We start from the raw sequence: 230,686 nt of genomic DNA on the forward strand, positions 1-230,686 counted from the left end.
ACCTGTCCACCGACCGGGAATCACCTCCGTCCCATCCCTTGCGCCGACAGCGTGCAGCGATCAAGATGCTGACTGCATGTGACCGCCGGTAACCGCCGCCCATCAGGGCTGGGACGTGAAGAAGGTCCTGCTGTGCCCGTAGTCCGCCACACGACGAGCGCCCTCGGCGCCCTGTCCACAAGCGTCCGTCTCACCGTCTTCGGCGCGGTGGTGGCGGCAGCCGCCGCCCTGCTCCCCGCCGCTTCCGCCTCGGCTGCAGAACCAGGCGTCGGCGGTTACACCGACCCCTCGTACGCCTCCGCGTGTACCTTCCACCGCTACGGCGAGGGCGAGACGCCGCCGCTCTCCCTGTTCGGCGTCGACCCGCTGTGCGTGGAGTACGCCAAGCGGGACATCACCGTGACCAACGGCGGCGCGGCACGCTTTCTGCTGGCCGAGCCGGCCCGCTTCGCGCTCGCCGTACCGGCCTGCCGCTACTGGCAGTTGGACCACTGGAGCGTGCAGGCCACGGCCGGTGGAACCGAACTGGTCGGCTGGGACGGCAGTTACTGGTTCGACAAGGCGGAGGGCAGCGCGGCGGCGAGAGTACGCAACATCACCGTCGCCGGGCAGCCCGCGCGGGCCGAGGACGCCGCGAAGGCGATCCGGCCGTACGACGCCCGGCTCGCCGACGCGCTCGTGCGCGACGCCGCGGGTGTGATGGTGCGGCTGCCGGTGAGCGGGCTGTGCTGAGCGAACCACCCGCACGTCCCACTCGGCGCCGGCTGCTCGTCGGGCTGACCGCCGCCGTCGCCGCCCTGCGGGCAGGGGAGCTGACCGCCGAGGCCGCGCCTTCGGCGCGTTCTGTGCCCGAGTCTGTCCCGGTGGATCGGGCCGGGCTGCAGCCCGCTTCCCTCGCGCTGCCCGACCCGACGACCGCCACGCTGGAGGCGTTTGCGGACACCATGGTCCCGGGCGAGAAGCGGTACGGCGGTGACGTGGTGATCGCCGGGGCGGCCCCCGGTCCCGGCGCCGTACAGGCAGGGGCCGTCGAGCTGCTCAACCTTCCCGAACTCGGCATCGGCGTACTGCTGCCCGAGCTGGCACTGCTCGTCAACACCCGGGCCCTCGCCTATGCGGCCACCCACGGCCGGATCCTGCTGCCCACTCAACCTCCCTTCGTCGCCCTGCGGTTCACCGACCGCACCGCGCTCGCGGGAGAGCTGCTCACGCCCGGCGCCCCGGACCGGCAGCTGTACGTGCTGCTCGCGCTCTTCGCCGCCGCGGCCTTCGACACCGCAGCCCACCTGCACACCGCCGTGGCCATCCGGCAACGCCACCCTGGCCTGGCCTGGATCGGCTTCCCGGCGCCCGGCGCCGACGGACTGTGGCGCTTCCCCGACTACTCGTACGGCCGAAGGCTCGCCTCCGAGCACCCGCTCACCACCCGCGGAGGGCACCCCGCATGAGCGTCACCGAACGCACCGACGTGCTGGTCATCGGCAGCGGCTTCGGGGGCGCCATCCCCGCCTACCATCTGGCCGCGGGTGGCGCCGAGGTGGTGATCCTGGAACGCGGACCGCACCTCACCGCCCCCGACTTCACCCACGACCTGCGTCTGGGCAGCTATACCCGGATCGTCGACCTCGTACAGGGCGACGGCATCACCGTCGTCGCCGGGAACTGCGTCGGCGGGTCCAGCGTGGTCTACTTCGCCGCTTCGCTGCGCGCTCCAAGCTTCGTCTTCGACCGCCGCGGCAGTCTGGGCCACCGCCTGTGGCCCTCGACCCTGACGCGCGCGGCCCTCGACCCGTGGTACGACCGGGTCGAGGAGGCTCTGCCCGTCGCCCAGCAGAGCTGGGACCAAGTCCCCTACCCCGGAGGGCTGTTCGCTGCGGCGTGCGCCCGTGCGGGCCGCACCTGCAACCCTGCACCCGTCGCCGTCGACCTGGCCCGCTGCACCAACTGCAACTGGATGCTGAACGGCTGCCACTTCGACGCCAAGCGCTCCATGCTGCTGAACTACCTCCCCGCCGCGACCGCGCACGGCGCCGAGATCCGCCCCCTCCACGAGGCACAGACGATCGCGCCTGCCACCACACCCGGTTACCGCTACCGCGTCTCGTACACGCAGCTCGACGCCGGCGACTACCGGCTGCCGGTCGGCGTGGGGGCGATCGAGGCCAAGACCGTGGTGCTGGCCGCGGGCGCTCTGGCCACCCCCGTGCTGCTGCAGCGCTCGGCTCCCCTGCTCGGCGGTGTCCCGCAAGCCGTCGGGCGCTACTTCTCGGGCAACGGCGACCGCGTGTCCATCGCCGACGTCGACGAAGGCAAGGTGCGCGACCTGCTCGGTCTCGAGCGCGCCCCGGGCATCCCGTACCAGGGCTTCCCCATCGGGAAGCCCATCGGCTCCATGTCGTACGACCGGCTCGACCCGGCGACGGCGGAGTTCACCCGTTTCTCCCTTCAGCAGATCTACTTCCCCGGCATCACCGACCTGCTGGCCCAGGCCACCGACACCCCGGCGACGAGCTGGTTCGGCGTCCGCAAGAAGGAGATGCGGGCACGCTGGCCGTCGTGGCTCTCCGTGCTCGCCATGACCGAGGACGACAACGAGGGCGTCTTCGGCCCGCCGCCGCCCACCGGAAGCTCGACGCGCGTGGCCACGTCGCTCTGCCTGTCCACGCTCTCGTACCGGCCGACGGCGAACACCCTGCGCGGCTGGGCCGCCGCGGATGCCGAGGCCCGCGCAGTGCTGGAGCGCGACGGTCTTGCGCGGGTGCGGCCCTGGAGCGAGAACGCCGCCGGGTCCGTGAGCGCACACCCTCTCGCCTCCTGCCGGATGGGTGACGACCCCGCCACCTCGGCGCTCGACGAACGCGGCGAACTACGAGGCCATCCCGGCCTGTTCGTCACCGACGGTTCGGCAGTACCGACCTCGCTCTGCGTCAACCCCTCGCTGACGATCGCGGCGCTGGCCGAACGGGCCTGTCCCGGCATCGTGGAGAGCACCGCCGAGGCAGGCGTGCGCGCACGGTACGGGGCCCCCGCGCCCCGGTGAAAGGAATCCCTCGTGAACTCGCTCTACCCGCCACGGATGACCGGCCGTCCAGGGCGTCTCGAAGTCTGGTACGCGACGTTGACCGATCCCCGTACCGGGACCGGCGTGTGGATCCACCACGAAGTGGTGGCGCCCAAGCACGGCGGCCCGGCCCGGGCACACGGCTGGATATCCGTCTTCCCGCCGGACGGACCGCCGGTCACCGAGCGGTTCGGGGTCCCGGACTCCCCGCCACCCCAGGGCGAGGCGTACTTCGAGGTGCCGGGGGTACGGGCAACGCCCCGGCTGCTGGAGGGCACCGCGGGCGCGATCACCTGGCGCCTGACGGTCACCGGCGGCGGAGAGCCCCTCTACACCTTTCCACGCTGGTCCTGGCAGCGTGAACTGCTGCCCGCCGCCCAGATCGTGCCTGCCCCCGACGCCATTTTCGACGGGGAACTCGTCGTCGGAGAAAGGCGGTTCACCCTTTCCGACGCCGTCGGAGGGGTCGCCCGGATCGCCGGTCACGGCAATGCCCAACGGTGGGCGTGGCTCCATGCGGGTCTCGGCGGCGGGGACGTACTGGAAGTGGTGGCCGCCGTCGCCCGCCGTCCCACGATGCGGTGGCTGCCACCGCTGCCCATGCTTCAGTTGCGGATCGGTGGCACGGACTGGCCGCGCGACCCGTTCCTGACCGCGCCACTGCTGCGCGCACGGATCGGGCTGCCCGACTGGTCGGTCGCAGGTGGCACCGCGCGGCGCAGGGTACGGATCGATGTGACCCAGGACCCGGCCGACTGTGTGTCGCTCTCCTACACCGACCCCGACGGAGCGACCGCCACGTGTACCAACACGGAACGTGCCACCGTCGACGTGATCGTCGAACGCCGCACCGGGCTGCACCGCTTCGAGGTGGAACACCGCTGGCATCTGGATCGCACGGGTCACGCGGAGGTGGGGACGCGACCGTGAGCACGGCCCGCCGCCCCCGTGACGCGGACCGCGCACCCACGCCCCGGACGAACCCACCGAGTCGTTCGCCGCGCAGACCTCGGTCCAGGTGTTTCAAGAGACCGGGTTAGTCTGACCGTCGTACCGGACACGGGGTGCCCTACCCGAGGGCTGAGATCACACCCGTCGAACCTGAACCAGTTCGCACTGGCGGAGGGATGTCTTTCATGCCTTTGACGCATGTTTCCGGCGGGCTGCCCGCCGACGGCCGGCAGACCGTCTTCGACGGACGGATGCCGGCGGCCCCCGGCGACCTCCGCGTCGAGACGCACGGCATCGATCCGGTCCCCGAGAGCAACCGCTACGGCGGTCCCGGGCGCCTGTTCACCGTGTGGTTCGCTCCCAATCTGACCATGACCGGCGTATTCACCGGCACCGTCGGCATCGCCCTCGGCCTGGACTTCGCCACCGCGCTCGCCGCCGTCGTGCTGGGAACGGTGATCGGCGCGGTGCCCACCGCCTACCTGGGCACCTGGGGGAGCCAGACCGGCGCCGGGCAGCTGCCGCTGGCCCGGCTCGCCTTCGGCCGGGCCGTGACGGTGCCGGGCATCCTGCAGTGGCTGTCCTCGGTCGCCTGGGACGCGCTGATCGGGCTGTTCGGCGGGGACGCGCTCGCGCGGCTGTGCGGCTGGCCGTTCTGGCTCGGCGTGCTGGCCATGATGCTGGCCCAGGGCGCCCTCGGCGTCCTGGGCTACGAGGCCATCCACCGGCTCCAGATCGTGATGACCTTCGTGCTCGCCGCTGCGTTCGCGCTGATCGCGTGGCGGCTGCTCGACGGGGTCCACCCGGTCGGCACGGGCACCGCGCACGGCGCCGATCAGGCCGGCGCTTTCGTTCTCACCAGCACCATCGCGCTGAGTCTGAGCCTGTCCTGGGCCCCGTACGCCAGCGACTTCAGCCGCTATCTGCCGCGCACCACCTCGCGCCCGCGCATGTTCTGGTTCACGCTTCTCGGCCTCGTGGTGTCCTTCGTGGCCGTCCAGGCCCTCGGGTTGCTGGGCGCGTCCGTGCTGACCGACCAGACCGCCGCAGGGGTGGACAAGCTGCTGGGCGGTGGGGTGTTGGGCGCGTTCGGGCTGCTTGCCGTGGCGCTGGCTGCGCTCTGCAGCAACGCCATGAACGACTACAGCGGTTCCTTGGCTCTGCAGACCGTCGGCGTGCGCCTTCCGCGCCCGGCGGCCGCCGCTCTCGCCGCCGTGCTCGGCTTCCCTCTGGTGCTGTGGATGCACGCTGCCGATACCACTGCCCGCTTCCAGAACGTGCTGCTGTTCGTCGGCTACTGGATCCCCGGATTCGTGGCGATCGTCATCGTCGACTGGATCGCACGGGCCCGGGCACGGGGAGGTGCGGCGATCGACCTCGCCGCCGAGACCGCCCGGCCGCACTCCGGATGGCCCCCGTTGCTGGCATTCGCCGTCGCCTTCGCCGCGGCCGTGCCGTTCATGGACACCAGTCTGTACGTGGGCCCGGTGGCGGCCGCCCTGCACGGCGCCGACCTCTCGTACTACGTGGCGTTCCTCGTGGCGCTCGCCGTCTACGCACCGCTGCGGCTACGCCACCGCCCGCAGGACTGACCTGCCGCCGACCGACGGACCCCGCCGTCCGCCGGCGCCCGAACGACATCCCCTCCCCCACGGAGCGAAATCCCATGCCCGTTGCATCCGCCGATCACACCGCCTTCGTCCCGCAGGCCCTCGCACGCGTGCGGGCGGACTCCCCTCTGGTTCAGTGCCTGACGAACTCGGTGGTCACGGGCTTCACCGCCAACGTCCTGCTGGCGCTGGACGCCTCGCCGGCCATGGTCGACATTCCGGAGGAGGCCGGCCCGTTCGCCCGGGTCGCCTCCGGTGTCCTGATCAATCTCGGCACCCCGCATGCGGAGCAGCGCTCCGCGATGGTCGAGGCCGCACGGGCGGCGGGTTCGGCCGGCACGCCGTGGGTCCTCGACCCGGTGGCGGTCGGCGCGCTGCCGGTGCGCACCGCGCTGGCACAAGAGCTCCTGCGGCTGCGACCGACTGTGATCCGGGGCAACGCGTCCGAGATCATCGCACTCGCGGGCGCGGGCGACGGCGGCCGCGGCGTGGACTCCTCCGACGGCGTCGGGGCCGCCGAGGAGTCAGCACGCGAGCTGGCGCGTACAGCCGGCTGCGTGGTCGCTGTCTCCGGGCCTGTCGACTTCGTCACCGACGGGGTGCGCGGCACCCGGATCGCCAACGGTGACGCCCTGTTGACCCGGGTGACAGGGGGCGGCTGCGCGCTGGGGGCGGTGATGGCGGCCTTCGCGGCGGTCGACGAGGACCGGTTCGCCGCGGTGGTGGCCGCCGTCACCGCGTACACGGTGGCCGCCGAGCTGGCCGCGAAGGAGGCCTCCGGGCCCGGCAGCTTCGCCGTCGCCTTCCTGGACGCGCTCGCCGCGCTGGAGGAAGCGGACCTCAGCGAGCGGGCGGCTCTCTCGTGACGGCGGCACCGGTCGATCTGTCGGTCTACCTGGTCACGGACACGGCCCAGTGCGCCGCCCACGGCCGGAGCGTGGCCGAGACCGTCGCTCTGGCAGTGGCCGGGGGCGTCACCGCCGTGCAGATCCGGGAGAAGCACACCGACGGCGGGGAGTTCCTGCGCACCGTGCAGGAGGTGGCCGCCGTACTCCCCGAACGAGTGGCGCTGATCGTCAACGACCGGGTGGACGTGTTCCTGGCCGCCCGGGCCGCCGGCGCACGCGTGACAGGTGTTCACGTAGGCCAGTCGGATCTGCCGCCGGCCGCCGTACGCGAACTGATCGGCGAGGACGCGGTTCTGGGCCTGAGTGCAGCCACCCCCGACCAACTGCGGGCCGCCGCCGAGGATCCGGCGCGGGTCCACCACGTCGGCATCGGCGCGTTGCATGCGACCCGGACCAAGGCGGACGCCCCGGCCCCGCTCGGCCATGCAGGCTTCGCCCACCTCGCCCGACTCGGTGGCCTGCCCGCCGTGGCCATCGGCGGCATCACCCCGGACGACCTGCCACACCTGCGGGAGGCCGGGGCGGTGGGGGCCGCCGCCGTCTCCGGTATCTGCGCCGCCGAGGATCCCCGCGCGGCGGCACGTGCGTACGCCCGGGCATGGACCCGTGCCCGGGAGGAGAGCCTCGCTTGACCGTGCCGGGCCGAGTGCTGACGATCGGCGGATCCGGCTCCGGTCTCGAGCCGGAATTCGGCCCGGCCTGAAGTCGATGCCGACGCCGGGCGCCCGCGGAATGAGCGTGCTCACGGCTGTCATGGGACAGCACTCCCTGCGCATGGCGCGTCCCTCGCGACGTTCCGGGTGACGGCATTCCGCGCGTTCCCGTGAAGGACCGCCGGTGACTGACCGTACCCGTGCAGTGATCCGAGTTGTGAAAGTCTGTTCATACATGAGCGGGTTTCCCACCCGCGACTTGCGCGTCCGATGTACCGCCGAGTAACAACATGTTCCATGAACCTTTTCAGCCGCGGCACCACGCTTCGACGCCCGGCGGCGCCCGCCGCACCGACAACCCCCGCTGCTGCCGTGATGCCGGATCCCGCCCTGGCAGCTCTCACCGGGGAGTGGATGATCGACCCCGCCCACAGCAGGATCGGTTTCTCCGTGCGACACGCCATGGTGACGACGGTGCGCGGATCCTTCGGTTCGTACGAGAGTCGCCTCTACTTCGACGGCCGGAACCCGGCACGCTCCCGCGCGGAGATCGTGCTGCACACCGCGAGCGTCGACACCGGGGTGGAGCAGCGTGACGCCCACCTGATCGGCCGTGACTTCCTCGACGCCGCGAAGTATCCGCGGATGAGCTTCACCAGTACCGCCGTTCAGCTCGTGGGCAAGGACGTCTACCGCATGACCGGCGACCTCACCATCAGGGGCACCACTCACCCCGTGGAGCTGGACCTCACCTACATCGGCCATGTCACCGACCCGTTCGGCTACGAACGGGTCGGCTTCGACGGCACCACCACCATCAACCGCTCGGACTGGGGCCTGACCTACAACGCCCGGCTGGCGGAGGGCGGGGCGATGGTCAGCGAGCGGCTCCGCCTCCAGTTCGACATCGCCGCGATCCGTTCCACCTCGGAGCACTGACCCGGACGGGAGGTATCCGGGACGGGCCGATCACGCCTGGCAGCAGGCTGTCCGGTCCCGGCGCCGCGTCGGCGTCGGGGCTCACCAATCCCGTCGCCTGACTCGCCCCGCCCGCAGCCCGGCGGGCCCCGCGCGCATCACAGCCCCTCGGGCCGTCAAGGAGCCGCAGCAGGGGACTGGGACCGTCCAATCAACGGCGGCAGTGGGGGCGGCCGCGGCGATCGTCAACGCTTTCCGGGAGGCGGCCTACGCAGAGACCGACATGGTCAACGTCGCACGCCGGCTGAACCCAGGTGCACCCGTTACAACGCAGCCTTTCCCTCCGACGGGACGATGGGGCGCTTCGCCACCGCCCTTCTCGCCGAGATCCCGCACGAGGGCAGACGTATCGACATCCTCAACTGCGGACACCCCTCGCCGCTGCTCCTGAACCGCAGGAATCTCCGTGTCCTCGAATCTGCCATCCCCTCGCCACCGCTCAACCCCGCGGAGCCGATCAGCGATCACTACCCCATCGACTTCCCCCGGCGACCTGCTGCTCCTCTGTACGGACGGGCTCGCCGAGGCCCGCGCCCCTGACTGGGAGTTCTTCCCGCTGGCAGCTCGGGTGCGTCGACAGCCCCCGACACCGCCACGCGAACTGCCCACGGCTCTTCACCGCGACCTCCTCCGCTACAGCAGTGGACGCCTTGACGACGACATCGCCGCCCTCGCCGTACGCCTGGGCAAACCCTGAGGCACGGAAGCCGAGCGAGCGGCCCGCACCGCTCAACCTCGATGGCACGCGCTCAAGTGTCCCGTCTCAGTCGTCACGGTTGAGACGGACCACCAACCATTCCCGCAAGCCGGTATGCATACACCCGGAGGTGCCGGCGTCCAGACCAAGGATGAAGGCGGTAGCCGTGGCGACGGTGCATCGAGGCCATGCCTGACCGGTTCCCAGCGAACGGCAGTCACGAGGCCCTGGTGGTGCTTGAACACGCCGACGTGGAGGGTCTGTTGGGATTCGGTCAGGGGGTCGTCGGACATGCTTCGGGGATGGATGGTCATGCTGCCCTTGCCTTCCCAGCCCTGCCCGGGGTGAAGGAGTTTGCCGCACTCGTGGCAGCGGACGCGTCAGACGCAGGTGGCGGCAGGGGCGAGCGCCGGCCCGACGGCATGGACGGGTCGCTACGCCAGGCGATTATCGCTCCCCACGGTGTCCAGCCATTGGTCGACCAGCAGAGCAACACCCGCGATTGCTCCCCTGCTCAAGGAATCTCGCGATGCGCAATGCGGTGATTTCAAGGGAATATCGGAACAATCGGTGGAACGGTAGTAGATTCCGCTGACGGCGGCATCGCTCCTGCGGGCCACATGCGGCAACCCGACTCTTCATCATCAACAGCCCAGCGAAAGGCCGCCCATGAAGCGAACGTTCACGTTGATCACCGCGCTGGTCGTCACCGTAATGTCGCTGACAACGGCGCACGCCGCGGTCAAGAAGGCCAAGCCCCCGCTCAGTTGCGAGTCGCGGACGTTCACCTCCAGCCCGGGCCCGCGCTTCAACGACCCGGAGGACCCCGCCGGCCAGATGAAGATCATGGGCCCGATCATCGAATCGATCAACAGCGCCGGCTGCGGGCAGACCATACGCGTCGCCATGTACTCGATCAGCATCGCGCAGCCGGGCCCGGACTTCGCCAACGCCCTTATCGCCGCGCACCAGCGCGGCGTCATCGTAAAGGCGCTGATGGACGCTCACAGCGACAATACGATCTGGCAGTCGATGGTCACCGAGTTGGGCAACGACCCGCGAGCCTCCAGCTTCGCCGCGCTGTGCCCGGGCGGCTGCCTGTCCCACTTCGGCGGCTCCGCCCTGCACGCGAAGTACTACATGCTCAGCGGCGGGCGCGACGCGAACAGGACTGTGACCGTCAGCAGCGCCAACCCCACCTCCGCCCAGGCCAGCACAGCGTGGAACAGCAGCGCCACCGTCAAGGGCAACGTCGACCTGTACAACTCCTACGTCCGCTACTTCACCGCCATGGCCAGGGGGGCGATCTACGGCCCGGGCCCGCTGACACCCGACTACTACAACTCCACCAGCGCCACGGCCGCCAGGAAACTGTCCCCGCCCTCCTACCAGTGGCCCAAGGCGCGCACCAGAAGCGACACCTGGGTCGACTTCCTGAGCAACATCAAGGCGCCGGCCACGATCAACATCGCCATGTTCCAGTGGACCTCTCACGGGCAGCCGGGCGACCGGAACTATCTGGAGCTGCCGAAGAAGCTGGTGAGTCTGGCACGAACCGGCGTCGAGATCCACATTCTCATCACCGCCGGCCAGGTAGATGACAGCGTGCAGAGCTACCTGAAGAACCGGCCGAATATCGACGTGCACGACACCACCCGCGGCACCGACGCGAACGGCAACGCTCTGCACTACACGCACGACAAGTACATGATGGTCAGCGGCGGTTACGCGGGTGCGTCCGACTCCAGGATCGTGTTCGTCGGGTCCTCGAACTGGACGAGCAACGGCGTCTGGCACAACGACGAGTCGGACCTGAAGCTGATCGGCCGGTCCAGCTACGACACGTTCATGGCGGACTGGCAGAACCAGTACGACCGCTGCTGCGGGACCGCGGCGCGGCAGTTGAGCGCCGAGGAGCGCGCCGAGAATACGGCACGAGAGATTCCGATCGATCCGAGGCAGGTCCGGGAATAGGCATTCTCGGTCCGAACAGTGCCAGTGAGCTACAACCTGGCTGCTCTGGCGGATAGTTGGGGTGGGTGGCGTCCGGACGTGAAGATGCTCCTGATAGTCGAGGGCGCGACCCAGATCGCCTCTCCACCAGGAGCTTCCGCGTGCTTGTCTGCCCAGCCCCCCGCGTCGATCGTCCACCTCGGCTCTGCGCTTCCTCGCCTGACAGGCGCAGCATGGCGAACGCGTTCGTCACGCCCAGGTAAGCCAGTCGCAGCAGCACGGTCGATCATGTTCCCGCAGCGCTCGGCACTCGCGCCAGACCGTAGGCCCAACCGACCGGGATCAAGATCCGCGAGACCCGCATAACGCTCTCACCTGTAAGGATGGGGTTTCGGCAAGGGCAAGGTTCGTGGAGCAGCTCGCAGTGCCGAACGCCCGGTTCTTCACCATGCCGGCCGACGACGGCGCCGTGAACACGTACGTGCTCGACTCGACAAACGACTCGTTCTCAGTGATGTCACCGGACGGCGACGGGTGGACGGTCCGGCAAGGCGGCCCGGTGCTGCTGTGGGACGAGGCCGAGCGGTCTCTCGCGCTCTGGCATACGGCCGGGGCGCCGGGCCCGTCCGAGTTCGTCGTTAAGGGCACCGGGAGCGAGCGCGCCCCCTCCCATCGCTCCCCGGGAGCGAGCCCGGGAACAGAAAAAGGGCCGTTATGAGAACGGCCCTTCACCTGCGACGTTCGATACGTTCGAACCGTCGGGACGACAGGATTTGAACCTGCGACCCCTTGACCCCCAGTCAAGTGCGCTACCAAGCTGCGCCACGTCCCGTTGCTCGCCTGACCTGGGCTTTTCCCTTGGCCGAACGCGCATGAGAACAATACCGCACTTGGGCCGGTGCTCACGAACGCCTTTCGGTACTTGACCTCGACCAAACTTGAGGTTGAACGCTGGAACGCATGACGATCAAGACCGCCCCACCGATGCTCCCGTACCGCGACCTGAACCGCCTGATGAGCCTGATGACGGGCGACGAGAAACACGGACCCGCGGCCACCTCGACCCTCGACGCACTCTGGGTGCTGTACCACCGCGTGCTGCGCGTCACACCGGCCACGGTGGACGATCCGGAGCGCGACAGGTTCCTGCTCTCGAAGGGCCACGGGCCGATGGCGTACTACGCGGTCCTCGTCGCACACGGCTTCTTCGACGAGGTTCTGCTGCCCGGTTTCGGCGGGTACGACTCGCCGCTGGGACACCACCCGGACCGACTGCTCGTCCCGGGCGCCGAGATCGGCAGCGGATCACTGGGACACGGGCTGCCGCTGGCCGTCGGCAGCGTGCTCGGCCTTCGGGCGCAGGGGCTCACCGATCCGCGGGTGTGGGTCCTGATCGGGGACGCCGAGCTGGACGAGGGCAGCAACCACGAGGCGATCGCCTACGCCGGTCCGGCCGGCCTCGACCAGCTGCACACCCTGGTGATCGACAACGCCTCCGCGACCTATGGCCGGCCCGGCGGCATCTCGTCCAGGTTCGAAGCGGCCGGCTGGTCGGTCCGGACCGTGGACGGGCGCGATCACGACGCGATGCACGCGGCCTTCACCGCACCACACCCCGGCCGACCCCACGCAGTGATCGCCCGCGTCGCCCCCAAGAGCTGACGCCCGCACCACGGCACACCCGCAGATCCGATCACCGGAACGAGGAGTACCACATCTCATGGACACCATGCGCGAACGCTTCATCACCACCGCGGCCCGGCTACTGGACGACGACCCCAGGCTGGCTGTCGTGCTGGCCGAGATCAGCAGCGACGGCTTCGACCGGGCCGAGCGCGCCCATCCGGACCGGGTGATCAATGTCGGCATCCGGGAGCAGCTGCTGATCGGCGCCGGGGCCGGACTGGCGCTGACCGGGATGCGGCCGATCATCCATACGTTCGCCCCCTTCCTGGTGGAGCGGCCGTTCGAGCAGGTGAAGCTCGACTTCGGGCATCAGGGCGTGTCCGGGGTGCTGGTCAGCGCCGGAGGTTCGTACGACTGGCCGGCTGCGGGGATCACCCATATGGCGCCGGGCGATGTCGCCCTGATGGATACCCTCGACGGCTGGACCGTGCAGGTCCCGGGCCACCCAGACGAGGCGGAGACCCTGCTGCGCCAGGCCGCCGCCGGGGAGGACCGGGTCTATCTGCGGCTCTCGCTCCAGCAGAACGAGCGGGCTCGGCCGGTCGGCGCCGGGTCAGGATTCACTCCGGTGCGGGAGGGGGCCCAAGGGGTGGTGATCGCCGTCGGGCCGATGCTCGACAACGTGCTTGCAGCGACGGACGGCCTGGATGTCACGGTGCTGTACGCGACGACGGTGCGACCGTTCGACGCGCCGGGGCTGCGGCGGGCGGTCGGGGCGAGGGAGACGGCGGACGTGGTGCTGGTGGAGCCGTACCTGGCGGGCACCTCGACGGGCGCGGCCAACGACGCACTCGCCGATCTGCCGCACCGGGTGCTGGGGCTCGGGGTGGGCAAGGCCGAGCTGCGCCGTTACGGGCAGATGGACGAACAACTCGCCGCGCACGGCCTGGATCCGCGCGGGCTACGGGAGCGGATCGGCGGTTTCCTGACCAGCTGAGACCGAGTGGGGGCACACCGGCGCGCCCCCTCAGCGGGATGCGGCCGGCCGAGTTGGACAGTCGGCCCCTCCGCCGCCGTGGGGCCGGGCGGCTGGGCCCGGCCGCCCGCACCAGCCGCCACCCCCCGTCACAGCGAAGTCACAGAGAGCCCTTCCGACCCATTGACCCCGCGGATGACGTGAACCTACTCTGAACGGCGAACTCCAGAAAGCGCTTTCTACATCCCGCAGTCGGCATCTACCGCACAGGGAGCGCCCATGAGTCACCACCCGCCCCGCAGAAATCCGCTGAGCAGACACCTGCTGAGCAGGCACCCCTCGCGAGGATTACCTTCGCCTCTCCTCGCTCTCACCGCACTCCTGGCCCTGGTCCTCGGCCTGCTGGTGGCCTCGCCACCCCGCGCCCACGCGGCCCCCTTCCGGGTCCTGGTCTATTCCGAGGTCACCAACTTCAGGCACGACTCGATCCCCGCAGGGGTCGACGCGATCAAGAAGCTCGGCGCGGAGAACGGCTTCGACGTGGAGGCCACCGACGATTCGGCGGTCTTCAACGACACCGATCTCGCCCGCTTCCAGGCCATCGTCTTCAACAACACCAACTCCACCCCGGAGACGGGTGACTTGCTGAGTGCCGACGAGCGGGCCGCCCTGCAGAAGTTCATACGTGGGGGCGGCGGCTGGGTCGGGCTGCATGCCGCGTCCGCCAGCGAGCGCGACTGGGACTGGTACGAGGGACTGGTCGGCGCGATCTTCGACCAGCATCCAGCCGTGCAGACCGGCCGGATCAAGGTCCTCGACCATGCGCACCCGTCCACCAAGGGCCTTCCGGACCTCTGGGAGCGCACGGAGGAGTGGTACAACTGGCGCACCAACCCGACCTCCAAGGTGCACACGCTCGCGCAGATCAAGGTGCGCGACGGCATCACCGGCCTGGACGAGGGCGTGGACCATCCGTGGTCCTGGTGCCAGAACTACGACGGCGGACGCTCCTGGTTCACCGCGGGCGGCCATGCGGCGTCGGCCTTCCAGGAGGAGGGCTTCGTCAAGCATCTGCTGGGCGGCATCGAATGGGCCGCGGGTGCCGCGCCGGGTGACTGCACGGCGACCCGTACGGGTTCGTTCCAGCGCACCGCCCTGGCCACCAGCGATCTCGCCGACCCGTTCGAGCTGGCCGTCGCCCCCGACCGCCGGGTGTTCTTCGCCCAGCGCACCGGGAAGCTGAAGGCCATCGACCAGCAGACCATGAAGGTCACGACGGCACTGGACTTCGCGTACACGCCGGAGATGACCAGCCAGTCCGACGGGCTGCTCGGCCTCGCGCTCGACCCCGGCTTCGCCACGAACAACTGGCTCTATCTACTGCACTCCGACAAGACCGAGAAACAGCTCGACCTCTCCCGCTTCACCGTCACCGGCAACACGGTCGACCCGGCGTCGGAGAAGCGACTGCTGACCATTCCGACCTGGCGGGGCGAGGGCCGGGCCAACTCCCACATGGCAGGCTCGCTCGCCTTCGACAAGGACGGCAATCTGTACGCGGCGACGGGCGACAACACCGACCCGTTCGCCTCGGACGGCTTCAACCCGATCGACGAGAGCGAGGGCCGGCGCGCCTGGGACGCCCAGGGCACGGCGGGCAACACGAACGATCTGCGCGGCAAGATCCTGCGCATCACGCCGAAGGACGACGGCACGTACACCGTCCCGGAGGGCAATCTCTTCGCACCCGGTACGGAGAAGACGCGTCCGGAGATCTACGCGATGGGGATGCGCAACCCGTTCCGGATCACCACGGATCCGCTGAGTGGCGCGCTGATGGTCGCCGACTACGGTCCGGACGCCAAGGCCGCGGTCGCCGACCGCGGGCCCGAGGGCACGGTCGAGTACACCCGTATCACCAAGGCGGGGAACTTCGGCTGGCCGTACTGCGTCGGCGACAACACCCCGTTCAACGACTACGACTTCGCGGCGAAGAAGTCGGGCCCGAAGTTCGACTGTGCAGCGCTCGTCAACGATTCGCCGAACAACACGGGGCTGCGGGAGCTGCCACCGGCCCAGCCGGCCACGGTCTGGTACGCCTACTCCGCGTCCGCCGAATTCCCGGAGCTCGGCACCGGCGGCGGTGGTCCGATGAGCGGTCCGGTCTACGACTACGACCCCGACAACACGTACCGCACCAAGTTCCCCGAGTACTTCGAGGGGAAGTGGCTCACCTATGAGCTGACCCGCCAGTGGTTCAAGACGTTCTCGTTCCAGCAGAAGGACCAGACGTTCACCGATCCGCGGTTCGCTCCGGTCAAGGCCGGTGATCTCCAGTCGATCAACGGCGTCTTCGCGGACATGAAATGGAACCAGCCGTTCGATGCCGACTTCGGTCCTGACGGGGCGCTGTACGTCATCGACTTCGGGCTCGGCAGCGGCACCGGACGCGGCGGCAGCAACGAGGGGGCGGGCATCTACCGGATCGACTACGTCGGTGACGGACGGCTGCCCGACGCGAAGATCAGCGCGAGCCGGGACAGCGGTCCCGCACCGCTCACCGTCGCGTTCTCCAGCGCGGGATCCGGACTCCCGGAGGGCCAACCGGTCACGTACGCCTGGGACTTCGACGGCAACGGCACCACCGACTCGACGGAGCCGAACCCCTCGTACACGTACCGCGCCAAGGGGCTCATCACGGCACGCCTGACCGTCACCGGGCCCGGTGGTCTGACCGCGCAGGCCGTGCAGGACATCACCGTCGGCAACACCAGGCCCGAGGTGACGATCAAACAGCCGCCGAACGGGGGGATGTTCAGCTTCGGCGACACCATCCCGTTCACGGTCAAGGTGAAGGACAAGGAGGACGGGCGGAACGGGGCACCGATCGACTGCTCCCGAGTGGTCGTACAGTCGCAGCTCGGCCATGACACCCATCTGCATCCGCTCGACAACTACACCGGCTGCACGGGCGAGATCGTCACGGACGCCGGGGACAGCCACGGCCCGGGACAGAACCTGTACTACGGGATCACCGCCCAGTACGAGGACAAGGGCGCCCCGGACGCCCCCGCGCTCACCGGCTCGACCTCGCTGACGCTGCGCACCACGTTCCGTGAGGCGGAGCACTTCACGGCGACCGGCGGGGCGCACGACGGCGTGGCGGTCGCGAACAGGACCGACGCCTCCGGCGGGAAGCGGCTGACGGAGATCGAGGACGGTGACTGGGTCAGCTTCGATCCGGTGCATCTGAAGAACATCGACTCGGTGACGGTCGGCGCGGCCTCCGGCGGGATCGGCGGCACCGTGGAGTTCCGGTCCGGTTCCCCGACGGGCCCCCTGCTCGGCAAGGTGACCGTTCCGAACACCGGTGACTGGGGCAAGGTCGTCTCGCCGACGACGCCCCTGCAGAACCCGGGGAGCAGCGTGAAGCTGTACGCGGTGTTCAGCAATCCGGAGTGGTCGAGCGACAAGGCCGATCTGTTCGCGGTGGACTGGCTGCACTTCAACGGGTCCGGCGTCGAGAAGAAGCCCGGTACGAAGGTCAAGGTGAAAGCGGCCCCGGCCACGGGCACGTCACCGCTCGCCGTCGCGCTGAGCGGTGCGGTCGAGCCGGTCGCCGGGCGCACCATCACCTCCTACCACTGGGACTTCGGCGACAACGTCGAACCCACGGGCCCGGAAGGCGCGACCGCGACACACACCTACGACCGCAAGGGTGCGTACACCGCACATCTGACCGTCACCGACGACAAGGGCGACACGAGCACCGGTTCCGTCCGCATCGACGTCAGCTGAGCGCGCGCCGGCTGAGAGGAGAAACGAATGAACAGCACACGACGTGCGTTTCTCGGTACGGCTCTGGGTGCCACCGCGGCCGCCGGTCTCGGTACGGTCCCGGCGTCCGCCGCCGGTTCCCGCCGCTGCCGCCGCATCCCGCCGTCCGGGATCGGCATGCACCTGTACACCATGCGCACGCCGCTGGCGACGGACTTCCGGGGCACGCTGGAACGGCTCGCGGAGATCGGGTACGCGACGGTCGGAGTGAGCGGCCGGCACGGCAACAGCGCCGCCGACATCCGGCGGATGCTCGACGAGACACAGCTCAAGGCGGTCCTCGAACATGTCGGGTACGACATCGTGAGGGGCGCCGGGATGCCGCAGGCGCTGGAGGACATCCATACGCTGGGCGGCAAGTGGATCGTCGTACCCAGTCTGCCGGGGTCGCTGCACAGTCCGGCCGGATACCGGGAGGTGGCCCGGGAGTTCAACAAGGCGGGGCTGGCGGCCCGCGAGTCCGGGCTGAAGCTGCTCTACCACAATCACGGCACGGACCATCAGGTGGTGGACGGCGTCAGCCTGTACGACATCCTGCTCGCCGAGACCGATCCGGAACTCGTCGGCTTCGAGCTGGATCTGTACTGGGCAGCCAACGGGGGCGCCTCGGCGCCCGGCGAGTTGTTCGTACGCCATCCCCGGCGCTTCCCGGCGCTGCATGTGAAGGACATGGCACCGGACGGGGACTTCGCCGATGTCGGGTCGGGGGTGCTGGACTTCCCGGCCATGTTCGACACGGCTCGGCAGGGCGGGGTGAAGCAGTGGCTGGTGGAGCACGACTCGCCGGCTGATCCGTTCGCGTCGGCGCTCGCCAGCTATACGTATCTGTCGCGGCTGCGGTACTGAGCGGTCCGGCGCGCGGCACGGCCCCGGAGAGCGTCGCTCGAGTCTCCGGGGCCGCTGCGGTGCTCAGTGGGCGGCAAGCAGCTGCTCGTACCAGGCGAGGGTCGCGTCCACCGTGGCCGGGAGCGGGTTCGGGGTGAGGCCGTAGGCCTTCTCGATGGCCGACGAGTCGACGATCTGCGGCTCGGTGTGCTGGTAGAACATCTCCGCGTACTCCGCCATGAAGACCTCGTCGAACGGGCCGAACGGGCGGGGCTCGTCGACGACGGTGATGTCGAGCGGACGACCGGTGCGTTGCTCGATCATCGTGAAGATCTGCCGGGTGGTCAGCGCGGGTGCGGTGGGCAGGTGCCAGACCCGGCCGTCGCTGTCGGGGTGCGCGCCGAGGGTGGCGAGTCCGGCAGCCACGTCTGCGATGTACGTGTAGCTGTGCGGCAGGTCGATGTCGCCGAGGGCCGGCACCGCTCCCCCGGTCAGCGCGGCCGGGAATACGGCGCCGCCGAGGGTGGAGTTGAGCACGCCGGGTCCGACGAAGTCGGCCGACCGGCCGAGGACGACACGGAGCCGCCCTTCGGCGTGCGCCGCGAGGTAGCGGGCGTCGAGCTCGGCGCGCATCCGGCCCTTGCGGGTCGTCGTGTTCCACGGTGAGTCCTCGGTCATCACTGCGCCATGCGTCTCGCCGTACGGGTAGAGCGTGTCGAGTACGACGAGCCGCGCACCGACCGCCTCGGCCGCGGCGAGGACGGCCTCCTGGATCCGCGGCATGACGTCGACCTGGAGGTGGTAGCCGACGTTGACGCAGTGGTACACGACCGCGGCGCCCTCGACCGCGGCCCGGGCGCCGTCCGCGGTGGCCACATCTGCGGCGAACCGCTCGACACCTTCGATCGCCGCCCCGTCGCCTGCCCGGTCGACGAGCCGGACCGGGTGGCCGCGGTCGACGAGTTCACGGGCGAGCGTGGTGCCGGCCGGGCCTGCGCCGAGAACTACCTGGAGATCACGTACTGCGGTCACTGCGTACCCCTCTACATCGCTGACGCCTTCTTGCAACTGTTAGAGACAGTAACTCTTGCGATGAGTCATAGCAAGTGCCGCTGTTAGGCTGTGTAACAGAAGTGAGCTTGACTAGCGAAAGGGGTCGGTGATGGTCCAAGCCCAACAGGGGCCTCGCGCCCGATACCGGGAGCAGACCCGGTCGGAGATCAAGGAGGCCGCCCTCCGGCAACTCGCCGGAGGGGGTGTCGCGGCGCTCGCGCTGACCCGTATCGCCAAGGACATGGGGCTCTCCGGCCCGGCGCTCTACCGCTACTTCGCCAGCCGCGACGATCTGCTGAACGCGCTGATCAGGGACGCTTACGACGACGCTGCTGCGGCCATGGCCGCAGCAGCCGCCCGCTCCTCGGACGCCTCACGAGGCCCGCGCGCGCACCTGCACTCACTCGCGGAGGCCTATCGGGCCTGGGCCGTCGCCGAGCCGCATCGCTACCTGCTGATCCAGGGCGCCCCGGTGCCGGGCTATGTCGCACCGGCCGACACGCTGGACCGGGCCCGGGCGGTGCTCGGGCCGTTCCTGCCGGTCTTCGCGGACGGGTCGCCGGGGGCCGAAGTGGCCCGTGTGGTGGACCAGATGACGGCGTGGGCCGGGTCCGACGCGGCTGTGGCCGGATGGGTGGCGGAGTATGTGCCGTCCGCCGTCGGCGACACCGGGATGACGGGGCAGGCCCTGGCCGGCGCCGTGCTCGCCTGGGCGCAGCTGCACGGATCGGTCGGGCTCGAGGCGGCCGGTCAGTTCGCGGGCATGGGACATGGCGGCGACGCGCTGCTGACCGCGCAGACCGAGATGCTGGCGAACGCGTTCGCGCTGGTGTGAGCCCGGGCCCATGGGACGAGGAAAGTCACCCACGCGCGAAGGCCGGGGCGCAGGGCGTTTCGTACGCAGGTCATGGCGCAGGTGCCCGCGCACGCGACTCGGGCATCAGCACAGCCCCACGCAGACCCGGGCGTCGGCGCCTGTGCACGCGGCCGGGGCGTCGGCACTCTCGCACGAAGGCCGGGGCGTCGACGCCCCGGCCCCTTGCCTCGTCAGTCGTGCGCGGACGCCGCCCCGAGCAGGTCTCGGATGTGGGCGGCCGCGTCCCGGAACTCCGGGCGGCCGAGCGTCTCGGCGTACTCCCGTTCCGCGTCCAGTCCCACCTCGATGATCTCGGTGATGGTGCCCGGCCGTGGGCTCATCACCACCACCCGGTCGGCCAGATAGACCGCCTCCGATATCGAGTGGGTGACCAGCAGCACGGTGGTGCCGGTCTCCCGCCAGATGCGGTTGAGCTCCATGTTCATCTGCTCGCGGGTGAGGGCGTCGAGCGCACCGAACGGCTCGTCCATCAGCAGGACCGGCGGTTCGTGCAACAAGGCCCGGCACAGCGCCACCCGTTGCTGCATGCCACCGGACAACTCGTGCGGATAGGCGTCCTCGAAGCCGTCGAGCCCGGTCATCCGGATCAGTGCGTCGACCCGTTCGCGCGCCCGGGCCGCGGGCATCTTCCGGATCTCCGCCTGGAGCAGGATGTTGCGGCGCGCGGAACGCCACTCGAGGAGGGCGGCGCGCTGGAAGACGTAACCGATGTCGTGCCGTGGGCCCTTGACCTGTTCACCACCGAGCCGGACCTCGCCCGTGGAGGGCTTCAGCAGTCCTGCGACCAGCTTGAGCAGGGTCGACTTGCCGCATCCGGACGGACCGACCAGGGCGACGAACTCGCCCGGCGCCACATCGAGCGAGACGTCGCGCAGGGCGGTGACATCGCGGTTCCTGCTGCGGAACCGCACCGAGACGTCCGACACTGCGACGGCAGGGGTGACGGCGCCGCGGTCGCCCGAGGACAGCGGGTCCCGCTCCAGGGGCTTCGCCTCCTGCTTGGGCATCGTCATCCCTTCGGCGCTGTCTTCGCGTCCCAGTACTCCCCGACGGCCTTCGGCTCGGCGACCATGCCGGCCTCGGCGAAGACGTCGATGGTCTGCTGCCAGTCCGCCTCGTTGTTGACCCCGGGTGCCTTGCCCTCGGTCGACGAGGTGTGCAGCAGCGTGAGCGTCGTCTTGAACTGCTCCGCCAGCACGTTCTTCGGCGGCAGCTGCTCCGACGCTCCGTCCATCGCGGCAACCGCGGGGCCGGGCGCCTTCTCCGCGGCGGCCCACGCCTCGCTGACCGCCTGCGCCATGCGCCCCGCGAGCTCCGACTTCGAGGCGAGAAGCTTCTGCCCGGCGAGCAGGCCGTTGGAGTAGAAGTTCAGCCCGTTCTCGGAGAAGCGGAGGTACGAGACGGTCTTCTTGGCCTTGTCCTGCATGGTGGGGCCCTGGTCGCTGGCGTATCCGAGCAGTCCGTCGGTCTTCCCCGAGATCACCGCGGCGATCTTGCCCGCCGGGTCGGTGTTCTGGACCTTCACGTCCGACTCGTCGATGTTGTTCTTCTTGAGGAAGATCGGGAATGTCTTGGAGAGTGCGTCCCCGGCCGTCCCGGCGATCGTCTTGCCCTTGAGATCGGCGGGTGACCCGATGCCCTTGGCGTCGAAGGACTGCACGGATGCGGGAGTGGTCTGGAGGAAGACGCCCAGGCTCTTGACCCGCACCCCCTGGTCGACCGCGGCCAGCAGCGCCGGGGTGTCTGCCCAGCCGAAGTCGGTCTGTCCCGCGGCGGTCGCCTGCACCGTCTTCTGCGAGCCCTGGCCCGCTTGAATCGTCAGATCGATGCCGTGCTTCTCGAAGATCTTCTGCTGCTTGCCGTAGTAGAACGGCGCGTGTTCGCCGTATGGGTACCAGTTGAGCGTCAGCGTGACCTTGTCCAGCTTCTTGCCCGATTCACTGGTGGTGGTCGACGCGTCGTTCCCACCGCAGGCCGTGGCCAGCAGAAGAAGAGGTACGACACCGATCAGGAGTCTGCGCGGGTGCATGGGCTGGCCCTTCTCGCGACGGGGTCCGTGACAGCAGTCAGTGGGGGGCGTTGCGTTCAGTACGAGGTGGTGGCGGGGGCGTCCCGGCGGCTGGCGTGCCACGGGAGCAGGAGCTTCTCGGCGATCTCGACAGCGACGAACAGGACGACACCGATCAGGGACATCACGAGCAGCCCGGCGAAGAGCATCGGGGTGTCGAGGTTGCCGTTGGCCTGGAGGATCACATAGCCCAGCCCCTCGTTGGCACCGACGAACTCGCCGACGACCGCCCCTGTCACGGCCAGCGTGACCGCGACCTTGAGGCCGGAGAAGAGATGCGGGAGGGAGGCCGGGAAGCGGATCTTGAGGAAGGTCTGCCAGGGCTTGGCGCCCATCGTCGCCGACAGCTGCAGCATCTCCGGGTCGACCGCCTTGAGGCCGGTGACCATGGAGATCACCACGGGGAAGAATGCGATCAGGACGGCGATGAGGATCTTCGGTGCGATACCGAAGCCGAGCCAGACCACGAACAGCGGTGCGATGGCGATCTTCGGTACGACCTGCGCGAACAGCAGGATCGGGTAGAGCGTGCGCTCGACGGTCGAGGAGTAGACCATGATCACGGCCGCCAGCACACCGACGGCCACCGCGATCACGAAGCCGAGCAGCGTCTCGTACGTGGTCACCCAGCTGTGCTGCCAGAGATAACTCGCCTTGCCCGTGAGGACATCGAGAGTCGCCCCCGGTGACGGTACGAGGTACGGCTCCACCAGCTCGGCCGCCGAGATCACCCACCAGGCGACGAAGCAGGCCAGCAGCAGGGCGACCGGACGCCAGCTCTGCTCGGCCGCCCGCGCGAACCGCTCGGCTGCCGACGGCGCGGACCGCCGGGCAACTCCGGCCACTTCGGCGGGACTTTGGGCCAACGCGCTCTGGCTCACTTGAACTCCCTGTGCTTCGGCGGCAGTTACGGAGAGCTGTGCGATCTCGCGGTGACGGAGAAGGCGCTTTCAGAAAGCGCTTTCTGGTAAGGTGCCGCCACGCTAATGACTGCCTGCACGCATGGTCAATAGGTTGTCCCGAAGTTTCGGGACCCTGCCGCCACCGCGCCCTTAGGAGTCGAGTTGAGCCAACGGGTGACACGGGCGACGGACCCTCCGGGGTCTCGGCGTGGCGTCCGGACCGCGACCCATGTGACGCTCGACGCCGTCGCCCGGGAAGCCGGGGTCTCACCGGCCACCGCCTCGCGAGCACTGAACGGCACGGCCCGGGTCCGCGACGATCTGCGGCAGCGGGTGCGCGAGGCGGCCGACCGGCTCGGCTACATCCCCAACGCCCACGCCCAGGCACTGGCCGGCGCCGCCAACAACCGTACGGTGGGCGTGATCTGTCATGACGTCAGCGACCCCTACTTCGCCGCGATCTCCAGCGGCGTGATGCGGGCCGCGGCGGAACAGGGGCTGCTCGTGATGCTGGCCTCGACGTTCCGCGAACCGGCCCGGGAGATCAGCTACGTCTCCATGCTGCGGGCCCAGCACGCCCGGGCGATCCTGCTGATCGGATCGGGCTTCCAGGACCGCGCCTGGGAGCGTGCGATGGATGCCGAACTGGAGCCGTACGTCCGGGTCGGCGGGCGGGTGGCGGTCATCAGCCGGCACCGCAGCCTGCGGGTGGACGCCGTGCAGCCGGAGAACCGGGCGGGGGCCGCGGCGCTCGCCCGGGCGCTGGTGGAGCTGGGGCATCGGACGTTCGCAGTGCTCACCGGGCCGGCCGCGCTGACAACGGTCTCCGACCGGCTGGCGGGGTTCCGCGAGGGGCTCGCCGAGGCGGGCATCGGGCTCGGGCCGGTGGTGGAGGGGGCGTTCACCCGCGACGGCGGGTACGAGGCGGCCCGGCGGCTGCTGCTCGATGCGGGTCGGGCGTCGTCCCGGCCACGGCCGACGTGCGTGTTCGCGGTGACCGATGTGATGGCGGTCGGTGCTCTGGCGGCACTGCGCGAGGCGGGGCTGAGGGTACCGGAGGACGTGTCGCTGGCCGGGTTCGACGACATTCCGCTGGTACGGGAACTGTCGCCGCCGCTCACGACGGTGGCGCTGCCGCTGACGTCGATGGGCGAGAGCGTGATCGCACTGGCGCTGCGGGAGACAGGGGCCGTACGGAGGGCGCGGGTGGTGCGGGTGGAGGGGGAAGTGGTGTTGCGGGGCAGTACGGGGGTGCCGGGGGGTGGAGTGCGGTGACCGGGGGCGCCCGGGGGCCGGCTTTGTCCTCAATCGCCCCCATGCCCTTGAGGTCTTGGGAGGGACCTCCTTGAGGCCGGGGGCAGGCGTGTTGGTGGGCAGCGAGCGCGTCAGTGGTGGTGGCAGGGGGGCGGCTCCGGTGGCCCGACGGCAGCTCTCTGAGCCGCTGCCATGTTCGACAAGTCGTCAGCCCGCCTTGGCGTCCCTCTGGCAGTAGGCCCAGAACCCGGCTGCAGTGACAGCTACCGTGTACAGGCAGAAGACCGCCACCGCGACCGGGGTGGACAGGTGGGAGCCGACCAGTGCCTGGGCGAAGGACCGTTCGTCGTCCGAGTAGGCGGAGACGTCGGTGAGCATCGCCCGGCCGGCCGCGAACGGCAGCCAGTCGCCCACGCCGTCCATCCCCGGCACGTACCCGAGGAGCGCACCCGCGAGGCGCTCACCGAGCAGCGGCCACAGGACCAGGAGCAGGACCGGAACGATGCGGCTGCGTAGCAAAGCGACCAAGGCCAGGCACAGCAGCGCCCAGCATCCCATCCACCCGACGAACCGGGCAGCCGGTGCCAGGACTTCGGTCCAGGCCGGCTGGGAGGCGCCGGCCATGGCCAGCGACACCGCGCAGGAGAGCGCCCCCAGCAACGCACTGGCGGAGGCTGCACCGGCTCCGACGGCGAAGCCGACCGCACACTTCGCCCCGTAGGCGGCACCGCGTCCGTTCACGGCCAGCCAGGTCGTCCGTGCGGCACCTGACACAAGATCGGTCGAGACCGGCCCGGTGCCCAGGACCATCACGAAGAAGCACAGGGCCGGGATCTGCATCGACAGCGGGGTCCACGCGATCACGTCTGCCACCGTCGCGGAGCTGACAGTGTGCTGGTTGCCGAGCTCGAGCAGGACCGTGATGCCGCTCAGCAAGCTCAGCACCGCCACCACGCCGAGCAGGATCCATGTCGAGCGCAGTGCGGTCAGATGCCGCCACTCGTAGCGGCATGCCCTGCGGAACGCGTCGGTAGGCCCGACCGCCACCGGGACCTTCATCACGGCAGATGTCACGAGATCCTGAACTCCTCTTGCGCTATGCCGAGGTAGAAGTCCTCCAACGAGGGTCTGTCCTCATGCAGCCAGTACAGCGGCACCCCAGCCTTCAGTGCGAGCGTGCCGATCCGAACGCGGTCCAGACCTGTAACGGTGGCTCTGTGCCCACCGGCGGGCTCCAGGCGCCCGCCGTGGTCGGCCACCAGCCGGGCCAGGGCCGACAAGTCCGGTGCCTCCAACGTCACTACACGTCGGTGGGACGCACGCTTGAGCACCTCCGTCATCGGCTCCGCCGCCACGATCCGGCCGCGGGCCAGCACCACCACATGATCAGCCAGTTGCTCCATCTCCCCCAGGAGATGGCTGGACACCAGCACTGCCCGGCCCTGCGCTGCCTGGGCACGCAGGAAGTCCCGCAGCCAACGGATCGAATGGGGATCGAGCCCATTCGCCGGCTCGTCGAGGATCAGCACGGGCGGATCGCCCAGCAGCGACTGCGCGATGCCCGCGCGCTGCGCCATGCCCAGCGACAGTTCGGACAGCTTTCGCCGGGCTGCATCGGTCAGCCCGACGGTCTCCAGTAGGTCGTCCACGCGTTCGTCCGGCACTGCGGACCCGGCGGCCACCATGCGCAGATGCGCACGCAGACGGTGCTTGGGGTGGCCCGCCACGCCTCCCAGGACCGCACCGACGACCGTGCCGGGCGCGCCCCACTCATACAATGGCCTGCCGAGGAAGAGTGTTCGCCCATCGCCCCTCGACAGGCCCAGCATGAGCTGGATCGTTGTTGTCTTTCCCGCGCCGTTCGCTCCGACGAAACCGGTCACCTCACCGGCGCGGAGAGTGAGTGAGACGCCATCCAGAACCCGCTTGGCGCCGAAGGACTGGCCAAGCCCCTGCGCCTCGACGAGGGCGTCACCCTTCTCCACTGCGCGCTTCCTTCACCTGGTAGACCGGCCGGCCGGCCGATTGAGCAGCAAACTTTGACTGAAACAGCCACCGTGTCCAGATCACTTCGGTTCATGTAGGGTCTTCTTGCGTTATCGCAAGGGGGAGGAAGCCTTCAAGGGCGACCTGAACAGGCGTGGAAACCGGAAGGTCCCCGCGCGGACTTCTTCCCCCGATTAAATTCCTTGAATACGCGACGGAAATACGCACATGTTCACGGCCCGGTCTATCGGCGCACGAGAGCAATCAGCTGCCAGACCAGTACGGCGTGCACAAGAATGCACATACCCCACGCTCCGGGCGTGCGCGTCCCACGACGGAATACCGTTGCCCATCCGGTTGCCACCAAAAGGGCGGACACGGCGCACAGAATCCAGGAAATGACAAGCCATGGCGTGGAGAGCTCCGTGAGAAGTCTGATCGCGGCAAGGGGCGCAAGCGTCAGAAGAGGCAGGGCCCATGTGCCTTCGGTGGCAGTGCGAAGGGGCTTGGTATCGGTCATCCGGGAGCTCCAGTGTTTCCGTGTCGCGGTGTACTGGCTGCAGCTGGGTCTGCGCGGGTGCACCCGCGCAGACCCAGCTGCAGCCATTCAGTCAGGGGTCACAAGCACTCCGGCCCCCTGAGCCTCGTCAGTGGAGGGCGTTGTAGATCTCCAGGAGCGTCAGCCCCGGGGAGACAGCCGCGAGAGGGGCCCTCGCATACCAGGGCAGACCGTCGTACCACTTCTTGAAGTCGCTGTACTTGCCGGCGATGGCCTTGGCGAAGCCGCCGACCTTCTGGAAGGCGGCCTTGATGACGCTCCACTTGCTGGCGGCCGAGACCTCACCGCTGGCTATCTTGTTCATCTCGGTCCGCTCGGCGGCCGAGAGACCGACCGCGAGCGAGCTCGCCAGCAGGGTGCGCGCGGCCTGCTGAGCCTCGGCCTGCTGCGTGACCGAGATGGCCTGAGGCGCGGCCGCGGTGGCCTGGGAGGCCTGGGCCAGGCCCGCAGCCCCGCCAAGAGCGATGGCAGCGGCTGCCGAAACAGCCGCCAGGCGCAGAGCATTACGGTTCATTCGTGTTATCCCTCGCGTCGTCGCAAGGGGAAGGAAGCCCATGGGCAACCCGAACAGGCGTGGAAACCGAAAGGTCCCCCCGAACCACTTCCCCCGATTACTTAGCTTCTGCCGAACCCTCTGGTCAAGGAGGAATCGGCGTGCTGGCACCTCAACCTTCAGGTGCCGAACACACGTGCACGATACCTTCTGGTCGATCACTTGACCATGGTGAAATTGGTCAACGGGCATCAGATATCCGACTGATTTTTCGACGACCTGCGGATTCACGCCTTGGTGCGTACTTACCCTTGGCTTGAACCAGCCTTTACCATCGCGGCAACGACTGGTGAGCTTCTGCACGCTTGCTTCGTGACGGTATTCGGTGTCACCGGTCAGGCTGCACCGCTGTGTCGTATCGGATGGTGCAGGTTCAGACCGTGCTGTCCCGTGCTCGGTGGAGAGGAGTCTCACGTGCCTGAAGGCGCGGTGCGAATCCCGTGGGTGGTCCAGCTGCCGTGTTCCCGCCCTGGTCCGGGCGGGCGGAGCATCCACGTCTCGCTGATCGCACTGTCCCGCGACACCCTGCATCCGCAGGCGTTGCGCACGTCGGTGGCGGTGCGGGCGGATGCGGATACGGTGGTGCTGACCTTCCTGGACGGCACCGAGGTCGAGGCGTGAGCGCGCGAGGCGAGGCGGTTCAGGGCTTGATGCCCTGGTTGTCCTCCCGTCGGTGGATGTGCCCGATAAGTTCCTGCGCCAGGGACTTGATCGTGTCGAGGCCGGCCCGCCCCCAGGGGCGGGGCACGGTGTCGACGGCGCAGACGGCGCCCAGTGCGACGCCCGTACGGTCGATGAGCGGCGCCCCCAGATAGGAACGGATACCTATCTCGTCGACGACCGGGTTTCCGGCGAATCGCGGGTAGTCGCAGACGTCCTCCAGGACCAGTGCCTTGCGCCGCGCGACGACATGCGGGCAGTAGCCGTGGTCGAGCGCCATGTAGCGGCCGCCACGGCCGCTGCCCGCAGCCGTGACACCCAGATCGGAACCGGTGCAGGTGCCGGCCGGGGTGTGCAGACCGGCGAAGAACTGCCGGTTCCCGTCAATGAAGTTGACCATCGAATACGGCACATCGGTCACTTCGGCCACCTTGTCGGCGAACGCGTCGAAGCTGTGGAACGAGGTGTCGCCCCGCTCCCCGAGCCCGAGCATCCGCAGCCGTCGGGTGCGGACAGAGGCATCGCGGTCGACGGGGGTCAGCAGCGGCCGTCCGGTCGCGTGTCGGCTCACGGATGGGATCCGAAGCCGGAGAGCGGGGCCGGTGCGGAGGTGGCGTTGATCAAGTGCTGCACCAGCGTGACCAGCGCTCCCGTGCCCGAGCTGGCGATCCGGGCGTCGCAGAGGACGACGGGCACGTCGGGCCCGAGGTCGAGCGCGGCACGTACCTCCTCAGGGCCGTAGCGGTAGGAGCCGTCGAACTCGTTGACGGCGACGATGAATCCGATGCCGCGCCGTTCGAAGAAGTCGACGGCCGGGAAGCACTCCTCGAGTCTCCGGGTGTCCGCCAGCACGACCGCGCCCAGCGCGCCCTGGGAGAGCTCGTCCCACATGAACCAGAAGCGCTCCTGGCCCGGGGTACCGAACAGATAGAGCACATGCTGCTCGTCGAGGGTGATGCGGCCGAAGTCCATGGCGACCGTGGTCGCGGTCTTGGACTCGATCCCCTCGAGGCTGTCGGTCGCCGCGCTGACCTGGGTGAGCAGCTCTTCCGTGCTCAGCGGTGCGATCTCGCTGACCGCGCCCACGAACGTCGTCTTGCCGACGCCGAAGCCGCCCGCCACCAGGACCTTGAGTGCGACGGGGAAGTACTCGGTGTCCCCGGTGCCGTCACCCCCGGGCGATCCGCCGAAGCCGTCAGAGCTGTCGTCGTAAGCCATCGAGCACTGCCTCCAGCAGGGATCGGTCGGTGGGCATGTCATGAAAGGCCGGCGGATGCGCGGTGACTGCGCCGCAGTCCACCAGGTCGGAGACGAGCACCTTGGTGACGACCGCGGGCAGCCGCAGATGCGCGGCGATCTCGGCGACCGAGGTGGGGCCGCCGCACAGCCCCAGCGCCACGGAGTGCTCGGGGCCGAGATGGGTCTGCGGATCGGTGCCCGTGGCCATCACCAGGGAGAGCAGGTCGAGCACGGTCGTCGGACGGGTACGGCCGTCGCTCACGGTGTACGGACGGATGAGCCGGCCGGCCGCATCGTCGAGCAACGGCCCGTCCTGCTGGGCCGACACCCTCACAGTCCCGTGGCGCTCGGTGCCCCGGCCGCTTGTCTGGCCGGGGTCATCAGATACGGCCGGACGCTCTTGACCAGCATGGTCATCTCATAACCGAGCACCGCGGCATCCGCTTCACGTCCGGCGAGGACGGCGAGACAGGTGCCGGAACCGGCGGTGGAGACGAACAGCAGCGTCGAGTCGAGCTCCACCACCACCTGGCGGACCTCTCCGTTGTCACCGAAGCGCGCTCCGGCGCTGCGGCCGAGGGAGTACAGGCCGGCGGCCAGCGCCGCCATGTGGTCGGCGCTGTCGGCGTCCATGCCGTGGAGGGATTTCACCAGCCCGTCGGCGGAGAGCAGGACCGCACTGCGCGTGTACGGCACACGCTGTACCAGCCCGCTCAGCAGCCAGTCGAGGTCCGAGACCTGACCGGACGGCATATCGGTCGCCATGGTGCATCTACTCCTTGAGGGTGTTCGTTTCGAGAGGGTCCGGGGCGGGGTGCGACGGTTCGGCGGGCGCGGTGACTCCGCGGACCGGCAGCGGTTCGAGTGGGGCCGGCGGTTGCCAGGCCTGCGGTGCGGGCGCGTCGCGGGTGCCGTCCGGGGCCTGCGCGGTGTCGGCGTCCGACACGCTGCGGGCCTCGGCGAGCTCGATGCCCCGGCGGAAGGACGCCATCAGGCCCGGGTCGTGCAGGACAGGTTGTTCGTCCTCGGTGCGCGGCGCGGGCGCCTCCCTGAGCTGTGGGACCAGGTGTTCCTGGTTGGCGCGCCTGGGGAGTTGGGGCCGCCCCATGGTGCCGCGGACGACTCCGGGGTCGGGCTGGAGAGCCGGAATCGCGTCGTCCGGGCGCTGGACGCCGGGGCGGGCATCGGCGGGGATGGACCGGTTGACGCTCTCGACACGCAGCGGCAGCGGTGGTGCTTCGCCCTGCCTTCGCAACTGCTGCGGTGGCTGATGCAGCCGCAGCGGCTGACTGGTTACCTGCGGCTGCCGGTTCTGGGCCGGCGCGGGGCCCAGGTCCCGCCGGCGGGCGGTGTCGTTCTGGGCCGGTGGCCGGTGTACGGGGCCGGGCGGCGGGACCGATGCGGCGTCGGCCGTCGTGGGCGCGTCCCCTTCGACCCCGAGCAGGGACTGCGGCAGCACCAGTACGGCCTGTGTGCCGCCGTAGATGTTGCTCTGCAGCCGGACCGCGATGCCGTGCCTGCGGGCCAGTGACGCGACGACGAACAGTCCGATCCGGCCGTCCTGCAGCAGATGGGCGACGTTGACCCGGTCGGGATCGGCGAGCAGGGTGTTCATCCGCTTCTGTTCGTTGGCCGGCATGCCGAGTCCGCGGTCCTCGACCTCCAGGGCGAGCCCTGCCGTGACGTGCTGGGCGCGCAACAGCACCTGGGTGTGCGGGGCGGAGAACACGGTGGCGTTCTCCACGAGTTCGGCCAGCAGATGGATCACATCGGCCACGGCGTGCCCGCGCAGCGTGCCGTCGATCGGTGGCACGAGCTTGACCCGTGGATAGTGCTCGACCTCGGCGATCGCCGAGCGCAGCACCTCGGTCATGGTGACCGGGTTGCTCCACTGCCGCCGGGAGACGGCGCCGCCGAGGACGGCGAGGTTCTCCGCATGCCGGCGGATGCGGGTGGCGAGATGGTCGACGTGGAACAGGCCCTTGAGCAGATCGGGGTCCTCGACCTCGTTCTCCAGCTCGTCCAGCAGCTGAATCTCACGGTGTACGAGCGACTGGAGCCGGCGGGCGAGATTGACGAAGACCTCGACCCGCTGTTCCTCGCCCGATTCATGGGTGAGCCGGGAGGCCTGCACGACTGCGGCCACAGCCCCTTCGTGCGAGCGGCCCATTTCCTGCGCGAGCAGGTCGAAGGCGTCGCTGCCGGGTGGCGCGGGCTGCGGGGGCCGCCGCGCGGGCAACGGTTCGCCGTTGCGCAACTGCTCCACCACCCGCTGCAGTTCGGCCTGCCCCTGGGCACTGGCACGGCGCAGGGCCAGACAACGGCCGAGGACGGTGGTGGCGACCCGGTTGGCGCCGAGGAACGCGGCGACCACAGCGGCGACGGCCAGCGCCGCGGATCCGCCCAGCGCGGTCCAGAGCGGGGTGGTCATCGGGGCACTCGTGGAGCGGACGGTGATGATGACTGCTGCGGCGCCGCACAGTGCGACGGCGATGGCCGGCAGCACGGCCGTGCGGAAGATCTGGGGTCGTATGCGGGCATCGGGGGACAGCTGTGCGGCGCGTGGCCTGGCGGCGGCCGAGTGGGCACGGGCCCCCGGCCGGCCGTGCCGCCCGCCTTCTCGGCGTTCCGGTCGCGCTTCGGGTGCGCGAAGTTGAGACATCAGCGTCCTCGGTACGTGGGGCACCAGGAATCGGCGTTCATGTGGTGGCACCTACGGTGGTCGGTCAGGCTCAGGTCATCGGTCGGGCAGGCCCGCAAGATATGAGCCCACCGTTGATCACCGGCCACACACGGTAGTCGCCGAGCGAGCATCCGTGGCGGGCAGTTGCAGAACTTGCCCGCCATCCGTCCCGCTCTGGTATGAGCTCTCGCACGGACAACCGAATACGCCTCATTGACACCCGGGCACGGACACCCGGGCAGCCGGAGCACGTAGAACGGCACGGCCGATCCGGCAGAGCCGGACGGCCCGAGCCGCTCCGAGCGCAGATTCCCCGGCCGTGGTCACGGAGGAGCTTGCAGGAGGTGGGTGCAGGACCCGCGAATCCACGAGCACGGACGGTGCTCAGGTGGGTGCCGTGCACGGTCATGGTTTTCATGGTGGGCGGTGCAGTCCGGGGTTGACGCCGTCGAGGTCGACGAGGAGGTGACGGGGGCCACGCAGGGACGGACTCGCACGGTAGGGCGGCGGGTCGACGACGAGTCGGGGGTTCTTCAGCCGGTGCGCCAGCTCGGTGAGGGCGATCTGCGTCTCGGGACGGGCCAGTGGGGCTCCGAAGCAGTAGTGGATGCCGCCGCCGAAGCCGAGGTGCTCGTTGTGCTCGCGGTCGGGGTCGAAGCGGTCGGGGTCCGGAACGAAGTCGGGGTCGCGACTGCCGGAGGCGAGCACGAGTACGACCGGTGAACCCTTGGGGATGGTGGTGCCGGCGATCTCGATGTCGTCGAGGGTGTTCCGGCTGTTGGACAAAATCTGCACCGGTGGTTCGTAGCGCAGGAGTTCCTCGACCACCCGGGCGGCCAGATCGGGTTCGTCGCCGCGGCGTAGCCGGTCGAGTACCTCGGGGTGGCGCAGGAGGGTGAGCATGCCGTTGGTGACGAGGTTGACGGTCGTCTCGTGGCCGGCGACGAGCAGCAGGGCCGCGTTGCTCAGTATCTCCTCGGGTGACATCGGCGTCTCGTCGCCGTCGCCGCTGAGAAGTCCGGAGAGCAGATCGTCGCCCCGTCGGCCGTGGCGGGCGTCGAGGAGCTCGGCGAAGTACTGGCCGAGGTCGGCGACGGCCTTCGCGCGCCTTTGTTGCCGCTCCACGATCCCGCCGGTGCTCGGGTCGCCGGCCTGGACGACCGCGTCGGACATTGCCTGGAATCGTGATTCGTCCTCGCGCGGGACTCCCAGCAGCTGGCAGATCACCGTCACCGGGAAGGGGTAGGCGAAGTCGTCGACGATGTCGACCCGGGTCGTGCCCGACCGGTCCTTCCCCACGAAGCCGTCGATCTCGCCGGTCACGATCTCGAACATGTGGGGAATCATGCTGTCGATGCGACCGGGACGGTGCGGTGGGCCGAAGTTCCGCGTCAGCAACCGCCGGAGCCGGTCGTGCTCGGGTGCGTCGGTCAGGATGAAACTGGGCGGGAGCGTGGCCGGGCCCTCGTCGAGCCCTCGCGCCGACGCCCCGGCGGCCAGCTCGGGGAGGTTACGCATGTCCGAGCTGAGCCTCGGGTCGTGGAGCAGGGCGACGATCTCCCGGTAGGTGCTCACGACATAGCTCCCGTCCTCCACCCGTACCACGGGCGTCTTGCGCAGCTCGGCGTAGAGCGGGTACGGGTCGGCGCGGTGGGAGTGGTCGAGGATCTGCTGCCAGATGCTGGTCTGGTTCATGGAACATCTCCCGCAACTCGGAGGTCCGGACGCGTCGTGGTTCGGGCAGGCGTCACAGGTACGTCCTGCGGACCAAGGTGGCCCGCCGCTCGCTGGGCCCGTGACCGGTCACCACGACGGTGGCGTGAGGGGTGGGCCTGTCGGGGACCTCGGCCGCGACCGGCCGTGCGTCGGTGGGCTGGTCGGTGGTGCGGAGGACGGCGGGAACGGCGCCGCCCGGTCGATCAACCCCGCGTAGAACTCCAGCCACTTGGACTGGTTGAAGCCGACCGCCGCGGTGATCCGCCCGCGGTAGCCGTAGACGGCGACGAAGCGGCGCTCGGCCACCGATCCCTGCGCGATGACGACGTGGTCGGCATGGGTCGGGACGCCGACCGACTTGATCTCGGTGCCGAACTGGGTCGACCAGAACTCCGGCAACGCCAGGTGCGGCCATCGTTCGCCCTCGCCGCTGATCATGTTGTGTGCGGCGATCTCCGCCTGGGCGACGGCATTGCCCCAGTGCTCCAGTGAAAGGTACTGGTAGTCGTAGACGGGGTGCGGGCAGCGGGCCACGTCGCCCGCGACGAACACATCGTCGGTGACGACGCCGTTGACGTCGACGGCGCGGCAGCCCGCGTCGCATGCCACACCCCAGACACCTGCCGCCAGTCCCGAGCCTTCCAGCCACTCGACGTTGCGGATGCTGCCGAGCGCGGCCACCGCCACTTCGACGTCCAGAGTGCTGCCGTCGGACAGACGCGCGCGCCGCAGCCTCCCGCTGTCATCGCCCTCCAGCGACTCGACCCGAACGCCGCACCGCAGGTCGACGCCGTTGTCGCGCTGCATCTGCGCCGCGACCCCGCCGATCACCGCGCCCAGCGCCCCGGCCAGCGGGGCCGGGCCTCGCTCCAGGACGGTCACCGGCAGATCCAACTCGCGGCAGGCGGAGGCGACCTCACAGCCGGTGAACCCGGCGCCGATGACCAGCACCCGGCCGGGTCCGGCCACCAGCCGCTGCCGCAGCCCTTCCGCGTCTTCCGGCGTATGCAGTGCGAACAGCCCGTCGAGCGCGGCCTCCGCCTCGTTCGGCCACGGGCGCGCTCGCACCCCGGTGGCGATGAGCAACCGGTCGAATCCCACCTTCGCGCCATCGGCCAGCAGCACCTGCTTGCCCCTCAGGTCAAGTCCCGTGGCCGCGACTCCGAGCCGCCAGTGCGCGTCGAGTGCCTCGTGGCGGGGCAGTCCGGTCCGCCGCGCCGGAACCTGGCCCATGAGGACCTGCTTGGACAACGGCGGCCGGTCATAGGGTGCGTGAGGCTCGTCCCCGATCACGGTCAGCGAGCCGGTGAAGCCCTCCCGGCGCAGCGTACGACCAGCCCGCAGGCCGGCCAGGGACGCCCCGACGATGACGATGCGCCCCGTACGCTTGAACGCTCCCCCAGAGCCGGGGGCGGCCACGTGCTTCTCGGGCGCGGGCTGCCGGAGCCGGGTGTCGTCACGGTCGAGGAAGATGGCCTGGACCGGGCAGGCCGCCGCGGCCCGCGCGACCTTCTCCCGCTGCGCGTCGTCCGGATCGGTGTCGTACAGCAGCGCCTCGTCCCCCCGGATGGCAAACACATCCGGTGCGGCGAAAGCGCACTGTGCGTATCCCTGGCACCGTGTGAGGTCCACGACGACCTTCATGTGGACGCCCCTTCCGAACCCTGCGGATCGGCCGTCTCGTCCCACGCCCGCGCACGCACGTTCCGCCATCTCAGTGGATCACGGCACACCCGGGACCGCATCCCGCTGCGGGCCTCAGCAGGAGTGCCGGCTTCCTGTCACGATGCCGTCGACCGTCCGACCTGCGCGGAGCGGGGCCAAGCGCACATGCCTCGGTCGACAGGCGCGGAGGGGTTGCCAGCGGCTGGTAAGAGGCGGAGCGTGGGAATACGGGGGTGAAGCAGAACTCGGGGGTCTCCACAGGACGAGGTTCATCATGACCAGAACTGTGCGTAGACGAATCCCAGCGTTCGTGTGTGCATCCGCCTTGGCCTCAGCACTTGCCTTCTCAATAGCTGCGCCGACAGCCCAGGCGGCGCCACAGGTTCCGGCACAGACCACCGCGTCACAGGCCGTACCCGCCGGCTGGTGCGACTGGCACCCAAGCGAGTGCGGATGGCAGCCATGGACCACCACCTATCCCGTGTACCCCGTGTACCCCGTGTACCCGGTCTACCCTGTGTACCCCGTGTACCCCGGCTACTACTAGTCACGACTTAGGCGGTCCGCGGTTCGAGTAGCGCGGGTCCCGGGGTGGTCCGAGCTGCGGGTCCGGTAGAGGTCCCACCCCGCCGTCGAGCCGGAAGAGCGGGGCACTCGATGTCAGCTCAGTTCGGCATCAGATCTCCGCAACAAGCTCGTCATCAGGGGCCGCCGTGACGACGGCCGCGGTCGACTCCAGGGGCGGCCACTCGGCCCACCCCTCCAGGGGAACGGCGCGTGACGATTCGTAGTTGGTGATGGTGACCACCGCAGCCGAAGCACGGCCACGAAGAGGATGGGGCCGCGCCGATGGGCCATGAGCACGTCCGGCGTCCACAGGCTGAAGGCGGTCCCGGGGACAGGCACGACGAAGCTCCTGGCAGTCGGCGGGTGGTCTTGGTCGTCACCCCGTCTGCCAGGAGCTTCATCGCTGCGTACTGCTTGGGCGCCTCACCCTGGAGGCGACCCCGTGGGTGAGCCGTCTCCCGTGGTCGGCAAGATCAGCAGGGGAAGGTGCCGCTGTAGAGGGCGTGTCCGTAGGAGGAGCTTCCGGAGCCGAAACCGTAGATGCCGTCGTCGCTCCAGACGGCTTCGCGGAAGCCGCTGACGCAGGTCGAGGTCGGCGCGATCGCGAAGCCCTCCAGGTTCTCGGTCGGCATGACGGCCGGGTTCTTGTAGGTCACGTCCGGCACGAGCGCACCGGAGGCGTTGACCTTCATGAAGGTGTGCGTCTCGCCGCACGTGTTGTCGCAGGTCGCGATGAGGCGCTGGGTTCCGGCGTCGAACGTCACGTCCATCACGGAGGCCTTGCCGGTCGCGATCGCGCCGAACGTGGTGAACGTGCCGTCGGAGTTCAGGCCGTAGACGTGCAACGTGCCGTCATACTCCAGGCCGGCGAAGAACAGGCCCGACCCGTGCAGCGGGTAGTTCGCCGGGTTGTAGGCGGCGCCGGTGCGCGGGTCGACCCAGCCGTTCGCGGTCAGCCAACTGTCCGGCACGTAGCCGACGCCCTCGAAGCCCAGGTTGGCGTCGTCCTTGTCGCCGGTGTTGAGCTGCGGGAACTGCGAGGTCATGTCCCACTGGTGAACCGGCGTCAGCGTCGAGCCGGTCGCCGCCGGGTCGAACTCCAGGATCGTGTCCTTGGGCGCCGTGTTCTTGGTGTTGTCGCGCTCGGAGGTCACGTAGATGTGGCCGTTACTGCCGACCGTCAGACCCTCTGCGTCCGGCTCGCCGGAGCCGCCCGCGAAGCGGATCTGCTTGCCGGTCGCGCTCCACGACGAGTCCGGGATCCACTTGCCGTTGCTCTTGGCCAGCTTGTACAGCCAGTTCTTGTTCTTGGCGGCCCACAGCACCGACGGGTGCGCCGGGTCGAAGGCCAAGCCGCTCAGGTCCCGGCCTTCCGGGCCGGTGGACGTGGTGAACGCGCAGACGTTGTCCGCGATCGTGACGTCAAGGCCGCCCGGCCACGCCAGGGTGCCCGTCGGGGTGGAACCCGTGCCGCCGGCCGCCTCGGGGGTGCAGCCGCTGGTGAGCGAGCCTCCGCCGCCCAGCAAGTGTCCGGTCTCATCGCCGCCGCCACCATCGCCGCTGCCGGAGCAGGAGTTCGCGCTGCCGAGCGTCGCGGTCGTGGCGGTCCGGAACCAGCCGCTGCCGTTGGTGCAGCGCTCGTCCGACGGCTTGGCACCGTCGGTCGCCCAGGTCACCGAGTCGATGCTGTTGCCGTTGTTGTCGACGAGGAAGGCCGAGTCGTTGTCGCCCAGTCCGATGGTGGAGTTGAACGTGACGTAGCCGCCCGCGGGGATGCTGGTCGCGCTCGGCGAGGAGGACGAGATCGAGGCCGCGGAGTGGGAGGTGTCGTTGTCGACGTACTTCCACGACCCGACACTGACCGCGCTCGTTCCGCCGTTGTACAGCTCCACGGTGTCGGAGCCGTTCGAGGTGACCTCGTTGATCCGCACCCGGCTCGCCGCCGGGATCGACGACGGGCAGCCCGAGGCGTTCGAGGCGCCGAACGTGGTCGCCGAGGTCGTGGTCACCCACGCCCCGGAGCCGTCGCCGCCGCAACGCGCCATCGCCGGCTTCGCCTTGTCGGTCGCCCACTCGACGCGGTCGACCACCGTGCCGCCGGACGTGTAGATCACCAGCTTGTCCGAGTCACCGAGCCCCTTGGGCGAGTTGAAGCTGACGAAGCCGCCCGCCGGGATCGTGCTGGAGGACGGGCTGAACGTCTGCGGCGAGAAGCTGTCGTCGGACATCTTCCAGCCGCTGATGCTGACTGCGGTCGAGCCGGTGTTGTACAGCTCCACCGTGTCGTTGTTCGACGAGGTGACTTCGTTGATCCGAACGTTCGGGTAGCCGGCCGGGTCCGCGGCAGCCGCAGACTGAGCGGCCAGCATCCCTGTGATGAGCAGTCCTGAAAGCGTCAAAGCCGCAGCGCATACCGAGGCGACGCCGGAATGTGAGTGTGAGGTAGGCACGAGTTGAAACTCTGGTGACACGATCTTGAAACGGCGTGTACTCCAGCTGAACGCCACCTGCTGACCACCGCAACGCCAGGCGCACATCGCCACCTTGCGAACACCGGAGGACCGAGGTTCGTCGCATTGGATCCCTTCCTTCGCTTCGCGGATCACAGAGTCCGGTCCGTGTTCGCCGATCGCTGGCAGCCTCCACTACTCGGTGATACCGTATAGTGGTACTCGGTACTACGCAGTACCACTAGGACCGAGGAGGACTCGCGATGGACGACCTGACGGAGATGCTGAAGGGCACGCTCGAAGGGTGCGTGCTCGAAATCATCGGCAGCGAGGAAACCTACGGGTACGCCATCACCCGCCGGCTGAACGATCTCGGCTTCGCCGACGTCGTCGAAGGGACGGTTTACACGATCTTGCTGCGACTGGAGAGGAACAAACTCGTCCAGGTGACGAAGCGACCATCCGGGGTCGGTCCGCCGCGCAAGTTCTACGCGCTCAACGACGCCGGACGCGAGGAACTCGCGAAGTTCTGGACGAAATGGCAGTACGTCTCATCACGCATCGACAGGCTCAAGGAGGGCGGGAGATGAACTTCTGGGAGACCATCACAGGCAGCGATCTCACCAGGGAATGGAAGGCGTTCGAAGCCCGGGCCGAGGCCCTGCCGGACGAATACCGGGTGGCGTGGGAACAGATCAAGGGCCACCTCTTCCCCCATGGGAGCTTCACCGGCCGCAACCTGATGCCGATCCTCGACGCAGCCCTGGGGCTGCTCGAAGAAACAGCGGCCGACGGGCAGAGCGTCCACGAGGTGCTCGGCGACGACATCCGAGGCTTTTGCACGGCACTGGCCGGTGGAGAAGGGGCCCGAACCTATCGCGACCGGTGGCGCGAGCAGTTGAACAGGAACGTCGCAAGGAAATTGAGCCGGCTAGGAGGCTGACGTGGGCATCCAGGACATCATCGAGGGCAAGAAGCAGTGGCGGGCGCACATGGCTCGAGTCAAGGCGCTCCCGCCGGACTACCAGATCGTCTACAAGGAGATTCAGAAATACCTGTTCAAGGTCGGACCGATCGACCTTCCTGACGGGCCCCTGCTCCCCGGGATCGTCGACTTCTTCGAGGAGGGCGCCGCCGCGGGCAAGGGGGTCTTGCAACTCATCGGCAGCGACGTCGCCGCGTTCTGCGACGACCTGGTCAAGGACTCACGCACCTATGCGGACGTCTACCAGGAGTCCATCAGCAGGGAACCCGGCACGGCCGGGAAGTAGCACCCGTCGCCTCATGCCGGTGGGCGCGTAGCCCGCACGCGCGGTTCGTTCGCCTCGGCGCAGCGCGAACAGGCGCGGACCGACCGGTCACCGGAAGCCGCCGCAGATCCTGTCCACCGAGGTGGTCGAGCAGGCTGGCGATACCTGGCTCAGTCCTGCCCGTACCCCCGGCGGGCAGGTCTCCGGCGGCGGGCCGCTCGACCCCGTTCTCCAAGATGACACGACTGACGTGTAGCACGGACAGTCACTCAATCCGGATTCCGTAACAGCTTCCACTCCCCTGCGTCTCCAGCCTCCGAAGGGAAGCCACCATGCCTTCATCTGTCATGCCCACATCCAGGCAAGGCGACGGTCACCCGTCGCCGACCGCCGTCTCCGCCGTCGGGCTACGCAAGTCATACGGCGAAAAGCTCGTCCTCGACGGTATCGATCTGCGCATCCCGGCCGGGTCTGTGTTCGCGCTGCTCGGCCCGAACGGCGCCGGCAAGACCACCGCCGTGAAGATCCTGTCCACGCTCATCACCGCCGACGCCGGTGACCTGAACGTCGGCGGGCACGACCTGGCCGCCGACCCACAGGCGGTCCGTGCCGCCATCGGTGTCACCGGGCAGTTCTCTGCTGTCGACGGCCTGATCACCGGCGAGGAGAACATGCTCCTCATGGCGGATCTGCACCACCTGTCCAAGAGCGAGGGGCGGCGCACCGCCGCCGAACTCCTGGAACGCTTCGACCTGATGGAGGCCGCGAAGAAGCCCGCCTCGACCTACTCCGGCGGCATGAAACGCCGCCTCGACCTCGCGATGACGCTGGTCGGCAACCCGCGGATCATCTTCCTTGACGAGCCGACGACAGGGCTCGACCCGCGCTCCCGCCACAACATGTGGGGCATCATCCGCGGCCTCGTCTCCGACGGCGTGACCGTCTTCCTCACCACCCAGTACCTGGAGGAGGCCGACGAACTCGCCGACCGCATCGCTGTATTGCATGACGGCAGGATCGCCGCCGAGGGCACCGCCGAGGAGCTCAAGCGGCTCATCCCGGGCGGGCACGTCCGGCTCCGCTTCACCGACCCGGTCACGTACCGGTCCGCCGCTGACGCCCTGCGCGAGGTCAGCCGGGACGACGAGGCACTGTCGCTGTCCATCCCCAGCGACGGCAGTCAGCGCGAACTGCGCTCCATCCTCGACCGGCTCGACTCCGCCGGCATCGAGGCGGACGAACTGACCGTCCATACCCCCGACCTCGACGACGTGTTCTTCGCCCTGACCGGCCCAACCAGCGTCCCCAACCAGCCCAAGGAGACCGTCCGATGAGCTCCCTCCCCCTCGCCGTACGCGACTCGAACACGATGCTGCGCCGCAACCTGCTACACGCGCGGCGCTACCCCTCAGGGACCCTGAACCTGCTACTCACGCCGATCATGATGCTGCTGCTCTTCGTCTACATCTTCGGCGACGTGATGAGCGCGGGCATCGGCGGCGGCGGCGCCGACCGCTCCGACTACATCGCCTACATCGTCCCGGGCTTGCTGCTGATGACCATCGGCAGCACCGTGATCGGGGCCGCGGTGTACGTCTCCATGGATATGACCGAGGGCCTCATCGCCCGCTTCCGCACGATGGCGGTCTACCGCCCTTCGGTACTCATCGGGCACGTCGTCGGCAGCGTGCTGCAATCCGTCATGAGCGTGGTCCTCGTCGGCACCGTCGGCGTGGCCATCGGCTTCCGCTCCACGGACGCAACCGTCCTGGAGTGGCTGGCAGCATTCGGGCTCATCGTGCTCTTCGCCCTGGCGCTGACCTGGATCGCAGTCGGCATGGGCCTGGCCAGCCCGAACCCCGAGGCGGCCAGCAACATGGCAATGCCGCTGATCCTCCTCCCGCTCATCTCCAGCGCCTTCATCCCGGCCGACACCATGCCCGGCTGGTTCCAGCCGATCGCCGAGTACCAGCCCTTCACCCCCGCCATCGAAACCCTCCGCGGCCTCCTCCTCGGCACCGAGATCGGCAACAACGGCTGGATCGCGATCGCCTGGTGCGTCGGCCTGATCGCGCTCGGCTACCGCTGGTCGACGGCGCAGTTCAACCGCGACCCGAAGTAACCGGGACGACCGCGCCGGCCGCCCCTCACAACACGTCCCGCCCCGTCCGCGTGCAGATCTGCACCCGTATGCCCGGCCGGAGGCGGGCCTGCTCGCCATCAAGTCCCCACCAACGAGCCTGAAGGCGGGCGCTGACCAGCAGCGATGACTTTACGAGCCCCACCGGGCAGGCACGACCTCGAAAGGCACCTTGCCGTGCGGCTGCCCGTTGACCTGCAGCTCCAGGAAGTGTGTGCCGGGGTGCAAGACACGTGTACTGACCGGTGCGAAGGATCGGGAGGCGCTGAGTGCGGCTCGTTCCCCGGCCTGGATCGTTCGGACAGTCAGTTTGAAGACCTTCGGGGAGGTGGTCGCGTTAGCCTTGCGATAGTGGACGATGTAGTCGACAGCCAGGCGTTGGGGTTTGTCTCCGCGGTTTTCCAGGGTGAAGTCGAAGCGGAGCTGTTCGCCCACCGCGACAATGTCCCGCGCCACGTTCGGACCGGTGACGGTGAGGTCGACAGGGAGCTCGAAACCCAACAGTGCCAGGGCTCGCTGGTCACCTTTTTTGACTGCGGTTCGCAGCGCGTGGCGGATCAGCCGGGGGGTGTGGGTGTCTGGTTTGTCGGCCCAGGCGGCGGCCACGTCGACGGCCAGTTCGGGCTGTGTGTGACTGATGTCGTTGAGATGGTTGGCGACCGACCGGCGCACGTACTCCGAAGGGTCTTTGTACAGGGCGTTGAGGATGGGAAGCGTGGTCTCGGGGCGTTCCTGGATGGCGGGTACGCGGACCGCCCAGGGCAGGCGTGGTCGCGTGCCTTCGCTGGCCAAGCGGCGCACATGCTCATCCGGATGAGCAGTCCACTTCTTGATCACGGCCAGTGCGCGGTCCAGGTCTGTGTTCAGCAACCGCCGGATGGCAAATTCGGCCGTCAGGCGAGGGGTGAGATCCGACAGAAGGCACAGGGCGTCCTCGAAGCACGTTCCCTGAGGCGCAGTGGTGGCCTTGGCGGCAACGGCTTCGGAGACTGGCCAGATCATCCAGCCGCTGAAAGCGGGGTCGGCGAGCGCGGTGCGCACGGCGGCGGCGAAGGCTGCGTACGGTGTCGGTCCGGCGCGCAACAGGGCGTCGCACAGCAGGTCGCTGCGTTCGCGCAGGCCCAGGCCTGCCAGGCGCGGCGCGCATTCGCGCACCGCGGATGCCACGGAATGCTGGTCCGCCTTCTGCCAGCAGTCGGCCAGAGCGTGCACTGTGTCCACGCCGAGCAGTTCATCCGCAGTCGGCACAGGGCCTCTTCCTCATCGTGTCGTGCCGCACGTCCGCGCGTGCGGTCCATCGGTGTGGCAGGGCGAGCTCGACTTGTCACGTCCCTGGGTGCTGGACCCCGGTGCCGGCCGGCGGGCAACCAGGTGCTGGAGGTGATGCGCGCCGCCGCGCGGGTTGATTTACCTTCGGCAGGGCGGGAATTGGCGTTCAGCAGCAGCGGCTCTGTGCCTTCGGTTACGTGGGGCCGGTTTCTACGTAACGGGCGCGCATGGCGTCGCTGGCGGCGGGTCCCGCGGTGTAGACGAAGGCTTCGCTGTCGTCCAGTCTCCTACCAGTGGCGGCGTCGACGACGACCGGTTCGACCTCTTTCCCGGTCTTGGCGTCAACCAGGATCATGCTGCGTTCCTCCGGCGCCAACCGTGAGTTGCCCCAGGCGGCGAGGGCGACGATGACCGGGCGGATCGAGCGGCCGAGGTCGGTGAGGACGTACTCGTAGCGGGTCGGATTGTCCTGGTAGGGGCGGCGCTCGAGCACTCCCTCGGCAACGAGGGACTTGAGGCGGGTGGTGAGCATGCTCGAGGAGATGCCGAGGTTTTCCTGGAACTGATCGAAGCGGGTGTAGCCGTCGAACGCGTCGTGCAGGATCAGCAGGGTCCACCATTCACCGACATGCCCCACGGTCGTCGACAGCGGACACTCTCTGTCTTCCAGTCTGATTCGGCTCGCCACGTTGACCACCTCACGCGCATAGGCGCTAAAGCACAACTTACTACTTCTATTTTAGCAGCTACGCGAGGCGGGCCTTCTCACGCCCCCTTCCCTCGGGATACGGGTCGTCGGCGTCTGCGTGAGTGGCGCGGACGGCGAACATGCGCGGGAGACCTCCGCTGCAGCTGATGCAGTGCTCAAGTCATCCCGGCCGGACCGCCGGTACGTCCGGCCGGGCCCCGCCTCATCAGGCTCGGCCCCGGCCGGTTTCGGCACGGGAGGGCGTTATTGGCCGGGCGGGTAGTCCGCGCCCCGTGAAAGGGCCTCGTGCGCGCGGATGCCGGCGAGCGCAGTTTCGATATGGCCGACGGCCCGCTCGAAACCGGCACCGCCGAGCACGAGTTGACGCGGCGGATCGTCCTGGTTCATCGCGGCGATAACGGCCCGTACGCCCCGTGCGGCGTCGCCGGGCTGCTTCCCGTCCTGCTCGACCATGGCTGCATGGACGGACCGGAGCATCGGCCGGTAGTCCTCAATGGTCTCCTGCACCGGTTCCTCGGCGAACCCGGCGTAGGCACGGGTGCGGAACGCTCCCGGCTCCACGGCCATCACGTTGACGCCCAGCGGCGCCACCTCCTCGCGCAGCACGTCCGTCATTCCCTCGATCGCGAACTTGGCCGCACTGTAGAAGCCGAAGCCGACGACGCCGGACAGGCCTGCAACCGAGGACATGTTGATAATCCACCCGCTGCGCCGGGCCCTCATGCCGGGCAGAACGGCGCGGGTGACTGCCAGGACCGCGAAGAAGTTCAGCTCGAACAGCTTCCTGACCGCAATGTCCTCCATGCCCTCCACGGACCCGTACCAGCCGCGGCCGGCGTTGTTGACCAGCACGTCGATCGTGCCGAAGCGGGCTTGTGCGGTCGAGACGGCCAACCGGATCTGCTCGGCGTCGGTGACGTCCAGCTGCAGGACGAGGACCCGATCACCGTAGGGCGCGGCCCAGGCATGCAGTTCCTCAGGTCTGCGGGCGGTCAGCACGACACGGTCGCCATTGTCCAGCGCGGCATCCGCGTAAGCCATGCCGAACCCGCCGGGGGTGCCTCCGGTGATGAACCAGGTCTTCATAGACATCTTTCTGTCGGCAGAGGAGGAAAAAGGTGGGGACTGCCGCGGCGCAGTCGCGGTCAGGGCTCGATGACGAGACGTTGGATGCGGCCGTCGCGCAGCGTGAACTGGTAGCGGAGGTCGACGACGCCGCCGGGGAAGTCGCCCTCGAGCCGATGCACGGCCGTGTAGTGGGACGCATCGATGCTGTGCGCGCCGGTGAGTACGGTCGTGTACGTGTACTCGCTGGCCGAGCGGTTCAGCCAGGACTCGATGGCCGCGGCGCCGGTGTAGGTCTTGCCGTCGTCGGTCACGGTGGCGTCGTGGGTGAACGCTGTGATCGCAGTGGCGGCGTCGCGCTCGCGGTGGGCCGTCAGGTACTCGGTGACGACGCCTGGCAGTACGTCGGCCTGGGGCTGGTTGCCGTTCATGGCACCTCCAAGTGAGTGCGGGTGGGCGGAAGCCGGGGGTACGAGATGAAGGGCCCTCACCAGGGACTCGCCTCGAGTGCGCCGGCAGAGAGGGACCACGACCCCCGGTTACTGCTAGATCCGAAGTTATGACTTCGACTTTAGCACTCACTGAGCACGGGGCTCGCCGCGAAATCGGCGGGTCCCGGCGCCGGCTGCTCGCGGCTGGTTCCTCGACCACCTTCCGTGTCTTGTGGCCGGCGAGGGCACAGATTTTGGCTCCGCGGGACGCGGACTTGGACTTGATCTGCCGGAGGAGTGCTGCCGGCACCCCCTTCGAGATCCTGACGCTAGTGGAGCCCGACAGGGCTTGCCTGCCGCACGTTCGGGAGATCGCGGCCGAGTGGTTGCCCGTGTGCTGCCGGACCGGCCTGTGCGCCGAGGACTTTGTTCGCTCGGACCTGTCGTGATGGAGATGCTGTCCAGCGATCCCGAGGACGGAGGGCAGTCCGAGGGCACAAGGTCGGCCCGCAGCGGCCTGTTCGCGCGGTCTGCTTCCGGGTTCGCTGTCCGTGTGAGCCGGGTCGGACACTGTGACCCTGCGTTCCGGTGACTTCTTCACCATTCCCAGGGACGTGCCCCACGGCATCAAGTCCGGCCCCGATGGAGCGCGGGCCCTCAATATCAGCTCGCCAGCCGGATTCGCCGAGCTCATCGCCCGGGCCGGCACCCCACTTCACCCGGCCACGCCTGAGACCGAGCTGGACGCGGAGCTGTTGATGGCAGTGACCGAGGAACTCGGCGATGTCGTCCTCGGCCCGCCCGGCATGACCCCCGCCGACCTGGACCGCCTCGACCAGTGGCCGCGGAAAGCGACCTTTGCGCGGGCTGATCTCCTCGCCGCGGAGCCTGACGCGACGTTCGGTCGCGGCAGGAGGTGGGCGTTGTTCGGCCGCAGCACCTTCGAGAGGCGGCCGTCCTTCGCCTTCCAGTGCGCTCTGCCGAGTAGCCGGAGGGGGTCTCACCCTCCGGTTCTCATTTCAGCCTCCGTCATCCTGGCGAAACACCTGCGTCATTGTGTTCAAGCTTTCGTCCCTGCCCCGAGTCACCGCTCACCCGCAAGATCAAGATCGCGGCTGTCCTGACCCTGGGCAACGTCCGTTGCTTTGGTACGGCGCCAGGGGTGTGCGATCGGGGCAGCCACGGCACGCCACCAGGGATCGAGGGGAAGCGTTCCCGAGGGCTCGAAGGGCTCGCCCGGCTGCGGGAATGCGGCCGGCTGCTCGGCTTCCTCGGCGGCGTCCTTGGTCCACTCGCCGGGCTCTGCCCACGGGTGCATGGAGAGCGTGAAGGTGCCCCAGTGGATGGGCATCATGACGCCGTGCGGCTTGCCCCCTTGCAGGTCAAGGTGCGCCTGGACCCCCTGAGCCGGCGTCATATGGATGTCGGGCCACCCACCAGGGAGAGGCGTAGAGTCCGTGTGGTTCTTGGGCCAGTACTCCGAATACGCACCGATCTGGATCATCGTCGCGTCGAACGGGCCGTGCTCGGCGCCGATGTCCTTGAAACCGGGGAAGTAGCCGGTGTCCCCGGAGTGGTAGATCCGGTGCTCGGGGCCCGCGACGACCCAGGACGCCCAGAGCGTGTGCTGCTGGTTGCGCAGGCCGCGTCCGCAGAAGTGCCGGGCCGGAGTCGCGGTGAAGCTGATCCCGGCGACGTTCGTGGTCTCGTTCCAGTCGAGCTCACGCATCCGGTCGGTGGACACGCCCCAGCGCTCCAGGTGGGCACCGACACCGAGCGGCACCACGAAGACCGTGTCCGTGCCCGCCAGGGCGCGGATTGTCGGCAGGTCGAGGTGGTCGTAGTGGTCGTGCGAGATCACGACCGCGTCGAGCGGGCCGAGCGTCGCGAGCGGCAACGGCACCGGGTGCAGCCGCTTGGGTCCGGCGAACGCGAATGGCGAACAGCGCTCGCCCCACACCGGGTCGAAGAGCACCCGTCGGCCGTCGATCTCGGCGAGCACGCTCGAGTGGCCCATCCAGGTGAGCCGCAGCCCCGAGGCCGGCGGCCGGGCGAGGTCGGCGAGAGTGGTCGCATGAACGGGCACCATGCCGTTCGGTGACCTGCGTACCCGCTCCTCCTTGTGGAAGTAGACCTTCGCGAACTCCAGCGTCGAGCCGGACGGCCTGGTCCGCGCCCCCACCGGGTTCTGGAAGACCCCGTCGGCGAAATTGGGCGAATTACGGATGCGCTCCATGCGGGCGCCCCCCGGGTCGGCGCCGAATGCGGCGGGTCGCAGCGAACGCAGCCGGGTACGGAGCGAATGCAAGGAGTCAGCGCCGGTCACAACATCTCCTGAGGGAGTCGGTGTCGTTTCATTATGAGCAGGGGGTAGGACAGTGCGAGTACGGGGCGGCCAACGGAATGACGGCGGGGGCACGCCGTCTCAGCCACGCGGCTGCCCGTACACGTGTTCGACGTGCAGCCGTAGCACGATCCGCCGGTCGCGGACCATCGCGCTGCGGTAATCGTCCCAGTCGGGGTGCTCGCCCTGCACGTCGCGGTAGAGCGTGATCAGCTCCTCGACGGTCGCGTCGGACGGATCGGTGGCGACCGGCGACAACTCGGCCGTGCCGTCCGCGACCGTCCAGGCCCAGCGGTCCTTGCTGGTGACGTGGTAGCTCGCCCGCGGATCGCGCCGCAGGTTCCGCGTCTTCGCCCGGTCATCGGTGATCGAGACACGGATGATGCGCTCTGCGGGATAGTAGAAGTGATTGACATTGGACAGCTGGGGCCGGCCGTCCCGCTTCAGCGTCACGAGCACCCCGCCGCTCTCTTCGGCGATCAGCCGAAGGAGCGCATCCTGCTGTGCATCGAATCCCGTCATGACGAATCCAACGTGCACACCGATCGCAGGATTCCGCGTTCCGCCACTGACTCATGTCACATCCGGCGGCCGTCGCCCGGCGCATCCGCGACAGCAGCCCGCCGGCACCGGTGAACACCGGACAAGGAAACCGGCCACGACCGCCCGCATGTCGCTCGACCGGTCCCGCACCCTGGTGGACCGATCAGGCCCGCGCACGGCGAGAAGCCCCTGGTCGAGCTGACGACCATGGTCGCCGTGGAGAACATGCGCTCCCGCACCGATTCCCACTCGGCCCGATCCGAACGAGAGTCCCTGACTCCAGCCACTGAACAAGCATTCAGCAAGGGCCACATTGACAGGGGCGCCCCCGCCTCCAGATACTGACCGGCGATTCAGTAAGTCGTTGACTGCGGCGGTCACCCCGGACCACCGAAGGCGCTCGCCCGGGCCCGGCCCGGACCACTCCGGGGCCCACGCTGATCACTGATACCGAGGAGACACCCCGATGACGACTCCGAAGGCGCCGGCGGTGTCCCCGGCCGCTCCGTCCGCCCCGCTGATCTCGCTGACCTGGACGGACCACGTCACCGGACGCCAGGGACATCTGGTCGTCGACCGGCTGGTGCGCGGCGTGTCGAGTGGCGGGCTGCGGATGCGAGCGGGCTGCACGCTCGACGAGGTGGCGGGACTTGCCCGGGGCATGACGATGAAGGAGGCCCTGCACTTCGATGCCGATGACACACAGGCGCGCTACATACCGCTCGGCGGCGCCAAGGGCGGCATCGACTGCGACCCGCGCGACCCGGAGGCGTACGGAGTGCTCGTGCGCTATCTGCGGGCCGTGCGTCCGTATATTGAGAACGTCTGGACGACCGGTGAGGATCTCGGACTCACCCAGGACATCGTCGACCGGGCGGCGGCCGAGGCAGGGCTCGTCTCCTCGATCCAGGCGGTCTATCCGCTGCTCGACGACGAGACGGCGGCGCGGCAGCGGCTCGCCGACGCGTTCGCCGTCGAGGTGGACGGCATCGGGCTCGACGAGCTGGTCGGCGGCTGCGGGGTAGCCGAGTCCGCGCTCGCCGCGCTGGACCGGGCGGGCGTCGCGTACACGGAAGCCAGGGTTTCCGTACAGGGGCTCGGCACCATGGGCGGCGCCACGGCACGGTTCCTCGCCCGGGCCGGACTCAAGGTCGTCGCCGTCGCCGACATCAAGGGGACGATCGTCAACCCGGCGGGCCTCGATGTCGAGGCGCTGCTCGCGGCCCGGGACGCGTACGGAACGGTGGACCGCGGTGCGCTGCGGGACGGAGACCGGGAGCTGGCCGCCGACGCGTGGCTGACGCAGGAGGCGGAGGTGCTCGTGCCGGCAGCGGTCTCGTACGCCGTCGACGCCACGAACCAGGCTCGGATCAGCGCCCGTTGGATCGTCGAGGCGGCGAACATGCCGGTACTACCGCAAGCGGAGGCGCTGCTCGCCGAGCGCGGTATCACCGTACTGCCCGACGTGGTCGTCAACTCCGGTACGAACGCATGGTGGTGGTGGACGCTGTTCGGTGACATCGGCGCCGATGCCGAGGAGGCGTTCGAGTACACCCGTCGCTCGATGCGGGCGCTGATCGGCCGGATGCTGGCCCGTGCCGAGGCCGACGGCTCCACTCCCCGGGCGGCGGCCCATGCCCTCGTCGCCGAGCGGCTTCCGGTGATGGCCGAGCGGTTCGGCTGGTATCGATGACCCTGCCCGGCCGCCGGGCCCGCTGAGCCGCCCGACCTGTACGGGCGACCCGACTCCCGCTTCCCCAGGGGCCGTACGGCGAATAGCTGCCATGGCAGCTTCCCGCCAGCTCCGACCGCCCCTGTTACGCCATGCTCCTGACAGTCTCACCTCACCACCCCCTGAAAACACACGAGTTCACGAGGTGAGAATGAGACGGACCAGATGGGCGGCGGCCTGCGCCACAGCGCTTGCCGCCGCCCTTGCCGGTGGATCGCTCCCCGCCGCCGCCGACCAGGCACCCGCGTTCGCCGACCCGGCACTGTCCCCGGGAGCGGGCGGCGGAACCCGCACCGTCACCCTGCTGACCGGCGACGTGGTGACGTACTCCGGCAGCGGGAACGCCGTACAGATCAGCTCCATCGTGCCGGGATCCGGCCGCGAGGGCATGGGCTTCACCCGGTTCCGGGCGGACGGCCACGAGTACGCGGTGCCGATCGACGCCGTCGGACAGATCTCGCAGGGCCGGGTGGACCAGCGGCTGTTCGACGTGACCGAGCTGGTCGCCTCGGGGTATTCGGACAGCAGCACCGACACGCTACGGGTCCTGGTCGGCGGCGCCACGCCGTCCGCCGGGAGCCCGGACGCGCCGAAGGGCGCCCGCGTCGCCGCGGCCTTCCGGACCACCGGGACCACGGCCCTGACCGTGCCCAAGAAGTCGGCCGGCACCGTGTGGAAGCAGCTCGGCACGGCCTCCCGTGCCCGCACCGAAGGCATCGGGAAGGTCTGGCTGGACGGCAGGGTGCGGGCCACGCTCGACACGTCCGTGCCGCAGATCGGCGCGGACAAGGCGCACCGGGCCGGGATCACCGGGAAGGGCACCAAGGTCGCGGTGCTCGACACCGGCTACGACCGTGACCACCCCGATCTGAAGGACACCGTCACCGCTTCGCAGAACTTCACCGAGGACGGCGACGTCCAGGACCTGCAGGGCCACGGCACCCATGTGTCGTCGATCATCGCCGGCTCCGGTGCGGCGTCCGAAGGGCGCTACGCGGGCGTCGCGCCGGGCGCGGAGCTCATCGAGGGGAAGGTCCTCGGCAACGACGGCTACGGCTACGACTCCTGGATCCTCGCGGGCATGCAGTGGGCCGTCGACCAGGACGCCCGGATCGTCAACATGAGCCTCGGGTCGAACCTGGCCTCCGACGGCACCGACCCGTTGTCCGCCGCGGTCGACAAGCTCTCCGCCGAGCACGGCACGCTGTTCGTGATCGCCGCGGGGAACAGCGGCGACCGGACGATCAGCGGGCCCGGCGCCGCCGATGCCGCCCTGACGGTCGGTTCGGTCACCAAGGCCGGTGAGATGTCGGCGTTCTCCTCGCGTGGACCGCGCGAGGGCCGGCCCGCGGTCAAGCCGGAGATCTCCGCACCGGGCAGCGCCATCGTGGCCGCCCGCGCCGCCGGCACGCTCGACGACGCGGCCGTCACCGAGCAGTACGCCTCACTCTCCGGTACGTCGATGGCGAGCCCGCACGTCGCGGGGGCCGCCGCCCTGCTGGCCCAGCGCCACCCCGACTGGTCGGGGGCACGGCTGAAGTCCGCGCTCGTCGGCAGTGCCGCCCCGGTGGCGGGTGCGTCGGTGGCCGACACGGGCGCCGGTCTCACCGACGTACCGGCGGCGCTGGCGGCGAAGGTGGTTGCCGAACCCGCCACGCTGGCCGCTCACACCACGTACCCCAACGCCTCCGCCGCCGCGCAGAGCCATGAGGTGACGTGGACGAACACCACGGACAAGCCGGTGAAGCTGCGGCTGTCCGCCGGGCCGGGCCGGGCGATCCGGCTGGGCGCGGAGACCGTGACCGTGCCCGCGCGTTCGTCCGCGGTCACGGACGTCAGCCTCGAGCCGTCGCGGGTCGAGGCGGGGACGACGTACAGCGGGGCGGTCACCGCGACCTGGCCGGGGGGCGGCCGGGCGACGGTGCCCGTCTCGGTCGAGGCCGATCCTGAGACGTACGCCCTCACCCTGACCGGTCCCGCACCGCGCGAAGGCGCCGAGCGCACCTCGACGGGTGCGGTTCTGCAGAACGAGACGACCGGCGCGTCCCAGCTGATCGGTCTGGACGGCACCGAGCCGAGGACGGTGACGCTGCCGCGCGGCAGCTACCGGATCCTGGGGCACACCTGGGAGTACGACACGGTGGGCAACACCGTCGTCGGCACCGCGGCGATCCACTTCGCCCGGCGGGTCACCGTCGGCCGGGACACCTCCGTCACACTGGACACCGCGGGTGCGAAGCCGGTCAGGATCGGCGTGGACGACGGGTCGGCGCGGGTGTCCCTGCAGTCGGCGACCGGGATCGTGTCACGCATCGGTTCCGGTACGAACGCCCAGGACACCGGTCTGGTCGCGCCGAGCTCCGCCGGTCAGTACCGGGTCGAGGCGGTGCCCACCACCGGTGGGACGCTGGACGGCCTCAGCTTCTTCGGCGGGCTGAGCTGGCAGCAGCGGGAGGTCGACGCGCATGAGCCCGGCTCCTCGGCCGACGCGCTGAAGCTGCTGCTCTCGCAGTACAGCATCTACAGCTGGCTGGGTACGGCCACCGGCGAGGTCGTCGACATCGGCACCGGCGCGGACACCGACCCGGCGGCGATGGACCTCAAGGGCAAGATCGTCCTGTGGACACCGGCCACCGGCCAGACCGCGTTCAACAACGCGCTCTACCAGAAGCTGTCGGACGCGGGTACGGCCGCCGTCATGTACGTGGGTTACGGGCTCTCGGTCTACAAGCCGACACCGGTACTCAGGCTGGACACGGCCAGTGTGCCCGCCCTGCGGGCCCGCCTGGCGGAAGGACCGCTGACGCTGACGCTCGACGGCGTCAACAGCTCGGCGGACGCCTACTTCCTGCACCATTCGGTCGACGGCAGGGTCCCGGCCGGCGCCGATTGGTTCGACCGGCGGTCGGAACTGGCCAAGGTGACGACGGTGCAGCGCACACACGGCTACCCGTCCGACCCCAAGGGGATGTACGCCTGGACGACCTGGCACGGGCTGACGCTCTTCCAGCAGTCCACCCGCTACCGGCCGCCGTCGGAGCAGACGCTCTACTACACCCCGGACGTGGCGTGGACGACGGCGACCTTCCACTACCAGTACGACGTCGCCGAACGGGTCTATCCGTTGGGGACGCTGGTCAGCGCGCCCACCGTGTACCGCGCGGGCGGTGACTACCGGGACGACTGGATGTCCGCGCCCTTCAACCCCGCGCTCGGCAAACAGGCCGGACCCGCGCAGATCACCCGGGACGGCGACAAGCTGAATGTGGCGCTCCCGATGTTCTCCGACGCGGCCGGCCATCGCGCCGAGACGGCGCCGGTGGCGGACACCGGCAGCACGGTGCTGGCGGACGACAGCGGGAAGGTACTGGCCCGCAACAACGCACCGGGCCGGGCCACGTTCGATCTGCCGCGCAAGGACAACTGGTACCGGCTGACCGTCGATGCCACCCGCATGTCACCGGATCCGGTGACATGGATGCTCGGGGCGCAGGTGACCAGCGAGTGGCGGTTCCGCTCCGGCCACGAGAAGTCCGCTGCCGCGGCCCGGCTGCTGGACCTCGACTACCGGCTGCCGCTGACCGGCGAGAACGCGGCGGACGCGGGCAAGCCGCTCGACTACACGGTCGGCCTGACCGCACAGGGAAGTCAGAGTGCGCTTCCCATCGCGTCGTTCAAGGTCTGGTACGCGACGGACGGCACCGACTGGAAGCAGGCCAAGGCGGCGCGCGGGGCCGACGGCCGGTGGAAGGTCACGGTGCCTTCGGCCGGCACTGCCAAGGTGGACCTGCGGACAACCGTCACGGACACCACCGGTGCGTCGCTGACGGAGACCCTGATCGACGCGTACAACTCGGGCTGCGCCGACATCTGGTGCTGAGCGAGGCCTGACAGCTGGAAGCGAGTCGGGGGCGGGCCGCTTGCGGTCCCGCCCCCGGCCTGTCGGGAACCCGCGCATTGGTTAGGGTGACGCCGTGGCAAGAGTGCGGTTGAGCGTGGCGGAACGACGCGAGGAGCTGCTGCGTGCTGCCGTCGAGCAGATCGAGGTGCGAGGCGTCGCCGCGGTACGGATCGCCGATGTGGCATCCGTCCTCGGGGTGAGCAACGCACTCGTGCTCTACCACTTCTCGACGAAGGAGAAGCTGGTCGCGGCCGCCTTCGCGCATGCGGCCGAGGCCGACCTGGCCCATCTGCGCAAGCTGCTCAGCCGCCGCACCACAGCGGTACGGAGGCTGCGCGCCGCCGTCCGCTGGTACGCGCCGACCGGACAGGCCAAGGGGTGGCGGCTGTGGATCGAGGGCTGGGCGGCCTCGTTGCGCGATCCGGCGCTGCGCAACGTGGCCGGCGATCTCGACCAGCAGTGGAAGGCCGAACTGGCCGAGGTCCTCGAAGAAGGCGCCGCCGCGGGGGAGTTCCACTGCGACGATCCGATGTCCGTGGCCTGGCGGCTGACCGCCCTGCTGGACGGTCTGGCCGTCCAGATGACGTCGTACGCCGGTCCCCTCTCCCGGGCCACGATGCTGGCGTGGACCGACGAGGCGCTCGCCCGCGAGCTGGGCATCGACCAGGAGGCACTGACGGCCTGACCCGGCCGGTTCCCCTCCCCGCACTCCCCGTTTCCTCCCGGCTCCCTCCCCTCCTGTCGGCCGATCAGGTCTGACGCAGTGGGGCGTAGGTCTCGCCGTCGAGTCCGAAGGTCCACGCGACGCCGCCCTTCGCGGTCCTGGTCGTCGGCGGCACCCGCAGCCAGTACGTGCGGTGCGTCCCGTCCGGCTCCGGGGTGGAGTTGACCACCTCGACCATCACCACGTCCTCGTCGCCCTGCAGGGCGATCCGCCAGAGGATGCCCGTCTCGTCCCGGTGCACCGGCTCGGCACCCGACTCGGCGAGGTAGCGGTCGTAGCCGTAGAACTCCAGCATCACGCGGCGCAGTTCCGCGTTCTCCTCGTTGCGTATCCGCTCGGGGGTCAGGGCCGCCAGCTCCGCCAGGAACTCGGCGGGGACCGGCATGCCGCGCCAGGCGTACAGCGCGAACCCGTCAGGGTACGAGAGGGCCGGGCCGTCCCCGCGGTCGAGCCGCCCCGCCTCGTCGCGGTGGAGTGCCTCCGGGCGTTCGCTGAGCACCACCGTGCGCTCGTAGGGCCACCACCAGCCGGCGTGCCGGGCCACCTCCGCCAGCCCGTCGAGCCGGTCACCACGGCCGTCGAACGCGGCCAGCCACGCCGCGTCGTGCTGGCCGAGCACCGCGTCGAGCAGCACCAACCGGACAGCCGACTCGTCCTCGGGCCGCTGGGCGAGGGCCGCGACGACACCCGCCCGTATCCGCTCGGCAAGCGCCGCCGTGGTCTCCCAGAGCTGGGCGCCGGTGGCCGACCAGAGGGCGGACCAGCCGGCCGGCCCCAGCTCGTCGTACATCCGGCGCCGCTCCTGCGCCCACGGGCGGGTGCGCACCTCGTCGCGCACCGAGCGCCCCGCGCCGACGAGTTTCTCGACGGCCTCGACGGCCGCCTTCGGCGAGTCCGCCCAGACGAACTCCTCCGGCTCCGCCAGGCCCGCGCTGCGGTAGGCGCGGCGGACGCCGTCCTCGGCCGCGGCCCGGTCCGCCGCGCCGGTCGCCGCTGCCACGGCCCGCCATGACTCCACATACTGCATCGGTTGTCCCCGTCCCCTGTCTCGCTGTCCGGTCCTGAATCTCTGCTGGCCCACGTCCTGTCCGGTGCCCACTGGCCGCTCCGGACGGGCCGGTCAGTCCGCCACGATGCGGACCGCGCCGGGTGCGTACTCCCGCTGGCGCACCACGCGGTACCAGCCCTTCGACAGCGGGATCGCCGCATGCTCCTCGTGCACCACCCGTCCACCGTCGGGGAGGTGGAGCAGCATCGGGCCGAAGGCGCCCGCCTCGCGCATCAGCCGACCGGGCCCCTGTACCGCATGCGCATGACCGGTGACCTCACCGAGCGCGAGCACCAGTCGCCCCCGGGAGTCCCGCGGCTCTCCCGGCGCGTCCACCAGGTGCGCGGGCACCGCTGGCTCCTCCAACGACACGATCAGTACATCGCCCTGCCGGTACACGGACGTCTCCCCTCCACGGCGGCACCCGCTGTGCCTGCCATGGAGAAAACGCTACGAGGAGGGTCTGACAATCGGTCACAACCGGTCCCGCCCGCCACATTGTCAGTGCCACTTGATAAACCTTGCGGACATCAGCCGATTCCAGTCTCAGGAGTTCAGGGCCATGTCCGGTGTGGATCACCTGCACGAGTTGCTCGGCCTTCCGGCCGTCGACTTCCAGCACACGTCGGGCGAGGCCCCGGCGCAGGCCGCTGACGCCGCGGCCTGGCGTATCGCGGTCGACCCGTACGACGACGAGTCCGAGATGACCTGGGAGGAGGCGTTCCAGGCGTTCCTCGGGGCGGTAGAACCGGCCGGTGTGCGAGCCCTGATCATCGGTCAGTGGGGCGAGTCGTACGAAGAGACGTCGTCCTACCCGATCGGTCTCGTGATCGCCGCGGCCGACCGGCTGACTTCGCTCGAGGCGATATTCGTCGGCGACATGACGCGTGAGGAGAACGAGATCTCCTGGATCGAGCAGTGCGACGTCACCGCGCTGCTGACCGCGTTCCCCGCCCTGCTCGAACTGGGTGTGCGCGGCGGCACGGATCTGACGTTCTCCCCGTCGAAGCACGACCGGCTGCGTTCGCTGACCATCGAGACCGGCGGGCTTCCGGTCGGAGTGATCCACGGCATTCTTGACAGCGAGCTGCCCGCGCTGGAGCGGCTCGATCTCTGGCTTGGCGTCTCCGAGTACGGCGGCGACGCGGATGTCATGGACCTTGCCCCGCTGCTCTCCGGCTCGCGGTTCCTCCGGCTCCACCACCTCGGTCTGCGCAACAGCGAGTTGCAGAACGAGATCGCGCGCGCCGTCGCGAGCGCCCCGGTCGTCGCCCAGCTCCGCACCCTCGACCTGTCGAACGGCACGCTGGGCGACGAGGGCGCGGCCGCGCTGCTCGAGGGCCAGCCGCTGACCCATCTCGAACGGCTCGATCTGCACCACCACTTCCTCACCGAGCCGATGGAGCGCCGGATCAAGGAGGCGCTGGAGCCGCACGGTGTGCACGTCGATCTCTCCGAGCGCGAGGAGCCGTGGGGCGGCCGCGGGGTCGAAGGCCGCTACACCACGGTTGCGGAGTGATGTGCGATGACGGACATCGAACACCCTGAGTTCTTCCACGGGTTGCCGGTCCTCACGCTGCCCGGCCCCGACCGGCCGCGCGCTGATCCCCTCCCGGCGGCAGACGCCGTCGCCTGGCGGCTGGAGAGCGCCTGGCAGAGCGATCTGACGTTCGCGGCACTCTGGCAGTACTTCCTCGACACGGTGGACACGACCGCGGTAAGGGCCCTGCTGATCGGCCCCTGGTGGGAGGAGGAGTACACCCCGTTCGCACCGGTCGTCGAGCTGCTGTGCGCCCATGCGGACCGCTTCCCGGCCCTGAGGGCGCTCTTCCTCGCCGATGTCGTCAGCGAGGAATGCGAGCTCTCGTGGCTGCAGATGTCCGACATCACCCCGGTGGTCCAGGCGTTCGGGCAGCTGGAGGAGTTGACCGTACGCGGATGCGGTGAGCCGATCGAGGGCACGGAGATCCTCGGCCTGCAGCCGGTGCGGCACAAGGCGCTCAGGTCGCTTCGGTTCGAGTCGGGCGGGCTCCCGGCCGGCGTCGTGCGGGCGATCGGTGCTTCGGAGCTGCCCGCGCTGGAGCATCTCGAACTCTGGCTGGGCGTCACCGAGTACGGCGGCGACTCGACGGTCGACGACCTCGCCCCGCTGCTGTCCGGTGCCGCGTTGCCGAAGCTTCGCCATCTGGGTCTGCAGAACAGTGAGATCCAGGACGAGATCGCGGCCGCGGTGGCCTCGGCCCCGGTCGTCGCCCACCTGGAGTCGCTCTCCCTCGCGATGGGGACCCTGAGCGACATCGGCGCCGAGGCGCTGCTCGCGGGCCAGCCCCTCACTCATCTGACCTCGCTGGATCTGCACCATCACTACATCAGCGACCCGTTGGTCGATCGGCTCAGGAGGCTGATCGGACCCGGCCGGGTGAACGGCGAACCGCACGAGGTGGAGTACTGGGATCCGGATGAGGACGACGAGCGCTATGTCGCGGTCTCCGAGTAGCACGGTCGGTCCGGTGCCACGCTTTGCCGTCGTCGGCGTTCCCGGGAACCGTCGGGTGACGCTGTTCCAGGAGGCGGTACGCGCCGCCGGGCTGCCGGCCGCGCGGGTCGTGCCCTGGTCGGCGGTGCTGCGCGGCGAGGCGACGTTCCGGCCGGGCGAGACCGTACGGATGGACTCGCCCGGTGAGGACGCCGAGGTGGAACGGCTGCTGCGGGCGGTCGACGATCCGACGAGGGTCGAGGGCACCGCCCTCTGGTACGCCCGCTTCACCGCGGCCGTACGGGAGGTGGCGCGGGCGGCAGCTGCGGCCGGCGCCGAGTTGCTGGACGATCCGGGCGATGTGGCAGTGCTGTTCGACAAGCGGCTCTGCCATGGCGTACTGGCCGGCGCCGCAGTTCCCGTGCCTGCATCCGCGACCTCCGGGGCCGGGGCGCCGGTGGTGCGCGGCTGGGCGGACGTGCGTGCGCTGATGGCCGGGCACGGTATGCCGAGGGCCTTCGTGAAGCTCGCGCACGGCTCGTCCGCCTCGGGGGTACTCGCCGTGGAGACGGCCGGACCGGGCCGCGTGCGGGCGACGACGTCGGTGGAGCGCGACAACGCCGGGCGGCTCTTCAACTCGTTGCGGGTGCGCCGCTGTACGACGGAACGCGAGGTGGCGGCGATCGTCGACGCGCTCGCACCGGACGGGCTGCACATCGAGCGCTGGCTGCCCAAGGCATCGCAACATGGGCGGTCGGCGGATCTGCGTGTCGTGGTGGTGGCCGGTCGCGCCACCCATGCCGTGGTACGGACCAGCCGCTCCCCCATGACCAATCTTCACCTCGGCGGGGAGCGCGGAAGTCTCGACGAGGTCCGCGTGGCCGTCCGGGCAGCGGGCGGCAGCTGGGCCGAGGTCCTCGCCGTGTGCGAGCGGGCCGCCGCCTGCTTCCCGGAGACGCTGTGCGTGGCCGTCGACCTGCTGCCCGCGACGGGCTGGCGGCGGTTCGCCGTCGGCGAGGTCAACGCCTTCGGTGATCTGCTGCCGCGCCTGACCGGCCTGCCGGGCAGTGGCGCCGAGGGCCTGGACACCTATGCGGCGCAGGTCGCCGTCGTAATGAACAGAGCAAGGAACCACCGTGCAACCACCACCGCCTGATACCAGCCCCTCCCCCACCGACGCCCGGAACCCGGACATGAGTGAGATCGTGGGCAGCCACGACCTGTTGCTGATCACGCTCGACACCCTGCGGTACGACGTGGCGGCGGAGCTCGCCGCCGCCGGCCGCATCCCGCATCTGGCCCGCCATCTCCCGGGCGGGGTCTGGGAGAAGCGGCATGCTCCCGGCAGCTTCACATACGCCTCCCACCAGGCGATCTTCGCGGGCTTCCTGCCGACACCCGCCGCCCCCGGCCCGCATCCGCGGCTGTTCGCGGCGCGCTTCGCGGGCAGCGAGACCACGGCTTCCCGCACCTTCGTCTTCGACACCCCCGATCTGGTGTCCGCTCTCGCCGGGGTCGGCTACCGCACGGTGTGCATCGGTGGCGTCGGATTCTTCAACCGGCAGGGCCCGCTCGGTTCGGTTCTGCCGGGCATGTTCCAGGAGAGCCACTGGGAACCGGAGTTCGGGGTTGCGTCGCCCACCTCCTTCGAGGCCCAGGTGGCCCGGGCCGAGCAGGTCGTCGCGCGGCTTCCGGCCGAACAGCGGCTGTTCCTCTTCGTCAACGTGTCTGCGCTGCACCAGCCCAACTGGTTCCACCGACCGGGCGCCACCCCGGAGGCGGGTGACTCCCGCGCCACGCATGCCGCCGCCCTGGAGTACGTCGACGCGCACATCGGCCGGCTCTTCGCCGCCGCGGGCAGCCGCCGCCGTTGCTTCGCCATCGTCTGCTCCGACCATGGCACGGCGTACGGGGACGACGGCTACACCGGTCACCGGCTCGGCCACGAGTCCGTCTGGACCGTTCCGTACGCGCACTTCTTCCTGGAACCGGGGGCCACCGCATGCTGACGAGTCAGCCCACCATCCGTCCGTACCAGAGCTATGTCTACGCCTATCCGCACAAGACGGCGTACGGGAGACTCGACGCACACCCCACCGGGCGGCCCGCGCTGCGCGAGCTGTGGGCAGCCGAGCGCAAGGACGCGCTGTCGCTCTATCTCCACATACCGTTCTGCGAGGTCCGCTGCGGCTTCTGCAACCTCTTCACCCGGATCGGCGCTCCCGATGAGCTGACGACCCGCTACCTCGACGCGCTGGACCGACAGGCCACCGCGGTCCGGGACGCGCTGGGGGACGAGGCGCCGGTGCGGTTCGCCGCGGCGGCGTTCGGCGGCGGCACCCCCACCTTTCTGACCGCCGCCGAACTGGAGCGGCTCTGCGACATCGCGGAGCAGCGGATGGGTGCCGACCTGCGCTCCGTACCCCTGTCGATCGAGACGTCGCCGTCGACCGCGACGGCCGACCGGCTGGCCGTCCTCGCCGACCGCGGGACGACCAGGATCAGCATCGGCGTACAGAGCTTCATCGACGCCGAAGCCCGCGCGGCGGTCCGCCCGCAGCGCCGCGCCGATGTGGAAGCCGCCCTCGGCCGGATCCGTGACGTGCGCATCCCGGTCCTCAACATCGACCTGATCTACGGCATCGAAGGGCAGACGGAGGACAGTTGGCGCACCTCGCTGGACGCCGCGCTCGGCTGGCAGCCGGAGGAGCTGTACCTCTATCCGCTGTACGTGCGCCCGCTGACCGGTCTGGGCCGGTACGGCGCCGACGTCGAGGCAGCGGCGGACGCGGCGTGGGACGAGCAGCGGCTGCGGCTGTACCGGGCGGGCCGGGACCATCTTCTCGCCCACGGCTACGAGCAGGTCTCGATGCGGATGTTCCGCCGTGCCGACGCCCCGCAGGAGGGCCCCGCCGACTACGCGTGCCAGACGGACGGCATGATCGGTCTGGGCTGTGGCGCCCGTTCGTACACCACACGGCTGCACTACTCGTTCGACTACGCGGTGGAGATGCGTGAAGTACGGACGATCATCGACGGCTACACCGCCACCGAGGACTTCTCACGCGCCGAAGTGGGTCGGTACGTCGACGGCGACGAGGCGCGCAGACGCCATCTCCTGCAGTCGCTGCTCCAGGCCCAGGGATTGCAACTGGCCGACTACCAAGAACGGTTCGGAACCTTGCCCGGCGACGACTTCCGCAGCGAGCTGGACCGGATCGAGGCGCGCGGCTGGCTGGACGGCGCCGCCGACGCGTCCGGGCTGCTGCGGCTGTCGCCCGAGGGCCTGGCGCACTCCGACGCGCTGGGTCCCGAGCTGTTCTCCCCCGCCGTACGGGCCGCAATGGCCGCGTACGAACTGAAGTGAGCACGCATATGGACCTGACGATCCTGTACCGCGGTCCGCTGGCGTCGTGCGACTACGACTGCCCGTACTGCCCGTTCGCCAAGCGGCGCGACAGTCCGGAACAGCTGCGTGCGGACCGTGCCGCGCTGGAGCGGTTCACCACCTGGGCGGCGGCGCAGACCGGCGACCGGATCTCGGTGCTGTTCACGCCATGGGGCGAGGGGCTGGTCCGCTCCTGGTACCGCCGGGCGCTGGTCGAGCTGGCGCAGCTGCCGCACATCGGCCGGGTCGCGATCCAGACCAATCTCAGCGGCCGCACGCGGTGGCTTGCCGAGGCGGGTGAGTCCGGTCGCGACAGGATCGCGCTGTGGTGCACGTACCACCCGGGGCAGACGCCGTACGGCCGCTTCCTCGCCAAGTGCCGGGAGCTGACCGGCCTCGGTGTCCGGTACAGCGTCGGTGTGGTCGGTCTCGACGAGCATCTCGACGAGGCGCGGCGGCTCCGTGCCGACCTGCCCGGCGAGGTGTACCTCTGGGTCAACGCCGCCGAGGGGCGGAGCTACACGGACGAGGAGGCGGACCGCTGGACGGCCCTCGACCCCCTCTTCCCGTACAGCCGGGAGCCGCACCGCTCGGCCGGGATGCCCTGCCGGACCGGCGAGTCGGTCATCTCGGTGGACGGGGAAGGCACGGTGCGCCGCTGCCACTTCGTCCCGGCCGAGCTCGGCAATCTCTACGACGGCAGCTACCGGCGGGCGTTGGGCCCGCGGGCCTGTCCGCTCGCCGTGTGCGACTGCCACATCGGATATGTGCATCTGGAGACGCTGCCGCTGTACGACGTCTTCGCGGGCGGTGTACTGGAACGCATACCGGCCGAGCCGGCGCGCGTACCGGCGCACCGGGATCAAGCGTTGCTGCCGTTGTTCCCGGTCGGCGGACGGGCCTGATCGAGCCGGACGGGCCTCGGCGAACAAGCCCGTCCGGCCGAAGAGGACACCGCGCCGGTCACAGCGGCAGCAGGTCGGGCCGCTTCGCCTCGACGTGGTCACCGGAGGACTCGCCGCGCAGCCGCCGTCCGATCCACGGCACCAGATATTCGCGCGCCCAGTGGATGTCGTCGCGCCGCACCTCGAGCGTGCCGCGCTGTGCCTGTGGCGGCCACTCCTGGTCGGGGTCGGCCGGCACATCGAGGCCGAGGACCTGGGCGGCGCGCAGCGCGACCCGGGTGTGTCCCTCGGGCGACAGATGGAGCCGGTCGTCGTCCCAGGCGCGCCTGTCCTGCACGGACCGCAGCGACCACAGGTCGAGGACCGGGCAGTCGTAGCGGTCGGCGATGGACCGCACATGGGCGGTGTAGGTGGCGATCTTGCCGCGCAGATGGCGCAGCACGGGAACGCCGCGGGTGTCGAAGCCGGTCGTGACCATGACGGTGCCGACCGACCGGGTCAGGTCGGCGACCGCGCGCTCGAAGCGTTCGGCCACGTCGTCGGGGTCGGTGCCGGGCCGGATGATGTCATTGCCGCCCGCGCAGAAGCTCACCAGGTCGGGGGCGAGTTGCTTGGCGCGGGGCACCTGTTCCTCGACTATCTGGTCGAGGAGGCGTCCGCGTACGGCGAGATTGGCGTACCGGAAGTTCCCGTGAGCCGAACCGGCGGAACCATCGCTGTTCGTCGCTGCGTCGGGGTCGGGGAGCTGGTCCGCGAGGAGTACGGCGAATCGGTCCGCCCAGCCGACGAAGGTTCCGTCCGGGCCGGGGTCTCCGACCCCCTCGGTGAAGCTGTCGCCAATCGCTGCGTACGACCCGATGGCGCCATGCCGGTTGTTGACGCCACGTTGATTTTTTCTCGAATCGTCTGCCACAAGGGCACATCCTGCACTGCTGAATGTGACCTACGCGACCGTAATAAGGGGTTGACGGGAGGTGAGATAGACCACCCGGTCAGGTTTTGGTAAAGAGGGAATAAGTGATGGGGCGGTGCGCCGCCGCGCACCGCCCCATCAACAAGCCGTTCGGATCAGGCCTGATCGGATCCGATCAGACGGAGATTCCGTGCGAAGCCAGGAAGGCGACCGGGTCGATGTCCGAGCCGTACGCGGGGCCGGTGCGGACCTCGAAGTGGAGGTGCGGGCCGGTGACGTTGCCGGTGGCACCGGAGAGGCCGATCTGCTGGCCGGTCGAGAGGGTCTGACCCACCGAGACGGAGAGCGCGGACAGGTGGCCGTACTGCGAGTAGTGGCCGTCGGCGTGCTTGACGACGACCTCGTTTCCGTACGCGCCACCCCAGCCGGCGGTGACGACGGTGCCGGAGGTGATCGCCTTCACGCTGGTGCCGGTGGCGACCGGGAAGTCGATGCCGGTGTGGCTGCCACTGGACCAGTTGGCACCGGAGGCACGGTAGTTGGTGGTGTGCTTGCCCGGGACCGGGGCGACGTAGCCGGAGCTGCTGCTCTGGGCGGGCGCGGGCTTGGTGGCCACCGGAGCCTTCGACGGGGCCGGGGCGGCCTGCGTGGTGCCGGTGGCCGCGGCGGAGCCGCCGAGGGTCAGCTTCATGCCCGGGTGGATCAGGCTCGGGTTGCCGCCGATGACCTCACGGTTGTCCTGGTACAGCTTCTCCCAGCCACCCTCGACCTTGTTGTCGGAGGCGATCTTCGCCAGGTAGTCGCCGGCGACGACGGAGTACGTCCGGGTCTCGGCCTGCTTGTTCGCGACCGGGGCGGCCGACGCGGCGTGCGTGGCGGCGGCGGAGTGCGCGACGGGGGCGGCCTGCTCCGCGGCGTGGGCACCGGTGGCACCGAGCAGCGGGAGGGCGATGACGGCCCCGCCGGCGCCGGCGGCGGCAACGCCACGAGCGATGGTGCTGGACTTCGGACGACGATGCTTACCCGATATGGGCATGAAGAATTTCCTCTCCGGCGCCTACGAGGTGAGCTGTCGGGTTCGGGCTGGAGATGCCCGGTCGCAGGAAGTGCGACTTCACCCCGAGCCGGCCGGATTTCTCCGGTCGGCGGCTTACCTGGTTCCCCCGCTCCTGCCACACGATGAGTGGGTGTGAATTCCGGTCGGCGGCAGGATTAGGCGGTCCGTCCGGATTGACGGTGACCGTAAACGAGTGAGGACGAGCAGAACAAGCCATCGGTTGCGTGCCGGAATCCGCGCCGGGAATTCGACGCGGAATTCCGGTCACACTCCGTGGATTAAGGATCTTGGCTTTCCGCGCGGTGTACGGATTACCCGGCCGCCGCGCCACCACACACCGTCACGGATATGATCCCGCTCACGAGAGACCCCTCATCTCCCGCATAATCAGGGCATGTTCTACTAAATGCCTCAATACGGACATGTCATGAACATCATCCGCGTCGGAGCCTCAGCACCTTCGCGTCCAGGTCCCCCCGCAGGCCGCTGTGCAGTCCCTGATGCAGCAGCACGGAACCGTGGTGGGCGACCCCGGTGTCCAAGCAGGTGTAGGTCGCCGTGGGGTCGAGCCCCCGCAGCCGCAGGACCGGCGGCAGCTCCCCGTACCTCTGTGCCTCCAACCACATGAGCACCACGGTCTCGTCACCGTGCGTGTACTGCACGGCGCTGAGCCCGCCGCGCGGCGCACGCAGCCGGTACAGCGCACCGTGCTGCACCACCGGACGGATCTCCTTGTACAGGTCCACCCAGCCGCGGGCCTCGGCCAGCTCCTCGTCGCTCCACTCGGTGAGGTCTCCGCCGACCCCGAGCACCCCGGCCATCGCGCTCACGAAGCGGAAGCGCAGCGAGCTCACCCTGCTGTTGAGCTGGGCATTCGGGCTGTCGGTGACCCAGGCGGCCATCACTCGAGCCGGATGGATCTGCCCGAAGCCCTCCTGGATGGCGAGCCGGTCCAGCGGGTCGGTGTTGTCGGAGGTCCACACCTGGTCGGTACGGGCGAGGATGCCCAGATCGATCCTGCCGCCGCCGCCCGAGCAGGATTCGAAGGCGACACCGGGGTGCGCCGCCCGCAGCCGGTCGATCAGCGCGTACAGCGCATCCACATGCTCGATCCAGAGCTTCTGCGGATACTCCTCGCCCGGCCAGCCCGCATCGGTGAAGCAGCGGTTGAAGTCCCATTTCACATAGTCGATCGGGGCGCCGGAGAGCAGTGAGTCGAGCTGTTCCCACAGATAGTTCTGTACATCGGTCCGGGCCAGATTCAGCACCAGCTGATTTCGGAACTCCGTGCGGGTCCGCCCGGGAAAGTGCTGCACCCAGTCAGGGTGCGCGCGGTACAGGTCGCTGTCGGCGTTCACCATCTCCGGTTCGACCCAGATACCGAACTGCATACCGAGCGCGTGCACTTCGTCGGCGAGCGGCTTCAGCCCGCCGGGGAAGCGCTCGGGGTTCGGGGTCCAGTCGCCGAGTCCCGCCCGGTCGCTGGTGCGCTGCCCGAACCACGCGTCGTCCACCACGAACAGTTCGACACCCATCGCTGCGGCGCGCACGGCCAGGGCGCGCTGCTGGTCCTCCGCGATGTCGAAGCCGGTGGCCTCCCAGGAGTTGTAGAGCACCGGCCGCAGGCTTTCGGCGTCCGGAACGACGTGGGCCAGCTGCCAGGCGTGCCAGGCCCTGCTCGCCCCGCCGAACCCTTCGGCGCTCCAGAGTCCCGCGAACACCGGTGTGGTGTACGTCTCCCCCGGTGCGAGCCGCAGCAGCCCCGAGTCGTCGTAGCCGGCCCCGCCGGTGATCTGTACGAGCCCGTCGGGAAGCTGCTGCACGGCGATCCGCCACGAGCCGGACCAGGCGAGCGCGCAGCCGTACACCTCGCCGTCCACCTCGGTGGCCGCTCCGTCCGCGTCGAGCGCGACCCAGGGCAGGAACTGGTGCCCGGTGTGACCGCGCCTGCTGGAGAGGACCTTCTCGCCGTACGTCAGCTCCGACCGCACGAGCTGCGTCTCCGCCGCCCACCGCCCGTGCAGGTGACTGAGGCGCCAGCCGTCGCGGGCGGGCAGCGCCCAGGCGGCCGCGTCGGCTCGCAGCAGCTCCAGCGGCGGTCCGTCGGGGCCGGTGTGCCTGACGGTGACCCAGCGCTCGATCACATCGGAGTCGTCCCGCATCCGGTAGTGCAGCGTCAGCGCGAGCTGCTGTACGGAGTCGGAGAACGCGATGCGCAGTTCGTCGCCGTCCACCGCCGCCTCGGCGTAGGCCCATTCGGTGCCACGGACCTCGGGGGTACGTACCGAGAGCGCGGGCCGGACGAACCGGGGACCACCCTCCACCGGGTACTCCTCGCGGCCGTCCAGCCGCGATTCGAAGCCGCGGAAGGGCAGTACCGGTGCGGCGGCGAGGGTCTCGGCGGCCGCGAGGGAGATGCGCGGCCCCCAGTGCAGATGCAGCAGTTCGTCCCGGTCCGTGAGATGCAGCGCATAGCTGCCGGTCGCCCCGGTCAGCAGCCAGGTCCGACCCGTGTCACCAGTCTCGATCATGTCATCCCCACATTCACACAGTTCCGCACATCATCAAGCTCCGACGGTCGGCCGGACAACGCCCGTGCAGGGGGAATTCACCGGCGGTCGGGGCGAGAACGGCCGAGATGATTGCCCGAGGCACTGATGTCGTATCGTCGCGGGAGTGACCTCGCCGGCGAGCCGCGCCGACGCCAGACATTCCAGGAGACACCGTGACGCAGCAGGTGCCGCAGATCCCGTCGACGGAACCCGAGCTGTCGGGCGTGCGCAACTTCCGCGACGTGGGCGGGCTGCCCACCTTCGACGGACGCCGGGTGCGGTACGGACGGCTCTTCCGCAGCGGTCACCTCGCGCACGCCACCTCCGAGGACGCGGCGTTCCTCGGCGGTCTCGGGCTGCACACGATCTTCGACTTCCGGAATGCGGCCGACCACAAGCTCGACGGCCTGGACGTAGAACTGCCGGGTGTGCGGAATGTGAGCATCCCGCTCTCCGACCCGGCCGACGGCGCCGAGTTCTGGCAGATGGTCCGCGACGGCAACATCGAGCAGCTGCGCGACATCCTCGCCGACGGCAAGGGAGCGGCCCGGATGACCGCCTCGTACCGGGCGATCGTCAGGGACCGCACCGCCGAGCACAGCCGGGTGCTGCACGCCCTGGCCGAGGACAGTGTCCCGGCGCTGATGCACTGCGCGGCGGGCAAGGACCGGGCCGGGATCTCGATCGCGGTGGCGCTGCTCGCCGTCGGGGTCGAGCGCGAGGCCATCGAGGCCGACTACCTCAAGTCCAACGAGCTGCACCGCCGGTACAAGGTGCGCCGCAGCGACACCTCGGCGACCGGGATGTCGCCCGAGGTGATGGAGCTGCTCAGCCCGCTCTTCGACGCCCGCGCCGAATATCTCGCCCAGGCCTTCACCACCATCGAGGAGACCTGGGGCAGCACCGACCGCTATCTCGCCGATGGACTGAAGCTCACTCCGCAGACGCTGGAGCGGCTGCGCGGACGGCTGCTGGACGAGGCGTAAGGACCTCCCGGCAGCGGTGGCCGGCGGTCACCCCTTGCCGGCCACCGCGAAGAGGAGGTAGAGGAAGGCCGCGAAGACGTGTCCGGCGACGAGATAGGCGACCAGCCGGATCACCACGCCGCGCGGAAACTTCCCCTCCTGCGGTCCGTCGTTCCTGGACCTGGCCGGGGTGAGCGGATCGAAGTTCTCTGAATCGGACATGACAGTCCTCTCTGGCGACCGGACGGACCGGGCTCAGCGGCGGTGGATCCCGCTGCCGAGGCACGTCTCGGCAGCAGGGCTCTGGAGCAGGGTGTGGACGAAGAGGAGCTCGGATCCGTCGCGGTCGACGGCGGCGATCCGGTGCGGGGTGAGCGAGTCGAAGTGAGCACTGTCCCCGGGGCCGAGATCGTGCACGGTGTCGCCGAGGCTCACCCGCAGCCGCCCGGCGAGTACGTACAGCCACTCCTCGCCCGGATGAACCCGTACGAGATCGCCCTGAGCGCCGTACGGCACGCGGACGCGCAGCGCCTGCATCGCCCGGCCGGAGCCACCGGCCTGCTGGTACATCCAGCCGTCGGCCTCGGCGCCCTCGAACCTGCCGGCGCGGACGATCGCGTCACGTTCCGGCGCAGTCTCGCCGAGCAGCTCGGAGACCGTCGTACCGTAGATCCTGGCAAGTCCGAGGAGCATCGGCAGCGAGGGCTGCCGCCGGCCCGTTTCGAGCCGGGAGAGATGGGCGGGGGAAAGCCCCGCACGCTGCGCGGCGCTCTCGAGGGTGAGACCACGGCTGCGACGCAGATCGCGCAGGCGTGGCGCGACCCCGGGCAGCTCGTCGGCCACCCCTCCTTCGGGAGGATTCATATACCCATTGGGCCAGGATTCTGCCTCAGAGGCAATTTTCTTGCCTCCGAGGCAAATCCTGTGGGGCTCAGCGGTGGGCGACCGCCTGCTTGACCAGTGTCCGGCCGAAGTCCCACATCAGCCCACCGCCACTGTGCGCGTCGTCCATCACCGCGGTGAACGCGGTCACGAACCGGTCCACCTCCGGCTCCCCGATGACCAGCGGCGGAATCAGCTTGATCACTTCCAGATGGTCGCCGGAGACCTGAGTGAGGATCCGGTGCTTCTGCAGCAGCGGTACGACCACCATCTGCGCGAAGAGACCCCTGCGGGCCGCCTGGAGCACGGTCCAGCGGCTGCGCAGCTTCAGCGAGGACGGCCGGCCGAACTCGATGCCGATCATCAGCCCGCGGCCACGGACCTCGTGCAGCAGCTCGTACCGCCCGATGAGCGCGGCGAGCCGTTCGCGCAGCAGATCGCCGGTGCGGCGGGCGTTGGCGACGGTCTCCTCGTCCTCCATCACCGCGAGGACCGCGAGCCCCGCCGCCATCGCCTGGGCGTTGGAGCCGAAGCTCGCCGAGTGGACCAGAACCCGGTCCATCGACGAATAGACGCGTCTGAAGATCCAGTCCTTCCCGAGGGTCGCTCCCACCGGCACATAGCCGCCGGAGAGTGCCTTGGCGACACAGACCAGATCGGGTTCGACGCCTTCCTCGTGCTGGTACGCGTAGAAGTCACCGGTCCTGCCGAGGCCGGTCTGCACCTCGTCGGCGATGAGCAGCGCCTTGTGCCGGTGCAGCAGCTCCTGCGCGGCGCGCAGGAAGCCGGGCGGCGCCTCGTGGACGCCCTTGCCCTGGATCGGCTCGACGACGAGCGCCGCCACATCGCCACGCTTCAGTTCCCGCAGCAGCCCGTCGAGGTCGCCGAGTTCGATGGCGGTGTCGGGCAGCAGTGGGGCGAAGCCGTCCCGGAAGCCGGACTCGCCGTTGACCGAGAGCGAGCCGGTCGTCAGGCCGTGGAAGGCGTGGGTGCAGTAGAGCACGCGCGGCTTCCCGGTGGCGTACCGGGCGAACTTCAGCGCGGTCTCGACGGCTTCGGTGCCGCTGTTACCGAAGAAGACCCGGTCCAGGTGCGGACTGTGCGCGAGCAGCTTCTCCGCCAGCAGCCCGGGCAGCGGTTGGCAGTCGAAGCGGGTGAGGTCGGCGAGCGAGGCGTCCAGGACGTCGTGCAGTGCCTTGCGGACGACGGGGTGGTGGCGGCCCAGACCCATCACGCCGAAGCCGGCGAGCATGTCGAGGTAGTCGTTGCCGTCCGCGTCCCAGAAGTACGCGCCCTCGGCCCGCTCGTAGACCTTGTCGAAGCCGATGGTGTGCAGCATCCGCGGCAGCTGGTGGTTGAGGTATTTCGTGTGCAGCTCATAGCGTTCGGCGCCGCGTTCCGCGAGGAGTTGCGCCAGATCGAAGCCCTTGGGGCCGCCGTCCTTCATTCCCCGCTCTCCTCAATCCGCTCGACTGCGGCCTTGGCGGCCAGCGCGGCACTGATCCGGCCGGCGATCTCGACGGGTGTGAGTCCGATGTCGGCCAGCACCTCGGCGCGCTTGCCGTGCGCGAGGAACTGCTCGGGGATGCCGAACGTGCGCAACGGTACGTCGACACCGGCATCGCGCAACGCCTGTCCGACCGCCGAACCGACGCCTCCCGCACGACTGTTGTCCTCGACGACGGCGACCAGCCGGTGTCGTCCGGCGAGCGGGGCGAGCTGTTCGTCGACCGGTTTGACCCAGCGGGGGTCGACGACCGTGCAGCGGATCCCGCCGCCCGCAAGGAGATCGGCGGCCTGCAGACAGACGGAGGCAAGCACGCCCACCGCCACGATGAGCACCTGGGGGTCGTCGGCGCGGTGCAGTACGTCCATGGCACCGACCCGGCCGATCGCCGGGACGGCCTCCCCCACCGACTCCTTCGGGAAGCGCAGCACGGTCGGCGCGTCGTCGACGGTGACGGCTTCGCGCAGCTCCTCCCGAAGCCGGTCGGCGTCGCGCGGGGCGGCGATCCGGAGCCCGGGCACGACCTGGAGCACGGACAGGTCCCACATGCCGTTGTGCGAAGGACCGTCCGGGCCGGTGACACCCGCCCGGTCGAGGACGAACGTCACCCCGCACCTGTGCAGCGCGACGTCCATCAGGAGCTGGTCGAAGGCGCGGTTGAGGAACGTGGCGTAGACGGCGACGACCGGATGCAGCCCGCCGGTGGCGAGCCCCGCCGCGGAGACCGCCGCATGCTGCTCGGCGATCCCGACGTCCCAGACCCGGTCGGGGAACGCCTCGGCGAACTTCGTCAGCCCGACGGGGTGCAGCATCGCCGCCGTGATCGCGACGACGTCCGGCCGCTCCGCACCGATCTCGGCGATCTCGTCCCCGAACACCGAGGTCCACGACGGGTTACCGAGCGGTGCGAGCGGGGCACAGGTCAGCGGGTCCATCGCACCGACGGTGTGGAACCGGTCCGCCTCGTCCTCCAGCGCGGGCGCGTACCCACGGCCCTTCTCGGTGAGGCAGTGCACCAGCACCGGGCCGTGGAAGCGTTTCGCCCGGCTGAGCGCGGACTCGACGGCCGCGATGTCGTGCCCGTCGACCGGCCCGACGTACTTGAGCCCCAGGTCCTCGAACATGCCCTGCGGGGCGAAGGCGTCCTTGAACCCCTTCTTCGCGCCGTGCAGCGACTCGTACAGCGGCTGTCCGACGACGGGTGTGCGCTGCAGGACGTCCTTGCCCCACGACAGGAAGCGCTCGTATCCGTCGGTGGTACGGAGGGTGGCGAGGTGGTCGGCGAGGCCGCCTATGGTCGGGCCGTACGAACGCTCGTTGTCGTTCACCACGATGATCAGCGGCCGGTCCCTGGCCGCCGCGATGTTGTTGAGCGCCTCCCACGCCATGCCGCCGGTGAGCGCCCCGTCCCCGATGACGGCGACGACATGGTGGGGGCGGCCGAGCACCTCGTTCGCCTTGGCCAGGCCGTCCGCCCAGCCGAGCGCGGTCGAGGCGTGCGAGTTCTCGATGACGTCGTGCGCGGACTCCTCGCGCGACGGGTAGCCGGACAGGCCGCCCCTCCCGCGCAGCTTGGAGAAGTCCTGCCGCCCGGTGAGCAGTTTGTGTACGTAGCTCTGGTGCCCGGTGTCCCACAGGATGCGGTCCACGGGTGAGTCGAAGGCCCGGTGCAGGGCGATGGACAGCTCCACCACCCCCAGGTTGGGCCCCAGATGGCCGCCGGTCCTGGCCACCGCCTCGATCAGGAACTTCCTGATGTCCTCGGCGAGTTCACCGAGTTCCGGTCCGCTCAGTGCCTTCAGGTCGTGCGGCCCCCGAATGGTCTCCAGAATGGTCACGCTCGGGCCCCCTCTCCGGTCCTGTTTCAGCTCACGGTGACGGCGGGAACCCCTGATGGCGTCCCCGCGTCTTCCATGCCCTCGGCGATCTTCAGGGCTTCCTCGATGAGCGTCTCGACGATCTTCGACTCGGGAACCGTCTTGATGATCTCGCCCTTGACGAAGATCTGACCCTTGCCGTTCCCCGACGCCACACCCAGATCCGCCTCACGGGCCTCACCCGGACCATTGACGACACAGCCCATCACGGCAACCCGCAACGGCACCTCCATGCCCTCAAGACCCGCAGACACCTGATCCGCCAGCTTGTACACATCCACCTGCGCACGACCGCACGACGGACACGACACGATCTCCAACCGCCGCTGCTTCAGATTCAACGACTCCAGAATCTGCAGACCGACCTTGACCTCCTCGGCCGGCGGCGCCGACAACGACACCCGGATCGTGTCCCCGATCCCCTCACTCAACAACGCACCGAACGCCACCGCGGACTTGATCGTCCCCTGGAACGCCGGCCCCGCCTCCGTCACCCCCAGATGCAACGGGTAATCACACTGAGCCGCCAGCTGACGGTACGCATTCACCATCACCACCGGATCGTTGTGCTTCACCGAGATCTTGATGTCCCGGAACCCGTGCTCCTCGAACAGCGACGCCTCCCACAACGCCGACTCCACCAGAGCCTCAGGCGTCGCCTTCCCGTACTTCCTCAACAACCGCGCATCCAACGAACCCGCATTCACACCGATCCGGATCGGCGTCCCCGCATCGTTCGCCGCCCGCGCGATCTCCTTCACCTTGTCATCGAACTGCTTGATGTTCCCCGGATTCACCCGCACCGCAGCACAGCCCGCATCAATCGCCGCGAACACATACTTCGGCTGGAAATGAATATCCGCGATCACCGGAATCTGCGACTTACGCGCAATCGTCGCAAGCGCATCCGCATCATCCTGCGTCGGACACGCAACCCGCACGATCTGACAGCCCGACGCCGTCAGCTCCGCGATCTGCTGCAACGTCGCACCGACGTCCGACGTCCGGGTCGTGGTCATCGACTGCACCGACACCGGCGCATCCCCACCGACCGCCACCGACCCGACCTGGATGCGCCGCGAGGGGCGGCGCACCGCGAGCGGCCGGGCCGGCAGCTCGGGGAGACCCAGTGCGACTGGTTCTCCAGTGGTCATGACGTCACCGGCTCCCGGCGACGGTCTCGCGCGCGGCACGCAGGGACTCCTTGAGAGAGCCCATCGTGGCGAGGACGGCAGTGGGCTCGTAGCCGCAGTGCGCCATGCAGTTGGCGCAGCGCGGATCCTTGCCGCGGCCGTACTTGTCCCAGTCGGTCTCCTCGATGAGTTCCCGGTACGTAGGGACGTACCCGTCGCTCATCAGATAGCAGGGCCGCTGCCAGCCGAAGAGCGAGTAGTTGGGGATCGCCCAGGCCGTGCACGGGAAGTCCGCCTTGCCCTCGAGGAAGTCCAGGAAGAGCGGCGAGTGGTTCAGCCGCCAGCGGGCCCGGTTACCGCCCGCGAAGGACTTCTTGAAGAGCTCGCGGGTCTGCTCGACGCCGAGGAAGTGCTCCTGGTCGGGAGCCTTCTCGTACGCGTAGGCGGGCGAGATCATCATCTCGTCGACCTTCAGGTCGTCATTGAGGTAGTTCAGGACCTCGATGACGGTCTGCGGGGTGTCGGTGTTGAAGAAGGTGGAGTTCGTGGTGACCCGGAAGCCGCGCCGCTTGGCCTCCTTGATCGCCGCCACCGCCTCGTCGAACACGCCTTCCTTGGCCACCGATTCGTCATGCCGCTCACGCAGACCGTCGATGTGCACGGCGAAGGCGAAGAACGGGGACGGGGTGAATTTCTCCATCTTCTTGCGCAGCAGCATCGCATTGGTGCAGAGGAAGACGTACTTCTTCCGCGCCACCAGCTGCCGCACGATTTCGTCGATCTGCGGGTGCATCAGGGGTTCACCGCCCGCGATGGACACCATCGGGGCACCCGATTCCAGCACCGCGCCGACGGCCTGGGCCACCGGCATCCGCTGCTTGAGCACTCCGGCCGGATGCTGGATCTTTCCGCAGCCCTCGCACGCCAGATTGCAGGCGAACAAAGGCTCCAGCTCGACAATGAGCGGGAATTTGTCCCGCTTGCGGAGCTTCTGTTCAACGAGGTACGTCGCAACCTTGATGGTCTGACGGAGCGGCATGGCCATCTAGCTCACCTCCTGGGGAGCAGCAAAGATCGGTGCCATTCATAGAAAGCCGGCAGGACAGCACGGAGAACACGGAAAGCCGATATTCCACCGCGTACCGTGCCGATGCGGACGAGCTCGTGCTCCGGAGCGTCCACGACCACCCGTACGGCCGCAACGGGGCGTACCCCGGTGCGCAGGGCGGTACGAAGGGTGGCGGCGGACTCCATGTCCACAGCGATCGCTCCGGTGGCCCGCAGTTCGGCCCGCTCATGTCCGCGCACGACATGGTCGGAGCCGGTCAGCGGACCGGTGTGGACGGTGCGGCCCGGCACCGTCCTGGCGAGTGCCTCGGCGAGCAGACCCGCACCGGTGCAGGGCGTCGAGTCGCCGGCCTCCCGGGTCTCGTCGGCGACCACCAGGTCTCCCGGGTGCATGCCGGGCGCGAGCCCGGCACAGAACCCGGAGGCGATGACCGCGGCGCCGAGCGCCGGGTCCTGGCCGAGCGCGTGCGCCACGGCCGTCTCGGCGGCTTTCGGGCCCATGCCCGTACGGAGCACGGTCACCTGGCCCGGGGCGTCGCCCGCCTTTCCTCTGCCACTGCGCAGGGCGAGTTGCTCGATACCGAGCGCGCAGGCGATCAGCAGCGGCCCCGCGGGGCCGGACGGCCCCGGTGCATCGCCCATCAGGCCCCCTCCCGGACGGCCGTGCGGTCGGCGAACGGGTCGCCGTACACGTACCGCCCGAGTGCGGTGAGCGGGAAGACCTGCCGGTAGAGGTGGTAGTTGATGGAGAAGTCCCAGGGGAACCCGGTGCCGGTGAAGTACGGCTCGTCCCAGGATCCGTCGGCCTGCTGGGCCTCGGTCAGCCAGGCGATGCCCCGGGTCACCGCCGTGCTCTCGCGCCGGCCGGCAGCGAGGAGGGCGAGGAGGGCCCAGGCGGTCTGGGACGCGGTCGACGCACCGTTCCCGATCCACTTCTCCTCCTGGTACGAGCGCAGGTCCTCGCCCCAGCCGCCGTCGTCGTTCTGCACGGACTCCAGCCAGCCGACCGCCCGGCGGATCGCCGGATGGGCAGCGGGCAGCCCGGCAGCGACCAGGGCGGGCACCACCGACCCTGTTCCGTACACGTAGTTGACGCCCCAACGGCCGAACCAGGCACCGCTCGCCTCCTGTTCGGCAAGCAGCCACTCGATGCCGCGCCGGGTGGCGGGGTGATCGGACCGCCCCTCCATGGCGAGCATCTCCACCACGTGTCCGGTGACATCGGCGGACGGCGGATCGATGACCTCGCCGAAGTCACAGAAGGGCAGCCGGTTGGGGAACGGGCTGGTGTTGTCGGCGTCGAATGCGCCCCAGGCCCCGTTGCGGGACTGCATGCCGAGGTTCCAGCGCACCCCGCGTTCGATGGCGGCCTCGACACCTGCCGGATTCGGATGCCGGACCCGGCGCAGCGCGAGGACCACCTCGGCGGTGTCGTCAATGTCCGGGTAGTTGTCGTTGTGGAACTCGAACGCCCATCCGCCCGGGTCGAGTTGAGGTCGACGCACGGACCAGTCGCCGGGCCTGACGATCTCCTCGCCGAGCATCCAGTCCGCCGCTTTCACGAGCGCAGGATGGTCCGGCCTGACTCCGGCATCGGCAAGCGCGATGGTGGCGAGGCAGGTGTCCCAGACCGGTGACTGGCAGGCCTCGATCATGCGGGCGCCGTCCTCGCGCCAGATGGCGAACCGGTTCAGCGAGTCCAGGCCGGCCCGCATCACCGGGTGGTCGAGGTCGTAACCGAGGAGATGCAGGGCGATGACGGAGTACACGGCGGGCGGCTGGATGCCGCCCCAGCAGCCGTCGTTCTCCTGGCGTTCGATGATCCAGCGCGCTGCCGCATTCATGGCGATCCGGCGCAGCCGGCGCGGGGCCACCTTGTGGTAGACGTGCAGCGCCTTGTCGAGGCGTTGGAAGACGCCGTCCCAACTGGCCGCCGGGGCACGGCGTTTGGGTGGGTTGGGGACGAGCGGGTCGGCGTGCAGCTCGTCGAGGGCGAAGGGCGCGGGCCGTACCGGACGCTTCGCCGAGACGACGGTCAGCGGCACAATCGTCTGCCGGGCCCAGCAGCCGAAGTCGTAGATGTTGAGCGGGACCCACTTCGGGAAGAACATCAGCTCCGGTGGGAGCTCGGGCAGGTCGTCCCATTTCCACCAGCCGAACAGGGCCAGCCAGATCCGGGTGAAGACGCGGCTCTCGGCGATGCCACCCTGCTCCCTGATCCACCGCGAGGCGCGGGCCATGTGCGGATCGTCCGGCCGGTCTCCGGCCAGCCGCAGCGCGACGTACGCCTCGATGGTGGTGGAGAGTTCGCCCGGCCCTCCGTGGAAGGTGGCCCAGGTGCCGTCGCCGAGCTGTTCGCCGCGGATGAAGCGGGCGGCCGACTCGACGGTGGCCGGGTCCTGAATGCCGAGGAACTGGCGGAGCAGCAGATCCTCGGCGTCCATGGTGACGTTGGTGGCGAGGTCGCCCTTCCACCAGCCCTGGTCGTCCTGTCTGCCGAGGAGATGCTCCACCGAGCGTTCCGCGGCCCGCCGCGCGGCGGCGAGCACGTCGTCCGCGGCGATGGTTGATTCGGTCGGTTCGCTGGCCGAGGCTGCGCGGGGGTCAAGAGCCCCGGTGCTTCCGTCGGTCGTCGCTGTCATGGCTTCCCCTTCGTGCAGTTGGTCCTCTGCTGTGCTGGGGTCTCCGTCGGTCGGCGCCCTTCGAGGGCGCCGACCGGCGACTGCGAGTCATATGCGAATGATGATCATCTCTTTCGTACGACGACGAAGTCCGCGAGCGCCGTGAGCTGCGCACGCACGGTTTCCGGCATGTCGACACCGTGCAGCGCCTCGATGGCGACCGCATGCTGCCGACGGGCCTCCTGGGCGGTCCACTCGCGGCCGCCCGCCTCCTCGATGAGCGCCGCCCGGGCGGCGAACTCCTCCTCGGAGAAGCTGTCGAAGTCGGTGCTCTTGGCGTCCGCGGCGAGCAGCTCGCCGAGGCGCTCCGAGGCCGGTCCGCCCGCGGCGAGCGCGGCGACGACCGGCAGGGACTTCTTGCGCTGACGCAGATCGCTCCAGGTCTGCTTGCCGGTGGACTCCGGGTCGCCCCAGATACCGAGCAGATCATCGATGGCCTGGAAGGCGAGGCCGAGGTGGTAGCCGTACGCCTCCAGGGTGTCGGCGGTACGGTCGTCGGCGCCGCCGAGCACCGCACCGATGGAGACGGCGCAGGCGAGCAGGGCGCCCGTCTTGTTGCCCTCCATCTCCAGGCACTCCTCGACGGTGACCCGCTCGCGGTGCTCGTAGGAGATGTCCTGGGCCTGCCCGTCGATGAGCTTGCGGGTGGCGGTGGTCAGCCGGCGGGCCGCGCGGCCCGCCTCGACCGTGCCGAGCTCCAGCAGGATCTCGTTGGCCAGCGCGAACAGCGCGTCGCCGACCAGGATCGCCTGCGCGGGGCCGTGCACCTTCCATACGGTGTCGCGGTGGCGGCGCTGCTCGTCGCCGTCCATCAGGTCGTCGTGCAACAGCGAGAAGTTGTGCACGAGTTCGACGGCCACCGCGCCGGGGATGCCGGCCTCGGCTGCAGCGCCCGCCGCCTCGGCGGACAGCAGGGCGAGCGCCGGGCGGACCGCCTTGCCGCCGTCGCCGTCGGAGGGCCGGCCCTGGGCGTCGATCCAGCCGAAGTGGTAGGCGGCGACGGTGTCCATGGGCGGTGCGAGCCGGTCAACGGCGGCCCGGAGCACCGGAGCGGACAGGGCCCGTCCGCGCTCCAGAAGCACGGTGACGTCCGCGGTGTCTACCACGGTGTCGAAAGCCGGATTCGCCGGGGTCACTGACTCTCCTCTTGTTCCGGTGGTACTGCTCATGCCGCCTCCTGCAGCGGAAGTTCATGGGTGCGGCCGAGCGTACGGAGCGCGGCGTCCGCGGCGCTGCACCCGCTGCGCACCGCGCCCTCCATCGTCGCGGGCCAGCCGGTGGCGGTCCATGCTCCGGCCAGATAGAGGCCGGGGGCACGGGTGCGGGTCCCGGGGCGCAGTCGGCCGACACCGGGAGCGGGGGCGAAGGTCGCTGTGCGTTCCCGGGTGACGAAGAAGTCCCTGATGCCGGCTCCGCGGGCGGCCGGCAGGAGCCGTTCCAGCTCGGGCAGGTAGCGACTGCGCAGCTCGGCGACGGGCAGGTCGATCTCGTCGTCGGCCGCGGACTGGGAGAGCGCGAGGTACTGTCCGGGGCCGGTCAGCCCCGAGGCGTCCGTACGGTCGAAGACCCACTGGACCGGGGAGCCGAGCGCGGCGAAGAACGGGCGGCGCAGCACCTTGCGGTCGTAGACGACGTGCACGTTGAGAATCGGTGAGGTGCCGATGGAGAGCAGCCTGCCCGGCTCGTCGAGTGCGCCTTCGGGCAGCAGGTCGTGCGTCTCGCGCTGCGGGACGGCGAGGACGACGGTGTCCGCCTCGATCCGTTCGGCGCCCGTGTCGACGATCCAGCGCCCGTCGGCGGAGCGGGTGACGGTGTCGGCCTTGGTGCGCAGTTCGGTCCGTACGCCGACGGAGTCGAGCGCCTTGCGGGTCAGCGTGTCGTGCACCTCGCCGAGCGGCACGCTCGCCCAGCCGATGTCGGCGGCGCCGGGCTCGGAAAGAAGTCCGGTCTTGAAAACCTTCGCGGCGAGGGCCAACGAGGAGTTCGGGGCGGTGGCGTTGAGTGTGGCGACGCCGACGAGGTCCCAGAGTGCCTCGATGGTGCGCGGGGACTGCCCGTGGCGGGTCAGCCAGCTTCCGAAGTCGATGGCGTCGAGCGCCGGGTCGTCCGGGTCGAGCCGGCCGAGCGCCAGTGCGGCGCGCCCGACACCTGCCCGCTCGGCGAGCGAGAGATGCGGGTAGCCCGCCAGCCCGGCGGCAAGGTGGAACGGCACCGGCAGGGCGTTGCGGCGCAGCCGTCCGAGCCGGGGCCCCGAGGGACGTCCGACATCGAGAACAGGCACGTCCAAACGGTTTTGCAGGGGTGCCAGGCGTGCGCCGCCGACCCGGTCGAGGAACCAGCGGTAGGCGGTGCAGCAGCGAAGGTAGACATGCTGACCGTTGTCCACCGTCAGTTCGCCGCGCTTGAAGGAGAAGGCGAGTCCGCCGAGCCTCGGCCGTCCTTCGAGCAGGGTCACGTCAAGCCCGGCGTCGGCGAGACGGAGGGCCGCGGTGATGCCGGCCAGTCCGCCGCCGATCACGACCGCGCGGGAGGAACGCAGGGCCTCGTCGGTCACGCGTCCCCCTTTCGCCGGGTCGCTCCGGTCGGCCCGGCCGGTCCGGCCAGGCTCGTCTTTTCGGTCAGGCACGCTGTTTCAGTCAGGGACGCGTCGGACCACCGCAGGGTTGCCCAAAGTCTGGACCGAGCGTCCGTGATGCAGATGGTGCGCGAGATATCTGCATTACGCATCAGACACGCCCCCGGGCCGTCCGGCGCGAAATGTACCGCGCGTCCAGACCCGACAGGCCGCGCACCGCGACGTACGCCTTCTCGTGGCCCGGCAGCGACACCCGGCCGCGCAGCACCGCCTCGGGGTCGCGCTCGATCCGGTCGAGCAGGCGGCGGTAGATACCGGCCATGGCGGCCACACAGGCGCCGCTGCGACGGTCCAGCATCGGCAGCAGCCGGTAGCCCTCGGCGAAGAGGGTGCGGGCGCGCCGCACCTCGAAGTGGACCAGGCCCGCGAAGTCGGAGCCGGGCGGCGGGGTGGCCCGGTGGAAGCCGGCGGAACAGCCGAACTTGGCGAGGTCGTCGGCGGGCAGATACGTACGCCCGTTGCCCGCGTCCTCGCGGACGTCGCGCAGGATGTTGGTCAACTGCAGGGCGAGGCCGAGCGTGTCGGCGTACTCCGCGGCGCGGTCGGCGCCGGGTGCGCCCGGTTCCGTACCGAAAACGCCCAGGCTGAGCCGGCCGATGGCCCCTGCGACACACCGGCAGTAGACCTTGAGGTCGTCCCACGTCTCGTACGTCGTGCCGCGCACGTCCATGAGCACGCCGTCGATCAGTTCGTCGAGCCCGCCGAGCGGCAGCGGGAACCGGCGCGCGGCATCGGCGAGCGCGACGGCCACCGGGTCGGTGTCGTCCTCGTCGATCGCGCCGTCCCGGATCCGGTCCAGCAGCGTGCGGGTGCTCTCCAGCCGGAGCCGCTTGGTCTCCGGCTCCAGCTCGCCGTCGCCGATGTCGTCGACCCGGCGGGAGAAGGCGTACAACGCCGACATGGCCTGCCGCTTCTCGGCAGGCAGCAGCCTGATTCCGTACGCGAAGTTACGCGCCTGCTGTCCGGTGACGGCCTCGCAGTAACTGTATGCGGCCTGTACCGGCGCCGACATGTACGTCGTCTGTCCCTCCACGGTCCGGCTCACCCCTCTCTACGCGCTCTTCGCAAGACAACTCCCACCTCGCGCAGCAAGCTGGGCTTGGTGGGCTTGGGCGGTCCGGGCAGTACGTCGAACCCGGCGGCCGCGATCGCGGTGAGGGCGGCGCGCCCCCCTCCCACGAATCCGGCGAGAAGCAGCTTGAGCCTGCCGTGGACGCTACCCACCAAGAGGGTGCCTTCATTCAGCAGGTTCCGGGCGCGTTCTGCTTCGTATGCAACCAGTGCACGCACCGATGCGCCCCCGGAGGGGGTTGCCAGGTCGCCCTCGGTGACGTGGAACCTGGCCATGTCGTCGGCCGGCAGATAGATCCGGTCGCGGCCGAGGTCCTCGGTGACGTCCTGGAGGTGCTCGACGATCTGCAGGGCGGTGCAGACGGCGTCGGAACGGCGGATCCGCTCGGGGCTCGCGGTGCCGGTGATCTGGAGGACCAGGCGGCCGACCGGGTTGGCGGAGAGTTCGCAGTAGGCGAGCAGCTCCTCGTACGTCCCGTACCGCCGGACCTTCTGGTCCTGCCGGTTGGCCTCGATGAGCCCGAGGAACGGCTCGGGCGTGAGGGCGCAGCGCCGCACGGTCGGGCGCAGCGCGCGCAGCAGCGGGTGGCGCGGGCCGTCGCCCGCGGTGTCGAAGACCCTGTGCAGGTCCGCCTCGAACGCGTCGAGCATCGCGAGCCGGTCATCGGTCTGCCCGGGGTCCAGCCCGAGGTGGCGGGCGTCGGCGCCGCCGGGGGCGAGATCGCCGTCACCGATGTCGTCGACCAGGCGGGCGTAGCCGTACACCGCCATCAGATCGTTACGCCAGGCGCGTGGCAGGAAGAACGGCGCCACGGGGAAGTTCTCGTCCGCGGCCTTGTCGAGCGTGGCGGGTACAGCGGCGTCATGGCGCGCCTGCTGGGTACGGGTCACCACTGACCGTCCGGCGCGGGGACGGCATATACACCTCGGAGCTGGAGATTTTCCGTCATTGCCGTCACATCTCCCGTTCTACACTGCTGACCCAAAACATCCCATTCCGGACACGCCGCCCGCTCTCCCGAGTGCGGAGGACCACCTACGGGCGGTACACCCAGGCGGTATCGCCCCACTTGCCACGAATCAGCACCGGTACAGCTTACGTTGTACAACGCCCAGGCATACGCCGGGGTGTAGCGCGCATTACAACAACGCTGCGTTCTCCGCCAACCTTCCCCGCGTACAAGGAAATTGACGTCATCCGGCGGGAGGAGATCTTCCCCGGGCGTGCGTCGGCGCGGCGCACGCCCCCCGCGGCGTCCACGATCCGGACACGGCAGCGGCCTCTGCCGGAGTGCTCCGGCTGAGGCCGCCGCGGTGTCGGAGAGCGGTGGGGGTGCTACTTCCCGGTCTCCCGCTCGTACGCCTTGAGGACCTCGTCGGTGGGGCCGTCCATCAGCAGCTCGCCCTTCTCCAGCCACAGCACCCGGTCGCAGGTGTCCCTGATGGACTTGTTGCTGTGGCTGACCAGGAAGACCGTGCCCGCTTCCTTGCGCAGCTCGCGGATGCGCTTCTCGGAGCGGATCTGGAACTTGCGGTCGCCGGTGGCCAGCGCCTCGTCGATCATGAGGACGTCGTGCTTCTTGGCGGCGGCGATGGAGAAGCGCAGCCGGGCGGCCATGCCGGAGGAGTACGTCCGCATCGGCAGGGTGATGAAGTCGCCCTTCTCGTTGATGCCCGAGAAGTCGACGATCCCCTGGTAGCGCTCGCGGATCTCCTCGCGTGTCATGCCCATCGCGAGCCCGCCGAGCACCACGTTCCGCTCACCGGTCAGGTCGCTCATCAGCGCCGCGTTCACACCGAGCAGCGACGGCTGGCCGTCCGTGTACACCTTGCCGTGCTCGGTCGGCAGCAGACCGGCGATGGCCCGCAGCAGGGTCGACTTGCCGGAGCCGTTGGAGCCGATGAGACCGATGGCCTCGCCCCGGTAGGCGGTGAAGGAGACGCCGCGTACGGCGTGCACCTTACGGACTCCGCGCGCCTCGCCCTTGCCGCGGCGCAGTATCCGGCTCAGCGCCGCGGTGGCACTGCCCTTGCCTCCGCCGCCGGCGTTGACCCGGTACACGATGTGCACATCGTCGGCGATGACGGTGGGGACGCGCCCCGAAGTGTTGTCCTCAGCCACGGCCGTACCGTTCCTCTGCCTTCCAGAAGTACACAAAGCCCGCGACGCCGATGAAGGCCGCCCAGGCGAGCCCGACGATCCACACGTGCGGCGGCAGGTTCTCGGAGCCGTACCCATCGATCAGTGCGAAGCGGATCAGGTCCATGTAGATGGCCGCCGGGTTGTACTGCAGCACCCTGCCGATCCACTCAGGCTTGCCCTGCAGCATCAACGGGATGGAGAACATGACACCGGACGCGTACATCCAGGTGCGCATGACGAACGGCATCAGCTGGGCCAGGTCCGGGGTCTTGCTGCCGAGCCTGGCCATGATCAGGGCGAGACCGGTGTTGAAGACGAACTGCATGACGAGCGCGGGGACGATCAGCAGCCAGGACAGCGACGGATAGCTGCCGAAGCCGACCACCACGACCGCCATCACGATCATCGAGTACAACAACTGCTGGAGCTGTTGCAGCGAGAAAGAGATGGGCAGCGAGGCGCGCGGGAAGTGCAGCGCGCGGACCAGTCCGAGGTTTCCGGAGATCGCCCGTACGCCCGCCATCACCGAGCTCTGCGTAAAGGTGAAGACAAATACGCCCGTCACCAGGAAGGGGATGAATACCTCCTGGGACATTCCCTTTCTGGTGCCCAGAATCAGCCCGAAGATCAAGAAGTAGACCAGGGCGTTGAGCAGCGGCGTGGCCACCTGCCACAGCTGGCCGAGCTTGGCCTGGCTGTACTGGGCAGTCAGCTTCGCCCGGGAGAACGCCATGATGAAGTGGCGGCGCCCCCAGAGCTGCTGCACGTACTCGAACAGCCCGGGCCGGGCACCGCTCACCGTCAGGCCGTACTTTTCGGCCCTCTCGGCGGCGCTCAGGCCGTCGTCGGCGGATGGCGGGGTGCTCAGCGCGACCGCACCATCATGGGTTGTGTCACTCACCAGATGAAACTCTCGTATTCAAGATGCGCAGCCAGTCGCGGGCGCGGTTCAGGCGGACAGGTCGCGTAAAGAAAAAAATACGCCTCATGCTCTCAGAGGAGAGCTTCTCAGATCACGGGAGGTCGGCCCAGTCTGGTCAGCCGCCATACCGTACGCCACCTCATCGGACGGCGCGGTCCGCAGGGCTTCGCCCAGCCTTCCCGGAATCCGCCGAACCACGCCTTCAGGGCGGGGCCCGAGGGCTTGCGGAGCAGGGTCAGCAGCAGCCAGACGCCCAGGTAGACCGGCACCAGCGGTGCGGGCAGATTACGGCGTGCCAGCCAGACCCGGTTACGGGCCACCATGCGATGGTAAACCGCGTGCCGCGACGGGGCGGTGGTCGGATGGTTGAGCACCATGTCGGCGCGGTAGTCGATCATCCAGCCGGCGTCCAGCGCCCGCCAGGCGAGATCGGTCTCCTCGTGCGCGTAGAAGAAGTCGCCCGGCAGCCCGCCGACCTCGGCGAGGACCCGGGTCCGGACGGCATTGGCGCCGCCGAGGAAGGTCGTCACCCGCGACGACCGCATCGGGTCGGCGGCGCGCAGCCGCGGGACATGCCGGCGCTGGGTGACACCGGTGTCCGGGTCGGCGATCCGGAAGCTGATTATGCCCAGCTTCGGGTCCTCCTCGAACGCCTGGCGGCACAGCTCGGCGGTGTCGGTCAGCGGCAGCAGTCCGTCGTCGTCGAGGAAGAGCAGGGCGTCGACGTCGGCGCCGGACGGGCCGAAGGCCTCGATACCGACGTTGCGGCCGCCGGGGATGCCCAGGTTCTCGGGGAGCTCGACCGTCCGGACGCCCGGGGGGACGTCCGGGACGGGGGCGCCGTTGCCGACGACCACCGTCTCGATCCGGTCGCCGTCCTGCTTGGCGACCGAATCGAGGAGGGCACGCAGCTCGTCAGGACGGTTTCCCATCGTGATGATGACCGCGCCGAGCTTCATGGGCGTGCTCACTTCAGCCTGCTCGATGCCAGGACCGACACGAGGTGGAGAAGGGTCTGCAGCAGAGCGATGCCGGCCAGGACCGCGACCGCGAGGCGGCTGAAGAAGAGATCGTCCCGGACCGAGTCCAGGACGGCCGCGACCAGAATCACCAGTGACGCCTCGACGCACAGGATCAGCCGGTGGAACTTGAGCGCACCGGCGGCCCGGCGGGCGAGCGCCATGCCGGACGAGCGCGGCTCGGACGCGGCCTCCTTGACCGGCGGCAGCCCGCCCTGGTGACGTGCGACCCCGACGAGGTCGGTCTCCGCCTTGATCAGGATGGCGCCCAGGGCCGCGAGAGTACCCAGGAAGGCCCAGAGCCAGTCGATCCGTCCACTGCCCCACAGGTCGGCGGCGCGCAGGCCGAAGCCGACCAGCACGGCCGCGTCGCAGAGATAGGCGCCGACACGGTCCAGGTAGACGCCGCCCAGGGAGAACTGCTGCTTCCAGCGCGCCAGCTCGCCGTCGACGCAGTCGAGCAGCAGGTAGAGCTGGACCATGAGAACCCCGAGCAGCGCGCCAGGGATGCCCGGGACGAGCAGGGCCGGAGCGGCGAGCACGCCGGCGACGGTCATCAGGTAGGTCAGCTGGTTGGGCGTCACCCTGGTGTTCACCAGATACCGGTCCACACGCAGTGAGAGCTCACGCATGTAGAGCCGGCCCGCCCAGTGTTCACCGCTGCGCCGGTCCTTGACGCCCGGAGGGTGAACGACCGGACGGAGTTCAGCTACGGATGGTCTTGGCATAGTCGGCGTACGCGTCCCTGATCTGGTCGGTGGACAGGTTGAGGTGTTCCAGGATCGTGAAGCGTCCCGGGCGCGTCTGCGGGGCGTAGTCGACGGCCTGGACGAACTCGTCGGCCGTGAAGCCGATCTCGTCGGGCAGGACCGGCAGCCCGTGGCGACGCAGCGCGGCCGCCATGAGCAGCGACTCGTCCCGCGCGCCCCGCAGGTGCATGGCGAAGCAGGCGCCGAGGCCGACCTGTTCGCCGTGGCTGGCGGCGCGCTTGGGATACAGCAGATCGAAGGCGTGGTTGATCTCGTGGCAGGCGCCGGAGGCCGGCCGGGAGTCCCCGGCGACCGACATGGAGATGCCGGTCAGCACCAGGCCCTCGGCCAGCACCTTCAGGAAGGAGTCGTCGCCGACCCCGCCGGGGTGGCGCAGCACGGCCTCGCCGGCCTGCCGGGCCATGGCCGCGGCGAGTCCGTCGATCTCCTCGCCGTTGACCTGGTGGGCGAGTTCCCAGTCCGCCACGCACGAGATGTTGGAGACCGCGTCGCCGATGCCGGAGCGCACATAGCGGGTGGGCGCCTCACGGATGATGTCCAGGTCGATGACGACGGCGATCGGGGTGGGGACGCCGTACGAACCCCGTCCGTTGTCGTTGTCCAGGGTCGCGACCGGCGAGCAGAGACCGTCGTGCGAGAGGTTCGTCGCGACCGCGACCATCGGCATGCCCACGCGCGCCGCGGCGTACTTCGCCACGTCGATGATCTTGCCGCCGCCGAGGCCGACCACCGCGTCGTACCGGTCGCCCTTGATGTCGTCGGCGAGCTTGACGGCCGAGTCGATCGTGCCGTCGGCGACCTGGTACCAGTGGGCGCCGGGCAGCGCCGGGGCGAGCCGCTCGCGCAGGGCCAGGCCGGAACCGCCGCTGATCGCGACGGCGAGCTTGCCGGAGGCGGAGATCCGCTGGTCGGCGAGGAGGGCCGCCAGATCGTCCAGGGCACCGCGCCGGATGTCGACGACGACGGGCGACGGAATGAGCCGGCTCAGTACTGGCATGCGATCTCACGGCCCTTCGCGAGGTCGTCGTGGTTGTCGATCTCGACCCACGTCACTTCGCCGATGGAGGCCACGTCGACGGTGAAGCCGCGGTTGACGAGCTCCTGGTAGCCGTCCTCGTAGTACAGGTCCGGGTCGCGCTCGAACGTCGCCTTCAGGGCGTCGGCCAGCTCCGCGGCGGCCTCGGGCTCGATGAGGGTGACGCCGATGTACTCGCCGGTCGCGGTGGCCGGGTCCATCAGCTTGGTGATGCGCCGCACGCCCTTGTCACCGTCGGTGATGACCTTCATCTCCTCGTCGGCGAGGTTCTTCACCGTGTCGAGGGCGAGGATGATCTTCTGGCCGTTGCCGCGGGCGGCGAGGAGCGTCTTCTCGACGGAGACCGGGTGCACGGTGTCGCCGTTGGCGAGGATCACACCTCGCGCGAGCACGTCACGGGCGCACCACAGGGAGTAGGCGTTGTTCCATTCCTCGGCCTTGTCGTTGTCGACGAGGGTGAGCGTCAGGCCGTACTTCGCCTCGAGCGCGGCCTTGCGCTCGTAGACGGCCTCCTTGCGGTAGCCGACGACGATCGCGACCTCGGTGAGACCGATCTCCGCGAAGTTGGCCAGCGTGAGGTCGAGCACGGTCTTCTCGCCGTCGACCGGCACGAGGGCCTTCGGAAGCGTGTCGGTGTAGGGGCGCAGACGCCGTCCGGCACCGGCTGCGAGTACGAGGCCGATCATGCGGGTTCTCCTTCGTCGTGAACGGCAGGTGCTCCGGAGGAGACCCAGAAACGGATGGACTCGACAAGCACCACCAGTGCCACGGCCACTGCGAGAGCGGTGAGTGCCACGGTGAAGCCTGAATGCTGAGTGAATACGGCGGCGAGTACGGCCACCACCAAGGTCCGGCCCTCGTGCCCACCGATCGTCCGCACCAGCCACTGGGGCGGCGCGCCGGTGCCCCCGCGAATGCGGTACACCGTGTCGTAGTGATGGTAGGCGACGGCCGAAACCAGCCCGAAAGCCGCAGGAAGAGCTTGATCGACATCGCTGCGGGCGGCCAGAGCCAGGATCGTGCAGTACTCCGCCGCCCTGAATATCGGGGGTACGAGCCAGTCGAGTGCGCCCTTGAGCGGGCGGGCCACGGCGACGCCTGAGCAGACCGCGTAGAAGACCGCGGCGACGATCATCTGCCGGCTGCCGAACGGCTGCGTCAGAGCGGCGGCGACCAGGGCGAGTGCGCCGACGAGGGCTGCCGCCGGTGCGGCCCAGCCGCTCCCGATACGGGGTCCCCGCGCCGCCATGAGCTGGGCCAGCGGCCCGGAGTCCGCGAGGTCGGCGAGTGCCCGGGCGGCCCGGTCGGTGCGCTGCGCCTTGCGGGTCAGCGAACGCAGCAGGCGGCCGGCGGTGGTGTAGCAGGCAGCGAAGGCACACCCGATCAGCAGGGCGTAGAAGACGATCCGCGGGGTGGTCACCGCCGTCAGCACGGCGATCATCGCCCACCGCTCACCGATCGGCAGCACGATCATCCGGCGCAGCCAGACCGTCCAGCCGACGCTGTCGAGTTTGTCGGAGAGCGCTGCAGTCGGGCTCGAATTGGCGATCGCGTCGTGGTTGGCCTCGTTGAACGCGAAGTCGACGACATGGCGGCAGGTCTGCAGCACCATCGCGCCGAGCGCGAGCGCCCATACGTCGTCGCCGTTGCGGGCGGCGCCGAGCGCCAGTCCCGCGTAGTACGCGTACTCCTTGGCCCGGTCGAACGTGGCGTCCAGCCAGGCCCCCATCGTCGAGTACTGCAGCGAGTAACGGGCGAGCTGCCCGTCGGTGCAGTCCAGGACGAACGAAAAGAGCAGCAGCAGCCCTGCGGCGATGTAGCCGCCGCGGCTACCGGTGGCCGCGCAGCCCGCCGCGATCAGCGCGGTGAGCAGGGAGGCGGTGGTGACCTGGTTCGGGGTGAGGCCGCGGCGCGCGCACCAGCGCGCGATGTAGCGCGAGTACGGGCTGATGAAGAACGTGGTGACGAAGCCGTCGCGGGCCTTCACGGCGCTGCGCAGCCGCACCGCCTCGTCGTCGACCGCGGCCACGGCGGACTGCGCGGTGGCGCGGGCGGCCTGGTCGGCGGGCACGGCGGCGACGAGCGAGCCGAGCTCGGGGCGCTGCACGGCTGTGCCCTCGGCCTCCAGTGCGACGGCGATGCGGCCGGGCACGGTGCGGTCGGTGACGGGCACGGTGTCCGCGCCGCCGGCCCGTCCCACAGGGACGCCCGCGCCGACTGCCGCAGCGGTGCTGCGCAGGGCCTGGACGAGCGCGGCACGCGCCTCCGGCTGCGCGGTGAGTGCACCGGGCACGGTGACGGCGGGAAAGCGGGGGTCGGTCAGTCCGAGTCGGAGGGCGTGAACATGCCCGACGAACCGGGGGTCGACCAGGGCGACGCGGACGTCGGCGGGAGCCGCGGCGAGCAGCTCCGCGGCTTCGGTGACATCAGCGGCGGCCTGTACGTCGAAGCCCAGCGACCTCAGATCGTCCTCGAGCGACGACCCGGGTACCGGCGCACCGGTGAGGATGGCGGTCGACAGACGAACTCACTCCTTGGTGCTGACAGGGACGGCGCGCGACAGTGCGGCCCGGATGCGGGCCGGCGGCACGTCGGCAGAGGCTATCTGATGAACGGAAGCGGGAGTTCACCGCCCGTTTATGTTCCGTTCGGGGTGGGCCGCCATGATGCGGCGCCGCCCGCGATCATCATCGTCGATCCCTGCCTCGCCCGACAAACCGCGGTGGCCACGGCCCCGGCCTCGGCTGATGGCCCACGGTTGCATGGACCTAGGCTGACAGACATGACATGGCTGATCACAGGCGGAGCGGGATATATCGGGGCACATGTGGTGCGTGCCATGACGGGCGCCGGGGAGCGGGTGGTCGTCCTGGACGACCTCTCCACCGGCATTCCCGACCGGCTCCCGGCCGATGTACCGCTGATCCGCGGCTCGGCCGCCGACCGCACACTGCTCGACCGGGTGCTCGCCGAGAACGCCGTGACCGGTGTGGTGCATCTCGCAGCGAAGAAGCAGGTCGGAGAGTCCGTCGAGAAGCCTCTGCTCTACTACCGGGAGAACGTCTCGGGGCTCGCGGTTCTGCTCGAGGCCGTCGTCGCGGCCGGTGTGCAGCGCTTCGTCTTCTCCTCATCGGCCGCGGTGTACGGCGTACCGGACGCGGAGCTCATCACCGAGGAGACCCCCTGCGCCCCGATCAATCCGTACGGTGAGACGAAGCTCGCCGGGGAGTGGCTGGTCCGGGCGGCCGGGAAGGCGCACTCCCTGTCCACCGGCTGTCTGCGCTACTTCAATGTGGCGGGAGCAGCCGAACCGGAACTGTCGGACACCGGTGTCTTCAATGTCATTCCGATGTTCTTCGACCGGCTGACCCGCGGCGAGGCCCCGCGGATCTTCGGCGACGACTATCCGACGCCGGACGGGACCTGCATCCGCGACTACATCCATGTCGCCGACCTCGCCGACGCGCATCTCGCGGTGGCCCGCAGGCTGAGCGAGCAGGGCGGTCCCGCGGACCTGACCGTGAACATCGGCCGCGGCGAGGGCGTCTCGGTGCGCGAGCTCGCCGATCTGGTGGGCGAGATCACCGGCCACCGCATCAAGCCGGAGGCCGAGCCGCGCCGGGCCGGCGACGCGGCCAGGGCCGTCGCCTCCGCCACGCGTATGTCCGAGGAGCTGGGCTGGACGGCCCGCCGCGGGGTGCGGGAGATGGTCGAGTCGGCCTGGGAGGGCTGGTGTCTGCGCCACCCCCAGGCGCTCGGCGCATGACCCGCGCATGATCGCCCAACCGCTCTGACCTGCGACCATTTCCGCAGGTCAGAGCAGTTGACAACGGTGTTCAGTGCCGTGTTGCCCGATACCCCCCACCCGTAGTTCACTGGCCTTCTCGGGCCGATACGGGCCCGGGTCCGCGAGACGACCGGAGGCGTCCCCATGGGGGCTGGGCACGATCACGGACACACACACGGGGGGCCGCCGCCGACCGGCACCGCGGCCGCCGCGTACAAGGGGCGACTGCGGGTCGCGCTCTGCATCACGCTCACCGTGATGGTCCTGGAGATCGTCGGCGGTCTGCTCTCGGACTCGCTGGCGTTGATCGCCGACGCCGCCCATATGGCGACCGACGCACTGGGGCTCGGCATGGCGCTGCTGGCGATCCACTTCGCCAACAAGCCGGCCGGACTCCACCTCACCTTCGGCTACGCCCGGGCGGAGATCCTCGCCGCTCTGGCCAACTGTCTGCTGCTGCTCGGGGTCGGCGGCTATCTGCTGTTCGAGGCGGTCGAGCGCTTCATCACACCGACCGAGACCCGGGGCGGCCTGACGATCGTCTTCGCGCTGCTCGGCCTCGTCGCCAACATGATCTCCCTGTCGCTGCTGATGCGCGGACAGAAGGAGAGCCTCAATGTGCGCGGCGCCTACCTGGAGGTGCTGGCGGACACGCTCGGCTCGGTCACCGTGCTCGTCTCCGCGGGCATCATCCTGGCGACCGGCTGGCAGGCCGCCGACCCGGTCGCCTCGCTGCTGATCGGCCTGATGATCGTCCCCCGCACGGTGAAGCTGCTCCGGGAGACACTCGGTGTGCTGCTGGAGTCGGCCCCGAAGGGGGTCGACATGGGAGAGGTACGAGCCCACATCACCGCCCTGCCCGGGGTGCTGGACGTCCACGACCTGCACGCCTGGACCATCACCTCGGGCATGCCGGTGCTCTCCGCCCATGTGGTGGTGCACCAGGAACTGCTCGACTCGGTGGGTCACGAGAAGCTGCTGCACGAACTGCAGGGCTGCCTCGGTGTCCACTTCGATGTCGAGCACTGCACATTCCAGCTCGAACCCATCGGTCATGCGGAGCACGAGGCCAAGCTCTGTCACTGAACAGCCCCTCGGGGGACGGGTGTAGGGTCCCCGCAGAGGCATTCGAGCCTCGCCCGTGTCTGAGAGAGGAGCTGAGGTTGATGACCGTCACGACGGCGCCTGCCCGGCGCAGCATTCGGTCCTTCTTCAGCTCCCGGGTTCCCGGCTAGCACCCCGACTCACGCCGAGTCGCGACGTTGACCGGAGCCCTCTCACTCAAGGGTTTCCCACGTTGACCGACAACGATCACGCCGTTCGTTACGAGGCGTTCTTCTCCCTGCACCACAACCTGCCGCGACAGAGCCCCGGCTCCGACGCCACCACCCGGCAGCTGCTCGCCCTCACCGGCCCGCTGCCGAATCGTCCGCGCGTCCTCGATCTGGGTTGCGGCCCGGGCAGGGCCGCACTGCTGCTCGCCGCCGAGGCGGGTGCCGAAGTGACAGCCGTCGACACCCACCAGCCGTTCCTCGACGAGCTGCGCGTGGCTGCCGAGGCGCGCGGGCTCGGCGACCGGATCCGTACCGTCCGGGCCGATATGGGCAAGCTCTCCGGCACCGGCACACCGGACCTCCCGGACGGGTCGTTCGATCTCGTCTGGGCAGAGGGGTCCGCGTACATCATCGGCTTCGACACCGCGCTGCGGGACTGGAGGCGGCTGCTCGCCCCGGGCGGCTCCCTGGTCGTCAGCCACTGTGTCTGGACGACGGACGAGCCGTCGGACGAGGCGCGCGCCTTCTGGGACCAGGACGGCCCGATGCTCCCGGTGGCCGCGCAGACCGCGGCGGCCGTCGCGGCCGGCTATCACGTCCTCGGGGTGCGGGTGCAGCCCGAAAGCGACTGGGACGAGTACTACGTCCCGCTCGCCCGGCATGTCGAAGCCGCGGATCCCTCGGCTCCCGGCATGGCGTGGGCGCTCGCGTCCACCCGTGCGGAACTGGCCATGCGCCGCGACCACGGCAAGGAGTACGGCTACGCCTCGTACGCCCTGCGTCCCGCCGACCCCCGCTGGACCACCCGGCCGGAGACGGCGGCGGACATCGAGGCCGTGCATACGGTCAACGCCGCCGCGTTCCCGACACCGGACGAGGCCGGTCTCGTCGACGCGCTGCGGGCCGATCCGTCGGCCTGGCTGCCCGGCCTGTCGTACGTGGCGCAGGACGGGCCGGACGGTCACATCGCCGCGTACGCGCTGCTGACCCGGTGCCGGGTCGGTGACGCACCGGCGCTGGCACTGGCACCCGTGGCGACCGTTCCTGACCGGCAGCGCGAGGGGGCCGGTCAGGCGGTGGTGCGGGCCGTGCTGGATGCGGCGCGGCTGCGGGGCGAACGGCTCGTGCTGGTGCTCGGGCATCCCGGGTACTACCCGAGGTTCGGCTTCGTACCGGCTTCCCGGTACGGGATCCGACCGGGCTTCGACGTGCCGGACGAGGCGATGATGGCTCTGGTGCTCGACGATTCCATGCCGGTGCCGCAGGGCATGATCCAGTATCCGGCGGCATTCGGAGTCTGACGCGTGGTCCGGTCCCACCGCATCCGTGCAGCGTGGTGGGACCGGACATGCCAGGACCCGAAGTACGGACAAGCCGCTTTTGTACGGCAGACTTGAGCAGACTCGAGGGGACCGGCGCACGGTGCCGGGGACCATAGCGAAGGATGGGTATGCCGACCACACCAGCCACCGCGGCGAACAGCTCGTCGAACGGCACAGCAGAAGCGATCATGCTCGAACTGGTCGACGAGAACGGCACCACCATCGGCACGGCGGAGAAGCTCGCCGCCCACCAGGCGCCCGGTCAACTGCACCGCGCGTTCTCCGTGTTCCTCTTCGACGAGCAGGGCCGGCTGCTGCTGCAGCGCCGTGCGCTCGGCAAGTACCACTCCCCCGGTGTCTGGTCGAACACCTGCTGCGGTCACCCGTATCCGGGCGAAGCGCCCTTCGCCGCTGCCGCCCGGCGTACCTACGAGGAGCTCGGGATCTCGCCGTCGCTGCTCGCCGAGGCCGGCACCGTCCGCTACAACCACCCCGACCCGGCATCCGGACTGGTGGAGCAGGAGTTCAACCACCTCTTCGTGGGCCTGGCGCAGGCGCAGCTGCGGCCGGACCCCGAAGAGATCGACGAGACGGCGTTCGTGGCCGCAGACGAGCTGGCGAAGCGGCATGACGAGGCGCCGTTCTCGGCCTGGTTCATGACGGTGCTCGATGCCGCACGCCCGGCGATCCGGGAGCTGACCGGCCCGTCCGCGGGCTGGTGACGGCGGACCGGCGCGACGGGGCCGGCGGCAAGGACGGATCGGGGACTGCACGGGCCGGCGGATCGGGGCGGGTACGCGCCGTCAGAGCTTCGCACTCAGCGGCAGCGCCGCCCAGATGATCTTGCCGCCGGCGGCGGTGTGCTCGACGTCGCAGGTGCCGCCCGCTTCGAGCGTGATCTCCCGGACCAGCAGCAGCCCGCGCCCACCGGTCTGCGCGTAGTCCGTCTCCAGGGCCGTCGGCCGGTACGGATGGTTGTCCTCCACGGACACTCTGACCCATTCGGCGCCGACGGCCACCTCCACGGCGAGCTCCGGGGAGAGCAGTGCCGCATGCTTGACCGCGTTGGTGACCAGCTCGGAGACGATGAGCAGCAGACCCTGGGCGATGTCCTCGTCCATCGGCACGCCCTGGCGGTTCAACAGATCGCGTACGGCGTGCCGGGCCTGCGGTACGGAGACGTCGACGGCAGGCGCGGTGAAGCGCCAGACCCCCTCGTACGAAACGGGCCGGGCCGGGACACTCCCGCGGCTCTCCATAGTTCCGGCACCCGCTCTCGACTCGTTGGTCACTGCACGTCGAGTACAGAGTGCGGGGAGTGGTTGGTCCGGACCGTACTACTGAACAAAAGTCGACCTCTATCGACAGAATTTGATCGATCGAGTAGGACGGCGTCACTTCTCGGACTGTTTCTGATCTTCTTCTACGGCTTGTCCGGCAGCTCCTCGGTCACCGTCAGAAACTGCGGCTCAGCTTCCTGCCCCGGACCGCGGGACCGGTCATCCGACAGCTCGTCACGGTGCGCACCTGCTCCGCGACCCCTTCTTGATCATGGGTTCGAACAGTACGGATAGCATCCGGCGCATGGACCGTGAGGAACCGCAGCTGAAGCACGCCGTCGCGGACGGCGTCGCCACCGTCGTGATCAGCCACCCGGCCAAACGCAACGCGATGACGGCCGCGATGTGGCAGGCGCTGCCCGCGCTGCTGGAGCGGCTGGCCGCCGACCCCGCCGTGCGCGCCCTCGTACTGACCGGCGCCGGGGACACCTTTTGTGCGGGTGCGGACATCTCCTCGCTCCGGGACCGGGTGAACGATCCGGACTATGATCCGCAGGCTCTAGCGGTGGCGGCCGAGGAGGCTCTGGCCGCCTTCCCCCGGCCGACACTCGCCGCCGTGCGCGGCTTCTGCGTGGGCGGCGGCAGCCAGCTGGCGGCCGCCTGCGATCTGCGGTTCGCCGAGGAGGGCGCGTCCTTCGGCGTCACCCCGGCCAAGTTGGGGATCGTCTATGCCGCGTCGTCGACCCGGCGGCTGGTCGCGCTGATCGGCCCGGCCGCGGCGAAGCATCTGCTGTTCTCCGGCGAGCTGATCGGGACGGAGCGCGCGCTGCGGACCGGTCTGGTGGACGAGGTGGTGCCGGCCGGGGAGCTGGACAAGCGCGTGGAGTCGTACGTACGGATCCTGGCCTCGCGCTCGCAGCTGACGCAGGCGGCGGCGAAGGAGTTCGCCGCCGGACGTGAGGACCGGGACGCGTACTGGGCGGAGCAGGCGCGCCGCAGCGGCGACACCGCGGAGGGTGTCGCCGCCTTTCTGGAGCGCCGGGCGCCGCGCTTCACCTGGACGACCTGAGCGTCGGCCGGGACAGCCCCACGGGACAGCCCTAGCGGAGGATGAAGCGGCTCTTGGCGCGGAATTCCTCGACGAGCGCGGCCGGCGCCTTCTCGGGTGACCCCGCGTCGTACGGCGGCTCGGGGTCGTACTCCGTCAGCAGCTGTACGGCCTGGGCGTGCTCGTCGCCGGCGATCCGGCCGAGCAGGGTGAGCCCCATGTCGATGCCGGACGATACGCCGGCGGCCGTGACGTACTTGCCGTCGATGACGACGCGCTCGCCGGTCGGCTCGGCGCCGTACGTCTTCAGGACGTCCAGGGCGAGCCAGTGCGAGGTGGCGCGCCGCCCCTCCAGCAGACCGGCCGCGGCGAGCAGCAGCGAGCCGGTGCAGACGGAGGTCGTCCAGGTGCTGGTGGCATCGGCGGCGCGCAGCCAGCCGAGCAGCGTCTCGTTCTCCATCTGGGCGCTCTGGCCGGGGCCACCGGGGACGATCACCAGATCCGGGGCGGGTACGTCGGCGAGGGTCCGTTCGGCGACGAGCGCGAGGCTGCCGCTGTCGTTGCGCACGGGGCCGGTCCGCTCCGCTACGAAGACGGTCTCGGCGCCGGGGGTGCGGGAGAGGATTTCGTAGGGGCCGACGGCGTCGAGTGCCGTGAAGCGGTCGAAGAGGACGACGGCGATCTGCATGGCATGCCTTTCAGCTGGTGCTGGTCACGGGCTGGGGGCGGAACCGCCGCCGGTACTCGGCGGGCGCGGTGCCGAGGGTCTTGATGAAGGCGCGACGCATCGCCTCCGGGGTGCCGTACCCGCAGGCGTGCGCGACATGGGCGACCCCGTCGGAGGTGTCCTCCAGGAGCCGCCGGGCGTGTTCGATCCGAACGCGGTCGACGTACCGGCCCGGTGTCTGCCCCGTCTCGGCCTGGAAGGCGCGGGCGAAGTGGCGGGGCGAGAGGCGGGCACGGGCGGCGAGCGCCTCGACGGAGAGATCGTCACCGGGGTGCGCGGTGATCCAGTGCTGGACCTCGCGCAGCGGTTCGCGACGGGCGATCTGCGAGGTGAGCTGCGCGCTGAACTGGGCCTGGTTGCCCGGCCGCCGCAGAAAGACGACGAGGTGGCGGGCGACGGTGAGCGCGATCTGCCTGCCGAAGTCCTCCTCGACGAGAGCGAGGGAGAGATCGATGCCCGCGGTGACACCGGCGGACGTGGCCAGCTTCCCGTCGCGTACGAAGATCGGGTCCGGGTCGACCTCGACGGCCGGATAGGTGCGGGCGAGATGCTCGGCGACCACCCAGTGCGTGGTCGCCCGGTGCCCGTCCAGCAGTCCCGCCTCCGCGAGCAGCAGGGCCCCGGTGCAGACCGAGACCAGCCGCTCGGCGTGCGGGGCGTGTACCCGCAGCCAGTCGACGAGTGCCGGATCCGGGGCACGGGTGCCCTGGCCGCCGGGGACGAGGAGGGTGTGGGGCGGTTCGGCGTCGGCGAGGCTGCCGTCCGGTACGAGAGTGAGTCCGACGCTCGTGCGGACCGGCGCGCCGTCGAGCGAGGCGGTGCGGAGGTCGTACGTGACGTCCGGGAAGCGCGCGGCCCCCGCGAAGACCTCCATGGGCCCGGTGACATCGAGGCTCTGGACGCCGTCGAAGAGGACGACGAGTACGGATCGCTGCGTCATGTCCTCCATCCTTGTGGGCCGCGGAGATGGCCGCAATGACGAACAACCCACCTTTTCTGCCATCGGGGATCCGGTGCGGACCGGACGTGGCCCTGGGGTTCCGTCACGTACCGACCAGTCGGTAACGTGCGCGCATGAGTACTCTGCCGCCGCTCGCCGGACGCCGCTGCCACAACGCCATCAACCCGCTGCACTCGACGGTCTACTTCTCCCCCGACCTCGGCAAGGAGCTCGGAGAGCTCGGCATCGACGACTCGAACGCCGCCTACTTCGCCGCACGCGGGGCGGCGCTGGGTGCTGTCGGACCGGGCACCGTCACCGCGACCTTCTACAACTTCAACCACGACCTCGTCGCCCGGCACCTGCCCGCGGTGTGGTCCGTCGCCTCGCCGGAGGCGGTCCTGGAGGCCCGGCTGCGCGCCGTCGACACGACGCTGCGCCGGCTGCTCGGCCCGGAGATCATCGACTCCCCCGAACTGGCCGAGGCGGCGGAGCTGGCGCTGCGCGCCGCCGAGGCGTGCACCCGACACGCCCGGCCGCTGTACGCCGCCCACGCCGATCTGCCCGTGCCCGAGCAGCCGCACCTGGCGTACTGGCACGCCGCGACACTGCTGCGTGAACACCGCGGCGACGGCCATCTCGCCGCGCTCCTCGCCGCCGGTCTCGACCCGGTCGAGGCCCTGGCCAGCCACACCGCAACCGGCAAGGGCATGTCGCCTCGCTGGGTTCTCGCCACCCGCGGCTGGCGCCGCAACGACTGGGACGACGCGACCGAGCGGCTGCGGGGGCGTGGACTGCTCGACGGCGAGGGCGAGTTGACGGAGGCCGGCGTGGCGCTGCGCGCGGAGCTGGAGGACGCCACCGACCGGATGGACGCGGCACCGTACGAGCATCTCGGCGCGGCGGGCGTGGCGCGGCTGACCGAGCTGGCGCGCGGCTTCCTGTTCACGGCGGCTTCGGCGGGTGCGTTCCCGGCCGACCTGATCGGGAAGGGCTGAGCCGCCGACCGGTCGACAAACGGGGTGGTCGGGCGACACGGCGCCCGGCCACGCGGCACAATGCTGGCGAAGGAGCCACGGCGTGCCCTGGCCCCCGGTAAGCACAGCCAGTACGAGAAGGCGAGTCGGTAGAAACCGTGACGACGTCCATCGAAGGCAGGATCGCCGAGGAGCTCGGCGTACGCGAGCGGCAGGTGAAGGCGGCCGTCGAGCTGCTCGACGGCGGGTCGACCGTGCCGTTCATCGCGCGCTACCGCAAGGAAGCGACCGAGATGCTCGACGACGCGCAGCTGCGCACGCTCGAGGAGCGGTTGCGGTATCTGCGGGAGCTGGAGGACCGGCGTACCGCGATCCTCGACTCCGTTCGCGAGCAGGGCAAGCTGGACGAGGCCCTGGAGGCGCAGATCCGGGCGGCCGACACCAAGGCCCGTCTTGAGGACATCTATCTGCCGTTCAAACCGAAACGGCGGACGAAGGCGCAGATCGCCCGGGAGGCGGGGCTCGAACCGCTCGCCGACGGGCTGCTGGGCGACACGTCGGTCGAGCCGCTCGCCGCGGCGTCCGCCTTCGTCGACGTCGACAAGGGCGTCGCGGACGCGGCGGCGGCGCTGGAGGGCGCCCGCGCGATCCTGACCGAGCGTTTCTCGGAGGACGCGGATCTGATCGGCGAGCTGCGCGAGCGCATGTGGTCGCGCGGGCGGCTGGCGGCGAAGGTGCGGGACGGCAAGGAGGAGGCCGGCGCGAAGTTCGCCGACTACTTCGACTTCGCCGAGCCGTTCACCGCGCTGCCCTCGCACCGGGTGCTCGCGATGCTCCGGGGCGAGAAGGAGGACGTTCTCGACCTGGTCCTGGAGCCGGAGGAGCCGTCGGACGAGCCGGGCCCGTCGACGTACGAGAACATGGTCGCCCGCCGCTTCGGTGTGGCCGACCGCGGCCGCCCCGGTGACAAGTGGCTGGGCGACACCGTGCGCTGGGCGTGGCGGACCCGGATCCTCGTCCACCTCGGGATCGATCTGCGGCTGCGGCTGCGTACGGCGGCGGAGGACGAGGCGGTACGGGTCTTCGCGTCGAACCTGCGCGATCTGCTGCTCGCCGCGCCGGCCGGGACGCGGGCCACGCTGGGGCTCGACCCCGGCTTCCGTACCGGGGTGAAGGTCGCCGTCGTCGACGCGACCGGCAAGGTCGTGGCGACGGACGTCATCTACCCGCACGTCCCGGCGAACAAGTGGGACGAGTCGCTGGCCAAGCTGGAGCGGCTGGCGAAGGAGCACTCCGTCGACCTGATCGCGATCGGCAACGGCACCGCGTCCCGCGAGACGGACAAGCTCGCCGGTGAGCTGTGCGACAAGCACCCGGAGCTGAAGCTCACCAAGGTGATGGTGTCCGAGGCGGGCGCCTCGGTCTACTCGGCCTCGGCCTTCGCCTCGCAGGAACTCCCCGACATGGACGTGTCGTTGCGCGGCGCGGTGTCCATCGCGCGGCGCCTGCAGGATCCGCTGGCCGAACTGGTGAAGATCGACCCGAAGTCGATCGGTGTCGGCCAGTACCAGCACGATCTGTCCGAGGTGAAGCTGTCGCGTTCGCTGGACGCGGTGGTCGAGGACTGCGTGAACGGCGTCGGTGTCGACGTCAACACCGCATCGGCGCCGCTGCTTTCGCGGGTCTCGGGCATCGGCTCCGGCCTCGCGGAGAACATCGTCGCGCACCGGGACGCGAACGGGCCCTTCCGGTCCCGGAGGTCGCTGAAGGATGTGGCGCGGCTGGGCCCGAAGGCGTACGAGCAGTGCGCGGGCTTCCTCCGGATCCGGGGCGACGACCCGCTGGACGCGTCGAGCGTGCACCCGGAGGCGTACCCGGTGGTGCGGGCGATGGTGAAGAGGACGGGCAGTGACGTCGCTTCGCTGGTCGGCAACACGGGGGTGTTGCGGTCGCTGCGGGCCGACGACTTCGTGGACGAGAAGTTCGGTCTGCCGACGGTCACGGACATCCTGAAGGAGCTGGAGAAGCCGGGGCGCGACCCGCGGCCGGCGTTCAAGACGGCCACCTTCAAGGAGGGCGTCGAGAAGATCGGCGACCTGGTGTCCGGGATGGTGCTGGAAGGGGTCGTCACGAATGTCGCCGCGTTCGGGGCGTTCGTGGACGTCGGCGTCCACCAGGACGGTCTGGTGCACGTGTCGGCGATGTCGAAGACCTTCGTGAAGGACCCTCGGGATGTGGTGAAGCCGGGCGACATCGTGAAGGTGAAGGTGATGGACGTCGACATCCCGCGGAAGCGGATCTCGCTGACGTTGCGGTTGGACGACGAGGCGTCGGCGGGGGCGGCGCCTCAGGGCGGCGGAGCGAAGCGGGAGCGGGGCGAGCGGGGCGGTCAGGGTGGCCGGCCGCCACGGCAGCGGCAGGGCCAGGGCCAGGGTCAGGGTCAGGGCGGTCAGGACCGCGAGCGGCGCGGTGCCGGTGGCTCTGCTCGTCCGGCGCCGGCTCCGGTGAACAGTGCGATGGCGGATGCGCTGCGGCGGGCGGGACTGGCGGATCCGCAGCAGGGCGGGAAGAAGCGCTGACGGCGGCGCGGGTGGGGGCGGTCCGCCGAGCGGGCTGCCCCCACCCCGCCCCTTCCCGGAAGCGGGGCTCCGGTCCTCGTACGCCGGACTGACCGAAGGCGCCCCGTCCAGGCGGGAGAGCCCATGCCGTCCGGCGTCCGAGGACAATTTCCGGGCGTCTCCGGCGGCTGAGGAGCGGTGCCGGGGCAGAGCCCCGGAAGGCCGTCAGGCCTCGGTCACCTTGCCCGCCGCCACCTCGACCCGCCTCGTCGTCCGCACCGCCTCCAGCATCCGCCGGTCATGCGTGACCAGGAGCAACGTCCCGGTGTACGAGTCGAGCGCCGATTCCAGCTGCTCGATCGCGGGCAGGTCGAGGTGGTTCGTGGGCTCGTCCAGGACCAGGAGGTTCACGCCCCTGCCCTGCAGGAGGGCCAGTGCCGCGCGGGTGCGCTCCCCCGGGGAGAGCGTCGTCGCGGGGCGCATCACATGGTCCGCGCGCAGCCCGAACTTGGCTAGCAGCGTGCGCACTTCGGCGGGTTCGGTGTCCGGGACGGCCGCGCAGAACGCCTCAAGCAGCGACTCCGAGCCGTGGAACAGCTTCCGTGCCTGGTCCACCTCGCCGACCACCACGCCCGAGCCGAGCGTCGCGTGGCCCGAGTCCAGCGGGAGGCGCCCCAGCAGCGCCGCGAGGAGGGTGGACTTACCGGCTCCGTTGGCGCCGGTGATCGCCACCCGGTCCGCCCAGTCGATCTGCAGCGACGCCGGGCCGAACGCGAAATCGCCGCGTTCGACCTGTGCGTCGCGCAGGGTCGCGACGACCGAACCGGAACGCGGGGCCGTCGCGATCTCCATCCGCAGCTCCCACTCCTTGCGCGGTTCGTCGACGACATCGAGCCGTTCGATCATGCGCTGGGTCTGCCGGGCCTTCGCGGCCTGCTTCTCGCTCGCCTCGCTGCGGAACTTGCGGCCGATCTTGTCGGAGTCGGTGGCCTTGCGGCGGGCGTTCTTGACGCCCTTGTCCATCCAGCCGCGCTGCATCTGCGCCCGCCCCTCGAGGGCGGAGCGCTTGTCGGCGTACTCCTCGAACTCCTCGCGGGCGTGCCGGCGTGCGCGGTCGCGCTCCTCCAGGTAGGCCGCGTAACCGCCGCCGTACAGGTTGATCTGCTGCTGGGCGAGGTCGAGTTCGAGGACCTTGGTGACCGTGCGCATCAGGAACTCGCGGTCGTGGCTGATCACGACGGTGCCTGCGCGCAGCCCGGAGACGTACCGCTCCAGGCGCTCCAGGCCGTCCAGGTCGAGGTCGTTGGTGGGCTCGTCGAGCAGGAAGATGTCGTAGCGCGACAGGAGCAGCGAGGCGAGGCCGGCGCGGGCGGCCTGACCGCCGGAGAGTGCGGTCATCGGCAGGTCGAGGCCGACGGTCAGACCGAGGTCGGCGGCGATCTCCTCGGCACGCTCGTCCAGGTCGGCGCCGCCGAGGGCCAGCCAGCGTTCGAGGGTGTCGGAGTACGCGTCGTCGGCACCCGGCGCCTCGTCGACCAGGGCCTGGGTCGCGGCGTCCATCGCCGCCTGTGCGTCGGCGACGCCGGTCCGGCGGGCGAGGAACTCCCGCACGGTCTCGTCCGGGCGCCGCTCCGGCTCCTGCGGGAGGTGGCCGACGGTGGCGGTGGGCGGGGAGAGCCGCAGCTCGCCCTCCTCCGGCCGGTCGAGCCCGGCGAGCAGCCGGAGCAGCGACGATTTTCCGGCTCCGTTGACTCCGACGAGACCGATCACGTCGCCGGGCGCGACGACGAGGTCGAGCCCGGCGAACAGTGTGCGGTCGCCGTGTCCGGCGGCGAGGTCCTTGGCGACGAGAGTGGCAGTCATCAGGGTCCCGATCCTAATCGGCGCCCGGCCTCGCCCTCGACGGGTGTCACAGCAGGCCGGCCAGTCGGTAGAGGGCGAGGGATCCCGCCACGGCGACGTTCAGGCTGGCGCCGGTGCCGATCATCGGGATCTCGACGCAGGTGTCGAGGAGATCCAGGGCCTCGGGTGGGATGCCCTGCTGTTCGTGGCCGAGGACCATCACGGTCGGTTCGCGGGCCGCGGGCAGGTCGGCGAGGCGGATCGCCTCGTCGGCCAGTTCGACACCGACTATCCGCAGACCCCGCTCGCGCTGTTTCTGCAGCCAGCCGAGGGGATCGCCGGTCCAGTGGGTGCAGAGGGGTTTGCGGAGGGTGTTGCCGCGGGCCAGGGCCTCGGGCACCCACGGGTGGCGGGGCACGGTGAGGCAGGCGCCGACGGCGTCACAGGTACGGGCCAGGGTGCCGAGATTCGCTCCGTGCAGCGGCCAGAGCGGAGCGGCGTAGAGGTGGTCCCAGCAGGAGTGTGCGCGCGGGCGCCGGGTGCGGCGGAGTTCCGTGCGGGTACGGGTGCGGATCGCGGGCCCGCTCCGGTCGCCGCTCATCGCGGCACGGAGGCGGACCTCCCGGACGGGTGGTGGTGCGTACGAGGCATCGTGTGCGGCGATTGGCGGCTCGCCGGGGCCATCGACTTCCAGCTCAGTGGTGCACCATCGGTGCGACCAGCACGCTCCCCATGGTGCGCGCCACGATGAAGGATTGCCCCTTCACCGCCCGTGCGTCCAGTGGAATTCGGTGCTCGCCCGGTTCCAGTACGCCGTCGAAGACCTCCTGGGTGTGGGTGCGGTACAGCCGGTCGATCCGGTACGCGACCAGGCTCACCCGGCAGGACGAGGTGACGTGGACTCCGGCCGTGCCGTCCGCCGCCGCCAGCCGGACCAGACGGCGCTGGGCGGGTGCGGTGCGGTCAAGGGCATGTTCGATCTGGGCGACCAGTACGGGGATGACCGGAGCGAGGCCGTCGACGTAGGCGACGTCCGCTCCGGCCCGGGTGAAGGCCTGCCGCACGGCGGCGCGTTCGTCTTCGGTGATGGCGCGGCCGAAGGCCACGGCACGGTAGCCGCGGAGCTCGTCGGGCGACACCTGGGCGACGTCGGCGGCGACGTCGGCGCCGATCCCGATGGCGCGGAGTGCGGCGGCGAGCTTGGCGAGTACGGCGACGCGGGCGCCGATCAGCAGGACGCGGCGCCCGGCGGGCACGTCCGGGCCCGGCTCGGAGCCGTCCGCCGACGCTGCCGGAAGCAGTCGTTCCAGTGCCTGCCGGTACTGGAAGCCGTCGAAGCGGAACGGCCCTATGCCGTGGTACCCGCTCCGTTCCAGGTCGACGGTCTCGTACGTCTGCCAGGCGAAGTCGCGCCAGACGATGTCGGCGCCGTCGCGTTCGATGACAGCGGTGACCGCCCCGCATCCGAGGCTCTCGCACTCGGGGCAGCCGTAGATCACGTAGCGCCCGTCGGCGAGCGGGGCTTCCACTTCGAGGAGCAGGCGCCGCACGTGCGTGGTGAAGATCGCGGGCGGTACGTCGGAGGCGAGCGGGGACACGGCGTCGAGGTCGGTGAGCTGGAACAGCAGCGGGCGGCCGTCGACGATGAAGTCCATGAAGTCCCGGTGCACCTGGTAGTCGCCATCGGCGAGGACTCCACCGGCTCGCATCGCCGGCGCAAGGCCGAAGGTCGCGTACTCGGCAGACATGACCCGAGTATTCCCGGCTCGGACCTGTTGTGAGCGCGGCATCGGGCATTCCGTTAACGTCCGCCCGTGAGCAGCGCATGGGCCGATGGGATGGGCGGGGCAGAAGTGTCGGACGTGATCGTGGTGGGCGGCGGGGTCAGCGGACTGACGACGGCGCTGGTGCTGGCCGAGCGAGGTCACCGGGTACGGGTCTGGTCCCGGGAGCCGGCCGCGGCGACCGCCTCGGCCGTGGCGGGCGCGTTGTGGTGGCCGTACCGGATCGAGCCGGCGGAGCCGGCCGGTGACTGGTCACTGACCTCGCTGCGGAGGTACGAGGAGCTGGCCCGGCGCTCGGAGGAGACCGGTGTACGGCTGGTCGCCGGCCTGCACCGGGGCGAGCGACTCGCCGCGCTCGGGCCGTGGGCGGGGCAGTTGAAGGACCTGGTGCAGGTGGCGGACGGCCTGCGGGCACGGCTGCCGCTGATCGACATGCCGGTGTACCTGGGCTGGTTGGAGCGGAGACTCGCGGCGGCGGGGGTTGCGGTCGAGCAGCGCGCGGTCACCGCGTTCGACGAAGCGGCGGCGGAGGCCACGACGGTGGTCGACTGCACCGGTCTCGGGGCCCGGGAACTGGTCCGGGATGCCGGGGTGCGACCGGTACGCGGCCAGCTGGTGCTGGTGGAGAACCCGGGGATCGAGGAGTGGTTCACCGAGGCGGACCCGACGTCGGAGGCGACCACGTACTACTTCCCGCAGCCCGGGCGGCTGGTCCTCGGCGGCACGGCCCAGGTGGACGACTGGAGCATGGTGCCTGATCCCGGTACGGCCGGGGAGATCGTGGCCCGGTGCGCCCGGATCCGGCCGGAGATCGCGCGGGCGCGGATCATCGGGCACTTGGTGGGGCTGCGTCCGGCCCGCGACGCGGGTGTCCGGATCGAGGCCGAACCGCTGCCGGGCGGCGGGCGGTTGGTCCACAACTACGGGCACGATGGCGCGGGGGTGACGGTTGCCTGGGGCTGCGCGGAGACAGCGGCCCAGTTGGTGGGCTGAGCCGCCGTGTTCGGGGGATCAGCCCCGTGGTGTGCTCAATCGCCTGGCGGGTTCGGAGGGTCGGACTTGTCGTGGTGTTCGGTGGTGATCTGGCTGCCGCCGGGGCCGATCCGGATCTCGAAGTCGCCGGCGTACTTCGCATGGCCCTCGATCACTGCCGATTCGACGGCCTCGATGCCGAACTCGCGGCGCACGATCAGCGGGTCCTCGCGCAGGTCCCGCATCAGTGCCACACACATGCCGATCATGACGAGCGTGAACGGTGCGGCGACGAGGATCGTCAGGTTCTGGAGCCCCGCGAGCGCGTCGCCCTTCCCGTTGCCGATCAGCAGCATCACGGCCGCCACCGCACCGGTGACGACACCCCAGAAGATGACGACCCACTTGGCCGGTTCGCGGATGCCCTTCTGCGAGAGCGTGCCCATCACGATGGAGGCCGCGTCGGCGCCCGAGACGAAGAAGATGCCGACCAGAATCATCACCAGCAGACTCATCACGGTGGCGATCGGGAACTGCTTCAGGACGCCGAACAGCTGGGCCTCCTGGGTCGTGGCAGCGCCGAGCCGACCCGCTTCCTGGAGCTTGATCGCCGTTCCGCCGAAGATCGCGAACCAGACGAGGCTCACGGTGCTGGGCACCAGAATGACGCCGCCGACGAACTGACGGATCGTCCGGCCGCGGCTGATGCGGGCGATGAACATGCCGACGAAGGGCGTCCAGGAGATCCACCACGCCCAGTAGAAGACGGTCCAGCTGCCCAGCCACTCGGCCACCTCACCCTTTCCGGTCGCCTCGGTGCGTCCGGCGAGCTGGGCGAGGTTGCCGAAGTACGCGGCGATCGAGGTGGGCAGCAGATCCAGCACGATGATCGTGGGGCCGGCGATGAAGACGAAGACCGCGAGGACCACGGCAAGCACCATATTGGTGTTGGACAGCCACTGGATGCCCTTCTCGACCCCGGAGATCGCCGAGAAGACGAACGCCACCGTCAGAACCGCGATGATCAGGACGAGCAGTCCGGTGCCGGTCTTCTCCCGCCAGTTCAGCTCGTGGAACCCGCTGCCGATCTGGAGTGCGCCGAGGCCGAGCGACGCGGCGGAGCCGAAGAGGGTCGCGAAGATGGCCAGGATGTCGATGAGCCGGCCGACGGCGCCGTGGGCGTGCCGGGCGCCGATGAGCGGCTCGAACACCGCGCTGATCGTCTGCCGCCTGCGGCGCCGGTAGGAGCTGTACGCGATGGCGAGCCCGACGACCGCGTAGATCGCCCAGGGGTGGAGCGTCCAGTGGAAGAGGGTGGTGGCCATCGCCGTCTGCATCGCGTCGGCGGCGTCGAAGGGGTGGGTGCCGGGCGGTGGGTTGGTGAAGTGGGCCAGCGGCTCACTGACGCCATAGAACATGAGTCCGATGCCCATGCCGGCGCTGAACATCATCGCGACCCAGGACACGGTGTGGAATTCGGGCTCCTCGCCCTCCTGGCCGAGGGAGATGTTCCCGTAGCGGCTGACGGCGAGCCAGAGGGCGAAGACGACGAACCCGGACGCGACGAGCATGAAGGCCCAACCACCGTTGTGGATGAGCCCGTTGAGCATCTTGCTGGAGACGGCCTCCAGCGATCCCGTGGCGGCGGCCCCCCAGGTCACGAAGGCGAGGGTGAGGACGGCGGTGACTCCGAAGACCACCCGGTCGGTCGTGGGCTGCCGGTCCTGAGTCGGGTCGCCGGGCAGATCCGCCGTTACCGGAAGATCCCCCCGACCACCCGTTCCCTGTTCGTCCTGCGACACGAGTGGCACCTTTCACGGAAGCCGAAATTTCGCTCTCCGTAGGCAGTACCACACGTGTCGTGCCGTTCGCGGGATCAACAAGCGGTATCGGCTTGCCCGTTTGTGAGGTGATATGCGGCCCGCTCGTCGAGGAGGAGCGGGACCAGGTTCCGGGCGGACTGGCGCAGCGGTACGTACGCTCCGTCACCGTCGCGCCGGAACGTGACGCCGTGCAGAGCGAGTTCGTCCCTGACGTCGGCGAACTGGGCGGCGGTCAGCCGGTAGCCGCAGGGCGGGTCCTGCAGGATCTCGGCGGGCTCGGCCGCCTCGTTGTCGGCACCGCCGAGGTAGACGGGACCGCGGTCCTTGAACCCTGCCGTGCGTGACGCGGCCGTGGCGGCCTCGATGCGCCCGCGTCGCTCGTCCGTGAAGCTGAACAGCCCGTCGAGTGCGGCCAGCTGCGAGTCGACCCGACGTCGGCTGTTGAGGGCCGGGTCGGCCTTCTCGGCGTCGGTGAGCGCGTCGACCCGGGACTCGATGAGCAGGCCCACCGCATGCTTGATGCCCGCGGTGTTGCGCAGAATGCGCTCCTGTCCGTCGCCCGCGGTCTGCTTTATCGGGTCGCCGGTGACCGGGTCGGTCCAGATGCCGTAGAGACCGCTGCTGTAGCCGGCCTCCTTGGCGGTGGGCCGCACATACCCTTCGGACAGGGTCTGCGATTCGCCGTGCACCCGGTCGTCGGTGTTGAGGTTGCGGGGCCAGAGGACGAACAGGTCCTTGTCGTAGTACGGCGGGGTGGCACCGTACTCGTGCAAGTCGTAGATCACGTCGGGCTTCCGGTCGCGGATCACCGCGGCCATGGCACGGGCCTCGGCGGTCTGCAGGGCGATGTGGTCGCGGTTGATGTCGACACCGTCGGAGTTGCCGCGGCGGTTCGCCGCCCGCCCGTCGGGGTTCGCGGTGGGGACGACGAGGACATCGGTCCGGGAGAGGAAGGCGCGCGTCGCCGGGTCCTTGGCGTACGCGAGATCCCGGACGGTGGTCAGACAGGCCTCGCGGCCGGACGGTTCGTTGCCGTGCTGGCTGCAGATCAGCAGCATCGTGTCGGACGTGGGGCGGTGGTTGCCGATACGGACGAGCTGGAGCGGGCGGCCCTGTTTCGTCGTGCCGATCCGGTCGATGGAGACGCGATCGCTCCCCCGGTCGACGGCGGCGAGGAACGACTGCTCCTCGGGCTGACCGGTCCAGTGGGCCCCGTTGCTGATCTCGAAACCGGTACGGGGCGGGGTGTGCGCGGCCTCGGCCGGCACCGTGACCAGGGGCACGGCCAGAACCGCGGCCGCGGCCGTCAGGGACAGGTACCGGAGGCCCGGCCGACGGATGCCGAGGCGCCGAGCAAGGGGCCGGACGCGGAGCTGACGGACGATCGGGATACGGGATGTCATGAGCGGCTGCCTCCCGGGATGCGGTGTGCGGGACGCGGCGGTGCCACGCCCTCGGGACGGGATACGCGGGGGGTGGCTGTCGCGGGCGCGGGGCCGGCGGTGGCGCGCACGAACGCTGCGGCGCCGCCGACGAACGGCAGCTTCGCGGAGGTACGGGCCAGGTCGAGGGTGAGCGTGGGCGTGGAGTCCGGCGGGTCGATGAGGTCCTTGTCGGTGCCCGCGACGATCAGGGCGAGGCGGTGTCCGGCCGGCACGACGTGGTCGCTCGCGGCGAGGTCGACGGTGATCGTGTAGCGCTTGCCCGGGGTGAGAGGGCGCCCCTTGTCCGTGGAGGCGTACGTCCCGAGGTCGGCCCAGCCGCGGCTGAAGACCGTCCGGTCGACGGTGGTGGTCCTGGCCTCGGTCGCCTTGAAGCAGGAGCTGTCCCCGGCGGTGCTCGCACCCCAGCAGGTGCGGTCGGTGAGGGTGGTGATGCCTTCGCCGGATGCGGCGTAGTCCCGGATGGTGTCGGGGCCGACGTCGACGAGGACCGCGGAGAGATGGGCGGTGGCGGTCGTCGGGGTCGCGGTGACGGTCACCTGCGAAGAGCCGGCGAGCCGCAGGTCGTGGGCGAGTGGTGCGGTGAGAAACCCGGCCTTGGCGCCCGTGGTCCTCTCCAGGTCGGCGGCCCAGTCCGTCTCGCTCTGCTTCGGGTCGTCGGTGAACGTCTCGGTGGCGCCGGGGCGGGCGGGCCTGCGCGTGAGGGTACCGACGCCGGGCGCGGTGCCGGTGCCGGGGCGCACGGTGGTGACCGCGGTGGTGCGGGGCGGCCAGACCTTGTCGGTGGACCACTGGTCGGGGTGACGTTCGATGTCGGCCATCGGTTCGCGGTCGATGCCGTTGTCGTAGCCGAGGAGGTAGTGGTCGAACCAGCGGTGCAGGGTGTCGACCCACTCGGCGCGCCGGTAGTCGAACGGGTCGACGTGACCGGTCTGGGAGAGCCAGATCTTGCGCTCGACGCCCCGGTCCGCGAGGGCGTCCCACCACTGGCCGAGGTGCTTGGTGCGGACGTTGAGGTCCTGCATCCCGTGGACGGCAAAGACACTGGCCTTCACCTTGCGGGCGTCCTTCACGTAGTCGCGCTCGTTCCAGAGCTTCGTCCGGTCGCCGGTGCGGGGCGCCTCGTCGACGAGCTTCTGCTGGACGGCGGCGCAGCGCGCCCGTGCCTCGGGGCTCTCGACATAGTCGGAGAGCCATTCGGGGCCGCTGTCGTAGAGGGGGGCACCCTGGGCGAAGTAGTAGTCGTACCAGGAGGAGATGGATCCGATGGGAACGATGGTCCGCAGACCGTCGACTCCGGTCGCCGCCACCCCGTTGGCGATGGTGCCGTCGTAACTCTTGCCGATCATTCCGGTGCGGCCGTTGGACCAGCCGGCTCCGGTGCGTTCGGTGCCGGTGCGGGTGGTGTAGCCGCGGGCCCGGCCGTTCAGCCAGTCGATGACCGCCTTGGCGGACTGGATGTCGGAGCGGCCTCCGACATCGACACATCCGTCGGAGCGATTGGTACCGGCCAGATCGACGGCGACGAAGGCGTAGCCGCGCGGGACGAAGTAGTTGTCGTAGTGCAGCGGGAACTGGACCGGATTTCCCTGGCTGTCGTACGTCTTCAGCTGGCTCTCGTTGCCGCGCCCGCAGCAGGAGTAGTACGGGCTGGCGTCCATGATCACGGGTATCTTCCGGCCCTGCGCTGCGGGTTCGCGCGGCCGCACGATGTCGACGGCGACCCGGTCGCTCTTTCCGTCTCCGTCGCCGTCCAGTCCGGTGTCCACCCAGATGGACTCACGGACGGCGTTCCCGTACGAGTAGACGGGTCTGCTCTCCCGCGGGCTCGCGCCCTGCGCGCCTGCCGGTGAAAGCAGGACGGTCATCAGGGCGGCCGAGGCCGCCACCACCAGCGATCTGTACGTCAAGCGGGTGCCCCGCACACGTATCGGCATCTGCGGAAGGTACCCCGGTCAACTCCTGGGCAACAGGGGGCGATTCCGCGTCCACGTGACGTGAGAGCGGCCGAACTGCCATGACGGCCGAGTAGCGATCCGTGTGTCAGCAGCCGTCATGGACATGTCTTGCCCCGAAGGGTTCGGTCTGCGCGCCGCCCTCTTTCCCCGGTGTGGCCGGCGCCCGGTCGCGTGCCGGTGGCGCCGGTCGGGCGGGACCTCCCGTACACCAAGCCCGTAGGCTGGTGGGGTTCGTGCTGTTCCGCAGCTTCGGCCGATTCCGGCCGGTTCCCGCGCGTACGAGGAGCGTCCCTTGCCCGGTCCGACCCCTTCCTCCCGTGATGCCCGCCCCACGCTGGAGGCCGTGGCGGCCCGCGCCGGAGTCTCCCGGGCGACGGCCTCCCGGGTCGTGAACGGCGGGGCGGGGGTGCGGCAGCCGCTGGTGGACCAGGTCCGCAAGGCGGTCGAGGAACTCGGGTACATACCGAACCATGCCGCGCGGACCCTGGTCACCCGGCGCAACGGCGCGGTGGCCGTGATCATCGACGAGCCGGAGTTCCGGATCTTCTCCGACCCGTTCTTCTCCCGGCAGATCCGTGGCATCAGCCGGGAACTGAACGTGTACGACGCCCAGCTGGTGCTCCTCCTGGTGGAGGGCAGCGGGGACTTCGACCGGATCACCCGCTATCTGGCCGGTGGCCATGTGGACGGCGTGCTGGCGTTCTCGCTGCACACCGACGACGAACTTCCCGCCGTCATCCGCCGGTTCCGGGTGCCCACGGTCTACGGCGGCCGCCCCGGCACACCGGGGGACGCATCGGAACACGCCGTCCCCTACGTCGACTGCGACAACCGCGGCGGCGCCCGCGAGGCCGTACGCCATCTGGTCTCTCTCGGCCGGCAGCGGATCGGGCACATCGCGGGGCCCCGCGGCCAGACGTCGGCGCTCGACCGGATCGACGGCTACCGCGATGTGCTGCCCGACAGCGATCCGTCACTGGTCGTGGAGGGCGACTTCACCGTCGATGGCGGCGCCCGGGCGATGGCCGAACTGCTGGAGCGCCACCCCGGCCTCGACGCCGTGTTCGCGTCCAACGACCTGATGGCGTCCGGCGCCCTTCGGGTGCTGGGCGAGCACGGCCGCCGGGTACCGGAGGACGTGGCGCTGGTCGGCTTCGACGACATGGAGCAGGTCGCCGAAGCGACCGATCCTCCCTTGACGACCGTCCGTCAGGATGTCGAAGGCATGGGACGGTTGATGGTGCGGCTGCTGATGCAGAGGCTGAACGGCGAAGGGCAGGAGACCGATTCGGTGATCACACCGACCGAGCTGGTCCGACGGGTCTCGGCCTGACCCGTCCGGCCGGAGGACGCCATCGGCACCGGCACCCCCGCCCGCGCGCGAGCCCGTGCGCCCGCGACCGGCCGGCGGACGCCCGCAGTCACCGAAGGCGCATCAGGCAGCTGAACACCGTGGGCCCGGGTGAGCTCAGCGGGTGCCGCGCATCCGCTGGGCGGCTCGGGCCCGGCGTGCGTACGGCAGATAGCGCAGCCGCTCAGGAAGCACGGGCACCACAGCCCGGACGACACCGCAGAACCTCCGCAGCTTCCGCTCCTGCGCGGCCGTCCATTCCAGACCGATCGCCTCGCGCGCGTCCGGCGGCATCAGCCCGATGGTGATGAACCTGCGGAACCTGGCCAGCGGCGGGAACAGGACCGGCCACAGGGCCTTGACCAGCAGCCTGACCGGCCGCGGACCCAGGTCCGGCGGCGGTACCGGCCGGTCGGTGGCGACCAGCTCCTCGACGACGACGGTGGCCTCTATCTCGTCGGCGAGCACCTTGCGGTAGTACGGCCAGAACTCCTCGATCGACTGTGGCATGTCCCGGTCGTTGATGCCGAGGATCCGGCCGACCTGGAGCCATTCCCGGTACAGGGCCCGCTCCTGCGCCTCGGTGAGCGGGCGGACGAGATACCGCGTGCCGTGCCGGTAGATGGGGAAGCCCGTGGCGTGCACCCACGCATAGTTCGCGGGTGACAGCGCATGGTAACGGCGTCCGCGGGTGTCGGTTCCCTGAATGGTGCGGTGCAGCTTGCGGAGCCTGCGCCCCTCCTCGGCGGCTTCCTCACCCCCGTACACCCAGAGCTGGAGCGAGCGCAGCGACCGCTCGCCGCGCCCCCACGGGTCCGTGCGGAACACCGAGTGATCGTCGACGCCCGCGCCGACCGCCGGGTGGGCGACCTGGAGTGTGAGGGCAGCGGGCAGCATCAGCAGGGCGCGGACGTCTCCGGCAAGGCTCCAGAGCACTCCGCCGGGCGGCGGCGGCTCGGGCTCCCGCTTCCGGTCCCCGCCCCGGGGTGCTTCGCTGCTCATGCGGGGACTCCCAGCAGTCGACGGACGTGCGGGCCGGTGCCCGGCTGATGTGTATTCCAGTATGCGATCGCGGGCGGGCCGGCGAGCGGCAGGGGCGGCGGGACCGGTTCGGCCGGCGGCCACTGTGTGCGCGGGAGGGCGGTGCCGCCCGTCACCGCCAGCCGGCCGCTTCCAGCACCGCGGCCGCGGCCTCGTCGACGCGGTGGTGGGTGGCGTCGACCGTGAAGTCCTCCACCCGGGCCCGGTCGAGGATCCCGTCGAGCTCCCCCGATCTGTCCAGGTGCCACCGCAGCGCTTCGGGCTCGTCCGCGTGGCGCCGGGACAGCCGCTGCCGGACCACCGGCAGCTCGACCCGGAGCCGGCACACGGACAGGTCGACACCCACCGCCTTCGCGCACTGCTCCCGGTCCTCCGCGTCCTCGACGACGCCCGCGAGAACGAGCCGGGTGACGCCCGCATCGAGGTAGTTGCCGACCATGCACCTCAGGTTGCGCACCAGCAGGGCGAAGTTGAAGCGGTCGTCGGCGGGCGCGGGCCGGCTCCGGCAGAGCCAGTCCATGTCGATGACGGCGTTGGGCACGCCGGAGCCGGCCAGCAGATCTCCTGCGGCGTCGGCCACCGACGTCTTGCCGACCCCGACGGTGCCGGTGATCAGAAGGGCGCGGGCTTCCGGAGCGCTGTCGGTTCGCATGGCCGGGAGCCTACGGCGACCGACGGTTCACCGGTGACACGGGCTCAGCGTCCGGGGCCCTACTCGTAGTCGTACACCGTCACGGCTATGCCCCGGCTCAGCAGCCGACGCTCGATCAACGGCTCTGTCCGGGACCACTTACCGCCTGCGAGGCCGCATCCGATCCGGGGCATGTGTTCAGCCCGCCCCGTACAGCGCCTCGATGATCTGCGTACCCTTCGTGGATCACCCGGCGGCTCCCAGATGGGTCAGGGCCCGGCGGCGAGTACTGCGGTCTCCTGCGCCTCGGCGGTGCCGGAGACTTTCACAACAGTGGTGAGACAGCAATACTGTTGAACTGGATTGGTGCACACGGATGCGGACAGTGCCGTCGGTACAGGCATAACCGGGGACGGCAGTGCCCAGCGGTCAGCAGCGAGGAGCAGACATGGCGACCGGAACCGAGGAGCCGACGCTCACTGTCGACGAGCTGGCGGCGCGCGCCGGAGTGACCGTACGCACCGTGCGTTTCTACAGCACCCGGGGGCTGCTGCCGCCCCCGGTGATCGGGCCGCGCCGGGTCGGGCACTACGGGCACGACCACCTGTCCCGTCTGGCACTGATCGAGGAGCTTCAGCACCAGGGCATGACGCTCGCCGCGATCGAACGTTATCTGGAGCAGCTGCCGCCCGATCTGAGCGCCCACGATCTGGCGATCCACCGGGCGCTGGTGGCGTCCTGGGCGCCGGACTCGGCGGAGGAGGCGACCCGGGCGGAGCTTGAGCGGCGCGCGGGGCGGGCACTGACCGAGGAGGACGTGGACCGGCTGGCCGCGATGGGTGTGCTGGAGCGCGCGGAGGCGGCGGACGACAGCTTCCGGGTCGATCCGGGGATGCTGCGGCTGGGGGTGGAGCTGCTCGACGTACCGATCACCAACGAGACGATCCTCGCGGCGCGCACGGTGCTGCTGGAGCACACCCGCTCCGCTGCGCACGAGCTGACGCGGCTGTTCCGGGACGAGGTGTGGAACCCGTACCGGGAGCGGGAGTCGGACCCGGAGCATGTGGCGGCGATGAAGTCGCTGTCGGCCCATATGCAGCCGATGGTGCTGCAGGCTCTGGTGACCGCGTTCCAGCGGTCGCTCAAGGAAGAGCTGCGGGCCGCGTTCACGGCGGAGTGAGCCCCCGCCGCAGGCGGCCGCAGCGCCTTCCCGGCGTGCGGTCCGTTACGAGACTGCCTCGTCCCACAGCTCGGTGGTGTGGGCGTCGATGAGTGCGCCGATCCGGTCGAGGAAGGCATCGGAAGGCTGTGGGTCGAGGCGGCGTCCGTCGCGCAGCCGTACGGCGACCTGGTCGTCGGCGGCTTCCCTCGCCCCGATCACGGCTTGGTAAGGCACCAGGCGGTCCTCCCGGATTCGGGCGCCCAGGGTGCCGCGTTCCGGCCCGGCGATCTCGGCCCGCAGCCCACGGTCGGTGCAGCGCTCGGCCAGCGCCACGGCGTTCGGCAGTTCCGCCTCGGAGATCGGGAGGATCGCCAGCTGGGTCGGGGCGAGCCAGGCAGGGAAGGCGCCGCCGTGCTGTTCGATGAGATGGGCGACGGCCCGCTCCACGCTGCCGATGATGCTGCGGTGGACCATGACCGGCCGGTGCTTCGCGCCGTCCGCGCCGATGTAGTGCAGGTCGAACCGCTCGGGCTGATGGAAGTCGACCTGGACGGTGGACAGGGTGGACTCCCTGCCCGCACCGTCGGTGACCTGGACGTCGATCTTCGGGCCGTAGAACGCCGCCTCGCCCTCCGCCGAGTCGTAGGGCAGGCCGGAGCGGTCGAGTACCTCGGTGAGCAGTGCGGTGGACCGCTGCCACTTCTCGGGCGCGGCCACGTACTTGCCGCCGGGGCCGGGGAGGGAGAGCCGGTAGCGGGCCGGGCTGATGCCCAGTGCCTGGTACGCGCTGCGGATCATCTCCAGGGCGGCCCGCGCCTCGTCGGCGACCTGGTCCAGGGTGCAGAAGATGTGCGCGTCGTTCAGCTGGATGGCCCGGACGCGGGTCAGCCCGCCGAGCACGCCGGACAGTTCGGAACGGTACATGCCGCCCAGTTCGGCCATGCGCAGCGGCAGCTCGCGGTAACTGTGGGAACGGGAGCGGTAGATCACCGCGTGGTGCGGGCAGAGACTCGGCCGCAGGACTACCTGCTCCGATCCCAGGTCCATCGGCGGGAACATGTCGTCGCTGTAGTGCGACCAGTGCCCGGAGATCTCGTACAGCTCCCGCTTGCCCAGCACCGGCGAGTACACGTGCCGGTAGCCGGCCCGCCGCTCGGCGGTGCGGATGTACTCCTCCAGGGTGTGCCGCACGGTCGCGCCGTCGGGCAGCCAGTACGGAAGTCCCGCGCCGATCAGCGGGTCGGTGTCGAACAGGGCCAGTTCGCGGCCCAGCTTGCGGTGGTCGTGCATGGCGGTCTCCTCGCGGTCATCGGGCGAGTGACCTCCCCCACGCTCTCGGCTTCGCTCGAGCAGTGAGGGACCCCGTGCCGAAGCCCCGGGGCACTCGCCCCGGGGCTTCGGACTGAGACATCTGTCAGCGCGCCGGGACACTCTCCGGCGTCGTCGTCATGGCAGCGCGCTTCATGGCGCTGACGCTAGCAGGGTGTCCCGCTGTCCACCCGGTATTTTCCGGCCGGAGGATGCGGATACCGCAGCCTCCGGCCGGTACGTGGCCCGCTGGGGACGCCGGTCAGTCGTGGAAGGTCTCGCCCTTCTCGGCCTTCTCCACCAGCAGCGCGGGCGGCAGGAACCGGTCGCCGTACTTCTCGGCGAGTTCCCGGGCGCGTGCCACGAAGCCGGGCAGGCCGCCCTCGTACCCGTTGATGTACTGGAGCACGCCTCCGGTCCACGGCGGGAAGCCGATGCCCATGATGGATCCGATGTTGGCGTCGGCGACCGAGATGAGGACGTTCTCCTCCAGGCAGCGCACGCTGTCCAGTGCCTCGGAGAAGAGCATCCGCTCCTTCATGTCCTCGAACGGGACGTCGGCGTCCGGCTTGGCGAAGTGCTCGCGCAGCCCCGGCCACAGCCCGGCCCGCTTGCCGTCCTCGCCGTACTCGTAGAAGCCCGCGCCGCCGCTGCGTCCGGCTCGTCCGAACTCGTCGACCATCCGGTCGATGACCGCGTCCGCAGGGTGCCCGGCCCAGGTGCCGCCCGCCTCCTCGACCGCGCGCTTCGTCTCGTTGCGGATCTTGCGCGGCAGGGTCAGCGTCAGCTCGTCCATCAGCGAGAGGACCTTGGCCGGGTAGCCGGACTGCGCCGCGGCCTGCTCGACCGACGCCGGCTCGACGCCCTCACCGACCATGGCGACGCCCTCGTTGATGAACTGGCCGATGACACGCGAGGTGAAGAAACCGCGCGAGTCGTTGACGACGATCGGCGTCTTCTGGATCCGTCGGACCAGGTCGAAGGCGCGCGCCAGGGCCTCGTCGCCGGTCTGCTCGCCCTTGATGATCTCCACCAGCGGCATCTTGTCGACGGGCGAGAAGAAGTGCAGGCCGATGAAGTCGGCGGGGCGCTCGACCCCCTTGGCGAGGACCGTGATCGGCAGGGTCGAGGTGTTGGAGCAGAGCAGTGCGTCGGGCTCGATGATGTCCTGGATCTCCTGGAACACCTTGTGCTTGAGCGCGGTGTCCTCGAAGACCGCCTCGATGACGGCGTCGCAGCCCGCCAGATCGGCCGGGTCGCCCGTCGGGGTGATACGGGCCAGCAGCTCGTCACGCTTCGCCTCGGTCGTACGGCCCCGGGAGAGCGCCTTGTCGAGCAGCTTCTCGCTGTAGGCCTTGCCCTTGGCGGCCGCCTCGGTGGAGACGTCCTTGAGGACGACCTCGATGCCGGCGCGGGCGCAGGAGTACGCGATGCCGGCGCCCATCATCCCGGCGCCGAGGACGGCGACCTTCCTGACCTGGCGCTCCTCGATGCCCTTGGGACGGTTGGCGCCGGAGTTGACGGCCTGGAGGTCGAAGAAGAACGCCTGGATCATGTTCTTCGAGATCTGACCGGTGACGAGCTCGGTGAAGTACCGGGCCTCGATGGTCAGCGCGGTCTCGAAGTCGACCTGGGAGCCCTCGACGGCGGCGGCCAGAATGTTGCGCGGCGCAGGCATGGGGGCGCCCGCGAGCTGCTTCTTCAGGTTGGCCGGGAAGGCTGGCAGGTTGGCGGCGAACTTCGGGTGGGACGGGGTGCCGCCGGGGATCTTGTAGCCCTTGACGTCCCAGGGCTGCTGGGACTCGGGGTGGGCGTCGATGAAGGCCCGGGCCTTGTCGAGCATCTCCTCGGGTGTGGCCGCGACCTCGTGGACGAGGCCGTTCTCCAGGGCGCGCTGCGGGGTGTACTGGGTGCCCTGGAGGAGGACCTTCAGCAGCGCGTCGGCGACGCCCATGAGGCGTACGGTCCGGGTGACGCCGCCGCCCGCGGGCAGCAGGCCGAGGGTGACCTCGGGCAGGCCGATGCGGGAGCCGGGCGCGTCGAGCGCGATGCGGTGGTGGGAGGCGAGCGCGATCTCGTAACCGCCGCCGAGAGCCGCTCCGTTGATGGCGGCGACGACGGGAATCCCGAGGGTCTCGATGCGGCGCAGCGAGCCCTTGATGGCGGCGCCCGCGTCGAAGGCGTCCTGGGCGTTCTCCGGACCGACCTTGATCATGTCCTTGAGGTCGCCGCCCGCGAAGAAGGTCTTCTTGGCGGAGGTGTAGATGATGCCGCGGATGGCGTCCTTCTCGGCTTCCGCGCGGTCGGCGACGGCCGCGATGGAGTCCTTGAAGGCCTGGTTCATCGTGTTGGCGGACTGGTTGGGGTCGTCGAGTACGAGGGTGACGACGCCGGTCTCGTCCTGTTCCCAGCGGATGGTCGTGCTCTCGGTCATTGCTGTGTTCTCCGTAGGCAAGGGGTGGCCGGGGACGGTCAGAGACGCTCGATGACGGTGGCGACGCCCATGCCGCCGCCGACGCAGAGGGTGGCGAGGCCGTACCGCTTGTCCTGGCGCTCCAGTTCGTCGATGAGCGTGCCGAGGATCATCGCTCCGGTAGCGCCGAGCGGGTGTCCGAGCGCGATGGCGCCGCCGTTGACGTTGATCTTGTCGAGGGAGAGCCCCATGTCCCGGGCGAAGCGGAGGACGACACCGGCGAACGCCTCGTTGATCTCGACGAGGTCGATGTCGTCGATGGTGAGTCCGGCCTTGGCGAGGGCCTTGCGGGTGGCGGGGGCGGGGCCGGTCAGCATGATGGTCGGCTCGGAGCCGGAGACCGCGGCGGAGACGATCCGGGCGCGCGGCGTGAGGCCGTACCGCTCACCGGTCTCCTTGTTGCCGATGGCGACGAGGGCGGCGCCGTCCACGATGCCGGAGGAGTTGCCCGCGTGGTGGACGTGGTCGATCTTCTCGACCCAGTGGTACTTCTGCAGCGCCACGGCGTCGAAGCCGCCCAGCTCGCCGATGGTGGCGAACGAGGGCTTGAGGGCGGCCAGCGAGTCGGCGGTGGTGCCGGGGCGCATGTGCTCGTCGTGGTCGAGGACGACGAGGCCGTTGCGGTCCTTGACCGGGACGACGGAGCGCGCGAAGCGGCCGTCCTTCCACGCCTCGGCGGCCCGCTCCTGGGAGAGCGCGGCGAACTCGTCGACGTCGCGGCGCGAGAAGCCCTCGATGGTCGCGATGAGGTCGGCGCCGACGCCCTGCGGGGCGAAGCCGGTCTCGTAGTTGGTCATCGGGTCCATCGCCCAGGCGCCGCCGTCGGAGCCCATCGGCACCCGGGACATCGACTCGACACCGCCCGCGAGGATCAGGTCCTCCCAGCCCGAACGGACCTTCGCTGCGGCCAGGTTGACGGCTTCCAGACCGGACGCACAGAACCGGTTCTCCTGGACGCCCGCCACCGAGTCCGGGAGTCCGGCGGCGATGGCGGCGATCCGGGCGATGTCGGAGCCCTGGTCGCCGAGCGGGCTGACCACGCCGAGGACGATGTCGTCGATGGCGGCCGGGTCCAGCCCGGGGAAGCGGTTGCGGATTTCGTGGATGAGGCCGACGACGAGGTCGATCGGCTTGGTGCCGTGCAGGGCGCCATTGGCCTTGCCGCGGCCGCGCGGGGTGCGGATCGCGTCGTAGACGAATGCTTCGGTACTCAAGACAGCAGCCTTTCGAGGGTGGTCGATCGTCGGGGTCAGGCGAGCAGCGAGCGGCCGATGATCTCCTTCATGATCTCGGTCGTTCCGCCGTAGATGGTCTGGATGCGGCCGTCGGTGAACGCCTTGGCGACCCGGTATTCCGCCATGTAGCCGTAGCCGCCGTGGAGCTGGAGGCAGCGGTCGGCGACGCGCTTCTGCAGCTCGGTGGCCCACCACTTGGCCATCGATGCGTGTACGGCGTCGAGTTCGCCGTTCGAGTGGTCGACGATGCACCGGTCGACGAAGGTCCGGGTGACGGCGCACTCGGTGGCCATCTCGGCGATCTCGAAGCGGATGTGCTGGAGCTTGGAGAGCGGCCGCCCGAAGGCTTCGCGCTCCTTGACGTACTGGGTGGTGATCTCCAGGAGGTACTCGGCGGCGGCGATACCGGCGAGCGCTATGCCCATCCGCTCCTGTGCCAGGTTGGTCATCAGGTGGATGAACGCGCCGTCGCGCTCACCGAGCAGGTTCTCCTTGGGGACGCGGACGTCGTTGAAGAACAGCTCGGCCGTATCCTGGGACTTCTGGCCGATCTTGTCGAGGTTGCGGCCCCGCTCGAAGCCCTCCGTGCCGCGTTCGACGACGATCAGCGAGAGCCCCTTCGCGCCGCCCTCCGGGGTGGTCTTGGCCACGACGACCACCAGGTCGGCGAGGATGCCGTTGGAGATGAACGTCTTGGAGCCGTTCAGCAGCCAGTGGTCGCCCCTGTCCTCGGCGGTGGTGCGGATGCCCTGGAGGTCGGAGCCCGCGCCGGGTTCGGTCATCGCGATGGCGGTGATGATCTCGCCGCTGCAGAAGCCCGGCAGCCAGCGCCGCTTCTGTTCCTCGGTGGCGAGCCCGGTGAGGTAGGGGCCGATGATGTCGTTGTGCAGGCCGAGAGCGAGTCCGGGGGCGCCGGCCCGGGTGAACTCCTCGGCGAGGACGGCGCTGTAGCGGAAGTCGGTGGTGCCACCGCCGCCGTACTCCTCGGGCACGGCGAAGCCGAGCAGTCCCTGCCGGCCGGCCGCGAGCCAGGCCTCGCGCGAGACGATGCCGTCCTTCTCCCACTGCTCGTAGTGCGGGAGGACTTCCTTGGTCAGGAAGGTCCGGACGGTCTCACGGAACGCGTCGTGCTCCTCGGTGAAGATCTGCCGCTGCACTGCGGGCCCCCTAGAGCCAGTTCTTGACGGTGGAGATCAGCCGGGCCGGATCGGGACCGACCGGGATGACGTTGAGCATGGTGACGCCGGACTCGCGGAACGCCTCGATGCGGTCGCGTACGTACCCCTCGGGTCCGCACAGCGACATGAGCTCGCAGAATTCGTCCGGGACGGCGGCCTCGGCCTCCTTCTTCTTCCCGGAGAGGTACAGCTCCTGGATGAGCGCGGCTTCCTTCTCGTATCCGTAGGCGACGGCGAGGTCGTTGTAGAAGTTCTTTCCCTTGGCGCCCATTCCGCCGACGTACAGCGCGATCTGCGGGCGGGCGAGGTCCCTGAGCGCGGCCGCGTCGTCGCCGATGGCAAGGAGTCCGCCGGCGACGGTCTGCAGCGGGCCGCGCGCCGGGTCGCGCTCGGCGGCGCCCTCGGCGAGGACCGTGCCCCACACCTGCTGGGCCTTCTCGGGGAGGTAGAGGGTGGGCAGCCAGCCGTCGGCGATCTCGGCGGTCAGCCGGACATTGGCGGGGCCGAGCGAGGCGATGTAGAGCGGGATCTCCTCGCGCACCGGACGGGTGAGGATCTTCAGGGGCTTGCCGAGCCGGCCGCCCTTCTCCTTGGGCAGCGGCATGTCGGTGATGCCGTGGTGGTCGATGACTTCGCGGCGCCAGATCCGGCGGCACAGTTCGACGGTCTCGCGGGTCCGGCCGAGCGGCTTGTCGTACGCCTTGCCGTGCCAGCCCTCGACGACCTGCGGCCCGGACGCGCCGAGCCCGAGCAGCGCCCGGCCGCCGGAGATCGCGTCGAGTCCGGCGCCGGTCTGGGCGATCAGGGCGGGGGTGCGGGAGTAGACGTTGAGGATCGCCGCACCGATCTTCATGCGTTCGGTGCGGGCGGCCAGATAGCCCATGAGGGTGGGCGAGTCGAAGCCGTAGGCCTCCGCGACCCAGACGGCGTCGAGTCCGGCGGACTCCAGGGCAGCGACCTGGTCGCAGGCCTCGCGCGGGTCGCCCGCGTAGTTCAGCGGCAGGGAGAGTTCCATCAGTCGGTGGTGTCCTTCCGGGGCCGGTGCATGCTCGGTACGTCCCAGTCGCGGGCGACGTCCTCGGTGTCCGCGCCGGGCTGCGCGGGTCCGCTGCGTACGGAGACGGGTGTGGCGGAGAAGCGGGGTGCGGGAGCGGGCTGGGTGAGGCCGCCGTGTTCGACGAAGGTGGAGCGGGCGGCGAGGTGCGGGTGATGCGGGGCCTCGCGGAGCGAGAGGACGGGGGCCACACAGGCGTCCGTGGCTTCGAAGACCTCGGTCCACTCCGCGCGCGTCCGGGTCCTGAACCGGTCGGCGACGGCCGTGCGCAGCTCCTCCCAGCGGGTGACGTCCTTGCGGTCCGGGGCCCGGTCCTCGATGCCGAGGAGCTTGACGAACTCGTCGTAGAACTGCTGCTCCAGCGGGCCGACCGCCATGTACTGGCCGTCGGCGGTCTCGTACGAACCGTAGAACGGACAGCCGCCGTCCAGGAGGTTGGAGCCGCGCCGGTCCTGCCAGCCGCCGGCCGCCAGCATCCCGTGGATCATCGTGGCGAGATGGGCGGCGCCGTCGACAATCGCCGCGTCGACGACCTGGCCCGTGCCACCGGGGGTGCGGGCGTGCTGGAGGGCGGCGAGGATGCCGACGACGAGATAGAGCGAGCCGCCCGCGTAGTCGCCGACCAGATTGGCGGGGACGGTGGGCGGCTCGCCGGGCTTGCCGATCATGGAGAGCGTGCCGGTGAGGGCGATGTACGCGATGTCGTGTCCGGCCCGCTCGGCGAGTGGCCCGTCCTGGCCCCAGCCGGTCATCCGCCCGTAGACGAGCCCGGGATTGCGGGCGAGACAGGCGTCGGGGCCGACGCCGAGGCGTTCGGCGACGCCCGGCCGGTAGCCCTCGATCAGGATGTCGGCGCGTTCGACCAGGTCCAGGACACGGTCCGGGCCGTCCTCGGCCTTGAGGTCGACGAGCACGGAGCGTTTGTTGCGGTTGGTGAGGTCGTACGCGGGATCGATGCCTAGCCCCGGGCCGGCCGGCCGGTCGACCCTGACGACATCGGCACCGAGGTCGGCCAGGAGCATCGCGGCGAACGGGCCGGGGCCGATGCCCGCCAGCTCCACCACGCGTACGCCCGCCAGCGGGCCGTGCTCCGTCGTTGCCATCAAGCCCCCAGCGGTGTGACACAACTGATGTAACAGCGATGATGCTAAGAACGTGCCGCGCTCCGCACAACCCTTTGAGCCGAGCAAGCGCTTAGTTCTTTCCCCTGGATCCTCCCTCACGATCGCCGCCCGGCTGTACACCGCCACGACCCCCTCCGCTAACCTCTGCCTGCTACATCGGCGCCGGCCCCTGCGGAGGCACTCATGAACAGGCAGAACGGGGCACAACGCCCCTACGACATAGTCCTTTTCGGTGCCACCGGCTTCGTGGGTGCCCTCACCGCCGAATATCTCGCCGCCCACGCACCCGACAGCTGCCGCTGGGCGCTGGCCGGCCGCAGCCCGGCCAAGCTGGCCGAGCTGCGCGACCGCCTGACCGCGATCGATCCGCGCTGTGCGGACCTTCCCCTGCTGCACGCCGACGCCGACGACCCGGACGCGCTGCGCGAACTCGCCGAATCGGCGCATGTGGTGGCCTCGACCGTGGGTCCGTACGTCTGGTACGGCGAGAAGCTGGTCGCCGCCTGCGCGGAGGCCGGGACGGATTACACGGACCTGACCGGCGAAGCGGAGTTCGTCGACCGGATGTATCTGGAGCATGACGCGCGGGCACGCGAGACCGGTGCCCGGCTCGTGCACGCCTGCGGCTTCGACTCGGTACCGCACGACCTCGGGGTGTACTTCACCGTCCAGCAGCTGCCGCAGGACGTGCCGCTGACGATCGACGGTTTCGTCCGCAGCAATGCCGTCTTCTCCGGCGGTACGTTCGCATCCGCGCTCACCGCGATGGGCCGCGGCCGGCAGATGCTGCGCGCGGCCCAGGAGCGCCGGCTGCACGAACCACGCCTGGTCGGCCGCCGCGCCCGCGCATCGCTGGGCACCCCGCACTTCAATGCGGAGACCGGCACCTGGGCGCTCCCCCTGCCGACCCTGGACCCACAGGTCGTCGAACGCTCGGCGCGCCGACTGGCGCGGTACGGGCCCGACTTCCGCTACCGCCACTTCGCCTCGGTGAAGCGCCTGCCGGTGGCGCTCGGCGGCACGGCTGCGATCGGCGCCCTCCTCGGCATGGCTCAGTTGCCGGCCACACGGAACTGGCTGATGGGCCGGTACGAACCGGGGGCGGGCCCGGACGCGGAACGCCGCAGGCGGAGCTGGTTCACGGTGCGTTTCGTCGGGGAGGGCGGCGGCCGCCGGGTCTTCACGGAGGTGTCCGGCGGTGACCCCGGCTACGGCGAGACGGCGAAGATGCTCGCACAGTCGGCGCTCTGCCTCGCCCTGGACGAGCTTCCGCCGACATCGGGGCAGGTCACCACGGCCGTCGCAATGGGTGAGGCGCTGCTGGAGCGGCTGCGCGGGGCCGGGCTGCGCTTCCGGGTCGCGGCGGTCCGCTGAGCGGACCGGCCGCTCGACCCGTCGCGGGAGAAGTGGGCAGGACGGAGCTGCCGGTCAGAGCATCCAGGACACGAGTGTGCAGATCATCGCGACGGCCCACACGACGCCTGCGAGGACGCCGAGGGTCATTCCCACGGCGAGGCGCCGTTGGGCGACGTAGACGGTTCCGGTACGTGCGGACGTTCGATGATCGTTCATGTGTGCAAGGGTGCCGGTCATGATCGGCAGGCGGTATCCGTACACATACTCAGGTGCGGGCGGCCGTGCGCACTCAGGCGGTCGCTTCCCGGAGCGCCTGCCTGCACAGCGCGTCGGCCCTGCGCGTGGTCTCCGGCTGGCGGAAGTCCCTGGCCAGCAGGAGTGTGTGCGCACAGGCGTTGTCCAGGCCGGTCCGGTGTCCGACCGAGACGTACACCGGTTTGGTGCCGTCCTGGGTGCGCAGCGCCCGTCCCACCTCCTCGTCCCCGTCGAGGAGCGGCGAGGAGTCGCCGCGCCGGGGGCCCGGCTGTTCGTACGTGAAGGTGAACGGGTTCTTGGCGACGCCGATGACGGGAAGTCCGGTGAGGACGCCCAGGTGACTGGCGAGCCCGAAGCGGCGCGGGTGCGCCCTGCCGTATCCGTCGCAGACGACGAGACCGGGGTCGACCGGCAGGGCCTCCAGCGCGGCCAGCACGGTCGGGATCTCCCGGAAGGCGAGGAGTCCCGGGACGTACGGGAAGGTGACCCGTCCGACGGCGGTGGTCTCCGCGACGACGTCCAGAGTCGCCGCGTCGAGCACGACCGCCGCCGCGACCACGACATCGCGCTCGTCGTCGTAGGCGACGTCGACACCGGTCGCCCGACCCGTCCCGGGCGGCGGTCCCGGCTCGTCGAGCACCACGCGGGCGCGGAGGGTGTCCTGGATGGCACGGGCTTCGGCCGCGTCGGCGGGTGTGCGGAAGGTCGTCATGGTGCCGACCAGCTTAGAAGTCCCGTCCGGGCGGGCTCCGATGCGGTGTCGACAAGGTGACATTCATGTTCGTGCTCGAGTTGACCTACACCGCCCCCGTCGAGCGTGTCGACGCGCTGATGCAGGCGCATGTCGCCTGGCTGGACACGCAGTACGCGGCCGGTGTCTTCATCGCGTCCGGCCGCAAGAACCCGCGCGAAGGCGGTGTGATCCTCGCTGTGGGGGACGACCGCGCGCAGATCGAGAAGATCGCGGCGGCCGACCCCTTCGCGGCCGAGGGCGTGTGCGCGTATCGGATCACGGAGTTCATCGCGACGAAGACGTCGGACGAACTCGCCCCGCACCGGCAGCAGTTGCCCTGACGACGGGCCCTGAGGGCTCTCCCGTAATCCCTGGCGGATCAGCACGCGGCGTCGGATGCGGTGCATCGCAAGGCGGAGGAGCATCCTCATACCGGGCGTATTCGGGTGTTCCGACAACGGAGGGGGTACCCCCGTGCCGTTGAGGCTACGGGGGAGAGGTGCCGTAGCTGTCGTCGCGCGCCCGCCAGGGATCACGGGACAGCCCTCAGGGTGATCCGAACGAGAGGCCCTGGCCCTGCCGGGCGATCCGCCCCTTCTCGCCGGCCGCCCAGCAGCCGCCGACCGGTGTGCAGTCCACGGTGTCGTACGAACCGGTGTCGACCGTGCGCCAGGTGCGCCCGCCGTCCGTCGTCACGTCCGTCCCGGTCGGGCCGACGGCCAGTGCCGTCGAGCGGGTGTGCGGAACCCAGGCGACACCGGAGCGGTAGGCGGGCGGCGCGGTGGTGGACCGCTGCCAGCTGCGGCCTCCGTCGCCCGTGACGGCGGCGGCGTTCGGCGAGGCCTGGTCGGCCCGGTAGTCACCGCCGACCGCGATGCCGTGCGTACGGTCACGGAACGCCAGGCCGAAGACGCCTCGGGCCGGGTCTCCGGCCGGGATCGTCGAATCGGTCGCCGTCCAGGTCAGCCCGCGGTCGGCGGAGTGCAGCACCCGGGCGGTGGCCGCGCCGCCCGTCGCCAGCCAGACGTCCTTGGACCCCGAACTGACCAGGCACTGGCCGCCGGCGGCGAACCCCGCCTCGCCTGCCTGTGCGTCCGGCATCCCCGCCGTGGGCAGCACCTTCCAGCTGCGGCCGCCGTCCGCGGTGGACAGGATGCGGAATTTTCCGTCCACCGGGTCGCTCATGGCGACGCCGTGCCTGCTGTCGAAGAAGGTGATGCAGTCGTAGAAGGCGCGGGCGTCGGTGTTGCGGAAGGACTCGGTCCAGGTGGTCCCGCCGTCGTCCGTACGGAACACCCTGGAGGCGTCGCCCTCCCCGATGGCCAGTACCACCGCGCGCCGCGCGTCGAAGGCCTCGATGTCGCGGAACTCCAGGGCCGCCTCCGCCGCGCCGGGCGGCGCCACGTCGCGCCAGTGGCGGCCTCCGTCGGTGGTGCGCAGAACCGTGCCCTTCGAGCCCGCGGCCCAGGCGGTGCGGTTGCTGACGGCGGCGAGGCCGCGGAAGCGGGCGTCGGTTCCCGTCTCCGTGAGCGTCCAGGCGGGCCGGTGGCCGGGCCCGCGCCCCTCCCCCGGTGCTGCCTGCGCGGCCGGAGTGGCCAGTGCGGCGGTCAGCGCCGCCCCGCACACTCCCCATGACATCAGTCGTCTCGTCGTCCCCTTGAACCTCATGGCGCAGGAAGCTAACCGACCGTCAGCGCGCCGTCCAGGGTGCGCCCCCTCGAAGCGGACATCCGATCGCGGCGGCGTCGCACGGTGACGCAGCTCACGTTGTCACCAGTGCACGGTTCGGAGACTTCTGTCGTCTCTGTCGATGCCGGTTACCGTTCATCCGGCCCGAGGGGGAGCGAGTCGTGTCCATCGTTATCGAGCAGTCCGTGCAGGCACGCATGGTCGCGTCGGCGCCGCGCATGGAGACCCTTCCCGCCACGCTGCAGTACGACCGCAGGGACCCGTTCGCCGTACGCATGGCGTTCCCTGCCCCGGCGACGCTGGAAGGCACCGAGGTGGCCTGGGAGTTCTCCCGCGAACTGCTGTCGGAAGGCATGGACGCGCCGGCCGGTGTCGGGGACGTACGGATCAGGCCGTTCGGTTACGACCGTACGGTTCTGGAATTCCATGCCGCCGAGGGCATCGCGATGGTGCATGTCCGCACGGGGGAGCTGCGCCGCTTCCTCCGGCGGGCGCAGGCGTTGGTCCCGCCGGGCGATGAGCACCGGTACCTGGATCTCGACCGCAGTCTGGCGGACCTGCTCGGCGGAACCTGCTGACCCGGACTCCCCCGGCGGCTCCACCGGCCCGGGTTCCGCCGCACCCGTCGGCGCGGCCCGGATCGACGTAAATCGTTTGCTGTGCCGCGAGGTCCGCTCGTACCGTTCGTGACGTCCTTGTTGTCGTCGGATCGGAGAAGGACGTTGCTCGTCTGAGGTCGTGAGACACCGCGTCGCGCGCCGTGTCCGGACAGTTCATGCCCGTTCATGTCTGTCATGTCTGCGCGCCCGGGTGTGACCTCAGCTCTTCGAGCCGTCCTCCGCAACCGGGGCTCCTCCTTGGCCGCGCGCCATGCCTGTGGAACGCCCTGGACCGGTGTCTCACCCGTTGCCTTCTGTCCTTCCTCGCAACCGGGAGATCCGTATGTCTAGCCCCATGACTCACATCGCCTGCTCGTCGCTCTCCTTCGCCTGGCCGGACGGCAGTGCGGTCTTCGACGACTTCCAGCTGGCCGTAGGCCCCGGAAGGACCGGTCTGATCGGTCTCAACGGCTGTGGAAAATCGACGCTGTTGCGGCTGATCGCCGGTGAACTCACCCCCGCCGAAGGCCGTATCCGAACGCTGGGCGAGATCGGCTACCTGCCGCAGAACCTGGTCCTCGACACGGCACTGCGGGTCGATGCCGCGCTCGGTGTCGCGGACACCCGGGCCGCACTGCACGCCATCGAAGCGGGTGACGTCCGCGAGGAGTGGTTCGCGGCCGTGGGTGACGACTGGGACGTGGAGGAGCGCGCCCGCGCCACCCTCGATCAGCTCGGCCTCGGTCACATCGGGCTCGACCGCACCATCGGTGAGCTGTCGGGCGGCGAGTGCGTGCTGCTGCGCCTCGCCGCGCTACTGCTGGCCCGCCCCGGGGTACTGCTGCTGGACGAGCCGACGAACAATCTGGATCTGTACGCCCGCTTGCGGCTGTACGACGCCATCGATGCCTGGACGGGTGTACTGGTCGTCGTCAGTCACGACCGTGAACTCCTGGAGCGTGTCGACCAGATCGCGGATCTGCGGGACGGCCAGGTCACCTGGCACGGCGGGAACCTCACGGCGTACGAGGAGGCACTCGCCGTCGAGCAGGAGGCGGCCGAGCGCATGGTGCGGGTCGCCGAAGCCGACGTACAACGCCAGAAGCGTGAACTGGCGGACGCCCAGTTCAAATTGGCCCGGCGAAAGCGCTACGGGCAGAAGATGTGGGACACCAAGCGCGAGCCGAAGGCGGTCATGGGCAACCGCAAGCGGGCCGCCCAGGTGTCGGCCGGCAAGCACCGCGTCCTGCACACCGAGAAGCTGGCCGAGGCGAAGGAGCGCCTCGGCGAAGCCGTCGAGGCCGTGCGCGACGACGACGAGATCCGCGTCGAACTGCCCCGCACGAAGGTCCATCCGGGCCAGGGGGTGCTCGTACTGCGCGACCTGGAACTCGCTCACTGGGCGCGGGTGCGTGGCGAGTTCGAGGTACGCGGCCCCGAGCGGATCGCCCTGGTGGGCCGCAACGGGGCGGGCAAGACGACTCTGCTGCGCACGCTGGCCGGTCAGCTGACCCCGGCGGCCGGTGAGGCAACGGCCCATCTGCCGCTGCGTTTTCTTCCGCAGCGCCTGGACGTGCTCGACGACGCGCTGAGCGTCGTGGAGAACGTGGCGCGGTTCGCACCGGATGCGACGGAGAACCGGATCAGGGCGAAGCTGGCGCATTTTCTGTTCAAGGGGGCGCGGGCCGACCGGCACGCGGGAACGCTGTCGGGCGGGGAACGTTTCCGTGCGGCGCTGGCTGCGCTGCTGCTCGCCGAGCCGGCGCCGCAGCTGCTGTTGCTGGACGAACCGACGAACAACCTGGACATGGCGAGCGTGCGCCGGCTGACGGCGGCTCTGGAGTCGTACGAGGGGGCGCTGATCGTGGCGAGCCACGACGTGCCGTTCCTGGAGTCGCTCGGGATCACGCGCTGGCTGCTGCTCGACGGCGAACTGCGTGACACGTCGGCCGAGGCGGTACGCGCGGAAATGTGAGGAGCGTGGGCGGAACGGCGGACGGATGAGGACCGCACGGGGGTGGGGACGCTCGCCACTTGGGGGCGGTCCCGTCCGCCGTACCCCCGCATCAGTGAGTCGCAACACTCGGAGACTGCGTGATGTACCTCTCCGTACACCCAGCGTGACCTGCGTACATAACGGTACGTAAACGAACTTCGGGTGAGTGGGCTTGGCGAGGGCCTTACTCCCGCCTTAACCTACGGTCTCGTAACCTACGAGGCCGTAAGTACTTCTCCCGTCCCCAGGAGCCCCCGTGACGATCACCTCTCCCCACCTCGGCAGTTCGCAGGCGTGGACAGACGCCCAGCTGCTGTACGCCCTGGAAGAGGTGGTGGAGAAGGAGCTCAACCGTCATCTCAAGGTCGCAAAGGACTGGATGCCCCACGAGTACGTGCCGTTCTCGGACGGCAGGAACTTCCCGGGCATCTTCGAGGACGGTGAGGCCTGGCAGGCCGACCAGTCCAAGGTCTCCGACATCGGCAAGATCGCACTGGTCGTGAACCTGCTGACCGAGGACAACCTCCCCAGCTACCACCACGAGATCGCCTCCCTCTTCGGCCGTGACGGCGCCTGGGGCACCTGGGTGCACCGCTGGACCGCCGAGGAGGGCCGGCACGGCATCGTGATGCGCGACTACCTGCTCACCTCGCGAGCGGTCGACCCGGACAAGCTGGAGCAGTTCCGGATGGCGCACATGGCGGAGGGCTTCGAGTCCGACAACCGCCACTCGATGCTGCACTCAGTGGCGTACGTCGCCTTCCAGGAACTCGCGACCCGCGTCTCGCACCGCAACACCGGTCACCAGTCGGGCGACCCCGTCTGCGACCGCATGCTGGCGCGCATCGCCACCGACGAGAACCTGCACATGGTCTTCTACCGCAACCTGCTCGGTGCGGCCTTCGAGCTCGCCCCGGACCTGACGATGCAGGCCGTGCGCGACGTCGTGGTCAACTTCCGGATGCCCGGCCACGGAATGCCCGGCTTCGAGCGGGCCGCCGCGCAGATGGCGATCGGCGAGATCTACAACATGCGGATCCACCACGACGACGTGATCCAGCCCGTGCTGCGCCACCTGAAGGTCCTGGACATCGACGGGCTCGGCCCGGACGGGCTGAAGGCGCAGGAGGAGCTGGGGTTGTACATGGGCGGCCTGGACAGCGAGGCGGCCAAGTTCGACGAGAAGCTGGCCGCGCGCAAGGCGCGGATGGCCGCCCGCGCGGGCGCCTGACCCTCGGCCCCACGGTTCACCGACGGCCCACGAGCCCGCTCACTCGTGGGCCGTCACCTCTGCGTAGGCGGCGTCGCGCACGTCGGGGACCGGGTGCTGGCGCAGCAGCCTCAGCTGGGTGCGCCAGGGCCCGGTCCACGCGGTGCGGGCGCCGCCTGTCGCGGTGAGCGCGGCGGCGAACAGCCCTTCCGCGGTGTCTCCGGTGGCGCCGAGCCGGGCGGCGACGGTGAGCAGGGTGTCGGTGTCTCCGATGCCGTTCCGGTGTGCGTACGTGATCCGGGTGGCGAGCGTCTGCGCGGTTCGGGAAGCGAGCACGGGCCGCCCCTCGTGCAGGCGGGCGAGCCGGACCAGCGCCGAGTGCAGCGGGTCGGGACCGGCGTCCAGGTCCAGCGCGTGGGCGAGGAGTACGGCAGCCTGCGGTACGAAACCCCGGTGTGCCGCGAGGATGTCGGCGGCGGCGGTACGTTCCGCCCGGAACGTTTCGGGGTGCGTCACGGCCCGTGCGGTCAACAGGTTCACGAGGTGATCGATCCGCTGCCGGGCGGGCCGGTCCCGTTCGGATCCCGCCTCGTCGGCGGTGTCGGTGGTGGCCAGTGTCCGTAGCGCCCGGTTCAGTTCACCGGCCGCCTCCGGCGCCGCGGAGGCCGCGCCGGTCAGCGCGACGGCGGCGGACTGCCAGCCACGACGGCGGTCCAGGTCGGTGAGGGCGTCGACGAGCACCACGCATGCCCCGGGCGCCCACGGCACCCAGCGGGCCAGCGCCTGGTGAGCGAGCGCGGCCAGGTCCTCGTCGTCGGTGGCGCACACCTGCTGCACCAAGCGCGCGTAACGCGGCCGGTAGGCCTCGGGCAGCTCGGCCGGACCCACCCGCAGTACGGCGGTCCGCAGTGCCCGGCCGTCGGTCGCCGCGTCCGCCATCACCTCCCACATCCGCTCGTCACCGAGCAGTTCCGTACCGAAGGCCACGCACGCCGCACGGACATCCGGGTGCTGGCCGGGCAGTGCGTACGCCTCGGCGAGCACGCTCGCCGCCTCGCAGGCCGGCAGCCGGGCCGCGGCGAGCCGCACGGCCTCCTTGCGGCTGGTGATCTTGCCGGTGCCGGGCGCCACCCGGTCCCGCAGCAGGGGACCGAGCCGTGACGGTCGGACGTGGCGCGAGACGCGGCTCGCCGCGTACACCGCGACCCGGGCCCGGTCGCCCCCGGTGTGTACGAGCAGTTCGGGCAACACGCCGGCGGGCCGGTCGGTCCGGGCGAGCGCGGCGAGTGCCGCCTCGGCGAGGACCACGTCGGACGAACCGGTCCAGCGGCTCAGCGCCTGCGCCCCCACCCCCGGAACCGCGGCCAGCTGTCCGATCGCCGTCGCCCGTGCGTGCAGCGGCAGCTTCTCGTCCTGCGCCGACTGCTCCAGCGCACGGGCGGCGGCCCGCATCTGACGTGGCACCCAGCGGCGCACCTCGCGCCCGACCGGCACGGTCCACGGCGTGCCGTGGGTGAGGAACCGTCCGTACGGCGGGGTGTCGCCGAGGAATCGGTCGAGCAGATCGGTGCGCCGCCGGACGAGGACCGAGAGCACGGCGGGGAGCACGGCGGCCGACGGCTCGCGGGCGAGGATCCGTTCGACACGGACGTCCCGGTCGGCGCGCGGCTGCAGCCAGAGGTCGACGGCGGCCCGGGAGGTGGAACCGGTCCCGAAGCGCACGGCCTGCCACAGCAGTTCCTGCAGGTCCTCCATGGCGGCCGCGCGACGGCCCACCGCCCGGGTGAGAGAGAGGACGAGCCCGTAGTCGGACTTCTCGGCGCCCGCCTCCAGCCAGGGCCGCAGCGCCTCGAAGACCGTGTGCTCCTGGCCGCGCCGCAGGGTTTGATCGAGCCGGCCGAGGTCGGCGCCGCCGGTGTTCCCGGAGAGCCTGGTCAGCGTGCGCAACGCCCAACTGACCAGGGCGCGCTGCCCGGTGGCCGTGTGGGTGCGCAGCACGGCGACAGCGAGGGAGCTCAGCGTTTCGCGGGTGTACGGGGAGGAGTCGCGGACCTCGACGGCGTCGGCGACCAACCGGTCCAGCTGCGGTTCCACGTCGTCGGTGAGGAGTGCGGGCGGGACGGCGAGGAGCGCGTGCAGCGCGGCGGACCGGACGGGGTCCTGTTCGTTGCGCAGCCTCGCCATGTCGTCCAGGACGACGGCGACGGCGGCCGGGTCGCCGGAGCGTCCGGCGTTGCGTATCAGCAGCGGCCAGACTTCGGCCCGGTCGTCCGCGGCAGACCGCCGGGTGGCGGCGAGCAGCTTCGCCCGCACCTCACCGACGGGCAGATACGACTCCGCGAGCAGCACGGCGGACCACGGGGCGCCGCGGTCCCGGGCCCGGTCCGCCATCCGCCGCGCCTGTTCCACGACGGAGGTACGGGGCAGCACATCGAGCAGCGTGGCGTCGACGGTGACGCGTGAGCCGGCGCCCTGCCCGTCGGCGACCGCGGTGTGGAAGGCCCCACGGCGGCCCGGTGGCAGCGCCCGGATCAGCCGGTTCTGCTCGGAGAACCCGGCCATGGCACGGCCCAGCTCGACAAGGAGTTCCTCCGGCACCGTGTCGGCCAGGCGGCGGAGCACGGTGCGGGTGAGTGCGCCACTGCGGCGGATCGCGAAGCCGTGGTGGCCGAGCAGCAGCCGAACGCAGCGTGCGGGGGCGGCGGCGACCAGGATGCCGAGCCGGCGGCGCAGGGGTTCGGGCAGTTGTGACGGACCGTACCGTTCGATCAGGTCGAGGACCCGCTCCGGACGGTGCGTGACGGCCGCGGCGATCCCTCGGTCGTGTCCGTACCACAGCCACCATCCGTCACGCGATGTCTCCGGCTTGGCGGCCAGTTCGCGTTCCGCGGCGTCGAGGAGCGGGCCGGGGTGGCGGCGGCCCAACGCGGACCAGCAGGACACCGCGTGGAAGAGCTCCGGCAGCAGTCGGGTCACGGTCCCTGCGGAGCAGCCCGGCAGCAGACGGGCCGCCTCGGCGTCGCCCCAGGTCGCGCGCAGCCCGTCGATCAGCCGGTCGGCCAGAGCGGTGCGATGCCCGTCCACGACGGCGCGGAGCAGTCTGCGGCGCACGGCTTCGGGGGCATCGTCGAGGGCCGCTTCGTACGCCGTGTCCGGTACGCCGAGGCTGTGCGCGACCCGCAGGGCGTGGCCTTGCACGAAGGTGTCCTCGTCGGCGAGGTGCGCGGCGATCCATTCGCTGTCCCGGCCGACGGCCGCGGCGATGACGGCGAGGCCCCGCTCGTACGGTCCACGCCGCTCCAGCTCCGCCAGGACCGGGCGCAGCTCGCCGTCGGCGGCCAGTCCGCGTGCCCGCGCGGCAAGTTCACGCATGCGCTGCGGATACGGGAGCGGGTCGAGTGCGTCCAGGAGAGCTTTCACCATGGGGCGATTGTGCCTTCCGGGATCGAAGTGCCACGAGCGGCCCGGTGAACGCTGCGGACGACAGCGACATCGGCATGCACGGCGAGGACGAACCGGCGTATCCGCCCCGGCGAGGCGGCGCGCCCGCCTCTGCGCCACGTCCGGGCATTGGGGAGATCCTAACCAGCTGACACTCGTGCGTCCTCACGAATTATTTCGGCCGCCCGCTCGGCGATGGCCACCGTGGGCGCGTGGGTGTGGCCACGGGTGATGCGAGGCATCACCGAGGCGTCGACCACCCGCAGCCCCGTCACGCCGCGCACCCGCAGCCGGGGGTCGGTCACCGACTCCGGGTCCTCGCCCATCCTGCAGGTGCCGACCGGATGGTAGAGCGTCTCGGCTCCGGTACGGATCGCCTCGGCGAGGCGCGCGTCGTCGACCGGACCGGGGTACGGCCCCATCGGACCCGAGGTGTGCGCGGCCAGGGGCGCGGCGGCGAACAGGGACTCGGCGCGGCGGACTCCGGCGATCATGCGCTGCAGGTCCGACTCGGCGGTCAGGTAGCCGGGGTCGATGCGGACACCCGGGGCGCCGTCGGCGTTCTCGCCGGTGTCCGGGTCCAGGGTGATGCGGCCGGCGCTCTCGGGCTGGAGCAGGACCACGCCGATGGTGATGCCGTGTTCGGTCGGTGGGGTCAGACCGTGGTTGATGAACGGAGCCGGGGCAAATATCAGTTCCAGGTCGGGGGCGGCGAGTTCCGGGGTGGAGCGGATGAACGCCACCGCCTCGGCGAGGTTCGAGGTGAGCGGCCCACGACGCGCCAGCAGGAAGCGGCCGACATTGGCGAGACTGTCGGCTCCGGTCATGCTCACCGGTTGCGGGCAGTGCACGGTCACGGCGAAGGACAGATGGTCCTGGAGGTGGCGGCCCACGTCCGGGGATGCCGCCCGCACCTCGATGCCGGACTCGCGCAGCTGGTCCGGGTCGCCGATGCCGGAGCGAAGCAGCAGCTGCGGTGATCCGATGGCTCCGGCACTGAGGATGACCTCGCGGCGTGCGGTGAGCGTGGCCGCGCCGTGGCCGCGTTCGGTGACGACGCCGGTGACGCGGGCGGGGTCGTCCGAGTCGAAGGCCAGGCTGCGGATGCGGGTTCCGGTGAGGATGTCGAGGTTGGCGCGGCGGCCGGCCGGCTTGAGGTAGCCGTCGGCGGCACTCCAGCGGCGGCCCCGGTGGACGCTGACCGGGGTGAGGGCACTGCCACTGTGGTCGGGGGCGTTCAGCTCGGGCAGGAACGGCAGACCTTCCAGCGAGCAGGCGTCGAGGAAGGCGGCCGTCAGCCGGCTGGGGTCGCGGGGCGGCGAGATGAAGAGGGGGCCCTCGGTGCCGTACACCGTGCCGTCGCCGGTCGGGCCGGTCCACCGCTCCGCCCGGCGGAAGTACCGTACGAGCGCGTCGTGGGACCAGTCCGAACCGGCGGACCCGGCCCAGGCGTCGTAGTCGTCGCGGTGCCCACGCACCCACATCATGGCGTTGATCGACGAGCATCCGCCGAGGGTGTGGCCCCGGGGCCAGTACAGCTCCCGGCCGCCGAGGGCCGGTTGCTTCACCGTACTGAAGTCCCAGTCGTACGCGGTCTTGAAGAGCTTCGGGAAGGCGGCCGGAATCCGGATCTCCGACTTTCGGTCGCGCCCGCCCGACTCGACGAGCGCGACCCGGACGGTGGGGTCCTCGGAGAGTCGCGCGGCCAGCACGCAGCCGGCCGATCCCGCCCCGACGACGATGTAGTCGTACTCGCTCAACTCGGCTCCCCCTGGACTGTGGACTCAGGATCGCGCAGGGCCGAATTGTGGCATGTACAGGGGAAGTTCAGGCCTGCTTGCGCTCAAGTCTGCGCAGTCGTTCCCGCTCCTTCTCCGAGAGGCCGCCCCAGACGCCGAACCGCTCGTCGTTGTCGAGGGCGTACTCCAGGCAGGCCTCCCGGCCTTCGCACGCGTTGCACAACTGCTTGGCCTCACGTGTGGAGCTGCCGGGGGCAGGGAAGAAGAATTCGGGTCCCGCTTGCGCGCACAGCGCTGTCTCCTGCCAGGCGAGTGCGGAGTCGGTCACGGTGTTGATCAGCATGGTGGACACAGTGCCCGGTCGCGATAAACGACTGATCAACGACGCATCAATGCGGGGCTCGCACGGCCTCCGGTCAGCTCCCCGGCGCCTCGGCGCTCCTGATCACCGCGAAGTGCGCACCGTACGGATCGGCGACATTGGCGAGCTTGCCCACGCCGTGCATGTCCATGGGTTCCAGTGTCAGCTTGCCGCCCAGCCGCTCGACGTCCGCGACCGCGGCGTCGCAGTCCTCGACTTCGAAGTACGGCAGCCAGTGCGGTCCCAGAACGGCCAGGGTCGGAACGGTGTTGACGGGTACGAGCCCGCCGAAGCCGGCCTCTTCGCCACCGCCCGCGGTGCGGATCACAGTGTAGGACCCGCCGCCGCCGGGGAACGGCGTCTGGGCGGTGTCCCACCCGAAGACAGTGCGGTAGAACGCGGCGGCCGCGGGCACGTCCGGGGTGTAAAGCTCGGCCCAGCAGAGCGTGCGCGCAACGCCCACCGCGCCCAGGCCCGGTACCTTCTTCGGCTGCCAGGTCCCGAAGTACGCCCCACCCCGGTCGGTGAAGCCGCCCATCCGGCCGAAGTCGAGGATGTCCATCGGCGGGAAGGGCACCACGCCGCGGGCCTGCTCGACCGACTTCGCGGTGGCATCGACGTCGGGCGTCTGGAAGTAGACCGACCAGGACGACTTCGCCTGCTCCGGCGGGACGGTCATCGCTCCCGCAACCGATTTCCCGTCCAGCATGAACATCCCGTATCCGCCGGTCTCGGGACCGCCGGGCACGAATTCCCAGCCGAAGAGGCCTCGGTAGAAGGCGGTGGCCCCATCGAGGTCGGGCGAGCCGAGATCGAGCCAGTTGGGGGATCCGGTGACAAAATCGGTGGTGAGCATCGCGCGGCTCCTTCAGCGAGTCCCGTACCAGTACTGCAGCGGTATCTCCTGACCTTCCGAGTCTTGCACCGGGCACTGACAACCGCGGTCCACGCAACGCCGGAATCCATTGCGCCGGGGCACGGCCTTCATGGTTGCTCGGCACATGGCGACCAGAAGGGCCCATGCCTCGTAGGCGCCCTTGCTCCGCCCCTCGGCCCACGCGCCACCGGCCCCTGCTCTCTTCGGCAGCCGCGTCCAGGCAGTCGAGGAGGGAGCGCAGTTCGCGCCGGCTGCCATCGCTCAGGATCTGCAGCGCGAGCCCCTCGTCGTCCCGGGTGGCCTCGCGCAGCGCGGCGGCGGACCGGTACGCGGCCGGGTCGGTGAACCGCAGCCGCACGTGCCCTGCCGGTCCACCGCCCAGCCCCGCCCGGCCGTCCCTGTCATCGGCCCGTGGCACGATATGTCTCACTCGGGCAGGTGCCGGGCGAGGCGGCAGCGGGGCTGCGCGGACAGAGGAACGTACATGACAGAGGCCGGGGAGACCGATACCGGGGCTCCGAGGGGGAAGGCCGCCCGGGAGTTGCTCGCGCACGCCGAGCAGCTGCTCGGCGTGGCGCGTGCGGTGCTGTCCGATCACACCCGCGCCGTCGAGGCCATACACGCCGAACTCACCCCGATCCTCGACTCCCTGATCCGCCGCGAGCTGGCCGCCATCCCGGTCTCCCGGCTCAAGGACGTCACCGAGGGCCGGTTGCGCATCGGCGCGGTCGAGCAGGCCGGTTACACCACCGTCGGCCAGGTCCACGAGGCCAACCGGTACGAGCTCCGTCAGATCCCCGGCGTCGGTGCGCAGACCGCCGACCAGGCACTCGCCGCCGCCGGGCAGATCGCCCACGCGGTCCGGGACACGGTCGCCGTCCGGATCGACGTGGAAGCGCCGGACGAGTCCACCACCGCCCTGATCACGGCCCTGCACCGGCTGGTCGAGGCCGGACCGGACGTCCGGCGGGCGGTGGACGCGGCCCGACGACTCGTCGGCCGGCTGGAGCCGCTGCTCGCGGAGGCCGGGCCGGCTCGCGGGCGGCTGCGCATGCTGTTCTCCGGCCGGCAGGCCCGCGCGACGGCGCTCGCCGCCGTCGCGTCCGTACGGACCGTCGTCGCGGAAGCGGCGGAGCGCGGACTACCGCTGCTGTTCGGGCAGGTGTCGGTCGATCTGCTGCGGGCCCCGGAGTCGGAAGTCGCGGCCTGGGTCGACTTCGAGCTGCGGTCCGCCGAGTACTACAGCCTGCTCGCCGAGGTGTCGGGCACCGGCCCCGACCGACACGCCGCCGAGGGGTTCCTCCCCTCCAGGATCGCGGACCGGGTGCGCGGGGTGCGGCTCGACGACGCGCACCTGCGGGTCTCGCTGCGCGGCTACCAGTCGTTCGGCGCCCGTTTCGCGCTCGCACAGAAGCGGGTGATCCTCGGCGACGAGATGGGGCTCGGCAAGACCGTGCAGGCCATCGCCGCGCTCGCGCATCTCTCGGCGCGGGGCGAGACGCACTTCCTGGTGGTGTGCCCGGCGAGCGTGCTGATCAACTGGGCCCGGGAGGTCCGGGCCCGCTCCACGCTGCGGGTCCTGCCGGTGCACGGCCCCGAGCGGCAGGAGGCGTTCGCCGAGTGGCACGAGCGGGGCGGAGTCGCCCTCACCACGTTCGACGCTCTGCACACCCTGCCGGCCGCCCGGGACGGCGGAAAGCGGCCCGGCATGCTGGTCGTCGACGAGGCCCACTACATCAAGAACCCGGCCACCCGCCGCTCGCGCGCGGTGTCCGGCTGGGCAGGACACACCGATCGGGTGCTCTTCCTGACCGGTACGCCTATGGAGAACCGTGTGGAGGAGTTCCGCAGCCTGGTCCGCCATCTCCAGCCCGAACTGGCCCCGTCCATCAGCACCACCCATGGTGTCGCGGGTTCGCACGCCTTTCGCAAAGCCGTCGCGCCCGCCTATCTGCGCCGCAACCAGGAGGACGTGCTGACCGAACTCCCGGCGCTGGTGCAGGTCGACGAGTGGGAGGAGTTCAGCGAGGTCGATCTCGCCGTCTACCGCGAGGCGGTCGCCGCCGGGCAGTTCATGCGGATGCGCCGGGCGGCGTACGCGCGCCCCGAGACCTCGGCGAAGCTGAACCGGCTGCGTGAGCTGGTCACGGAGGCCGCCGGCAACGGACTCAAGGTCGTCGTGTTCTCGTACTTCCGCGAGGTGCTCGCCACGGTCCAACAGGCCCTGGGCGAGGGCATGTTCGGACCTGTCTCCGGAAACGTCCCGGCCGCCCGCCGGCAGGAGCTGATCGACGAGTTCAGTGCGGTGGACGGCCATGCGGTCCTGCTGAGCCAGATCCAGGCAGGGGGCGTCGGACTGAACATGCAGGCCGCGTCGGTGGTCATCCTCTGCGAGCCGCAGATCAAGCCGACGATGGAGCACCAGGCCGTGGCCCGTGCGCACCGGATGGGGCAGATACGCACGGTCCAGGTGCACCGGCTGCTCGCGACGGACAGTGTCGACCAGCGGATGCTGGACATCCTGGCCCGCAAGAAGCGGCTGTTCGACGCGTACGCACGGCGCAGCGATGTCGCCGAGACGACACCGGACGCCGTGGACGTGTCGGAGAGAAGCCTGGCCCGGCGCATCGTCGAGGAGGAACAGCTGCGCCTCGCGACGGGCATGACCCGAGGCTGACCCTCAGGACTTCTCGGCCTTCGGCGGGTCGGTCTTCATGTCGTGCATCTCATGCATGTCGTGCGGGTCGTAGCCCGGGACCGTGCCGTCCGCCTTGGCGATCAGCAGCAGCCCGGCCATGCCCATGTCGGAGTGGCTCTGCACATGGCAGTGGTACATCCAGGCGCCCGCGCCCACGTGTTCGCCCGCGATGACCTGGAAGCCGAAGGAGTCCGCCGGGCCGACGATCTTCGTATCGATGACCCGGCTGGGGTCGTCGGGGCCGGCGAGCAGGCCCGTGCGGTTGTCGGCCCAGCGGTGACCGTGGACATGGAACGTGTGGTAGTACTCGCCGTGCGTGATCATGACGACTTCCAGCCGGTCACCCACGGTGGCCTCGAAGTTGGGGCTCTCGGTCGCCGGCTTGTTGTTGATCGTCATGTCGTTGAAGACGATGGTGATCGTCTTGTCCGGCAGGATGTCGCCCTTGCGCCGGACGATCACCGGACCGTACAGCCCCTTACGGATGCCGCCCGAGCCGTGGTCCGTCCCGACGACATGGTCGTGGTAGTGCCAGTAGCCCGCACTGCCCGGCTGCCAGGTGCCGTCCTTCCTGCGGCCCGGCGCATGGGTGCGCCAGGTGTACGTGCGCGTGCCACCCGGTTCGACGATGCTCTTGTTCATCCGGGTGCCGTCGCTCGCGATGTCGTAGTCGACGCCGTGCGCGTGGAGGCTGGCGGCCACATCCATGGTGTTCTCGAACTCGATGTGCAGGGTGTCGCCCTCGTTGATCTCGATGAGCGGACCCGGGACCGTTGCCTTGCCCTTCTCGAATCCGTAGCCCATCCGACCGTCCGCCAACTTCTCCGCGTACAGCTTGAGATGGCGGACCACGCCGCCCGCCGGAGCGGTTTTCGGCGGGGGCTCCGCCGAGCTGGCCTCGATCGTTCCGAGAGACAACGATGTCACTCCGGTCGCCGCCGCGACCCCGCTGCCCACCAGGAACCGGCGATTGAAGCTCCTTCGATCCATGTCGAACTCCCGACTGTCATAAGGGTATTTGCGGAGGTTTCCAGAGACCGGCGGGGCGCACGTGACCCCCGGGACGGGCCATACGGTAGCCCGGGGATCTTCGTTTATCCACACTAAGGACAAAGTTCGTGCCATTGCCGCCATAGCTATTGGCGAGTCGCGAAAAGAGGTCTAGCTTCATCGGCTGTTGCAGTGACTCCATGCTGTTGCAGTGACCAAAGAGGGGTGGGTGACCACATGCAGCGCACACCACATCACCGGTCCAGATCACGACGCGGGCTGGCGGCGGCCGTGGCGGCCGGCGCGCTGACCGTCTCATTACTCGGCCAGAACGCCGCCGATGCCAGGCCTCATCCGGTGGACACGCAGTCGATGGCGACAACGTTGTCCCTGCCGTCTCCGCCCGGCGGCGCCACCGTCAAGGTGCTCGTCTTCCACGCCTCGGCGACCGACGAGTCCCCGACCGTCGACGCCGGTATCGCGGCCATCGAGAAGATCGGCCTCACCGGACCGGAGGCCGGGCGATTCAAGACTGTTGCGACTGACGATCCGGCCGTCTTCACCAACGGAAAGCAGCTCGGCAAGTACAACGCCGTCGTCTTCCTGACCGGCGGCGGTGATGTCCTCGACCCGGAGCAGGAGGCGGGCCTGGAGGCGTACATGGAGGCCGGCGGCGGCTTCCTCGGCATCCATGACGCGGCACGCACCGAACCGTACTCGGACTGGTTCACCGGCCTGGTCGGCGCCCGTCCGGCAGCCGACAGCCCAACCGCCGTACAGCGGGCCACGGTTGAGATCGGGGACCGGCAGCACCCGGCGACGAAGAACCTGCCGCTGGAGTGGAAGCGCCCCGACAGGTGGCTGAACTGGACGAAGAACCCGTCCGGCGATGTGCACACCGTGGCCCGCGTCCGCGAGATCACGTACAAGCCGGGGGCCAGTGCCAACGGCTGGGACCACCCGGTGTCCTGGTGTCGTGACTACGATGGCGGCCGGTCCTTCTACACCGCGATGGGCGGTACGGCCGACAGCTTCGCGGAGACGGACTTCCGCGACCATCTGCGGGGCGCACTCGCCTGGACGACCCGGATCTCGCGGGCCGACTGCAAGGCGACGATCACCTCCAACTACAAGGCGGAACGGGTCACCCAGCCCAATCAGCCCGGTCAGAACGACCAGATCGGCGAGCCGCACGGACTGGTCGTCGCGCCCGACGGACGGGTGCTGTACATCGGGCGCGGTGGCGCCGACAGCAGCAAGCCGGTCGTCACCGACTGGAACGACCCGAACATCGGCAAGGGCCTGGGCCAGATCCATGTCTACGACCCGAAGACCAAGAAGGTCACCCTCGCCGGAGAGCTGACGGTCTTCGGGAACAAGGGCGGCGGTGACGAGCTGGTCAAGGTCGAGGAGGGCCTGCTCGGGATCGAGCTGGACCCGGACTTCGAGTCCAACGGCTGGGTGTATCTGCACTACACGCCCCACTCGAAGATCGACCGCGACAAGCAGATGGCGGTGCGTCAGGTCTCCCGGTTCACCCTGGACCTGGCCACGAACAAGCTGGATCTCTCGTCCGAGAAGGTGCTGCTGCACTGGCCGGTCCAGATCCACAGCTGCTGCCACGCGGGCGGCGGGATGGCCTGGGACTCCAAGGGCAACCTGTACATAGCGGCCGGTGACAACAACTCCTCCGGTTTCAGCGACGGTTACTCCGGCAACAACCCGGCGCCGAACTACAAGGGCGTGTCGTTCGCCGATGCCCGGCGCACCGCGGGCAACACGAACAACCTCAACGGGAAGATCCTGCGGATCCACCCCGAGGACGACGGCACGTACACACTGCCCGAGGGCAATCTCTTCACCGGCAAGGAGCCGGACGAGGGCGGCGGCAAGACCCGCGGCGAGATCTATGTGATGGGCGTACGCAACCCGGCCCGGATCTCCGTCGACAAGACCACCGACACCCTGTACGCGGGCTGGGTCGGCCCCGACGCCGGCGCGCCGAGCACCACGTGGGGTCCGGCGAAGTACGACACGTTCGCCGCGATCACCAAGGCGGGCAACCACGGCTGGCCGTACTGCATGGGCAACAAGCAGCCGTACCGGGACCGCAATCTTCCGGACCCGAGCAAGCCGCTCGGCTGGTACGACTGCGACCATCCCAGGAACGAGTCGCCGAACAACGACGGTCTGGTGAATCTGCCGCCGATCACGTCCAACACCATCTGGTACTCGCCGCAGGGCGGTGGCGTGGACTACCCGCGCGACGCGAACGGCATCCCGAGCTACAAGGTGGAGGAGCAGAAGCAGCTGCTGCCGTGGCTCAAGGGCGGTGGCCAGGCGACGATGAACGGCCCGGTGTACCGGTACGACGCGGCGAGCACCAGCGCGGACAAGTGGCCGTCGTACTGGGACGGCAAGTGGTTCGTCGGTGACTTCTACGACGACACGCAGCCGCGGCATGCGGTGCTCACCGACCCGAAGACGGTCGGCAAGGGCGGTCTGCCCACCCACGCCGAGTCCCTGAAGAAGATCATCCCGGTCGGGGCGGACGGCATCCGCAACCTGATGGACTGGAAGTTCGCCCCGGACGGTTCGCTGTACGTCCTGGACTACGGGCGCGGCTTCTTCACCTCCGACTCCAAGTCCGCGCTCTGGCGTGTGACGTACAAGGGCGGCGAGCCGACCCCGGCCGCCTCTGATCTGGCCAGGAAGGCGGCAGTGCAGTGAGACACCGTTCGTTCCTCGCTCAACCTCATTATCGGCCCGTGCTGTTGTGGCTGGCCATGCTGGGCTCGTTCCTCATGGTTCTGGGGCTGACGTCGACGGCCGCGTACGGTCGTGATGCCGGCCGGCAGGCCGCGGCGGCCGATCAGGTCCTCACCTGGACCGCGGGCGATCCCATCGACCACTATCTGTCGGCTCCCACGACCGCGGTGGCCGGCAAGGCGACCATCGTCTTCGAGAACAGCACGGCGACCGGCAACACGACGAGCATGCCGCACACGCTGACGTTCAGCGTCTCCGACCCCGAGTTCAACAACGACGTGCCGCTGAACATCCTGGCCAACCCGGGTGACGACCAGGGCGGCAGGCACACCGTCGAGGTCACGCTCACGCCCGGCCGGTACTTCTACCACTGCACCATGCCGGGTCATCAGGCGATGCAGGGCATCCTCACCGTGACCGACGGCGGTGGCGGCGAGGACACCACCGCACCCGAGACGTCGGCGAAGGTCGACGGCGACAAGAACGCCGACGGCGCGTACATCGGTCAGGCGACGGTCACCGTCTCGGCGACGGACGACAGTTCGGGCGTCGGCACCGTCGAGTACGCGGTCGGGGCCGACGGCGCCTGGCAGCCGTACACCACGCCGGTGGTGGTGAACGAGGTCGGCACGCACAGCATCCGGTACCGCGCCACCGACAAGGCGGGCAACACGGCCGCCGAGAAGTCCGTCGACTTCGCGGTCGCCGCGCCGCCGACCGACGACAGTACGGCGCCGGAGACCTCGGCGACCGTCTCCGGTGAGAAGGACGCCCAGGGTGCGTACCTGGGTATGGCCACGGTCACCGTGACCGCGTCCGACACCGGGTCCGGCGTCAACACCATCGAGTACGCGGTCGGGGCCGACGGCGCCTGGCAGCCGTACACCGCACCGGTGATGGTCCACGAGGTGGGGGCGCACACGGTCCGCTACCGGGCCACCGACAAGGCGGGCAACACGGCCGCCGAGAAGTCCGTCGACTTCACCGTCGTCGCCCCGCCGTCGCAGGACACGACCCCGCCGCAGACGACGGCGAAGGTCGAGGGCGACAAGAATTCGGACAACGCCTACCTCACCAGCGCCAAGGTGACGGTGACGGCGACCGACGCCGGGTCGGGTGTGGACAGGATCGAGTACTCGCTCGACGGCGGCCCGTACCTCGCGTACACGGCCACGGTCATCGTCGACCGCGTCGGCCACCACACCGTCGCCCACCGGGCGACGGACAAGGCGGGCAACACCTCCGAGGCGAAGCAGGTGTCGTTCACCATCGCGCAGAGCGGGGGCGTGCCCGCGCCGAACTGCCCGGAGTTCGACGAGCGGCTGACCGTCATCGTCGGAACGGTCGACACGGGCGTTCCCAACCGCATCACCGGCAACCGCTGCACGATCAATGAGCTGATCGAGGACGAGAAGGACTGGCCGTCGCACGCGCTGTTCCTCAAGCACGTCGACAAGGTCCTCGACAAGCTGCTCGCCGCCGGGGTGATCGACGCCCGCGAGCACAAGAAGATCTACCGGGCGGCCAAGCAGTCGGGCATCGGCAAGCCGGGCCAGGACGAGGGGTACAAGAAGCTCTTCGACGGCACGGCCGACTCGTTCGCCAAGTGGCAGCAGGTCGGCGGTGGCAGGTTCGGGCTCAACGCGGACGGCTCGATCACCAGCTCCACGACCGTGGACGGCATGGGGATGCTCTGGTTCCCGGGACGGCAGTACGGCGACTTCTCGCTCAAGCTCCAGTGGCGCGATGACGCCCCCGGCACGGGCAACGCCAACGGAGGTGTCTTCGTCCGCTTCCCGAACGTCCACGACAACCCGGAGGAGTCCCGCCCGGAGTGGGTAGCCATCAAATACGGCCATGAGGTGCAGATCCTCGACAAGCCGGACGGCGACATGTACAAGACGGGTTCGATCTACGGATTCGACCGGATCGGCCTGGCCGGCGCCGGGGTGACGCCCAAGGGCACCTGGAACGACTACGAGATCCGGGTGGTCGACCAGCACTACTCGATCTACCGCAACGGTGTCCTGCTGAACGAGTTCGACAACAACGGAGGACAGGTCTTCGAACCGCCACGGGGGGACGACCCGGGCACCGACGGCCGGCGTTACTCGTCCGGCTACATCGGACTCCAGGTCCACAGCACCTCGGACGTGATCTCGTACCGCGACATCCGGATCAAGGAGCTGTAACCGCTCAGGGAGACGTCAGGTGGCCGCGGCCGCATGCTGAGGCATGTGGTCGCGGCCTTCCGGATACCGGTGGCGCCACACCAGGAACACGGTGCAGGAGACCAGCGACCATCCGGCGAGCACCAGGTACGGGAAGGCCCGCTGGTGACCTTGGTAGTAGACGGCGGCGTGCTGGGCGTTGACCGAGGCGCCCGGGGGGAGCCAGCGGCCGATGAAGCCGAGAACCGACGGCAGCAGCGGCCAGGAGACCGCACCGCCTGAGGACGGGTTGCCCAGCAGCACCATCAGTCCCCAGGTGGGAATCATCGCCCAGCGCCCCATCAGGGCGTTGAACATGGTGAAGACCATGCCGGTGGTGAACATGGTGAGGGAGAGGATCATCCACGACTGGAGGAACGGCAGCTTGACGGAGCTGAGCAGCCAGTCCACCACGGCGGCGATCGCGAACCCGCCGAGCAGGGCGTAGGCGACGGTGAATCCGATCCGGTCCAGGGGGGCCAGCGCCTTGGCGTGCACATTCAGCTGGATGGCACCGACGAATCCGATGATCACCGCGGCGAGCGAGATGTAGAAGAGGGCGAGGCCGCGCGGGTCGCCCCGCTGCAGCGGCTTCACGTCCTTGACCTTCACCGGCACATGGGTTGCTTCCCCCACCTTCAGCGTGGACTCGGCGAGCAGTTGGGCGACCGAGGCTCCGGACGCGCTCGCGACATCCAGACCGACCCCGCCGTTCTCGGACCGCAGGATGCCGAAGACCTTCTGCTGCTCCAGTGCGGTGCGGGCTTCGGCTTGGGTGCCGTACTCACGGAGCACCAGCGAGGTGTCGAGCGCGGCCTCCAGCCGGTCGAGGAAGACCTTGTCGCGCACGGTGTCGAGGTCGCCGACCACGGCGGCCGGGATGTTGCGCGGGGTCGGGTTGGCCATCGCGTACGTGTAGGAGCCGGCGAAGAGACCAGCGGCGGCCGCGATGATGAACAGGAGCACGACGGCGGGCAGATACGGGGACGCCTTGAACGCCGCCCATCGGTCACCGGGGGCCGGGGGCCGGGCATGGTCGCCGTGCGGTGTGACGGGCTCCAGGTCGGGCGCGCTCATGCAGCCCCGTCCTCGTCGTGCCGGGCGCGGCTCGGCTGGACCCGTTTGGGTTCGCCGGGCATCTTCGGGTACTCCGGCGGATACGGCATGTCGCCGAGCCCGCGTTCCTGCTCGTCACGGTCCGCCAGTTCCAGCAGACCGTCGAGCCGGAAGGCGTGGTCGTCCATGTCCGCGTGCACATCGCCCACCTCCGCGTACCGCTTCGGCATCGTCCTGATGTCGAAGTCGCGCGGCTCGGCGTCGTCGATCTCGTCCCACCGCAGGGGTGCGGAGACCGGGGCGTGCGGGTGGGGCCGTACGGAGTAGGCGGAGGCGATCGTCCGGTCGCGGGCGGTCTGGTTGAAGTCGACGAAGATGCGTTCGCCGCGCTCCTCCTTCCACCAGGCGGTGGTCACCCGGTCCGGCATCCGGCGTTCCAGTTCCCGTCCGGCCGCGATGGCGGCGCGGCGGACCTCGGTGAACGTCCAGCGGGGTTCGATCGGTACGAAGACATGGATGCCGCGGCCGCCGGAGGTCTTGGGCCAGCCGCGCAACCCGTGGTCGTCGAGGACGGCCCGCAGCTCATGGGCGGCGCTGACCGCGTCGGCGTAGTCCGTGCCGGGCTGCGGGTCGAGGTCGATGCGCAGCTCGTCGGGGTGGTCGGTGTCGGCGCTCCGCACCGGCCAGGGGTGGAAGGTGAGCGTGCCGAGGTTGGCCGCCCACAGGACGGCGGCGAGTTCGGTGGGGCAGATCTCGTCGGCCGGACGGCCGCTGGGGAAGGTGATCCGGGCGGTGGGGATCCAGTCGGGGAGGTTCTTCGGGGCGCGCTTCTGGTAGAAGAAGTCGCCGTCGACGCCGTCCACGAAGCGCTGGAGGGTGGTCGGTCTGTCCCGCAGGGCGCGGGTGATCCCGGTGCCGACGGAGAGGAAGTACTCGACGACGTCCCTCTTCGTGTAGCCCTTCTCCGGGAAGTACACCTTGTCCGGGCTGGACAGCCGCACCGCCCGCCCGTCCGCATCCAGCTCCACCGCTGTTCCCGCTGCGCCCATGGGGCCACGCTAGGCCGGGCTCACATATGCCGCATATCGGGAGACTGATCGAGGTATCCGGGTAAGAATCGCTCCATGGATCTGCCGGTGATGCCGCCCGTGAAGCCGATGCTCGCCAAGTCCGTGTCCAGGATCCCGCCCGGGATGCAGTACGAGGCCAAATGGGACGGCTTCCGGGCTATCGTGCACCGCGACGGCGACGAGGTGGTGATCGGCAGCCGCACCGGCAAGCCGCTCACCCGCTACTTCCCCGAGCTGGTCACGGCGGTTCGGGAGAATCTGCCGCCGCGCTGTGTGATCGACGGGGAGGTCGTCGTCGTGTACGACGGCCGGCTGGACTTCGACCGGCTCAGCGAGCGCATCCATCCGGCCGATTCACGGGTGCGGCTGCTGGCCGAACAGACCCCGGCCAGCCTGGTCGCCTTCGACATCCTCGCGGTGGGCGACGACTCTCTGCTGGGCACCCCGCAGGTGGACCGGCGCGCGGTGCTGGAGGCGGCGCTGTCCGGTGCCTCGGCCCCCGTCCATCTCGCCCCCGCGACCACGGACCCGGCCGTCGCCCAGGAGTGGTTCGAGCGGTACGAGGGGGCCGGGCTCGACGGTGTCGTCGCCAAGCCGCTCGATCTGCCGTACCGCCCCGACGTCCGCGTCATGTACAAGATCAAGCACGAGCGGACCGCCGACTGCGTGGTGGCGGGCTACCGCTTCCACAAGAGCGGCCCGATCGTCGGCTCGCTGCTGCTCGGCCTGTACGACTCCGAGGGCGTCCTGCAGCACGTCGGGGTGTGCGCCGCCTTCCCGATGAAGCGCCGCGAGGAACTCGTGACGGAGCTGGAGCCACTGCGGACCGACTTCGCCGACCATCCGTGGGCGGCCTGGGCCGACGCCACCGCGCACGAGACCGCCCGGCTGCCCGGCGCGCAGAGCCGGTGGTCCACGAAGAAGGACCAGTCGTGGGTGGCGCTGCGTCCGGAGCGGGTGTGCGAGGTGGCGTACGACCACATGGAGGGCGACCGGTTCCGGCACACTGCCCAGTTCCGCCGGTGGCGGCCGGACCGCACCCCCGGCGGCTGCACGTATGCGCAGCTGGAGGAGGTGGTGGGATACGACCTGGCCGAGGTGCTGTCAGCCCACTGACGTCGAGCCCGACGGTGTGGCGCAGGGGTCGGACAGCCCTCAGGGCTGACCGCCGCCGGCCCGGCCGCCGGGGTCATCAGGGTCGTCGGACGTCTGCCACTGATCGGTCACCGGATGGTCCGGCATGGCCGCCACCATGTCGGTGAGCCGCGCACAGAGCCGCTTGATCTCCCCGTGGGTGCGGTTCCGCTCGGTGATGACCGCCGCGAGCAGCAGCGCGGTGAGGGCCGTGGCCCCGTTGAAGGCCTGGAGCGTGACCATGTTGGTGAAGAGATCCTTATGAGCGAACGGGCCGGTCCCGGCGCCGGCGGCCAGAATCGCCAACGTGGAGACTCCCAGCGCACACGACGCGGCACCGGCAAGTTCGAAGCGGAACGCGGCCCAGATCAGGAACGGGAAGACGAGGAAGAGCAGGGAGGCGCTGGTGCCCGCCGTCGCCAGGAGCGTGGCCGCCAGGGTGCCGACCAACAGGGCCACCGCCTCGGCCCACCGCCGCAATGCCACACCCCGTGGCCACCTCGCCTTGCGAAGGACGAGCAGAAACGGTGCGACGACCAGCACGCCCATCGCATCGCCTGTCCACCACACCGACCAGGTGCGCCAGAAATCGCCTGCGGGCAGCGCACCCGAGAGCACCAGCACACTGCTGCCCACGGTCGCGCTGATGAGCATCCCGCCCAGGGCACCCAGGAAGACCAGCGCGAGCGCGTCGCGCAGCCGGTCCAGGTCGTTGTGGAAGCCCGCGCGCCTCAGCAGCAGGTAGGAACAGACCGGTGCGAGCGTGTTTCCCACCATGATGGCCAGGACGGTGAGAGGTGTCGGCCCGATGGCCACATTGGCGAGAAAGGCGCCGAGCGCGACACCCGGCCAGATCCGCAGTCCGAAGACGAGCAGACCGGCCACGGCGATACCCGTGGGCGGCCAGAGCGGCGTGACCTGCCCGCGCACCAACTGTTCGAGAAGACCCAGCCGGGCAGCGCCGTAGTAGACGGCGGCGACAGCGAGGACCAGCAGAGTCTCGGCGCCCCTGCGCCGGAGCTCCTGATTGGTCACCACGCCAGTCATCAGACACCACCCGGAAGGGCCCTGCCGGCCAGGACGCGCCGGAAGACATCTCCATCGTCGCAACGCGGAACATGCGGGACGACCGCACACTCCTACCCCGCGGGAGTTATGCCGGCGTAGCGGACGACGAGGACTGCGGCATCGTCGCGGTGCCCCGTCAGGTCGGCCACCTTGATCACGTCACCGGCCAGCCGGTCGGGATCTCCGTCGTAACCACCGCGCACCAGCTGGACCACTTCGTCGAGCCCTTTCTCGATCGGGCAGGACGGCCCTTCCACCACCCCGTCGGTGACCAGGACCAACGATCCCGGCTCCGTCAGCCGTCGTCGCGTCACCGGGTAGGTCTCGCCGGGGAGAATCCCGAGGGGCGGGCCCCCGCTGTCGAGAACGATGCCGGACCAGCCCGTGGCGGTGGCCCAGACCATCGGGATGTGGCCCGCCCGGGAGATGGCGAGCGCGCCACTGCGCGGGTCGAAGGTGAGGAAGCAACACGTCGCGAAGAGGCCGCAGCTCATCGAGATGAGCAGGTCGTTGGTGCGGCTCAATATCTCGCCCGGATCGGTCGTGACGCTGGCGAGGGCCCTCAGGCTGGTGCGGGCCTGCCCCATGAAGGCGATGGCCTCCACGTCGTGCCCCTGCACATCACCGATCGTGACGCCGACCGAACCGTTCGTCATCGGAAAGGCGTCGTACCAGTCGCCCCCGACATCGAGACCGTCGCGCGAAGGGGTGTAGCGGGCCGCGATGGCTATATGAGGCAGTTGAGGCAGTTGGGGCGGGAGCAGATGGCGCTGCAGCGCCTCGGCCAGTTCAACCCGGGCCCGCTGGATCCTGATCCGCTCCAGCGCCTGATCGACGAGACGTCCCAGGGTGAGCAAAGCTTCCTGGGCGCTGTCGACGTGAGCGGTGCGGTGGTGGCGCATGGCCCCTCCGGGGGCGTTCCAGCGTGATCCGTATACCACCTTAGTTCTCTTCGTAACGGAGGGCCGGACCACATGTTGCCGAGACCGGTTCGTCCCTTTGCTCGGACGCCACGGAAGGACGAGCGAGGCAGACCCCCCTGCCGAACCCCCTTGCGGGCCGACTCCGGCCACCGGACCCGGCCCGACGCGGGGCTGGGACGGACCGGCCCCGGCACCGCAATACGTGCCCCGTGCGTCTCGTCCTGTCACGCCTGTGTGCACGGGCTCCGGCTTGGACTATCTTCAACAGCCCAAGTCGGTACGCACCTGACCGCACGTGGGAGCGCGCTCCTCCCATGACCCATCCCCATCGGGCACAGGGGAGCAAGGGGTACAGGTATGCCGGGCGCCTCACACCCCTGCGACGCGGCGCGGATCACGACCCGAGCACGTACCTCACGTGGAGTCAACTTACTTACGGGTAAGGGGAAATAGCCGGTCACTCCCGAACGGTTGCCAGACGGAGACGTTCTCAACGAGAAAACCGGAACTGCGTCCCGTTACATAAGGAGGAGTCGACCGCCCATCCGGCGGCCGCACAGCACCACCTCCTGGTCAACCATCCGAGAGGGAAAACCCCCCATGACCGCCTCGCACCTCCTCGTCCCCGTTCCGATCCCGGACCGGGTCGCCGCGCTGATCGGGTCCTGCATCCCGCCGCACATCGTGCAGGCGGAGTTCGACGCCGAGTGCGCCGCCCGCGAGGTCCGCAGGTTCCGCGGCCCCCGGCTCGGCATCGAGGACCAGGCCGATCGCGAGCAGGCCCTGTCCGAGCTGGCCCGGGCCAACAAGGTGCTCGCCGCCCACCACCCCGGGCTGCCGGTGCGTCCCGGCAGCTCCTGGTGACCGCAGCGTCGACGGCATCGGCAGCACAAGATCCACGGGACCACGGGGAACATCCGCACCCGCATCGGCCGGCCTGACGACCGCCGGCCGGACCGCGGTGACCAGGGTGAAGCGGACCGGGAGAGAATGTCGGGCAGCAATGCCACCGATACCGCTGTTCGCACACACCCCCTGGGAAACGCCATGCCCGCCGGTCCGCGCCCGTCCGTCCTCTTCGTCACCGATCTTGCCTACGAGGCGCGCGGCCGGCGCTACTGCGACGAGGACATCTTTCTGACCTCGCGGCTCCGCGAGGAGTTCGACGTGGCGCTCTGCCATCCGCGGGACGCGGCCGCACTCCTGGACGGCTTCGACGTCGTCGTCGTACGCAACAGCGGTCCGGTGCTGCACTACCAGGAGGCGTACGACGCGTTCTGCGCCCGCGCACGGGAGCGGAACGTGCCGGTGTACAACCCGCTGACCGGCCGCGGCGACATGGCCGGCAAGCAGTATCTGGTCGACCTGAGCGCCGCGAAGTACCCGGTGATCGCGACCGTGGACCGGGCAGCCGATCTGGGGCTGCTGCCCGAGGCCTCGGAGTATGTGATCAAGCCGAAGCTGGGTGCGGACTCGGTCGGGCTGCGGTTCGTCGCACCGGAGCTGCTCGCCGCCGAGGTGGCCGCCGAGCCCGACGGCACCGTGCTCGTCCAGCCGAAGATCGACTTCAGCTACGAGGTGTCCTTCTACTTCATCGACCGGGACTTCCAGTACGCGCTGTACGCACCGCACACCGACAGGCGCTGGGTGCTGGAGCCGTACGGGCCGACGGCGGCGGACCTGGAGTTCGCCCGGCGGTTCGTGGAGTGGAACGCTCTCGCACACGGCATCCAGCGGGTCGACGCCTGCCGGACGGCCGACGGCGAGCTGCTGCTCGTCGAGCTGGAGGACCTCAATCCGTACCTCTCGCTCGACCGGGTGACGGAGCCGGCGCGGGAGGCGTTCGTGGCCCGGATGAAGACGTCGGTACGCGAGCTGATCCGCTGACCCGTCCGGCCGTCCCCCACATGCGGGAGACAGGGGCCGATGTGAGGGTGCAAGCGTGACCACTGCCAGCGAGACCGCCCCCGCCGCGCAGAGTGCCGCCGCGCCGCCCGTGCTCGACCCGCGTCGCCGGAACATCGTCTTCATCACGATCGTGCTGGGGATTCTGCTGGCCGCCCTGGACCAGACGATCGTGGGCACGGCGCTGCCCACGATCGTCTCGGATCTGGGCGGCGCCGCGCATATGTCCTGGGTGGTCACCGCGTATCTGCTGGCCGAGACGGTGGCGACGGTCCTGGTCGGCAAGTTCGGTGACCTCTTCGGCCGGAAGATCGTCTTCCAGGTCTCGGCGATCATCTTCATCACCGGCTCGTTCCTGTGCGGTCTCGCGACCAATATGTCGATGCTGATCATCTGGCGAGGGCTGCAGGGCATCGGCGCGGGCGGGCTGATGGTCACCTCGATGGCGCTGATCGCCGATGTGATCCCGCTGCGTGAACGCGGCAAGTACCAGGGCGCGATCGGCGCGGTCTTCGGCGTGGCCACGGTGGTCGGGCCGCTGCTCGGCGGGCTGTTCACCGACCATCTCTCGTGGCGCTGGGCGTTCTACGTCAATGTGCCGATCGCGATCGTGGTGGTGATAGCCGCCGCCCGGACGATCCCGGCGGTCAAAGCGGCCGGGCGGCCGGTCATCGACTATCTGGGCATCACCATGGTCACGGTCGGTGCGAGCGCCCTGATCCTGGCGACGAGCTGGGGCGGCAACCAGTACGCCTGGGGGTCGCCCGCCATCATCGGTCTCTTCGTGGGTGGCGTCGTCGCGCTCGCGCTCTTCTGCCTCGTGGAGTTCCGGGCGAAGGAACCGATGCTGCCGATGCGGCTGTTCCGGAACCCGGTCTTCACCGTCTGCTCGGTCCTCAGCTTCATCGTGGGCTTCGCGATGCTCGGCGCGATGATCTTCCTGCCGACATATCTGCAGTTCGTGGACGGAAACTCGGCGACCCTGTCGGGCGTGCGGACGCTGCCGCTCGTGATCGGTCTGCTCGCGGCCTCGATCTTCAGCGGCAACGTGGTCAGCAAGACCGGCAAGTACCGGATCTTCCCCATCATCGGTTCGCTGATCATGACGGTCGGGCTCTACCTGCTGTCCAGGATGGGTCCGGGCAGCGGGGTCTGGCTGGAGTCGCTGTACATGCTGGTACTCGGTGTCGGCATCGGGCTGTCCATGCAGGTGCTGACGATCGCCGTGCAGAACACGGTCGACTACGCGGACCTGGGCACGGCGACGTCCGGTGTGACGTTCTTCCGTACGCTCGGCAGCTCCTTCGGCACCGCGGTCTTCGGCACGATCTACGCCAACGCGCTGGGGCCGAACCTGACTCAGGGGGTCGTGGCCGCGGCGCGGGCGGGCGGCGACCCCGCGGTCGTGGCGAAGGCGGCGCAGAGCCCGCAGGGGCTGCACAGCCTGCCGCCCGGGCAGTCCGCGCCGCTGGTCCAGGCATACGCGGACACGCTCCACACCGTGTTCCTGTGGACGGTGCCGGTCGCACTGCTCGGGTTCGTCGTGGCCCTCTTCCTGAAAGAGGTGAAACTGCGGGACACCGCACGGGTCGCCTCGACCGACATGGGCGAAGGGTTCGCCTCCCCGGGCGACGGCGACTCGGCGAAGCTGCTCGAGTACTCGGTGGCGAAGATCCTTCGAGGTATGGGCCCGGACACGGCCCGGAAGATCGTCGCCGCCTCGGACACCCGGCTCGACATGGCGGGCGCCTGGGCGGTGATGCAGGTCGAGCTGTTCACCCGGCTGGTCGGCCATGCGGGCCTCGGTCTGATCGCGACCCGGCACCGGATTCCACCCGAGGTGCTGGTGCCGGTCTTCGACCGGATGATCGAGGAGGGGTATCTCAGCGGGGACGGTCATCTCTTCACGCACACCGAGGCCGGCCGCCGGGAGGCTGCGACGATCTCCCGTGCCTGGGGCGCCTGGCTCAATGAACAAGTGGACCACGACGGCGCCCGCCCCGACGACAAGCAGCTGCGGGCCGCGGTCCACGTCATCGCCAAGCGGCTGCTGGCGGAGGACCTGACGCAGGAGCTGTCCCCGGCGGACACGGCCGGTGCGTCGCGGGTACCCGCCCCGGCCTGACACCGGCGCCGCCCGCTCCTCCTTCAACCGAGTCCGTCGCGTCGCGGTGAGCACTTTCGGCGTGACGCCACTCGGCGGACCTCGGGGTGATCAGTCGGCGAAGACCGCTGTCGAGTAGGCCCAGGCGCCTTCGTGCCGGACGAATCGGCTCTGTTCGTGGAGCGAGTCCGGCCGGCCGTTGTCCGTGAAGTGGGCGCGGAAGGTGACCGTACCCGTGGTGTGGAAGGCGCTGCCCTCCGTCGTCGCCAGGATCTCCAGGCGCACCCAGCGCATTGCGGGATCGAAGTCGATGACGGGCGGCCGGTTGTCCGGGTGCCAGGTGCGGAGCAGGTACGCCGCGTCCTGGACGACGAACGCGGCGTACCGCGAACGCATCAGCGCCTCACAGGTCGGTGCGGCGGCCCCGGCGTGCAGTCGCCCGCAGCAGTCGGCGTACGTGGCGGAAAGGCCGCAGGGGCAGGGCGAGGCCGGAGTGATCGCGGTGGCCGGGGCGATCCGGGTGCTCGCGGCGGAGGTCTGCCGGGGGCGTGAGCTGCGTCGGGACATGGACCCATTGTGACCTGCGACGGGACCGGGAAGGTGCGCCAGGGCGGACGCTGCCGTACCGGACCGGTGCGTCACCGTGTCCCGGCGAAGCGTCGGCGGTACTCGGTGGGGGTGAGCCCCGTGCGGCGGCGCAGCTGGGCCCGCAGGTTCGTCGCCGTACCGAGTCCGCTGACGCGGGCGACCACGTCGAGACGTTCCTCGCCGCGCTCCATCAGCCGGCAGGCCAGGGTGATCCGCCGCTCGGTCAGCCAGGCGAGCGGGGTGGTGGCGAGCTGGGAGCGGAAGCGCCGGTGCAGGGTGGCAGGACTGACGGCGGCGTGCGCGGCCAGGCCGGACACCGTCAGCTCAGTACCGAGGCGCTCCTCGGCCCAGGCGAGCAGCGGGCCCAGCGAGGTATCGGGCATGTCGGGCAGCGGGTGCTCGACGAACTGCCGCTGGCCACCGTCGCGGTGGACGGCGAAGACCAGCCGGCGGCTGACGGCTGCGGCGATCTCCGCACCGTGGTCGCCACGGACGATGTGGAGGCCCGTGTCGAGGGCGGCGGCGCTGCCCGCCGCGGTGATGATCTGCCCGTCGTCGACGAACAGCACATCGGGGTCGAGGCGGACCTGCGGGAAGCGGGCGGCGAAGGCATCGGCCCAGCGCCAGTGGGTGGTGGCGCGGCGACCGTCCAGCACACCGGCCGCGGCCAGGGTGAAGGTACCCGTGCAGAAGCTGACCAGACGGGAACCCCGGGCGGCGGCGCGACGGATCGCTTCGAGGACGGCCGGGTCGGGGTCGGTCTCCGGGTCGGGCCTGTTCGGCACGATGACGGTGTCGGCCCGGTCGACGGCGTCGAGTCCGGCGACCCCGGTGAGCTGGAAGAAGCCGTGATGCATACGCACGGCCGGGGTCTCGGCGCAGAGCTCGAAGTCGTACCAGGGCACCGGCAGCTCGGGTCGGCGCAGCCCGAAAAGTTCGGTGGCCACGCCCAGCTCGAACGGGTTGGAGCCGGCGGAGACGATCATCACGACCCGGTGCGAGGATTCTTGCGCCATGTGCGATTCGTAGCACTCACCCGAAGCGGAGTCCACCGCCGAGGATGGGAGGCATGAGCGATCACATGACGACGACCGGCCCGGACCCCGTCCTGCTGAGCGATGCCCTGAAGACCTTCGAGGCGCTGTGGAGCCCCCGGATCGTGACCCGCGTCAACGACTACGACGTGCGGGTCGCCAAGGTCCGGGGCGAGCATGTCTGGCACGTCCATGAGGAGACCGACGAGTTCTTCCTGGTCCTCGACGGCGCCCTGGACATCGCACTGCGCGAGGCCGGCGGGGAGCGGACTGTCACCCTCGACCGGGGCGCGGTGTTCGTCGTCCCGCGCACCACCTGGCACCGGCCGTACTCGGCGGCCGGTGCGTCGCTCCTGCTGTTCGAGCCGTCCGGGACGTCATCGGTGGGCGACCGGCACGACGAGGTGCCCGACCATGTCGAGGCGACAACCGGACACGTACTGGGAGCCTGAGCACGGCGGGGACGGCAGGGGTTGCGGGCTGCTGCCGGTCCACCGAGCCGAAGTGGGTGGTGCCGGCTCGGGGTCAGGGCTTGCGGGCCACACCCGCGTATCCCGGGATCGGCTCGTCGCCCGGCACGTCGATGACCTCGCCGAGCTCCGGGTGCCAGTCCGCGGAGAGGGTGACGCCCGGCTCGACGAGCTCCAGCCCGTCGAAGAACGCGCTGAGTTCGGCATGCGAGCGTGGGCGCAGCGTCATCCCGCGGGCCTTGTACATGGCGGAGGCCTGGGCCGCACCCTCGGGGTTGAAGTCCCCTGTGGTGTGCGAGAGCACCAGATAGCTGCCCGAGGGGAGCTGCGCCACCAGCCGGTCGACGAGCTCGGCCGCGCCGTCCTCGTCGTCGAGGAAGTGCAGCAGGGCCAACAGGGACAACGCGATGGGGCGGCTGAAGTCGAGGACCTTGCCCGCGTTCTCGAGGATGGCCTCCGGCCGGCGGGCGTCGACCTGGATGTACTCGGTGGCTCCCTCGGGGGTGGAACGCAGCAGGGCCGCCGCGTGGGCGAGGACGATCGGGTCGTTGTCGCAGTAGACGATGCGCGCATCCGGGGCGGTCTGCTGGGCGATCTGGTGGAGGTTGGGCTCGGTCGGGATGCCGGTGCCGATGTCGAGGAACTGGCGTACCCCCCGCTCGGCGAGCCAGCGGGTGGCGCGGTGCATGAAGGCGCGGTTGACCCGGGCCATGTCTCGGCCCCGTGAGTCGAGGGCCAGGAGCTGCTGGGCCATCTGTTCGTCGACCGGGTAGTTGTCCTTGCCGCCGAGGAACCAGTCGTACATCCGGGCGGGATGCGGCTTGCTGGTGTCGATCTCGATGGGCTGCGGGTCGTGCCCGGTCATAGCGCGCTCCTTGGGTCCGTGGATCGGCGAACAGTGGCTGACCTGTGGCGAGGAACAGTCGCCGGCTCTTCAGGTCCGGTACGTGCGCGTCAGGTTCCGGTCAGGAGGAAGTCCGCCTGACCGGCCTTGGCGCCCTGGATGAATGCGGCGATCTCACGGGGGGTGTAGATAAGGGCGGGGCCCTCGGGGTCCGCGGACTGGCGTACAGCGACTCTGCCGTCGGCCAGCCTCATGGCCTCGACGCAGTTGCCCCCGTTGCCGCCGCTCCACGGCTTGTACCAGCCCTCGGAGCCGAGTTCGGCGGCCGGCATGCCGTTGTATATGGGGTCGATCATCACAGCTCCTTGCGGAAGTCCCGGAGGATTTCCTTCGTGCGTTGTGCAGTTGCGGCCTGAGCCGCCATGCGGTCCATGACTTCGAGGTAGGAGGCCACCTCGGGGCGTGCGTCGAAGTAGACGGCGCCGGTCAGGTACTCGCTGTACACCATGTCGGGCAGTTCGGGGACGGCGAAGCGGAAGAGGACGAACGGTCCGTAGGTACCGGGGTGGTGGCCGGTCGCGAACTCCGCGATCTGCAACGTCACATTGGGCATCTCGGTCGCCTGGAGCAGTCGGTCGGTCTGCTCGCGCATGGCTTCGGCGCTGCCGACGGGACGGCGCAGGACCGTCTCGTCCATCACCACCCACAGCTTCGGGGCGTCCGGGCGGGTCAGCAGCGCCTGCCGCTCCATCCGCAGCGCCACATGGCGCTCGATGTCCTCGGGCCGGGTCTGGCCGACGGCGCCGGTGCGCATCACCGAACGTGCGTACTCCTCGGTCTGCAGGAGTCCGGGGACGAAGTGCGGTTCGTACATGCGCAGGAGGCTCGCGGCGCCCTCCAGGCTGACGTACATGCTGAACCAGTCGGGCAGGACGTCGTGGAAACGCTGCCACCAGCCGGGCTTGTTGGCCTCCTCGGCGAGTTCGACGAAGGACTCGGCCTCACCGTCGGTGATCCCGTAGGCCTTCAGAAGCAGTTGCACATAGGGGATCTTGAGAGCGACCTCTGCGGTCTCCATCCTGCGAATCGTCGCAGGAGCGACCCGCAGCACCTTGGCGGCCTGGTCACGGCTCAGGCCGACACGCTCCCGCAGGTCCTGCAGGCGCTTGCCGAGAACGACCTGACCCACGGTCGGGGCGGACCGCGGTTCGCTCACTTCAGACCTCCCGATGCGGTGTTTGCGAGCAGTGTGCCATGCGTATGCCTCCAAAGACACAGTCACTCTGGAATTTTCAGAGTGCCTCTTGCCAAGTGTTCGCGACAGGGGGAGAGTTGGTGAGTGAACCAGTTCACTTAGTCATGCCCGCTCCCTCCCCCGGGGATGCGAAGCGTGGCGCAGCCCCCCACTGTGAGGAATCGGTCGTGGCACCTGGCAGTGCGCTCATCCCCCGGCACGTCGACCTCACCCCCGGGACGGAAGCGCTCCGGTACTGCTTCGCACTGCCCGCTCAGCCGGAATCGGTGGCAGGTGCACGGCGGCTGACGCGGGCCCGGTTGGACGAGTGGCGGCTGGACGCGGACGCACACGAAGCGGCGGTCCTGGTCGTCTCGGAACTGGTCACCAATGCGGTGGTGCACACCGCGAGCGCTCGCGTCGTGTGCGAGCTGCACCGTCTCGAAAGACGGCTGCGTATAGCCGTACAGGATCAAGGACACCAGCCCGGTGGCCCGAAGCTGCGCCGCACGGCCGATGACGAACACGGGCGCGGCCTGCTGCTCGTCGATGCGATGAGCAGCGCCTGGGGGTCCCGCGACGCCGGGGACGGCTCGGGTCGCATCGTCTGGGCAGAACTGTCGCACGGCACGGAGCAGTCATGTTGAGGAACGCAATGTCCCAGTTGCTCGGAACCCGCCGCTCCCGTGAGCCCCAGCCGCCCGGCGCCGGCGACAGCGGGGTACAGCTGCCGGTGCCGCCCGCACTGTCGGCGAGTCTGGGCTGTGACGCGGTGGGGGTCCCGGCCGCGTACGGCTTCCGGTTGTTGTCCCATCTGCCACGCACCGGTTGCGTCTTCGCGGACGCCGACCGCTGGTGGTGGATCGTCCCGGCGGGTTCGGACCTCGAACTGGACTGGCCGGCGCAGGTCGCGTACGCCAGGGGTGCGTACGTCCCCGCGGTGCGGCCGCGACTGATCCACGCACCCGACAGCCGTACGCCCTACACCCCGCCCATTCCGCTGTTCCTGATGGTGTGCCAGGTCACTGGGGTGACACCGTCCTGGGCAGTGGCCGATGGCCCCCGCGCGGTGCCCGCCGGCTGACCTCCAGCACCTTCACCACACCCCTGAAGGCCCGGGTGCTTCTTCCTGGCCCCTCGGTATCCCTCATGCCCTGAGGAGCCGTGGCCTTGTTCGTGAGTTGTGAGACCACGTGCTGCTCGGCGGGCGTGCGATAGGTTCCCCGCCATGACTGAACTGGGGTCCGTCGCCTGGCCACCTGCCCCGATCAAGACCGAGCGGCTCGTGCTCCGCGAGCCCGAGGCCCGGGACCGTGCGGCGTTCATCGAGCTGTTCACCTCGCCGGAGGTGGGCGCCTACATCGGTGGCCATCGACCGCGTGATGAGTGCGAGCGCGCGCTGCCTGAGACGCCCGAGAGGCGCCCCGGCCTCTTCGTGATCGAGCTCGACGGAGCGATGATCGGCACCATCGAGCTCAGTCGGCGCGACGCGGAGCGTCGGAGTCATGTCCGTCCGGATGCCGGGGAGGCCGAACTCGGCTACCTGCTCCTGCCGGAGGCATGGGGACACGGGTACGCCGCCGAGGCGTGCGCGGCGGCGCTCGGCTGGTTCGCACACGCGCTTCCCGGCGAGCCGGTGGTGCTCTGCACCCAGACCGCCAACGACCGCTCGATGCGCCTCGCGGCGAAGCTGGGGTTCACCGAGGTACAGCGGTACAAGGCGTGGGGCGCCGAACAGTGGATGGGCGTGTGGTCCCCGGTCACGCCGCCCGCTTGAGCTCGTGCCCGGAAGGGGTGGCGTGTCGGTCGGCCATCAGCCTTCGTCGCCTTCCACGCGTCCGGGTCCCGGAAGGGGCGCAGGCCCTGGCCGGGGCCGTTGGCCTGATGGTGAACAGGCGGCGGGCCCACCGCTGTCCGGTACAACCGTGTCCCGGTCAGGTCCGGTTCAGATAGGCGAGTCCGGGATGAGCCTTCGTATACCCGTCGACGAGTCGGCGGGCGACCGAGACCGAGTCGACGAGGGGGTGCAGTGCGAAGGCCTGGACGGCGGTGGCGCGTGAGCCGGTTGCCGCCGCGTCGAGGATCGCGCGCTCGACGGCTTTGACCGCCGTGACCAGGCCGACGGCGTGATACGGAAGGGGGTCGACGGCTACGGGGTGGGCGCCGTTGGCGTCGACGAGGCAGGGCACCTCGATGACGGCGTCCGCGTCGAGCACGGACAGCGTGGTGCGGTTGCGGACGTTGAGGATGAGGGACGTCCGCTCGTTGCGGGCGACGGCCCGCATGAGGGCGAGGGCGACCTGTTCGTACCCGCCGGACTCGAGATCGCTCTCGTCCCGCTCACCGGCCCCGGCGACCTCCCTGTTCTCCGACATGTAGGTGGCCTCGCGTTCGGCGCGGGTGCGGTCCCAGGTCGGCAGGGCGGGAGTGACCGGGTCCTTCATCCGGGCGTAGAAGCCCTCCTGCTGGTCGCGGAGGAAGGCACCGCGGGTCTGTTCGGCGTCCTGGTAGGCGCGGACGGCTTCCCGGTTGAAGTAGTAGTAGTGCAGGTACTCGTTGGGGATCGCACCGAGTGAACGCAGCCAGTCGGTGCCGAAGAGCTTGCCCTCCTCGAACGAGCCCAGCAACTCCGGGTCGGCGAGCAGGCGCGGCAGTTCGTCGCGGCCGTCGATGTGCAGCCCGCGGACCCAGCCCAGGTGGTTGAGGCCGACGTAGTCGATCCAGGCACGGTCGGGGTCGGCGCCCAGGGTCCGGGCGATTCGGCGGCCGAGGCCCACCGGCGAGTCGCAGATGCCGATGACCCGGTCGCCGAGGTGGCGGGACATCGCTTCGGTGACCAGGCCTGCCGGGTTGGTGAAGTTGATGACCCAGGCGTGCGGTGCGAGCCGGGCGATACGGCGGGCGAGACCGTCCGCGACGGGGACGGTGCGCAGCCCGTAGGCGATGCCGCCCGCGCCGACCGTCTCCTGGCCGAGCACGCCTTCGTCGAGGGCGACCCGTTCGTCGGCGGCACGGCCTTCGAGGCCGCCGACACGGATGGCGGAGAAGACGAAGTCGGCGCCCCGCAGTGCCTCGTCGAGCTCGGTGGTGGCGAGAACGGTGGGTGCGTCCGGCACCCCCTCGGCCTGATCGGCGAGGACGCGGGCGACGGCGGTGAGCCGGTCGGCGTCGGTGTCGTAGAGGGTGACGGCGGTGACGCGGCCTTCGGCGTGGTCGGCGAGCAGCGCCCCGTACACCAGGGGAACCCGGAATCCGCCGCCGCCCAGAATTGTCAGCTTCACGCTTCCGCATGGTACGGGCCCGAAGCTCCGTACCGGGTCCGTCGCCGTCACCACCGCAGGCGCGCGGCCCGGTGGCCCCGGACTCCTGGGTCCAGGGCCACCGGGCCGTGACTGCGCTCGCGCCGGTCGTGGCGCGGGCAGCCAGGTCAGTAGCCGCTCCACCAGCGCGTCACCGCGCGCCACAGCCTCGCCGGTGCGGCGGGCCTGCGCTGACGCGGGATCCGGCCGGCTGCCGACTGCCCCGCGGCCGTGTCGTCGGGCGCCGTCTCGGTCTGCACCCCGCCCCCCTGCACGGCACCGGCCCCGCCTGGGGCGGCGGCCTGCACCCCCGCACCGGCCGGAGCGGGCAAGGGTGCCGGAGTACGCACCGTCGCGGGCGGCGTGTGCCCGACCGGCGACTGAACTTCCCAGTTCTCGCGCTCCGGGTCACGCCGGCCCGTCGACGGGGGTTCGTCGTCGTCCTGCGGCGGGCGGGCGGCGAAGTCCGCGGGCAGTTCCACGAGATGCCGGGACATGATGTTCCCGATCCACTGCAGCTCGCTCTCGTCGACGGCCAGTTCGAGGTCCGGCAGGCGCATCAGCAGGGCGTCGACACCGACGTCCGCGATCGCTCGCCCGATGTCCTGGCCGGGGCATTCGTGCGGGCCGCCACTGAACGCGAGGTGGGAGCGGTTGCCCTCCATGTTGGCGGTGAGATCGGGCCGTACCACCGGGTCCGTGTTGGCGGGTGCGATGCCGACGATCAGCGCGTCACCCTCCTTGATGCGCTGGCCGCCGAGCTCCGTGTCGCCGACCGCCCAGCGGCCGAACACCGCGGTGAACGGCGGCTCGTCCCACAGCGTCTGCTCGACCGCCTCCGGCACCGTCATGTGGCCGCCGCTGAGCCTTGCCCGGAACCGCGGGTCGGTGAGCACCATGCGGAGCACGTTGGCGATCAGGTTGGCGGTCGCCTCGTACGCGGCGATGAGGATCAGCCGCAGATGCTCGGTGACCTCGGTGTCGGTCATTCCCGCGGGATGCTCGACGAGCCAGGTGGCGAAGTCGGAGGCGGGTTCGGTCCGGCGCCGTTGGACCAGCCGGCTCAGCGCGGCGACGACATAGGCGTTGCTCGCGACAGCGGTCGCCGTGCCCCGGGTCATGTCGCGGGCGGCCTGCACCATGCGGTCGTTGTACTCCTCGGGCATGCCGAGGATCGCGCACATCACCATCATCGGCAGCTGCTCGGCGAACCGGCTGACCAGGTCGACACGGCCTTCCTGGCAGAAGTCGTTGACGAGGCGGTTGCTGAAGCGGTTGATGTGACGGCGCACCCCGCGGTGGTCGATGCGCGCCATGCTGTCGGTGACGGCGCCGCGCAGCCGTTCATGGGTATCGCCGTCGGCGAACACGCACACCGGCTGCCAGGTGAAGATCGGGGCCAGCGGGTGGTCCGGGGCGACACTGCCGTCCTGCAGGGCCCGCCAGCGCCGGGAGTCGCGGGAGAACTGCGAGGGGGTGCGGGTCATGTGCAGGTTCTCGCTGTGCCCGAGCACCAGCCAGGCGGGTACGTCCCCGTGCAGCAGGATCGGTGCCACCGTGCCGTGTTCGGCGCGCAGCTTGTCGTACAGCCCTGCGGGGTCCCGCTCCGCCTCGGGGCCGTAGAACCGGCGCAGCCCGCCGGGTCCGACACCGAGGCCGTGGGCCGGGCACTCGGGCGGTGGAACCGGCCCCGTGGCCGCGCCGGGCTCGTAGTGGAAAGGGGTTGTCACGATCGCTCCAGGGATGAGGCTGCCGAGATCGGATGTGTACGGACGAGGGATCGAGCGGGTGCCGAGAGGGTGTCCAGCGGGGTGCGCGTGGGGGCGGGCACGGCGCTGTGCGGTGCGGTGGGATCAGCCGAGCGGGACGGCCAGGCTGTGCAGATAGCGCATCAGGGTCATCAGCACATCGCGGCTGGACGCGCGCAGTCTGGCGTCGCAGTCGATCATCGGAACCTCGTCCGGCAGGTCCAGGGCGCTGCGCAATGCCTCGACCGGGTGCTTCGGGGCGTCCGGGAAGGTGTTGACGGCGACGACGAACGGGACGCCGCGCTCCTCCAGACGCCCGATCACGTCGAAGCTGACTTCGAGACGTCGGGTGTCGATGAGGACGACGGCGCCGAGCGCGCCCTCGAAGAGGCCGTTCCACAGGAACCAGAAGCGTTCCTGGCCCGGGGTGCCGAAGAGGTAGAGGATCAGCTCGTCGCTGATGCTGATCCGGCCGAAGTCCATGGCGACGGTGGTGGCGGTCTTGCTCTCCACCCCGAAGTTGTCGTCCACGCCGACGCCGGCCTGGGTCATGGTCTCTTCGGTGGTCAGGGGCCGGATCTCGCTGACGGAACCGACCATGGTCGTCTTGCCGACCCCGAACCCACCGACTATCACCACCTTCACGGCCGCCGTGGCCGTGGTGGGCAGGATGTCCTCGGTCCTGGGGCCGGTGATCGTGTCAGAGTTTCTGAAGTCCATGCATCACCGCTTCGAGAAGAGACCTGTCCGGGAGTGTGGCGCGGACGATGGGCGCGCGCGATTCGATCAGTTCGGTCGTGAGGAGATCGGTGAGGAGCGAAGTCACCACGCTGAACGGCAGGCTGAGGTAGGCCGAGATCTCGGCGACGGATAACGGCGCCTGGCAGAGCCGCAGGATCACGGCCTGTTCGGGCTGGACCGTCGGCTTCGGTTCCGCCTTCGCGACGATCATCGTGACCAGGTCGAGCGAGGCCCGCTCGCTGCCGTCGGGATCGCCGGTGATCACGTACAGCCGTTCCGGATCGCTCAGTGCCGGATCGGCCTTTCGGCGTTCTCGTCGGGGAGAACTCATCCGGCCTGCCCGTCATGACGCGGCGGGCTCGTGAGGTGGGCGCCGATCCTGACGACCATGTCGCGCATCCGTGCTCCGACAAGTCCCGCGTCCACCGTCTCCCCGGCGAGGACCGCGAGGTAGGCACCGGTCCCGGCGGCCATCAAGTAGAAGAAACCGCCGGTGACTTCGATGACGACGAGCCGCATCATCCCGTCGCTGTAGGGGATTTCGGAGGCGACGGCGGCGGCCAGGCTCTGCAGTCCGGCGCAGGCGGCCGCCAGCCGGTCGGCGACATCGGGGTCACCGCCGTGCCGGGCGATCCGCAGGCCGTCCGCGGAGAGCACCACGATCTGATGGATGTCGGGAACGTCTTCGGCCAGTTCCTTGAGCATCCAGTCCATATTGCCCCGCTGCTGGATCACTTCAGATCTCCCTTGTCCCACGCATCGTCAGAGTCTTCGTCGGTCTTCGGCTCCTGCGGCACGCCGTTGACGGCGTTGGTGAATGCCTCCAGCCAGAGTCCGGGCGGCGGCTCCTTGTGGCTGTCGCTACCGTTGCGCTGCCCTGCGGCGGGTGCGGCCGACTGCGCGGGGAGATTGTGCGAGCCGAGCGGTGCGCGGCCGCGGCTGCGGCGCTGCGGGAGGCCGCCGGCGGTCCACTCGGTCACCACGGGGGCGTCGTCCCCCATGGCGGACGCGGGTGCGGCCGGCCGGGAGTCGGAGGCGACCGGTCCGGTGGCCGGGCGGGATTCCACCGGGAGAGGCTGGCGGCGCTTGCTGCGCGGCGGAACGACGTGCTTCATGTTCGAGAGGTCGATGTCGCTGGTGGGTCTCGACGTGGCGCCGATGCCGTGGGCGATACCGGGTGCGGGGCCGGTAGTGATCATGGCGCGGGGCACGATGAGGACGGCGCGGACCCCGCCGTACGCGGACTGCCGCAGCGAGACCTGGAGGTCGTACATCCGGGAGAGCCGGCCGACGACGGCCATACCGAGCCGCGGGGACTCGCCGAGGTCGTTCATATTGGATCCGGCCTGCGCCCTGGCGAGCATGTTCTCCGCCCTCGCGCGGGCCTCCTCGCTGAGGCTGACGCCGCCGTCCTCGATCTCGATGGCGATGCCGGACTGCACCTCGACCGCCGTGACGTGCACCCGGGTCTGCGGCGGCGAGTAGCGGGTGGCGTTGTCGAGGAGCTCCGCGCAGGCGTGGATGAGCGGCTCGACCGCGGTGCCGATGATGGCGACCTTGGCGATCGAGTGCAGATCGACGCGCGGGTACTCGAGGATCCGGGACATGGCGCCACGCAGCACGCTGAACAGCGGTACGGGCTTGGGCCATTGGCGGCTGGGGCGAGCGCCGCCGAGCACCGCGATGGAGTCGGCGAGGCGGCCGATCAGCGCGGTGCCGTGGTCGATGCGCAGCAGGTCGTCGAAGACATCGGGGTTGCGACCGTGGTGCTCCTCCATCTCCCGCAGCTCGGAAGCCTGGCGGTGGACGATCGCCTGGACGCGCCGGGCGACGTTGACGAAGGCGCGCTGCGCGGAGTCACGCATCGCCTCTTCGTTGTCGATGATGTCCAGCACCGTGCGGACCAGGGCGCGTTGGGCGTCGGGAAGATCGCGGTACGTCTCGTCGGCGTCGACGACGTCGCGCAGTACCTCGTCGGGCGAGTTGCCCACCCGGAGCCGGTGGATCGCGGCCGGCAGCAGCTCCTTGTTGATCCGGAGGGCCTCTTCGTCATGGGTGGCGAGGCGGCGTTCAAGGACGGCGAGGCGGCGTTCGTAGTCGGCGCGCTGCCTGCGCATCGCGCGTCCGCGGCGTCCGAGCACGACGCAGAGTGAGGTGATCACGACGGTGGCGACGGCTCCGCACCAGACAACTGGTATCCGCGCGGGCTCGGAGACCAGTGCCGCGGCGGCGGCGGTCGCGCCGGCCATCAGGAGCACGGGGAGCAACGCGGCGCGAGCAACGGGAATTTCTCGGTCGATCGGCGGTGATTCAACTCGAACCATCTAAGACCTCTGACGGTTGATTCGGGAGGTATGCGCGCATCCAGGGCGCGCAGGAACTAGCGCTCGAATTCATATCAACTCGACTTCACTGCGCGTGAGCATAGCCAGATAGAAACAGTGCTTCGGCATATTCACCCAACCCCCTGCGCGAGCGCTCCGGCGGTAATACACTCACGAGTTTTTGCACGCACCGCCCTCAGCCGTGCGCGGGGAGTGACGAAGCGCCCGAACGTGAGCGATCTGACGCTTCCCGTACCGCTGTGCGGGAGATTGTCAGGACTTGCTTTCGGAGAGAGGTGCGGCGGTAACGGAGTTGACGGACCGTATCGATTCCCGAGCGGGCCGTTCAGGGGAGCTCCGGCGATGTACGAGTTCGCGCTGGGCGCCGCGTCGGTGTGCGTGCTGATCCTGGCCGTGCATCCGTGGGTGGGCCGACGCCCGGAACGGGCCGTCCGACGGCCGTCGCCCACCCGGGCGCAGCGAGGTCCGGCGCGCGGGTCAGCGCCGGGCCCCGCCGATGCGTCCCTCCAGCTGGACCAGCAATTCACTGAGCTGCTCGCTGAGTTCGCCGCGGGTCCGCTCGTCGAGGCCGGAGAGCACGGCGCGTTCGTACGCCAGCTGCCGGGGCAGCAGCTGGTCGACCAGGGCGCGGCCCTCCTCGGTGAGACGGACGTGTGTGACGCGCCGGTCGCGCTCGTCGCTGCGGCGGTCGACCAGGCCGCGCTCCTGGAGGATCCGGAGGCGCTTGGTGACGGCCGCACCGGAGGAGAACGTCTCCCTGGCCAGTTCGCCGGGGGTGAGTTCGCGGTCGGTACGCCGTACGGCGCCCAGCAGGTCGAATTCGGCGCGGGAGAGTCCGGCGGCGCGCAGCGGGGCGTCCTCCGCCTGCTGGAGCAGGGCGGCACAGCGGTTGATGCGGCCGATGAGTTCCATCGGTCCGGTGTCCAGCTCCGGGTTGACGGCGTGCCACTGCCGTACCACCGAGGCGACGATGTCGTCGGTCACACCGCTCCGTTCTCCGGGGCGGGGGCGATCAGCCCCTGCCGTGTTGCTGTCGCCGCGAGCGTACGGTGTCCGGCCTGCTCGGCCGCGAGAATGTGCTCCTCGGGCAGGGCGCGCTGCCACCATTCGCCGGCTGCCGTGTCGCCGGCCTCGCGCAGTTCGACGAGCGATCCGGTGAGCCTGCGGCGGGCGGCATCGAGGGCGGCGGGCGCGGGCGCCGGGGCTGCGATGGTCCGTACGGCGTGGGCCCGGGCCCGGTCGGTGGCGGCGAGGGCCCGTTCCAGCCGTCCGGTGGCCCGTCGGTTGGTGACGGCCATGGCGGCGAGGATTCCGACGGCGGCGCCGATGACGGTGTCCAGGACCCGGTCGCCGATGAGCTCTCCGGCCGGGTGTGTGCCGCCGAACTCCAGGACGAGGAGCGCCATCGGGGTCACGGCTATGGAGCCGAGCCAGTAGTTACGGGTGATCAGGGCCTCCGCGGCGAAGTTGAAGAAGAGGCAGCAGCCGATGAGTGCGAGCGAACTCGTCCGGGAGACGGGAAGGACCACGGCGAAGACGAGCACACCGAGGAGGTTGCCGAGGGTGCGCTGCAGGGCGCGGTTCCAGGAGAGCGTGACATTGGCCTGGTAGAGGGAGGCGGCGGTGACGATCGCCCAGTAGGGGCGGCCTACGCCGACGGCCATCGAGACATATCCGGCGAGGGCGCAACCGATGAGGGCGCGGGCGGCGATGGGCAGCAGCGGGGAGCCGGGGGCCAGTGCGCGCAGCACCGCCCGGCGGGCGTCGCGCCGGCCCACGGTCCGGCGCGCGGCCCGCTCGGCGTCGATCCCGAAGAGCTCCTCGGCGGTGCCGGGGGCGGGTGGCGGGGTGGGGACGGGGCCTCGGGCCCGGGTCTGCCGGGCCCAGGTCCGAAGCCGGTCGGGGCCGGCGACGCGGGCTTCGAGGTTTTGGCCGCCGGTGTCGGTGCCGACGGCCGTAGGCGCGGGCTCGCCGTCGCGGTCCGCCGTACGGGCGTGGCCACCGCCGTCGGCGTCGCCGACCCGACGCTCATGGACGCCGGGGTGCGCACCGAGGGCTCCCCGGGCGAGCGCGGCTTCGGCGTGGACGACGAGCCGCTCCAGCTCCCGGCGTACGGGGGTGGGGCGCCCGGCGGCGAGCAGTGTCTGCCAGGCCGTGTGGACGGCGGCGGCCGCGGCGTGCCGGGTGCGGTGCCCGGGGTGGTCCGCGTACGCGGCGGCAGCGGTCAGGGCTCGGGCGGTCGCGCGCCGCTCCGGGCCCTCCCGGCGCAGCAGCGCGGGCCCGACGGTGACCAGCCAGGAGACCGTGCCCGCGGCCGCGGTCAGCGCCAGGTGTCCGGGGACCTGGCCGAGGTGCTGCGGGGCGAAGAGTGCGGCCGAGGTGACGAAGGTGAAGATCACCGGTCCGGGCGGTCCGATGCGGGTGGCGTCGCAGAGCACCTTCTGCCCGGCCGCGAGAAGCGCGCCGACGGCGATCAACACGGCGGTCGAGTCGGTGAGTGAGGCCGTGACCAGGGATATCGCCATGCCGATGAGCATGCCGACGACGACTCCGGCGACGGTACGGGCGCGGCGGGCGTACGGGAGGCTGTGGCCGTACAGCGCACAGAGCGAGCCGGCCATCGTGTACATCACGAGGTCGAGCCGGCCGAAGGCGAAGAGCGCAAGATTCGGTACGGCGGAGGCGACGACCACGCTCAGCGCCGGCTTGAACCACATGTCCGAGGGACGGGTCAGGCGCAACGGGCCGACCAGGGGAAGTCTGCGGACGGAGGAGGGCTGCCGGGTACGAATGGTTGAATCGCTCACCCAAACACTTTAGCAGATATTACACTCGTAAAACACTTCTCTTGCCACGCGGCGCACTGGCCCCGCCCCCCGGCCGGCCATAGCGTGCGAGAAGACGGACCTCTACGCGTCCACGCAGTGACAGAGGGAACAGAGGAAACGCAATGAAGCTCACCGAACCGGTGTCCGGTGGCCCCTGCTGGGTCGAGCTCAGCACGCCCGACATCGCGGCAGCCAAGGCGTTCTACGCGGCGCTCTTCGGCTGGCGGTCCGAGACCGACCCGCGCGAGGAGGCCGGCGGCTACACGCTGGCGCACCTCGGTGATGAGCGCGTCGCCGCACTCAGCCCTGTCTATCAGCCGGGCCAGCCGCCGGCCTGGACGGTCTCGTTCGCCACCGAGGACACGGACGCCACGGTCGACAAGGTGACGGCGACAGGCGGCTCGCAGCTGGTCGGCCCGATGGACGTCTTCGACCAGGGGAGGTTCGCGGTGGTCGCGGACCCCACCGGCGCGGTGTTCTCGCTGTGGCAGGGCCGCGCCTTCGCGGGCGCCGACCTGCTGAACGAGCCGGGCGCGCTCGGCTGGGTCGAACTCGTCACCCGAGAGGCCGATGCCGCCCTCTCCTTCTACCCGGCGGTCTTCGGCTGGACGGTCACCGCGTCGGAGACATACCCGCAGTGGGGCGTGGACGGCGCCGATTTCGGCGGCATGCTGGTGATGGACGACAAGTTCCCGCCCGAGGCACCGCCGAATTGGCTGCCCTACTTCGCGGTGACCGACGTCGACGCGACCGCGGCCACCGCACAGGGCGCGGGCGGCCAGCTGATGATGCCGCCGGCGAGCGTCCCGGGCGGACCACGGATCGCGGTGGTGCGTGACCCGCAGGGCGCGGTCTTCGGCATCTACCTGGCGGGCGAGGAAGGCTAAGGGTTGTCCCGTAATCCCTGGTGGATCAGCGCGCGGCATCCCTGGTGGATCGGCGCGCGGCGTCGGATGCGGTGCATCGCAAGGCGAAGGGGCGTCCCCATACCGGATGTATTCGGGCGTTCCGACAACGCGGCGAGGTGCCGTAGCTGTCGTCGCGCGCCCGCCGGGGATTACGGGACAGCCCTTAGGGCCTCTCGTTCGGATCACGGCCGGGGCCGGGGCCGTCACCCGGATCTGTGTCCGGTCGCCGACGGCACTGTCCATGCCGGGGGCCGCTGCTGGAGTCGCCCGCCACGGAGCGCCGGGCGACACTGATCGCGACGCCCACGGACCGGCGCACCCACCGGTTCGACATCCGTCCGCACGGCGCCGGCCAAACGGTCCTCCTGGAGTTCAGCTGATGTACGAGAGCGATGCAGGCCTGCTCGCCCCCGGGCGGGCCGGCTCCCCCGCCGAGGCCACCACCGGCGACAGCGCCTTCCTTCAGGCGATGCTCGACGCCGAGGCCGCACTGACCCGCGCCCAGTCCGCCTGCGGACTCGCCCCCGCCGAAGCAGGGCGTGCGGTGACGGAGACGGCGGACGCCGGACGCTTCGACGTACGCGATCTGGCGCTGCGGGCCCGCTCCGGCGGCAACCCGGTCATCCCCCTCGTCGTGGACCTCATGGCGGCGGTTCCCGAGGACGCCCGGCCGTATGTGCACCGGGGTGCGACCAGCCAGGACATCCTCGACACGGCCGCGATGCTGGTCGCCTCGCGGACGCTGGCAACGGTTCTCGACGATCTGGAACGCGCGGCGGGCGAGGTGGCACGGCACGCGACCACGCACCGTGACACACAGATGGCGGGGCGCACACTCACCCAGCACGCCGTGCCGACCACGTTCGGGCTGAAGGCTGCGGGATGGCGTGCGCTGATCCTCGACGCCAGGGACCGGCTGACTGCGGTACGGGCCTCGCTGCCCGCCCAACTGGGTGGCGCGGCAGGCACATTGGCGGCCTTCTCCGCCTTCTCCGCCCCCGCACAAGAGGACACCGAAGAGCAGGAGGAGACCGACGGGCAGGAGGAGACCGACGGGCACGAGGAGGTCGACCTGCTTGCTCTGGTCGCCGCCTACGCACGCGAACTCGGGCTGGCGGAACCGGTGTTGCCCTGGCACACCCTGCGTACCCCGATCGCCGATCTCGCCGGTGCGCTCGCCTTCACCGCGGGCGCTCTCGGCAAGATGGCCGCCGATGTGCTCACGCTCTCCCGCACCGAGATCGGCGAGGTCGAGGAGGAAGAGGGTGGCGATTCGTCGGCGTTGCCGCACAAGGCGAATCCGGTGCACGCCACGCTGATCGCGGCGGCCGCCCGCCGCGCCCCGGGCCTGGCGGCCACCCTGTACGGCTCGCTGGCCGCCGAGGACGAGCGGCCCGCCGGGGCGTGGCACGCAGAGTGGGAGCCGCTGCGCGATCTGCTGCGGCTCGTCGGCGGCGCGGCGCGCGACGGCGCCGCGCTCGCGGCCGGACTGCGGGTCGTCCCGTACGCCATGCGGGAGAACCTACAGCTCACCGACGGTCTGATCGTCTCGGAGCGACTGGCTGCCGTGTTCGCCGACCGGATCGGGCGGGCGCGGGCCAGGGAGGTGCTCGCAGCCGCGGCGGAGCGTGCTCACTCCGAGACGACGGACCTCGCCGATGTGCTCTTCGACGTCCTGCGCGAGGAACCCGAGCTCGCCGGGCTCGATCTGGCGGAACTGACCGACCCCACCCGGTACACCGGGTCCGCGGGCCCTCTCACCGACCGGGCACTGGAACGCCGATGACTCCTTCCCCCGCGCCTCGGTGACGGCAGACCGGCCCGGGCCATCATCACGCGGTCACCGCTGAGGGCCGTCGGGGCGGGCACCCCGACCGGCGACGACCCTCGCCCCGTCGCCCCGGATCCGGGCATGGATGTGCATGTCGTGCCAGCCGTCGGCGTGCAGATGGCCCCGCCGCCGGGTGCCCTCCAGCGCGAAACCCGACTTGGTCGCGACGCGGCAGGACGCCTCGTTCATGACCGAGTGGGCGAGTTCCAGACGCTCGAAGCCGACCTCGTCGAAGGCCCAGCGCGCCACGGCGGCCACGGACCTTGGTGCGACGCCCTGCCCGCGGGCGGCGGGCAGGGTCCAGTAGGCGCATTCGGCCTGTCCGATGCCCAGCATCAGCGAGCGGAGCGAGATCCGTCCGAGCAGTTCCTCGGCTCCGTCCGGCGCGCCGTCCTTCGGGCGGACGACCGCCCAGTGGACACCGGTCTCGGCGTGCCAGGCGTCCTGCCACTGTTCGATCCAGTCACGGGCCTCGTCCCCGGAGTCGGCCCGCCGCAGGTGCCAGCGTTGGATCGCCGGGTCCGAGAAGGCGGCGAGAACGGCGGGGGCGTCGGTGCGCTCCCACGGTCGCAGGAGCAGATCGCCGGCGACCGGCAGGGCGGGCTGCGCACCTTCCGCGAGACGGCCGGAAGGGATGTGGGGCGGCACCAGGTAGGGCATGTCCGTCATCGTCCCACCGAGGGGCGCCCGTCCCGGGCAGCGGCCGTGCGGCCGTCCCGGGGACAAGCCTCCGCCCGCGCCCCCGTACACGCGTGTAAGCGTGTAAGGGGCGCGGGCGGTGCGTGCCGTGCGGAAGGGGCCGGTCAGCCGAGGCCGCGGGCGTCCTGCTTGAGGGCGGTGTCCACGGTCAGTGCCGTTGCCACGACGAGGCTCAGCAGCGGCTCGGGCAGCTGGTAGTGGATCTGCAGCACGTAGTTGTCCGCCGTCGTGAACAGCGTCTTCGCGAGGCCTTCCCAGGTCTTGGTGATCCGGGCGATCTCCGCGTCGTTGTGGTCGACGATCGCGAAGTTCCAGGCGCGCCAGTTCTCCGCCTTGATGGCACCGATCTTCTGACCGTCGACCATGATGGCGAAGTTGATCTTGCCGATGGCGTTCTGCTGGACGATCTCGCCGACGGGGCTGCCGTCCGGGCGCTGCACGACGACCCTGGACTTGATGAACTTCGCCGGGCGGGTCAGGAGCAGCTGCGGCTGACCGTACGCGTCACGGATCTCGAGCTTGTGGGTGAGGTACTGGTCGATGCTGGAGACGAACCGCAGCACCTTGCGCAGCGCGCTCTGGCCGACCTGGATGACCGAGCCGATCGTGTTGCCGTGCTGGTCGAAGACGCTGTACTCGTTCGTCACCTCGATCAGCTTGGCCTTCTGGTTCACGACCAGGACCTGCTGGTTGAAGAGAGAGGCGCCGCCGGGGACACCACCCTGCTGAGGCTGCGCCACCTGCTGAGGGGCGAACTGCTGCGGCGCGGCCTGCGGCTGAGCGGGGGCCTGCTGATACTGGGGGGCTGCCTGCTGCTGGGGAACCTGCCCCTGGGCCGGCGCCTGAGGCTGCTGTCCGCCGGCCGGGTTGGTGTGCTCGGTCCACTGGGAGCCGTCCCAGTAGCGCAGCAGCTGGGGCGCGCCATGAGGGTCCGGATACCAGCCCGCAGATACGTTCGAGTGCGTTGTCACCGGGGCACACTATCCCGCCGGTCCGACAGCGGAAGTCTCAACTGCCGCATCCACAGCCTCCCCACACTTCTTGAAATTTCACACACCGCTAGGATGTCGGTGATGACCAGGCTCGGCGAACGGCCCTACGCACGGCGCGGTGACGTCCGTGTGTCCGCCGTGCTCGGCTGGGTGTTCGCCCTGCTCGCCGTGGTCTCGTGCTGTTCGCTCGCCGAGACCGGCGCGGCCGCGCACCACGTCATGACCGCGACGATGACCGCGACTGCGACTCCCACCCCGGTCACGGCTCCCGGCGCGACTCCCCCGGCGACCGCGCCCATCGTCGTCGTGGCCGAGGCTCCGGGCGGCCGGGGCGCCGGCAGTTCCTGCCACGGCGCCGCCGAGCATGCGACACCCGTCGTCCTGTCCCCCCAGGCCGCCCCCGTCGCACTCCCCACCTCGACGGTCGCCGCACCGGAAGGCCGGCTCACGGGTGCCGCCGGTGTCCGCGGCCCCTCCAACGATGCCGGTGGCGCCGTCGACCGCCTCCGCCTCCAGGTTCAACGGACCTAGAAGCAGGCCCGGTTCTTCCGCCTGCCCACTTTCCGTACATCGTGTTGAACCCGAGGACTCCCCATGGCTTCCGCCAAGAAGCAGCACAGCCCTGCCGCCGCGCGCCGCGCCAAGCTGGAGGAGGCCCGCCGCAAGGAGCGGGCCCGCGAGCGCCGTAGCCGCATCATCACCATCGCCGCATCCATTGCCGTCGTCGCCGGACTCGTCGCGGGCGGCGGCTATCTGATGTCCGCCGCCGACGAGCAGGACCAGGCCGAGGCGCAGGCCAAGTCCTCCCCCGTCCGGGGCGAACGGAGCTGGGACAAGCTCACCCAGAACCATGTCCAGAAGAAGGTCGACTACCCGATGAACCCGCCGGTCGGCGGCGACCACAACCCGGTGTGGATGAACTGCGACGCCGACGTCTACACCGCGCCGGTCCCGAACGAGAACGCCGTCCACTCGCTGGAGCACGGCGCCGTCTGGGTCACGTACAACGAGAAGGCGAAGCCCGCCGACATCGAGAAGTTCGCCGACCGCGTCGCCAGGACGCCGTACTCCCTCATGAGCCCGGTGAAGGACCAGGACGCCCCGCTGATCCTCAGCGCCTGGGGCAAGCAGGTATCCGTGAAGAGTGCGACCGACGCACGCGTCGCGCAGTTCTTCACCAAGTACGTCCAGGGACCGCAGACTCCGGAGCCGGGCGCCGCGTGCACCGGCGGGATCGCCCGGTGACGTCCTCGGTACGCACTCCGTGGCGGATGGGTGCGGCGGGAGCTGCGGTGCTGCTGCTGGCTCTGGGGCTGGTCGCGCTGATGTTCGTACGTCCGACCTCGTCGTCCACCCCGCAGGAGGCGGACCGGGCGGCCGTGCCCGCGGACGCCTCGGTCGATGTGGGGTTCGCGCGTGACATGTCGATCCACCATCAGCAGGCGGTCGAGATGTCGTTCATCGTCCGTGACCGGACGGCCGACGAGGACGTGCGGCGGCTCGCGTACGACATCATCAACACCCAGGCCAATCAGCGCGGCATGATGCTCGGCTGGCTGGACGTGTGGGGCCGCGCCAAGAGTTCGAGCCGCCCGCCCATGGAGTGGATGGGCCACCCGGTCGAGCCCAGGGGCGACGGTTCGCTGATGCCGGGCATGGCGACCGACACCGAGCTGGACGCACTGCGGACGGCGAAGGGCAAGGACGCCGAGGTGATGTATCTCCGGCTGATGACCGTGCACCACCGGGCCGGTGCCGAGATGGCACAGGCGGCGGCCGCCGGGGCGGGCACCGGCGAGATCAGGAACCTGGCGGCGGGCATGGTCCGTGGCCAGCAGTCGGAGATCGCGCTGATGGCGGACATGCTCGAGGAGCGCGGCGCCACGGCGTGAGCCGGACGGTCCGGGCTCGGTGGTCCCGCACGCAGGGATCACCGAGCCGGGGCCGGAGCACGCTCCGGACCGTACTGACGTACGGCATCGCATAGGCTCATCAGCGATATGAAGAGCAACCTCACGACGCTGGGGCCCAAGGCCGACAAGGACACCGTGCGACGGAGCAACCTCAGCCTGGTACTGCGCGCCGTCCGTGACGAGGGCGACCGCGAGGCGACCAGGGCCGGGGTGGCCGCGCGCGTGGGGCTGACCCGTGCCGCCGTGTCCTCGCTGGTCGAGCAACTGCTCGACAGCGGGTTCCTGACCGAGTCGGGCAAGACGTTCAGCGGGCAGGCCGGGCGCCCCGGCACCGCACTCAAGGTGGCGCGCACCGGCCCCGCCGGGCTCGGCGTGGAGGTCAACATCGACTATGTGTCGGTGTGCGTCGTCGATCTGGCCGGCACCGGCCGGGTCCGGCTGACCGAGCACCTCGACAACCGGGGCGCACCGCCCGCCGAGGTGCTGGCGCGGGCCGCCGGGATCGCGGCGCGCACCCTGGAATCGGCGGCCGAGCAGGAGCTGTTCCCGGTCGGGGTGGCGCTCGCGCTGCCCGGTCTGGTGTCGGGCGGCGCGGTGCGCCAGGCACCCAACCTGGGCTGGAACCAGGTTCCGGCCGAGGAACTCTTCGCCGCCTCGCTGGCCGCGCTGCGTCCCGGCCGCGCGGAACTTCCGGTGAGTTCGGAGAACGAGGCCAATCTGGCGGCGCTGGCCGAGCTCTGGTTCGGCGGCCTCGACGAGGTCCGCAGCTTTCTGTACCTGACGGGTGAGATCGGCGTCGGCGGCGCCCTGGTCATCGACGGTGAACTGCTGCGCGGTGCGCACGGGTTCGCCGGGGAGATCGGGCATGTGGTGGTCGACGCGGACGGGCCGGAGTGCCGGTGCGGTTCGCGTGGCTGCCTGGAGCAGTACGCGGGTCAGTCGGCGCTCCTGCGGGCGGCCGGGATCGAGGAGACCGGCCGTGGCAGCGGGGTGGCCGAGCTGGAGCGGCGCACCCGGGCCGGGGACGAGCGGGCGGTGGCTGCGGTGGCCGAGGCCGGCCGGATGCTGGGCCGGGTGCTCTCCGGGGCGGTGAATCTGCTCGACCCGGACGCGGTGGTGCTCGGCGGGATCTACCGGGGTCTGATGCCGTGGCTGTCGGCGCCCGCCGACGAGGAGCTCACGGGCAGGGTGGTGTCCGGGCTGTGGTCCCGGAGCTGCGGGCGGCTGCGCGCCTCGTCGGTCGCGGGCGACGCTGCGCGGGGTGCGGCGGCGCTGGTGATGCAGGACGTGCTGGCCGACCCCGCGGCGTACGCGGCGAAGGCCGTGGGCTGACCGCAGGGGATGTGCGCGCGGCGGGCCGAACCGGGGTGTGCGGCCGCCGGACCTGTCCGGCGGCCGCGCCCTGGCGTCAGCGGACGCCGAGCAGGTGGTCCAGCGCCAGCTGGTCCAACGCCTCGAACGCCATGCTGCGCTCCGCCGCCGCGGTCACATCGAAGTCCTCGTACGCCGACCGATCGGCCAGCAGCCCCGCCACGCCGTCCTCGGCGGTGGGCAGGGCCAGCTCGTCGAGCCGGGACGCGCGCAGCGCCTCCTGGACGGCCGGGTCGGCGCGGAAGGCGGCGGCCCGCTCCTTGAGGATCAGGTAGTTGCGCATGCAGCCGGCGGCCGACGCCCAGACTCCGTCGTAGCCCTCGGTCCGCGGCGGCTTGAAGTCGAAGTGGCGCGGGCCCTCGTATCCGGCGGTCTCCAGGAGGTCGACGAGCCAGAAGGCCTGGCGCAGGTCGCCGGCGCCGAAACGGAGGTCCTGGTCGTACTTGATGCCGGACTGGCCGTTGAGGTCGATGTGGTAGAGCTTGCCGGCCCACAGGGCCTGCGCGATGCCGTGCGGGAAGTTCAGCCCGGCCATCTGCTCGTGGCCGACCTCCGGGTTCACGCCGTACATCTCCGGGCGCTCCAGGCGCTCGATGAACGCGAGGGCGTGACCGACGGTGGGCAGCAGGATGTCGCCGCGCGGCTCGTTCGGCTTCGGCTCGATCGCGAACCGCAGGTCGTAGCCCTGCTCGACGACGTACTCACCGAGCAGGTCGAAGGCCTCCTTCATCCGGTCCAGCGCCACCCGCACGTCCTTCGCGCCACCGGACTCCGCGCCCTCGCGGCCGCCCCACGCCACGTAGGTCTCGGCGCCGAGCTCGACGGCGAGGTCGATGTTGCGGATGACCTTGCGCAGCGCGTACCGCCGCACGTCCCGGTCGTTCGAGGTGAAGCCGCCGTCCTTGAACACCGGGTGGGTGAACAGGTTCGTCGTCGCCATGGGCACGACGAGACCGGCCGCGTCCAGCGCCTGCCGGAACCGCTTCACGAGGCCTTCGCGCTCGGTGTCCGTGGAGCCGAACGGGATCAGGTCGTCGTCATGGAAGGTCACACCGTACGCACCGAGCTCCGCGAGCCGCTGGACGGACTCGACCGGGTCGAGCGCCGCGCGGGTCGCGTCGCCGAACGGGTCGCGTCCCTGCCAGCCCACCGTCCACAGACCGAACGTGAATCGGTCTCCAGGGGTGGGCGTGAAGCGTTCCGTCATCGTCTGACCACCTTCGGTGCAGTCGGGTCCGCAACCGATCGAGGTCGTGAACCCCTATTTGTTCAGTGTCATGATTAATCTTGCACGGCACCCCTCCGTGCCGTAACCCCTCGTCACCCATCGCATCCGCGAATCGGGGGACGCCCCTGGTCCGAACGCACGCGATCGCGTAATTTGTTTGCAGCACGACCAAATCGGTCGCACCTGTGCCCACCAGCACACCAGTGCATCCACACCCGCACCGCGAGAATGAGGTAACCCATGCCGCCGCGTACCGTCGTCATCGGCGTGGACAGCTCCACCCAGTCCACCAAGGCGGCCTTCGTCGACGCCGCCACCGGTCAGCTGCTCGCCGTCGGACGTGCCCCGCACGTCGTCACGGGTGAGGCGGGGGCCCGCGAGACCGACCCCGAGGTGTGGTGGCAGGCGCTGCGCGCCGCCGTCGCCGCCGGGCTGAAGGAGTCCGGCGTACCCGCCGCGGACGTCACCGGTATCGCGGTGGCCGGTCAGCAGCACGGCCTGGTCGTCCTCGACCGTGAGGGCCGGCCGCTGCGGCCCGCCCTGTTGTGGAACGACACCCGCTCCGCCCCGCAGGCCGCCGCTCTCACCGCCGCACTGGGCGGTGCGGCCGCCTGGACCGCCCGCACCGGATCGGTGCCGGTGGCCGCCATGACCGCGTCGAAGTGGCAGTGGCTGCGCGAGAACGAGCCGGAGACCGCCGCCGCGACCGCGGCGATCCGCCTCCCGCACGACTTCCTCACCGAACGGCTGACGGGCGTGGCCGTCACCGACCCCGGCGACGCGTCGGGCACCTGCTGGTACTCCACCGCCACCGGTGCGTACGACCCCGAGCTTCTCGAACTGCTGGGTCTGGACCCCGCATTGCTGCCCGAGGTGGCCACAACCGGAGCGGCCCGGGCCGGTTCACTGACCGCCGAGGTGGCACAGACTCTGGGGCTGCCGGCCGGGATCGCCGTGGCGGCGGGCACCGGGGACAACATGAGCGCCGCGGTCGGCCTCGGTCTGGGCGGTGCCGGACTGCTGGACCACCCCGTGCTCAGCCTCGGCACCTCGGGTACGGTCTTCGCCGCCTCCGGGGCCCGGCCCGCATCGGCGGCGCTCTCCGGTTTCGCCGCGGCGGACGGTACCTACCTCCCGCTGGCCTGCACGCTCAACTGCACGCTCGCCGTGGACAAGGTCGCCGCCCTGCTCGGCCTGGACCGCAACGACACGGCACCCGGCGGTGAGGCGGTACTCCTCCCCTACCTCGACGGCGAACGCACCCCCGACCTGCCCACGGCCTCCGGCCTGCTCACCGGCCTCCGGCACGACACCACCCCGCAGCAACTCCTCGGCGCCGCCTACGAAGGCGCGGTCGTCACCGTGCTGCGCGCCCTCGACGAACTGCTGCGGGCCTGCGGGCTCGACCCGGCCGACCCCGAGGTGGCCGCCCGGCCGCTCCGTCTGATCGGCGGCGGCGCGCAGGGGCACGCCTGGGTGGAGACGGTGCGACGGCTTTCCGGACGCCCCGTCGTCGTGCCCGGCAGCGGCGAACTGGTGGCGCTGGGCGCGGCCGCACTCGCCCAGGCTGCGGCCACCGGCCAGGACCCGGTCGCGATCGCCACCGGATGGGACACCGGTGACGACACCCAACTGCCGCCCGTCGAAAGGGACACGAAGACCTGGGAGCGGGTCGGCTCGGTCCTGGAGCGGGCCGCGGAGCCACTGCTGGGCGGGCTCAAGTAGCGCGGCGACACCGCGCGTTCACCGGGTGGTGCAGCCCCCGGTCACGCATTTGTCGCCAATCGCCGGACGGGCTCGATCGCCGGTTTGGGGATGCCATGTGATCTTCACTAGTATCCGGCGATGATCATAAGACGAAGGCTGACGGTCGGGGTGGGCATTCTGCTTGCCACCCTGACCGCCGGCCTCGGCACGGCCCTCCCCGCCGCCGCCGACGAAGCCCCCACCAAAGCCTCCCCCAAGGTCGAGCTGGTACTCGACGTCAGCGGCTCCATGCGGACCCGTGACATCGACGGCCAGTCCCGGATGACCGCGGCGAAGCAGGCGTTCAACGAGGTCCTGGACGCGGTGCCCGAGCAGGTGCAGCTCGGCATCCGGACCCTCGGCGCCGACTACCCGGGCGACGACCGGAAGGTCGGCTGCAAGGACACCCAGCAGCTCTACCCGGTCGGCCCGCTCGACCGCACCGAGGCGAAGACCGCGGTCGCGACCCTGGCCCCCACCGGCTGGACCCCGATCGGCCCGGCCCTGCTGGGCGCAGCCGACGACCTCGAGGGCGGCGACTCCACCCGCCGGATCGTCCTGATCAGCGACGGCGAGGACACCTGCGGCCCGCTCGACCCGTGCGAGGTGGCACGCGACATCGCGGCCCGCGGCATCCACCTCGTCATCGACACACTGGGCCTGGTGCCGAACGCGAAGATCCGCCAGCAGCTCACCTGCATCGCCGAGGCGACCGGCGGGACGTACACGGCCGTCCAGCACACCGATGAACTCTCCGACCGGGTCACCCAGTTGGTGGACCGGGCGGCCGAGCCCGTCGTCACCCCGGTGGCGACCGAGGGGGCGGACAGCTGCTCCGCCGCCCCGCAGCTCAAGGCGGGTCTCTACACCGACCGCGAGAAGCTCGGCGAACACCGCTGGTACCGGGTGGATGTGCTGCCGGGTCAGGAGCTGCGCGCCTCGGTGAGTGTGTCGGCGGACCGAGCCGTCAACAACGACTACGGCGTGCTGCTGCGCGCGGTCACCGTGCACGGCCGCGAGATCGTCAGAGGATCGGAGTCCGGCACCGGCCGCACCGACGCGATCTCGTCCGGCCTGCGCTACCCCAAGCCCGAGCAGGACGGCACGGACGGCACGGACGAGCCGGCCGCGGAGACCGTCTGCCTCCAGCTCAGCAACTCCTTCTCGGCCCCCGCCTCCGTGAAGACCTCGCCGGGCATGCCGGTCGAGCTGACCGTCGACGTGGTGGACGCGCCGGACGACGCGGCCGACGCCGCCGCGTTCGGTCTCGGCCGCGGCTGGTGGCTGCTGGGCGTACTCGTCCTGACCGGACTGATCGCGGGCCTGCTCCTCGGCTGGATCTCGCGCTGGCGCATCGCCGTATGGAGGACCAACTGATGGTGCGTGCAAGACGAGTACTCGCGGGTGCGCTGCTGGCCGGGTTCGCCCTGCTGACGTCGGCGGGGGCGGCCGCGGCCGACGACCCGTCCGCGAGCCCGAGCCCGAGCGCGTCCGACGGCGGTACGGGTCCCACCGAGGCGGGCACCACATTCCGTACCGCCACGGCGATCCTGCAGAACCAGCGCGCCACCGCCGGGGCGTCCACGGGTGACTACCTGTACTGGGTGTTCCCCGCCGACGCGGGCCAGCGAGCCACCGTCAAGGCGACGGTCACCCTGCCCGAGAGCGCCACCCGGCACGGCGTGTCGACCTGGCAGGTCGATGTGTACGACGGGCTGCGGCGTCGGCAGGCCTGCATGTACGGCCACCAGACGAGGAAGGCGGCTGCGGACGCGTCGACGGTCGAACTCTCCTGCGTCCTGCGGACCGTCCGTGCCTGGTCCGAGCCGTGGGCCGACGACCCGCTGCCGGGCAGCTACTACGTACGCCTCACCGTCGTCGATCTGCCGTCGGCCGATCTCGGGCAGCCGGTGCGGACCGAGGTCGAGGTGACGGCGGCCGAAAGGGGCGGAGCCCACGACGTCGACGGCGCGCTGAGCGAGCCGCTGGTGCCCGGGGCGTCCTCCGTGCGGCAGACGTCCGGCGACGCGCCCTCGGGCGACGAGTCCACGACCCGGGTGTCGCTCGGCAGTGAGCCGGACGACGGCTGGGCATCCGGCTGGTGGACGGACCGCTGGATCTGGACCGTCGGCGGTGGCGTCCTCGGCGCGCTCGCGGCCGTGTTCGGCTACTCCCTGACCCGCGGCAGCGGCCGCCCGTCCCGGGTCCCGCCGGGCGTCTGACCGCCCTTCGGCCGCGCTCCGGCCCACTCTGCGGCGCCTTCGCCCCTCATTTCCGGGGCGGGGGCGCCGTGGCGCGACAGGCCGACATGACGGAGTCCGCCGAGGAGATGGGCGCGGAACGTGGGGTCGCGGTACGCCTCGCGGGTGTGCCCGAGCGCGGTGTAGAAGACCCGGGCGCCGGCATGTTCATGGGTCCAGACGAGGGGATGGTCGGCTCCCATGCCGCCGCCCTCGTACGTGGACTCGTCGGCGCGGGCGAGCACTCGCACACTGCCCCGCGGGTTCGCCCGGAAGTCGTACCACTCGTCGGTGAACTCCCAGGTGGCACCGAGATGCGCGGTCGCCGGGTGACCGTGGTCCTCGACGATCACCGTTCCCGGCTGGAGGGCGGGATGGCGGTCGAACCTGGCTCCGAGGAGTTCGCCGTAGAACGGCCAGTCGTACTCCGTACAGGCTGCGGCGTGCACCCCCATGAAGCCGCCGCCCGCAGCGCAGTACGCCCGAAGTCCGGTGCGCCCGGCACGGGTGAGGACTTCCCCGCTGGTGGAGAGGAACACCACGGCGGCGTAGCCGGCGAGCCCGCTCTCGAAGACGTCCGGCGCCTCTGTCGCGTCGACGGCGAAGCCGTGCCCGGTACCGAGTTCACGGAACGCGGTGACTGCGTCGGGGATCGAGTCGTGCCGGTAGGCGGTGGTACGGGTGAAGACGAGGATCTTCGGAAGGCTGCGCGACGCCATCACATGCTCCGGAGGCCGGCTCGGGCGGGACGCCCCTCATCATGCCCGCCGGACGATCACGATTTCACCGGCTCACGGACCAGGCCGGGGACGGTCGGATCCAGCTGGTGGAACGGGACTTGTGCGATTCGTTCCACCAGGATTCGCTTGTCCCATGCAGCGAACGGTCTCTTCGTACCACCATGCGCATGACCACGCATCCCACCGACCGGGCACGCTCGATCACCGTTACCGGGGCGAGCACCCGGTGCGCACCCTCGGCTATCTTCTGCGCCCCGACCGTCGACGCATCGCGGTCGCCGCTGCCGTCTTCGTCGTCAAGCACAGCCCTGTGTGGCTGCTTCCGCTGATCACGGCGAACATCATCGACGTGGTCGTCCAGCACCGGCCCGAACGGGAGCTGTGGCTCAACGCGGGCGCGCTGCTGTGCGTGCTCCTCCTCAACTACCCGATGCATCTGCTCTACGTACGCTGCCTCGGCGGCAGCGTCCGCCGGATGGGCACCGCCCTGCGCGACGCACTCTGCCGCCGCATGCAGCAGCTGTCCATCGGCTACCACTCACGGACGAGCGCGGGCGTTCTCCAGGCCAAGGTGGTCAGGGATGTGGAGAGCGTCGAGCAGATGGTGCAGCAGTCCGCCGACATGGGGCTGGCCGCCGTCATCACGCTGATCGGTGGGCTCACCGTCATCGCCGTCCGTGTCCCGTCGTTCCTGCCGGTGTTCCTGGTGGTCGTCCCGGCGGCCGCCCTGCTGGTCATGCGGCTGCGGGCCCGGTTGCGGAGCCACAACGAGTCGTTCCGCCAGGAGGTGGAGCAACTGTCCGCCCGGGTGAGCGAGATGACCAGCCTGATTCCGATCACCCGCGCCCACGGCCTGGAGCGCACGGCGCTCGGCCGCGTCGACGGTTCGCTGCGCCAGGTCTTCACGGCCGGCCTGCGCCTCGATCTGCTCAACGGCCGCTTCGGAGCGCTCGCCTGGATCCTGCTGAACTCGCTCGGCGTGGCCTGCCTGGCGGGATCGGCCCTGGTCGCGTACCACGGCTGGCTTCCCATCACGGCGGGCGACGTGGTGATGCTGAGCGCCTTCTTCACCACGCTCACCGGATCGATGACCACGCTGCTCAGCCTCGCGCCGATCATCAGCAAGGGGCTGGAGTCGGTGCGTTCGGCCGGCGAGGTCCTTGAGGCTCCGGACCTGGAGAGCAACGCGGGCAAGGACCGGGTCGACGAGGTGCAGGGCCGTATCGACTTCGAGGGGGTCGGCTTCGGTTACGAGGGAGTGGACAGCCCCGCTGTCGAGGACTTCACCCTGTCGGCGCGCCCCGGCGAGACGGTCGCTCTGGTCGGCGCCTCGGGGGCAGGCAAGTCGACGGTGCTGAACCTCCTCATCGGCTTCATCCGCCCGACGTCGGGCCGCATCCTGCTGGACGGCACCGACATGGCCACGCTGGATCTGCGCAGCTACCGCCGGTTCCTGTCCGTCGTACCACAGGAGTCCATCCTGTTCGAGGGCACCATCAGGGAGAACGTCACCTATGGCATGGGCGAAACCGACGAACATACGGTCCGTCAGGCCTTGCGGGACGCGAACGCGCTCGACTTCGTCGAGGACCTGCCCGACGGCCTCTCGACGGTCGTCGGAGAACGCGGGGCGCGGCTCTCGGGCGGCCAGAAGCAGCGGCTCGCCATCGCCCGCGCGCTGATCCGCGATCCCCGGGTACTGATCCTGGACGAGGCGACATCGGCCCTGGACACCCGCTCGGAGGCCCTGGTGCAGGAGGCGCTCGCCCGGCTGATCCACGGCCGCACGGTCTTCGTCGTCGCCCACCGGCTCTCCACCATCCGGGCGGCGGACCGCATCGTGGCCATGGACCGGGGCCGGATAGCCGAGGTGGGGACCCATGAGGAGCTGATGGGGCGGGGCGGGGTGTACGCGGGGTTGCAGCCGGCGAGGTCCGCGTAGGGCGTGCCGGGCGAGCACGGCACGCCCGACCACACTCCCGTAACACGGCACGGTTACCCTCGACAACTCACGTACTCCATAAGGAAGATGAGCTTTCACGTCCATCGGCCACCGTGGAGTCCAGCCATGTCGCCGCGTACCGGATCCGGGTACGCCACCAGCGAGCGGAGACCTTTCATGTCCACGGAGACCGGCCCGGCCGTCGATGCCGAGCCGCGCGGCCACGTTCCCGTACCGGGCCCCAAAGGGCTGCCGTTTCTCGGGAATCTGCCGCAGTTCGGGAAGAACCCGCTGGCGTTCTTCGAGCGGCTGCGCGGGTACGGGGACATGGTCAGCTGGCGCTTCGGCCCCAACTCCTGCGTGTTCATAGCGGATCCGGAGTGCATAGGCGAACTGCTCACCGAGACGGAACGCACCTTCGACCAGCCGGCGCTGGGCATCGCGTTCCGCACCGTGATGGGCAACGGTGTGGTGGTGGCGCGCGGTCCGGACTGGCGGCGGAAGCGGTCGCTGGTGCAGCCGTCGGTACGGCCGAAGCAGGTGCGGTCGTACGCGGCGACGATGGCGGGCAGCACGGTGGAGCTGGCGGACACCTGGTCCGGCGGTGAACGCATCGACATCAAGCGGGAGATGGCTGCGCTGACGCAGCGGATCGCCGTCCGCACCATCTTCGGGGTGGACACCCCGGCGGACGCCGAGGCGATGGGCCGGGCGATGGATGTCGCCCAGCAGGAGATCGGCAAGGAGTTCAGCGGCATCGGCGCGCTGCTCCCCGACTGGGTACCGACGCCGGGCCGGTCCAGGATCAAGAAGGCCGCCGCGGTCATCGACGCCGAGGTGGGCCGGGTCGTGGCCCGGCACCGCGACGGGGACGGCGAGCGCCCCGATCTGCTGAGCCGGCTGCTGACCGCGGTGGACGAGAACGGCGCGCAGCTCACCGACGAGGAGATCCGCGACGAGACCGTCACCCTCTACATCGGCGGGCACGAGACCACCAGCTCCACCCTGGTCTGGGCGTGGTACCTGCTGTCCCGCAACCCGCAGGCGCGCGCCGCGCTCACCGAGGAGCTGGACCGGGTGCTCGGCGACCGGGAGCCGGAGTTCGACGACTACGCGCGACTGACGTACACCCAGGCTGTGGTCAAGGAGACGCTGCGGCTGTACCCGACGATCTGGCTGGTGACCGGGGTCGCCAAGGAGGGGGCACGGATCGGCGGCGTGGACATGCCGAAGGGCACCAGGGTGTGGACGAGCCAATGGGCGACGCACCGCGACGAGCGGTGGTTCCCGGAGCCGGAGGAGTTCCGTCCGGAGCGCTGGGACGCCGAGAGCGGCGACGACATGGCGGAGTACGCCTGGTTCCCGTTCGGCGGCGGCCCCCGGGTCTGCCTCGGTACGCGGTTCGCGATGGTCGAGGCGGTGCTGATCCTGGCGGTACTGGCGCGCCGGTTCGAACTGGAGGTGGACGCGGGCGACGTCAACCCCGTGCCCACGCTGACACTCCAGCCGGACCGGGATGTCATGGCGACGGTACGGGCCCGGTAGTCCGCCGGGAGCGTGTCCGTATGGCGGAACGGTCGCGGGCGCGGTGTGCAACCGCCTTCCGCCGTACGGCATCCTCGTGCTGAACGAGTAGTCCGGCCCCGGACTCCGTGGGTGATCACGCCGGTGCGGGGCCGTACCTGACGGCGGAGGATGCGGAACCCGATGACTGACAACTCCGAGATGGTGGCCTTCGTCCGGGCGCGCCTGGCCGAGGAGGAACAGGTTGCGCGAGCGGCCGGCAGCCAGAGTTGGCGGTGCCCGGCCGAGACGCCGGGGGAGGTCCATGACCGGACCGGCGCCATCGCGTTCAGCCTGCGGACCCATGGTTACGACGATCACATCGCCCTGCAGGACCCCGCGCGCACGCTCCGCCGCGTCGAGACGAGCAGGGTCCTGCTGGACGAGTACGAAGAGGTCGCCGCCCTGGACACCGACCGCCCCCACCACGACTTCGCCTCCGGCCGCGCGGTCGGACTGGGCTTCGTGGTACGGCAGATGGCCGCGGAGGACGCCGGGCACCCCGATTACCAGGCGAAGTGGCTGCCGCGGTTCACCCAGTGACCAAGAGTCCCTGCGACGGGGCGCCACCGGTCATGCCGGGGGACCGGCCGGCTCCCCCCGCCCCTGCGCTCACCCGCCGAAGGTTCGCAGCCCTCACAGCGGGCAGGCCGCAACCGGACGGCAGATACTGATCTGGTCCGTCCGCATCAGACCTTCGCCGGGACACCGGCCACCCTGCCGCAATCAGGCCGTCGAGCAACCGGGAGCAACACCATGCGTCTCCGCCGCCCTCCGACCTTCGCGTTCACCGTCCCGGCCGCGGCAGCGGCCGCCGTGTTGCTGGCCGCCACCAGCGCTTCGGCCGCGGTCGTCACCCCGCACTCGGCGGGGCTCAGCCGGCTCGGCACATGTCAGGAGAAGGCCCTCGGTGTGAAGGCGGCGCCCGGTGGCCCGGAGAACGTGGTGCACATCAGCGTCACCAACCACGGCCGTTCCAGTTGTGTCGTGGACAGGATTCCGACGATCACTTTCGCCGGGCTCGACGGCTCCGCCCAGACCGTGCCGCCCGCCGAGAGCGGCCCGTACACCCTCGCGCGCGGCGGACGGGCGTACGCCGCCCTCCGCACCGCGGACCCGGCGAGTACCGAGGGACATTTCGTCGGCACCCTGAGCGTGTCGGCCGATCCCTCGCACTACGGGGTCACCTTCGGCGCGGCCGTCGTGGGCATGCCGCAGGGGATCCACGTGTGGGAGCCGATCACCACGCTCTGGCACGGGTCGGCGGCGGCCGCCACCTCGGCGCTGGCGGACGCCCTGGGGTGAGGGCTGTCCCGCCGGTGTGCCCTCACCCCGCCCCCGTGGCGCGGGTGGGCTGAGGGCACGTCCGTGCAGGCGTCGCGCGTCCCTCAGACCGCCGCCACCACCACCGTCCCCGCTCCCTGCCCCGTCGCCCCGGCCTCCTCCACGATCACGCGGTACGGACGGTCCGTCCCCTCGGCCGTGACCCGTGTCGAGCCTGAGGCGCTGTCCCGTACGACCCGGAAGGCCGCCGCAGCGGTGCCCGTCAGGTCCACCAACGTGACAACCGTGTCGGTCGTCGAGGGCGCCGGGCCGAAAGCCCGCAGCGTCAGGCCGTCCAGCCAGTCGCCGTCCGGGCGCTGGTCGTCCGCGCCCCACGGGAGTACCGCGCCGGGGCGGACCAGGAGCGGAAGGCTGTCGAAACCGTGCGTCTCGTGGCGCCAGGCCGGTCCGGTGACCGTTTCGCCGGTCAGGAGGTGGGTCCAGGTGCCTTCGGGGACGTAGTACTCGACCTGGCCGTCCTCCGTGAAGACGGGGGCCACCAGCAGGTCCGGCCCGAGCATGTACTGGCGGTCCAGCATGCGGGTGGTCGGGTCGGCGGGGAACTCCAGCAGCATCGGCCGCATCATCGGGATGCCCGTGCGGTGGGCCTCGGCTGCCACCCCGTACAGGTACGGCATGAGGCGGTGCTTGAGAAGGGTGAACTTCCGGGCAACGTGCACGGCCTCGTCGCCGAACGCCCACGGCACGCGGTACGACACATTGCCGTGCAGCCGGCTGTGCGAGGAGAGCAGGCCGAAGGCGAGCCACCGCTTGAACACCGCGGGGTCGGGGGTGCCCTCGAAGCCGCCGATGTCATGGCTCCAGAAGCCGAAGCCGGACAGCGACAGCGACAGACCACCGCGCAGCGACTCCGCCATCGCGGTGAACGAGGCGAAGCAGTCGCCGCCCCAGTGGACCGGGAACTGCTGGCCGCCCGCTGTCGCCGACCGGGCGAAGAGCACCGCTTCACCGTGGCCGCGCTCCTTCTCCAGGAGTTCGAAGACGGTGCGGTTGTAGATCTGCGCGTAGTAGTTGTGCATCCGCTCCGGGTCGGAGCCGTCGTGCCAGACGACATCTGTCGGCACCCGCTCGCCGAAGTCCGTCTTGAAGCAGTCGACGCCCTGGTCGAGAAGGACCCGCAGCTTGGCTTCGTACCACTCGCGGGCGGCCGGATTGGTGAAGTCGACGAGTGCCATGCCGGGCTGCCACAGGTCCCACTGCCAGATGTCGCCGCCGGGACGGCGCACCAGATAGCCGTGCTCGGCGCCCTCCGCGAAGAGCGGTGACTTCTGGGCGATGTACGGGTTGATCCACATGCTGATGCGCAGTCCGCGTTCCTTGAGCCTGGTCAGCATGCCGGCCGGGTCGGGGAAGACGTCCGGGTCCCACTGGAAGTCCGACCACTGGTATTCGCGCATCCAGAAGCAGTCGAAGTGGAAGACGGACAGCGGGATGTCCCGCTCCGCCATGCCGTCGACGAACGAGGTGACGGTCTCCTCGTCGTACGAGGTGCAGAACGAGGTGGTCAGCCAGAGGCCGAACGACCAGGCCGGGGGCAGCGCCGGCCGGCCGGTGAGGGCGGTATAGCGGGCGAGGATGTCCTTCGGCGTCGGCCCGGCGACGATGTAGTACTCCAGTGACTGGTCCTCGACGCTGAACTGCACCTGGCCGACCGACTCCGAGCCGATCTCGAAGGACACCTTGCCGGGGTGGTTGACGAAGACGCCGTAGCCGCGCGAGGAGAGGTAGAACGGGATGTTCTTGTAGGCCTGGTCGCTGCTGGTGCCGCCGTCCGCCTGCCAGATGTCGACGGTCTGGCCGTTCTTGACGTACGGAGTGAAGCGCTCGCCGAGTCCGTAGACGTTCTCGCCGACGTCCAGGGCGAGTTGGGCGATCATGTGGTGTGCGCCGTCGGGGGTGGCGGCGAAGGCGGTGCCCTTGCTGTCCACTGCCGTCAGGCGGCGGCCCTCTGCGTCGAGGAAGGTCATGCCCCACGGTCCGTCGCCGTCCATGCGCAACGTCAGCGGGCCGCTGGTCAGTTCGGTGACCGGGCCGTCCCGACGGGTGCTTGCGGCGGCCGTGGCGGTGTCGAGTCCGGGGAACTCGAAGTCCGGTCCGTGGTTGACCTTGCCGGCGTGATGGGTGGTGCGTACGCCGATGATCCCTTCGGCCGGGGAGAAGCAATCGACGGTGATGAGTGGGGTGTTGAGGGTGTCGCCGCGCTGGTGTACCTGCTTGACCGCGGCGTAGGCGGTGAACTGGTCGGCGTCGACCCGCAGGTCGCGGATCTCGGTCGCGTAGCAGGCGCGGACGCCCTCTCGCATGAGCCAGAAGCCGTCGGTGAACTTCATGAGGACTCCTTGCCGGGGGCAACTGGACGGAGGTGAGAGTCAGGACGTGGATACGGCGGGGTCACTCGGTTGCTCCCGTGAAAGCGATTCGGGCCAGACGGACCGCGCCCCGCAGCGCGACCTGTACGTCCCGCACGCCGGAGGCGGTCAGCGGTGTCTCGTGGCCGCGGTAGTCGTAGGGGCCGTCGGTGGCGGGGATGTCGACGGTTGTCGTGCGGCCGTCGACCGTGATCTCCACGGAGCCCTCCCCCGCGGCGGATACCTCGACGGTGCGGGTTCCGGCCGCGAAGTCGCAGCTGTGGAAGAGGAGTTCGTTCTCGGGGGCGGTGGCGGTGACGGCGTCGCCGTCCGTCTTCGTGCGGTCGACGATCTCGGTGCCGTGCTGCTCGTCGTAGTCGGCCGCTTCGAGTCCGTGGTGCAGGACGGGGCGGGGGCCGGACGGTTCGCCGTCGACCGTGACGACGGCGGTGAGCCTGATGTCCGCGGCGGAGGCTCCGGCCCGGACTTCGTACGCCCCGGGTTCGACGGTCCAGCGGCTGTGCGCCACGTCCCAGTGGCCGAGTTCGGTCACCGGGACGGCGAACTCGATGCGCTGCCCGGCACCGGGCGCGAGGTGCAGGCGCCGGTGGCCGACGAGCTGACGCAGGGGCCGGACGACGGAGGGTGCCGGCGCTCGTACGTAGAGCTGGGCGACCTCGTCGGCGGCGACGACGCCGGAGTTGGTGACGGTCACCGACACGCGCAGCCGGTCGCCGTCGAGCTCGGCCGTCAGCCCGGAGTAGGTGAACGCGCTGTACGACAGTCCGTGGCCGAACGGGTAGAGCGGCGTGCCCTCGTAGTAGAGGTACGTCTGCCGTGAGCCGATGATGTCGTAGTCGAGCAGGCCGGGCAGCTCCGCGTCGGAGGTGTACCAGGTCTGCGGGAGCCGGCCGGCCGGGGAGACGTCGCCGGACAGGATCCGGGCGAGCGCGGTCCCGGCCGCCTGGCCGCCGTGCGCGGTCCAGAGCAGGGCGGGGAGCACGGCCGCGGCCTCGGTGAGTGCGTACGGGTAGGCGGAGGTGACCGCCAGCACGGTGCGCGGGTTCGCGGCCTGCGCGGCGCGCCAGAGGCGTTCCTGGTGGGCGGGCAGGTCGAGGGTGGTGCGGTCCTCGGTCTCGCGGCCGTTGATGTGCGGGTCGTTTCCGACGACGACGATCACGGTGTCGGCGCCTGCGGCCGCGCGGGCGACGGCGTCCTCGCCGCGCTCGACGACCTCGATCTCGAAGACGGTGGCGGCCGGCCCGGCGCCCGTCCCGGCGTGTCCGGAACTTTTTTCGTCCACCCCGGCAACCTTTACGCCGTCGGCGGCAACCGAGACGTACCCACCCGTTCCGATGTGCACAAGGCGGTGCCCCCCGGCGTGACCTTCCACCTTCTCCCAGCGGAATGTCTCCTGGACGATCCAGCCGCCGGGTTCGTCCGCGGACGCGCGTACATAACCGTCCTCGGCGACCGACAGATATCGGCCGTCGGGGTCCCGCAGGGTGAGCACACCGTTGCCCCAGTCGACGAGCGCCAGCTCGGACGGGGTGTCGCCGCACGTCAGCGGCGGAAGGTCGGTGCGGCCGGCGAGGAGCGCCGGGTCGAGGGCGCCTTCCGCGCCCTGGCCGGTGCCGGTGCCGGCGTTGGCATCGGGGATCTGCAGCCAGCCCGCCGCGCACTTCAGGCGGATCAGGTCGGCGCCCTCCGCGAAGGTCACCCGGTCCGCGCCGAACCGGATCCGCACTCCGTCGAGCGGGGTGGACCGGTGGATCAGCGTGCCGCTGTACCAGTCGAGCTTGCAGGCGTCGGCGAGCAGGCCGACGACCGCGATCGTCCCGGGCGCCCCGGGGTCGAGCGGCAGCAGACCGTCGTTCTTCAGCAGGACCACGGCCTGTTCGGCGGCCTCCTGGGCGAGCGCCCGGTGTTCGGCCGTGTCGAAGGCGGTGGTGTCCGCGTACGGGTCGAGGCCGGGGTCGAACTCCCCCAGCGAGTAGCGCAGTTCGAGCAGGCGGCGGACGGCGGTGTCGATGTCGGTCTCGTCGAGGAGGCCCTGCTCCAGTGCGCGGCGGATGCGGCCGGTCATCACGGTGGAGTCCTGGCCGTGGTCGGTGAAGCTGTCGACTCCGGCCTTCAGCGCTGCGGCCGTGGCCTCTTCGTGGGTGTCGAAGTAGTGCTCGGAGTCGACCAGGTTGGACGGCGCCCCGGCGTCGGAGCAGACCACGAGCGACTGCTCGGTCCAGCGTCGCAGTTGTTGGGACAGGAGCGGCGAGACATGGTTGGGCCGCCCGTTGACCAGGTTGTAGGCGGGCATGACCCCTGCGACCGCGCCCGCACGCACGGCGTCGCGGAACGCCCGGAGGTCGTACTCGTGCAGCACCCTCGGGCGGACCGACGAGGAGGAGGTGTCCCGGTCGGTCTCGTTGTTGTGGGCGAGCCAGTGCTTGAGCACCGGGGCGGTGCGCCAGTAGTGCGGGTGGTCGCCGCGCAGTCCGCGGGTGTATGCGACGGCGATCGCGGAGGTCAGGGCGGCGTCCTCCGCGTACCCCTCCTCGCCGCGCCCCCACAGCGGATGGCGCAGCAGATTCACGGTCGGGGCCCAGACGTTGAGCCCGACCCGGTCGTCCTTGGCCCGCTTGGCGCGGACCTCGTTGCCGACCGCCTCGCCGACCCGGCGCACGAGGTCGTCGTTCCAGGTGGCGCCCAGGCCGACGGCCTGCGGGAAGACGGTCGCGGGACCCATCCAGGCCACGCCGTGCAGTCCCTCCTGGCCGGTCCGGAAGGCACCGATCCCGAGCCGGTCGACCGCGGGTGCGAACTGGTGCAGCATCGCGATCCGCTCGTCGAGGGTGAGCCGCTGAAGCAGATCGTCGATGCGCCGGGCGAAGGGCAGTTGCGGGTCGCGGAAGGGCTGCGGTTGTTCCGTCACGTGCGGGTCCCCTTGGAGAGGTGGGAGGTTTTGCGAGGTCCGGGCCTGCTGAGGATCCGTCCAGGCCCCGGAAGATCTTTCGAAGCGCTTCGATGCTCTGCGTCAACCCCTGCGGGTGTCAAGGGTGCAGCCTCGCCATTCACGGTCAACCGGGCTCGATCACACCGGGAAACGGTTCGGAAACAGGTCGGAGGAATCTGGAAACGGACTCTTGTGCCTCCGGGACCCTTCACTTAATCTCGCTGCAACATCGAAGCGCTTCGACAGAGTTTCGATGGGGTGCCGGTCGCCCGCAATCTCCTTGATCTGCCGGGACGGTGACGCGTTCTGTCACCGTGTCACCTTCTCGTTGAACCGCTTCACCTCGGCCGGTTCAGCCGGTTCCACCGGTCCGTCCGGTTCCACCGGCCCATCCGGCTCAGCCAGTAACGCCCCACCTCAGACACAGGAGCCGAACGGCGGTCGCCCGCCGCGTGTCGTCCTGGTGCGCCTCGAAGGGTTGACGCAATGACGCCGAATTCCTCCCCCGCCTCCACCGCCCCGAGCCGACGGAGCTTCCTCGCTTCGAGCGCTGTCGCCGCGGTCGCCGTGGCCGGCGGGGTGCCGCTGCTCGCCGCCTGCGGCGGCGGCTCCGGTTCCGGGAGCAAGGAAGGTACGACGACGGGCAAGGCGCTCAAGAAGGTCCTGCCGAACTACGTCCCGTCGAACCTGGTCCAGCCCGACGTGGCGGGCGTCAACGGTTCGAGCCCCGGTTTCACCGAGCTGCCCGACCCGCTGGCCACCTCGGTGAAGTCCGCACCGGGCAAGGGTTCCGCGTTCCGCATCATGACTCCGCTGTGGGGCACCGTCCCGAAGAAGAACAACCCGTACTACACGGCCGTGAACAAGGCGGTCGGCGCGACGCTGAACTTCGACCCGCAGGACGGCAACACGTACCAGGACAAGATCGGCGCGGTCCTCGCCGGCTCCGACATCCCGGACGTCGTGACCATCCCCGGCTGGAACATGCAGGGCCAGATCCGCAACGCGATCACCGCCAAGTTCGCCGACCTGAGCCCGTACCTGGCCGGTGACGCGATCAAGAAGTACCCGAACCTGGCGAACATCCCGACCGGCGCCTGGCAGTACTCCGTCTTCGGCGGCAAGCTCCGCGGTCTGCCCATGCCGCAGCCGATCCTCGGCAACGCGATCTTCTACCGCAAGGACCTGATCGGCTCCGGCGCCGTCCCGGGCAGCGCCGCCGACCTGCTGGCCTTCGGCAAGGAGTACACGGACGCGAAGAAGAAGGTCTGGGCCTTCGACGACCTGTGGACCTGCATCCAGAAGATCTTCGGGCTGCTGCCCGACGCCCCGCACTACTGGAAGCTGGAGAACGGCAAGCTCGTCCACAAGATCGAGACGCAGGAGTACCGCGAGGCGCTCGCCTTCGCCCGCAAGCTCCACGACGGCGGTTACGTCCACCCGGACGCCGAGGCCGGCAAGGACGCCGACTCCAAGATCCGCTTCACCGGCGGACGTGTCCTGATGTACAACGACGGCACCGGCGGCTGGAAGGGCATGGTCACCGAACAGGCCGCCGCCAACCCGAAGTTCGACATGCAGGCGCTGGACTTCTTCAACCAGGACGGCGGAAAGCCGGTCCTGTGGCAGGACGACCCGGCCGGCATCTTCACCTTCCTCAGCAAGACGCTGCCGAAGGCGAAGATCGAGGAGTTCCTCGGCATCGCCGACTTCGCCGCGGCGCCGTACGGCACCAAGGAGTTCATGCTCACCAACTACGGCGTGCAGGACACCCACTACACGATCAAGGACGGGGTGCCGACCTTCACCCCACAGGGCATCCAGGAGGCCCAGCCCTCCACCTTCCTGTTCCTCGCCTCGCCTCCGCACACCATCGCCTTCCCGGACGAGCCGCAGCTGGTGAAGGACTACGCGGGATGGATGGCCCGGCAGGCCCCGAACGTCAAGAAGCCGCTCTTCTTCGGCATGCAGATCGTCGAACCGCAGCGGTACGCCTCCCTGTACACGCCCTTCGACGACCTGCAGAAGGACATCCGGCGCGGCCGCAAGAAGGTCAGCGACGTCGACGCCGCGGTCACCACGTGGAAGAACAGCGGCGGCGACAAGCTGCGCGATTGGTACCAGGACATTCTCGACAAGAACGGCTCCGGCAACTGACGCGTACGACGGACACGGACCCGTACGTACGACAGCGAGACGGCCGCCGGGCACAGGGATCCCGGCGGCCAGGGCGGAGAGCACGACATGGGGAGCACACGGTGAAGCCACGGGCCACGGTTGCGACCGAGACGGACCGAGCGGCCGACCGGGCGACGGGCCCGATCGGCGACGACGGGAGCGGGGACAGCAGGAGCGGGGACGGCAGCAGCGCCGCAGGCGGCAGGGAGAGCAGCAGGAAGCCCCGAGCCGCGGGCAGGACTCCACCGGCGGCAGGCGGCATCACCTGGCGCCTGCGCCTGCGTCGGGACCGCACGCTGGTCCTGATGACGCTGCCCGCCATCGCTCTGCTGCTGATCTTCAACTACATACCGCTGCTCGGAAACATCGTGGCCTTCCAGGACTACGACGTGTACGACCTGGGCATCACCGGCAGCCCCTTCGTCGGCTTCGACAACTTCACCCGGATCTTCGAGGACTACCGCTTCTGGCAAGTCCTCATCAACACGCTGGTCATCTTCCTGACCCAGCTGCTCCTCTTCTTCCCCATCCCGATCGCGATCGCCCTGCTGCTCAACACGATCATGAGCGCGCGGGTACGGGCCTGGGTGCAGGCCGTCGTCTATCTGCCGCACTTCTTCTCCTGGGTGCTCGTCGTCACCGTCTTCCAGCAGATGTTCGGCGGGGCCGGCCTGGTCGCGCAGTGGATGCGCGAACACGGCCACGAGGGCTTCGACCTGATGACCAATGCGAGCTTCTTCAAGTTCCTGGTCACCGCACAGGCCGTGTGGAAGGACGCCGGGTGGGGCGTGATCGTCTTCCTCGCCGCGCTCGCCGCCGTCAACACCGATCTGTACGAGGCGGCGGCCGTCGACGGTGCGGGGCGCTGGCGCCGCATGTGGCACGTCACACTGCCCGCGCTGCGTCCGGTCATCGCCCTGCTGCTCGTCCTCCGGGTCGGCAGTGCGCTCAACCTCGACTTCGAGCAGATCCTGCTCCAGCGCGACCAGGTCGGTCCGGGCGCTTCCGAAATCCTCGACACCTACATCTGGTGGACGGGCATCAAGACCGGTGACTTCGGCTACGCGGCCGCCGCCGGAATCTTCAAGGGACTGTTCAGCGTCGCCATGGTGCTGGGTGCGAACAAGGTCGCTCACATGCTGGGCGAGCAGGGGGTGTACTCCAAGAAATGACGACTCTCCTGGAAACGGACAAGGACAACGGCCGGACGGAGCAGCCCTCCACGGCACCCGAGGAGACACCGCTCCAGCGCGCACTGAGGATCGAGCCGCGCCCCGTGTGGGAGGAGGAGCCCACCAAGGCAGGCCTCGCCTTCAAGGGCTTCGGTCTCGTCGCGATCTGCGCGGTCGTGCTCGTGCCTCTGTGGGTGGTGGTCGTCACCAGCCTCTCCGACACGAAGACGATCAACAATGCGGGAGGTCTGGTCGTCTGGCCGAGGACCGTCACCTTCGTCGCGTACAAGGAGCTGCTCGGCGGCGGGGCCGTCACTCGGGCCGCCATGGTGAGCGTCGGCCTGACCCTCGTCGGTACGGCGTTCAGCATGGTGATCTCGGTGCTCTGCGCGTACGGGCTGAGCCGGCGGGACTCCTTCGCGCACAGCAAACTGCTGATGACGCTGATGGCGACGATGTTCTTCGGCGCCGGGCTCATCCCCACCTATCTGCTGGTCACCGGCATCGGACTGGGCAACAGCTACTGGTCGATGATCCTGCCCAGCGCGATCAGCGTCTTCAACATCCTGGTGCTGCGCGGCTTCTTCATGGACACCGCGCCCGAACTGATCGACGCGGCCCGGATCGACGGCGCGGGCGAGTGGCGGATCCTGCTGCAGATCGTCATGCCACTGTCCCGAGCGGTGATCGCCGTGATCTCGCTGTTCTACGCGGTCGGCTACTGGAGCCAGTGGTTCAACGCGATGCTCTACATCCAGGACAGTGACAAGTACCCGCTCCAGATGATCCTGCGCCAGCTCGTCCTCCAGCACCAGGTCCCGCCGGGCGCCATGGGCGCGGCGGTCAGCAGCGGGGCGATCAACAGTCTCGCCGTGCAGATGGCGGTCATGGTGCTGGCGCTGATCCCGGTCGCGGTGCTGTCGCCGTTCGTCCAGAAGCACTTCCAGAAGGGCATGCTCACCGGCGCCGTGAAGGGCTGATACGCACCACACGCTCCGGAACCCACCGTTTCCTTCGCTCTCTCCCCCTCCTTTCCTCCACCGGAAGGTGTTCGCCATGCGCGCTTCGTCCGCGCCCACGCCCAGTCGTCGCACCGTGCTGGCGGGAGCAGCTGTCGCGGCTGCGGCCGTCGCCCTGCCGGTCGCGGCTCCCGCCGCCGCCCACGCCGCGAGCCGGCGGACGCCCCATGGGGGGCAGAGGGCCCAGGCCCACCGCTGGCGCACGGCGGCGATCGGCGGCACCGGCTTCGTCACCGGTCTGCTGTTCCACCCGTCCATCAAGGGACTGGCCTACGCCCGCACCGACATCGGCGGTGCCTACCGCTGGGACGACACGCAGTCCCGATGGACCGCGCTCACGGACCAGCTGGGCTGGGACGACTGGAACCTGCTGGGCGTCGAGGCGCTGGCCGTCGACCGGGCCCACCCCGACCGGCTGTATCTCGCGCTCGGTACATACGCCCAGTCGTGGGGCGGACCCGGTGCGGTGCTGCGGTCCGAGGACCGGGGGGCGACCTGGGCCCGTACGGATCTCACGGTGCGGCTCGGGGCGAACGAGGACGGCAGGGGCGCCGGTGAGCGGCTGCTCGTCGACCCGTGCGACAGCGAGCGGCTCTGGCTCGGCACCCGCCACGACGGGCTGCTGCGCTCCACGGACCGGGGTGCCACCTGGACGTCGGCCGACTTCCCTGCCACACCGTCGGCGAACGGCCAGGGCATCATGTTCCTCGTCGCCGCGGGCCGGTCGGTGTACGCGGGCTGGGGCGACGGCGGCACGCCCCTCTACCGTACGAACGCCTCCGGCGGCTGGGAGGCGGTGCCCGGTCAGCCGTCCGGCGGTGTCGCGGCGTCGAAGGTACCGATCCGGGCGGCGTACGACACCAACACCCACGCCCTGTACGTCACGTACGCGGACGCACCCGGCCCCAACGGGCAGGCCGACGGCTCGGTGCACCGCCTCGACACGGTCACGGGCAGCTGGACCGATGTCACTCCGGTGGCGCCGAACTCCGGCGCCGGGGACGGTTTCGGGTACGGCGGGGTCGCCGTCGATGCCGGGCGGGCCGGCACGGTGGTCGTCACCACCAACAACCGGTGGTCGCAGATCGACACCCTCTTCCGGTCCACCGACGGCGGCGCCAACTGGACCTCTCTGAAGGACACGGCGGTCCTCGATGTGTCGGAGACGCCGTACCTGCGCTGGGGCGGGGACGCGGCCAAGTTCGGCTGGTGGATCCAGGCCCTGGCCGTCGATCCGTACGACTCGCAGCACATCGTGTTCGGCACGGGCGCCACGATCTTCGGGACGCGCGATCTCGTCCACTGGGCGCCGCAGATCCGCGGCCTGGAGGAATCCGCGGTCAAGTTCCTGATCGCCCCGCCGACTGACGGTGCCCGACTGCTCAGCGGACTGGGCGACATCGGCGTGATGTACCACGAGTCGCTGACCTCGTCCCCGTCGCGCGGCATGGCATCGAACCCGGTCTTCGGTACCGCCACCGGCCTGGCACTGGCCTCGCTCGAACCCTCCTACGTCGTACGCACGGGCTGGCCGTCCGGCTCGGGTGCGGCCGGGGCGTACTCCGAGGACGGGGGCAGCAGCTGGCAGCCGTTCGCCGCGCAGCCGGAGATCGCCGCCGCGGCCCCGGGACCGGTCACCGTCGGGGCGGACGGGGCGACTCTGCTCTGGTCGTTCATCCACTGGGACGGCACGAAGTACCCGGCCCATCGCTCCACGGACAACGGCGCGACCTGGTCCGAGGTGACCACCTTCCCCAAGGGCGGCACCCCGCTTGCCGATCCGCTCGACCCGACGCGGTTCTATGTGTACGACACGGACACCGGGGCGGTTCTCCGCTCCACCGACTCCGGCGCGACGTTCACCCAAGGCGCCACTCAACTCCCCTCCGGTGACATCCAGTTCAAACTTGCTGCCGCCCCCGGCCGCAGCGGTGACCTGTGGCTGTCGGCAAAGGACAACGGACTGTTCCGGTCCACGGACGGCGGACTGACCTTCAGCGCCGTGGCGGGCTGCCAGGCCTCGCACGCACTGGGCTTCGGCGCGGCCGCGCCGGCCGGCCCCAGGAAGTCCGGCCGCCGGGTCCGCGACTCCTACCCGGCGATCTTCCAGACCGGACGGGCCTCCGCCACCTTCGACGGGGTGGCGGTGCTGCGCTCGGACGATGCCGGCGCCACCTGGGTCCGGATCAACGACGACAGCCATCAGTGGGGCTGGACCGGCGAAGTGATCACCGGCGACCCCCGCATCCACGGCCGTGTCTACCTGGGCACCAACGGCCGCGGCATCCAGTACGCAGACCCGGAATGAGGAACGAGAAGTCCATGCCGTCCCTGCGCGACGCAGCCCGTGGCCGCATCCTCTTCGGCGGCGACTACAACCCCGAGCAGTGGCCCGAGGAGGTGTGGGAGGACGACGTACGGCTGATGAAGGACGCCGGGGTCAACTCCGTCACCCTCGGGGTGTTCTCCTGGGCGAAGATCGAACCACGCCCGGGCGCACGGGAATTCGGCTGGCTGGACCGCCTGATGGACCTGATGCACACCCACGGCATCGGGGTCGTGCTCGCCACACCGACCGCGTCCCCGCCGCCGTGGATGGGGGCGGAGCACCCCGAGACGCTGCCGCGCGGCGAGGACGGCTCGGTCGTCTGGTACGGATCGCGGCAGCAGTTCTGCGCGAGTTCGGCGGTCTACCGGCGTTACGCGGCGTCCCTCACCGAGGACCTGGCGGCCCGGTACGCCGATCATCCGGCGCTGACCGTGTGGCACATCAACAACGAGTACTGCACGCACTGCTGGTGCGACGGGACCGCCGCGCACTTCCGCCGGTGGCTGCGCGGTCGCTACGGCGCCCTCGAAGCGCTCAACGAGGCCTGGGGAACGGCCTTCTGGAGCCAGCGCTACGACACATGGGAGCAGATTCTGCCCCCGCGCAAGGCGCAGTACATGAAGAACCCGACACAGGTGCTGGACTTCAAACGGTTCACGTCCGACGCCCTGATGGAGTGCTACCTGGCCGAACGCGACATCGTCGCCCGGCACACCCCACACATCCCGGTGACCACCAACTTCATGCCGTTGTGGTCGGGGCAGGACGCCTGGGCGTGGTCGGCCCAGGAGGACATTGTCTCCGTCGACATCTATCCGGACCCGAAGGACCCGCAGGGCGCCCAGTACAACGCGATGCTCGCCGACATGACGCGCTCCCAGGCGGCCGGACCGTGGATGCTGATGGAACAGGCCGCGGGGCCGGTGAACTGGCGAGGCGTGAACCATCCGAAGCCGGCCGGCCTCAACCGGCTCTGGTCGCTCCAGTCGGTGGCGCGCGGCGCCGATGCCGTCTGTTATTTCCAGTGGCGGCAGTCCCGTCAAGGCGCGGAGAAGTTCCACTCCGGGATGGTCACGCACGCGGGCGAGAACGGCCGCACGTTCCGGGAGGTCAAGCAGCTCGGCGCCGAACTCGCAACGATCGGGGCGGCGGTGAGCGGTGCGGACGTGCCGGCCGAGGTGGCGATCCTGCACGACTGGGACTCCTGGTGGGCGGGCGCCCAGGAGGGCAGGCCGTCCAGGCTCCTCGACTACACGGAGATCGTGCAGAGCTGGCACCGGGCCCTGTGGGAGTCCGGCATCGGCACCGAGTTCGCCCGCCCCGAGGCCGACTTGATCCGGTTCCGGATGGTGGCCGTGCCACAGCTGTATCTGCTGACGGATGCCGCGATCGACAACCTGGTCGCCTACGTACGGGGCGGCGGGACACTGGTCTGCGGCTTCTTCAGCGGAATCGCCGACGCGGACGACCGGATCAGACCGGGCGGCATGGACGTGCGGCTGCGTGAGCTGTGCGGCATCCGAACGCTCCACGAGTGGTGGCCGCTCGACGCGGACACCACGGTGGAGTGCGACGGCTTCCGGGCCTCGGTCTGGTCGGAGGAGCTGGAAGCGGATCCGGGTGCGGAGGTCGTCTCCGCGTACCGGGGCGGCGAGCTCGACGGGCTGCCCGCCGTGGTCCGCAACGACCGCGCGTACTACGTCTCGACGCTGCCCGAACCGGAGGCCCTGCGCGCCCTGCTCGGCCGGGTGGCGGCCGAGGCGGGGGCCGGACCGGTGCTGGCCGGGCTGCCCGAGGGTGTGGAGGCCGTCCGCCGCGGTGATCTGCTGTTCCTGCTGCACCACGGCCGGGGCGCCGTCACCGTGCCGGTACCCGGTGCGATGGTGGATCTGCTGACCGGGGCGGCAGTCGACGGCATTGTGGAGCTGGGCCGTTACGGCGTGGCCGTGCTGCGAGGCGCAACCCTGTGACCGCCGCGGGTACGGACGCCGGCGCCCCGCGCCGCGACGGCACGTGGGAGCCGCACCCCGCGGCCCGCTGGGAGGACGCCTTCCTCGGCGGAAACGGCCGGCACGGAGCCATGGTGTACGGAGATCCGGCCGACGACCGGGTCATCGTCAATCACCACACCCTCGTCCGCCCCAACGGCAGCGAGCACGCCCGCCCGCCCCGGCTCGCAGACCGGCTGGAGCATGTTCAGGACGCGCTGCTCGCCGGGGACACGACGGCGGCCGAGAAGTTCGGGGCGGAACACCCGCTGCTGTGGGTCCAGCCGTTCCACCCCGCCTTCCAGACCCGGGTCCGCCGCCCGCCGTCGCCCGTCGACGGTCGCTCGGGGACGGCCGGCTACCGCCGCTCCGTCGACTTCGCCACCGGTGAGATCTGCGCGTCCCACGAGGACTGGCGGAGCCGCGTCTTCGTCTCACGGGCCGACGACGTCATCGTCCAGTGCATCACCGGGATCGGGCTCACCGCGGAGCTCACCCTGGACCACGCACTGCCCGGTGCACCACCGCGTCTCGCCATCGGCCGCAGCACCGCACTGACGGCCGACGGCGCCCGGCTGGCCCTGCGGGCCGGCTACCCGGACAGCGATCTCGCCTACACGGGCGTCACAGTGGCCCGGGTGGACCGCGGATCCGTGACCGTGTCGGGCGAGGGCGTCCGTGTCGACGGCGCGCGGACTCTGCTGCTGATGACCCGGGTGCGGCGTCATACGGGCGACCTGGACCTCGCCGAGGAGTGGGGAGCACTGCCGTACGCCGACTACGAGACGCTCCTCGCCCGGCATCGGCCCCCGCACCGCACCGCCTACGAACGCGCCGGCCTCACCCTGCGTGCCGAGGCGAGCGAACGCGACATGCCGGGAAGCGAGTTGATACGTCACCCGGAGAGCCCCGCACTCCTGGAGCGGCTGTTCGCAGCGGGCCGCTACCACCTGCTCTCCGCCGCAGGGGCGCTCCCGCCACGGCTGACCGGTCTCTGGACCGGCGACTGGGACACCGCCTGGTCCGGTGCGTTCACCACCAACGCCAATCTCAATCTCCAGATCGCGTCGGCCGCCGCGGCGGCGCTGCCGGAGGTCTCCGAAGCCCATGCCGGTCTGGTCCGCGGCCAGCTGGCCGACTGGCGGGACAACGCCCGCGCGATCTTCGGCACCCGGGGGATCGTCGCCCCGTCGCACACGGACGGCGAGTCCGGCCACACCCGCCACTTCCAGCGCGCCTATCCGCTGCACCTGTGGACCGCAGGTGCGGACTGGCTGCTGCAGCCCCTTCTGGAGCACGCCGAGACCTACGGCGTAACGGACCCCTGGCTGACCGACGCGCTCACCGAAGTGGCGGAGTTCTACGAGGACTTCCTCACCCGGCACGCCTCGGACGGCACCCTCGCCGTCGTCCCTTCGTACTCACCGGAGAACCGTCCGGCCAACGCGAGCTGGGGGACGATCAACGCCACCATGGACATCGCGGCGGCCCGCCACGCCCTGACCACGGCCGCCGGACACTCCCCCGGCCACCCGGCCGCGAGCCGCTGGCGCGCCCTCGCCGACCGGCTCCCCCCGTACCGCGTCAACGAGGACGGGGCGCTCGCCGAGTGGGCCTGGCCGGGCCTGCAGGAGACGTACGACCACCGGCACCTCAGCCATCTCTACCCGGTGTGGCCGCTGGGCGTGATCAACCCGTACGACACCCCGGAGCTCGCGGACGCCGCACACTGCGCACTGGAGCTGCGCGGCGCGGAGAACGACTCCGCCCATGGCCATCTGCACCACGCGCTGATCGCTGCACGGCTGCGGGACGGAACGCGGGCCCTGGACGCGCTGAACGCCGTGCTGGCGGGCGACTTCTTCCACACGTCGCTGATGACCTCGCACTATCCGTCCCGCGACGTCTACAACGCGGACGCCGCCCATGCACTGCCCGCGACGGTCATCGAGATGCTCGTCCAGTCCACCCCGGACCGGCTTGTGCTGCTGCCCGCGCTCCCCGCCACGTTTCCGTCCGGCGAACTGCGCGGGGTGCGCGCCCGGTTCGGCGCCCGCGTGGATCTGTCCTGGTCCGACGACGGTCACGCCACGGTCGTCCTGCACCCCAGCCGTGACGCCCGCGTCGATGTACGCACCGGCGGCGGGCTCACGCTCACCGATACCCCGACACGGCGCCGCACCGAGATCCCTGCCGAGCCCCCCACCGAGACCTCCGCCGGAACTCCCGTTGCTCTGCTGGACCTGACGGCCGACGTGGACCGCGTCCTCACTCTGAGGCCGCGGTAGCGCATCCCCCCACCCCGACTCCCCGCACCATGGAAGGGACAACCATGGCACGACGCATCCTCAGCAGGTTCGTACTGGCACCGACGGCCGCGGTCGCCGCCCTGATCGGCTTCGCCGCCGCACCTGCCCAGGCCGCGATCTGGTCCTCCTCGGACCAGTGGGGCAACTACACCACCAGCGACGGATACACCCTCTACAACAACATCTGGGGTTCCGGCGCGGGTGCCCAAACCATCTGGGTCAACTCCTCCAGCAACTGGGGAGTCTGGGCCGACCACCCGAACACCGGCGGCATCAAGTCGTACCCCAACGCCAAGAAGGTCGTCGGCAAGTCCATCACCTCGATGGCGTCGCTCAAAAGCAGCTACAACGTCACCGTCCCCTCGTCCGGCGCCTACAACACGTCGTACGACATCTGGGACACCGACTACGACTACGAGGTGATGCTCTGGGTCAACTACAACGGCGCGGTGGGCGCACTCGGCACCTCACAGGGAACGGTGACGCTCGGCGGCCACACCTGGAACGTCTACAAGGGTGACAACGGCGCCAACCAGGTCTTCTCGTTCCTACGGACCTCGGACTCCACTTCGGGCACGGTGGACGTCCTGCCGATCCTGAAGTGGATCAAGGACACCAAGGGCTGGTGGGGTAACGAGACCATCGGTGACGTCCAGTTCGGCTACGAGATCACGTCGTCGCCCGGCGGCCTGGACTTCACGACGAACGGGTTCAGCGTCTCGTCGAGCTGACCTGCACAGGAAGGAGCCGGCCCCTCGCGGGGCCGGCTCGTTCGCCGCGTGATGTCAGCGCACGGGGGCGGCACCGCTGCTCGCCCGAACCGTCAACTCAGGTGCCAACAGCTCGACTTCGTCCGTGCCCCGGCCGCCGAGCTTCGCGACGACCTGCTCGACGGCGCGCCGCCCCATCTCCTGTGCCGGTATGGCGACCGAGGTGAGCCGCACGGAAGCCTCGGAGGCGAGCTGTTGGGGACAGATCGCGACGACCGACACGTCCTCGGGCACCGCGCGCCCCTGCTGACGCAGCAGATTGAGCAGCGGCTCGACCGCCGACTCGTTCTGCACGATGAACCCGGTGGTCCCCGGCCGCTCGTCGAAGATCCGGGCCAGCGTCCGCTCCATCGCCGCGTACCCGCCTTCGCAGGGCCGGTGCAGCACCCGCACCCCGCTCTGCTGCGCCTTCGTCCGCACGCCGTCCATCGTCCGCTCGGCAAAGCCGGTGTGCCGCTCGTACACCGCGGCCGCCTCGCCGATCACCGCGATCTCGCGGTGGCCGAACCCGGCGAGATGCTCCACGCAGAGCGCCCCGGTGGCCTCGAAGTCGAGGTCCACGCAGGTCAGCCCGTCGGTCTCGGCGGGCAGACCGATCAGCACGGCGGCCCGGTCGGTCTCCAGGAGCAGCGGCAGCCGTTCGTCGTGAAGCTCGACATCCATCAGGATCATGGCATCGGCGAGCGAGCTCCCCGCGATCCGCCGAACGGCCGCCGGACCTTCCTCCCCGGTCAGGAGCAGGACGTCATAGCCGTGCGCGCGTGCGGTGGTGGCGACGGCGATGGCGATCTCCATCATCACGGGCACATACATGTCGGTGCGCAGCGGCACCATGAGTGCGATGATGTTGGACCGACTACTGGCGAGCGCGCGGGCTCCGGCGTTGGGGTGGTATCCGAGTTGCTGAATACTTCGCTCCACCCGCTCCCGGGTGGACATGGAGATGGACCGCTTCCCACTGAGGACATAGCTCACCGTGCTCGCGGAGACTCCGGCATGCTGGGCGACCTCGGCAAGGGTGACCATTCGGCTCTCCATCACAGGACGACGGCGGATTCCAGCACACACTCTGACACGTACCGGCAGTTTTGGCGAAGCGCTTCGATTCCGACTTACCCGCCTGCGACATGCACGGACAGACCGAGCCTAGACTGACTGGCACAGCGAGTCCAGAGCCTATGTCGAAGCGCTTCGACGCCGCCTGACGCAGAGCGGACCAAGGCGGCCTACGGCGCCCGGTCACGCGCGCGAGCCGCGTACCCATCTACCGTCCACCTCGGCGAGTTCACCTCGACAGGTTCGGATCCCGGCAGGTCCGCGAGGCCGCGATGCGACACGTAAGGTCCCCCCCGGAGCTACGGGCACGGTCGCGATGTGAGAGACCCTGCGCGGCTTCCACCAGGGACGCTATGGTGCCGACGCTCTCGCGGCGGGCGCGAACGCAAGGACGACGGGTGAGAAGGATGTCTGACCAAGTGGTGGCGGCAGTGGCACATTCCACGACGGCGCGGCCGGGACCCGACGCACCCACCGTGCTCTATCTGGGGCTGCGCCGCTCATCCCTGGAGTGGCAGGCGGAGCTGGACGCCGCCACCGCACTGGGGCTGCGTGTCCATGTGTCCTCCGACTCCGACGTCAGCCACACCGGACTCCCTGCCGAGCAGCGGGGCTCCTTCGACCGCACCACCCCGCTCGCGGACCAGGCCGCCCGGGCTTCGCCCGACGAGGCCCCGGCGGCCGTCGCCTGCTGGGGTGACAAGCACGTCGGCCTCACCGCGCGGCTCGCCGAGGACTTCGGGGCCCGGGGCATCGGCACGGCGGCCGCGGCCGTCTGCACGGACAAGGTCGCACAGCGCCTCGCGATGGAGCCGTACGGGCTGAACCCGGCCTGGCGGTCGGGTGCGACTCCCGACGCCCTCCGGGCCGCCGTCGAAACCCTGGGCGCGTCGGGGAAGCCTCTGGTCTTCAAGCCCGCCCACTGCTCGGGCGGCCGGGGCATCACCCTGATCACCGCGGACTCCGACCTGGACGTCATCTTCGAGCTGACCGCCGAGAACTACTCCGGCACCACCGACTTCCTGGTGGAGGAGTACGCGGAGGGCACCGAGCACTCCGTCTCCGGGCTCGTCGCCGACGGCACCGTCCGGATCCTCGGCGTCACCGACAAGTACCTGGAAGGGCCGCTGTCCGCGTCCTGGGCCACGACCGTACCGTCCGCTCGTACGGACGCGCAGGTGGCGGAGTTGAAGCGGGCCGCCGAGCGGGCCGTTCTCGCCGTCGGCCTGCGGACCGGCGGCTTCCACGTCGACCTGCGGTTCACCGCCGCAGGGCCGGTCGTACTGGAGATCGGCGGACGGCTCGGCGGCGACCTGATCAACTCGCATCTGATCCCGCTGAGCCGCCAGGGTGCCGTACGACCCTACGAGTCGCTGCTCACCCTGCTGACCACCGGTCAACTCCCCGGCGAGCTCACCGAGCCGGCACAGGGCGCGGCCATGGTGCTGCTCCCCAAGGCCGGGCGGCCGGTGACGGAGCTCGTCGGAACCGCGCTCGCCCACCCCCGTGTGACACTCGCCGCCGACTGGCCCGGTACGGACACCGTGGTGGCGGTCGTCGTCACCGAGGACCCGGCGGAGCTGCCGACTGCCGTAGCAGACATACGGAAGCTGATTCCCTGACGGGCCTCAGCAGCCGCCGGTGGGCGCCCTCGCCTGCCGGAAGGAGCGGGCCACGGCACCATGTCGAAGCCGCGGCCCGGTCCTCACTCATCCGTTCAGCAGAACCGGGAAGGCCTCCATGTCGTTCTGCGTCATCACCGGCAGCTTGCGGATCTCCTCGTCCGGCACGGCAAGCCGCAGCCCGGGGAAGCGCCCGAAAAGCGCAGGCAGAGCGATCCCGGCCTCCACCCGTGAGAGCGCTGCTCCCGGGCAGATGTGCGGGCCGTGGCCGAAGGTCATGTGGCGGATCGGGGTCGGCCGGGTGATGTCGAAGGCGTCGGCATCCGGTCCGTGCTGCTCGACGTCACGGCCGATGACCCGGTAGGAGATGACGACGCCCTCCCCCTTGGCGATCACGTCGTCGCCGACCTGAATGTCCTCCGTGGCGAACCGCATCAGCAGGTGCGTGGTGGGGGTGTCCCAGCGCAGCGTCTCCTCGATCACCGTCTCCCACGGGATCTCGCCGTCGAGGACCTTGCGCAGCTGGTCGGGGTGGGCGAGCAGGGCCCGTACCGCATTGAGGATCAGCCCGATGGTGGTCTCGTGCCCCGCCGCCACCATCGCCTTGAGATTACCGACCACCTCTTCCTCGGTGAGCGGGTCCCCGCCCTCCTCGGCAAGGATGAGCGCACTGGTGAGATCGTCCGTCGGCCGAGCGGTCTTCTCGCGGACGAGTCCGGCGTAGAAGACGTCCAGCTCGGCAAGCAGGGCCATCCGTTCCTCGTGCGGGGTGAGCATGGAGAAGAATGCTTTGTACTTCTTCGTCAGCATGGCGTGCTCGGACTCTTCGACGCCCATCAGCATGCCGACCACCCGCATCGGCAGTGGTTGCGCGAACACGGACTTGAGGTCGACCACGCCGTCCTTGCCCTGTTCGGCCAGAGCGTCCAGCAGCTCCTCGGTGAACTTCTCGATGTCCGGTCGTATCGCTTCGAGGCGGCGGGGTGTGATCGCCTGGGAGGTCTTGGTACGCAGCCGCCGGTGCTCCTCACCGTCCACGGTGAACATGGAGCGCCCGGCATCGATCATGCCGATCAGCGGCCAGGCGTGGGTCACCGCTCCGCTCTGCCAGAGCCCCCACGCGTCGATGTCCTTCACCAGGCGTGGATCGACGAGCAGTTGACGGGCCTCGGCATGCCGGGTGACGGTCCAGGCCGGCACACCGAGCAGCTCGATCCTGGCGAGTGCTCCGGCGTCGCGCAGCCGCGCCGTCTCACCGTCCAGGTCCTGGACCATGGGGTCGATGACCACGGTCGCGCCGGCCGAGGCTGCCTCGTGGGCAGCGGCGTGAGGGCAGTTCAAGAGAAGTCTCCTGTCGTACGTACGGGGCTGAACCGGACGGGCAGCGATTCCATCCCGCGCAGAAAGGCGGACCGCCGCCGGACGAGTGCCTGCGCGGGAACCGCCAGGGCGAGATCGGGCAGCCGGTCGAGGAGCACCTCGATTCCGGTACGCGCGATGGTCTCGGCGATCTCCTGGGCGGGGAACGGGCAGCGGTACTCGCCGTAGCTGAACGCCAGATGCGCACTGTTGCCGCCCTGGCCGGACGGGTGGCCGGTGGAGAGATGCTGCCGTACATGCGGATCGGAGTTGGCCGCGCCCAGGCCGAGCAGCAGCATGTCCCCGGCCCGGATCGACCGGCCGGCGAGCCGGGTGTCCCGGGCCGCCCAGCGGCCGGCGAGGATCTGGGTCGGGCTCTCCTCCCAGAGGACCTCGTTCATCGCTTCGGCGACACTGTGCCGGCCGCCGGAGAGGGAGTCGGCGAACTGGTCGTCGGTGAGCATCAGCCGCAGGGAGTTACTGATCCAGTCGGCGGTGGTCAGATGCCCGGCGGCCGTGATGGCCATCAGATCGAGGGCGAACTCCTCCTCGGTGAAAGGCTCGTGGTACGCAAGCATCCGCGTGGTCACGTCGTCCCCGGGCACCGCCCGCTTGGTCGCGACCAGCCGCTGCATGTGCTCGCCGAACCTCGCATACGCGCTCTGCGCCTCGGGCCCGCCGTCGGCCAGGTCCTTCAGTACCCGGGCGATGTCCGCCCCTTCCGCGTCGGGGAAGCCGACGAGCCGGGCGAGGACCAGCACGGGCAGCGGCTCGGCGAAATCCGCGACCAGATCGGCCGCACCGCGCGTGCAGATGCCGTCGACGATCCTGTCCGCCAACTCCTCGCAGTGGCGCCGGATTTCGAACGGATCCGCGCCCTCCAGGGCGGCGCCCACCATTTCGGCGTGGCGACGGTGCTCGGCGCCCGCGGTGAAGTAGATCGACGGCATCGGGCGCCCCACCATCGGGAGCAGTGGCCAGTCCTCGGGGATGTGCTCCCACTGGTTCCAGAGGCCGACGTCCCGGGGGAACAACTCGCCGTCGCTGGTGACCTGGTGGAGTTCGCGGTAGCCGATGATCAGCCAGGCCGGGAACCCGCCGGGCAGCTCGACGGGCACGACGGGACCGTGATCGCGCCGCATCGTGCGGTAGAGGGTCTGGGGCTCGGTATGGAACTCGGGGCCGCTGAGGGGCACTGCGCCCGCGCCGTGCCGAACGGGGCAGCCACGGCCCAGTGGTTCAGCGGACGCGGAATCGGTGGTTGAGGGGCGCGTCATCGAGCTGACTCCTTCGGCGGCGGCGACTCGCGTTGCGTACCCACGATCAACGCGGCACCACTATAGGGATGCGGAGTGAAACTTCGATGCCAATCCCGATCACTCTCTCCACATTTTTGATCACGACACCCTCCGAGTCACACCGGGCCCGGCAACCACCCGTTGACATGCACCTGCGTAATGGTGAATCCTCGCGCGTGAAGTTGCGCGATCTGACGCATGTTCAAGCATTTACAAACATCCAGTCCGAAGGGATGTATCCCGTGCGAAGACTTCACCACCGGGCCCGCCGACCGGCCTTGGCTGCGGTAGGACTTGCCGCCGCCCTCGCCGCCGCTCTGCTCGGCGCCCCCGCCGAACCCGCCCACGCGGCAACCCCCGCGAGCGGCGTGCTCGATGACGCCCACAAGAGCGTGACGTGGCAGAGCCCCGTCTATCCCAAGGGCACGGTCGGCGGCCCCAGCGACTGTCCGCCGGCCGCCGAGGACCCGGAGAACAAGGTCTGCGACCGCTTCGACCTCACCGTGTCGACTCCCGACGGCTACTGGGACGACAACCCGGAGGGTGGTGTGCCGATCTCCATCGAGTGGCAGAAGCCCGCCGAGGACTTCGACATGTACATCTACGACTCCGCCGGCAAGCAGGTCGCCTCCAGCGCGGGCACGGCCGACCCCGAGGCCACGGTGATCCCCCGGGCCGACGGGACGTACCACGTGATCGTCGTGCCGTACGACGTCACCGACAACTCGTTCACGGGCAAGGCCTATCTGCCGGAGACCACCGACTCGGGCAACCTGACCTCCTTCAGCGGGGGCCACGGCAGCTACTCCATCGAGGCCGGAGAGCTCAAGGCCAAGGCGGACTTCCTGACCGGTGGCCAACTCCGCCTCCAGGCTTCCCCCTCGGGCGAGTTCACCGACCCGGCCGGCTCGGCGATCATCCGCAAGCAGCCCGCGGTGCAGAAGCACACCAGCACCTTCGACAAGGGCGACTACTACGGCATCCGCTCCCCCGACGCCGTCCTGCGCGTCTACAAGAAGCCGCTGCGCTTCGGCCTGTACAAGGCCGACAACCGCACCCGCATCTGGCAGGAGGACAAGCCCCTGCGCTGGTCCACCGGCGGTATGCGGCAGAGCCTGGAGCGCGGCGCCGACGAGCAGTTCTTCGGCGGCGGCGAACAGAACGGCAGCTTCTCGCACCGCGACAAGACGGTCTACGTGGCCAACAACACCAACTGGAACGAGGGGGGTTACAACAACTCCCAGCCCTTCTACCTCTCCAGTGCCGGCTACGGCGTCTACCGCAACACCTTCGCGCCCGGCGTCTACCACTTCGGCTCCCCGGTCCAGACCGGCCAGCAGGAACGGCGCCTCGACGCGTACTACTTCATCGGTGACGCGAAGAAGGTGATCGGCAAGTACACCGCCCTGGTCGGCAAGCCGTTCATGCCACCGGTGTACGGCCTCGAACCGGGCGACGCAGACTGCTATCTGCACAACGCCAACCAGGGCGAGCGCCACACCCTGGACGCCCTGAAGGTCGCCGACGGCTATACGCAGAACCAGATGCCGCTGGGCTGGATGCTCGTCAACGACGGTTACGGCTGCGGCTACGAGAACCTGCCGGAGACCGCCAAGGGGCTCCAGGACCACAACGCCCAGCTGGGGCTCTGGACCCAGAACGGCCTGGACAAGCTCGCCGACCAGGTGAAGGCCGGCCAGCGGGTCGCGAAGCTCGACGTCGCCTGGGTCGGCCAGGGCTACGGCATGGCTCTGGACGCCTGCGACAAGGCCAAGTCCGGCATCGAGGAGAACAGCGACGCCCGCGGCTTCGTCTGGCTGCCCGTCTCCTGGGCCGGCGCGCAGCGCTGCGGTGTCCTGTGGAGCGGCGACCAGTCCCTCTCCTGGGACTTCGTACGCTGGCAGATCCCGACCTACGCCGGCGCCACCATGTCCGGTATCGCGTACAACACCGGTGACGTCGGCAGCATCTACCGCCACGACGCCAAGATGTACGCCCGCGACCTGCAGGCCAAGTCGTTCCTCCCGGCCCTGATGACGATGGACGGCTGGGCGACGGACCTGACCACCAAGCAGAAGATCAACCAGCAGCCGTGGGTGGACGGCGAGCCGTACACCTCCATCAACCGCAAGTACCTCCAGCTGCGCGAGCGGCTGCTCCCGTACCTCTACACCCTGTCCGCCGAGGCCGCGAAGACCGGCGTGGGCTCGGTGCGCCCGCTGTGGCTGGAGTACCCGGACGACCCCGAGACCCTGGGCGCGAACGCCAAGTACGAGTACTTGGCGGGCTCCGACTTCCTGGTGGCCCCGGTCTACGAGGACTCCGACACCCGCAACGGCATCTACCTGCCCAAGGGCACCTGGACCGACTACTGGACGGGAAAGACGTACGAGGGCCCGACCACGGTCAACGGCTACCACGCCCCCATCGACACCCTGCCCCTCTTCGTCAAGGGCGGCTCCATCGTGCCGATGTGGCCGAAGGGCACGACGTCCTGGCAGACCCGGGACCGGAGCGAGCTGGACTACGACCTGTACCCGCAGGGCACGAGCACGTACACCCTGTACGAGGACGACGGCGTGACCCGGAAGTTCACGGAGGGCGCCTCGGCGACGCAACAGGTACGCGTGCAGGCACCCACCCACGGAAAGGCGAGCACCACCATCAAGGTCGGTGCGAGTGTGGGCCGTTACGAAGGGAAGCCGGCCGCCAGGACGTACCGATTCACCGTGCACGGCAAGGACGCACCGTCGCAGGTGGTCATGAACGGCAGCCGTCTCCAGCGACTGAACTCGGCGACGGCGCTCGCCTCGGCCGACTCCGGCTGGTACACCGACCTCGCGACCGGGATCACGGAGATCAGGACACCGTCCGTCTCCACGGGCCGCGGCTTCACGGTAGAGCTGCGCAAGTAGCGAGCACGAGGTCAGGGGCTGTCTTCGGACAGCCCCTGACGCGTGTCGCGCAGGACTCAGGCCGACCGGTCGACAGCCAATCCGACGAACCCGGCCCACGCGTGACGGGAGACGGTCAGGACCGGTCCGGCGGCGACCTTTGAGTCCCGGATGTGTACGGCTCCGGTGGCGTTGGCCACCTCTACGCACTGCCCACCCTCGGCACCGCTGTAACTGCTCTTCAACCAGGCGAGTTCCTGAGCGGCACCCGGGGTCTCTACGGTGTTCATAGCTCTCCCAGCAACTTCTCGATGTATCCCAGGGTCTCTCGCGGACTGAGAGCCTGGGACCGGATGATCCCATAACGCGCGGCAGCGAGCCGGACCTCTTCGCGATCCGTCAACAGGCTGCTTCGGCCTTGGACCTCCATATACGTGAGCTGCTCGCCACCCTTCCGTGTGATGACGGTGAATGGGCCGTCCACGCCCGCATTGTCCTCACGATCGAGTGGCATGACCTGGATCTCGACATTGCGCTTCTGACCGATGAGCAACAGCTGTTCCAGCTGCCCTCGCAACACAGCTTTTCCGCCAAGTGGCTTACGCATCACCGTCTCTTCGAGCACGAAGCTGAGCAACGGCGCAGGCCAGCGGCTGAAGATCTCCTGCCGAGCGAGGCGTGCCGTCACTCGCAGCTCGATCGTCTCCTCATCCAGCAGAGGGCGACGCATTGCGAGCAACGACCGCGTGTATTCCTCGGTCTGCAACAACCCGTTGACGACGTGGGAGTCGTACACGCACAGCTCGACCGCCTCCGCCTCCAAGCGTGCCATGTCCCGGAAGAAGGCCGGGTACTGCGCCCGCCCCACCTCCTCCTTCAGCGCCTTGAGAACCCCCCCGGCATCCAGCACCTCGTCCGCCCGGTCGATGAACCTCGGCGGCGGGATGCGCCTCCCTTGTTCGAAGGACGCGACCGACTGTCCCGCGTAGCCCACGCGCTCCCCGAACTCGGACCGCTCCAGCCCCGCTCGAATCCGCAGCAACTTCAACTGCCTGCCGAAAGCCGTCACCACGCCCGCTCCCGGTTCGCCCTCCGGCCGGGTCCCGGCGCCATCCCGTACGCCCTGGTCCATCGATTCCGAAGAGTCCATCGGCCCCACCACCTCACCGGCCCAACGCCGCGCCCCGAACTTCGTCACGCGGCGCGCCTCGTACACACCGCACGCCGCCGCGTACAACTGACACCCGACGGCGCGTCACTGCTGGTCACGCTACGCCACCGAGCGTCACCGTGAAGGCATGACGAGCAAGCAGCCACTCCCCGTACGTCTCACCCGCACCGGCCAACCCCTCTTGCCCTGGCACCACTTCACGATGCGATTCAGTTCCACCCCACGCGGCGCCCGTCTCGCCCGACGCCTGGCCGGGGAACGCCTCGACGCCTGGGGAATCCCTTACGGAAGCGACGCCCACGACGTGCTGACGCTGATCGTGGCGGAGCTCAGCGCGAACGCCGTACGCCACGGACGGGTACCCGGCCGCGACTTCCGTCTCCGGCTCTCGGCCGAGGGCACGGCCCTGCGCGTGGAGCTCACCGATTCACGCGGCGAGAGCATCCCGGCCCTGGCCGAACCGTCCAACGACCTGGACGGAGGCCGCGGCCTCCTCCTGGTGGCCGCACTCACCGACCGCTGGGGCTGGTATCCGTGCATCGACGGGCCCGGCAAAACGGTGTGGGCCGTTCTGGACGTGGGCCGGTCGTAGTCGCTCATCCACTCACGCAACCGCCCCACCCCGCCCCACCGGTCCGGAACCCCGCCCCCAGCGCCGCCCGATCATCGCCAGGTAATCGACACGATCCGACCGGCAGTTCCGCACGGGATCCCCGCAGGAGGACCCAGTTGCGGGGTTCTACAAACGGCTGCTCCCCTGCACCACATGGGACATGGTCTCAGTAGCCTTGGAGTCCTTCGCCCAGCTCCGTGTGTCGCAGCCCGTCACAGCTTGAACACCACTCCGCGCCATGTCCATCCCGCGTCGAGGACCGCGGCCCGCAGGGGATCCTTCATCTCCGCGGGGTCGAAGCGGAACACTTCCGTCTTGTGCAGCCGGCCGTCAGCCCCTCGCTCAACCACCCACTCCCGGGAGACCGCGGTCACCTGTCCACGGGAGTACTCGCGCGACGCCCGCAGGCTGGGCGTGTCCCCGACCCACGCGACCTCCCACTGCTCGTCGAAGGTGCGGACCTCGTGCTTCTCCGGGACCAGACGCATACGGGTCTTGAGGGTCCGGTCCAGCCGAGTTCGGACGAAGAACGTGCGCATGGCAGGTTCCAGGATCCGCCACTCCGCCACCAGGCCGTCGCCCTCCTTTGGGGTGGCATTGCGCACCCGGTACGGCACGTCCGGGCCGTTGATCGCGAGCAGCGCGGCCCGGACTTCCTCTGCGGAACGCGGTGTGACACCACTGCTGGGGCGCTTGGTCCCGGTCAATTTGTCAAAGAGGCCCATCGGACCAATCTATGAACGTCCGGCTACTCGACGCAAAATCTCCCAGGTGCAGTGTGACGAGCTAGGTGTATCGACCTGGGAGGTGTGGAGGGTGATGTGGGCGGGGACGGCCCTCATGACTTGACTCTTGACCTTGCCCAAAGGTGAAGGCCGACAGTGTCGGTGGCGACCAAGCCGGCGAGCTGAGCATGCTTGGCTCTGACCGAACCCGGATGCGAGGAACCTGCATGGATGACGACGCTCTCCTGGCAGAACAAATGGCCTACTACAGGGCCGGCGCGGCCGAATACGACCGGCCCTATGCAGAGTACGAAGACCTGCAGAGGTTGCTGGCTGTCGTCGATGACCTCCCGATTGCCGGGGATGTGCTGGAGCTGGCCTGCGGAACCGGCCAGTGGACCACTCTGCTCGCCGCGCGGGCACATTCGGTGACGGCTGTAGACGCGGCAGCCGAAGTACTGGCCCTCGCTCGTGCACGTACCGCCTCCCCCATCGTGCAATTCCTTGAGGCCGACCTGTTCGAGTGGCAGCCACGGCGACGCTACGACACCGTGTTCTTCGCCTTCTGGCTCTCCCATGTCCCGCCGACGCGGTTGCCCGACTTCTGGAACACCGTCGCCGCCGCGCTCGCGCCCGGCGGAAAAGTGATCTTCATCGACGACGGCCCCGCCGCAGCCGCGTACGAGGAAGTCCTCACGAACCAGCCGACCCCCGCGGCGCTGCGCCGGCTCGATGACGGCAGCCAGTACCGCATCGTGAAGGTGTTCCACGATGCCCAGACCCTCACGGACGACCTCACAGCGCTGGGGTGGTCGGTGCGTATCCGGTCCATGGCCGGGAACTTCATCGGCATTGCAGAACCGCCAAACAGCGCTGGCGAAGAAGCCGCAACCGCGGCATCATCCTGAGCCGGACGGTGAAGATGCCGTGTCTGTGGTCAGCCGGACTGTGAGCGGGACACCCAGGACTCCAGTGAGTACGGTCGCGTCGCCGTGCCCGCAGAGGCGACGATGTGCGGGACTGGGATCGTGGTGTGCGTGAGCAAGTTCGGGTCTCTGGAGGGCGATCAGCGAGTTCGAGTGCGCGCTACACGACCTTGGGCTTGTCGACCAAGGTGCCGGCGTTGTTGTAAAACAGCCGATTCTCGACGATCTTGCCGTCCTTGATGGTGAATTGTTCGATGAAGTGGGTCAGCTCTCCGGTCGTGACGTCCGGGATGCCGATGCACGCCGCGACGCGGTCGCCGTCGGCGATGGTGTAATGCACCGTGATCGAGGAAACGTCGAGGTAGTTCTGCATGACCTGCGCGAGGCCGAAGAATTCGTCCTTGCCGTGGTAGGCCTTCCCGAAGGGCAGGAACACTGGCTCGATGACCGCGACGTCCTCGGACAGATAGCAGACGACTCCCTCGACGTCGCCGTTGTTCGCCGCTTGGAACATGGCTTCCACGATCGCGCGGTTCTGCTCGGTCAGTGATGTCGCCGCGGACATGGCGTTCCTCCTCTGAGGCGAAGGCTCTCGTGCGTCGAGAATCCCGTTAGGGTCCGGTGTTTGGGCTGGTTGCGGCACACTCGTCGATGCTGGGTTCAGCGGTCGATCGAGGCCATGTTGATCTCGTCGTGTCGGGCGCCGGTGGCCGGCGTGATGTTGTCGAGCCGCTGCAACTGGTCGGCGGTCAGGATGACGCCGTCGGCGGCGGTGTTCTCCTCGACGCGAGCGACTCGCCGGCTGCCGGGGATGGGGGCGATGCCCTCGCCTTGGGCCAGCAGCCAGGCCAGCGTGATCTGTGCCGGGGTAGCACCGGCCTCGGCCGCCATGTTCCGTACCTCCTCCACGAGCTGCAGGTTCTGGTAGAAGGCCTCGCCGATGAAGCGCGGATTGGTCTTGCGCCAGTCGTCGTCGGGGATGTCATCTGGCGTGCGGATCTGGCCGGTCAGGAACCCATGCCCGAGTGGCGCGTAGGGGACGAGGCCGATGCCCCGCTCGCGTAGCAGGGGCAGCAGCTCGTTCTCGGGGTCGCGGGTCCACAGGGAGTATTCGGTCTGCAACGCGGCAATCGGGTGCACGGCGTGGGCACGGCGGATCGTGTCCGGCGAGGCCTCGGACAGGCCGATGTGCAGGACCTTGCCTTCGGCGATCAGCTCGGCCACGGCGCCGACGGTCTCCTCGATGGGGGTGTTCGCGTCGACCCGGTGCTGGTAGTAGAGGTCGATCCGGTCGGTGCGAAGACGCTTCAGGGAGCCCTCAACGGCGGCGCGGATATTGGCCGGACTGCTGTCGAACGGGCCGGGTCCATCACCGGAATGGGACAAGATGCCGAACTTCGTGGCGACGACGACCTGGTCGCGCCGGCCCTGCAGCGCCTGACCAACGATCTCCTCGCTGTGGAACGGGCCGTAGCTTTCAGCGGTGTCGATGTGGGTGACGCCGAGGTCGAGCGCGCGATGGATGGCGCGGATGGATTCGGCGTCGTCCAGGCCGCCGCCGGAGGTGTAGGTGCCGGCCATGGTCATGGCACCCAGGCCAATCCGGGAAACCCGCAGGCTCCCAAGCGTGGCGTGCTGCATCAGAGAACTCGTTTCTCGTTGAGGGTGTCGAAGGACGGTGCATCAGACGGAAGCGGTGAGGACGGACGTCCGCGGCATACGGGCGGTTCTCTTCCTCGATCTCGCCGACGTCCAGTCAACGGCGGTTCATCACATCCGGGCAGTCTCTGCGAATAGGGGTACTCACAGGGACCCCCTCCGGGATGTGGGCCGGGCCTATCCTTGACCTCATGGACGAGAAGGAGGCCGCACGGGCGGCGGTCCGCGAGTTCCTCACCACCCGCCGCGCCCGGGTCAGCCCAGCTGACGCCGGCCTTCCTACCCCGGGAACCCGCCGTCGAGTGAAAGGCCTGCGACGGGAGGAGGTCGCGATGCTTGCCGGGGTCAGCCCGGAGTACTACGTGCGGCTCGAACGCGGCAATGCAACCGGGCCCTCGACCGGAGTCGTCGACGCCGTCGCCGACGTCCTGCGTCTGGACGATGACGAACGCGCTCACCTCGACCGGCTGCTCGCCGCTCTGATCCCCGCGGCCCGCAAGCGGAGCCGCGGCGCGGCGAAGGACCTGGTCACCCCCGGAATCCGGGTGCTGCTGGACTCCATGGACCACCTACCCGCAGTGGTCTTCAACGGCCGGTTCGACATCCTCGCGGTCAACACACTGGGGCGCGCACTCTTCGCACCGCTGTACGACCTGCCCGGACGGCCGAACAGCGCCCGCTTCCTGTTCCTCGACGAGCCCAGGGCCCGGGACCTGTTCCCCGAGTGGGACCGGATCACAGCCGACACCGTGGCGATGCTGCGGATCGAGGCCGGCCGCCACCCCGACGACCCCGACCTGACCGAACTGATCGGACAACTCGCGACCCGCAGCACAGAATTCCGGACGCGCTGGGCGACCAACGACGTACGAACCCACCGAGCCGGCACGAAGACCTTCCGGCACCCACTCATAGGCGAGGTCACGCTGCCCTACGAGACCCTCCGCATCGACGCCGTCTCCAGCCAGATACTCAGTGTCTACACCCCCCAACCCGGCACCCCCGAAGCCGACGCGATCCGCCTCCTGGCCAGCTGGAACGCCGACAACCAACGGAGCATCAACCCGACAGCAGGAACACGCGGCCGGAACCCCGAGGACTAACTTGATCTTTCACCTGCGGTCGGCTCGGTATCGACCCCGGCTGATCATGGGGACAGCCCTTGCGAGGATCGCGTACGGCAGCGCGCGGATCCTGACCATGGCGGCGGCCAGGTCGTCGGCGGTCGCGGCGAGCAGGTCGACGGCCTCACGCACCGACCCACTGGATCGAATCCGACCGGAAGGTCACTTCCCGACCGACCTCCGTGCATCGGGGGCATCGGGGCGTAGTGACCTGAATGCGGATCTCAGTTCGTTGGTGAAGATGTCCGGCACTTCCCAGGCGGCGAAGTGACCACCGTTGTGGACCTTGTTGAAGTAGATGAGGTTGTGGTAGCTGCGCTTCGTCCAACTCAGCGGTGCCTGGTAAATCTCGCCAGGAAATACCGTGACGGCGGCCGGGATGGAGACCGAAACGGCATTGAAATTGTTGGCGTTGTTCTCCCAGTAGAGTCGGGCGGATGAGACAGCGGTGTTCGTGACCCAGTAGAGCGTGATGTCGTCGAGCATCTCGTCTTTGGTGAGCACTCGCTGGGGATGGCCGTTGCTGTACGTCCATGCGGCGAACTTGTCGTACATCCAGGCGGCCAGTCCAACTGGCGAGTCCGACAACCCGTACCCCACAGTCTGGGGACGGGTGACCATCATGGCTGAGTAGCCCGAGCCCGTCTTGTAAAAGGCAGCAAGCTTGTTGTAGGCCGCCTTCTCCTCGACGGACAGGCCGGCCGGGGCCGGGTCGCCGCAGTTGAGTTTCTTCGCGATGTCCGCGGGCACGGTGGCCGGAAAATTGACGTGGATGCCGAGCAGGCCCGCAGGTTGCTGTATCGCCATCTTGTCCGAGATTACCGCCCCCCAGTCGCCGCCCTGGGAAACATAGTGCTTGTATCCCAGACGCTCCATCAATACGGTCCAGGCGCGCGCAATCCGGTCGGGACCCCACCCGACACTCGTCGGCCTTTGTGAAAAACCGTAACCCGGAATCGAAGGTATGACGAGGTGAAAGGCGTCGTCCGCACGTCCGCCATGGGCGGTAGGATTCGTGAGCGGGTCGATCACCTTGAGGAATTCCAGAATGGATCCCGGCCAGCCGTGAGTCAAGATGATCGGCAGGGCATTCGAATGACGGGAGCGGACGTGAATGAAATGAATGTCAAGCCCGTCGATCTCGGTCAGGAACTGCGGCAAGGAATTCAGCCTTGCCTCGATCTTCCGCCAGTTGTAAGCCGTACCCCAGTAGCGTGCGAGTTCTTTCATGGTCGCCAACTGGACGCCCTGCGTCTGATCCCGGACAGTCTCTCGGTCGGGCCACCGCGTCGAAGTGATCCGCCGACGAAGATCAACGAGATGTGACTCCGGAACATCGATGCGGAACGGCCGGATGCTCTCGCTTCCATTCACGCCGACCGGCTTCTCGGACAGCCGGCTCATGCCGACCGGCTTCTCGGACAGCCGGCTCATACCGACCGGCTTCTCGGGCAGCCGGCTGAAGGCTCCCGCGGTTGCCCCGGTCGTCGCAGCGACCGAGGCGAAAAGAAGCTTTCGTCGCGAGAGCCATCGGGACGTCTCGGGCATGAATGTCTCCTTGGGCTATTTCCGCATTTTCGGGCGACCGGTTTCCTCGTCGTCGGCAGTCGAAACCCGGCACGGAGCCCCTGCGACCCGGGGAACTATTCAACCCGGGTTCGAGTCGGAAACAGGGGGCATTGAGATGCCGGTGTTCACATTCTCGGCATTGCGGCCGAATGTCACGTTATTCACCCTCATGTGAACTCGCAACTCGTAGCTGGACAGCGCGGCCTGGCAGTCGCGGGTGGCCTGTGGACCGACGCACCATGCGTCTCCATCACCCGCCACGGCACACCGATCGCATCGGCCGGCACTCACGCGATCGGCGCAGCATGTGCGACGAACGCCGCATCGCCCGCGGCCGATTCGCCCGCCGCGTGCCAGGTCCTGGGACCGAACTGATGCCGTCCTCACGTGACTTCTTCGACCACACGATGCAGCAGGTGCGGGAGCTGGGCGGCACGGCCACGGCACGCGCGGAGGAGTACCAGGGCGCGTTGAAGGTCTTCGTGGAGAGCCGCGCTCCCTTGCTCAGCTCGGACAACTCACCGGTGGGGTAGGGGTACTTGCTCCGCAAGCCCCGGCACGCGGAGTCCGCCAACCTCACGTGGCGCTGCGCTCACTCGCCTCGCGCAGATCGCGCTCCACGGCCCGGTGGTGCGGGGAGACCGGCTCCCCCTCCGCGCTGCCGGGCCGCCCCACCCGTAGCAGCTCCCGCCACCGTTCCTGGCTCCAGTCGGCCGGGGCCGTGGTGCGCACGAAGTCCTCGACCAGGGCGCGGAAGCGTGCGGGGTCGCTGTGGAAGGGGAAGTGGCCCGCACCATGGAAGATCTCCAGGCGGCTGCCGGGCATCGCCGCGTGCGCGCGGTAGGCGTGCCGGACCGGCACCACGCTGTCCCGCGATCCCCACAGCAGCAGTGTGGGCATGCCCTCCGCCAGGTAGCAGCGGTCGAGCATGGTCACCACCTGGCCCTGCCAGTCGACCACCGACCGCAGGGTGCTGATGAACGCGCTTCGTGACGTGGCGTCGGGGAGGGCGTCGACCACGTTGAGCAGCTCTGCGGCATCCTGGCCCAGATCGGTGTCGAGAAGCTTGATCAGTCGGGTGAAGAGGTCGACCTGGCTACGCATGCCGGGCAGTCTCAGCGCGGACAGCATGAGGTCTGCGCCCGGCAGCGACACCGCCCGCAGCACAGGGTTGACCTCGCGCCCCACACCGCCCGTACTCACCAGGATCAGGCGGTCGGTCCGCTCGGGGAACTGGTACGCGAACTGCATGGCCACGCCACCGCCAAGCGAGTGACCGACCAGGGTGGCACGCTCGATGTCCAGCACCCCCAGCAGGTCGCGGATGCCGTTCGCGTATGCCGCCACCGAGTAGTCGGCGCGCGGCTTGTCGGACGCCCCGTGGCCCAGGAGGTCGGGGGCGATGACGGTGTAGCTGCGCGCCAGGTCGGGGATCAGGTCCGCCCAGGTCGCGGAGGAGTCGCCGATGCCGTGGATGAGCAGGATCACGGGACCTTCTCCGGCGATCCGGTACGCGCGGCGGTAGCCGTGCACCACGTGGTGGCGCAGCGGTACGTCCTGCCCGGACACCGAGCGCAGGCGGCCCGCTCCGGGCGAGCTCGGTTCAGGTTCTGGGGCGCCGACCACAGTCTCGTCTCCCGTCTGCTTCTCCCCGCTTTCTCCTCGAGCCTAGAGCTTTTGGCGCACAGGGGATTTCCGGGACGTTTCAGGCCGTGCGCGTCTGCTCGGCGAATTCGACCGGTCGGAAAGTGGAAGGACTCCCGTCGAATCGGCATGGAACCACGTGCCCGCGAATTCCGTAACACGGACGTAGCAGTCGGGTGTTCTGCGCACCCCGTGATCACCCCCAGCACACCCGCCGCCGGGTTCCCTTCACCTGCCGCGGTTCTGTGCTTCTCCCGTACGCGTCCGGCTCAACCGCACGTACGCCGAGAACGTGTTCTTCGTGGATCAGCTGCGGGACAATCCCCAGCGCCGCCCCGTGGAGATCCATGCGACGCACGGCGACCCCCTCGATCTCTTGTGACGGTGCGGGAGCGGGCCGACGGTATCGGCCCGCTCCCGCGACGTCAGTCGCCGGCCCGAGTGCCCTTCACCTTCAGGTGTCGGACGCGGCCCGCGTTGTCGAAGGATCCGAAGCCCACCCGGCCCGAGGCGAAGACCGGGTCGGTGGCCGTGATCAGCGGGTTGCGGCTGCCGTCCAGGTAGACGGCGGTCTCACCGGTGTCGGCGCAGTGGGTGAGGCGCACCTTGTGCCATCCGTCGTCCTTGATCGCCGGAGGGGCGCCGTAGGTTCCGTTCCACTGGTCGTCGATCCGCAGCCGGTCGGCGTCGTTGACGGTGAACAGACCGTTGTGCGGGTAGATGGTGTTGTCGCTCGACAGGTGCGCGTACTGGAACCGGGTGTCCGACTGATAGTCCCAGATGAGGATGACGTCACGGTTGGTGATCTCGACGGGGGTGTCGATCCGCACCTCCGCCTCGACGGAGACGGAGGAGTAGCGCGGGCCCGCGGTCAGGACGGCGTACTCGAAGGGGCGGCGCGGTCCCGGGCGGGCGACGCCCGGCTCGGTCATGATCGTCTCCCTTCGCGTGTACGCCCACTTGGCCGGGGTGACCGGCGCCCAGTTGTCGGGCCCGGTGGTGTGGGTGGTGGGGGTGTTGCCGATCTCGCAGTCGGCGAAGGTGCGGGTCCCGGTCACCTTCCAGACCTTGCCGTTGGCCTTCGAGACGATGTACAGGCCGCCGCTGCGGTCGGTGCCGAAGCGCAGGTCGACACGCTGGTCACCGGCGAGATCGCGCATGGTGACCGTCTTCCCGGTGGACCTGTCGAAGAGCATCAGCTGTTCGAGCGGCGCGAGTTCGCCGCCGCGGTGCATGTCGCGGGTGTCCGCGGCCAGGATCCGGCCGTCCACGAGGTCGCCGAAGATGTACTTTCCGCGCAGTGCCGGCGCGTCCTTGCCGCGGTAGACGGAGCCTCCGGCGATGGCGCGGCCCACATCGGACCGGCAGTTCCAGTCGGCTCCCGGGTCGTGGTCGTAGGCGGCGACCGGGTAGGTGTAGCCGTACTGGGCGTCGTCGGCGGGGAGGGGAAGGATGCGGGCGCACGGGTCGGTGGCCTTCTTGTCGAATACGAAGGGGCCCTCGCGCTCGCTCCAGCCGAAGTTGTCACCGGCCTTGACCTCGTACACCGACTCGATGGCGTGCTCGCCTATGTGGCCGAGATACATACGGTGGCTGCCGCCCGCGTCCCAGCTGAAGCGGTGCGGGTCCCGCATGCCTATGGCGTAGATCTCGCCGAGCGCACCGGGCTCACCGACGAACGGGTTGGACGCGGGGATGCCGTACCGGCCGTTGGCACTGTCACGGCCCGCAGGGTCGATCCGCAGAAGTTTGCCGTGCGGGAGCGTCAGGTTCTGTGGCTCGCTGTTGCCGACGCCCTGCCCCCCGTCACCCACCGCGAGGTAGAGGAGGCCGTAGTCCTCGTCGTGAGGCCTTGCCGTCGGGTTGAAGTCGATCTGCTGAATACCGTGGACCTGGCCGGTGAAGCCGATACGCAGCACCTCGCGATGGGTGCCGTGGAAGACGGCCGCGGAAGGGTCGTCGGCGGTCCACTCGGTGATGATGCCGTGATAGGTGAGCGTGCCGGCCTGCCGGTAATCGGGAGTCTCGGTGGCCTGCGAGGCGAGCTCGGTATGGATGGTGTAGAAGCGCCCGTTCGTTCCGAACTCCGGGTGGAATGCGGCGTACCCGAGGCCCTGGCCGAGGCCGCGGCCCGAGAAGAAGTGCGGGAATGCCGCCTTGACGTCCAGGTAGGGGTGCGGGGTGCCCCCGGAGGTGCGCGTCGCGGCTCCGGGATCGGTGAGGTACAGGGTGCCGTTGAGGTCGGGGGTCGCCATCCGGCCGGAGCCGTCGGGGAGTTCGTTGATGGTGTTGATCCGGGCGTGGCGCATCAGGCGCGGATCCGTCGGCGTCGGCACGGGTTCCGACTTGGGGAACTGTGCGAACTCCTGCAGGACGAGGCCCGTCCTGGACTGGACGGGCTTCTGCGGAATGGGGTCGGTCAGGGCGGCTGTCGCCGCGGCGGGCTCGTCGGCACGGGAGGGCGCGGCGAGACCGCCCAGGGCGAGGGCTGCGCTGACGGCCACGGCCGCCCAGTGCCTTCGGTATGTACGTCGTGACGCCATGCGGGTCCCTTCGAGCTGGCGTGACAAGTAGGGAATGGACGATCCGGGGACGAGAGAGGTCAGTGGCCCCGCGTCATGCGCCGGTACTCCGCCGCCACCGCTCCGGCCGGCACCGGCCGGTTCAGGAACAGGAGGTCGTCCATCCGGCAGTCGCAGGCGTTGTTCTCCCGGGTGTTCTGGGGGAAGCTGCCGCCGATCTTGATGCCGCGAGGATCGGTGGGCGAGGCGCGGTGGGGCGCCGGCGTGGTGGCCAGTTCCCAGGGGTCGCCCGGCGTGACGTAGAAGCCGTCCAGGGGCTTGCCGTCGCGGTAGAGGGCGAGGGTGCCGTCGCGGAAGTCGAACGTCGCGGCCAGGTGGACCCATTCACCGCGGGGCAGCAGTTCTTCCCAGGGTGCGTCGGTGGCGAAGGTCTGGGAGGCGCCGCTGTCCAGGCGTCTCCCCAGCGCGACCAGTTTCAACTCGCCGTTGACCTGGATGAGTTCGAGAAGCGCGCGCACTGCGTGACCGTCGGAGGTTCCGGACAGTACGCCGGCCAGCCCGATCGCGTTGTAGCGGTCGCTCGGGTCGGCCGTGTTGGAGTTGAGGGCGGGATTGTCGCCCGTCGTCTTGAACCAGCCCATGACGGTGGCGCCCCGGGCACTGCGGAAGGCGTCGAGGGACGACATGCCCTCGGCGTCCCAGGCACCGGCCTTCCAGTCGTCGTTGCCCGCGGTGGCCGGGTTCTGCTGGCGTACCTGCAGGGCGGGCGAAGCACCCGGGTACGCCTCGTCGGCCACGCGCATCGCGGAACCGCCGTTGATCAGACTGAGCGCGGTGCCGGAGCGTCCGATGTCGCGCTCGCGACCGGGGTCGGCTGGGTCAGGGTGCCCGAAGTCGTACGCCGCCACAGCCTGCGTCCGCAGCGGAGTGTGGAGGGTCGAGGGGCGGGCCGCGTGGGCCGGAATCGTGGCGGCGGCGAGTGAGGCGGTCGCGGCGAGCGCGGCGACGGCGAGTGAGTAGCGTCTGGTGCGGGGCGGTGTCATACAGCCTCCCAGCGGCAGCGAAGGGGCAGCCGACCGAGGTCTCCCGGGCGGCAGAAAGCGCTTTCGTCCGCGTGCAGGGACCATGTAACTCCTCCGCCGCGACCCTGACAATGGGCGTGTACTTGCCAATTTCCTGGGCGCCGTCAGCGGCGGCGCGGACCTCCTTGCGAACAAGGACGCAGACCCGCGAGCGCCCGTCAGGGCGCAGACGGCACCGGCTCACGGCGGCCTACGAGCACCTCGCTCCGAGTCCCGGCGGGTACGACGGGTGCGTGAAGCAGTCCGGTGGGCGACCGCGCGGGTGCCGGTTCACCCGCCGCGCCGCCTCGCGCTCCCACCTCAAGTCAGCTCGGAAGGAAGCCAGTTGCCCAAGATCCCGATCGCAGCCGCTCCGTCGCTCGTGCTGTGACCGCGAAGTTTCGCCGGGTTGGCGGTCGTGGCGATCGGATGTGCGGCGACGTCCGATCCGACCGCTGGAGGTGCGGTGGCAGAGCCTGCCTGTATGCGCAGACCGACCGCCCAAGAAGGCCGGCGGCTGCAGCAGATCACACGCAGTGGCAGCACTGGCTCGGCGCGCGGCGTCCACTGAGGGGAACGCCGCTGCCGGCAGCGGCCTGACCCGGCTGGAAGGTGAGTCACCGGGAATCCTGACCGGGCCCTACAGCAGCCCACGCGAAGCCGGCGAGAGCGAAGACCCTTCCCGGCGGCGGCGCGTGGCCGACGGCGGTGACGGCAGCCGGATTCCCCTCACCTGCGCGGCTCCGGGCGAAGTACCGAGGCGTCCGGCGGTTGACCGCACGGTGTGGTCGGCACCTCCGCCAATCCCGGCCCAATGATGACATAAGGTGCATGGTAAAGTTCTAAGATGGTTGGTCATATTGCCATGAAGGAGTCCTGGTGAGCAGAAGGAGTGTGCGCGAGGAGATCGTCAACGCGGCGGTCGAGCAGTTCCACGCGCGCGGGTTCAACGCGGCGGGCGTCAAGGACATCACCGACAGCGCGGGGGTTCCGAAGGGGTCGTTCTACAACCACTTCGTGAGCAAGGAGGCGCTGGCCGTGGTGGCCCTGGAGCGGTACGGCGAGAGCCGCCGGCTCTCGGAGCTCACCGACGCGTCGGTCGATCCGCTGCTCCGACTGCGTCAGCACTTCGAATTCCTCCGTGACGAGAACACCGGCCGGGATTTCTCGCGCGGCTGCCTCATTGGCGGCTTCGGCACGGAGATGGCCGACCACAGCGATGTGATCCGCGAGGCGGTACGGGTCAGCCTGGAGCGCTGGGCGCAGGCTCTCGCGGCTGCGATCACCCAGGCGCAGGAGTCGGGCCAGGTCGCGGCGACCACAGACGCGAAGACGCTCGCCCGGTTCATCCTCAACGCCTGGGAGGGGACGCTCATCTCCGCCCGGTCCGAGCATTCGGAAGCCTCCTACGAGGTGTTCTTCGACACGGTGTTCGGCACCCTGCTCGCCTGAGCACGTGGGGCGCTTCTCCGGTTCCACGACCCGAGAGCACGACCACCGAGCCCCCTGCCGCGGACGGCCGGGGGCTCGGTGGTGTAGTGCGCCGCACGTCATTCGAGCGTGATCTTGTCGAGTTCGATGGTGACGAGCAGCAGATCCAGGTTGGGCGTTCCATCCTCGTTGAGGGCATAGACCCGCCGTTCGGTCGGGACCTTGATCCCGTCGAACTCCCGGTACTCCGAGGGGTAATGCGCGGCGGGGCCGCCCGCGACGACCTCGGCGTTGTAGTCGTGCCGCTTGAACAGGCCGTCGCTGCCGATGTAGAAGGTCTGCTCCTTGGAGTGGGTCGCGACACTGTCGGGGAACGTCACCTTCAGCCGGCGCCACGTCTGCCCGTCCTCCTCCCAGGGCGTCAGCTCCTCGGTCGTGAAGCCGGGCATGGTGAAGGAGAAAGGTGCAGTCAGATACGTCCACATGGCATATCCGGCAAAGTACGCCAACTGCAGTTCGTCCCACGGGGATTTGAGGACGTGTCCGGTGAAGGAGTCCCGCGGGTTGTCCCGTTCGGCCAATACCTCACCCGCGTCGGTCTCGATCGCGACGCGCTGGGAGGTGAGGGCGGTACGCCGCCCCTCCTCCTTGATCGGGAAGTGGCTTGCGAACTGGCTGTGCAGGTCGACGCGGACATGGGCGTCGGCAAGGACACCTTCCTGCCCCTTGAGCCCCCACAGTGGTCCGCCGTTGCGGATGTGCGCGGTGAGGGATGTGAACGCGTTCCACCGATCGAGGCCGCCGTGCGCGGCGATGGTCAGATCCTTGAGGTTACCTTTCTCATTCATTGTCAGACCGCCATATTCAGGACGATACGGAAGCGGGCTTCGCCGGACATCATGCGCTCGTACGCCTGGGGCGCCTGGGCGAGCGGCACGACTTCGGTCATCGGGCGGACATCTCGGGCCTTGGCGAACCGAAGGCTGTCCTCGTTGTCGATGGAGCTGCCGGTCAGGCTTCCGGTGACCGTGCGGGTGCCGAAGATCAGGTCGGTGGTCTGCACCTGGACCGGGTCGGCGGCGGCACCGACGACCACCATGCGGCCGCGCGGCGCCAGCCCGGAGACCAGCGGCGACATCGAGGCACCGCTCGCGGCAGTCGCGACGACCGCGGCCGCGCCGCCCAGCTTCTGCAACTGCGCGCCGGCGTCCTCGGTGGAGCTGTCGATGTAGTGGTCGGCGCCGAGCCGCTTGGCCAACTCCGCCTTCCCCATGCCCCGGGCGATCGCGGCGACGCGGAACCCGAGCTTGTTCGCGTACTGCACGCCCAGGTGCCCAAGGCCGCCGATACCCTGCACGGCCACCAGCGCGCCCGGGACGCATTCGATCTGCCGGAGCGCACTGAACACAGTCAGCCCCGCGCACAGCAGCGGCGCCGCGTCGATCGAGTCGATCCCCTCAGGAATCCGGACCAGGCCGCTGGCCCTGGCGACCATCGACTCCGCATAGCCGCCGTCGACGTCACTGCCCGTCTGCGGCTGGTCCGCGCAGTTGACGAAGTCGCCACGCCGGCAGAAGTCGCACACTCCGCACTGGCCGCCCAGGAATCCCACGCCCACCCGCTCACCGACCCGCCATGTCGTCACCCCGGGACCGACCGCATCGATGACGCCGACGACCTCGTGCCCGGGGACCACCGGCGAGGACGGGTCGGGCCGCATCCCCTCGACGGCCACCACATCGGTGTGGCAGACCCCGCATGCCTCGACCCGCAGGCGCACATGTCCCAGCGGCGGCTCCTGCACCTCACGCTCCACCAGCTCGAACTTCCGCGCCTCTGTGACCTCGAACGCTCGGTATGTGGACATGGCACTCCTTGCTCGTCGGTGGCTCGCACGCCGGATCGCCCGCGAATACCGTCCGTGGACAGACGTCACATCCGGTCAATATGACCGGTCGTCTTAGCTCCACAATGGCTGGTCTTCCTGGGAGCGTCAAGTCAAGCGAGGACACCGCGAGCTCCACCAACCGGTTGTCGATCGCTCCGCAGGACCATGGTGCTGCCGTAGTCGCGGTACAACTCGGCCACGGCCCGGCGCCCCTCGCCCCGTCGCGGATCCGGGAACCGAGATCACGTAGTCGAAGACGACGTCTTCGGCCGGCAGATCGAAGTAGTACCGTGTGGCACTGCCGCAGCAGCGGATGGACTTCCCCCTCCATCGCTACGGCAGCGACCGCCGCTGTCGCCCTCTGAAGCCCCCTGCGGCATCTCAGCGGGGACACCTCAGGGGCTTCCCCCAGGGGACAGCTGGGGGTTACCCCCCAACGAAGTCGGGGATTAACCCGGTCGCTCGGACGACGCCCG

The 230,686-nt window shown here is 69.9% G+C and carries 190 protein-coding genes, 1 tRNA gene, 7 pseudogenes and 2 riboswitches; of the genes and pseudogenes, 86 read left to right on the plus strand and 112 right to left on the minus strand.

Annotation, left to right across the window (positions count from 1 at the left end; translation table 11 throughout):
* The first annotated feature begins 132 nt into the window (after positions 1–132).
* The 11 genes and pseudogenes from OHB49_RS07110 to OHB49_RS07160 all read left to right on the plus strand — a co-directional run bounded on the left by OHB49_RS07110 (position 133) and on the right by OHB49_RS07160 (position 11,529).
* On the plus strand, positions 133–732 hold the full coding sequence (locus tag OHB49_RS07110) for a hypothetical protein (protein WP_030973477.1): 600 nt from the start codon (positions 133–135) through the stop codon (positions 730–732).
* Complete coding sequence (locus OHB49_RS07115; protein ID WP_329158826.1) at positions 726–1,448, plus strand: DUF5987 family protein; 723 nt, start codon at positions 726–728, stop codon at positions 1,446–1,448. Before OHB49_RS07110 ends, OHB49_RS07115 begins: the two co-directional genes overlap by 7 nt.
* Entirely contained in the window at positions 1,445–3,040 is a 1,596-nt protein-coding gene (locus OHB49_RS07120; protein WP_329158827.1) for a GMC family oxidoreductase, read from the plus strand. The genes OHB49_RS07115 and OHB49_RS07120 overlap by 4 nt, the downstream gene beginning before the upstream one ends.
* 12 nt (positions 3,041–3,052) lie before the next feature.
* Entirely contained in the window at positions 3,053–3,991 is a 939-nt protein-coding gene (locus tag OHB49_RS07125; RefSeq protein WP_329158829.1) for a hypothetical protein, read from the plus strand.
* A gap of 120 nt (positions 3,992–4,111) precedes the next feature.
* Positions 4,112–4,206, plus strand: a riboswitch (TPP riboswitch).
* Complete coding sequence (locus OHB49_RS07130; RefSeq protein ID WP_329158831.1) at positions 4,198–5,604, plus strand: purine-cytosine permease family protein; 1,407 nt, start codon at positions 4,198–4,200, stop codon at positions 5,602–5,604. (Overlaps the previous riboswitch by 9 nt.)
* A 74-nt stretch (positions 5,605–5,678) precedes the next feature.
* Positions 5,679–6,488: a hydroxyethylthiazole kinase gene (gene thiM / locus OHB49_RS07135; protein WP_329158833.1), complete on the plus strand. Its 810-nt coding sequence runs from the start codon at positions 5,679–5,681 to the stop codon at positions 6,486–6,488.
* Positions 6,485–7,162: a thiamine phosphate synthase gene (gene thiE, locus OHB49_RS07140; RefSeq protein WP_329158835.1), complete on the plus strand. Its 678-nt coding sequence runs from the start codon at positions 6,485–6,487 to the stop codon at positions 7,160–7,162. Before thiM ends, thiE begins: the two co-directional genes overlap by 4 nt.
* 318 nt (positions 7,163–7,480) lie before the next feature.
* Positions 7,481–8,122: a YceI family protein gene (locus OHB49_RS07145; protein WP_329158837.1), complete on the plus strand. Its 642-nt coding sequence runs from the start codon at positions 7,481–7,483 to the stop codon at positions 8,120–8,122.
* A gap of 199 nt (positions 8,123–8,321) precedes the next feature.
* Positions 8,322–8,858: pseudogene (locus tag OHB49_RS07150) on the plus strand (PP2C family protein-serine/threonine phosphatase); the annotation flags it as partial.
* A gap of 669 nt (positions 8,859–9,527) precedes the next feature.
* Positions 9,528–10,832 carry a phospholipase D-like domain-containing protein gene (locus OHB49_RS07155; RefSeq protein ID WP_329158838.1) on the plus strand — a complete coding sequence of 435 codons (1,305 nt, stop codon included), beginning with the start codon at positions 9,528–9,530 and terminating at the stop codon, positions 10,830–10,832.
* Positions 10,833–11,220: 388 nt separating this feature from the next.
* Positions 11,221–11,529 (plus strand): hypothetical protein, encoded by a 309-nt coding sequence (locus OHB49_RS07160; protein ID WP_329158840.1) that lies wholly within the window; start codon positions 11,221–11,223, stop codon positions 11,527–11,529.
* Between the two features lie 40 nt (positions 11,530–11,569).
* Here the strand turns inward: OHB49_RS07160 and OHB49_RS07165 are convergent.
* Positions 11,570–11,643 (minus strand) — tRNA-Pro (locus OHB49_RS07165).
* 128 nt (positions 11,644–11,771) lie between these two features.
* Between OHB49_RS07165 and OHB49_RS07170 the strand changes: the two genes are divergently transcribed.
* The 4 genes from OHB49_RS07170 (at position 11,772) to OHB49_RS07185 (ending at position 18,096) form a co-directional block, all read left to right on the plus strand.
* The gene (locus tag OHB49_RS07170; RefSeq protein WP_329158842.1) at positions 11,772–12,473 is read left to right on the plus strand and encodes a transketolase; all 702 of its coding nucleotides are present in this window, start codon (positions 11,772–11,774) and stop codon (positions 12,471–12,473) included.
* Positions 12,474–12,531: 58 nt separating this feature from the next.
* The gene (locus OHB49_RS07175; RefSeq protein ID WP_329158844.1) at positions 12,532–13,434 is read left to right on the plus strand and encodes a transketolase family protein; all 903 of its coding nucleotides are present in this window, start codon (positions 12,532–12,534) and stop codon (positions 13,432–13,434) included.
* Positions 13,435–13,692: 258 nt separating this feature from the next.
* Positions 13,693–17,211 (plus strand): ThuA domain-containing protein, encoded by a 3,519-nt coding sequence (locus tag OHB49_RS07180; RefSeq protein WP_329158846.1) that lies wholly within the window; start codon positions 13,693–13,695, stop codon positions 17,209–17,211.
* A gap of 27 nt (positions 17,212–17,238) precedes the next feature.
* Entirely contained in the window at positions 17,239–18,096 is an 858-nt protein-coding gene (locus OHB49_RS07185) for a sugar phosphate isomerase/epimerase family protein (protein ID WP_329158848.1), read from the plus strand.
* Between the two features lie 63 nt (positions 18,097–18,159).
* Here the strand turns inward: OHB49_RS07185 and OHB49_RS07190 are convergent, their stop codons facing one another.
* Positions 18,160–19,107 (minus strand): NAD-dependent epimerase/dehydratase family protein, encoded by a 948-nt coding sequence (locus OHB49_RS07190; protein WP_329158850.1) that lies wholly within the window; start codon positions 19,105–19,107, stop codon positions 18,160–18,162.
* Between the two features lie 130 nt (positions 19,108–19,237).
* On the opposite strand from OHB49_RS07190, the gene OHB49_RS07195 reads away from it, so the two are divergent.
* Positions 19,238–19,963 carry a TetR/AcrR family transcriptional regulator gene (locus OHB49_RS07195; protein WP_329158852.1) on the plus strand — a complete coding sequence of 242 codons (726 nt, stop codon included), beginning with the start codon at positions 19,238–19,240 and terminating at the stop codon, positions 19,961–19,963.
* A 212-nt stretch (positions 19,964–20,175) separates the two neighbouring features.
* Here OHB49_RS07195 and OHB49_RS07200 read toward each other — a convergent pair whose 3' ends face one another.
* The 3 genes from OHB49_RS07200 to OHB49_RS07210 are packed head-to-tail and all read right to left on the minus strand — an operon-like array spanning position 20,176 to position 22,954.
* Positions 20,176–21,018, minus strand: a complete 843-nt coding sequence (locus tag OHB49_RS07200) for an ABC transporter ATP-binding protein (protein WP_329158853.1) — start codon at positions 21,016–21,018, stop codon at positions 20,176–20,178.
* Positions 21,015–22,034 (minus strand): ABC transporter substrate-binding protein, encoded by a 1,020-nt coding sequence (locus tag OHB49_RS07205; RefSeq protein ID WP_030973445.1) that lies wholly within the window; start codon positions 22,032–22,034, stop codon positions 21,015–21,017. Before OHB49_RS07205 ends, OHB49_RS07200 begins: the two co-directional genes overlap by 4 nt.
* Before the next feature lie 56 nt (positions 22,035–22,090).
* Positions 22,091–22,954, minus strand: a complete 864-nt coding sequence (locus tag OHB49_RS07210) for an ABC transporter permease (protein ID WP_329158854.1) — start codon at positions 22,952–22,954, stop codon at positions 22,091–22,093.
* 252 nt (positions 22,955–23,206) lie between these two features.
* Here OHB49_RS07210 and OHB49_RS07215 point away from each other — a divergent pair, with 252 nt between their 5' ends.
* A complete protein-coding gene (locus tag OHB49_RS07215; protein WP_329158855.1) occupies positions 23,207–24,250 on the plus strand; it encodes a LacI family DNA-binding transcriptional regulator in 1,044 nt (347 codons plus the stop codon).
* Between the two features lie 186 nt (positions 24,251–24,436).
* On the opposite strand, the gene OHB49_RS07220 is transcribed toward OHB49_RS07215, so the two are convergent.
* From OHB49_RS07220 to OHB49_RS07230, 3 genes are all read right to left on the minus strand, one after another.
* Positions 24,437–25,303, minus strand: a complete 867-nt coding sequence (locus OHB49_RS07220; protein WP_329158857.1) for a hypothetical protein — start codon at positions 25,301–25,303, stop codon at positions 24,437–24,439.
* Entirely contained in the window at positions 25,300–26,214 is a 915-nt protein-coding gene (locus OHB49_RS07225) for an ABC transporter ATP-binding protein (protein ID WP_329158859.1), read from the minus strand. Before OHB49_RS07225 ends, OHB49_RS07220 begins: the two co-directional genes overlap by 4 nt.
* A 648-nt stretch (positions 26,215–26,862) precedes the next feature.
* On the minus strand, positions 26,863–27,288 hold the full coding sequence (locus OHB49_RS07230) for a hypothetical protein (protein WP_329158861.1): 426 nt from the start codon (positions 27,286–27,288) through the stop codon (positions 26,863–26,865).
* A gap of 453 nt (positions 27,289–27,741) precedes the next feature.
* Here OHB49_RS07230 and OHB49_RS07235 point away from each other — a divergent pair, with 453 nt between their 5' ends.
* On the plus strand, positions 27,742–27,948 hold the full coding sequence (locus OHB49_RS07235; RefSeq protein WP_030973434.1) for a hypothetical protein: 207 nt from the start codon (positions 27,742–27,744) through the stop codon (positions 27,946–27,948).
* Between the two features lie 19 nt (positions 27,949–27,967).
* Here OHB49_RS07235 and OHB49_RS07240 read toward each other — a convergent pair whose 3' ends face one another.
* The 9 genes and pseudogenes from OHB49_RS07240 to OHB49_RS07280 form a co-directional block, all read right to left on the minus strand.
* Positions 27,968–28,558, minus strand: coding sequence for a GAF domain-containing protein (locus OHB49_RS07240; RefSeq protein WP_030973432.1), 591 nt, complete (start codon positions 28,556–28,558; stop codon positions 27,968–27,970).
* Positions 28,555–29,205 carry a GTP-binding protein gene (locus tag OHB49_RS07245; RefSeq protein ID WP_329158866.1) on the minus strand — a complete coding sequence of 217 codons (651 nt, stop codon included), beginning with the start codon at positions 29,203–29,205 and terminating at the stop codon, positions 28,555–28,557. The genes OHB49_RS07240 and OHB49_RS07245 overlap by 4 nt, the downstream gene beginning before the upstream one ends.
* Positions 29,183–29,554 carry a DUF742 domain-containing protein gene (locus tag OHB49_RS07250; RefSeq protein WP_030973428.1) on the minus strand — a complete coding sequence of 124 codons (372 nt, stop codon included), beginning with the start codon at positions 29,552–29,554 and terminating at the stop codon, positions 29,183–29,185. Before OHB49_RS07250 ends, OHB49_RS07245 begins: the two co-directional genes overlap by 23 nt.
* A 2-nt stretch (positions 29,555–29,556) precedes the next feature.
* A complete protein-coding gene (locus tag OHB49_RS07255; RefSeq protein ID WP_030924005.1) occupies positions 29,557–29,991 on the minus strand; it encodes a roadblock/LC7 domain-containing protein in 435 nt (144 codons plus the stop codon).
* A gap of 7 nt (positions 29,992–29,998) precedes the next feature.
* Positions 29,999–31,888: an ATP-binding protein gene (locus OHB49_RS07260; protein ID WP_329158870.1), complete on the minus strand. Its 1,890-nt coding sequence runs from the start codon at positions 31,886–31,888 to the stop codon at positions 29,999–30,001.
* A gap of 435 nt (positions 31,889–32,323) precedes the next feature.
* The gene (locus tag OHB49_RS07265) at positions 32,324–33,604 is read right to left on the minus strand and encodes a cytochrome P450 (protein WP_329158871.1); all 1,281 of its coding nucleotides are present in this window, start codon (positions 33,602–33,604) and stop codon (positions 32,324–32,326) included.
* A 52-nt stretch (positions 33,605–33,656) separates the two neighbouring features.
* Positions 33,657–35,044 (minus strand): annotated as a pseudogene (locus OHB49_RS07270) (NAD(P)/FAD-dependent oxidoreductase).
* Between the two features lie 60 nt (positions 35,045–35,104).
* Positions 35,105–35,338, minus strand: a pseudogene (locus OHB49_RS07275) (ferredoxin); the annotation flags it as partial.
* Between the two features lie 992 nt (positions 35,339–36,330).
* Entirely contained in the window at positions 36,331–38,256 is a 1,926-nt protein-coding gene (locus tag OHB49_RS07280) for a lamin tail domain-containing protein (RefSeq protein WP_329158872.1), read from the minus strand.
* Between the two features lie 314 nt (positions 38,257–38,570).
* Here OHB49_RS07280 and OHB49_RS07285 point away from each other — a divergent pair, with 314 nt between their 5' ends.
* The 5 genes from OHB49_RS07285 to OHB49_RS07305 all read left to right on the plus strand — a co-directional run bounded on the left by OHB49_RS07285 (position 38,571) and on the right by OHB49_RS07305 (position 41,679).
* Positions 38,571–38,897 (plus strand): PadR family transcriptional regulator, encoded by a 327-nt coding sequence (locus OHB49_RS07285; protein WP_030973407.1) that lies wholly within the window; start codon positions 38,571–38,573, stop codon positions 38,895–38,897.
* Positions 38,894–39,250, plus strand: coding sequence for a DUF1048 domain-containing protein (locus tag OHB49_RS07290; protein ID WP_030973405.1), 357 nt, complete (start codon positions 38,894–38,896; stop codon positions 39,248–39,250). Before OHB49_RS07285 ends, OHB49_RS07290 begins: the two co-directional genes overlap by 4 nt.
* Position 39,251: 1 nt before the next feature.
* Positions 39,252–39,578 carry a DUF1048 domain-containing protein gene (locus OHB49_RS07295; protein ID WP_329158878.1) on the plus strand — a complete coding sequence of 109 codons (327 nt, stop codon included), beginning with the start codon at positions 39,252–39,254 and terminating at the stop codon, positions 39,576–39,578.
* 326 nt (positions 39,579–39,904) lie between these two features.
* Positions 39,905–40,891: an ATP-binding cassette domain-containing protein gene (locus tag OHB49_RS07300; RefSeq protein WP_443079646.1), complete on the plus strand. Its 987-nt coding sequence runs from the start codon at positions 39,905–39,907 to the stop codon at positions 40,889–40,891.
* Positions 40,888–41,679, plus strand: coding sequence for an ABC transporter permease (locus tag OHB49_RS07305; protein WP_329158880.1), 792 nt, complete (start codon positions 40,888–40,890; stop codon positions 41,677–41,679). Before OHB49_RS07300 ends, OHB49_RS07305 begins: the two co-directional genes overlap by 4 nt.
* A gap of 150 nt (positions 41,680–41,829) precedes the next feature.
* On the opposite strand, the gene OHB49_RS07310 is transcribed toward OHB49_RS07305, so the two are convergent.
* From OHB49_RS07310 to OHB49_RS07335, 6 genes are all read right to left on the minus strand, one after another.
* Positions 41,830–42,918 (minus strand): DNA alkylation repair protein, encoded by a 1,089-nt coding sequence (locus OHB49_RS07310; protein ID WP_329158881.1) that lies wholly within the window; start codon positions 42,916–42,918, stop codon positions 41,830–41,832.
* A 241-nt stretch (positions 42,919–43,159) separates the two neighbouring features.
* Positions 43,160–43,654: a winged helix-turn-helix transcriptional regulator gene (locus OHB49_RS07315; RefSeq protein ID WP_329158884.1), complete on the minus strand. Its 495-nt coding sequence runs from the start codon at positions 43,652–43,654 to the stop codon at positions 43,160–43,162.
* 264 nt (positions 43,655–43,918) lie between these two features.
* On the minus strand, positions 43,919–44,761 hold the full coding sequence (locus tag OHB49_RS07320; RefSeq protein ID WP_329158885.1) for an SDR family NAD(P)-dependent oxidoreductase: 843 nt from the start codon (positions 44,759–44,761) through the stop codon (positions 43,919–43,921).
* A gap of 59 nt (positions 44,762–44,820) precedes the next feature.
* The gene (locus tag OHB49_RS07325; RefSeq protein ID WP_329158888.1) at positions 44,821–45,171 is read right to left on the minus strand and encodes a nuclear transport factor 2 family protein; all 351 of its coding nucleotides are present in this window, start codon (positions 45,169–45,171) and stop codon (positions 44,821–44,823) included.
* Between the two features lie 1,084 nt (positions 45,172–46,255).
* Positions 46,256–47,497: an MBL fold metallo-hydrolase gene (locus OHB49_RS07330; protein ID WP_329158889.1), complete on the minus strand. Its 1,242-nt coding sequence runs from the start codon at positions 47,495–47,497 to the stop codon at positions 46,256–46,258.
* Positions 47,498–47,596: 99 nt separating this feature from the next.
* Positions 47,597–48,037, minus strand: coding sequence for a PPOX class F420-dependent oxidoreductase (locus OHB49_RS07335; RefSeq protein WP_329158891.1), 441 nt, complete (start codon positions 48,035–48,037; stop codon positions 47,597–47,599).
* 487 nt (positions 48,038–48,524) lie between these two features.
* Here OHB49_RS07335 and OHB49_RS07340 point away from each other — a divergent pair, with 487 nt between their 5' ends.
* The 3 genes from OHB49_RS07340 (at position 48,525) to OHB49_RS07350 (ending at position 54,376) form a co-directional block, all read left to right on the plus strand.
* Complete coding sequence (locus tag OHB49_RS07340) at positions 48,525–49,751, plus strand: Glu/Leu/Phe/Val dehydrogenase dimerization domain-containing protein (RefSeq protein ID WP_329158893.1); 1,227 nt, start codon at positions 48,525–48,527, stop codon at positions 49,749–49,751.
* Between the two features lie 190 nt (positions 49,752–49,941).
* Positions 49,942–53,670, plus strand: coding sequence for a S8 family serine peptidase (locus OHB49_RS07345; RefSeq protein ID WP_329158895.1), 3,729 nt, complete (start codon positions 49,942–49,944; stop codon positions 53,668–53,670).
* A gap of 115 nt (positions 53,671–53,785) precedes the next feature.
* Entirely contained in the window at positions 53,786–54,376 is a 591-nt protein-coding gene (locus OHB49_RS07350) for a TetR/AcrR family transcriptional regulator (RefSeq protein WP_030973379.1), read from the plus strand.
* Between the two features lie 64 nt (positions 54,377–54,440).
* Here the strand turns inward: OHB49_RS07350 and OHB49_RS07355 are convergent, their stop codons facing one another.
* Both OHB49_RS07355 and OHB49_RS07360 read right to left on the minus strand, forming a co-directional pair.
* A complete protein-coding gene (locus tag OHB49_RS07355; RefSeq protein WP_329158896.1) occupies positions 54,441–55,442 on the minus strand; it encodes a DUF6745 domain-containing protein in 1,002 nt (333 codons plus the stop codon).
* Between the two features lie 93 nt (positions 55,443–55,535).
* Positions 55,536–55,862, minus strand: coding sequence for a hypothetical protein (locus OHB49_RS07360; RefSeq protein ID WP_030973376.1), 327 nt, complete (start codon positions 55,860–55,862; stop codon positions 55,536–55,538).
* Between the two features lie 163 nt (positions 55,863–56,025).
* Between OHB49_RS07360 and OHB49_RS07365 the strand changes: the two genes are divergently transcribed.
* The 6 genes from OHB49_RS07365 to OHB49_RS07390 are packed head-to-tail and all read left to right on the plus strand — an operon-like array spanning position 56,026 to position 62,232.
* A complete protein-coding gene (locus tag OHB49_RS07365; RefSeq protein ID WP_329158899.1) occupies positions 56,026–56,982 on the plus strand; it encodes an STM4015 family protein in 957 nt (318 codons plus the stop codon).
* 6 nt (positions 56,983–56,988) lie between these two features.
* On the plus strand, positions 56,989–57,960 hold the full coding sequence (locus OHB49_RS07370; protein WP_329158900.1) for an STM4015 family protein: 972 nt from the start codon (positions 56,989–56,991) through the stop codon (positions 57,958–57,960).
* Positions 57,941–59,095 carry an STM4014 family protein gene (locus OHB49_RS07375; RefSeq protein ID WP_329158901.1) on the plus strand — a complete coding sequence of 385 codons (1,155 nt, stop codon included), beginning with the start codon at positions 57,941–57,943 and terminating at the stop codon, positions 59,093–59,095. The genes OHB49_RS07370 and OHB49_RS07375 overlap by 20 nt, the downstream gene beginning before the upstream one ends.
* 37 nt (positions 59,096–59,132) lie before the next feature.
* On the plus strand, positions 59,133–59,948 hold the full coding sequence (locus OHB49_RS07380) for an STM4013/SEN3800 family hydrolase (RefSeq protein ID WP_329158903.1): 816 nt from the start codon (positions 59,133–59,135) through the stop codon (positions 59,946–59,948).
* On the plus strand, positions 59,942–61,306 hold the full coding sequence (locus OHB49_RS07385; RefSeq protein ID WP_329158904.1) for an STM4012 family radical SAM protein: 1,365 nt from the start codon (positions 59,942–59,944) through the stop codon (positions 61,304–61,306). Before OHB49_RS07380 ends, OHB49_RS07385 begins: the two co-directional genes overlap by 7 nt.
* An 8-nt stretch (positions 61,307–61,314) precedes the next feature.
* Positions 61,315–62,232: an STM4011 family radical SAM protein gene (locus OHB49_RS07390; RefSeq protein ID WP_329158907.1), complete on the plus strand. Its 918-nt coding sequence runs from the start codon at positions 61,315–61,317 to the stop codon at positions 62,230–62,232.
* A 58-nt stretch (positions 62,233–62,290) separates the two neighbouring features.
* Here OHB49_RS07390 and OHB49_RS07395 read toward each other — a convergent pair whose 3' ends face one another.
* The 3 genes from OHB49_RS07395 to OHB49_RS07405 all read right to left on the minus strand — a co-directional run bounded on the left by OHB49_RS07395 (position 62,291) and on the right by OHB49_RS07405 (position 66,733).
* Complete coding sequence (locus OHB49_RS07395; RefSeq protein ID WP_329158909.1) at positions 62,291–63,145, minus strand: SGNH/GDSL hydrolase family protein; 855 nt, start codon at positions 63,143–63,145, stop codon at positions 62,291–62,293.
* Between the two features lie 175 nt (positions 63,146–63,320).
* Entirely contained in the window at positions 63,321–64,181 is an 861-nt protein-coding gene (locus tag OHB49_RS07400) for a M23 family metallopeptidase (RefSeq protein ID WP_329158911.1), read from the minus strand.
* Positions 64,182–64,184: 3 nt separating this feature from the next.
* Positions 64,185–64,345: riboswitch (cyclic di-AMP (ydaO/yuaA leader) on the minus strand.
* 291 nt (positions 64,346–64,636) lie between these two features.
* Positions 64,637–66,733 carry an alpha-galactosidase gene (locus tag OHB49_RS07405; protein ID WP_329158912.1) on the minus strand — a complete coding sequence of 699 codons (2,097 nt, stop codon included), beginning with the start codon at positions 66,731–66,733 and terminating at the stop codon, positions 64,637–64,639.
* A 194-nt stretch (positions 66,734–66,927) separates the two neighbouring features.
* Between OHB49_RS07405 and OHB49_RS07410 the strand changes: the two genes are divergently transcribed.
* Positions 66,928–67,740, plus strand: a complete 813-nt coding sequence (locus tag OHB49_RS07410; protein ID WP_329158913.1) for a tyrosine-protein phosphatase — start codon at positions 66,928–66,930, stop codon at positions 67,738–67,740.
* A gap of 27 nt (positions 67,741–67,767) precedes the next feature.
* On the opposite strand, the gene OHB49_RS07415 is transcribed toward OHB49_RS07410, so the two are convergent.
* The 19 genes from OHB49_RS07415 to OHB49_RS07505 all read right to left on the minus strand — a co-directional run bounded on the left by OHB49_RS07415 (position 67,768) and on the right by OHB49_RS07505 (position 88,984).
* Positions 67,768–67,941, minus strand: coding sequence for a DUF6126 family protein (locus tag OHB49_RS07415; RefSeq protein WP_199919215.1), 174 nt, complete (start codon positions 67,939–67,941; stop codon positions 67,768–67,770).
* 33 nt (positions 67,942–67,974) lie between these two features.
* Positions 67,975–68,583 carry a helix-turn-helix domain-containing protein gene (locus OHB49_RS07420; protein WP_329158915.1) on the minus strand — a complete coding sequence of 203 codons (609 nt, stop codon included), beginning with the start codon at positions 68,581–68,583 and terminating at the stop codon, positions 67,975–67,977.
* 67 nt (positions 68,584–68,650) lie between these two features.
* On the minus strand, positions 68,651–70,048 hold the full coding sequence (locus OHB49_RS07425) for an aspartate aminotransferase family protein (protein ID WP_329158917.1): 1,398 nt from the start codon (positions 70,046–70,048) through the stop codon (positions 68,651–68,653).
* Positions 70,045–71,946 carry a 1-deoxy-D-xylulose-5-phosphate synthase gene (gene dxs / locus OHB49_RS07430; protein WP_329158919.1) on the minus strand — a complete coding sequence of 634 codons (1,902 nt, stop codon included), beginning with the start codon at positions 71,944–71,946 and terminating at the stop codon, positions 70,045–70,047. The genes OHB49_RS07425 and dxs overlap by 4 nt, the downstream gene beginning before the upstream one ends.
* 26 nt (positions 71,947–71,972) lie before the next feature.
* Positions 71,973–73,139, minus strand: a complete 1,167-nt coding sequence (gene ispG / locus OHB49_RS07435) for a flavodoxin-dependent (E)-4-hydroxy-3-methylbut-2-enyl-diphosphate synthase (RefSeq protein WP_329158920.1) — start codon at positions 73,137–73,139, stop codon at positions 71,973–71,975.
* 4 nt (positions 73,140–73,143) lie between these two features.
* Positions 73,144–74,163, minus strand: a complete 1,020-nt coding sequence (gene hpnH, locus OHB49_RS07440; RefSeq protein ID WP_327127806.1) for an adenosyl-hopene transferase HpnH — start codon at positions 74,161–74,163, stop codon at positions 73,144–73,146.
* A gap of 5 nt (positions 74,164–74,168) precedes the next feature.
* Positions 74,169–74,828, minus strand: a complete 660-nt coding sequence (locus tag OHB49_RS07445; protein ID WP_329158924.1) for a phosphorylase family protein — start codon at positions 74,826–74,828, stop codon at positions 74,169–74,171.
* Positions 74,828–76,828 (minus strand): squalene--hopene cyclase, encoded by a 2,001-nt coding sequence (gene shc / locus OHB49_RS07450; RefSeq protein ID WP_329158926.1) that lies wholly within the window; start codon positions 76,826–76,828, stop codon positions 74,828–74,830. Before shc ends, OHB49_RS07445 begins: the two co-directional genes overlap by 1 nt.
* Before the next feature lie 104 nt (positions 76,829–76,932).
* The gene (locus tag OHB49_RS07455) at positions 76,933–78,036 is read right to left on the minus strand and encodes a polyprenyl synthetase family protein (RefSeq protein WP_030979785.1); all 1,104 of its coding nucleotides are present in this window, start codon (positions 78,034–78,036) and stop codon (positions 76,933–76,935) included.
* Positions 78,033–79,421, minus strand: coding sequence for a hydroxysqualene dehydroxylase HpnE (gene hpnE / locus OHB49_RS07460; protein ID WP_030979784.1), 1,389 nt, complete (start codon positions 79,419–79,421; stop codon positions 78,033–78,035). Before hpnE ends, OHB49_RS07455 begins: the two co-directional genes overlap by 4 nt.
* A 172-nt stretch (positions 79,422–79,593) precedes the next feature.
* A complete protein-coding gene (hpnD, locus tag OHB49_RS07465; protein ID WP_313941741.1) occupies positions 79,594–80,514 on the minus strand; it encodes a presqualene diphosphate synthase HpnD in 921 nt (306 codons plus the stop codon).
* A gap of 29 nt (positions 80,515–80,543) precedes the next feature.
* Positions 80,544–81,464, minus strand: coding sequence for a squalene synthase HpnC (hpnC, locus tag OHB49_RS07470; protein ID WP_329158928.1), 921 nt, complete (start codon positions 81,462–81,464; stop codon positions 80,544–80,546).
* A gap of 445 nt (positions 81,465–81,909) precedes the next feature.
* Positions 81,910–82,695, minus strand: coding sequence for an ABC transporter ATP-binding protein (locus tag OHB49_RS07475; protein WP_313940238.1), 786 nt, complete (start codon positions 82,693–82,695; stop codon positions 81,910–81,912).
* Positions 82,688–83,617, minus strand: coding sequence for an ABC transporter permease (locus tag OHB49_RS07480; RefSeq protein WP_329158929.1), 930 nt, complete (start codon positions 83,615–83,617; stop codon positions 82,688–82,690). The genes OHB49_RS07475 and OHB49_RS07480 overlap by 8 nt, the downstream gene beginning before the upstream one ends.
* Before the next feature lie 107 nt (positions 83,618–83,724).
* Positions 83,725–84,609, minus strand: a complete 885-nt coding sequence (locus OHB49_RS07485) for a glycosyltransferase family 2 protein (RefSeq protein WP_030979779.1) — start codon at positions 84,607–84,609, stop codon at positions 83,725–83,727.
* The gene (locus OHB49_RS07490; RefSeq protein ID WP_078853068.1) at positions 84,606–85,385 is read right to left on the minus strand and encodes a CDP-alcohol phosphatidyltransferase family protein; all 780 of its coding nucleotides are present in this window, start codon (positions 85,383–85,385) and stop codon (positions 84,606–84,608) included. The genes OHB49_RS07485 and OHB49_RS07490 overlap by 4 nt, the downstream gene beginning before the upstream one ends.
* Complete coding sequence (locus OHB49_RS07495; protein WP_030979777.1) at positions 85,363–86,424, minus strand: iron-containing alcohol dehydrogenase family protein; 1,062 nt, start codon at positions 86,422–86,424, stop codon at positions 85,363–85,365. The genes OHB49_RS07490 and OHB49_RS07495 overlap by 23 nt, the downstream gene beginning before the upstream one ends.
* Positions 86,412–87,149, minus strand: a complete 738-nt coding sequence (locus OHB49_RS07500; RefSeq protein ID WP_030979776.1) for a phosphocholine cytidylyltransferase family protein — start codon at positions 87,147–87,149, stop codon at positions 86,412–86,414. Before OHB49_RS07500 ends, OHB49_RS07495 begins: the two co-directional genes overlap by 13 nt.
* Entirely contained in the window at positions 87,146–88,984 is a 1,839-nt protein-coding gene (locus OHB49_RS07505) for a DUF5941 domain-containing protein (protein ID WP_329166391.1), read from the minus strand. Before OHB49_RS07505 ends, OHB49_RS07500 begins: the two co-directional genes overlap by 4 nt.
* A 261-nt stretch (positions 88,985–89,245) precedes the next feature.
* Between OHB49_RS07505 and galE the strand changes: the two genes are divergently transcribed.
* From galE to idi, 4 genes are all read left to right on the plus strand, one after another.
* Positions 89,246–90,229 carry a UDP-glucose 4-epimerase GalE gene (galE, locus tag OHB49_RS07510; protein WP_329158931.1) on the plus strand — a complete coding sequence of 328 codons (984 nt, stop codon included), beginning with the start codon at positions 89,246–89,248 and terminating at the stop codon, positions 90,227–90,229.
* 165 nt (positions 90,230–90,394) lie between these two features.
* Complete coding sequence (locus OHB49_RS07515) at positions 90,395–91,336, plus strand: cation diffusion facilitator family transporter (RefSeq protein WP_329158932.1); 942 nt, start codon at positions 90,395–90,397, stop codon at positions 91,334–91,336.
* 211 nt (positions 91,337–91,547) lie between these two features.
* Positions 91,548–92,825, plus strand: a complete 1,278-nt coding sequence (locus OHB49_RS07520) for a bifunctional class I SAM-dependent methyltransferase/N-acetyltransferase (RefSeq protein WP_329158935.1) — start codon at positions 91,548–91,550, stop codon at positions 92,823–92,825.
* A 149-nt stretch (positions 92,826–92,974) separates the two neighbouring features.
* Positions 92,975–93,568 (plus strand): isopentenyl-diphosphate Delta-isomerase, encoded by a 594-nt coding sequence (gene idi, locus OHB49_RS07525; protein ID WP_030979771.1) that lies wholly within the window; start codon positions 92,975–92,977, stop codon positions 93,566–93,568.
* A gap of 81 nt (positions 93,569–93,649) precedes the next feature.
* Here the strand turns inward: idi and OHB49_RS07530 are convergent, their stop codons facing one another.
* On the minus strand, positions 93,650–94,105 hold the full coding sequence (locus OHB49_RS07530) for an ATP-binding protein (RefSeq protein WP_030979770.1): 456 nt from the start codon (positions 94,103–94,105) through the stop codon (positions 93,650–93,652).
* A gap of 325 nt (positions 94,106–94,430) precedes the next feature.
* Here OHB49_RS07530 and OHB49_RS07535 point away from each other — a divergent pair, with 325 nt between their 5' ends.
* The gene (locus tag OHB49_RS07535; RefSeq protein WP_329158937.1) at positions 94,431–95,195 is read left to right on the plus strand and encodes an enoyl-CoA hydratase/isomerase family protein; all 765 of its coding nucleotides are present in this window, start codon (positions 94,431–94,433) and stop codon (positions 95,193–95,195) included.
* A gap of 31 nt (positions 95,196–95,226) precedes the next feature.
* On the opposite strand, the gene OHB49_RS07540 is transcribed toward OHB49_RS07535, so the two are convergent.
* Positions 95,227–95,862 (minus strand): DJ-1/PfpI family protein, encoded by a 636-nt coding sequence (locus OHB49_RS07540; RefSeq protein WP_329158939.1) that lies wholly within the window; start codon positions 95,860–95,862, stop codon positions 95,227–95,229.
* Positions 95,863–95,872: 10 nt separating this feature from the next.
* A complete protein-coding gene (locus OHB49_RS07545) occupies positions 95,873–96,841 on the minus strand; it encodes a GlxA family transcriptional regulator (RefSeq protein ID WP_329158941.1) in 969 nt (322 codons plus the stop codon).
* 134 nt (positions 96,842–96,975) lie between these two features.
* Between OHB49_RS07545 and OHB49_RS07550 the strand changes: the two genes are divergently transcribed.
* Together OHB49_RS07550 and OHB49_RS07555 are read left to right on the plus strand one after the other, a co-directional pair.
* Positions 96,976–97,839, plus strand: a complete 864-nt coding sequence (locus OHB49_RS07550) for an SCO6745 family protein (RefSeq protein ID WP_030979765.1) — start codon at positions 96,976–96,978, stop codon at positions 97,837–97,839.
* A gap of 137 nt (positions 97,840–97,976) precedes the next feature.
* Positions 97,977–100,397 (plus strand): Tex family protein, encoded by a 2,421-nt coding sequence (locus OHB49_RS07555; RefSeq protein ID WP_329158944.1) that lies wholly within the window; start codon positions 97,977–97,979, stop codon positions 100,395–100,397.
* Positions 100,398–100,601: 204 nt separating this feature from the next.
* On the opposite strand, the gene OHB49_RS07560 is transcribed toward OHB49_RS07555, so the two are convergent.
* From OHB49_RS07560 to OHB49_RS07570, 3 genes are all read right to left on the minus strand, one after another.
* Positions 100,602–102,239, minus strand: a complete 1,638-nt coding sequence (locus tag OHB49_RS07560) for an ABC-F family ATP-binding cassette domain-containing protein (protein WP_329158946.1) — start codon at positions 102,237–102,239, stop codon at positions 100,602–100,604.
* A 46-nt stretch (positions 102,240–102,285) separates the two neighbouring features.
* Positions 102,286–102,819: a TrmH family RNA methyltransferase gene (locus OHB49_RS07565; RefSeq protein ID WP_030930134.1), complete on the minus strand. Its 534-nt coding sequence runs from the start codon at positions 102,817–102,819 to the stop codon at positions 102,286–102,288.
* Positions 102,820–102,913: 94 nt separating this feature from the next.
* Positions 102,914–103,966 (minus strand): oxidoreductase, encoded by a 1,053-nt coding sequence (locus tag OHB49_RS07570; protein ID WP_329158948.1) that lies wholly within the window; start codon positions 103,964–103,966, stop codon positions 102,914–102,916.
* 90 nt (positions 103,967–104,056) lie between these two features.
* On the opposite strand from OHB49_RS07570, the gene OHB49_RS07575 reads away from it, so the two are divergent.
* Positions 104,057–104,995, plus strand: coding sequence for an FAD-dependent oxidoreductase (locus OHB49_RS07575; RefSeq protein ID WP_329166392.1), 939 nt, complete (start codon positions 104,057–104,059; stop codon positions 104,993–104,995).
* A gap of 35 nt (positions 104,996–105,030) precedes the next feature.
* On the opposite strand, the gene OHB49_RS07580 is transcribed toward OHB49_RS07575, so the two are convergent.
* From OHB49_RS07580 to OHB49_RS07590, 3 genes are all read right to left on the minus strand, one after another.
* The gene (locus tag OHB49_RS07580; protein ID WP_329158950.1) at positions 105,031–106,776 is read right to left on the minus strand and encodes a BCCT family transporter; all 1,746 of its coding nucleotides are present in this window, start codon (positions 106,774–106,776) and stop codon (positions 105,031–105,033) included.
* A gap of 74 nt (positions 106,777–106,850) precedes the next feature.
* A complete protein-coding gene (locus tag OHB49_RS07585) occupies positions 106,851–108,200 on the minus strand; it encodes a M14 family metallopeptidase (RefSeq protein WP_329158952.1) in 1,350 nt (449 codons plus the stop codon).
* Complete coding sequence (locus OHB49_RS07590; RefSeq protein WP_329158954.1) at positions 108,197–110,176, minus strand: Xaa-Pro dipeptidyl-peptidase; 1,980 nt, start codon at positions 110,174–110,176, stop codon at positions 108,197–108,199. The genes OHB49_RS07585 and OHB49_RS07590 overlap by 4 nt, the downstream gene beginning before the upstream one ends.
* Before the next feature lie 313 nt (positions 110,177–110,489).
* Here OHB49_RS07590 and OHB49_RS07595 point away from each other — a divergent pair, with 313 nt between their 5' ends.
* Positions 110,490–111,530: a LacI family DNA-binding transcriptional regulator gene (locus tag OHB49_RS07595; protein WP_329158956.1), complete on the plus strand. Its 1,041-nt coding sequence runs from the start codon at positions 110,490–110,492 to the stop codon at positions 111,528–111,530.
* 135 nt (positions 111,531–111,665) lie between these two features.
* On the opposite strand, the gene OHB49_RS07600 is transcribed toward OHB49_RS07595, so the two are convergent.
* The 3 genes and pseudogenes from OHB49_RS07600 to OHB49_RS07610 all read right to left on the minus strand — a co-directional run.
* Complete coding sequence (locus OHB49_RS07600) at positions 111,666–112,550, minus strand: oxygenase MpaB family protein (RefSeq protein WP_329158958.1); 885 nt, start codon at positions 112,548–112,550, stop codon at positions 111,666–111,668.
* Between the two features lie 151 nt (positions 112,551–112,701).
* Positions 112,702–113,241: a hypothetical protein gene (locus OHB49_RS07605; protein ID WP_030979752.1), complete on the minus strand. Its 540-nt coding sequence runs from the start codon at positions 113,239–113,241 to the stop codon at positions 112,702–112,704.
* A gap of 59 nt (positions 113,242–113,300) precedes the next feature.
* A pseudogene (locus tag OHB49_RS07610) lies at positions 113,301–113,417 on the minus strand (Appr-1-p processing protein); the annotation flags it as partial.
* 251 nt (positions 113,418–113,668) lie between these two features.
* Here OHB49_RS07610 and OHB49_RS07615 point away from each other — a divergent pair.
* On the plus strand, positions 113,669–114,400 hold the full coding sequence (locus OHB49_RS07615; RefSeq protein WP_313940213.1) for a MerR family transcriptional regulator: 732 nt from the start codon (positions 113,669–113,671) through the stop codon (positions 114,398–114,400).
* A 45-nt stretch (positions 114,401–114,445) separates the two neighbouring features.
* On the opposite strand, the gene thrS is transcribed toward OHB49_RS07615, so the two are convergent.
* The 6 genes from thrS to OHB49_RS07645 all read right to left on the minus strand — a co-directional run bounded on the left by thrS (position 114,446) and on the right by OHB49_RS07645 (position 122,733).
* Complete coding sequence (gene thrS, locus OHB49_RS07620) at positions 114,446–115,735, minus strand: threonine--tRNA ligase (RefSeq protein ID WP_443079647.1); 1,290 nt, start codon at positions 115,733–115,735, stop codon at positions 114,446–114,448.
* Between the two features lie 217 nt (positions 115,736–115,952).
* Complete coding sequence (locus OHB49_RS07625) at positions 115,953–118,124, minus strand: 3-hydroxyacyl-CoA dehydrogenase NAD-binding domain-containing protein (protein ID WP_329158964.1); 2,172 nt, start codon at positions 118,122–118,124, stop codon at positions 115,953–115,955.
* A gap of 38 nt (positions 118,125–118,162) precedes the next feature.
* Positions 118,163–119,377 carry an acetyl-CoA C-acetyltransferase gene (locus OHB49_RS07630; protein ID WP_313940210.1) on the minus strand — a complete coding sequence of 405 codons (1,215 nt, stop codon included), beginning with the start codon at positions 119,375–119,377 and terminating at the stop codon, positions 118,163–118,165.
* A 35-nt stretch (positions 119,378–119,412) separates the two neighbouring features.
* Positions 119,413–120,555, minus strand: coding sequence for an acyl-CoA dehydrogenase family protein (locus OHB49_RS07635; protein WP_030979747.1), 1,143 nt, complete (start codon positions 120,553–120,555; stop codon positions 119,413–119,415).
* A gap of 10 nt (positions 120,556–120,565) precedes the next feature.
* Positions 120,566–121,591, minus strand: coding sequence for an LLM class F420-dependent oxidoreductase (locus OHB49_RS07640; RefSeq protein WP_329158966.1), 1,026 nt, complete (start codon positions 121,589–121,591; stop codon positions 120,566–120,568).
* The gene (locus OHB49_RS07645; protein WP_329158967.1) at positions 121,591–122,733 is read right to left on the minus strand and encodes a CaiB/BaiF CoA transferase family protein; all 1,143 of its coding nucleotides are present in this window, start codon (positions 122,731–122,733) and stop codon (positions 121,591–121,593) included. The genes OHB49_RS07640 and OHB49_RS07645 overlap by 1 nt, the downstream gene beginning before the upstream one ends.
* A 204-nt stretch (positions 122,734–122,937) precedes the next feature.
* On the opposite strand from OHB49_RS07645, the gene OHB49_RS07650 reads away from it, so the two are divergent.
* Positions 122,938–124,128, plus strand: coding sequence for a saccharopine dehydrogenase family protein (locus OHB49_RS07650; RefSeq protein ID WP_329158969.1), 1,191 nt, complete (start codon positions 122,938–122,940; stop codon positions 124,126–124,128).
* A 54-nt stretch (positions 124,129–124,182) separates the two neighbouring features.
* On the opposite strand, the gene mmpA is transcribed toward OHB49_RS07650, so the two are convergent.
* A complete protein-coding gene (gene mmpA, locus OHB49_RS07655) occupies positions 124,183–124,326 on the minus strand; it encodes a morphogenic membrane protein MmpA (RefSeq protein ID WP_329158971.1) in 144 nt (47 codons plus the stop codon).
* Between the two features lie 73 nt (positions 124,327–124,399).
* Entirely contained in the window at positions 124,400–125,077 is a 678-nt protein-coding gene (locus tag OHB49_RS07660; protein ID WP_329158973.1) for an endonuclease V, read from the minus strand.
* 65 nt (positions 125,078–125,142) lie between these two features.
* Between OHB49_RS07660 and OHB49_RS07665 the strand changes: the two genes are divergently transcribed.
* The gene (locus OHB49_RS07665) at positions 125,143–125,439 is read left to right on the plus strand and encodes a YciI family protein (protein WP_329158974.1); all 297 of its coding nucleotides are present in this window, start codon (positions 125,143–125,145) and stop codon (positions 125,437–125,439) included.
* Positions 125,440–125,644: 205 nt separating this feature from the next.
* Here the strand turns inward: OHB49_RS07665 and OHB49_RS07670 are convergent, their stop codons facing one another.
* Positions 125,645–126,766 carry a WD40/YVTN/BNR-like repeat-containing protein gene (locus tag OHB49_RS07670; protein ID WP_329158976.1) on the minus strand — a complete coding sequence of 374 codons (1,122 nt, stop codon included), beginning with the start codon at positions 126,764–126,766 and terminating at the stop codon, positions 125,645–125,647.
* A 182-nt stretch (positions 126,767–126,948) separates the two neighbouring features.
* On the opposite strand from OHB49_RS07670, the gene OHB49_RS07675 reads away from it, so the two are divergent.
* From OHB49_RS07675 to OHB49_RS07685, 3 genes are all read left to right on the plus strand, one after another.
* Positions 126,949–127,365: an SsgA family sporulation/cell division regulator gene (locus tag OHB49_RS07675; RefSeq protein ID WP_329158977.1), complete on the plus strand. Its 417-nt coding sequence runs from the start codon at positions 126,949–126,951 to the stop codon at positions 127,363–127,365.
* A gap of 364 nt (positions 127,366–127,729) precedes the next feature.
* On the plus strand, positions 127,730–129,361 hold the full coding sequence (locus OHB49_RS07680; protein WP_329158979.1) for an ABC-F family ATP-binding cassette domain-containing protein: 1,632 nt from the start codon (positions 127,730–127,732) through the stop codon (positions 129,359–129,361).
* Positions 129,362–129,638: 277 nt separating this feature from the next.
* A complete protein-coding gene (locus OHB49_RS07685; RefSeq protein WP_329158981.1) occupies positions 129,639–130,613 on the plus strand; it encodes an acyl-ACP desaturase in 975 nt (324 codons plus the stop codon).
* 39 nt (positions 130,614–130,652) lie between these two features.
* Here OHB49_RS07685 and OHB49_RS07690 read toward each other — a convergent pair whose 3' ends face one another.
* The 5 genes and pseudogenes from OHB49_RS07690 to OHB49_RS07710 all read right to left on the minus strand — a co-directional run.
* Entirely contained in the window at positions 130,653–134,015 is a 3,363-nt protein-coding gene (locus OHB49_RS07690; protein ID WP_329158983.1) for a hypothetical protein, read from the minus strand.
* Positions 134,016–134,173: 158 nt separating this feature from the next.
* Positions 134,174–135,793 (minus strand): GMC family oxidoreductase, encoded by a 1,620-nt coding sequence (locus OHB49_RS07695; RefSeq protein WP_329158985.1) that lies wholly within the window; start codon positions 135,791–135,793, stop codon positions 134,174–134,176.
* A gap of 67 nt (positions 135,794–135,860) precedes the next feature.
* Positions 135,861–136,115, minus strand: a complete 255-nt coding sequence (locus tag OHB49_RS07700; protein WP_329158987.1) for a WhiB family transcriptional regulator — start codon at positions 136,113–136,115, stop codon at positions 135,861–135,863.
* A 73-nt stretch (positions 136,116–136,188) separates the two neighbouring features.
* Positions 136,189–136,989 (minus strand): VOC family protein, encoded by an 801-nt coding sequence (locus tag OHB49_RS07705; protein ID WP_329158988.1) that lies wholly within the window; start codon positions 136,987–136,989, stop codon positions 136,189–136,191.
* A gap of 217 nt (positions 136,990–137,206) precedes the next feature.
* Positions 137,207–137,380, minus strand: a pseudogene (locus OHB49_RS07710) (ABC transporter); the annotation flags it as partial.
* A 114-nt stretch (positions 137,381–137,494) separates the two neighbouring features.
* On the opposite strand from OHB49_RS07710, the gene OHB49_RS07715 reads away from it, so the two are divergent.
* A complete protein-coding gene (locus tag OHB49_RS07715) occupies positions 137,495–139,687 on the plus strand; it encodes a DEAD/DEAH box helicase (protein WP_329158990.1) in 2,193 nt (730 codons plus the stop codon).
* A gap of 3 nt (positions 139,688–139,690) precedes the next feature.
* On the opposite strand, the gene OHB49_RS07720 is transcribed toward OHB49_RS07715, so the two are convergent.
* Complete coding sequence (locus OHB49_RS07720) at positions 139,691–140,698, minus strand: multicopper oxidase domain-containing protein (RefSeq protein ID WP_329158992.1); 1,008 nt, start codon at positions 140,696–140,698, stop codon at positions 139,691–139,693.
* A 237-nt stretch (positions 140,699–140,935) separates the two neighbouring features.
* On the opposite strand from OHB49_RS07720, the gene OHB49_RS07725 reads away from it, so the two are divergent.
* Positions 140,936–143,428: a ThuA domain-containing protein gene (locus OHB49_RS07725; RefSeq protein WP_443079500.1), complete on the plus strand. Its 2,493-nt coding sequence runs from the start codon at positions 140,936–140,938 to the stop codon at positions 143,426–143,428.
* Between the two features lie 56 nt (positions 143,429–143,484).
* Positions 143,485–145,659 carry an OmpL47-type beta-barrel domain-containing protein gene (locus tag OHB49_RS07730; protein WP_329166394.1) on the plus strand — a complete coding sequence of 725 codons (2,175 nt, stop codon included), beginning with the start codon at positions 143,485–143,487 and terminating at the stop codon, positions 145,657–145,659.
* A gap of 15 nt (positions 145,660–145,674) precedes the next feature.
* Here the strand turns inward: OHB49_RS07730 and OHB49_RS07735 are convergent, their stop codons facing one another.
* A complete protein-coding gene (locus OHB49_RS07735) occupies positions 145,675–146,754 on the minus strand; it encodes an ABC transporter permease (RefSeq protein WP_329158994.1) in 1,080 nt (359 codons plus the stop codon).
* Positions 146,751–147,761 carry a non-homologous end-joining DNA ligase gene (ligD, locus tag OHB49_RS07740; RefSeq protein WP_329166395.1) on the minus strand — a complete coding sequence of 337 codons (1,011 nt, stop codon included), beginning with the start codon at positions 147,759–147,761 and terminating at the stop codon, positions 146,751–146,753. Before ligD ends, OHB49_RS07735 begins: the two co-directional genes overlap by 4 nt.
* Before the next feature lie 96 nt (positions 147,762–147,857).
* Between ligD and OHB49_RS07745 the strand changes: the two genes are divergently transcribed.
* Positions 147,858–148,919 carry an ATP-dependent DNA ligase gene (locus tag OHB49_RS07745; protein ID WP_329158995.1) on the plus strand — a complete coding sequence of 354 codons (1,062 nt, stop codon included), beginning with the start codon at positions 147,858–147,860 and terminating at the stop codon, positions 148,917–148,919.
* Positions 148,920–148,958: 39 nt separating this feature from the next.
* Here OHB49_RS07745 and OHB49_RS07750 read toward each other — a convergent pair whose 3' ends face one another.
* Positions 148,959–149,984: an MASE1 domain-containing protein gene (locus tag OHB49_RS07750; protein ID WP_443079501.1), complete on the minus strand. Its 1,026-nt coding sequence runs from the start codon at positions 149,982–149,984 to the stop codon at positions 148,959–148,961.
* A gap of 92 nt (positions 149,985–150,076) precedes the next feature.
* Positions 150,077–150,907: a PP2C family protein-serine/threonine phosphatase gene (locus OHB49_RS07755; protein WP_329158996.1), complete on the minus strand. Its 831-nt coding sequence runs from the start codon at positions 150,905–150,907 to the stop codon at positions 150,077–150,079.
* A 621-nt stretch (positions 150,908–151,528) separates the two neighbouring features.
* On the opposite strand from OHB49_RS07755, the gene OHB49_RS07760 reads away from it, so the two are divergent.
* From OHB49_RS07760 to OHB49_RS07770, 3 genes are all read left to right on the plus strand, one after another.
* Positions 151,529–151,792, plus strand: coding sequence for a hypothetical protein (locus OHB49_RS07760; protein ID WP_030980463.1), 264 nt, complete (start codon positions 151,529–151,531; stop codon positions 151,790–151,792).
* Positions 151,793–151,975: 183 nt separating this feature from the next.
* The gene (locus OHB49_RS07765) at positions 151,976–152,815 is read left to right on the plus strand and encodes a hypothetical protein (protein ID WP_329158998.1); all 840 of its coding nucleotides are present in this window, start codon (positions 151,976–151,978) and stop codon (positions 152,813–152,815) included.
* 55 nt (positions 152,816–152,870) lie between these two features.
* Positions 152,871–154,958 carry an MDR family MFS transporter gene (locus OHB49_RS07770; RefSeq protein WP_329159000.1) on the plus strand — a complete coding sequence of 696 codons (2,088 nt, stop codon included), beginning with the start codon at positions 152,871–152,873 and terminating at the stop codon, positions 154,956–154,958.
* A 90-nt stretch (positions 154,959–155,048) separates the two neighbouring features.
* Here OHB49_RS07770 and OHB49_RS07775 read toward each other — a convergent pair whose 3' ends face one another.
* Positions 155,049–155,504 carry a YchJ family protein gene (locus OHB49_RS07775; protein WP_329159001.1) on the minus strand — a complete coding sequence of 152 codons (456 nt, stop codon included), beginning with the start codon at positions 155,502–155,504 and terminating at the stop codon, positions 155,049–155,051.
* A gap of 71 nt (positions 155,505–155,575) precedes the next feature.
* On the minus strand, positions 155,576–156,541 hold the full coding sequence (locus OHB49_RS07780) for a helix-turn-helix domain-containing protein (RefSeq protein WP_030980459.1): 966 nt from the start codon (positions 156,539–156,541) through the stop codon (positions 155,576–155,578).
* A 53-nt stretch (positions 156,542–156,594) separates the two neighbouring features.
* Here OHB49_RS07780 and OHB49_RS07785 point away from each other — a divergent pair, with 53 nt between their 5' ends.
* Entirely contained in the window at positions 156,595–157,011 is a 417-nt protein-coding gene (locus tag OHB49_RS07785; RefSeq protein ID WP_234433100.1) for a cupin domain-containing protein, read from the plus strand.
* 73 nt (positions 157,012–157,084) lie between these two features.
* On the opposite strand, the gene OHB49_RS07790 is transcribed toward OHB49_RS07785, so the two are convergent.
* The 3 genes from OHB49_RS07790 to OHB49_RS07800 form a co-directional block, all read right to left on the minus strand.
* Positions 157,085–157,894 (minus strand): SAM-dependent methyltransferase, encoded by an 810-nt coding sequence (locus OHB49_RS07790; RefSeq protein WP_030930008.1) that lies wholly within the window; start codon positions 157,892–157,894, stop codon positions 157,085–157,087.
* Positions 157,895–157,983: 89 nt separating this feature from the next.
* Positions 157,984–158,226 (minus strand): DUF397 domain-containing protein, encoded by a 243-nt coding sequence (locus tag OHB49_RS07795; RefSeq protein WP_030980456.1) that lies wholly within the window; start codon positions 158,224–158,226, stop codon positions 157,984–157,986.
* A gap of 2 nt (positions 158,227–158,228) precedes the next feature.
* A complete protein-coding gene (locus tag OHB49_RS07800) occupies positions 158,229–159,089 on the minus strand; it encodes a helix-turn-helix domain-containing protein (protein ID WP_030980455.1) in 861 nt (286 codons plus the stop codon).
* A gap of 206 nt (positions 159,090–159,295) precedes the next feature.
* On the opposite strand from OHB49_RS07800, the gene OHB49_RS07805 reads away from it, so the two are divergent.
* The 3 genes from OHB49_RS07805 to OHB49_RS07815 all read left to right on the plus strand — a co-directional run bounded on the left by OHB49_RS07805 (position 159,296) and on the right by OHB49_RS07815 (position 160,884).
* Positions 159,296–159,754 carry an ATP-binding protein gene (locus tag OHB49_RS07805; protein WP_329159005.1) on the plus strand — a complete coding sequence of 153 codons (459 nt, stop codon included), beginning with the start codon at positions 159,296–159,298 and terminating at the stop codon, positions 159,752–159,754.
* Positions 159,748–160,191, plus strand: a complete 444-nt coding sequence (locus OHB49_RS07810) for a hypothetical protein (protein WP_030980453.1) — start codon at positions 159,748–159,750, stop codon at positions 160,189–160,191. The genes OHB49_RS07805 and OHB49_RS07810 overlap by 7 nt, the downstream gene beginning before the upstream one ends.
* 144 nt (positions 160,192–160,335) lie before the next feature.
* Positions 160,336–160,884 carry a GNAT family N-acetyltransferase gene (locus OHB49_RS07815; protein ID WP_329159006.1) on the plus strand — a complete coding sequence of 183 codons (549 nt, stop codon included), beginning with the start codon at positions 160,336–160,338 and terminating at the stop codon, positions 160,882–160,884.
* A 157-nt stretch (positions 160,885–161,041) separates the two neighbouring features.
* Here the strand turns inward: OHB49_RS07815 and OHB49_RS07820 are convergent, their stop codons facing one another.
* The 8 genes from OHB49_RS07820 to OHB49_RS07855 all read right to left on the minus strand — a co-directional run bounded on the left by OHB49_RS07820 (position 161,042) and on the right by OHB49_RS07855 (position 170,047).
* Complete coding sequence (locus OHB49_RS07820) at positions 161,042–162,388, minus strand: 6-phospho-beta-glucosidase (RefSeq protein ID WP_329159008.1); 1,347 nt, start codon at positions 162,386–162,388, stop codon at positions 161,042–161,044.
* Between the two features lie 146 nt (positions 162,389–162,534).
* Positions 162,535–164,136 (minus strand): cytochrome P450, encoded by a 1,602-nt coding sequence (locus OHB49_RS07825; protein WP_329159009.1) that lies wholly within the window; start codon positions 164,134–164,136, stop codon positions 162,535–162,537.
* Positions 164,137–164,259: 123 nt separating this feature from the next.
* Positions 164,260–164,874: a GTP-binding protein gene (locus OHB49_RS07830; RefSeq protein ID WP_030980449.1), complete on the minus strand. Its 615-nt coding sequence runs from the start codon at positions 164,872–164,874 to the stop codon at positions 164,260–164,262.
* A complete protein-coding gene (locus tag OHB49_RS07835) occupies positions 164,855–165,226 on the minus strand; it encodes a DUF742 domain-containing protein (RefSeq protein ID WP_030980448.1) in 372 nt (123 codons plus the stop codon). The genes OHB49_RS07830 and OHB49_RS07835 overlap by 20 nt, the downstream gene beginning before the upstream one ends.
* Positions 165,223–165,630, minus strand: coding sequence for a roadblock/LC7 domain-containing protein (locus tag OHB49_RS07840; RefSeq protein WP_030980447.1), 408 nt, complete (start codon positions 165,628–165,630; stop codon positions 165,223–165,225). The genes OHB49_RS07835 and OHB49_RS07840 overlap by 4 nt, the downstream gene beginning before the upstream one ends.
* Complete coding sequence (locus OHB49_RS07845) at positions 165,627–167,219, minus strand: sensor histidine kinase (protein ID WP_329159011.1); 1,593 nt, start codon at positions 167,217–167,219, stop codon at positions 165,627–165,629. The genes OHB49_RS07840 and OHB49_RS07845 overlap by 4 nt, the downstream gene beginning before the upstream one ends.
* A gap of 498 nt (positions 167,220–167,717) precedes the next feature.
* Positions 167,718–168,224: a MarR family winged helix-turn-helix transcriptional regulator gene (locus OHB49_RS07850; RefSeq protein WP_329159013.1), complete on the minus strand. Its 507-nt coding sequence runs from the start codon at positions 168,222–168,224 to the stop codon at positions 167,718–167,720.
* On the minus strand, positions 168,221–170,047 hold the full coding sequence (locus OHB49_RS07855; RefSeq protein WP_329159014.1) for an FUSC family protein: 1,827 nt from the start codon (positions 170,045–170,047) through the stop codon (positions 168,221–168,223). The genes OHB49_RS07850 and OHB49_RS07855 overlap by 4 nt, the downstream gene beginning before the upstream one ends.
* Positions 170,048–170,190: 143 nt before the next feature.
* Between OHB49_RS07855 and OHB49_RS07860 the strand changes: the two genes are divergently transcribed.
* Together OHB49_RS07860 and pcaB are read left to right on the plus strand one after the other, a co-directional pair.
* On the plus strand, positions 170,191–170,955 hold the full coding sequence (locus tag OHB49_RS07860) for a VOC family protein (protein WP_329159015.1): 765 nt from the start codon (positions 170,191–170,193) through the stop codon (positions 170,953–170,955).
* 400 nt (positions 170,956–171,355) lie between these two features.
* Positions 171,356–172,762, plus strand: coding sequence for a 3-carboxy-cis,cis-muconate cycloisomerase (pcaB, locus tag OHB49_RS07865; protein ID WP_329159017.1), 1,407 nt, complete (start codon positions 171,356–171,358; stop codon positions 172,760–172,762).
* 54 nt (positions 172,763–172,816) lie between these two features.
* On the opposite strand, the gene OHB49_RS07870 is transcribed toward pcaB, so the two are convergent.
* Both OHB49_RS07870 and OHB49_RS07875 read right to left on the minus strand, forming a co-directional pair.
* Positions 172,817–173,467, minus strand: a complete 651-nt coding sequence (locus tag OHB49_RS07870; RefSeq protein ID WP_329166398.1) for a GNAT family N-acetyltransferase — start codon at positions 173,465–173,467, stop codon at positions 172,817–172,819.
* Positions 173,468–173,610: 143 nt separating this feature from the next.
* Positions 173,611–174,477 carry a phospholipid scramblase-related protein gene (locus OHB49_RS07875; protein WP_030980439.1) on the minus strand — a complete coding sequence of 289 codons (867 nt, stop codon included), beginning with the start codon at positions 174,475–174,477 and terminating at the stop codon, positions 173,611–173,613.
* A 102-nt stretch (positions 174,478–174,579) separates the two neighbouring features.
* On the opposite strand from OHB49_RS07875, the gene OHB49_RS07880 reads away from it, so the two are divergent.
* From OHB49_RS07880 to OHB49_RS07895, 4 genes are all read left to right on the plus strand, one after another.
* A complete protein-coding gene (locus OHB49_RS07880) occupies positions 174,580–175,029 on the plus strand; it encodes a hypothetical protein (protein WP_329159019.1) in 450 nt (149 codons plus the stop codon).
* Between the two features lie 63 nt (positions 175,030–175,092).
* Positions 175,093–175,743, plus strand: coding sequence for a DUF3105 domain-containing protein (locus tag OHB49_RS07885; RefSeq protein ID WP_329159021.1), 651 nt, complete (start codon positions 175,093–175,095; stop codon positions 175,741–175,743).
* A gap of 26 nt (positions 175,744–175,769) precedes the next feature.
* Positions 175,770–176,390 (plus strand): DUF305 domain-containing protein, encoded by a 621-nt coding sequence (locus OHB49_RS07890; protein WP_329166399.1) that lies wholly within the window; start codon positions 175,770–175,772, stop codon positions 176,388–176,390.
* 108 nt (positions 176,391–176,498) lie between these two features.
* Positions 176,499–177,743, plus strand: a complete 1,245-nt coding sequence (locus OHB49_RS07895) for an ROK family protein (RefSeq protein ID WP_329159022.1) — start codon at positions 176,499–176,501, stop codon at positions 177,741–177,743.
* A 76-nt stretch (positions 177,744–177,819) separates the two neighbouring features.
* Here OHB49_RS07895 and xylA read toward each other — a convergent pair whose 3' ends face one another.
* A complete protein-coding gene (gene xylA / locus OHB49_RS07900) occupies positions 177,820–178,989 on the minus strand; it encodes a xylose isomerase (RefSeq protein ID WP_329159023.1) in 1,170 nt (389 codons plus the stop codon).
* A gap of 261 nt (positions 178,990–179,250) precedes the next feature.
* On the opposite strand from xylA, the gene xylB reads away from it, so the two are divergent.
* The 3 genes from xylB to OHB49_RS07915 all read left to right on the plus strand — a co-directional run bounded on the left by xylB (position 179,251) and on the right by OHB49_RS07915 (position 182,978).
* The gene (gene xylB, locus OHB49_RS07905) at positions 179,251–180,735 is read left to right on the plus strand and encodes a xylulokinase (RefSeq protein ID WP_329159024.1); all 1,485 of its coding nucleotides are present in this window, start codon (positions 179,251–179,253) and stop codon (positions 180,733–180,735) included.
* Positions 180,736–180,855: 120 nt separating this feature from the next.
* Positions 180,856–182,133 (plus strand): VWA domain-containing protein, encoded by a 1,278-nt coding sequence (locus OHB49_RS07910; protein ID WP_329159026.1) that lies wholly within the window; start codon positions 180,856–180,858, stop codon positions 182,131–182,133.
* Positions 182,133–182,978, plus strand: coding sequence for a hypothetical protein (locus OHB49_RS07915; RefSeq protein ID WP_329159027.1), 846 nt, complete (start codon positions 182,133–182,135; stop codon positions 182,976–182,978). Before OHB49_RS07910 ends, OHB49_RS07915 begins: the two co-directional genes overlap by 1 nt.
* 89 nt (positions 182,979–183,067) lie before the next feature.
* Here the strand turns inward: OHB49_RS07915 and OHB49_RS07920 are convergent.
* Positions 183,068–183,715 (minus strand): annotated as a pseudogene (locus OHB49_RS07920) (ThuA domain-containing protein); the annotation flags it as partial.
* Positions 183,716–183,869: 154 nt separating this feature from the next.
* Between OHB49_RS07920 and OHB49_RS07925 the strand changes: the two are divergent.
* The 4 genes from OHB49_RS07925 (at position 183,870) to OHB49_RS07940 (ending at position 188,546) form a co-directional block, all read left to right on the plus strand.
* Entirely contained in the window at positions 183,870–185,678 is a 1,809-nt protein-coding gene (locus OHB49_RS07925) for an ABC transporter ATP-binding protein (RefSeq protein ID WP_329159029.1), read from the plus strand.
* Positions 185,679–185,855: 177 nt separating this feature from the next.
* Entirely contained in the window at positions 185,856–187,223 is a 1,368-nt protein-coding gene (locus OHB49_RS07930; RefSeq protein ID WP_329159030.1) for a cytochrome P450, read from the plus strand.
* Between the two features lie 162 nt (positions 187,224–187,385).
* Positions 187,386–187,784: a DUF6221 family protein gene (locus OHB49_RS07935; protein ID WP_329159031.1), complete on the plus strand. Its 399-nt coding sequence runs from the start codon at positions 187,386–187,388 to the stop codon at positions 187,782–187,784.
* A gap of 213 nt (positions 187,785–187,997) precedes the next feature.
* Positions 187,998–188,546, plus strand: a complete 549-nt coding sequence (locus tag OHB49_RS07940; protein WP_329159032.1) for a DUF4232 domain-containing protein — start codon at positions 187,998–188,000, stop codon at positions 188,544–188,546.
* Between the two features lie 83 nt (positions 188,547–188,629).
* Here the strand turns inward: OHB49_RS07940 and yicI are convergent, their stop codons facing one another.
* Together yicI and OHB49_RS07950 are read right to left on the minus strand one after the other, a co-directional pair.
* Positions 188,630–190,915, minus strand: a complete 2,286-nt coding sequence (gene yicI, locus OHB49_RS07945; protein ID WP_329159033.1) for an alpha-xylosidase — start codon at positions 190,913–190,915, stop codon at positions 188,630–188,632.
* Positions 190,916–190,976: 61 nt separating this feature from the next.
* Positions 190,977–193,862 (minus strand): glycoside hydrolase family 3 C-terminal domain-containing protein, encoded by a 2,886-nt coding sequence (locus OHB49_RS07950; RefSeq protein ID WP_329159034.1) that lies wholly within the window; start codon positions 193,860–193,862, stop codon positions 190,977–190,979.
* A gap of 507 nt (positions 193,863–194,369) precedes the next feature.
* Here OHB49_RS07950 and OHB49_RS07955 point away from each other — a divergent pair.
* From OHB49_RS07955 to OHB49_RS07985, 7 genes are all read left to right on the plus strand, one after another.
* Positions 194,370–196,040: an extracellular solute-binding protein gene (locus tag OHB49_RS07955; protein WP_329159035.1), complete on the plus strand. Its 1,671-nt coding sequence runs from the start codon at positions 194,370–194,372 to the stop codon at positions 196,038–196,040.
* Between the two features lie 101 nt (positions 196,041–196,141).
* The gene (locus OHB49_RS07960) at positions 196,142–197,233 is read left to right on the plus strand and encodes an ABC transporter permease (RefSeq protein WP_329159036.1); all 1,092 of its coding nucleotides are present in this window, start codon (positions 196,142–196,144) and stop codon (positions 197,231–197,233) included.
* On the plus strand, positions 197,230–198,213 hold the full coding sequence (locus OHB49_RS07965; RefSeq protein ID WP_329159038.1) for a carbohydrate ABC transporter permease: 984 nt from the start codon (positions 197,230–197,232) through the stop codon (positions 198,211–198,213). The genes OHB49_RS07960 and OHB49_RS07965 overlap by 4 nt, the downstream gene beginning before the upstream one ends.
* 76 nt (positions 198,214–198,289) lie before the next feature.
* Complete coding sequence (locus OHB49_RS07970) at positions 198,290–200,560, plus strand: WD40/YVTN/BNR-like repeat-containing protein (RefSeq protein WP_329159040.1); 2,271 nt, start codon at positions 198,290–198,292, stop codon at positions 200,558–200,560.
* 14 nt (positions 200,561–200,574) lie between these two features.
* A complete protein-coding gene (locus OHB49_RS07975) occupies positions 200,575–202,551 on the plus strand; it encodes a beta-galactosidase (RefSeq protein WP_329166400.1) in 1,977 nt (658 codons plus the stop codon).
* Positions 202,548–204,857, plus strand: coding sequence for a glycosyl hydrolase family 95 catalytic domain-containing protein (locus tag OHB49_RS07980; protein ID WP_329159041.1), 2,310 nt, complete (start codon positions 202,548–202,550; stop codon positions 204,855–204,857). Before OHB49_RS07975 ends, OHB49_RS07980 begins: the two co-directional genes overlap by 4 nt.
* Before the next feature lie 44 nt (positions 204,858–204,901).
* Entirely contained in the window at positions 204,902–205,609 is a 708-nt protein-coding gene (locus OHB49_RS07985; protein ID WP_329159043.1) for a glycoside hydrolase family 12 protein, read from the plus strand.
* 54 nt (positions 205,610–205,663) lie between these two features.
* Here the strand turns inward: OHB49_RS07985 and OHB49_RS07990 are convergent, their stop codons facing one another.
* On the minus strand, positions 205,664–206,674 hold the full coding sequence (locus tag OHB49_RS07990; RefSeq protein WP_329159045.1) for a LacI family DNA-binding transcriptional regulator: 1,011 nt from the start codon (positions 206,672–206,674) through the stop codon (positions 205,664–205,666).
* A 437-nt stretch (positions 206,675–207,111) separates the two neighbouring features.
* Between OHB49_RS07990 and OHB49_RS07995 the strand changes: the two genes are divergently transcribed.
* Positions 207,112–208,326, plus strand: a complete 1,215-nt coding sequence (locus OHB49_RS07995) for an ATP-grasp domain-containing protein (RefSeq protein WP_329159047.1) — start codon at positions 207,112–207,114, stop codon at positions 208,324–208,326.
* A gap of 87 nt (positions 208,327–208,413) precedes the next feature.
* Here the strand turns inward: OHB49_RS07995 and OHB49_RS08000 are convergent, their stop codons facing one another.
* A complete protein-coding gene (locus OHB49_RS08000) occupies positions 208,414–209,667 on the minus strand; it encodes a cytochrome P450 family protein (RefSeq protein ID WP_443079502.1) in 1,254 nt (417 codons plus the stop codon).
* Entirely contained in the window at positions 209,664–210,962 is a 1,299-nt protein-coding gene (locus OHB49_RS08005; RefSeq protein ID WP_329159048.1) for a cytochrome P450, read from the minus strand. The genes OHB49_RS08000 and OHB49_RS08005 overlap by 4 nt, the downstream gene beginning before the upstream one ends.
* A gap of 263 nt (positions 210,963–211,225) precedes the next feature.
* Between OHB49_RS08005 and OHB49_RS08010 the strand changes: the two genes are divergently transcribed.
* The gene (locus OHB49_RS08010) at positions 211,226–213,898 is read left to right on the plus strand and encodes a glycoside hydrolase family 31 protein (RefSeq protein ID WP_329159050.1); all 2,673 of its coding nucleotides are present in this window, start codon (positions 211,226–211,228) and stop codon (positions 213,896–213,898) included.
* A gap of 56 nt (positions 213,899–213,954) precedes the next feature.
* On the opposite strand, the gene OHB49_RS08015 is transcribed toward OHB49_RS08010, so the two are convergent.
* On the minus strand, positions 213,955–214,167 hold the full coding sequence (locus tag OHB49_RS08015) for a DUF397 domain-containing protein (protein ID WP_329159051.1): 213 nt from the start codon (positions 214,165–214,167) through the stop codon (positions 213,955–213,957).
* Entirely contained in the window at positions 214,164–215,009 is an 846-nt protein-coding gene (locus OHB49_RS08020; protein ID WP_329166403.1) for a helix-turn-helix domain-containing protein, read from the minus strand. Before OHB49_RS08020 ends, OHB49_RS08015 begins: the two co-directional genes overlap by 4 nt.
* A 166-nt stretch (positions 215,010–215,175) precedes the next feature.
* Here OHB49_RS08020 and OHB49_RS08025 point away from each other — a divergent pair, with 166 nt between their 5' ends.
* The gene (locus OHB49_RS08025; protein ID WP_329159053.1) at positions 215,176–215,640 is read left to right on the plus strand and encodes an ATP-binding protein; all 465 of its coding nucleotides are present in this window, start codon (positions 215,176–215,178) and stop codon (positions 215,638–215,640) included.
* A 233-nt stretch (positions 215,641–215,873) separates the two neighbouring features.
* On the opposite strand, the gene OHB49_RS08030 is transcribed toward OHB49_RS08025, so the two are convergent.
* The gene (locus OHB49_RS08030; RefSeq protein ID WP_329159054.1) at positions 215,874–216,386 is read right to left on the minus strand and encodes a hypothetical protein; all 513 of its coding nucleotides are present in this window, start codon (positions 216,384–216,386) and stop codon (positions 215,874–215,876) included.
* A gap of 227 nt (positions 216,387–216,613) precedes the next feature.
* Between OHB49_RS08030 and OHB49_RS08035 the strand changes: the two genes are divergently transcribed.
* The gene (locus tag OHB49_RS08035) at positions 216,614–217,294 is read left to right on the plus strand and encodes a class I SAM-dependent methyltransferase (RefSeq protein ID WP_329159056.1); all 681 of its coding nucleotides are present in this window, start codon (positions 216,614–216,616) and stop codon (positions 217,292–217,294) included.
* A gap of 178 nt (positions 217,295–217,472) precedes the next feature.
* On the opposite strand, the gene OHB49_RS08040 is transcribed toward OHB49_RS08035, so the two are convergent.
* Positions 217,473–217,877, minus strand: a complete 405-nt coding sequence (locus OHB49_RS08040) for a nuclear transport factor 2 family protein (protein WP_329159058.1) — start codon at positions 217,875–217,877, stop codon at positions 217,473–217,475.
* Positions 217,878–217,972: 95 nt separating this feature from the next.
* Positions 217,973–218,953 carry an aldo/keto reductase gene (locus OHB49_RS08045; RefSeq protein ID WP_329159061.1) on the minus strand — a complete coding sequence of 327 codons (981 nt, stop codon included), beginning with the start codon at positions 218,951–218,953 and terminating at the stop codon, positions 217,973–217,975.
* Between the two features lie 209 nt (positions 218,954–219,162).
* Between OHB49_RS08045 and OHB49_RS08050 the strand changes: the two genes are divergently transcribed.
* The gene (locus OHB49_RS08050; protein ID WP_052190113.1) at positions 219,163–220,074 is read left to right on the plus strand and encodes a helix-turn-helix transcriptional regulator; all 912 of its coding nucleotides are present in this window, start codon (positions 219,163–219,165) and stop codon (positions 220,072–220,074) included.
* A 45-nt stretch (positions 220,075–220,119) separates the two neighbouring features.
* Here OHB49_RS08050 and OHB49_RS08055 read toward each other — a convergent pair.
* Positions 220,120–220,227 (minus strand): annotated as a pseudogene (locus OHB49_RS08055) (IS5/IS1182 family transposase); the annotation flags it as partial.
* A 30-nt stretch (positions 220,228–220,257) separates the two neighbouring features.
* On the minus strand, positions 220,258–221,643 hold the full coding sequence (locus OHB49_RS08060; RefSeq protein WP_329159065.1) for an epoxide hydrolase family protein: 1,386 nt from the start codon (positions 221,641–221,643) through the stop codon (positions 220,258–220,260).
* Between the two features lie 395 nt (positions 221,644–222,038).
* On the opposite strand from OHB49_RS08060, the gene OHB49_RS08065 reads away from it, so the two are divergent.
* Positions 222,039–222,197 (plus strand): hypothetical protein, encoded by a 159-nt coding sequence (locus tag OHB49_RS08065; protein ID WP_329159067.1) that lies wholly within the window; start codon positions 222,039–222,041, stop codon positions 222,195–222,197.
* Between the two features lie 43 nt (positions 222,198–222,240).
* Here OHB49_RS08065 and OHB49_RS08070 read toward each other — a convergent pair whose 3' ends face one another.
* From OHB49_RS08070 to OHB49_RS08080, 3 genes are all read right to left on the minus strand, one after another.
* Positions 222,241–223,242 (minus strand): alpha/beta fold hydrolase, encoded by a 1,002-nt coding sequence (locus tag OHB49_RS08070; RefSeq protein WP_443079648.1) that lies wholly within the window; start codon positions 223,240–223,242, stop codon positions 222,241–222,243.
* A gap of 491 nt (positions 223,243–223,733) precedes the next feature.
* Entirely contained in the window at positions 223,734–225,851 is a 2,118-nt protein-coding gene (locus tag OHB49_RS08075; protein WP_329159071.1) for a PQQ-dependent sugar dehydrogenase, read from the minus strand.
* 59 nt (positions 225,852–225,910) lie between these two features.
* Positions 225,911–226,873, minus strand: coding sequence for a hypothetical protein (locus tag OHB49_RS08080; RefSeq protein ID WP_329159073.1), 963 nt, complete (start codon positions 226,871–226,873; stop codon positions 225,911–225,913).
* Between the two features lie 897 nt (positions 226,874–227,770).
* Between OHB49_RS08080 and OHB49_RS08085 the strand changes: the two genes are divergently transcribed.
* The gene (locus OHB49_RS08085) at positions 227,771–228,343 is read left to right on the plus strand and encodes a TetR/AcrR family transcriptional regulator (RefSeq protein WP_329159075.1); all 573 of its coding nucleotides are present in this window, start codon (positions 227,771–227,773) and stop codon (positions 228,341–228,343) included.
* A 98-nt stretch (positions 228,344–228,441) separates the two neighbouring features.
* Here OHB49_RS08085 and OHB49_RS08090 read toward each other — a convergent pair whose 3' ends face one another.
* Positions 228,442–229,170: a hypothetical protein gene (locus OHB49_RS08090; protein ID WP_329159076.1), complete on the minus strand. Its 729-nt coding sequence runs from the start codon at positions 229,168–229,170 to the stop codon at positions 228,442–228,444.
* Between the two features lie 2 nt (positions 229,171–229,172).
* Positions 229,173–230,189, minus strand: a complete 1,017-nt coding sequence (locus OHB49_RS08095) for an alcohol dehydrogenase catalytic domain-containing protein (RefSeq protein WP_329159078.1) — start codon at positions 230,187–230,189, stop codon at positions 229,173–229,175.
* Positions 230,190–230,686: the final 497 nt, after the last annotated feature.

Source organism: Streptomyces sp. NBC_01717 (assembly GCF_036248255.1).
Lineage (GTDB): Bacteria > Actinomycetota > Actinomycetes > Streptomycetales > Streptomycetaceae > Streptomyces.

Coding starts and splice junctions, on each gene's coding strand:
- OHB49_RS07815 (WP_329159006.1), top strand. CDS start 160,336: ATGACTGAACTGGGGTCCGTCGCCTGGCCACCTGCCCCGATCAAGACC.
- OHB49_RS07205 (WP_030973445.1), bottom strand. CDS start 22,034: ATGCACCCGCGCAGACTCCTGATCGGTGTCGTACCTCTTCTTCTGCTG.
- OHB49_RS08020 (WP_329166403.1), bottom strand. CDS start 215,009: ATGGACCAGGGCGTACGGGATGGCGCCGGGACCCGGCCGGAGGGCGAA.
- OHB49_RS07605 (WP_030979752.1), bottom strand. CDS start 113,241: ATGCGAACCGACAGCGCTCCGGAAGCCCGCGCCCTTCTGATCACCGGC.
- OHB49_RS07760 (WP_030980463.1), top strand. CDS start 151,529: ATGACCGCCTCGCACCTCCTCGTCCCCGTTCCGATCCCGGACCGGGTC.
- OHB49_RS07735 (WP_329158994.1), bottom strand. CDS start 146,754: ATGAGCGCGCCCGACCTGGAGCCCGTCACACCGCACGGCGACCATGCC.
- OHB49_RS07335 (WP_329158891.1), bottom strand. CDS start 48,037: ATGACGGGATTCGATGCACAGCAGGATGCGCTCCTTCGGCTGATCGCC.
- OHB49_RS07910 (WP_329159026.1), top strand. CDS start 180,856: ATGATCATAAGACGAAGGCTGACGGTCGGGGTGGGCATTCTGCTTGCC.
- OHB49_RS07425 (WP_329158917.1), bottom strand. CDS start 70,048: ATGAAGGACGGCGGCCCCAAGGGCTTCGATCTGGCGCAACTCCTCGCG.
- OHB49_RS07670 (WP_329158976.1), bottom strand. CDS start 126,766: ATGAGGTTCAAGGGGACGACGAGACGACTGATGTCATGGGGAGTGTGC.
- OHB49_RS07345 (WP_329158895.1), top strand. CDS start 49,942: ATGAGACGGACCAGATGGGCGGCGGCCTGCGCCACAGCGCTTGCCGCC.
- OHB49_RS07455 (WP_030979785.1), bottom strand. CDS start 78,036: ATGAGCAGTACCACCGGAACAAGAGGAGAGTCAGTGACCCCGGCGAAT.
- OHB49_RS07755 (WP_329158996.1), bottom strand. CDS start 150,907: ATGCGCCACCACCGCACCGCTCACGTCGACAGCGCCCAGGAAGCTTTG.
- OHB49_RS07415 (WP_199919215.1), bottom strand. CDS start 67,941: ATGTCCGATTCAGAGAACTTCGATCCGCTCACCCCGGCCAGGTCCAGG.
- OHB49_RS07560 (WP_329158946.1), bottom strand. CDS start 102,239: ATGACTGCCACTCTCGTCGCCAAGGACCTCGCCGCCGGACACGGCGAC.
- xylB (WP_329159024.1), top strand. CDS start 179,251: ATGCCGCCGCGTACCGTCGTCATCGGCGTGGACAGCTCCACCCAGTCC.
- pcaB (WP_329159017.1), top strand. CDS start 171,356: ATGTACGAGAGCGATGCAGGCCTGCTCGCCCCCGGGCGGGCCGGCTCC.
- OHB49_RS07940 (WP_329159032.1), top strand. CDS start 187,998: ATGCGTCTCCGCCGCCCTCCGACCTTCGCGTTCACCGTCCCGGCCGCG.
- OHB49_RS08015 (WP_329159051.1), bottom strand. CDS start 214,167: ATGAACACCGTAGAGACCCCGGGTGCCGCTCAGGAACTCGCCTGGTTG.
- OHB49_RS07305 (WP_329158880.1), top strand. CDS start 40,888: ATGAGCTCCCTCCCCCTCGCCGTACGCGACTCGAACACGATGCTGCGC.
- OHB49_RS07300 (WP_443079646.1), top strand. CDS start 39,905: ATGCCCACATCCAGGCAAGGCGACGGTCACCCGTCGCCGACCGCCGTC.
- OHB49_RS07660 (WP_329158973.1), bottom strand. CDS start 125,077: ATGACGACCTTCCGCACACCCGCCGACGCGGCCGAAGCCCGTGCCATC.
- OHB49_RS07570 (WP_329158948.1), bottom strand. CDS start 103,966: ATGTCTGCCGAGTACGCGACCTTCGGCCTTGCGCCGGCGATGCGAGCC.
- OHB49_RS07930 (WP_329159030.1), top strand. CDS start 185,856: ATGTCCACGGAGACCGGCCCGGCCGTCGATGCCGAGCCGCGCGGCCAC.
- OHB49_RS07545 (WP_329158941.1), bottom strand. CDS start 96,841: ATGACGCAGCGATCCGTACTCGTCGTCCTCTTCGACGGCGTCCAGAGC.
- OHB49_RS08050 (WP_052190113.1), top strand. CDS start 219,163: ATGGACGAGAAGGAGGCCGCACGGGCGGCGGTCCGCGAGTTCCTCACC.
- OHB49_RS07780 (WP_030980459.1), bottom strand. CDS start 156,541: ATGGCGCAAGAATCCTCGCACCGGGTCGTGATGATCGTCTCCGCCGGC.
- OHB49_RS07640 (WP_329158966.1), bottom strand. CDS start 121,591: ATGGAACTCTCCCTGCCGCTGAACTACGCGGGCGACCCGCGCGAGGCC.
- OHB49_RS07445 (WP_329158924.1), bottom strand. CDS start 74,828: ATGGGCGATGCACCGGGGCCGTCCGGCCCCGCGGGGCCGCTGCTGATC.
- OHB49_RS07320 (WP_329158885.1), bottom strand. CDS start 44,761: ATGAAGACCTGGTTCATCACCGGAGGCACCCCCGGCGGGTTCGGCATG.
- OHB49_RS07615 (WP_313940213.1), top strand. CDS start 113,669: ATGGCGACCGGAACCGAGGAGCCGACGCTCACTGTCGACGAGCTGGCG.
- OHB49_RS08075 (WP_329159071.1), bottom strand. CDS start 225,851: ATGGCGTCACGACGTACATACCGAAGGCACTGGGCGGCCGTGGCCGTC.
- OHB49_RS07870 (WP_329166398.1), bottom strand. CDS start 173,467: ATGCCCTACCTGGTGCCGCCCCACATCCCTTCCGGCCGTCTCGCGGAA.
- OHB49_RS07975 (WP_329166400.1), top strand. CDS start 200,575: ATGCCGTCCCTGCGCGACGCAGCCCGTGGCCGCATCCTCTTCGGCGGC.
- OHB49_RS07890 (WP_329166399.1), top strand. CDS start 175,770: ATGGGTGCGGCGGGAGCTGCGGTGCTGCTGCTGGCTCTGGGGCTGGTC.
- OHB49_RS07260 (WP_329158870.1), bottom strand. CDS start 31,888: ATGTCTCAACTTCGCGCACCCGAAGCGCGACCGGAACGCCGAGAAGGC.
- OHB49_RS07790 (WP_030930008.1), bottom strand. CDS start 157,894: ATGACCGGGCACGACCCGCAGCCCATCGAGATCGACACCAGCAAGCCG.
- OHB49_RS08065 (WP_329159067.1), top strand. CDS start 222,039: ATGCCGTCCTCACGTGACTTCTTCGACCACACGATGCAGCAGGTGCGG.
- OHB49_RS07645 (WP_329158967.1), bottom strand. CDS start 122,733: ATGGCAACGACGGAGCACGGCCCGCTGGCGGGCGTACGCGTGGTGGAG.
- mmpA (WP_329158971.1), bottom strand. CDS start 124,326: ATGAACGATCATCGAACGTCCGCACGTACCGGAACCGTCTACGTCGCC.
- galE (WP_329158931.1), top strand. CDS start 89,246: ATGACATGGCTGATCACAGGCGGAGCGGGATATATCGGGGCACATGTG.
- OHB49_RS07700 (WP_329158987.1), bottom strand. CDS start 136,115: ATGCTGATCAACACCGTGACCGACTCCGCACTCGCCTGGCAGGAGACA.
- OHB49_RS07375 (WP_329158901.1), top strand. CDS start 57,941: ATGTCGCGGTCTCCGAGTAGCACGGTCGGTCCGGTGCCACGCTTTGCC.
- OHB49_RS07880 (WP_329159019.1), top strand. CDS start 174,580: ATGACCAGGCTCGGCGAACGGCCCTACGCACGGCGCGGTGACGTCCGT.
- OHB49_RS07535 (WP_329158937.1), top strand. CDS start 94,431: ATGGACCGTGAGGAACCGCAGCTGAAGCACGCCGTCGCGGACGGCGTC.
- OHB49_RS07650 (WP_329158969.1), top strand. CDS start 122,938: ATGAACAGGCAGAACGGGGCACAACGCCCCTACGACATAGTCCTTTTC.
- OHB49_RS08030 (WP_329159054.1), bottom strand. CDS start 216,386: ATGGGCCTCTTTGACAAATTGACCGGGACCAAGCGCCCCAGCAGTGGT.
- OHB49_RS08045 (WP_329159061.1), bottom strand. CDS start 218,953: ATGCAGCACGCCACGCTTGGGAGCCTGCGGGTTTCCCGGATTGGCCTG.
- OHB49_RS07990 (WP_329159045.1), bottom strand. CDS start 206,674: ATGGTCACCCTTGCCGAGGTCGCCCAGCATGCCGGAGTCTCCGCGAGC.
- OHB49_RS07155 (WP_329158838.1), top strand. CDS start 9,528: ATGAAGCGAACGTTCACGTTGATCACCGCGCTGGTCGTCACCGTAATG.
- OHB49_RS08035 (WP_329159056.1), top strand. CDS start 216,614: ATGGATGACGACGCTCTCCTGGCAGAACAAATGGCCTACTACAGGGCC.
- OHB49_RS07120 (WP_329158827.1), top strand. CDS start 1,445: ATGAGCGTCACCGAACGCACCGACGTGCTGGTCATCGGCAGCGGCTTC.
- OHB49_RS07550 (WP_030979765.1), top strand. CDS start 96,976: ATGAGTACTCTGCCGCCGCTCGCCGGACGCCGCTGCCACAACGCCATC.
- OHB49_RS07540 (WP_329158939.1), bottom strand. CDS start 95,862: ATGCAGATCGCCGTCGTCCTCTTCGACCGCTTCACGGCACTCGACGCC.
- OHB49_RS07995 (WP_329159047.1), top strand. CDS start 207,112: ATGTCTGACCAAGTGGTGGCGGCAGTGGCACATTCCACGACGGCGCGG.
- OHB49_RS07745 (WP_329158995.1), top strand. CDS start 147,858: ATGGATCTGCCGGTGATGCCGCCCGTGAAGCCGATGCTCGCCAAGTCC.
- OHB49_RS07500 (WP_030979776.1), bottom strand. CDS start 87,149: ATGATCGGCCTCGTACTCGCAGCCGGTGCCGGACGGCGTCTGCGCCCC.
- OHB49_RS07970 (WP_329159040.1), top strand. CDS start 198,290: ATGCGCGCTTCGTCCGCGCCCACGCCCAGTCGTCGCACCGTGCTGGCG.
- OHB49_RS07690 (WP_329158983.1), bottom strand. CDS start 134,015: ATGGTGAAAGCTCTCCTGGACGCACTCGACCCGCTCCCGTATCCGCAG.
- thiM (WP_329158833.1), top strand. CDS start 5,679: ATGCCCGTTGCATCCGCCGATCACACCGCCTTCGTCCCGCAGGCCCTC.
- OHB49_RS07885 (WP_329159021.1), top strand. CDS start 175,093: ATGGCTTCCGCCAAGAAGCAGCACAGCCCTGCCGCCGCGCGCCGCGCC.
- OHB49_RS07530 (WP_030979770.1), bottom strand. CDS start 94,105: ATGGAGAGCCGCGGGAGTGTCCCGGCCCGGCCCGTTTCGTACGAGGGG.
- OHB49_RS07925 (WP_329159029.1), top strand. CDS start 183,870: ATGCAGCGAACGGTCTCTTCGTACCACCATGCGCATGACCACGCATCC.
- OHB49_RS07365 (WP_329158899.1), top strand. CDS start 56,026: ATGTCCGGTGTGGATCACCTGCACGAGTTGCTCGGCCTTCCGGCCGTC.
- OHB49_RS07370 (WP_329158900.1), top strand. CDS start 56,989: ATGACGGACATCGAACACCCTGAGTTCTTCCACGGGTTGCCGGTCCTC.
- OHB49_RS07400 (WP_329158911.1), bottom strand. CDS start 64,181: ATGCCCATATCGGGTAAGCATCGTCGTCCGAAGTCCAGCACCATCGCT.
- OHB49_RS07785 (WP_234433100.1), top strand. CDS start 156,595: ATGAGCGATCACATGACGACGACCGGCCCGGACCCCGTCCTGCTGAGC.
- OHB49_RS07860 (WP_329159015.1), top strand. CDS start 170,191: ATGAAGCTCACCGAACCGGTGTCCGGTGGCCCCTGCTGGGTCGAGCTC.
- OHB49_RS07915 (WP_329159027.1), top strand. CDS start 182,133: ATGGTGCGTGCAAGACGAGTACTCGCGGGTGCGCTGCTGGCCGGGTTC.
- ispG (WP_329158920.1), bottom strand. CDS start 73,139: ATGACCACTGGAGAACCAGTCGCACTGGGTCTCCCCGAGCTGCCGGCC.
- OHB49_RS07835 (WP_030980448.1), bottom strand. CDS start 165,226: ATGAGTTCTCCCCGACGAGAACGCCGAAAGGCCGATCCGGCACTGAGC.
- OHB49_RS07290 (WP_030973405.1), top strand. CDS start 38,894: ATGAACTTCTGGGAGACCATCACAGGCAGCGATCTCACCAGGGAATGG.
- OHB49_RS07490 (WP_078853068.1), bottom strand. CDS start 85,385: ATGCCAAGACCATCCGTAGCTGAACTCCGTCCGGTCGTTCACCCTCCG.
- OHB49_RS07895 (WP_329159022.1), top strand. CDS start 176,499: ATGAAGAGCAACCTCACGACGCTGGGGCCCAAGGCCGACAAGGACACC.
- OHB49_RS08090 (WP_329159076.1), bottom strand. CDS start 229,170: ATGAATGAGAAAGGTAACCTCAAGGATCTGACCATCGCCGCGCACGGC.
- OHB49_RS07285 (WP_030973407.1), top strand. CDS start 38,571: ATGGACGACCTGACGGAGATGCTGAAGGGCACGCTCGAAGGGTGCGTG.
- OHB49_RS07180 (WP_329158846.1), top strand. CDS start 13,693: ATGAGTCACCACCCGCCCCGCAGAAATCCGCTGAGCAGACACCTGCTG.
- OHB49_RS07585 (WP_329158952.1), bottom strand. CDS start 108,200: ATGACATCCCGTATCCCGATCGTCCGTCAGCTCCGCGTCCGGCCCCTT.
- OHB49_RS08095 (WP_329159078.1), bottom strand. CDS start 230,189: ATGTCCACATACCGAGCGTTCGAGGTCACAGAGGCGCGGAAGTTCGAG.
- OHB49_RS07175 (WP_329158844.1), top strand. CDS start 12,532: ATGGACACCATGCGCGAACGCTTCATCACCACCGCGGCCCGGCTACTG.
- OHB49_RS07775 (WP_329159001.1), bottom strand. CDS start 155,504: ATGTCCCGACGCAGCTCACGCCCCCGGCAGACCTCCGCCGCGAGCACC.
- OHB49_RS07340 (WP_329158893.1), top strand. CDS start 48,525: ATGACGACTCCGAAGGCGCCGGCGGTGTCCCCGGCCGCTCCGTCCGCC.
- OHB49_RS07985 (WP_329159043.1), top strand. CDS start 204,902: ATGGCACGACGCATCCTCAGCAGGTTCGTACTGGCACCGACGGCCGCG.
- OHB49_RS07575 (WP_329166392.1), top strand. CDS start 104,057: ATGGGCGGGGCAGAAGTGTCGGACGTGATCGTGGTGGGCGGCGGGGTC.
- OHB49_RS07170 (WP_329158842.1), top strand. CDS start 11,772: ATGACGATCAAGACCGCCCCACCGATGCTCCCGTACCGCGACCTGAAC.
- OHB49_RS07810 (WP_030980453.1), top strand. CDS start 159,748: ATGTTGAGGAACGCAATGTCCCAGTTGCTCGGAACCCGCCGCTCCCGT.
- OHB49_RS07715 (WP_329158990.1), top strand. CDS start 137,495: ATGACAGAGGCCGGGGAGACCGATACCGGGGCTCCGAGGGGGAAGGCC.
- OHB49_RS07185 (WP_329158848.1), top strand. CDS start 17,239: ATGAACAGCACACGACGTGCGTTTCTCGGTACGGCTCTGGGTGCCACC.
- OHB49_RS07420 (WP_329158915.1), bottom strand. CDS start 68,583: ATGAATCCTCCCGAAGGAGGGGTGGCCGACGAGCTGCCCGGGGTCGCG.
- hpnD (WP_313941741.1), bottom strand. CDS start 80,514: ATGTCGGCGCCGGTACAGGCCGCATACAGTTACTGCGAGGCCGTCACC.
- OHB49_RS07765 (WP_329158998.1), top strand. CDS start 151,976: ATGCCCGCCGGTCCGCGCCCGTCCGTCCTCTTCGTCACCGATCTTGCC.
- OHB49_RS08060 (WP_329159065.1), bottom strand. CDS start 221,643: ATGCCCGAGACGTCCCGATGGCTCTCGCGACGAAAGCTTCTTTTCGCC.
- OHB49_RS07145 (WP_329158837.1), top strand. CDS start 7,481: ATGAACCTTTTCAGCCGCGGCACCACGCTTCGACGCCCGGCGGCGCCC.
- OHB49_RS07955 (WP_329159035.1), top strand. CDS start 194,370: ATGACGCCGAATTCCTCCCCCGCCTCCACCGCCCCGAGCCGACGGAGC.
- OHB49_RS07625 (WP_329158964.1), bottom strand. CDS start 118,124: ATGACCGAGAGCACGACCATCCGCTGGGAACAGGACGAGACCGGCGTC.
- OHB49_RS08025 (WP_329159053.1), top strand. CDS start 215,176: ATGACGAGCAAGCAGCCACTCCCCGTACGTCTCACCCGCACCGGCCAA.
- OHB49_RS07390 (WP_329158907.1), top strand. CDS start 61,315: ATGGACCTGACGATCCTGTACCGCGGTCCGCTGGCGTCGTGCGACTAC.
- OHB49_RS07405 (WP_329158912.1), bottom strand. CDS start 66,733: ATGATCGAGACTGGTGACACGGGTCGGACCTGGCTGCTGACCGGGGCG.
- OHB49_RS07565 (WP_030930134.1), bottom strand. CDS start 102,819: ATGAGCGGCGACCGGAGCGGGCCCGCGATCCGCACCCGTACCCGCACG.
- OHB49_RS07265 (WP_329158871.1), bottom strand. CDS start 33,604: ATGAACCAGACCAGCATCTGGCAGCAGATCCTCGACCACTCCCACCGC.
- OHB49_RS07200 (WP_329158853.1), bottom strand. CDS start 21,018: ATGACGATGCCCAAGCAGGAGGCGAAGCCCCTGGAGCGGGACCCGCTG.
- OHB49_RS07720 (WP_329158992.1), bottom strand. CDS start 140,698: ATGGATCGAAGGAGCTTCAATCGCCGGTTCCTGGTGGGCAGCGGGGTC.
- OHB49_RS08080 (WP_329159073.1), bottom strand. CDS start 226,873: ATGACACCGCCCCGCACCAGACGCTACTCACTCGCCGTCGCCGCGCTC.
- OHB49_RS07705 (WP_329158988.1), bottom strand. CDS start 136,989: ATGCTCACCACCGATTTTGTCACCGGATCCCCCAACTGGCTCGATCTC.
- OHB49_RS07830 (WP_030980449.1), bottom strand. CDS start 164,874: ATGGACTTCAGAAACTCTGACACGATCACCGGCCCCAGGACCGAGGAC.
- OHB49_RS08005 (WP_329159048.1), bottom strand. CDS start 210,962: ATGACGCGCCCCTCAACCACCGATTCCGCGTCCGCTGAACCACTGGGC.
- OHB49_RS07680 (WP_329158979.1), top strand. CDS start 127,730: ATGTCTAGCCCCATGACTCACATCGCCTGCTCGTCGCTCTCCTTCGCC.
- OHB49_RS07845 (WP_329159011.1), bottom strand. CDS start 167,219: ATGGTTCGAGTTGAATCACCGCCGATCGACCGAGAAATTCCCGTTGCT.
- shc (WP_329158926.1), bottom strand. CDS start 76,828: ATGACAGCGACGACCGACGGAAGCACCGGGGCTCTTGACCCCCGCGCA.
- OHB49_RS07965 (WP_329159038.1), top strand. CDS start 197,230: ATGACGACTCTCCTGGAAACGGACAAGGACAACGGCCGGACGGAGCAG.
- OHB49_RS07245 (WP_329158866.1), bottom strand. CDS start 29,205: ATGGCTTACGACGACAGCTCTGACGGCTTCGGCGGATCGCCCGGGGGT.
- OHB49_RS07495 (WP_030979777.1), bottom strand. CDS start 86,424: ATGCCAGTACTGAGCCGGCTCATTCCGTCGCCCGTCGTCGTCGACATC.
- OHB49_RS07750 (WP_443079501.1), bottom strand. CDS start 149,984: ATGACTGGCGTGGTGACCAATCAGGAGCTCCGGCGCAGGGGCGCCGAG.
- OHB49_RS07230 (WP_329158861.1), bottom strand. CDS start 27,288: ATGAACCGTAATGCTCTGCGCCTGGCGGCTGTTTCGGCAGCCGCTGCC.
- OHB49_RS07355 (WP_329158896.1), bottom strand. CDS start 55,442: ATGCAGTATGTGGAGTCATGGCGGGCCGTGGCAGCGGCGACCGGCGCG.
- idi (WP_030979771.1), top strand. CDS start 92,975: ATGCCGACCACACCAGCCACCGCGGCGAACAGCTCGTCGAACGGCACA.
- OHB49_RS07325 (WP_329158888.1), bottom strand. CDS start 45,171: ATGAACGGCAACCAGCCCCAGGCCGACGTACTGCCAGGCGTCGTCACC.
- OHB49_RS07665 (WP_329158974.1), top strand. CDS start 125,143: ATGTTCGTGCTCGAGTTGACCTACACCGCCCCCGTCGAGCGTGTCGAC.
- hpnH (WP_327127806.1), bottom strand. CDS start 74,163: ATGGCCATGCCGCTCCGTCAGACCATCAAGGTTGCGACGTACCTCGTT.
- OHB49_RS07515 (WP_329158932.1), top strand. CDS start 90,395: ATGGGGGCTGGGCACGATCACGGACACACACACGGGGGGCCGCCGCCG.
- OHB49_RS07590 (WP_329158954.1), bottom strand. CDS start 110,176: ATGCCGATACGTGTGCGGGGCACCCGCTTGACGTACAGATCGCTGGTG.
- OHB49_RS07725 (WP_443079500.1), top strand. CDS start 140,936: ATGCAGCGCACACCACATCACCGGTCCAGATCACGACGCGGGCTGGCG.
- OHB49_RS07730 (WP_329166394.1), top strand. CDS start 143,485: ATGCTGGGCTCGTTCCTCATGGTTCTGGGGCTGACGTCGACGGCCGCG.
- xylA (WP_329159023.1), bottom strand. CDS start 178,989: ATGACGGAACGCTTCACGCCCACCCCTGGAGACCGATTCACGTTCGGT.
- OHB49_RS07195 (WP_329158852.1), top strand. CDS start 19,238: ATGGTCCAAGCCCAACAGGGGCCTCGCGCCCGATACCGGGAGCAGACC.
- OHB49_RS07130 (WP_329158831.1), top strand. CDS start 4,198: ATGCCTTTGACGCATGTTTCCGGCGGGCTGCCCGCCGACGGCCGGCAG.
- OHB49_RS07255 (WP_030924005.1), bottom strand. CDS start 29,991: ATGGCGACCGATATGCCGTCCGGTCAGGTCTCGGACCTCGACTGGCTG.
- OHB49_RS07600 (WP_329158958.1), bottom strand. CDS start 112,550: ATGAGCAGCGAAGCACCCCGGGGCGGGGACCGGAAGCGGGAGCCCGAG.
- yicI (WP_329159033.1), bottom strand. CDS start 190,915: ATGAAGTTCACCGACGGCTTCTGGCTCATGCGAGAGGGCGTCCGCGCC.
- OHB49_RS07935 (WP_329159031.1), top strand. CDS start 187,386: ATGACTGACAACTCCGAGATGGTGGCCTTCGTCCGGGCGCGCCTGGCC.
- OHB49_RS07385 (WP_329158904.1), top strand. CDS start 59,942: ATGCTGACGAGTCAGCCCACCATCCGTCCGTACCAGAGCTATGTCTAC.
- OHB49_RS08040 (WP_329159058.1), bottom strand. CDS start 217,877: ATGTCCGCGGCGACATCACTGACCGAGCAGAACCGCGCGATCGTGGAA.
- OHB49_RS07380 (WP_329158903.1), top strand. CDS start 59,133: ATGAGTGAGATCGTGGGCAGCCACGACCTGTTGCTGATCACGCTCGAC.